Here is a 200,956-nt window from a genome sequence, read left to right on the forward strand (position 1 = left end):
AGCGGATCAAAACAAAACTGGCCGGGAAAACTCCGGTTCAATACCGAAATCTTTCCGACCAGTTAGCTACTTAAATTTCACTCCAATTTTTGGGGTTCAGTTCAAATTAAAAAATAAAAATTAATTATAATCGACTTATTTTAAAACATTATCCAATAAAAAAATAAGCATGTTTAGTAATTATAATAGTCAAATAGTGCTGTTTAATGGCATAATGTAATTATGATGACTTTACGTTTAATAGCAACGCATTTACGTAAATTAAAAAACGTTGTCAATTACTTTTGCTAACAGTGTACTATGAAGCGCTCAAACGTAAAGTTTAATTTGACGACATTATCAATATTGAGGGAGAGAGAAAATGACTGATGTGCCGGAAACAGAAGTTAATGATAAATCGTTAGTTAAGGAATTGAGAAAGCTCATGATTACAAAGCAGCTTAACTTTTTAATTGGTTCAGGTACTTCTGCTAAATCCATTGGATTAATGGGTGATTTTAAAGAAAATGCTGAAACGGGGAAAACTGCAACTGAGCAATTAGAGGATAAAGTTAATGATGTTAGTCAAAAAATCATATCCGGTGCTTATAAATTACCAGGTGAAGAGAACATTCGAGCAAACCTTAATGACTACACTCACTTTTTGAAATCCGTTATTGATGTCATCAATTTATCTAATTCAAGACAAACGCCAAAGTCGGTTAATTTGTTTACTACTAATTATGATTTGTATATTGAAAAAGCAGTTGATGAATTAGTTGGTACTAGTCGTTTCGTGTTTAATGACGGAGCAAATGGTTATTTTAAGCGTGTGCTCGAAAGTTCCAACTACAACCGTGTGGTCTCCTATAAAGGTTTGAATGATAATTATATCAGTGAAATTCCTTCAATTTCTTTAATAAAACCTCACGGTTCTATGAATTGGTCAGAACAGAATGGGACTATTGTAATTGGAAAGGAGGTCGCCAAAACTCCTAAAATAGTAAAACCGACTGGCATAGAAGAAAGAGATACTTATCTCGATAACCACTATTATGAAATGCTTCGTGTTTTTCAACTTGAGCTTGATAAACCACAGTCTGTTTTGTTTATAATTGGATTTTCTTTTCAAGATAAGCATATTAAGAAAATGGTGAAGCGTGCTTTACAAAATCCAGAGTTATTGGTTGTTACATTTGGATATTCGAATGGAGATAAGGATGCGTTTCTTTCGAATTTTGATATTGATATAATGCCTAGAAATTTTAGAATCTATACACCTAAAGATTTCAATAAACTTCATTTGACTCAGCATAAATATGATGAAGAAAATGAACAGTGGAATTTTGAACTATCAAATTTAATAGATATTATCAATGGTGCATCTGAGGAGGATTTGAAAGATGACAAATCTAAGTAAGAAATTAGGTGTAATTGTCGGCGTTGATGGTAGCCTCTCCCAAGTAGGTATGTATTCCATGTCAAATGACTCTCAATTAATTTGGTATGGGGAGGTTTTGACTGGACCAAAAATTGGCGCATTCTTAACGATTAACCAAAATGACGTAAGAATAATCGCTACTGTCGCAAGCGAAAAAGTAGTCGATCAGCAAAACACCGTGAGAAGCGTTGAGTTTGATAATCGTTTTCACAAAAATTCTATTAATCGAGTGATTACCCTTAAAACAAAAGGTGTTATCGAAAAGAATAAATTTCAAATTACGAGTCAGTATGTACCTATGGTAGGTAATGAAGTCACGTTAACTACCAAAGAAGAACTCGATTTAATTTTCAGCTTAGAACCTGGTGAAGACTCAATTTATATAGGTAAATCTCTTCTTGAGGGACAGCCTATAAACATACCTATCAATAAATTTTTTGCATCTCACATTGGGATTTTTGGAAACACTGGTAGTGGAAAATCTAACACACTACACAAGGTATACTTAGAGTTATTTAGAAGTCGATATAGATCTTCAATTTTGGATTCTTCTCAGTTTTTTGTAATTGATTTTAACGGTGAATATATTGGTAAGGATACTTTTGAAATCGATGAAAGTAACAAAAAAATTTTTGAAATTGACACGCGCTCAACAGAGGTGGGGCAAAAAATTCCGATAAAAAATCATATTTATTTGATCCAGATATTCTAGCAATATTATTTGATGCTAGGCCTGCAACTCAGGTACCTTTTTTACGCAATTCTTTGAGAACGTTTAATAATAGTGTCACTGACGCTGATAAGTTTGCACAACTCGAAATCTCTTTGATTGTTGCAATTTTGAAAGGAATGAAACAGGTTGGAAGTGATGCTAAAGATAACTGGATTATTGCAGCTCTTAATATGGGAGTATGTGTAGATTCAGTAACTGAGTTAAAAACGCTTAGACCAAATCAATATCATAATGAACTAATCATTTCAGAGTCTGTATTAGGGACAAAAATTATTGCAGACCAAGAGCCAACTAGTGAATTTATGGAAGAATCTGGGCTGAATAGTTTAAAAAAAGAATTAGTATGTTTGTTTGAGGGAGCTACTCCGATTAAACAGCTTCATTACTTCCTTGAATTTCAAAAAGTGTATGTTTCTGCTTGGAAGTCAACCAATATTGAATTTATTAATCCACTGTTTCATCGTATCAAGTCAGCTTTTGAAAGCTTAGAAAAAGTCGTGGAAATTAAAGAAAACTTGAATGATTGTTTTAAATCCATGAATATTGTTTCATTGGTACATGCAAATCAAGAAATAACAAGATTAATGCCAATGCTCCTTTCTAAAATGGTTTATGATGAACAAAAATCATATGTTGCGGGAAATGATGTTCTTCAAACTAAGCATCTAATTATTGATGAAGCTCATAATATCTTGAATGCCGAATATCGGAATAATGGTGATGATTGGCAAGACTATCGATTATCTGTGTTTGAAGAAATTATCAAAGAGGGCCGCAAGTTTGGATTTTATTTAACTCTATCAAGCCAACGTCCAGCTGATATATCACCAACGATTATGTCACAACTGCATAATTATCTTATTCACCGATTAGTGAATGAAAAAGACTTAAAAATGCTGGAAAATACGATGCCAACGCTTGATAGAAATTCTTACCAAATGATACCAAGCCTTGGTCAAGGAGAAACTATAATTACCGGAAACGCAATGCAGGTGCCAGTGTTTGTGAAAGTAGACAAAGAAGAAAAAAATAGACCTAAAAGTGATGATATTATACTGACCAAACTTTGGACAAAAAATGAGTGGATTTCTTTTTTTCCAGAATCTACAACTACAACACATATTACTATAGATTAGTCAGCACGTTAACATGCTATAACAAGCGAACGAACAACGAAACGATTCATTGATTTACTCTAAAAAATACAGATACTCAATATGCAAATATGCTTTGCGGAGTATCTGTATTTTTTTAGAAACTTAGATGCGGAATCAAGATGTTAAACAGAATTAAATTAAAGACTAGAAACCGTGGACAGTGATTTAACATTGGTACAATAGAATAAGAAGTGTCTTAAAAATAAAAAATCAACCAGTGAAATTACAAAAACATTTCCGTAATTTTACCAATTGATTAAACATCTGGTAAGTGACTTGCACGGAGTCTGTAGAATAATAAGCATAAGGTTTGATATAGGAGTTGAAATACTTCTGTAACATACCTTGTGTTTATATTTTTGTAAAAAAGCTTATTTTATTCAGAAAACCTAAAAAATGAAAAATAAGCACGAAAAAAGACCAGCCACTGGCTAGTCAATTTGTACATTGAAAACTTAATATTGATTGACACATAGTTAATGTCCAACCATGGTTATTAAATAGTGCAGAATATAATATTTCAATAAGTTCATTATACTTTATTCTTGAAAAGTGTTCAATCCGGAGACTGTAAACAGTAAGAGAGAAAAGTCTAGAAAAATTGAGTTAGTCACAATTTCTGCTCCGATATCAAAAATACAACATGTCGAGAAATGTAAGGTGCTAGATTGCATTTCGGAAATGGGCAGAGCCTGAGAATGTTGCTTGAATGTACTACTTATTACAGTAGGTAACTTTAAAACATTTGAGAATTTAGAATAGTTAATGATGAGAACGGATATAGTCAGAGTGGAATTATATCCCTTGAATTGAAATTCCATAGTAAATATTTATTGTATATTTTACAAATAATATTGATATAATCAAAATCAGGCATTTCTGTTTTTGCTTTTTTTGATTATAAAATTCTTTATTTTCGATTGATCGTGAACATTATTCGGAGATAATAGAATTCTTATTATTTAGTTTATTTGTTAGGGCATGTGTTATGATATATTGATAATGAGGTGGTTAACTTGGATAATATTGTATTGCACTTTTGGGAATTTATACTTTCTATAATATCTTATATTTTAAAACAAACTACGCTTGTTAGTTTAATAGCTATTTACGTTGGAAGTAAAAATGTGGCAAAGCAAATTAGAATATCACGACAGCCACTACTAGTATTCAAAATACAAGATACAGAAATTAATAAGGAAGCGAAGAATATTGACGAAGAATCTCAATTGGTTGAAAATGTAGGTGTAAATACTGCGGTCAATGTAAATATTTTTAGATGTTTTTTAGATATAACCCAAGAGCCTTTTTGGTACAAACATATACACAAACATCTTCCTAATTTTATAAAGAAAAAAAATAACAAAAATCAGTATCCATTTGCAACAGTGACTTTGGAAAAAAGCTTAGGAACTATAAAAGCTGATGGACAAAAAAATATTGGTTTATTGCCATTTTCACATAGTTATGAAATCTTTATTGTACAATATCAAGATATGCTAGGTAACTATTATCAAACATTAATGCGCCCACAAAATGGTAGGGGAGACTTTGAAAAAGTAGTTCCTCCAAAAAAAATCTGTTCAAGAAATAGAATAAAAAATACGTTTATTGGACACACTGAGAAATTTAGGCTGTCACGCTTTTTGAAAAATGGATACAACATATAGTTAGGTTTAAGAACTATATAATTATTTTCAATGCTTAAATTCAGACAAAATATGCATTGTATATTAAAAAACACAGAAATCAAATGATTTTTGTGTTTTATTTTACAAAAGAAAGTAGAGAATTCACATTATGGTTAATAAGTTTGGTAGTTTATCACTACAAGGAAAAAGTATCGGAAAGCTCACATTTGCTGGTACTGCTCGCAGTAACCAAAGAAATGGCGCTCGTGTTGCCACTACCTATGTCTGATGCTAAAACAGATGCCTTACCAGAAGAAGAATATGATGCTGTATTTGTATCAGGCAAAAACAAAACACCACATGGTCGTGTGCGTAGTGCTGATGCATTTGATAGTCATGATTTAGTATTGTTTAGGGTTACACCTAATTACAAAACTGACAATCCTGGCGAAGTTGCACGTGATGATTACGATGAACCATTTATTTCAAATTATCAGTTCAACTTTATCCAACAAAGCAAATCAGGTGATGTTGGCAATGATGATAACATTGTCCGTATTTTGGTTGACCCAGCAGAAAGTGAACGCTTGCAAGCAGGTTTGAAGCCAGGGGACAAGCTAGTACCACAAGGTTTGAAGTTTGCATTTGCTGGTAATGATGCCACTGATTGGACGGTGTATGCTGACACACTGGTTTCTTTTCATCAAGAGCAACCAGTGTGTCAGCATCAAATCAAAGTAAGACAACTTAATAAAACCGACAAAAATAAATAAACAATAGTCTGACGGCTATACAAAAGCTGTTTGCATTTAATCTAAACAATATTATAATAAAAATAATTACTGTGGAGGTTCTATATGTATAGGGTAAGAAGATTTTTAAATACTGATGCCGAGGTAGTTGCTCAATTAATAGCTAAGACTATGAGAGCTACGAATATAAAAGACTATTCAATTGAGTTCATTGAGAAAGATTTACAATCTCTAAAAGCCAATGATTTAATTGAACGTGCAAAACAATTTCATTGTTATGTTATCGAAAATTCCGATAACGACGCACTTATAGGTGTTGGTTCAATTGGTCCTTTTTGGGGTAGTAAGACGGAAAGTAGTCTTTTTAATATATTTGTTGATCCTGATTATCAAGGTCACGGTTTAGGAAAAATGATAATTAACACTTTGGAAACGGAGGAATATTTTTTAAGAGCTTCACGTATTGAAATACCTGCGTCAAAAACTGCTCTGCATTTTTATCAGAAAATGGGCTACGGTTTTAAAAATGGTATGGATAAAGTAGATTCAGAAGAATTGTATCGTTTAGAAAAATTTAATTCTGAAAAAGATGCAAAGATTAAGTAGATTTACTTATCTTAATAGAAAGATCAAAGATCGATTAAACAATCGGTTTTTTTTGGTTGTTACAATGGCACAGAAAATGATTTATTTTAACTTGGCTCATAAGTCAAGAATTCGAACAAAAATAGAATAGTGCTGAAAATAATTAGTATATATTGACTAAAAAATGCAATGTAACAATAATTTATTTGAAACTTTTGATGTAGTATTATTAAAGTATAAGAAATTTATTTTTAGGAGTTTTAAATGAACAATATGTCTATTGATAATTGGATTAGTATTGTAGGTATAGCATTTCCTATTATTGGTGGTATGATAACTCTTATGTTTAAATCATATTCTGATTCAAAAAAGAAAAACGAAGAGTTACGGCCTAATGTCTTTATAACTTATAAACGATTTAGAAAAAATGATTTTTTTCGAGAGATTTTAGTTCTTAAAAATTATGGAAAAACCACCGCACAAGTTAAAAAGATAAGTATTCAACCGTTATTTCATAATAATGGAAATACTAGTTTATCGGATTTTAATCCGAATAGCTTTTCTTCGATTAAAGATTTTCCACTTGCACCAGGTCAAGAAATTCAAACACTAATAGGAATTAGTGGAGCAGATGATGAATTAATTATAAAGGAAAACCGACATTTCAAGATTGAATATTCTAATATTTTCTTCAAAGAAACATATATTTCAGAATATGAGGTTGATGAAACACATTTTCCAATTTTAAACTATCTCGAAAATGATGATGAAATAAATGTCAGGTTGGATACAAAACAATTTTCACAATTATTGTCAGCAACTAAGGATAAGTAATTTTTAAATGAATGCTCAGAATTCCAAAACTCAAAATTAACTTTGAGTACGAAAAAAAGAAAAAAGAAAAACCTATCAAAATTCCTAAAGCGCATACGTTAAACTTAGGTCGGGTTCGTTCGATTGTCCTATTAATATTAATAGGGATTTTTATTTACCTTAGTTATGTGCTAGTTTTAGCCAATGCAACCGCTCATAAGAATAAAACCTTACAACAAACAGTCGCCACACTTTGAATCAACGCATTAACTAAGAAAATGCTGCACAACGAGTTACAATCTACTAGTGGATCAGTACATGACTCAGTTCTTAAAAATCTACTATTCACCAGCAAGTGATGATTCAGATGGTCAAACGCAACAACTAACTCAATATTTGGCCAGTAATTTAACATTACCTAGTACCGATAAAAATACTGATTTAAAGCTGATTTCATCAACGTTGAATGGTATTTTCACAATGGATACAGTCAAAACAGGCCAATTATGTGGTTGAAGGAAGCAGCATAACTCGCTGATAGACTTTTGACCCAATAAAGTTTAGGCGACAGTTAAAAGAGTTGAAACCTGAAAAAGGATTATTGCAGATTTCATTGATAATCAATATCATGGATAAGAATAATAGCATTATTAATTAGAAAGGATAAATAAGTTAGTTGGATATCAAAAATTTATCAACGTTGACAAATCAATTTGAATTTTTAATTGGTTTAGTTTACATAATATATATTATCGAAAGTAACAAATTATAGGCGGATGTCAACCCAACAACCACATGTTTAATCAATTGGTAAAATTCCGGAAATGATCTTGTAATCTCACAAGTTGTTTTTTGACTCGTAAGACATTACTTATTCTATTGTACCAATGTCATACATTAATGTTAAGTCACTGTCCACGGTTCATAAAGCTTATTTTAAGGCTGTTTAACATAAGCTTTCCACAATTAAATGTCAAACAAAAAACAGATGCTTTAAATTTTACATTGGATCATCTGTTTTTTTGATCTAATCAAATCACTATGACTATTTCTTATGCAATTTTCGTTTTTCATACGCACGACGATACCGTTGCATCGTTTTATATTCTTTATCAAATACTTCAATAGGACTCTTGCCTTGTAACGCTATGCGCATTGGCATGGCGTTCATCTTATCTGCCACTTCATCTAATTGCTTTTGTCTAACTGACTTAAAACTGGTGCCTTTTGGAAACCAGTCTCGTAGCTTACCATTCCGGTTTTCGTTAGTACCACGTTGATGTGGTGACGATGGTGTGCAGTAATAAAGTTTTATTTTAAGTTTTTTTTGAACAAATTCTAAGAAGTCCCAAGAGATAAATTCAGAACCATTATCAGCGGTAATCGTTCGTACTGCTTTGCCATATCGTTCATAAAATAGTTTAAACGCTTCAATCATATCTTTGGACCGTTTACTTTTAACTTTAATCAAGGCGTAAAATCTGGTTTTTCGTTCAACGACCGTCATAATAGCCGAATGGTCTTGGTATTGCCCATTGTTTTGTTTCATTGGTAACACTAAATCAATCTCCCAATGACCAAACTGTTTACGCTTCGCGACAACTGGTGAGCGATCATAAATTGAATGGCGTACCAACTCTCCACTCTTTTGTAAGTTTTCTCGTAAACGAGCAATTTCTCGTTGTCGTGCGCGTTGCGTTTTGGCTAGTTCACGTTGTTTTGGAGAGCCATCTTGTCGATGATATTTATGGGTACGAATATCAATTAGACCTCTTTTGGACCAGTCTCGAATCGTTGATGACGATACTGCCACATCTTGCACATTGCCGGCAATCTGTTCTGGCGTCCAATGCTCGACATTAATCCAATGTTCAATCAGTTCCCTTAATTCTGGTGTAAGTAACAGTCCTTGTCCCATACGAAAGCGTTTTTTAGTCGCAATATATTGACCACGTTGCGCTGAATATTTAATCCGCGCATGAATATTCAGACTTAACAAACTGTGGCGGTCTAAGTTAGTAAAATCTAGCACGTTGCCACGGTCTAATTCACGACTAATCACTGATGGATTATAACCCAATTGACGACCAATATCACTTTGTGAAAGGTGTTCATTGTTCCACAAATGTTCAATTAAGTACCGTTGGTTCTCATTTAATCGTGGTTGCCGTTTCCTTTTATTTAGTTGTTCTTCTGACATTATTTTTTATTCCCCTTTGCTCAATAATGTACAATTCCAGCGTAACAAACGTTTATAACATTATGATGATAATCATTTTAAAAATTCATAGCCTAATATTACTTATCATTTGGCTTCATAAAGCTGTTTTTTCGCTTGTTTTAACTTGGCTTCAATCAGATTTATACCATTTTCATTATTAATATCATGACCATCTAATAAGTTGGTTAAGTCACGGTATTCAAAGGTTAAAGCAATACTGGTTTCAACTAAAGTTTGTACTTGCTTGTCTAACTCTTTACCAAAAATCAGGACATCACCAAAGGTTTGCGACTGCACTGATTGAATGTAATGATGTAACTTCATTGACATCTGAAGTGTGTGTTGAAAATTTGGTGCGCCAGGTTTAAACTCAAAATTTTGGCGATCAGATGCTAAAACGGTCAATAATGATTGATACGTGTGTCTGAATCCTTGTAGTTGTGCGATATAGTTTTCTAGTTGGTCTGGTTTTAACCATATTTTTTGTGTCATTGTCCTCTCCTCTTAAATTTCTTGATAACGCTTTTTGGGTTTTTCAAAATTAATATTTAATTTTTGATTAGCTTGCGTGATGACATTGATCATCGTGGCCTTGACCAATTTTTGTTGTTCAGATGATAATTCAGCATCGTTCATAGCTTGAATCACTTCTGCCCAATGACCGTTTTCTTTAAGACTGCTAGACTAGGAACTACTGATTCTAAAACCCATTTTTCAATTCGTTCAATACTTTGTTCTTTAGGTTGACGAACAAACTTCATTTTATGACCTAAAGCAGTTAGTAATGACCAAGCTGGCATTGGCGCAACAGAATTTTCAATCGTATCACGCACTTTATCAGCTTTTAGTAGCTTTTCCTTAATTGGTTTATCAGTAAACCAAAGATACGTATACAAAATATCAAAAGTAATTTCCGTTAATGTTTTATTGTTGTCAGGATTAAGCCATTCATCAACGATATATTCTGCTTTATCTTGATGTAATTCTAATTCGACACGATTTTGTACATCTGTATCAAATCCTTTGCTGGCTTGTTCTTTGCGTTTATCGTAAGCACGAATAACAAACGGTGATTTCCCGAAATTTACTGTCCAACCATCATCAAGGTTGCCATTAATTGCGTAGGATTTTGATTTACTCCAAAAACGTTTTTCTTGCACGGCTTTTACAAGTTCGTTCATATTCAGTAAACCCCATTTATCGTTAATGGCAATATCTAAACGAGTGAAATGCCCCCGATGTTGTCTTGCTTTTTGAAAGAAATCATGCCAAGTGATATTTTGTTCTAGCAAAGCTTTTTCAAATAAGCGTGTGCCTTTACCAGTTAAATATAATGTTGTCCCATATTTTTGTTCAATAGCCTGTGTTTCAGGATTTTTGATTGGTGCGAAGTCTTGTATATAAATGTTCTTTTCACCAGCAAATGCCATTTCACGCGTATAAAAGTTTTGTGATGTTGGCCGTTCCAAAAATAAATCAGGTTGAATCGTGAGGATATCATTGATTACTTGCTTTGAAGTTAAATCTGGGAATGTCAACGAAACCCAATCGAATTGTACTTCAATACTTTGAGCTAAATCCGGATAAACTGATAGTAACCTGTTTACAAAACGTTCACTAATACCTTGTTCTCTATTTTCAATACGTCGTATTGTTTTTTCATTGATACCCATTGTAATTGCCAATTCTTCTTGTGTTACCCCAAGTAGTTGTCGTATTAGTATCAAATTATCATTTGTTAATTCTGGTACATTTAATTTTTGTGTCATTGTTTTTTGTCCTTTCAACAGTTGATACCGACCAACGTTTTTTAACTCAACTAATTGTTCTAATTCAGTTGAAACCGTGTTTTGTAATTGCACATCAGACTGCCTCATTTTTGCTTTGAAGCCTGATAGCTCACTACCTGTGATTTCATCAATCGCAATCTTACTACCAATATTAGGTAATTGTCCTAATTCAATAGCCGAGACGGTCACGTTATAAGTTTCAATAATTTCGTCATTTAATTTCATACCAATCATGATAATAATTTCCAACGATAATCGTATGCTATGTTGAGTTGTGCCTAGAAAAATAGGTGTGTATGCTTTTGGTTCATGATTAATCGTTATCATGTCGGCTTTCCTTTCTCAAAATGTCCGATTTAACGTTTCCAACCGGACATTTACGCTTGTTAATCTAAATCTCTTAATATCAGCGTTTGTTCCCCATATTGGGTTGACGCTTTCAGCGTTTTTACCGGTTTAACCCCCCTGTTAGTAACTGGGGGTTAAAGCTTTTTTTGTAGTTGCTTGAGCAGAGTCCGTGCCAGTCGCTGACACTCATGGCCATTCGTGTTTAACCGCGACCACGCACCCTGCCCTCTTACGCTCCGCTAAGGGCAGGGCGTGGCACTGGCTCTCCCGGTCGGTCGAACCACTCTACTCAAGCAAGCACTATGTACAAAGACAAGTTGACTATCTAGAAATTAGACCATCAACTTGTTTACGTTACCTATTTACTTGATTCGTGAGAGTTGATCCAGCAGTGAATTTAGCTCTTTATCACGATTAATCGCATGCGTCCGAATCGACTTATAGTTACCCAATAAGAACCCAATGTTTTTCCGAATTTCCGTAATGTATGGTGGCAACATCGGACTAATTTCTTCTAAATTGCCATCAGCAAGTATTCGTTTCAATTCATCACTTAGCTGTGATAGATGTTCTAAATCTCCTAATTTCTCAATTGTTTTTAAATCAGCAATCGATTGTTCTGATAGTGATTGTACTTTTTTAACGTCAAAACTCATTTTTTCCTCTTTTCTTTTTGAACATTTACAACAAATAAAATTGAACTTAAAATTATGTTGGACTACGTGCTAAACATTTCATTAATAATTTTGTCCTTTCTTTACAATGATAATTAACTAGACCAATCAAAGTTGACATAACAAAGGCTATACAAAGTAATGCTATATCAACGTTTATAGGCATAAAAAAATTGGCTGTTTTTAAAATCTTTCACAAAGTCCTTAAAACGTTGATTTGACGTGACAGTTTTTAAAATTTCACAAGCCAATTTATTTTAGACCAATTTAAGAAACCCTCTTTTTTCGTATTTCTATCTGCTCACTTAACCATTCATGCAAGTTGAAATCTTTGGGCACTTCTGGTGCAAAAAAAGCACGCACCTGACTATCACCTACTTTGATAAATCCCCACCCTTTTAAATTAGATGACAAAGGGCGCAATTGTTTTTCATTATCTGGAAATACCATTTTTTCAATTTCTGGTGTTGGGACACCCATATTAATTCGTAAATTTAGTTGTCCACGAATGGCCATTGGTAAGCTGTCTGCACTAGGTCGTTGCATACCAATAATGAGATAAAATCCTAATTCACGACCTAACATGGCAATCTCATTTAAATTTGACATGGCAGTTTGATAGGCTTCATAGGCTGGATCACTAAACGTCAGCCGGTCATTCATTTCTCGATAAGCACCAAATTCATCAAACACTAAAAAGCATGGCTCAAAACGATAGTCCTTATAAGTCCCAATTTTTCCGGTTGCTTTAATTTTCTCCATCTTTTCAGCTCGTGCCATCATATTTTGATAATACTTAATGACTGCCTGATTAATTTCAGTTGGTGTGCTGTGTACTCTGCCTGTTAAGGCATCAATATATTTCAAACTAGCTAGGTCAGAGCGCTTTGGGTCAATAATATCAACGTATTTAGTAAGCTGTAGTAGCTGTCCCAAAATAGCAAAGATTGTATAGGACTTACCAGTTCCAACATTTCCAGAAATTAGTGCATTATAAAAAGTGTCATATTTCCAATCAATCCCTTTAGCAAGTTGTAACCGACCTTTTTGTGGTTGTAATGCTAATAACTGCCGTCTAAACTTGATCGGTTCAAACGCAAAAGTACTAATCATTTTATTTTTCATAAATTCAGTTGTTTGTCGGTCAGCCAATAGTGCTGTTTCAACACTTTGATCAAAATCACCGTTTGCAAATTGAGACATATATTTTTCACCATCAATCGGCTCTTCAATCAATAGTTGACCAGTGGTATGCTTTACTTTAATTTTTAGGTTTGGATAGTAAGTTAAATAAGTATTATTGTCAGTCGTTTCTGTATCAAAAAATCCTTTAGAAACAACTAGCAGACTGATCATCTGCCGAAGTTCAATTCGTTTTAAATAACGAGAAAATAGGTCATTATGTGTTGGTGCATAATATTTATAAAACCAAAACAAACTCCAACCAAAAATTATTGTCACCAGAATACTTAATCCAAATGGTAAAATATCCCACCAGTTAAATTTTGATGCCATCAATCCTTGAAAGATTGACCAGTACCATAAGCTACATGCCAGATTGATGAGTAAAAAAATAAAAAGCAAAGTTCTTTTGAAGAAAGTCTTTGCTAGATATTGATCACGATATTTAATTTTTCTAAACATAAATTGTTTTGCCTCGTAATTTGTCCTTAGCATAACGAAAGTCATCATTGATGGTTAAATACCAACCAAAGATATCTAAACTATCAGTTCGTCCTTCTTGCAGTAATCCCTGAGCATTTTCATAAAAACACTGTAAGCTAATATCTAAATCTCGTAAACAAGTCATTCGATTTAACGTTTTATTTCTCATCAGCAAATCATGAAAGTCATCAGAGCATTTTTGGATATTTCGCACAATATCTTTGTTTAAATCCATGCCTTCTTCATATTTTGGGTAATACTGTAATAAGTCTTGCACAGTAAATTGTTGTGACATTATGTTTTCTCCTTTTTTATGTTTTTTTGCAAAAAATCTATCAAAAATATGATAACCACTTTAAATTGTGTATTGACACATTCATCGTTCCTTTATATAAATTTTTTTGTTCAGTAGCATTTTCTCTTCATATCAATAAAATAAGTTCATCAAATATATCGCTGATTAGAATATAAAGTTCAAAAAACACACACGTTATAGTGAAAGTAATCATGCTTTCAAATAAACTATCTGTTAGGAGAATAAAAAATGCGAAAAAGAGTTATGTTATGGACTTTATTGGGACTAGGAACACTGGTTTTTGGATTCATAATTTCAATATTTCTATCAAAAGAAAACCAGATGCCATACTATGAAAAAGCAGGTCATCATGTCATTTTATCTGATAAAGTTAATCGATTAAAATCGTCAAATGATAAAGAAAAAGTATTTGCACTTGCCAGAAAAGCACTGGTTCAAAAAACTAAAGATGAAGATAATATTGATTGGGATAATTTTGAAGATGTTAGTTTGTATATTGAAAAAATTGATAAGAATCATCAATACTATTTCGGTTATACAATCAAATCTACAAACACAATGGTATTAACAATTCGATACGATATGATTATTAAGCTGAATAAAAACAGTAGCAAAACATCAAATTTTGAAGTAATCGATTTTAGTATGAAATTTGTTAATTAGATAATGATGCTTTGCCTTTATACAAGTAAAAAAGAACTAGAAAATAATTTTTCTGGTTCTTTTTTGTGAATTATGCGGTAGCTTCACTGACTCACAAATACTCTAACTTCTTGTGTACTATCATCAATTGCATAAACAATTTCTCTTGGTTCGATTAAATTTTTAATAACATTGTCCGCAATATCAGTTATTCTTTCTCCAAATACAGGTCGTGTCATGTCTTCAAATTGTTGATCAAATGCTAGTGTGATTGCCTCTTTTTTATCATCACTTTCATGTTTAAAAGTCTCAGATTTTAAATGTAACTTTTTTGTCGCTTTGAACGGCAATACACTTGCAACATCAGCAACTTTATTAATTGCCTCTCCTGTGAAATCACTAACCGTATCTATTTTAGTAACCATATCTAATGCCTTATTCATTGCTGGTATGCGAATTTTATTAATATAATCGCTGGCATTGTTAGCAAAGCTTTTTTTATATTCTGTTTGGAAAAAATTTATTCGCTCATTAATAATTTCAAAATTTTCGCCACGTTTGACCATCGAAGTAATGATAGTTAATCTAACTAGTGCAGTAATCGAATCAGCATAAAAAGCAACTTTAAATTGATACATAAAATCGCTGCCAGCAATATGATTCATCATATATTGAATACGTGCTTTATCATTTATACCCTTGGCTTTGAGTAACTTATTTATATTTTCTTGTTCTAATAAAATTTTGTACTGATGATAAACAGTTTGTGCGTCATTTGCCATCGTAGTTAATTCATTTAGATTAGCCTCGGAAATTTGTTCCTGTGCCGTAATTGCTTTAATACGATTATCAATTGTCTGTAAAACAGCCAATTTTTCAGCATGTATCATGTTGGTCACTTTACTTAGCTGGTTTGCAATTGAATCTAATTTATGATTGATTTCATTAAATTGTTGTTTAATCATCACGCTAGTCAATAAAACAATTGGTACAACGGGGTTGGCCATACTCATTGAAACACCAGAAACTTTGGTAAAACCACTATGAGATGCAATTCCACCATTAGCATTTTTGATTATAGACGAGAAAGAACCATCTTTATATTTTATTAATTTGCTCATTGATTCGACATGTGTGTACAGATTCATATTTGATAATTGGTGTAAACTATTAATACCTAATCCAGCACTGGCAACTAATGAACCATCTGCTAATATTTCATTATATTGTCCCTTTACTAGATTCGCTTGAGGTGTTCTTAATAAACTCAGTTCTTCTCCAACGTTATTTTTTAAAATAACTGCATCCAATTCATTAGCCATAATTTTCTCCACATGTCATTTAGATAGGTTTCTTGTTTAATTATGCCATGAAAACCCTGACATTGCTATCTTAACTATACTTGGCTTCTAATTCTGCTCCAGCGTTTTTATCAACGGTCTTAAAGGCTTTGGTCCATTCTTCAAATAACGAGTGAATCACCACCTTACCTACACGACCATAAATATCTCTGAATAAGCATTGCCCCTTTTTCAAATCTTTCAACATTTCCATGTTTGATTTATTGACTGGCAAGCCAAAGTGTTGAAGAATGTTTTCTCGCTCTCTTTCATCGGCACTATCAAAAGCAAAAATCTGACCATACTGACCATTACTCTTTTCATCATTGACATCACCAACTCTTTGGGTGGAATAAATCAACATATTATTCTCTGAACGACCTAATCGTTTAATACCATCTAATACTTTCCGTCCGGCTGGTGAAGCATTGAATATCCACGCTTCATCAATAATTTCAGCACTAAATCGGGTTGTATCTTCACGACCAAATTTTTCTAAATATTTACCTAACGCCAACATAATCGAAACTGAATATTTTTGTGTTTCCGTATAACTGCTTGACTTTTGATCGGCATGAGGCAAATCTAAACCAGTGATTTCTAAAATTGTCCGTTGTTTATTGAATTCAATACTATCGGTATGCCCATCACTAAAGGCTAGTTTTAACATACCGTCGGGAATCACACTTTCATAATAATTGGCCAGCTGTTTAGATTTTTCAGATCCCTGTTTCAAAATATCAATAATCGCCATGGTACCGACTTGTTCGCCAGCTAACCGTTGATTACAAACTTGCTTGATGGCATTGGTTAGTGCCGTGTCTAACTCCATATCTTGTGAAATAGCGCGTACCTGGACTAACATCTCTTTAACCAAAGTCAAGACACTCGGTATTTCATCAATGGTACTTTGACTATTCAAGATCAACATCGGATCTAACACGCCCACGTTTGAGCTGTCATTAGCATTTAAAGTCACATAATGAAAAGCATGCATCAACTCTGTAAAGAACGGATTGTCATTATCTTTTAGTGAGGCCTGAAACCATCGTCTGACTTCTTGTTTCGGATCCACATACAATAATTTGACATCAAACATGGCTAAGTACAGCAATAATATTTTCACCAAAAAAGATTTACCTTGTCCAGTGTCACCAGTAATGGCAATATGTGGACTATCCGTTTTAGCGCCAACAATCCCTTTATTGGCAATCACTGGATTAATCAATAGCAATGTTCTTGAAGAAGCCACGGCACTATCAATACTAAAATAACGATTTGTGTCTAATACTCGCCCAATATAAAAACCAGTCCTTGAACCTAGTTCATGACTGGTGCCAAACATAAGTTGTGCTAAGGCCGGCGCAGTAGTGAATTGTCGCCATCGTTTAAACACACCTAAGTTTGTAGCAGGTAGATTTTGATATAACAACATCTCCTGATTAAAACTTGGTTGAAAGACCTCAATTTCACGATTAAACGTTGATAGCCTAGTCTTGACCATACGAATTTTTTGCTTTAATTGTTTTAAATCATCGTCACGAATGACTAACACTAATAGCCATTGCATAAAAGCATCTTTACGATCCATGACATCAGCTAATTCTTGTGCTAAAGCATAATTGGTTTTAGACCGTTGCGAACTGTCATCATCGCTAATTAAGGCATCACGTAGTTCATCTTTGTACTTTCCTTTTGAACTTCTAGTTTCTTGCTTCATACCTTTAAAGCCGTCACGTTGGGGAAAGTTGACCTTGATATGAACTTCAACAGGAAACTTAAAGGATTGTATTTCCGGAATTAGAGCTAGATTATCCAAACGGTCTGGTAGATTGAGTACCAAATGACTAATATAATCGGTTGTTTCTTTGGTTTCTCGTTTTACGATGCCCATTTTGGATAAATCAAAAGTCGTATTCCGCATATTAGCAAAGTCTTTCACCTTTTGATGATGGTAACTTGTGCCTAATAAGTTAATCAGTTTAGCTTCACTGATTTTATTGGCATCTAACGGTCTTAAAATACCGAGCACATCATCGTTCATGGTCGTAAAGCGGTCAAAAAACTGGGTATCAAATTTCACTTGATAACGCATCGTTTCTGCTAAACGCCTTAAAATTAAATCCGTGGCAAATTGAAACTTATCTTTTAAATCATCGCCTACATTAGTATTTTTGAGTTTGACCCCAATATAAAATTCATCACGAATAGCCGGTTGGAATTCACTTTCTAAAATATTCACTTCTTCTTGTCCCATGTAATATTGTGCAACCTCAGCAACATCTTTAGCCCAATCAGGACTAGTGCCTTGAATACGTCCCGCTAAGTCCATGTCCGCGGGAATGAGTTTCAAATCAACATCATCATATTTTTGTAAGCGTTCAAAGACATCAATAAAACTCTCTTTAAAGCTTTGTTTGTCTTGGGCATTGGCGACATTGATTTGAAATGGCTTCAATTGATAATAAGCCCAAACATCGCCAATAGTTGTTAATAATAAATTATCTTGATATTGCACAACCGGATTTTCGTATTTGATGTTTACTTTTTTACCCATGAATTAATGCCCTCCTTTGATAAATTTCTTAATTTGTTGGTTATTGGTAGAAACTAACCTTTGATTGGTATTGGTTGTTTTCATAAAAGTTGGTGTGGCTTGAATCGCAAACTCAGCTAAATAATGTTTGTTATTCGTATTTTGTACATTAATAGTTTGAATTTGTTTCGATTCATTTTTAAAGTTCAAAACATTATGCCAGAATATTTTAGGATAGATTTTTTGGCAATGTGAACAATTGGCATTGTAAAAGAGTATTGCTTCTGCTTTTGTGTTAACATTAGCCACTTTATTGTTTTGAAAATACATCGACCCATACGGAACCAACAAAAAAACAGCCACTAGAAATACAATGACTGGAAATACTTTGATTATGATTATTTTTGTTAGCGATTTTGATGATTTATTTTTATCAATTCGCTTAATACGCTGTTTCATCAGTTTTTGCTCCTATTATACTTGATTAATTTTAATCGACGTTAGTTTCTGTGTTTGGGTATCAAACCAGCCATGTAATAAAACGGTTTGATTGATTGCTTTCTGACCAGTACCGCTGGTTTGAATAATAACAGTAGCTAAAACTTCAATGGTTTGATTATTCAAATCACTGGTGTAACCAGTAGCTGTTTGATATTGGCTGGTTAGACCCAAGTTATCAATTCGTGAGCCACCAGTGGCATCAAGACTACTATCAAATAAAATGTTTTGCTGGTCTTTAGCTAGTGCTAAAATACTAGATACTTTACTAAAACGTTTGTCATAATCTGATTGACTACTAAAAGTGTAGTAGTCTTTGGCAAATGCTAACAACTTACTTTTAGCTATTTGATCATTAGCATTGTAAGTCGTCTGTAAGTTATCAATTTGTGTCGTGACCTGTTTTTGTTGTTTATTCACTTGCGACACTTCCTTTCTAACTTGCTGTATTTGTGTTCTCTTGCAATTGGTAATTGACATCATGATACCAAGACCAACCAAAAGTAAACCCCTAATGCTAAGTAAAACTTTATTTTTCATTATCGAATGTCCCTTTCAAGCTTAGTCTTGACATTTCTGTCACTAATTTTTCATCAGTATCATAAGTGATAGTGTAAGCCACACTTTGCGCGTCACTCTTTGCAATGACTAAATACTTTAAATCAGATCCCCAAGTATTTTTAATGGCGACCATTGGTACTTCATAGTGTGCCTTATCGCTAAAAGTCACACTAGGTGCAAAAGTCTGTGTCAATTCGTTAATCACTTTTTCTGTGGCCATGCCTTTCAAAGTATCGGAATAACTTGAAGTTGGTTGATTGCTAAAGGTTTTAACGAATGCAGTAACTAATTTTGTACTATCTGATACATTATCTTGTTGTGCTTTTGGGCTAGAGACAATGGTTTGCGATTGTTTTTTACTAGTTTTTGATTGTTTTAACGTTGCTTTATTTTGACCTAATTGTTTATTCAGATTCGGTATTTGATTCAATTGTGTGATTAGAATACCTGCTAACACTAAAATGGCAAATATCATTAATCGACTCTTTTTCATGTTTACCCCTCTCTCTTATTTACCTTGAATAAAAGTGACTCCTGTTCCAGCCGTTAACTCACGGAAACTGACTGTACCAGACCCACTACTAACAACATTGCATTCACTGACTAAGAAATGTTTTTTATCATCACTGATTGCTTCAACAACCGCAACATGACCATAGGTGGCATCTGCTCCGTCTGCGCCTTGTGAGAAACTAACCGCCCAACCAACATGTGGTTGACTATCCGTTTTATACCCTTTGCTTTTGACATTTTTGCCCCAATCAGCCCCATTTCCTAAACCATTCTCAACTGGTGTTCCTAACTCTTGCATGCGATTATAGACATACCAAGTACATTGTCCAAAAGCATAGGTATTAGTGGACGAGGTGGCTGTAAAATTAGTATCCTTAATTTTACTTTTATAAGCACTAGGTATTTCTTTTACAGGCGCACCACTTGTGTCCATACCTTGTGTCACATTGGTTGAACAACCACTAGCATTGTTGGTTGTGTTATCCGTATTTTGTGTGGTTTCGGTACCATTAGTTGCAGTATCAACAGCTGTATTTGATGACCCATTTGAGAACTTTGCATACCAATTACGGGCAAAAACTTGCCGTTTAGTGGTTGTCCCTTGCCCCCCACGTTCCCATTTGGCTCTTAAAAACTCTGTGGCTTGGTTGACATCAGTCATTTTCAACCCTTGTTTTAACAAATCAGAATTAGTGCCATCATGATTTAAGGCAAAATCTAATTGTAAACTAGGATCCGACCACTGCTTATTTTGTGTTTTGGCATAAGTTAATAAAGCCACCCGTCTGGCACTATCCCATTGATTCAGACCAAAAGCATAACCACTTAAACTAGCATTCATGGCTTTGCTTTCATCATAAGTGGCATTGGATTCAATACTTTTCGGGTTAAAGCCACTTTCCACTTCCATGTTACCCAAATAACCAGCAATCCCAGCTTCAGTGACACCAGAGACTTTTTTCAAGTTATCATGAATGGATTTAGCTACTGCCTCCTTATCAGCACTAGTCGTCACTGTGACACTAGTATTTGTTGATTGGCATTGATTACAGTTGCCCGCAAACATACCTAGGATTAAAACAATTAAAAACACCAGACCAAGAATCGCTATTAAATACCCTTTGAGTAGTTTCTTCATTTCAATTCCTGCTCAAGTCGTTCTTTTCTTTGTTGGTGTTGGTCAATATTTTGTTGTAATCTCTGATTGAAATCGTTAGACGATGATTTTTTCAATCTTTTGGCACGTAAGTATGGTTTGTGAGTAATGGCGTTGGCTGTATTTTTGACAACATATCGTGTTCGAGGCTTTTCTACATGTTTCTCTTGATTAACCGATTGATCTACATATTCTTGTGCAGGTACTTTGTTGGTTTTAAGCTTTTTAGAACGTTGATAACGAGCTGTGTTATCAAATTCATGTTTTGGCTCATTTGTTTGATGTTTTTGCTGTTTCATTTTGTTTAAACGTTCAGCACGCTGTTTGCGAATCTTACGCGTATGCTTTTGCATGTCTTTGGCCAAGTATTCTTTGCGATTCTGTTTACGTTGGGCTTGTTGTTCGGATCGCAATTCATCACGTAAAGCGTTGTCATCAAATTCTGAATTGTGCTTCGTTTGATAGTTATCACGCCATTGTTTGCCTTGATTGAAACCACTTCTAGCGCCACTGTATAGTTGATTCGCCCGATGCTTCATTTCACCGGTGGCATTTAAGGCTTTGCGACCCGCTTTAGTCATACTGATTTTATTCATGGCATTATTCGCAACACTTGAACCAGTGATTGTTTGGACTAACCAACTTTTATTTTTCCACAGTAAAATCATCAAAGTAATATAAACAATGGAGTTTAACATTGCACTGGCACTGCCTTTAACCGGTACAACCACATCAGTCACATTACCTACCCAAGAAACAAACATGATGCCAAATAACAAACCAACTTTTGCAAAGAGTAAGCCGAGAGCCCCCATGGCTGTTTTTAAAGCACTATTAGCAAATTTTGGTAACAGTGAAATTAAAATCGTAAATGGCGCTAAGTAATACAATAAGACAGCACCTAGTTGTACTAATAAATTCGCTAACCCAATCATTAGTAATGGCACGCCATAAGCCACTGACATGACCGGTGACATAAAGGCAATCGCTGACTGATACCATTCAAGACCCCCATCTTTGGAGATATAATGATTTTTACTGGCAAAGCTCGCAATTACTTTGTCGTCAACGTTGCCCCCAATTAACCGATAAGGATTACCTTGTTTGTCTTTATTTTGATAAGCACTAGTAACGTCAGCTTGACCAAAATTACCTAAAGCAAACGGACGTGCCACTGCCTTTTGAAAGTAGACATAGCGTAAAGCATTTTGAAAACTATCACCGGTATCAGAAAAGCTTGTCTGATTGATATTACTCGTAGCGGTAAAGACTTGTGTTTGCGCTTGTGAAGTTAGCGTATTAATCGTTTGTAAAACTTTACTCCCCGAACCAACCCAAGCAGTACCAATAATAGCAATCACTAAGACTGTTAATATGGATTTGAGACCACCGCCATGATTAAAGGTTTTGGCAAAAACCCAAACAAGGCCGACACCAAAGGCTAAGTAAAGCAAGCCTTTAAAAGCTTGACTCTGCCAGGAGCTTTTCGTGTATTGTCCCACGTCTGTTAAGATATTGTTTACGCCATTGGTAATGTTAGTGAGATTAAACATCGTTGAGAGCGATTGGTCAAACAAAGGATAGACAATGTTTAAATTAATCGCCGTAAATAAATCAGTGACAATATGTGAAGCCCCTAAAGCAAAATCAGTAATGGAACCATCTTCGTGATACATTTTGTAATTCGCTAAGATAATGCTCGTCACCCAATTCATATCCGGTGAACCAGTAGTTTCACCTAACTTGTCTCTGATAGTGCTTTCACTTTGATTAGCTGGTGAGCCATCAGTACTAAGACTAGTAGTTTGTTTGGTGGTATCTGTCCCCAGACTACTTTTATTATTTTTATTACTTTTGCCAATGAGACTACTATTCGCATTGGTTGATCCGATTGTGCCATCTGCGAAAACCACACTTTGGGATACAAAAAAAGCCGTGCCCAATAACGCCGCCAAGATAATTAATATTCTTTTCATGTTTTCCTCCTTTCCATTATTTAGTTTGTAAATTCTCCCAAGTATATACCAGTGGTAGCCCATTAAAAGCTGACGGTTGTAAACCATGAATACCCGTTTGCTTTTGGAAATCATAGCCACCAATTTGATAATCATTGTCTGATTGATAACCGTTCTGATATAACTTAAAAATTAATTGCTGGTTGGCTTGATTGTAGTAAACTAAAATCTTGGCATCGTTTCCACCATCGTCACTGGTGTTTAATAAATAATTAAAATCAAATAAGCCAGCCTTTTTAAAAGCTGTGTTCAATGTCGAGCGTTTGATTAGCGTTGAATTACTGTATTGAATCGTATAATCTTTTCCCTCCCTGGGTTGATTATTAACCTGTGATGAAGCTTGACTCGTTTCTGAATGCGATACTGATGGTTGCTTATTTTGAAATACAAATAGCAGTAGACATATCAAAACAATTATTAAGAAACTAGCAATAAATAGGATTAATTTTCTTCTAGTCAACTGTTTGGTTAAGTTTTTAAATTTTTGTTCAAATTGAACTTTTTTCATTGTGATACTCCTTTCGATTGTAATGTTTTAAACGAATAGCGTGGTGTCATTTGGTTGGAACTGCCCCAACCTGTCCTATTCTAAGAATTGACGATGACATAATAAAAAGCATGTTTTCACATGCTCTTTGGTTACAATATTTGATACTTTTTTTGATTACTGTTTAAGTGTTGATCTTGATAAAGTTGTTTCTTCTGAAACCAATAACGCCAGTAATGTAAGACTGCATATTTAAGCGTGGTTTCAAAAGGCAAATCATCGATTTTCAATATCTTATCCAATTTATAAACGGTAAATAGGGAGATGACGAGTAAAGCGAAACCAAAGGTTAGTCGGCCATCTTGAATTTGATACAATTGGAAAATAAAAATGATTGCCATATCAATCACCGTGGTAATGGTTAATAGTCCGGCCACTCGGGAATCAATAAAGACTGGTAATTTCAAATCGCCATAAATCGTGCGAAACTTGGCTGAGTTCGTATAGACTCGTCGATAATTGTACATTTTCAACCTCCTAATCCTTGAATAAAGTTCAAGACGGAATTCATCAAACCTGAAAAAGCATTTAAGGTGTTGGCTGGACCATTAACAAAGAAATAAATTAAGCCACCAATTAAAATAGTGACCCACATATCTTTGTTTTCATTTTTACCATAGTGTTGAATGGCGCGACCACCCGCTATGATGACGACTAATCCTAGTAACACCGGTTTTAAAGCATTATAAATATCCATTAGTTCTCCTCTCTATGCTTGGATAAATTTAGTCACAAAATAAGTTGAAGCTTGTTGTTTCAAATACAGGCGGATGGTTTGTACTTGCGTGATATCTGAATCGTGGACTTTAACGGTCATAGTTGCCGTCACGATCGGACTTTTGCTAGTGCCAGATACTTTGATTGAACTATCATCAAGAGCAACAAAATCAACTGCACCGTTTAAGCCAATGGGATCTGACATCAAAAAAGCCATATCTTTCGTTGATAAAGAGACGTATTTCTGAGCAAATTGTTTAGTAAACCTGGCAACTTTTGTTGTGGTTTGTTCACTGTTCAATGTCTTTCCAATGTTAGTTAATCGAGAATGTCCTACATGACCAATACTATCAATGGTATTGGCCACATAAGGCAATCCAGTGACCGTTAGCTTTTCGTTATCCTGTTGGTAAGGAATATTAACGGTTAAATTGCTTTTCTTTTTATTGGCTTCAATCGTTAGACTATATTGTGCTGTTTTGACTGTATTTACTGTGAAAATACCATTCAGTGTTGATGAAATCAGCTTTAAATCAGTATTTTTATCGGTACTAGGTAATGTTAAATTACTAGCTAAATATTGAGTTAGCTGTTTTGTTCGATCATCTGAATCATCACTTGCTGGTGAATAGTATACTTTCAAGAACTGGGTCATGTACTGATCCACTAGTGGATTATAACTGGTTGTTCCAGCATTTTCTTGGTTAATACGTTGATTCAAAGTAGCAACTGTTTGTTGTAAGGTTTTATTCTTATGCGCAGTCGCATTAGCTAGAATCATGACATAACTAAAGTAAATAAAAAGCCCTATTAATATTAATAGGACAATTGCACGAACCCGACCTAAGTTCAACGTATGCGCCTTAGGAATTTTTATCGGTTTTTCTTTTTTCTTTTTTTCGTACTCAAAGTTGATTTTGAGTTTTGGAATATTGACCATTACTTCTCCTCTCTAGTTATTTAGATAAAATAAAAAACACTTTTATCAAGTGTTTAATTGAATCACTGGCAAAGAATGCTTCTTAAGAAACCATCTTTAACCATTTGTAAATTTATAATATTTGGAATGACATCAAAAGCCTCATTTAATGGATTTTTAGCAGTATCCCAGCCTGGGCCATCAGTAATCCAGATGAAATCAACATCATTTGCATTTTTTATGCTAGTTTCGTAGATACTACTAAACTCTCCAGCAACAGCTTTTAGTTTTGATCCACCACCACCATAAAAGTTAGTTTCAATCACAGTAATTGTACCTAAGTCTTTGTTAAATACGACACCATCGTAACGTCGTCCACCTTTTTTGCCATCAGGTAAGACTTCGGGGACTTCAACATTCCAACGCTCTTTTATTTTTTTGGCAGTAGCCTGCGTGTCATATTCACAATTTGGGCATTCAGCAATTAATAATTCAAGATTTTTCTGTAATATCTTTTCATTCTCTGTACCACTACGATTTTTTCGTCCATTGCTATCTAAACCAGCCTGGATCCCATAAACGTAATCAACCAAAGAACGTTTGATGCCTATTTTCAAAAAATCAAGCAGTCCTGAATCGTGCATAAATTTAATATATTCATCTAAATTAGATATATTGGGCCTATTGAAATCAATATTATATGAATACATGTCTCCATCATCTTTAAAAGCTAATACATCAATATCTAATTCTCTAGTAGCTAACAAAATAGGAACTGCAGTCAATAACTCCGGTTGCTTGGTAAATAGTTGTCTGGCTTCACTCTCAATATCTGGCTTTCCAATCAGATAATTTAATGTGTTAAGTTGAATTTCATAAGGTTTAATATTATTAGTAACATTGCCCCAGTTAACCCAGTAACTCGGTGTTCGATTAGTTTTAAACCGTGTCCGCATAAAGTATTCAAATTTTTCATCACTTGTGTTCTTCATGTATTCATTAAAATTCATTTTATTTTACCTATTTTTTCGTTTTTAAAATCAATAATTCTTTTTTTAGCAATGTCTAGGTAGTCAGCTGAATTATCTATGCCAATAGTTTTCATATTCAATATTGTACCAGCAACCATGCTTGTCCCACTACCAACAAAGGGATCTAGAATGACATCATTTTCTTTTGCAGAAGCCTGTAATATCCTAATCATAAGTGATAATGGTTTTTGAGTGGGGTGCTTGCCAAATCTTTTTTCAGAACGATTAATGGTTGGCGTTGTCCAAACATCTTTCATTTGTTTATTTTCATTCATTTCTTTCATCACAGAGTAGTTAAAAATATGCTTTCCTTTGCTCTTTTTAGCCCACAATATGGTTTCTGTGGAATGAGTAAACATACGGCAACTTAAATTAGGAACAGGATTGGATTTCTGCCAAGTAATATTGTTTAATAATTTGAAATCATATTTTGGTAACAAGTAACCTAGCAAGTATATATTGTGCATTGTACCAAATAGCCATATTGTACCGTTGGGTTTTAAAACTCGATATGCTTCGTTTAGAAATTTACGGTAAAAATCTTCCACACTTATATTATTATTTTTGTCCCACTCACCTTTGTTTACACTAATCATTTTACCACCACTATTAGATATCCCATCATTGCTTAAAAAATATGGTGGATCCGCAATAATAACATCTATGGTGTTATCCTGCATCTGGGTAAGATATTCAAATGTATCGGATGCAATTAAAGTATTAAGTGAATCACTATAAAAAGTCATAAATACAATTATCTCCCAAGCAGTAGCTAATAATTAGTAATTATTAGTTCTCCTATCTTCCCTCTTTTTGCTGAATTAGAATTAATGTTACGTGAGGCTTGAACTTCATGTATATTCGCTCCTTGATACAATTCTCTTGTTAAAGGAGTATCTGAGTTGCTTAACATCACAAAAGTTCCTTGTCTGTCTAAATCAAAAAATTTATTTCTTAACCTTTTTTGGTCGTCTAGTGTGAAGCCGTCAACCGTATAAGAAGTAAAATCAGAAGTAGAAGATAGAGGAATATATGGTGGATCTAAATATACAAAGTCATTCTTTTGTGCACCATTTAGACTATCAGCAAAGTCTTGATTAGAAAAATTGATATCATAAGTATTAAAATAATGACTTACCACCATAATGTTTTCAACATTAGCTATTTTTGGATTTTTATAACTACCATAGGGCACATTAAACTGCCCTTTACTATTAACACGGTACAGCCCATTAAAATCAACCCTTAGCATATATAGTAAACGCGCTGATTTCTCAATAATATTCATATTTTCGAGACGTCCATCACGATCCGCACTTCTGACATCTAAATAGTGTTCTTTACTGTTATTTTGTTCGTGATACTCAAGTAAATTTAGTAATTCTTTTGGATTATCTTTGACAGTTTGATACATATCTATTAACGATCCATTCGCATCATTAATAAGAGCTCGTTCAGGTGCCAATGAGAATAAAAAGGCCCCACCACCTACAAACGACTCAAAATATTTTTCGAACTTTTGTGGTTTAAGTTCGTGCAGGAATGGTAGTAATTGTCTTTTACCGCCAACCCATTTTGTGACTGGTTTTAAATCAGCTGTTTTTGTCGATTCAACATTCATGCGTAATTTTCTCTTTCTAAAACATGTTCGTCTAATTGTAACATAGAATTGTTTCAACTACTTTTGTAAAATATAGAGTGAAAATGCTTCATAATTTAATGATATTATCATTTTTTATATTTCACAGATAATAATATGTTAAAAAGGACTATATTATAGAATAGTCCTTTTAATTATAAATAAAACGGCAAAATATTTACTTAGGATTAATTTACTTTTATTTGTATATTGTCTGAATTTGCCTGGTTTAGCAACCATTGATTAAATCTTGATTTTTGACTTTTATTCTTAGCAAATATTTTTTTAGCATCTTTAAAATTATATTTATCGACCAATAGTCCAATGTTTTTATCTGAATAAATATTAAAAATTGTCCAGTCAATTTCAGGAAAACATCCTTTAATCAAATCTAAATCAAGACTATTTTTAACATCTGATAATTTAAAATATTTTTGTTGAATTAGGTTATATATATTAGCAATAGCAGATTGCCTAGGATCAGGAAATACCCCAATAGATTTTTGTTGTATCACCGTAATTTCTTTTTTCAATATATACTTTTTCTTATCATCAAAATCATAAACTCCACTTTTAATTACATCTACAGCAAAAGATACATTGAACTCACTATCAGGCAGTTTTTCGTACTTATGAAGTATCTGATCAATATATTTTTTTAAATTATCATCAAAAGAAAAGTAAAATTCAATTATCATTGGTTTCCAAATAAGGACATGTTTCAAAGTATTTTTAAAAGTAGCGATTAAACATATTTTTTCGCCTAGATATTTTTGGTTTAATTTGAAATCTTTTTTGAATTTAAGTCCTTCATTGATTAAATATGAATAAAGACTAAAATTTTGTGAATGACTGTTTACTAGATTATTCCGTGCAATATAATCAATATGTGTGTTAATAATTATCAACAATTTTTGGTAATCAGCTTTTCTTATTGATTTTGCACCGTTGGCTAATATTAACAGAATATGTTGAATATCCCTCGAATTATTTTGATACAATGGATAATTTTCTATGAGTGGAATCAATTTATAAATTTTTTTGATTTGAATGAATGACAAAAATTGTATAAATTTAGAAAGCTGTCCTGAGACCTCAAAAGAATAATTATTCTTAATTTCGATAGATAATTTGTTAATTTGATCAATAATGTAGTTGAAAGCTTTATCAGAAATCCTGATTTTTGATAAAACGTAGTTTCTAAGCAATGTATCTACGTTTTCTGTTTGTAAATATGGAATGATGTTCTTAATATCAGTGAACGTTAATTCTTTTATAATAGATGAAGTGCTATTGAATATAGTATTACTATTGTTATGATAAGTATAGTTATCATAAGCTATCAGTAGGCATTCAAAATATCTAACAACTGTTTCTTGAAATTCTGTGTATTGAAAAACAGTTAAACAATTAAATTCTATAAAATTAATTAAATTACTAAATTCTATCTTAGCAGTAATTAAATCGTTATTGAAAGAATGTCCATGATTATTTTTGTAAATTTTTCTTTCATTACGTAATTTATCTAGTAGCCCATCTATTTTGGATAGCTTTCTATAAATAAAACTAAAATTTTGAATATTATCTCTAAAATACATAGCAATTTTCTTTGTTGCTTTATCACCACCGGTAATTAAAGAATTAATTGCTTTATTCAAATCTCTAATGCCACTTACTGGTTCAGGCAATGAGTCAGTGCCATCTGTTCCTATATGGTGTACATTAAATTCACATATTAAATAGTTCCAATAATCTTTTTTAGTGAAAGATTTATTCGCGATTTCTCTAAACATTTTTTGAGACAAATCGTAATTATATTGATTGTAAACAGCATATGCATTTTTCAAGACAGGATTTTGTACAAATTTTTTACTATTACTACTTTTATAATCTAGAAACTGAATAAAATTAGTTTTATTGTCCAAAAAATTAGTTATCTTGTTTGTTTTAGAGATAGAAAATTTTGATTCTTTTTTATTGTTCCACTGTAATTCGTCACGAAAAAAAGATGCATGTGATGAAAAATTAGCGTACCGCGCAACTAGATCTGGTTCAACAAAATACGATTGATTTAAAAATTTAATATTGTTCCAAAGTTTTTTAGGACTAGACGGAAAAACATTCATTTCAGAATTTAAATGCTCCAAAAATTGGCTTGTTGCGAAACCCATATTCAAATTAGCATCTTTTTCATACGCAATTATATTTATTCCTTTATTTTTGTAATATTCTGTTGCAGCTTCATTCTGAGGTGTTGGTGTAAAAAAATAAGCCTTCCTTGCGTTACCGTAAAAACCTTTTTGTATCATTCGAAATATTGAATTAAAAGTTGAATCACCTAGAGAATAACCAATGAACAGAATAGTATTGTTCATTATGAGCGATTTAATCAGTGTTGCTACCATATAAAAATTTTTTTCATAGTCTAAGTAATCATCTTCTTTAAGAACAATATTTTTTTCAATAAGGTCCCCATGCATTTTTATTAAATAATGATCTGATTTTGAATAAGGTATGTCTGAATCTTGTTTAATTACTTCGTATTTATCAATTTCTGATTTCATAGCTTTTTCAAGTAATTCATCATAATTAGTAGTAATAATATGCCTTGGCCTTATTCGAAATATTTGTTTATGAATATTATTTGGTTCAGCATTATCATGATTTTTAAATGTATTAATAACTTTTTGTAGATACTTTTGTTGACCAACAATATCAAAATAATACTGTGCTATTTTTAAATTATCATGTTGACTCTCTTTTTTATTAATATTCATTTCTTTTTTGAATTCATTAATCAAATCATTCCAGCTGGGAAGTCCAGAATTCATTGATATACCAGCACCCACAAATATAACTAAAGAATCATTTTCAATTGCTTCATTAAGATGTTGAACATGTAAACGCATTATAGAATTCATCAAACTACCTCTTTTTAATCGTTATCTTTTAACAGTTATATCTTAAATCTAAACCATATTTAATATTTTGTCTACATCTATATTATTTTTTGATATCGTCATTTAGTCACTAATGTACATAATTTAGGCGTTCACTTGATTACTTTTTGAATTTTGGCTAGTTGAGCTTTCTGCTCCTTTAGATTTTCTTTCTGGGGATAGTAACGTATCAGCATATACTGTCCAATCGGTGGTATTATTTCCAACAAAGGCAAACTTCAATCCTTGCGGTACTAACTTTGCTCCAGGTTTCAAATCAACTTGTAATTTCTCGCTTTCAGTTGGATCAATTAATATACGAATGAACGTGTCATCATCGTTAATTTCTCCTGACTTACTTTGTTGCATGAAATTAAATTGATAATTTGAAATGATTGGTTCACCATTATCATCACGAACCGAATTGTTTTGATTATCAGTTTGATAATTTGGCGACACACTAAATAAAATCAAATCATGACTATCAAAGGCATCAGCGGAACGCACTCGTCCAACTGGTGTTTTATCTTTACCAGAAACGAACACAGCATCATATTCTGCCTCTGGTATGTCATCAGTCTGTGAATCAGACATTGGCAATAATGTACCAGACTTTGTAGCAACTCTTACACCACCACGGCGATTACTACGTGCTTCACCGCCGGTTATTGAAGAATTAATTAATTTCAATTCAGTACCAAACGGTTTAGTAAAATCAAAGCCAGCTTGTGGTGTGATGTTTTCCGTATTTAGAGTGTCATTGATATTGAGTACAGCGACTGAAATGTCACCGTTTGTCCCAACTTTGTTACGACCTACATAGGTCAATTTTCCTAGGCTCTTGCCTTGTAGTGATAATTTATTAAATTTGTTAACCATTATTGTTCTCCTTCTATGTTTTTTTCTTTTGTTTTGATGAAAAATAAAAGAACGTCTGTAAAAGACATTCTTTGTAATAATATTTATTTCCGAAAATTCTTTGATAGATTATCTACTAAATTTCATTGACACGCGAAACTGGTCATCACATTTTGTAAATACATTAGCATTGATACACAAAATCATCAAAATGATTTAATATTAGTAATATGCTCTGTTTATTACTTTTCACTAATTATGTTAGCCAATGGGAAATATAGATAATAGATATCAGATAAAGAAATATGAATAATAATTAATTCGAAGTAATACAAAATGTGATTTAAATTTCACAAACAACTAAATAAAAAACATCATTTAGGCTGGTTGTTGTTGAACTGATTTCCCTATGTTTCTTATTTTATCCTGAACTTTAGAATAAAGTTTGATAGTCTTAGTCAATGAAGCGGGTGTTGCTTCTCTGAACTCATCACTTTCTTTAATGGTATCTTTAATAAGTAGTATCGCTTTTTTTATAAGTTGATCTAGTTCTAAATCAGGGCATGCTCGCTCTAAGTTAATGACTGCATTAAGTATAATTATATCTCCAGTATTAACAAAGGCATATTCATCCGAAATATATTTATTTTTATCAACGTCCAAATAATCAGTAAATTCCTGATTTGATTCGTTTCGTCTATTCTTTCTATATTTGGTAACAATTGATGAAACTTGATTGTATACATATTCTGCTTTTATAACCTTATTTGCAGATATGTCACTAAGCATATCCTCTACGTTGCTTTTATCAAACAATGTGCCTTTACTACTCTTAGCCTGAGCAGATTTGTTATTTAAAAAAGCTCCAACATAATGTTGAATTACGTTTTCAAGTTTCAACACTGTAAAATTGTTATAATCTTGGTCTATTTCCCCATAGTTCTTTCTATAAGAAAGTTCACCTATCTGTCTTTCAAGATAATAGTGCTTTTCTAATAGTTGATCTTGTAGTTCTCTGATAATAACATGATTTGCAATGAAGTAACTTTCTTTAATAGGTGTTTGTGAATTTAGATATTCTGTTATCTGTGAACGTTCATCGTAGCTTTTGATTTGTATAATTCTAATCAATATATTGACATCATCTTGTAAATTCCCCTTTTTACTGGCATTTGCAAGACTTGTCACAGTTTGACAGCCATTTACAATTGACACTCCTTTTAATGAAATAGTGCTAGTACCTGGACTATTCCTTGATTCATCACAAATCATCGTTATTCCATTATTATAAAAATAAAAGAGTGAAGACGATCTAGAGTCACTCGCTGTTTGTGTAATACCTGTATTCACTTTAGAACCTGTTTCAAATAAGCGAATATTTTCGTCAAAAATAATTGAAAGTTTATCTTTTACCGTTGAAATTAAATCTGTGGCATTAACCACGCCTACCCACGAATCGATCTCTTTGTTACCTTCAATACTATAAGCTGACTGCATATTTCTGTATTTTAGTGAAATATCAACAGAATTTTTTCGCTGAAGTTTATCAAATAAGTTAATCAGATCGTCTCGATTTAAAACTTCATTTTCAACTTCAACAAAGTCTTTTAACTCTTCTTTTTTACGATCCAGTAGTTGTAAATTTTTTTCTGCTTGTATCCCTTTGTTAAATGAAACAAAATTTACAACTATTTTATATATTTCATTATTATTGAAAAGATCTACAAGATTTTGAAAACCATCATTGTCACTTTTATCAGTGAAATTTCCGTGAATTAAACCAGAAATACCATCGTAAATTTTTAAAATAGCTGATTGGTCTATTTCACTATTTGTGTTTGTTTTTTTAGGCCATTTAAACTGATAAACATTTAGTGTTTTACTTTCCGAATCATACAAGTAAGCGTCTATTCCATTATCATCTGATCCATCAATTATTTGTTCATTAATATCTTGGTCGGATAAATAAACGTAGTTTTTCAAAAACCAAAAACCAAAAGCTTTTGATTGAGCACCATCGCCAGAAAAACCTTCATCATGTACAATTTTATTAGTTGGTGAAAGAATGCGATCGTAATATGAATCAAATTTAGTTATCATAAATTTCTCTCCTTATATCTCTATCGTTAATTTTCCAACTATATTAGTTTGTTGTCAAGTTAACAAAAATTCAAATAAGTTCTATTAATTAATGTATTTTGCTAATATGATGCAATCTCGCAAATGTTTTCTTCTGTGCTTCTACGATATTTTTTACTAAAAATGTCTACTTTTGATTCAGTGATAAGTAACTACTATAATGTTTCTGAATTTACTCCTTAAAAAAATACTCTGGAACAATAGAGACATTCAAATACATAGCACGTATCATATCACTATTTTTAATGGCTAAATCACTTTTTATTTTTTAGTTTTTCACTTACTTATGATATTGCACGACATAAGCCTTAGGCGCAACTTATATGCCACTATAAGTGCTCATCTCATCGGTCTTATGATTTTCTTCAACACAGTACCAGACTTTTTCTCTCTGTACCTGCGCTTGATTGATTGTTGATAATCATATAAAATTAGGTTATTGAAAATAACTTTAAATTTTGATTCTCATTAATAACGTTGTCGAAGGCATTATTTTATCAATCAAGAGTATATTTAGTTTTCAATGTCCTGAAACACAGCTAGTAAATCTAGTTGTGTTTTTTTGTGCTGATTTTTAATGTTAATACTTTCTTAAGAAACATTCGTATTTGACAAAAAGAATAAGCACAAGGAATGTTACAGAAGTATTTCAACTCATGTTTCACACCCTATGCTTATAAGTTTATACTTTAAGGTCAACCCAACAACCACATGTTTAATCAATTGGTAAAATTCCGGAAATGATCTTGTAATCTCACAAGTTGTTTTTTGACTCGTAAGACATTACTTATTCTATTGTACCAATGTCATACATTAATGTTAAGTCGCTGTCCACGGTTTCTAAAGCTTATTTTAAGGCTGCTTAACATAAGCTTTCCACAATTAAATGTCAAACAAAAAACAGATGCTTTAAATCTATGACTATTTCTTATGCAATTTTCGTTTTTCATACACACGACGATACCGTTGAATAGGACTCTTGCCTTGTAAGGCTATGCGCATTGGCATGGCGTTCATCTTATCTGCCACTTCATCTAATTGTTTTTGTCTTACTGGTTTAAACAATCACGCAATTTACCGTTGTGGTTTTCGTTAGAACCTCGTTGATGTGGTGACGATGGTGTACAGTAATAAAGTTTTATTTTAAGTTCTTTTTGAACGTACTCCAAAAAATTCCAAGAAATAAATTCCGAACCGTTATCAGCGGTAATTGTTCGCACTGCTTTACCATAGCGTTCATAAAATAATTTAAACGCTTCAATCATATCTTTCGATTGTTTACTTTTAACTTTGATTAAAGCGTAAAATCTGGTTTTTCGTTCAACGACCGTCATAATAGCCGAATGGTCTTGGTATTGCCCATTGTTTTGTTTCATTGGTAACACTAAATCAATCTCCAAATGCGCGACAACTGGTGAGCGATCATAAATTGAATGGCGTACCAACTCTCCACTCTTTTGTAAGTTTTCTCGTTGTCGTGCGCGTTGTACTATACTCCTATCTGAATTATTATTATAAATGTTTTGACATACAAACCGAATTACTTAGCCCATTATAAGGTGGGTAATTATCAATTAACTGATAATTCATTTTCGTGTAGAGCCGAATGGCTCCCATATTATTTTTACCAGTTTCCAAAATGATTTTTTTATAACCATTTGAGTAAGCTTGGGACTCTATCTTGTTTATCAATTTAGTTGCTATACCACCGCCTCTAGCTATAGGATCCACAAATAATCTTTTCATTTCTAATACGTCTTTGGAATAGTGTTTTGTAGCCACACAACCAGTTGCCTGTCCTAGATTATAAGCAACAAAAACATCTGTTAAATCACTAACCGAATTAAATATATGATATTCAGTTTTTTCTGTACTTTGAATACCACTGTTAAAACTAGATAAAGTAGTATCAAGAATATGAACCAGTCTATTAAAATCCTGATCTGTAGTAGTTACTTTCTTAATTTCCATAGATATGCTCCGCTAATTTGTCCAAATTGTATTTTAAAGTAATAGTAACATTGAAAAGTTCCATTTAATTTGAATAATGTTAAATTAAATAACATAATAACATAATGAGACTTGCTATATCATACTTATGTTGTAATTTATAAATATATTTGTGTTAAAAAATCATTTTCCAATCTTTGCATATCATTATTGATTTGCTAAATATGATGAAATTGAGCAAGTGCTAGGTATTCCAGTATATTTTGCGCACCCATATTCACCAGAGAAACGTGGGAGTAATGAGATATCAAACCGATACGTTCGGCGATTTATACCAAAAGAACGCAAAATTGAAACAGTTAGCACCAAAGAATTATATTAAATTAATCATTGGATCAATGCAAGACCAATGCAAATACTCAATTGGCAATCACCACGAAAGGTTTTTCAGCAGTTCGTAGTGTTCGATTAATTCTTGCAATCTACCAAAAGTTGAAAATTCTCACTTGTGCAATATGTCAAAACGTACTTTAAATCAATCCTGTGGATCTCGCCATTTCACAAACAAAAAACAGGCCCTTAAAAGCCTGCTATTGCGTTACATTGTAAGGTATATTATGTAAACTTGTAGTGATATAGTTACTTAAAATTGTCAATACTAAAAAGTTTAAGTAATTACAGCATGGTTAAAATTTTTTAAATACTAAGATCAACGTTTCAATAACTTCTCTGTCTTAAAACTCCTTCGAAAGTAAAGCCACATTTTTCTAAAACTTTTTTTGATTGTTGATTACGAATATCGCATTTGGCTTCAATACGTCTTACGTCAGTTGAGTGGAAAAGATAGTTAACTATCTTTTCCAATGCTTCGGGAAGATAACCTTTACCCCACCACGCTTTGCCAATAACATATCCTATTTCCAACATTTTGATACGGTCGGCCTGCTCAACCACTGTTATCGTGCCAATAAGAGTATTGGAACTTCTTATAACTATTCCCCAGTCATAGAAATTGGATAACAAGTATTTATTTTCCCGAATTTTAATGTTATCCTAAACATCTTCTACACGCTTGTGAGGTCCCAAAGTTAAAAAATGTGTTGTATCTGAATCAGAAGCCCAATGCTCAAACATTTGAGGCGCATCCTCCACACGGAGTGGTCGCAGGTATAATCTATTAGTTTCAAGATAAGCCGTTCCTGATATTTTCATTGTACATCCTTATTTCTAATCATTAGCTAGGGTCAATTATATTAGCAGTGCCTAATTTAAAAAACTTTACCAATTCAGCAGCCATGTATTGTGTAGAATAAACCATATTTTTATTTAACCACCAAGTAATGACTGACACATAAATCGTAGAAATTATTTTAAGTAATAAATCTCTTTCCACTACCGTTTTTACAGGAAAAGATTGACTTAACTTATCAAAAAGTGCATCTTCTATTTTCTTTCTTAGCCCTAAGTCTTCTTCATCATTCAGCATAAATTGATAGAAATGTTGTTCACTTGCTATGACATCAAGTGATAACTCTAAATCATTTGAAAACATTTGATAATCTAATTTGCCATGTGTAATATGAGGCTCAGCTTGTATAGTATCAATCACTTTTTTAATTTTTTGATTGACTAAATCATCCAGAAGATCATATTTATCATGATAGTGTAAATAAAAGGTAGATCGGTTAATAACCCCTATTTTCGCAATTTCATCAATTGTTATATTTTTAAACTTTTTTTCGAGTAACAATTGTGTTAGTGCGTTTCTTATTGTACTCAATGTTTTTATAGTTCTTAAATCTTTTATTTCCGGCATATAAATACTTTCTCAAATTTTTAGCATAATTTGCGCAACAATTATACCAAAAATGTTGCTTAAACAACATTTTGATTAATAATAATCATTGTAGAACAGATATTATTAATTGTATAGTAGATTTGAAAGGCAGGTTAGCATATATGTTTAAAAACTACGTCGATAACGAACAATTTAATTTACAGATCAATCGTTTTATAAATGATGAATTTGCAGACAATCAAATTGTTCAAAAAGATATTGAAGAGATTGTTCCTCAATTAAAGGACGATGAGAGTTGGTATACAGCTTGGTATACTAAAGCCACTGAACGTGAACATGACGAAGAATGGTCAATAGCTTCTACCTATTATCAAGCCTCTGAATTTTATCTGTCATCAGATGACCCACGTAATCAGGTTGTCTATGACAAGTATCGTGAAAATTTTTATAAAGGTTATAAAGATTTTGCTTATGAATCGTATGAAGTTCCCTATGAAAATAGTTTTTTGCCGGTTGTCAAATTAATAACCCCTGGTGCCACTAAAAATCTTTTATTTTTCGCTGGATTTGACTCATACATGGAAGAAATGGTCAAAATGGCTAGTTATATGAAAGGCATTAATTACAATATTTATGTTTTTGATGGACCTGGTCAAGGGACCGCTTTGCGTAATGGGCTAAAATTAATCCATAATTGGGAAAAGCCAATTAGTGTCATACTTGATTATTTTGACATTAAAAGAGCCAGTGCTATTGGCGTTTCCTTAGGTGGTTATCTTGTCATGCGTGCAGCTGCATTTGAAAAACGGCTAGATAAAGTGATCGCATTTGATATCTTCTACAGCTTTATGGATGCACTTAGAATCCGATTGCCTTATGATAAAATGACACAGTTAGAGCAGCTTTTAAAAACTAATAACAAGGATATAGTTAATAATCAGTTTGCAATGATGATGGCGGTAAATCTTGACTTAAATTGGAAAATAAATAAAGGTATGGAAAATACAGGAGCTAAAACACCTTTTGACTTGTTAAAATCGTTTGAAAAATATAACGTAAAACCTGTTTTGCCTTTTATTAATCAAGATGTTTTACTTTTGGCTGGAGAAAATGATCAATATGTACCAAGCACTCGACTGCCAGAAATTGCTGATGGTTTGATTAATGCCGGTACAGTTGAACAAGTATTATTTGATAAGGCCTCTGGTGGGGATCAACATTGTCAAGCAGGCCGACGAGAACTCGGATTCGAAGAAATCAAAAAGTTTCTTGAGTAGTTCATCATAAGGCTTTAATTAATTGATTATATTTTTTCATTAACAGTATATTTTTTTCATACTAACACGTGTACTATTGGAGTACACGTGTTTTAATTTAATATTTTGCATTTGAATCAGAAGCCTAATGCTCAAACATACCGGCATTACGCATGATTTTTGAAAAAAGTAACTGGTTGATGCTTCTATCATCGAAGTTGCGAATACCGTTTTCTAGCCAAACATGTACGTAATAATCATTGCTTATTTGGTATCGGTTATACTCTTGGAAAGATTAGCCCTCGCATAAGTACCTATGTTATGACTATACTTTCCATGCTATTAACGATTTATCTACTTTTTATACAAAGCACTGTAAATTAATATAATGACATTGTTTAATATTGTTAGCCTAGAAAAAAAACATGTCACTCATAGACACATAATTATTTACACTTTAAAATTTCACAAAAATCAACTCAAATCTTTGGCTTTCATTTTTTCTAATTCCTTTTGAGTTTTCTTTTTCCTACTTTCAATACTCTCTATCCAAATAGCATTTATTAGTATTTCGCCCACTAATAAAACAACTAATAACTCAACAAAATGATTTCCAGATCTTACGTACATTAGATAAACTATAAAAATTAAATACCCAATCCCCGGTAAGGCGCCAACCCAAGTAGGAAACACATGATCAATAAGGTATAAAACACCCAATACTATAAACCCTGAAGCATGTCCTGTTAATAGTTCACTCATTCTTTTCCTCCTGATAATCTGCAAGAATTTTCTTCGCCAAACTTAGTGGTAATTCATCATTAATTACCATTTTCATTATTTTAGTTTCAAACGAACTCTTACCCTGCTGCTCAATTAAATCTATCTGTTGAATAATTTTATCCAACCGAACACGCACAGTTGGATAACTTACATGATAGATTTTTGCTAGTTCTTTTAGAGATCCAGAAGCTTTGACTAGTCGTTTGACAAATTCTTGATCTTCTCGTGCTAATTTTAAAAACCAATCCATAAACGCTCCTTTAATAAATATTATTTATTTTATATTAACATTATTTAATTTTATATGCAAATAAGTTAAATATAGTTTCATATTTATTTGTTGGAATAGGTTTTATAAACTCCTTTTTTAATTCAAAATAAAAAGCACAAGTCATATTATAGAAATATTTCTATAATATGACTTGTGCCTACTTAGAGTTCTAAAACGTTCTAGATAAGGTGGGTTCCCTTATCAACGTAGATTGTGTCACCAACTATTCCACTAGCAATTGGGCTTAACAGGAATGCTGCCGTATTTCCAACTTCTTCAATAGTAACACCAACACCATCAACGGTACGTTCATCTGACATTTTAATTAAATCACCATGATTTTTAACACCAGTAACGGCTAATGTTTTAACTGCACCAGCAGAGATAGCATTAACGCGAATGTTTTTGTCAGCTAAATCACGGGCTAAGTAGCGAACAGCTGATTCAAGGCCTGCCTTAGCAATTCCCATAACATTATAGTTAGGAATAGCTCTTTCAGAACCCATGTAAGTGAGTGTTACGATTGAACCATTTTCATTCATGATTTCACGACCATACTTGGCAGCTGCAATTAATGAATATACACTGATATTTTGAGCCAGTGAAAAACTAGCAAGTGTGCCATCAGTAACTTTATTATCTAAATCACTCTTTTCAGCATAGGCAATGGCATGGACAATACCATCAACTTTGCCAACTGTTTGAGCAATATTTGCAAAAGCAGTTTCTATATTTTCTGGGTTAGAAACGTCGCATTCAACTTTCAAAACTGAATCGTCAACAAATCGATCTAAACTACGTTTCATGCGATCATTTTGATAAGTTAAGATAACTTGGCCACCTTGATTGATAATTGCTTGCATACAACCAAAAGCTAGACTACTTTTATTTGCAACGCCCATAATGATAATTTTTTTATTATCTAAAAACCCCATGTCAAAAACACCTCTTAAATTTATAATTATATTATGTAAAGTATGCCCTAATTTAATAAAGTTGTCAACGGCGTAAACTAAAATTCAAAAGTAAACTTTTAATGTTGTTATATAAATAATCCGCCAGATGCCTCTATTCTTTGACCAGTTACCCAAGAAAAGTTATCCTCAAGTACACTATCAATCACAGTTGCAATGTCTTTTGGCTCGCCCAAACGTCCCAATAGTGTTTGCTGAGATATAAATTCATCAAAATTTTTATCAATTTGATTACTACCACCAAATTCTGTACGAACAATACCTGGTGCAATAGCATTAACTCGAATTTTTTTGGCACTGAATTCTTGTGCCATATATCGCGTTAAAATTTCTAGCGCACCTTTAACAGATGCATAGACACCCATTCCTGGGGTTGTAAAACGCGTTAGTCCAGAAGAAATATTAATTATTGCACCACCAACATTTATGAGTGGCAACATACTCTGTGTGAAGAAAAGAGGCCCCTTTAAATGTACGCTCACTAGTTTATCGAATTGGTCTTCGTTTATGTCAGATAATGAAGCTGACAAACCAATGCCAGCGTTATTAACGATATAGTCAATTTTTGTTTTGCCCCATTCTTCTTGAAGGATAGTGCTTAGTTTTTCAACAAAATTAGGAAATGTTTTTAAGTCACTGACATTTAGTTGTATTGAAACAGCATGACCACCGCTCTTTTTAATAAGCGACAATACGTTGTCTGCAGCTTCTTTGTTTTCATTGTAAGTTATAACGACCAATTTATTTTTTGATAATGTGAGCGCAGTTTCACGGCCAATTCCTCGACTACCGCCTGTTATTAGGACTACTTTTTCTTTTAATGCCATAATTAACTCACTCCTTATTATTCATTTTACACAAAGTATAGCACACTTTATGATAGTAAATCGTAGGGAAAAATATATAATTTTAACCAGGCCATTTTTACAAAAAAAGACCGTTCATTTATTGTGCCGTAGGTTGGTAATGCGCATTGTTTTAGAAATTAACTTCGTAACTTCGTTAACATCAGAATTTGAAAATCGTGTTATTTAATACATATAGAAACTCCAAATATTAGGTTTTTAAATACTTAATCGTTTTAATTCTAGTAACGATGTAACCAAAACTAAAAAAACATTGCTATGATTCGGCAACAGATTTTTAAAATACATTTGGTATTCCAGTCTATATTTTACTACGACTTTTTTGCACTAATACAATATCCCTAAAAATTAATTATAATTGAAGCTTTTAATTATGGATTATTGCGTATTACTTTATTTAATAGTGCCTTTGGCACATTATTCTTATTTATAGTTGTTGGTCCATATACAACCCTTGTGTTAGAAATTTCAGCTTCTAGAAACTCATTATCTTTAAAAGGTTTGATATTTTCCCCTGATAGTTCAAAAGAAATCTTCTTAACTGTACCATTAGTTGTCACGAAATTAAAATGATAATTATAGCTGTACGATCCTTTGATAGTGTTGCCAGCATCATCTTTCGTAATTTCTCTCTTTGCTACTACTGCTGGTGCCTTAGTGTATGCTTTTGATGATACATAAGTGTTATCATAATATTTTTTTGTCTGAATTATTATACCTAAGACTAAGAATATGGTTAAAACTCCTGCAATTGTTAAAGTGATTTTTTTCATTTTTTCCTCTTGACAGACCTTAACGCCTAATAAAAAAATATTATTCCGTTAACAAGTACAATCATAAACATAGCCAAAATATGAAACTTTTTATGATTTGACAGAATTGCTATATACTCACGAATTAGTGCATTAGGTAAGAAGTATTTACTAGTTTTAGAGCCAATACCCTCGATATTTAAACCAACTAGGTGCGCAAAACCAGCGGCTCGAAAGACGTGATAATCATTTGTAGCGAAAATGCCACTATTGGGATCAAAACCATTATCCAGTATGACTTGCTTTGAAAATAGCATGTTTTGATAAGTATTCTTGGATTGACTTTCAATCAAGATATCTTTTTCTGGTACACCGTGTTCAATGGCATATGCTTTCATAGCAATTGCCTCAGGAAGTTTTTCATCACCACCTTGACCTCCAGACATGATTAATGTCATAGGAACACGAGACTTTAGAAATTGTTTCTTTTTAAAATTGGCTGCAACAAGTATTCTTGAGCCTAATAATGGTGAAACATTTTCCCCATTTATAAGTCCAGAACCTAATACAATGGCGTACTCTTTATTATATTTAGGCTTGACAATTTTTGTTATCAAATAAGAAGCTAGAAATGTTAATACCCAAAAAATTAAATAGTTTTGAAAACTGTAAGAAATATTTTCAATCAATGTCACCATTTTGTTATTGGGAATATATCGATTCAAAAGGTTAAACATCACAGGAACGGTAATAAGTAGTACGCCAATCAATAAAGTCAACATGTTTCCTAAAGAATGACTTTCACGACGCCAAACAATCATACCATTCCAAATAAAAAGAAATGCGCTTAAAATTGTGAGAATAATGATTGGTATTAAAAGTATCGTTACAATTGCTAAATAAATATAAGTTAAAAGTTGATTATTTAGTTGTACAATAATAATAGATAGTGTCAAAAGATAACTCATAGCAGTTGCAATTGCGGACACACCACATAATAATCGATAACGATTTTTTCTAATCAGAATCGCTGTGCCTACTGTCATCAAAATTGAGATGATAATAAAAATTATAGAATAGCTATAATAGAAATTAAATAAATTTACCATGATTTTGAGTTCCCCCTTACTTCGATCAATTGTAACATGAAAGTGAGTAAGAGGAAAAATAATAGGTGCCTTAATTATTATCTAACATATCAGTTCGAAAAAATGTTCAATCCTAATAAATTATGATCTGTAATGAGGAGCTTTCATACTAATGACAAACAAATACACAACGGTATTTATTGATCGCGATGGAACTATTGGTGGTAACGGTCATTTTCAATCACTGCAAGATTTCAAATTATTTCCCTATTCTCTAAAGGCTATAACGGCACTAAAAAACCATGGTATGCAAGTGTTTGGGTTATCCAATCAAACATATATTGAAAATGGAGAAATGAACTACCACGATTTTTTCAATTCACTCATCTCAATAGGATTTGATGATGCTTTTATTTGCCCTCACTCTGAAAGTACAAATTGTAGATGCCGAAAACCTAAAAACGGATTAATTGAACAAGCCCATGCTAAATACGATTTCGCCAACGAACGATCTATCATCATTGGTGATCGTTACTCATCTGACATACAGCTCGCTCAGAATTGTCATATGTTGGGAATACATGTCTCTACGGGCAAGCATGAGTTAACATACCCCCTACAAAGCAAGGATACTACTGGCAAAATTATTAACGTGAACAATTTAAAAGAAGCGGTTGAGTACATAATTAACTGATTATCATCCCCTAAAGTATTATCATGAAAACTTTCAAGTGTAACAGCCATTGTTTTCTTCCTTGGATTTTTGTATTTGTTTTTGAATACGCCACGTGATATAATGTATTTAATAATAAATACACGAGGAAATCATAATGGCAAAAGCAACTAGTATTCGTTTTGATGATAATTTATATGAAATGATTTTAGCATACAGTCAAATGAATAACCAATCCATCTCCAGTTTTGTTAGCGAAGCAGTGGCAACCTACGTAGCAGATAAAGGTGTCCAAACTGACGCTAAGTCTGCAATTGATGATTATGTCGATCGTTTCTCGCCACTACTTGAAAAGCTCAAGGATCGATAACGTATGCACTATCTCACAAAATCCGACTTTATTTACCTCAATGAACGCGTTGTCAAAAAGGTTGGTGGCAGTAATTTTGGCGTGATTTCTGACGCCTCACTAGAAGCTATTATAGAACAACCCAAGCAAGTTGTTTTCGGTCGTGAACTATACCCTTCCATCTGGTTAAAGGCGGCGTATATTCTCCAAAAGACAGCCAAGAAGCATGCTTTTTCTGATGGCAATAAGCGCACGGCAATCATAGCAAGTTTAGTTTTTTTAAACATCAACGGTTACCAACCAATTGATGATGAGCTAATTAATAATGCGGAAGAATTTGTCTTGGCAATAACCAACTCACCCGATACTGAAGCTATCATGCTAAAAATTGCCGAATGGTTGAAACGCACACATCAAGAGTCTGAGTAATCAGGCTTTTTTTAATTACTGCAACGCTCGCTCAGAATTGTCAAATGCTGTAAATACATGTTTCTACAGGCAAACAGGAGTTAATATCATCCCCTATATCACTATCATGAGCCTGTACTTTGATATTAAAAATGGCCTATTTCACTTTTGGAGCACCTTTCCAAACTGCAATTTCGCCTGTACCACTTTTGTTATCGATATAGTTTGCGACATTATTAGATTGGTAAGCTTTTACAAATTTTTTAATCGCTGGGCTGCCTTTTTTATTTTTTGTTGTTGCGATAATATTAATACCGCCATGTGTACTTTTATTAACCGGTTGGACATAAATAGCAGATTTTATTGAACGTCCGGATCCTACTATAAAACTAGGATCAATTGATGCCAAATCAACCTCCGGTAAAGTTCTCACTAATTGATCAGTTGCTAATTCTTTAAATTTGAGATTTTTCTTATTCTCAATAATATCCTTTGTAGTAGGATCCTTAACTTTATCTGCTAGTTTGATTAGCCCGGCAGATTGTAACACCAATAGTGATCTCCCTTGTGTAATCTTACTATTTGAAATACCCACTGTCCCATTTTGTGGTATATCTTTAATTGATTTATGCTTATCCGAATATAAACGCCCAGCGACTAAAATCGTTTCTCCAACGGGAACAATGTTAGACTTATGTGTCTTATTCCAATCGTTTAAAAATATATAGTGTTGAAAGGCGTTAGCATCAATATCCCCTGAAGATAGCGCAGCATTGGGTTGCGTATAATCAGTGAATGTCTTAATCTTAAGGGTTAATCCTTCTTTTTTTGCATTATCTTTGACAATTTTCCACTGTTCATCGGTACGTTTGTCACCTGCCATAATACCCACTGTCAGTGTTTCTTTGGTATTATTGGCGGTTCTTTGACCAAAACTTGCGTAGGCGATACCGGCAATTGCTACGACAGCCACACCACCAACAAGCCATTTAGTTGTTTTACTCATGATACTTTTTCTCCCTGTTTTCTCTAATAACGACATAAAATTTTTAAAACGATCATAAACAGGTCAGCATTTTGTCAATCAAAAAAGCCGCTTCTGTACTTATAATACAGAAGCGGCTTTTGATAAGCGTGATACCATTCTGAGTTCGGGCCAATTGTTACCAAATAGCTGCTCACTAACCATCGGGCATCGGAAAATGATCCTAGCTGAATGGTGTGCCCAGTAACGGGGGCCAAATCGTCGCACACTAAACGGTAAACCGATTCGTATGCACCAATCACAGGTCATTTTCACAATCGCACGCACACTAACTCACATCACCCGTTAGCTTTCTTAGCTTTGATAAATTGCTACTTTCCTGTTCAACTTGTTTCGTTCTAAAAATTATTATAGATAAATATAACATCTACATTGAAGTAATGTCAACAGCTATTACTCACTCATAAACAAATTAATAACCCGCTGTGAAGACGAATTATAATTTAAATTCATAAAATACGCAGTCGTCAACTCCCTTGTTGTCAAAACTAGGTAAGTCGTGACGCCCGATATATGCAAAACCACTTTTCTCATATAATTTACGAGCAGGAATATTGCCCACGAGTGTATCAAGCCTAATTGAAAACATATCATTTTCAGCAGCATACTGCTTGACAAAAGCTATCATTTGGCTAGCTATACCCTGTTTTAGTCTTTCAGGATGTGAAATAAGTGTATGTACAATCAAATGTAGAGAATTATATTCGGATTTTAACCACACGAGTTCTTGATATGATTCGTCTGCATTATGATTAAGTATCATAGAGCCAACGATAATATCCTGTTCGTCTATGCAAATAAACAGCTCCTGTTTTGAGACCGCCGCCAGTGCAACGGCTATATCTGGGTATACACCAGGTATCCAACTCGTCTGTTGCGTATTGATCAGTGGCAGTGAATCTTTGTAGAATGTTTGAATACCTGCTGTATCAGTGCTCATAGCCCGTCTAATTTTATATGGCATTGTTATAATATTCCTTTTTAAAGTTTAAATCACAATGTGTTTTAACAATTATACTACAGTAACAAATCTATTGGTATTACTGAATTTTTAGAGGTTTGACTGAAGTTGGTTTGACTAACTATTTGCATTGGTGAACACAATAAAAACTATCCTACTAATGAACGATATACAATTATTACGACTCCACTTACAGACATTATTTGTCTCTGCCGTTATTTTCTGTATATTTGCTAAAAATTGCTTGTAAAAAAAAGTAATTTGCGTTACACTTACTTTTAGTAAATAGAAAGAGGTATTATTTAATGACTAAGTTTGGTATTATTGTTGGTTCTATTCGAAAGAACTCATATTCAAAAGGTGTTGCGGACGCTTTGGTAGCTGGATTACCTGCAGATGCGGAAGTAACATATTTAAACATCAGTGACTTGCCACTTTATAATCAAGATTTTGATGCAGATTCTCCTGAATCTTATGTAAAGTTCCGATCAGAAGTAGCAAATCAAGATGCTTTCATCTTCGTGACACCAGAACACAACCGTAGCATTCCTGCCGCATTGAAGAACGCACTTGATGTCGCTTCACGTCCTTGGGGGCAAAGTGTATGGGCTGGTAAGCCTGCCTTGGTAGCATCACAATCAATCGGTGGCACAGCCGCTGTGTTGGCTCACCATGTACTACGTCAATCACTTGTATTTCTTGACATGCCAACGCTACAACAACCTGAATTATACATTGGAAACACTGCTGAATTAGCCGATGAAAATGGTCAAATTACAAATGAAGGTACAAAAAAGTTTTTGGCAGATAGTGCAAAGCAATTTGTAACATTCGCTGAAAAGTTTTAATCAGAAAAAACGATCGTCATAAAAAATCCTATTATTTCTAATAGGATTTTTTATTTTATCCAAGTTCATTGTATAAGTGTTAGGAATATTTATTACTTTTTTATCTTAAAATTCATTTTAAGTTTAAAAAAACCATAGAATCAATATCCTTTTTGTTTGAGCCTTGATATCTAATAGTTCAGTTTTTGCTGAACGATACTTTGGGGAACTAATGAAATGATGATAGTGACAATCAATAACCATAATAAATCGTACGCGCTTTCTAAGTTTAGAGATCCTATAGCCATTTGTCGGATTAAACTAACGGCATGTGTCAACGGTGAAAACCATCCTATATTTTTTAACCATGGTGCCACAGAGGTTAAAGGAAAAAAAGTATTTGAAAACATATACATTGGTTGAATAACCAACATGCTGTAATAATTTAAATAATCACGAGTGGGCGTTATTAATGTAAATGTCAACCCTAGAAAACCAAACAATGTTCCAGTTAAAAGTAAGACAATTGGAATAAAAATGGCTATCCAACTTTGTAAGATGCCCATCCCCGCAGTGACTAATAAAAATAAAGAACCAAATATGGTGCCCCTAATTCCTGACCAAAGTGCTTGACCTACAATAATTTCTTCTAAATTAATTGGTGTTGTACTAATTTCATAATATGTTTTATCTAATCGCATCTGAATATAGGCATTGGTTGTACTTTCAACATTTGCAGCATTCATGGCAGTTGCTGCGACTAAACCTAGTGAAATAAAGGTTAAATATGGCATTCCCGAAACTTGACCTACAAAGTGTCCAATACCCAATCCCATCGCTACCAAGTATAAAATAGGATCAAAAAGATTTGGAAAAATAGAAATTTTAAAAAGTTTTCGAAAACTCATCCAATTACGTTCCATAACATGAATGATACCATTAACTGAAAGTCTGTTCAATTTCATCACGCTCCTCTACATAACCTGTTAATGCCAAATACGTTTGCTCTATATTTTTATATCCATATTTCTGAGGTATTTCTGATGTTGGACCACTCGCAATTGCTTGTCCATGATCAATAATTAACACATCGTCTGCTAATCTTTCAATTTCATCACCGTAATGCGAGGTCATCAAAATTGACACCCCTTGTTTTTTTAACCGTTCCAGTCTGTTCCACATCACATGACGTGATTGAATATCCAATCCCGTTGTCGGTTCATCTAAAATGATTAGTTCTGGGTTATTGACTAAGGAACGAGCTAAAACTAACCGGCGTCTCATGCCGCCTGATAATTCGTGAATTTGCTTTGTTCTATAGTTTGATAAGCCAACAAAGGTCAGTAAACTGTCAGCTTTTTCCTTTGCCTTACTCCATGGTATATCAAACAAAATTGCATGAGCGATCATATTTTCACATACGTTCAAAGAAGTATCGAGCAAATCATCTTGCATAACGATCCCAAGACGACGTTTTGCCTCTCTCGGTGATTTTTGGACATCTATTCCCCGTATGTCAACGTGACCTGAAGTCATAACTGTTGTTGCATATATCATCTTTAAGGTTGTCGACTTTCCCGCGCCATTTGGACCAAGAATGGCTAAAGCTCGTCCTTTTTTGAGTTGAAAAGAAATATTTTTTACCGCTATGAAGTCTCCATAACGTTTTTCTATACTGTTAACATTGAGAATCACATTATTTTCCATATGCCTTATCTAGACCGCCTATCCTATATTTATTGATAAGTACTTTGACTTATAATATTTGCAAGTATATACTTTAATTATTTCAGTATTCATCGAAGTATGGAATACTGAAATAATTTGAAAGGTGAATAAAAATGAATGAATTTCCAGATATTACAATTATTGCCCGGGCTTTATCAATTCCTTCAAAAATGAAAATTCTTGATGCCTTAATGGATCACAAACGCCACACAGCTACTGAACTAGCTAAGATCAGCCACATAACAGCACAAACAGCTACTTATCACCTTAATGAATTTCTTAAAAATAATTGGATTGGTATGGAAAAGTCAGGACGTTTTCATTACTTTTTTTTAGAGGATACTAATGTTGTGGAGCTTTTGGAGAAACTAAGTCCCGCGTCTCCTCCACGAAAAGCACGATCTAAACAACGTGCCATTATGCTTGAAAAAGATACACTATATCGTACATGTTACGATCATATGGCTGGACATATTGGGGTATTAATTACTACAGCTTTAACCCAAAAGGGATATTTAAATTCTGAATTTAATGTAACAGAAAATGGTGGTGCTTTTTTTCGAGACTATCTAAACATTGAAGTTTCCTTACTACACAAACAGAAACGTCAGTTTGCCACAAAATGTCTAGACTGGAGTGAAAGACAGCATCATGTTGGTGGTGCACTGGGACACGCCATCCTGCTTTCTTTCAAGGAAAAAGGTTTGGTGACAATAAATAATAAATCTACCAGAGCGCTAACATTAACAACAAAAGGAACATCTTTTTTGCAAACACAGCTAAATATCATTTTAAAATAAACTTTTCTTGATCTCAAAGCTGTTATTTTCAATTTTTTTGAATTAAAAAAAGCTACAGTTAGTAGCTTTTTCTCTGTTATCAAATCATAAAAATGCTTAAAAATGATTTTCTATCAGGATACATTATTGTTGCCCCTGAGCCATCACAGCTGCACAACCTTCCTATACTTATTCTTATTTTTTAACTAAACAAGTGTATAATCAAATTTAATTATATTGAAATGTGATTATTAGATTTAGCTGAAATTTCAGTCATGCCATTTTGTCGCAGGGAGTCAGTAGAATGAAAAATGATATTGAAAGACTATTAACAACAGATACTGCCAAATACTCAGATCAACAATGTATGTGGCTCTTAGAACACATTGGTGATTTGAATGGTGATATTCGCGACCGAATTGTTTACGGTTCATTTTGCCATGGATTTTTAGACAACAACTTTTCAACTGAACAAATGAAAATGATCGCCAATTATGTCACAGAAAATGAATTACTGTTTTTAAATATTGACGAAAATAATAATTCACATATTTTCACCAGAACATTCACAGCGCTGCTAGGTAGTTTATTGTTGCATAAAGACAAGCAAAATCCCTTCTTAACAAGCCTACAAAGACAAAAATGGCTAGAGTGGGCAATTAAATATTTGACTGTTGAAAAAGATTGGCGCGGGTTTATAAACGAACACGGTTGGGCACACAGTATTGCGCATGGTAGCGATTTACTTGCAGAAGCTGTCAGTCATCCATCATTTAGCGCTGACCAATTAAAACGTTCCTTGTTAACCGTTAAAAGTATATTAAATAGACAAACAGGCCCGTTTGAAAATGATGAGGAAGAACGCTTAGCAATGATTATTTTGTCACATTCAAATAATAGCAAGAGAAACTTTAAAGATACATTAGACTTTCTTGAACAGTTAAATACATCGCTTTGGACGCAATATCAAGATACCGAGGGTAGCAGAACGTCATACTATCAAATATCTTCATGGAAACGCATACTGATGACACTATATTTCAATTCATTAAAGTACAAAACAACAGTAAAACCAATGATTGACCAGTATTTTAAGAATATGGGTTACTTAACTGATGAAGTGAGGTAATTTGCCTCTAAGTATAGTTCCCGCACATATAATTATAGCTTTTTGATAAATTTTTTTTGATCCTTAGTATGTGTATAACCAATATGTTCATAGAAACCATGGGCATTTTCCCTAGTCATACCAGAATTTAAACGAATAGATGTAAACCCATTTGCTACTGCCGTATCCTCTAACCACCTCATGAGTTTTGCACCAACACCAGTATTTTGATCGTCACTTGTGACAGCTAAGGCCAGCACATTTAGTGTCGGTTCAGCGTATATTTCTTCATAAATTTCAGCATGAACATAACCTAAAACTTTCTGACTTGTTTCATTTTCATAAAGCGTTAAAAAATGATGATTAGAATCGTTCAAAATTTTACGAAGTTGAGCCAAGGATTTCTCTAGTGGATAATCATAGCCCAACTCTTCTTTGTTGATAGTATAAAGCTCGTATATATCATTTTCTGTGATGGGCCGTATCATTTTTTTGTCCTCATTCTTAGCGTAGGTCGTACTAATATTAGACTAAATTGTATCACAACAAATTAAATACACAAGTTTTGACAGAATTTCATTTTCTTAGTTGTTATCAGGAACAAAGTAATACGATTATTTTGCTTATTGTTTCCAATGATTATTAATATAGCTCATAACCTCGGGTAAAGTTATGACGCCTTCTGTTGCTCGAAAATGACCACCGGTTGGTAGTAACAAAAACGGTATAGTAAGCTTTTTGGCAATTTGTTGACTAAATTGCCAAGGTATAATCGGATCATCTTGACTACTAATAACAATTGAATTGTGGGACGTCATAGAAACAAATTCCAACGAGTCATGAACAAAAAAATCATCAAACATATCATATTCTGAAATATGCTGATCAAACGGTGAAACAAAAATAATTCCTTTTGGTCGTCGTTTACTATTGATTAGATAACGTAGTAATGAAACACAACCTAAGCTATGGCAAACAAAATATGCGTCCTCTACCTCATTAATTTGTTCAAATAAAGCACGATCAAATTTATCGACAACGGCTTCACTAGGTCTTGCAACAAAAACTTTTTTAACTTGAAAATTCTTGCCAATTTGATTACCAACCCAATCTAACCAATTTACTTTAGGCGAACCACCGTACCCATCTATTAGATATAATTCTTTCATTTAGTAAACACACCCCCTCATCAAAGTTCCAATTAGTTTGTATTCTTATCAATTATTTAGTGATGAAATCTAAGATGCTATACATCGCGTCTTGATTAGTTAATGGCACGATTTGGTTGAGAATATCCTGACTGGACTGCTTTAATGCATTATTTTTTAAACTATAAGAAAAATCATTAATAACTACTTCATTAACATCACTCTGTCTGGGTTCAAGATGAAATTGTAACCCGACTACATTGTTTTTATACAGATATCCTTGGTTTTTTACCAGGTGACTACTAAAAAGCAGTTGACCTTTATCTGGTATTTCAAACATTTCTTCATGCCAATGTAATACAGGGATTTTTTCTGGCATATTAGGAATAATATTTACCTGACGTGTGACCTCCGCCCATCCCACCTCTTTATAAGGCGATTTCATTATTTTGGCACCTAATGTTTTGGCAACTTGTTGGGCACCATAGCAGGCACCAAAAATTGGTTTCCCAGCTTCTATTAATTCTCTGATTAAAATTCTTTCTGTCTTTATCCAAGGTAAATCGTCGTTAGGGCTCATTGGCCCACCGAGAATAACTAATAAATCAGTCTCTGACGCTTTTGGCAAGACGCCTTCAAAAAAATATGGATGGTAGACAACAAAATCGTGTCCACGAGAAAGAGCCCAAGAAGCGATGCTTCCCGGACCCTCATTTGGTGTGTGTTGTAGAATATTGATGCGCATAAAAAACCTTTCCATCGACGGCAATGTTTCATAGGTATCGCCTGCACATCCCTATTCTTTTTTTATAATTTTATCCCACCCTGATAAAGATGTCAACTAAACATTCAAGATTATCATTTTCATAGCTATTGTTTAAAAGCTATATTTGTTATCATTGTTCTCTTTAATGTAATTTGATGTGAGATTTTCAGCTTCAAGGAATTGACGGAAAGGTACTAATTCTTGAGCTTCGTACCTTTCTTTATAGGCATTAACAACTTCTTCACTGTACAAATTTGTATCAAGCTTTAATGTTTCTACAGGAATTGGACGATCCTTAGTGATTTTTGCGTCAATAACAACAACACGTCCTTGATTGTAGTAATCCACTGCTTCCTTTACGACACGATCAACATCTTCAATACGTCTTACTGTTAGTCCAACTGCTCCTTGGGCTTCAGCAATTTTTGCATAGTCAACATCAGTAAAGTCAACACCAAAGTTATATGTGTTCGTATCCTCATACTTGTTTTTGATAAAGCCGTATTCTGTATTTGTGAAAACAACATTGATAACTGGCAAATCATAACGCACATTGGTTACAACGTCTGGATATGTCATTGAAAAGGCACCATCACCTATCAAGTTCCAAACTTGACGATCTGGATAAGTATTCTTGGCACCAATACCACCTGGTAACCCAATACCCATTGTTGCAAACAATGGTGAAGTACGCCACATATTTTTAGAAGTCATATGCAAATGACGCACGGACATCTGTGTGACATTACCCACATCAGTTGAAAAAATAGCATCCTCTGCTGCGTACTTATTGATTGCATGATAAACTTGATAGGCTTGTAGGTCGCCTTCAGTTTTTTGCTCAAGCTTATTCATGTAATCACGCCAATTTTTAACGTTTTTAACGTTTGCCTGCCACCAAGCAGATTCATCAACTGAATCAACCTTGGCAAGAATAGCATTAATTGCTTCACCGGCATCACCTAGAATAGCAACATCATTTTGGTGGCGCTTACCTAACATAGCAGGATTGTTGTCAATTTGAATGAACTTATTCACGTTACGGAATGTGCCTTCAACCTCTGAGAATGGAAAGTTTGTACCAACAAACAATACCGTGTCTGCTTCAAGAATGGCTTCATTAGCTGGCTTCCAACCAACTCGGAATGTTGAACCTGTAAAGGCCTCAAAATCCCAATCAAAAGTTTCATAGTTTTTCCCAGTTGTAATGATAGGCGCCTTCATTTTACGTGACAATTCTTGTACGGCTGAACCATGTCCCATTGTACCAATACCAGCATAAATAACAGGTCGTTTTGCTTGATTGAGTATGTCCACCGCGGCATCAATATCTTGATCATCTACCGGAGCTGACTTGTAACTCTTATACGTTAAGCCTGAAGAATACAATGGTGTTGAATACACTGAGTCAGCATCAATTTCGGTAAATCCAAAATCAGCTGGTACTTCAAGCACTGCAACACCGCGTTTAGAAATTGCTGTACGAATGGCATCATCAACTAAATGTGGTAATTGCTCTGCAGTTGCAACACGACGATTATATACCGCAATACTTTCATACATTGGATTCTGATTTAATTCTTGGAATGAATCCATGTTCAATTCACGAACCGGTTTTGATCCCAAAATCGCCAGTACAGGAACATTATCCATTGCTGCATCATATAGGCCGTTAATCAAATGTGTCGCACCAGGACCACCCGATCCGACAGCCACGCCTAATTTACCACCAAACTTCCATTGCATGACAGCTGCCATTGCACCAACTTCTTCATGTTTAACTTGTAAAAATTTAATGTTGTTTTCGGGATTCCCCATCGCGTTCATTAGACCACTTAATGTACCAGAAGGGATACCATACATTGTATCAACACCCCAACCTTCCATAACTTTCAAAGCTGCTAATCCAGCTGATATTTTCTTATCTGACATTTTACTGCCCTCCTAAAGTAACTTATTCCGTAAGCACTTTCTTTATTTGCAAATTAAATTATAAATTGCTTAAGATACAATATAAAATTACCGCATTAGGTAAAAATATTTTGTTTAATAAGCTACCTTAATCATAAATTACAACAATATTGTAAGCGTTTACATTACAGTATTAATTGTACACCATCATACTCACATTGCAAGTTAATTGAAAAAATATAAACCCAATAAATAAGTTACATGAAAATTATTTATTTTTAAAATCACTCGTTTCATTTGTATCATGAAATTTATCCACACTTTACATAAAAATTGAATGATTACTTGCGCTTTTTATATGGCTCTTGCAATCACTACACAAATTGACGCCAAATTAAAAGTCTATGATTTGAAATCATAGACTTTTATTTGGGAATTTAATAATATTCACCATAATTCAACCGTAATAGTTGTTCGTAATGTTGGTATAAGATAGCAAAACGATTCAAGCTTCTTTTTTCCCATGGCTTTGGATGACCACAGAAATGTAAAATAACTGTATTCTCAATAACCCATGATAAGTCGATATTCCCAAAACTTTTTGTGAAATGCACCATATTATCACGCGTATCATAATTCCAAATTTCCTCAGGAATACTTAAAATATGATCACTATACAGATAATTCAAAATATCTTGATCTGGTAATATCAACCGCTTAGCGTGACGTTTAATAACTGAAATAATATCATTTAGTTTGACCTTTTCCCGCATTTTAGTCAAATCCATTAACATCACACCAGAATTAAAATACGCGTTTTTATTTTGGAAACGCACATTATTTATGGTTTGGCTCACACCTGTTAGACCATTATGACTTGCCGCAGCGATCATATTATCTTTCATGTCTAGTGTCCATAATGGTTTAATCGGATTAATCACTAAAATATCAGGATCTAAATATAAAATCCGTGTCAATGTTTTGGGCAAATATTCACCACACAAAAGTCTAAAATACATTTCAGCTGGATATTGCTTCAATGTTGGTGCTGAGGACCAAACATCTATATCTACACGTATCATATGTAACTCGTAGCCTAGCTTTCTAACAAATTCTCCGAGTTGTTCACCATGCGCGTCTGAAATAGAATGATGCGCTAGCCAAATATCAAACGTATCATCTGCATTGGTTTGCTTAATTGATAATAACATCACTTTCAGCTGCGTCAGATAATTTTCATCTAACGTTGTTAATATATTAATCGTTGCCATTATTTTGTGCCATCACCTTTAAAATATAAATCGTACCACAATCTATGTATTCACATAATTTATATACAAATTACTATACCACTGATTAGTCATTTGTTGTGAACTGTTAGGACTTTTGATACACAGTCAAAAATAAAGTTGATCAATATAAATTAGTTAGTATGAACAGTCAATCCGGTCTCTTGATATATTTTTTTCGCTAGTTCCGGTATTTGAGATCGATATTCATCATCTAGACGAGCGATCTGCTGTGAATGCGTTGCATGCCCGATTCGATAATATTCAAAAAATACATTAACTTTTTTAGTATACTGTTGATTGACTAACCGCACTTCATAAATGGTGTTAGGTTGCTTTGTAAATAAATCTTTAATTTCTTCAATAATTTTCTCAACTTTATTCATTGGTCTTTTACCACTGTCCTAATGTCTTCAAAGGCAATAAATTGTTTGTTAACATAGACGCCTAGTTCGGTAAAGCCGTCTACTAAACCAGTTACATTAGGGATCAACTTTCCTTCATTATTTTTAATATTTTGTTGAACTGTTACAATACGATAATCAAAGGAAGCATGTCGTAAAATATCTTGCGCGTCATTCAATGATATTGCCGGTAATTTTTTGGTTATTTTATCTCGTTGGATAACTTCTTTTTGTAAAAAAGAAGTATGATCCGAAAGGAAATAACCATGCCATTTAATTTTTCCGCGCTCTCGATAATCATTTTTGAAATAACGATTAATAACGATACTAAAATCTTCATGATTTATCATATTACTTCCTCATTTTTATTTTCTAATTAATCACTTATGGCTAGCTGCGACAATTGTATTTCTGGTAAATTTAGAATTCACTATAACAAAGTTCTTTTCTATTAGTCATAGCTATTACCACCATTGTGCCCACCAACTAAACTAGCACGATCAATGGCTGTCCCACCGTCTTCTTTAGACATCGCTCTCATGAGAGAAGTAGTTCCAAAACGTTGGCGAATTTCATCAACTACTTGATCAATTTTGCTTGTTTTAAGGCGCAGTTCAGGTTGTTCGAAGAGATTAAGCTGTATGCCAGTATCGTCAACTAAACCACCGTAGTCAATCCCGATGTGTCTGATCACCTCACCACGCCAGTATTTTCTAAAAAGCTCAATCATAACAGCCATTAAGGTGTTGGTATCGTTGGTTGGATTAATACGATATTGTTTTCTAAAGCCATGTGACTTTTGTTTCTCGCTTTCAGCAAAAGAATAACCAATAAAAAGGCTGACTAAGCAAGTTTGTTTTTGATGTGCTCGAATTCTTGTAGCGACTTGATCAGCCATTTCTCCAATCACAATTTCAATTTCAGATTGTTTACTATAATCACGTGGTAAAACTTGAGAATTACTGTATGATTTACTTTTAGGCTTGATTTTGTCAGTCAGATCAGAGCGGTCAATCCCCCAAGATAAAGCTAATAACTGTTCACCCATTAATCCCATTTTTGATCGAAATAGGTATGGATCTTGGTGAGCTAAGTCATACATTGAATGAATATTCATCAGATTGAGCTTGTGTGCAGTTCGTGAACCAATACTCCAGATATCACTTAATTTGTTTATTGGCCACAGTTTCTGCGGGACATCTTCATAATGCCATATGCCGATTAGATTTTTGGCATGTTTTGCTTCAATATCAAGCGCAAGTTTAGCTAAAACAGGTGTATCACCAATACCAACAGTGACATAGATGCCTATTTCTGCCCGAACTTGTTTTTGAATTTTAATTGCGACCTCTACTGGTGTTTTTCCAAAAAATTGCCAAGATTCTGTCACATCAATGATAGACTCATCAATAGAGTATGGCAATAGATGCGAGTCATCAGTGTATTGGCGATAAATGTTGTTAATTCGTAAATTCTCTTGAATATAAAGGTTCATTCTGGGATGAGCAATCATTAAATTGTTACACACAGGTATATCTCGTTGACGTGTGACATTGCTAATTCCTAACATTTTTTTGGCCATCGGTGAAGCCGCTAGTACTAAACCACCATTCGTATTCTCTTGCTCAGACATCACCACCAGTAACGATTTTAATGGATGAAAGCCACGTTCAATGCTTTCAATACTGGCATAGAAACTTTTAGAATCAATCATAAATATTACACGTCGTTCTTCTTGTGCATAATCATATTCAGTTTTTTTCTGATCTACCATAGACTGTCTCCAAAACAAATACTGTATAACTTATTATACGAACAAATGTTCTGTTTGACAAGAGGATAATTTTTTATCATCACAAAAAGAGTCGTAGGCTAAACTCAGGGTTTTTCTTCTGATTTAATTATTCTCCCAACTAACCACTGTTACTTTTCCAACAGTGTGACCTGACTCTATGTCAGAATGTGCTTTTTTCATGTTTTCAGCGTTAATTGGTTTGTATGTTTTTGTTGTAATAGGTTGTAATTTTCCCTCCTCGTATAATCTTGACAGATGATTTAAAATCTCATGTTGGCTAATCATATTTTCAGTTTGATAGTATGACTTGCTATACATCCATTCCCAACTGAAAGTTACACGTTTTTTAGTTAGTTTTTGAAGATCAATTAATTTTCGGTTTTCAGTAGTAGCAGTAACCTGACCATCAGGTTTGATTAATTCAGCTATTTCATGCCAATGGGCATCTAAATTATTAAGATTTAAGATATAATTAACGTACTTATTCCCAAACTTGCGAACTTGTGTGATTAAATCTTTATGATGATCAACAACATAATTCGCACCTAACTTTTTAACCCATGCAACTGATTCTGGTTTTGATGCCGTTGCTATAACAGTTAAACCAGCTAGCTTCGCCAGCTGAATGCCTATAGAGCCAACACCTCCAGCACCATTAATAATCAAGATAGTTTTTTTGGTATTATTGGTGAACCAATCAATGCTTAATTTTTCAAATAGTGACTCATAAGCAGTTAATCCTACTAAAGGAATCGCGGCTGCCTGTGTATCATCCAAATTATTAGGCGCTAAACTAGCAATTCTTTCATCTACCAATTGCTGTTGCGCGTTGCTACCTGATCGTGTGAAATCTCCTGCATACCAAACACGATCACCAACAGTAAAGAGTGATACCTCGTCGCCTTTTGCGATAACAGTTCCGACAGCATCCCAACCAATAATTTTTGGTTTGACTAATTTGTTATTTCGACCACCTCTACGAACAAAAGTATCAACTGGATTAACTGATATACCACCAACTTTAACAAGAATATCATGCCCACTTGCGATTGGCACATCAATTAACACATTTTCAAAACTTTCGTTGTTCGTAATAGGTAAGTGGCGATAAAATCCAACTGCCTTATTTTGTTTTTCCATTTTTCTGCCTCCTGATATGGATAATGATAAACCTTTAAAACAAATTGTTAAGACGTGAATTTAATTTCACTGAGTGTCGTAATGGATACTAGGTGTCTTTTTATGCACCTAAATTTTTTAATCAATACATGCTATGATAAAATCAGTAAAAGTTAGAGGTAATCTGAAAATGAAAGAAATTTATGATTGTGATTTAGGGTGCCCTGTTCAGAACACGCTCCAATTCATAGCTGGTAAATGGAAAAGTGTCATACTTTATCATGTTTTTAAAAATGACGTGCTAAGGTTTTCTGAATTACAAGCGAAACTACCCTATGTATCAAAAAGAATGCTTGCAAAACAACTATCTGAATTAGAAGAAGACGGTATATTAGCCAAACAAATTTATCCAGTCATCCCGGTTAAAACAGAATATCGGGTAACCGAACTAGGGAGTAGCTTATACCCTGTCATTAAGGCGATGGAAATATGGGGCATCAACTACAATCAGAAGATTAAGTCATAATTTTTTATCATCCATTTTCTCCTTAAAACGAACAGTACCCACAAATATATTTTTTGTGGGTACTGTTCGTTTTAATATTCATCATCACTTAGTGAATCAATCCAGTTTTCATCCTGCCACAGTATGCTAATTTCGTCTAAAAATGATTGCCTAAAACTCTCCAAACCCTGACCTTTAGTCTTGATGAATGCTTTTTCTCCAGCAATATTGATATAGCTAATTGAAAATAAGCTAGCTAGCCAGGAATCATGACCTGCTCCCAGAACTGTTGCCATGATAGCACCAACTAGGTCTCCTGTTCCCACAATACGATCCAATGATTTAACACCGTTATTAAGTATGAGATGCCTACTATCTTGAACAATTATATCTGAAGGTCCGGTTGCTACAAATACTGTTTTGGGAAATTTACTAGCCAACACTTTCAGTGATGTTATTAATTCTTTCAAAGAAACACTGTTTTGGTCTTCTTCCGAACGATCAATGCCTTTTGCTGTTGATGATAAACCTACGAAACGCCGCATTTCTGAAATATTTCCCTTCACAATATCAGGGTAAAAACTGGTAATTTCTTTCCCTACTGCCGTGCGTTGAGGGGTAATACCATAACCAACTAAGTCAACTACCGTTGGCTTTTGTGTTTGATGAGCATAGTGACTCGCTAATTTTAAGCTTTGTTCATGATTCTCTGTCATTCTACCCATATTCAAAAATAGCGCACGCGTTGTTTTGAACAATTCCGAAAACTCACGAACATCACTACTCATAATTGGTTTACCACCAATGTATAGAATACTGTTCGCAACGGTTTCAATGGTAATATCATTTGTTATGCAATGTATTAAAGGTGAATTTTTTAATGGTAAAATAGCACTAATTTTTTGAGTATCACTTAATTTCATATTGAATCACCAATGAACAAACGCTGAATTTTTTTGAGTGAATTGATTTTCAATAAGTTAACTATCAAAAAGTAGGAAATAAATGAGCCTATGATAGTTGCGCCAATAAACCTTGGCGTATATACAAACCAATATAAGTTCTGACCTTGTCCTGTATACCAAACCATCACTGGAAATGATATCAATGATCCCACAAGTCCTGTCCCAATAAATTCTCCAAGCATTGACCAATAAATATTTCTACCGTACTTATAGAGTATTCCTGCGCCAAAAGCACCAAAAACAGCTCCGGTTAAGGCTAAAGGTGGAATACCCAAGACCAACATTCTTATAATGCCTGTCATTACAGCCATTAATACTGCATAAAATGGACCGAGAAAAACTCCAGCAATAATGTTCATGACACTTGACATTGGTGCCATGCCCTCTATTCTAAAAATCGGGGATAAGACAACATCTAGAGCAATCATAATTGTAACAATCATGATTTTTTGCAACTTTACATTTTCATTCATCATTTTTTTCCTTTTAAACGAACATATCCGACCACTACTTTTAAATCATTTGCTTGTGTTCATGCCCTAACCTATGAACTTTTTGTTCAATATTTTTTCCATCAGCCCTTTAACAACTTAAACCAATGGATTGAAGTATCTTCTAAAGCTCCCCCCTTTTCAATTGTACAAACGTCATAGCTAATGCCATTCGTTTGAAAAAATTTATCTGAATAATGCCATCAAATTACTACTAAATATCGTGCCAAAGTTTCAACAATACATTACTTTGTATTTATAATTGTGCACAAAAAAGCCGTAAACCTCAAAAGAATTCAGCGGTTTACAGCGCACAAAACGACTTAAACTTATCTTCCTTCGCAGATATTAACCTGACAGGTTCAATGGGTGTATTCTCAACCTTTCGGTACCCCAGATAAAATATTTTAATATAACAACACTATATCGCATTGCCATCCACATTGCAATAGCAGCTTTATTAAGAGCTATCAAAAATCTTAGTTCACGAGACGTGGACTATATTGGCATATAAAAAGCAACAAGTTTTCCTTGATCAGCAGAAATAAACCCGTTTTTTTCATAGAACTTTCTTACATTGGCTTCTTCATCAGTCAATAATACTTTTTGTCTCACATGCTTATATTTATTTAATACTTTCATCATCAAATTTGTGCCAACTTTTGTATTTTGATAATCGGGATGAACCAGTATATCTTGAATATATATGATTGTGCAACCATCGCCAACAACACGAACTAGCCCAATCAATTGATTATTATTCCAAGCAGTTAATATTGCAAGCGAATTATTAATGGCTTTTTCCAAAATTTCCATATTATTTGTGTAAGCAAACCACTCAACACTAGAATATAGATTTTTTAAATCATCACGAGATATTTTTTTACTTTCTGTATAACGAATCATCACACAATACTCCTATAATAGATTTTTATTTGATTTATCTAAATAAAGTCTTGTAATAAAGTAACATTTGTAAAAACCTCCAACCATTAATAACTTTTCAATAATATTTTCCCCAGTATGACTAATTTTTCAATACGGGTCACATACATACGCGTGGTTATATTTTCAAAATCGTGTTTAATCAATTTAACCAATATTTTCTTGTAAACTTCAATTGACAATTCTAATGCTACCCTACTTTTTCTATCACTAATATGAGTCATAATATTTTGACTTTCTTCGTAATTTTTCAATGATTTGTTAGACAGTATTTTGAAAATACCTTTCAAATTATCGCTTGTAGGATAGTCCAAAAGTTCTTTGTGACTCACACCATATTTGTACAAAAGTCGTTCGGGTATAAAATAACGTCCCTCTAGAGCATCTTCATGGACATCTCGTAAGATATTAGTTAATTGCAAGGCAATACCTACTTCGATAACTTTTTGTTTGATTGCATCAATTGAATTTGGTGATAAAATACTATAAATCATGCATCCCACTGTACCTGCAACTTGGTAACAATAAGTCTCAAGCTGCGTCATCGTAGTGATGTTTTCACCATTTAAATCATGTTGCTGCCCTACAATCATGTCTTCCAAAAATTTATTGTCAATCGAAAATGTTTGGAAGATATATGCTACTTTTTCACTAATATTTGATTGGTGATTAATTATGATACTATTTTTTTGAGAAGCCTTTTCCCAATTTAAAACAAGTTCATTAAATTTACTATGATTACTAGTATCTGCTGCATCGTCAAGTTGTCTCAAAAAATCATATATCACAAAAATACTATAGGCTTGATAACTCGGTAATTTTGAAAAAGCAAAGTAAAAAGAAGAAGATTGTTCTTTAATTATTTGTTTACTTATACAAAAATATTTTAAAACTGGTTCTATTGCTATTTGTTCAAGGGCCATTTATAGGTCCCTCATAACTTCCTTAGCAGTTAATTCACCACTTGTAACAACAATAGGAACACCGGCACCAGGATGAACACTGGCACCTGCAAAATACAAATTGTCAATCTTTGAATGTTTATTATGCGGCCTAAAATAATTACTTTGTTTTAATGTTGGCTTCAATCCGAACGCTGCCCCATACGCGCTATTATATTTATTTTTGAAAGTATCTGGCGTATGAATACTTTGGTATACAATATGTTCATTGAGTCCCACCAATCCCAACTCTTTTTCAACCTTCTTAATAATTTTTTCAGAAAAATTTGTCACTACTTCTGTTGACCAATTTTCATTTTCTTTTAAATTAGCTACAGGTACTAAAACATAAAGTGCAGACTGATCTTGTGGCGCAAAAGTATCGTCAATGGCACTAGGATTATACACATAAAATGATGGATCTTCTGGTAAGACACCGGTATCAATATCTTCGACATTTTTTTCAAAATTATTTGCCATTTTAATTGTATGCAAATTCAGTTCAGCATATTTTGTATCTACACCGAGGTACAATAAGAAACAAGACATTGAATAATCCATGCTTTGCACTTTTTTTTCAGAGTACTTACCTTTCTTTGTATCTGAAATATCTAATAAATCAGTCATGGTATAAGGAAAGTCTGAATTTGCAATAACAGCATCAGATTTTTCAAGATTTCCATTAATCAAAAGGCCATTAACATGTTTATTCTGTGGCACAACAATCTTAGTAACTTCAGAATTGTAAATCACTTCCCCACCAAGCTCTAAGAAACGTTTTTCTAATGCTTTAGCATATTCAAACATACCACCTTTAATAAACCAAACACCATATACCAACTCAATCATAGGGATAATATTATATATTGACGGACCACTAAATGGAGAAATTCCAATATATAAGGTTTGAAAAGATAGTAAATATTGTAAATTAGTGTTTGAAACATTTTTTTGAATTGCTTCAAAAGAGGACGAGAATGTCTTTAACTTATAAGCATGCCACAAGGTTTTGAAATTAAAGAAATCTTTGGGACCTCTAAAACTTTTGTAAATAAAATTGTCTTTTGCATTGATATATTTGCCATATATATCTGTCAAATACTTTAAAAACCCTAACATTTCGGATTCATCATATGCCTCAAACTCGCGAGCGAGATCTGTCAAATCTGATGATAAGGCAACTTTCCCTTCGCCAGTAATGACATCCATAAAAGGATTAACTCTTTCCAAACTAAAATAATCTTCATAGTTAACCCCGCTGTCTGTAAACGGCTTTTTATAAACATCCGGCATCATAACAATTGTCGGTCCAGTGTCAAATTTAAATCCTTTTTCCTGGATAATGTCCATTTTGCCACCAGGGTGACTATTTTTCTCGAATATTTTTACATTATATCCGTTATTTTGCAAATAGATTGCTGAAGTGAGGCCACCAATACCAGCACCAATTATTGAAATTGTCTTCATTATTTATAACCTCTTTCTTCCTGCATTCCATTTTATCTTATTTTACATAAATTATCTTTGTATATTCTTGATTTGATAGAAAAATTATTTAAAAAATAATAATTAATTTGTATAAGCATGCAGCCCATTAAAATCAACTTCTATTCAGCTCGCCATCTAATGAAAATTAGTAATTTTTTTCAGTTCAGAACTACATTTTTAAAATCTAATAACGTGAATAATGTCAGTAATTTTTTATTTTATATAAAATAAAAAAAGCTCAAATTTTTTGAACTTTTACTAAGGTATTTATTGACTTATAAAATTAATAATAGTCGCCTAAATTTCCCCTTAAATCGATCTTTTATTCATTATTTATAAATCAACCTGTTACGACAACAACCATTTTTCCTCCTGATAAGACATTTCCCAAAAAAGTACTTCATATCGTAATGAATTTTTGAAAATATTTGTTAAGTGTATTCGCTGACTAGCTGTTTGTTGTGCTGTGAGGCTATCAAACTGCTGAATTAACCACCTAGTCAGATTATTAAATTCTGGTGAACTATACATCGCAATCCACTCACCGTAAAGCGCATGTTTAGCACCAGGTGATTGGGTCAAACTCTTACCAATTTCAGCATAGCCCCACATACATGGTAATAGTACTGCTAAAAGCTCTGATTGTCCGCCAGTTTGAGCAACTGACAATAAATAATTTGTATAGGCTAAAGTTGTGGGCGCTGGTTGTGATGATGCCAAGGTCATCTCACTAATATTAAACTGAGCAGCATATTTACGGTGTAATGCCATTTCATCGGTTAGAGTGGCATGCAGGAGCGATGAAAAGTGTGCCATAGTTGCTAAATCCGTACTTTTGAGGGCACCAATGGCAAATACTTTGGCATAATCAATCAGATAAACATAATCTTGTATCATATAATATTTAAACTTCTCTATTGGCAAAGTACCAGATCCAATTTCTTTCACAAATGGATGGTTGAGATTAGCTTGCCAAATGTTGTCAATCTCTATCAAAATTTCTTGACTGAATCCCATATTTACTCCCTTCTAGTGTGTGTCCATGTCACAATAAAACGCGCTAAAGATTGACTATATTTCACTAAACGTTCAATTGAAATACTTTCATCAACTGCATGCGCATTATCCAAATCACCCGGACCATATATGGCAGCTGGAATGCGGGCATCACCAAACCAACCACCATCAGTAACACTTGTTGAAAAAGAAGTCTTAGTTTTAGTGCCAAATGTAGCTTGATGTGCATCTAATAATGTTTGGATAGCGAGATGATTATCATCTATCTCTAATGCTGGGAAAATTTCACCTCGATCTTCAATCATAGAATTTCCTCCCCACCTAAAGGTGGGTAAATGATCCTTTAACCACGGATCTGCCTGTGCTAAGCGAGTCACAAACAACTCGATTTCTTCTGTGACAGATTGATAGGTTTCATTGGGATAAAAGTGGACCGTTACCCATAAGCGTGCTTCATCTGCAACGAATGCTGCATGTCGACCACCTTCAATAACTGCTGGATTAATCGTATTTGTGCCAGCAGGAAATCCTGGATATATTTTGTTTATTGCCCAATCACGTTCCAATTCTTGCAATCCGATAATTATTTTCGCCATTTTTTCAATTGCACTTGCAGCTCTTAAGCCACCACCGGCATGAATCATTTGACGACGTAGCCCATCATGATAAGTCTTATCACTTTTAATTGTTATCCAACCTGTAATAACACCACCTTGGCCTTGAACTTCTAAATCACTTGAATCTGTTACAAGTGCAAAATCAGCTGTATAACCATGCTCAATGGTTGATCTTGTCCCAGCTTCACCCACTTCCTCACCAATAACTGATTCAAATAATATTTTCCCTGGTAAAATGATATTCTGATCATTCAAAATCTTGAGGGCAAATAATGCTGCTGCTAGTCCACCTTTCATATCTGAGACACCACGACCAATTAATCGCTTATCGCAAATATTGGTTTCAAAAGGTGAAAAGGTCCATTTTTCATCAGGATTTAACGATGCGACATCCATATGCCCGTTAATAATTAAGCTTTGATATGACGCATCACCTGATTTAGTGCCAACCACGATATCGTCATTATCATATAATGCCCATTGATCAATGTTAAATCCCAAAGGTCGTAGATAATCAGCAACAAAAGTTTGAGCTTTGTGTGTATTTCGTGCTGGTGGTGCCGTTGTATCAAAAGCGACTAAGCGTTTAACTAAGTCGATTAGTTCATCCTGCTGTGACTCAATTTGTTGAACAATTTTTGTTAAATCCATTTTTCCTCCAATAAAAAAACACCTTTGCCAACAGACAAAAGTGCTTAAAAATTGATTTAAGCATGTGTTGCTAACAGAAAAATCCTGTTACATCACAATTCACTTTCCTCCGCTGGTATTATCCATCTCAGGTTCAAAGGGTTCTTCTCAGCCATTTGGCGCCCCTAGTGTATTCTTTAATTATCAACTGATTGTAACTTATTTTCACATACTTGTCAAAATATCTTAATAGTTTACCTTCTTAATCACCTAATTTTCTAGTTTTAGCTGCCGTTTAGTCGGTATTTTTGTTTTTTACTTGCGCAAATACTTTTTGTAAAAATATTTATGTTAATATGAAAACAACTCATAAGAATGGAGAATTGAACAGTATGTCATCATTTAATACTTGGAATGAGCTATATGAAAAATCAATAGATGTGGGAACAGAAAATAAAGTATCTGAGTCTTTTTACACTGGTAGTGTGGGCGCCGCTATTTTGTCTGATACCGATAATATTTATAGCGGTGTTTCAATTGATACCGCTTGTTCGATTGGATTTTGCGCTGAAAGAAACGCAATTGGCACAATGGTAACCAACGGAGACAAAAAAATAACCAAAATGGTTGCTACCAAGAATGGTAAAGTAATTATGCCTTGTGGTGTCTGTCGAGAGTTTATGATGCAATTAGGACATGATAGCAAAAACATTGAAATTTTAGCAAGCTTGGAACCTTTGAGCACAGTTTTACTAAAAGATTTGCTGCCTAATTATTGGGCATGATGATAAAAATTCATTTCGTTACAACATAAACTATCAATCCAATGATCACTAAAGTAATTAAGGCAATAATTTCCTTCACACCAATTAAAGCAAGGCCACGTTCTGGGTGATTTGTCACTTCATTTAGCGTATTATCTAAATGAGTACGTCCAAAATCATCTTTTTTCATACACAACTTCCTTTTTACGTTTTTTTTAAATAATTTATTCGGTTATATCATAATTAAATTTAAAACACAAAGGAAGACAAAATGATCCCAATTAACCTGTTTAAAGAAGATAAAGTAATACCATATAATGCCTTTGGTGTACAATTTGATGAACTTTTGAGTTTAGTTCCAACTTGCCAGCGTCACGCCATTTCAACAATTAAATAAAAATTACTAGTGTAATCAAAATTATTGTTATGAACAATCTGACAATATGATGCTTGATATGAAAAGACTTGTTTTGAAAGCCATTCAAAATAGCAGTTAATTGAAAAATGATTAGCCCAATAATTGCTACTATTTTGAATGACGCTATATCAGCAAAATTAGAAAACAAAATAGCTAGTCCCGTCAATAAATTTAATAGATTACCCCAACGTCCTTTGGATTTTAGTTCCGCTACTGATGCAACTATCATTAGTAATGCATACAACGAGATAATTATCTTTACGATGACAATAAAAATCATTTCCACAGTCTCTTCTCTTTTTAATTTAAAAATAAGTTAATTTTATCATATTTTTATTAATAAAATGATTTATAAACTATTAAATATCATTTGCAGTTGCTAGAATTGTAAACACTTTAAAACAATATTCGAGCTATCAATAAACAAATCCCACTATGAATTTGTCAATTTTTTCTTTGCTATAAAAGTTTTATAAATGCCGCCAAAGAATAATCCAACTGTGAATCCAGAAATTATGCCATAAAAAATATTGAAGTTCGTTTGGATATAAAGTGTTGGATGGATCGCTAAAATAACATTCAGACTATATTTTACTAGAAAATTAGTTAGCATAATAACCAAGGGTAGAATGCTACCCGCTTGAATTAATTGTCCTTTCTTAACATAAAAGGATCGTTGCATATAAAGTAAATAACTAAATAGAAAACCCAGAATCAACGCAAACAAGTAAAAACTCAATAACTTATTTGGAAAAGCAAACTTATTTACCACTGTATCTAGACCCCAGATAACAAAAACAAGAGGCATTATGATTGACCTTTTTATATTAGTCGGACTATCATTTAGTAATGCTAATCCTCGTTTAACTATTATTACCAGAACGACCCATACCCAGAAAGGCGTGTTATGAATGATTTCGCAAATGAATTTTAGACTATTAACCATGCTTGATAATTCCACTCTTTACTCAAATTTAGTTGTATGAAATGATATTCCTACACAATAAGCAATCCAGTTCAATGAATTTTTATATAATAAATATCTTTCAACACTCAATATCATACTAAAAAAGTTACTGCTGAAATTTTAATTGAAATAAGCGGTTAAAAAAAAAGATAACCGGTCAATACGCAAGTATAAGTGGTTGCTACTCGCATTTACACGTTGACCTTTCGGGATATCTTAATGAACATAATAACATTATAACTTCATCCTCAAAACTGTTCACAAATATTTTAAGTGTGTATTTATCATACCTCGTTCACTGTTTAGCATTTATAAACTCAATTAAATGTTTTCTAAATAAACTATAGTTCAATAGAACGCATTTAATTATTTAGTATGTATATTATAACCATTGATTAATAGAAATTAGTCGCTAGTCTGAGACACTATTACGGCCACAAAAACTGACTAATTGCACGATCTACTTGTACATTTTCATGCAGTTGGCTATGTTGTCCTTTTTTACCTGATATTTCGAGTTCTTGATAAGTTTTATATTTATCGCGAAGTAAGTACTTTAGAGATCTCGCAGAAACTATTGTCACATCGCCATCTGAATGCGTGCCGTTTTGTAAATTGCCATAAATATTCAACACATCAACTTTTCTATCAGGATAACCCTGACGATGTGCATTTAAGTAGCTAAAATATTCGTTCTGGAGTTTGGGTTCACCGTTAGCTTGCAATACATTGCGATTAGGTTTGTCATCAATGCCAATAATGCCATCAAAATTACCAGCAATATTAACCTGCTTTTTAAGTTTTGGTAACTGTTTATTTTGTCCGTTAGTAAATTGATAATATATAGTTGTCAAATTACCCATTGAATGGCTAACTGTATTGTATTTTTCAATATGATAGTCTTTTTGTAGCTTCATTAAGACATTACCAAACCATTTCTGTGTTACCTGATAGTTAGCATATTTGTTATTGACAAAAACAACCTGAATCAAAGGATCTTTTGCATTTTTCGGCCAATAACCACTAAAACTGACCTCACCTTTTGGTGAAATCGTTGCGGTTAAAACTTTTTTTGCATGATTATGTTGCTCTGCATACCGAATCATACTATTTGTCGACCGAGCACCTGCCCCCCAACCATGTACATACAGTGTCGGAATACTATTTGACCTATCCGCTGCCCTAGGAATCACCCGATGTTTACTCAATTTCCAAGTACTGCCAACAACAATTAAAAGTACTATTATTGTGACCAGAATCCATATAATTTTTTTTCGCATTTTCTTCCCCTACTATCATTCTAAAAATCTAAATTGAATGTCGTATATTTTACTTATTTTCAATATTTTAAAAGTGCATTCGCTAAATTGTACCATGAAGGTCAAAGGTTTAAATCAGTTAGTCAAAATACTGTTAAAATATATTTTTTTCAACGCCTATTAATTTTATTAACACATTAAAAAAGCATGGTGCAATCTCAAAATATTATGTGAGATCATATCATGCATTTTATGCTTTTTGTATACGTTGCTGTAATTTTTTAAATACTTGACGCCAATATTGTACAATATAGCCAGTGAGTGTGGCGATTAAAAATGTTCCGATACCCAGTGGCCCACCAAATACCACAGCAACACCAAAAAAGAATAAATCTTGAATAGATCTTGTCAGGCGATAACTAGCCCATTTTTTCTTGTTAAACAACGGCGCAACCGCATCATATGGCGACACACCAAGATTGACGCTTGTATAAATTCCAATTCCTATTGAAAATAAAAGCATGCCAAAAACAAATAACAGGATGTTTTCAAAGTAAGACAAATTCCCAAACCAACTCTCGGTTATCGGTCTAAGCTTTGGTGTGCAATAGGCAACAATGTATCCTGGTAATGACATATTGATTAATGTTCCGATGCCAAATTGTGTACGATCAAACAACAAAACCCCAAAAAACAACAACGCATTAAACGCAAGTTGATAATTTCCTAAGTTCCAGTGAAACGTATCTGATATACCAACATCTGCAGCCGTAGCTGGGTCAATACCCGTGTTCGCCAAACGAAATAAAACAATACCAAAAGCAATTATAACGGTACCAACAATTGATAAAAAAAGACGAAAAGAAAACGATCCTAGCTTCCTATTGAACAAATTCTTCTCCTCAACTTATTATTTATAAGTAAATTTTAAATCAATCATGATATGTTGTCAATTATTGGTCTTTTTGGAAAATCAAAAGAATTATTTAAGATTGGAATAGGTTAATGAAACCAAGATATCAACCACTTAAATTTATTAAACGGTTAACTTAGACATAAACAACTCATCAATATAATTACCTTCCAAGTCTTTCAATGACTTTCTCTTGACTCCTTCAATTTGAAAACCCATTTTTTGGTATAATCCTTGTGCTCTTATATTGTGAGCCATTACTGTTAATTCAAGTCTAGTAATATTATTTTGTAGTGCCCAATAATCAACTTTTCCTAATAAAGATTGTCCAATTCCTTGGCCAGATGCAATTTTTAATACACCCATAGCAATGTATGCGCTGTGTCTATTTTTTATGGTCTTCCCTTTTAGAGCTATAATATAGCCAACAAATTCACCATCTTCTTGCGCCACAAACAATCCATCACCACTGTTATTATTATTTAAAATTTTTGCTCGTAAAACAGCTACATCTAAATTTCTTTCTTCTGGGTAAAGTAACATGAAATCAGTTTCTTGATCCAGCTTTTTTTGCAAATTTAAAAAACTTTCGGCATCATGACTCTCAATTTTTGTAATATTGTATACTGGTTTAATTTTATTTATTTTTGTCATATCATACACCACACAATTTTTAGTGAATTAGTTGTAACCTTATAATATCATTTTCATTGCAATATTATTTCCTAATGTTCTTAGAAATAGACCTATTATTCTTAATTTTTCACACCTAAAAAACGTCCAAACTAATCAATTAAGTTCCTGTAATTTCAAATATTTGATAAATGTGTTAAACTCACTTACAGTAAGTAAGTCTCAAAATGATAAACAACATAAGGAGAATAGTATGAAAATATTTGTTGTAGGTGCCAATGGACGAGTTGCTCAAGCATTAATTAAAAATCTCGTACAACAGCATCATCAGATCGTTGCTGGTGCAAGATCACCTGAAAAAGTTACCAAAAATCACAATGTCATTCCTGTAAAAATTGATTTACATGATGATATAGAAACTTTATCAAAAATCATTATTAATGTAGATGTTATTTATTTTGTCGCTGGATCACGCAGTAAGGATCTATTACAAACAGATGCGTTTGGTGCACTTAAGGTCATGGAAGTTGCTCGAATTAATCAAATTCCCAGATTTATTATGCTGAGTTCTGCGTTCTCATTGGAACCTCAAAAATGGCATAATCCAGCTATGGCTAGCCTTTTAGATTATAATATTGCCAAGTTTTTTGCAGACAACTATTTAGTTAATCAAACATCATTAAATTACACAATTTTACAGGCGACCGCTTTAACTGAAACAACTGGAACCCATAAAATCAGCATTAATGAAGAAGCGCAAGCTAAAAATTCAATTCAAAACGTTGCTGAAACACTTGCAGAAATTATTAATCATGATCAAACTATAAAGCAAGTCATAAAAATGAGTGATGGTAACACGGCTATATCCGAAGCACTAGAAAGTATTAAATAATTTTTTTAAAAAAATTGACAGTAAATATTAAAAAGAAAGTCTTTTAAATTACATTTGATGTACGCTCGATAACTTGAACACAATATAATGTCAAAATTATCGAGTTTTATGATATCTAAATATTCAAATTGAGATTTCAGATACCTCATTACACGATGGCATGTTTTTTGTTGGTTTGGTATACTTAAATTTATTACACATGACAGGAATTATTTGATACTCATGAAGAACCCTAAAAAATTCATTAAATACCAAACTAATCAGCTACTCAATAAATCCAATGAATCCTTTGGTCAATTTAAACAGTTTCTTTTTGCACCTAATTTGATTACTTTTGTGATTTCCGTCGTCGTGGGAAATAGTTTTGGCGCCACGGTAAAAGAACTTGTTAACTTTGTATTGGGATTATTTGATTTTCTTAGAATTTGGTTATTTACTAGCCAACATACTACTTATTATAATCGTGTTACTGTACCATTTTCAGCATTTTTTAATAGTCTGTTAACGACTGTCTTGATTGCCACAATAGTATTTTTCACGATTCGTTTTATTAATGATGCGCTTATTAGTAATCCAACCAACAAGTGGGGATATAACCAGGAGCATAATGACGCTTTAAAAATTCAAAAACAAAACGAAGAAACGCTTGAATTACAACGTAAAATTCTACAAGAACTTGAAAAATTAAATCTCAAATAATTCTGAGTGTTGCAGAGCACATAAAATTACTATATTTTGATAATTATCCAATTTTTTTAAAAAAATATATAGTCTCATTATCAGTGAGGTTTATCAGGTAACAAAAAAAGTAATCTTAACGATTGCTTTTTTAAGTATTAACTATGTTCATAATTAATTTTTTTGATTTTTAATTGCTTGAACATATAAAATCCAATCATTATGCCTGTGAAGACAATAAATATCAACAGCATAACTATCACGTCAGGCTTTGATGACCCACCGATCATTAAAGTTTCTCGCAATGCACTAACAGAATAAGTCATTGGTAAATATGGATTAATCGCCTCAAAGAATCCATTTGAAAGTTGAATCGGGTAAGTTCCTGCTGATCCGCCTAATTGAATAACCATAAGGATCATTGATAAAAATGAACCAACTTTACCAAACCACAAGTTGAGTGCTGTGACAACACTTATAAAAGTAAAAGAAATCAGAATCAAAACACCAAAAGTCGCTGCAGCGTGTACAGGTTTTATGCCGATGACACTCATAGAAATGAGATACATCATTGCTGCCTGTACAAATGCAAATGGATAAAGCACAGACATTTTGCTTGCCCACCAACTAATCGCCTTCTTAGGATACTTCAGTGGTGTAACTAAATCAAACATTAAATTAAATGCGACCGCACCAACAAACAAGGCAACTGATAACATATATGGCGCCATAGATGTACCATTATTTGGTACTTTGTCTTTTTCAAAATGCTTAGTACTTGCTGGTTTGGCTAGTTGACTATAAGTTAATTTATTTGGATTGAGTTTATTAACCTTATCATGAGTTTGGCTTAATTTGTCCGAAAGTGTGTTGTTTCCCGCCTTCACTTTTATTAATCCATCCCCGAGTTTTGCTGAACCATCTGCTAGCTTACGGCTACCATCAGCAATTTTAATAGCACCGTTTGCTAACTGATTAGACCCAGTTAACAATTTATCACTATTGCCAGCTAACTTATCTAATCCATTAGTTAATTGACCACTACCTGCTGACAATTGAGATACTCCGGATCCCAGCGCCGGCACTTTTTCAGTTAATGCGGATAAACCACTGGTTATTTTTTGTGAGCCAACGTTAAGCTTATCACCGTTTTGAGATAACTTTTGCGTACCCTCACTCAGCTTGGTACTACCATTAGCTAATTTTTCGAGACCATTGGTTAATGATGGCACATTAGTATTGAGTCGTGCAAGTCCCGCCTGTAATTGCGCTGATCCGTTAACCAATTGTTGAGATTGCCCGCTTAATTGTGACAAACCACCGGTCAATTGCGCAGCACCAGTATTCAATTGTTCAGTTGAGCGACTAACTTGTGTCAGTGATGAAATCAACCTGTTAACACCACCATACACTGTTTTCGTATCATCACTGGTGCCATAATTACTATTTAGCGTGTCGACAATCGTTTTTAATGGTGATCTGCTTTTGTCACTAGAATTCATTAAAACTGTTAAATTCTTTTGCAAATCGTTTAAATTCGATGTTGTTGATTTAAGTGAATTATTGATATCATCTGTTGGTAATAACGCTGTTTGTAACGCATTGACTTGTGCATCAGTTAATTTTTGCGACTTGGCAACATCTTGAATCTTACCTTGCGTACCATTAATATAGTTACCAAGTGTGACAACATTTGAAGCCAGACTATTCATACTCGTTGTTAAACTAGTAATTTGTTCAGAATTTTGATTATTATTATCTAACGATGATTTTAATTGATTGAGTCCTAATTGAAAATTTTGAAGACCAGTTTGTAGTTGGGTCACTTGATTTTTAGATTCATCACTATTTAAAGCTTGGTTCATCTGTGCTAAACCATCCGAAATCTTTTGACTCCCTTTATACGATTCATCTGTACCCTGTGTGTAAGCACTAACACCTTGAGATAAATTGTCTGCACCAGTAGTTAATTTATCGACACCAGCTGTTAAACTACCGCCCCCATCTGCTAACTTTTGTGCGCCAGTATTAAGTTGATTAACACCCGTGGTATATTGTTGCAAACCAACATTCATTGATGATGAGCCGTTCGCCAATTGTGAAACACCAGCACCTAATATCGGAATTTGATTGTCTAATTGATTCAAGCCACTTGTTAATTTTAAACTTCCCGTGTCTAATTGATTAATACCACTGAAATATTGAGAAAGTCCATCTGTTAGTGTGTGTGTGCCACTACTGAATGTCAAACTACTTGACGCCAACGTTTGTAAGTTTGTTGTGATTGTTTGGTTTCCTGATTGTAACTGTTGTGTCCCGTTCCCTAATTTTTTATTGGCATCACCTGCTGTGCCCATACCATTACCTAATGTTTGAATCTGCTTGAACAACGTCTCAGCATAGGTTTTGGTCACTTGTGAAGATATCGAATTACCAATACTTTCGGCAGCTGATTTTGAAAATTTACCAGCAATGAAACTATGTCCCGAACTTGTTGTATAGTGAATCAACATTTTTTTAGGATGATCATCAAGTAATGTTGTAGCATTTTTTGAAAAGTCATCCGGAATTGTCATGACCATATAATATTTGCCCTGAGATAATCCCTTTTTAGCTGTTTCCTGGGATGGAAAACTGAAATCCATAGCATCAGATTTTTTTAAACTTTTTTGCAGCTTATTTCCTACCGCAAGTGTTTTACCATTATACTGAACTGATTTATCCTCATTGATAACCGCAACAGGTAAATCTTTAATTTTACCATAGGGATCCCACATCGATTTTAAAAAGCCAACCGCATATATTGAGGGAATTGAAACTATAGCAATTAAAACAATTACCATAAATTTGTTTTTCCATATTTTTTTCCATTCTATTCCAAGCATATTACGCCCCTTTTTTAACAACGTGTTGATTTTCTTTTGACTATAGATTATATTAGCATTGGTTATGCAAAAATCAATGGACAAAACCTTAGCAACTGTCAAATTATATTCAGGAGACTATTATGAATCGTCAAGAAAAAAACAAAGTCACTCAACAACGGATTATGAACGCTTTTGTAACATTGGTAGCTGAAAAAGGATTAAACAATGTGACTGTTTCAGATATCACGCGTACTGCTCATTTAAGTCGTGGTACTTTTTATATTTATTATCTTGATAAATATGATGTACTAGAAAAAATTGAATCTTATTTGTTAAACCATGTAGAAAAATTAATGCAGACTAATATGGATAAAACGATGTCATGGTTAGACGATGCTAATAATTCTAATTTAAAAACTGAAATAGGTAATAATTCACCCTATCGTAGTTTTATTCAATCTTTCGAATTTTTGAATAAAAATCGTTTTACACTTAAAGTGCTTCTCTCAAAAAATGGTGATTCACAGTTCGTTTATAAACTTTATGACTTAATTGAACACGAAATTAGTCAACAGTATCAACATATGACCATAAAAAAAATACCTCAAATTCCTGATGACTACGCAAATGATTTACTTGTCAGTGAAATTGTCAGTATCATAGGTCATTGGTTAAAAAAGGACGATCCTGAGTCGCCATCTGAAATAGCTCAGATATTAATACATAGTAAAATTCTTGCCTCCTACACATTAAACCACTAAATAACCATCTTCATTTAAATGTTTGCTAATAATGCTAGCACTTGTTTATCTAGCTAGCATCTGTCTCAACTCTTGGTACACCACTGGTAATGTTAAAACATTTTCCTGATCAATAAAATGCCCACCATTTGGCATGAGAACAAATTTACATCCTAGATGACGTGCTAATGTTTCTGAATAAAATGACGGAACAATAGTATCATCTATAGCAGAAATCACAACCGCTTGCTTAATTTTTGATTGGACATTTTTATAATCTATTGGTTCTGCTGTAAACTGTTTGAGTTGCGGTAACGTATGTGTTGTTTCGTCAAACCCAGATACACAAATAACATTAACGTTTTGAACATCATGTTGTTCAATATAGTGCAAAGCTTGTATGCAACCTAAGCTATGTCCAATAATTGTCAGATTTTTTTGCGGATTAATCTCAGTATCACAAGTTTTGTTCCATCCAACAGGATTTGGACTATCAGAGTTTGGTAGATTTAAAATTTGTAATTCTTGTCCTAATTTTTCTTGCATCATGCTTCGTAACCAGGGAAACCAATTATCTTGAGGGGATGCGGTGTAACCATGTAGTAAATATATATTATCTTGATTTGTCATTTTATATTCTCCGTTAAATTAAAAAGTTACTGGACTCAAACTATAAATTGTCTTTAATTTCAAATTGGTAGATAAGCGTTAACATCAATATTATTCGCCGTTTTCACGCAGCCAAGGTTGATCTGATATTTCATTCTCGGTTAAAATGCGATGCATTGTTTCCTGAGCTTGCGGTACAAACATAACCGGTTCAGGATCAATTGGCACGAATTGTAGATCCAACGTCTCAGTCCCATCTTTTTTTAAGTATCCAGCAACTTGCTTCACTTCAAAACCAATACCAATGGTTTCTTGAGCATCACCCCAAGAATTCTTGTCTGTAATGTTAGTAGAAATACCTAGTACACGAATTACCTCGACATCAATATTAGTTTCTTCTTTAAATTCACGAATAACCGCTTGCATTGGCGAGTCCTTGTATTCAAGATAACCACCTGGAAATCCCCATCCAGCATCTGAATCCCAACGTTTCTCAAGCAATATTGCATCATGGGCTTCATTCCATAAAACACCATAAGCTGATACAAAGATCATCCCCTCATGCCCCACTTTTTCGCGCATACGCGCAATGTAATTCTTATTCATCTTTACCTCTTAAAATAGTATTTATAAAATTATCTTATTATAACATTTAATATTTCAAATTCTAAAAACTAATCACAACCACTACTAGAAGTCACCATTGAATTTTCAACTTCAGTACTATAGTAGTAAAAAAGGACATGCCTTTATTCACAGACATGTCCTTTTTTACTATTATCTTTTTTTTAACATTACACAAGGTGACCGTTATTATCAAATCGATACACTTTCCCGCTGAAAATGATTGCTTGATCGTTTTTTGTTTGAACACCTGTATTTTCATCAAAGTGTTGTAATTGACCGTTTAACGCAATAAATCCTTTGACAATTTGATAGTTGTTATCAGCATAATACCAATTATCTTGATAATAGTAATAGTCATTATTGACAGCACTACCATTAATACTCTCAAAATAGTAATTCAAGCCAGTTTCTGGATCAACAACAACATCTCCTTTAACCTGCTCCCCGTTCTTATCAAAATATTTAAGCTTGCCGTCAACCTTAATGAATCCGACTACTACTTGTCCCTTTGAATCAGCATAAGACCATTTCCCATCAGGTAATTGATAATATTCGTTTGATAACAGAATACCAACGTTATTAAAAATATAGTTAACGCCATTTATTTTTTGTATACCTGTTACCAGATTCCCAGTTGCAACATCAGTATAAACTAAGTGACCATCTACCGTGATAAATTGACCTTTACTCTGGTGACCATCATCATAAAAATACTTTTGATTACCATTTATGATTTGTAATCCTTTAACCGCAACACCGTTTTCATCAAAATAGAACCATTGCCCTTGACTGTTAGAAGCAAATCGATTGATTGCTAAGTTACCATTACCTGCTTGTAAGTAATACAACTTGCCATCGGTAGCCTTCAAAAATTGATCTTTTACTTGCATACCATTTTTATCAAAATATTGTTTGTGTCCATCGATTGTGGTGAAACCATTAATGACCATGATGCCAAGATCATCAAAGTAATACGCGCTACCCGTTTGATCTACGATGTATTGACTAAACACTTGATGGCCTTTTTTATCAAAGTATACGGTTGTGCCATCTTCGTTTTGCAAAAATGATTGTACGAGTTCGATACCATTTGGCAAGAAGAAGTAAGTGTGTGTCTTGATTTGTTGTAATCCAGTTACTAGATGCCCTGTATTGTCAAAGTAATAATAGTTACCATTATTATCTTGAACAAACGTACTTTGGGCGCGTGAACCACTCAAGGTGTAATAAATAATTCCTTTATCATCATGGGTAAACCCAGTTTCAGACAAATCATTTGTTAACTGGCTAGGCAAATAAATACCACCATTATTATTTGCAGTTACCTTATAGTAACTATTCGACCCACTATCTTTTAAGACATATGAGTCACCTTTTCCTTGAATATTGGAACCGTTGAAGTACTTGGCTGACCATTCATTAATGTGAACACTAGGATCAATTGCAACACCAGTAGAAATTTGCTTTGTTTCAAATAGTGATGGATATTTTGATTGTAGTTCTGTTAAGAAAGCACCACCATACTGACTTTGGAATTGACCACCACCACGACTTTGAACAACATACAATGCATTATCAATATCTGATTCTGTATCATCATCGCCATACGAATTTGTTCGTGTCACTGTCGCTAATTCTTTGTCTGGCAAATTATAAATTTGATCGGGTACCCAATCAGCAATAACTTGGATACCATTAGCATGTAGCGACTTGATAGCAGATCGTAGTTGGTCGACAGTACCATATTTTGTAGCTGTGTCATATCCTAAATCATACCGATCAGTGAAAGCATACCCATTTTGAATAATCGAATCCAAGAAACTTGTATCTGTACTGGAGCGATATTGTGGTGCTAACTGAAAGCTAGTGATACCCCATTGTTTGAATAAATCACCATTTTGACTAATGACTGCATTGGTATATTCATCTGTATTCGTAGCAAAGGCTTGGAAGTTTGAAAAGCCTTCGTAAATAACCTGAGAGTCCAAGGCAGCATTTGAGTGAAATACTTTACCATCAGTATGCGCTGTTGTATCAGAATCTGTACGTGCATCTTGTTCCTGTTCAGCACCAACTGGAACCCAAACAGCTAGATAACCTGATATTTGAGGATTTTGAACACCATAAATATTTTGACCAGTGAAAATCAAATCGCCATTATTATCAGTATATTTAATTGGTGCATCATCATCACTATAGTACGCCAAACCATCAATTGTCGTTTGCAACAAACTTCGGAATGCTTGATTTTTATGCGCTTCTCCCATGTGCAAAACAACTGTATCATTTGCTGCTAAATGTAAGTCCTTGTTGTTACTTACAATAACACCAATTCCTTGCATCTTAGTTTCTGCTGTACCTACGTCTTCAGCAGTCATGGCACCTTTTCCATAACGCACACTCGTTAATATATCATTTTTATCAACTGACATAGATTGTCCGCCAGCAACATATTGTACACGAGCTTTCAATAATGTATTAATTGCATCAAAATAAGGTGATTTAGTTGCCATATATTGACCATCATCTGTATACAAATCACCGTAATACACGCGTGGTACAGTGTCTTTGTTAGTTAATAACATAGCATAAGCACTTGGAATATTGTACTGAGTATATTGTTTTTCAGCTAGTGTTTGATCCTTATTGTACACTTTAAATGCTTCAGCTAATTGTTCCGCAGAAGGTGCCAAACTATTTTCAACATCTGGATGTAAGTCAGATATTATTTGTGCAATAACTGTTTGCACTTCGCTATCGTGTGCACGTACAAAACTATAATTTGGAATAGCTGTGTTTTCTGTACTGTCATGACTACGATCAACCATATAGTAATCCATGAATCGTTGCATTGTACCACGAATATCAGACGATTTTGTTAATGACCATATTAACTGAGTATGTGCATAATCATCCATTGTGAGTTGGTTATTTCCAAAATCATTGACATAAAGTGGATCATTATGACTCCAGTCTTCAAGAATAGAAAGATGCTTGTTCGCATCGCTATCACTTTTATCAACACCGTAAGCCAATTTAAAGTAATCAGCAGCAATTTGTAATAAATCTGCATCAACGTTATCAACGGCATCAACTCTGATACCATCAAAGTTGGCTGAATCATCGCCTGCCGTAATTGATCCAAAATTCATTAGATAATATAACCAATTTAATTGCTCTGCTTGAACAACAGGATTTGAATTATCGACATCATTGGCAAGCAAGAGCTCAAATCCGCCTTTTGAATTATCCAAATTGTATTTTTGTTCACCAGTTTGATTTGTTGGTGTACGATTTAATAGTCTAAAGTTAGAATTAGTGTCAGGTGTCAATGGACTATTGACAAAAGATAGTGCACCATTTTGTAAGTGATCGTTTTTGGGATCCTCACTACTTTGATTCCACTGTGATTGTGTCACTATAAAGGCATCAATGGCTTCTTTTAGCCATTCTGTACTTTTATTAAGACCTATTTTAGTTTCGATGGCTTTTTGTAGATAGTTCCCAGCCTGATTTAACAACGTTTGATCGTTAGTTGTTGAAAAACCTGTGTTATTATCAATTAACCCGAGTTGTGACATGTAATTCAAATAATTTACTTGTGTTTTTTTATCAGGCCACCAAACAGATAAGATTGGGCGAAAATCTTCTGCTGTAGAAGCTTCCCAATTTTGACCGTTTCGTAATATGTCTTTAGGGCGATACCAAGAAGAGGCCGTAAGATAACCATCTATATTCTCAAAATCGGCACTATCTTTACTGTGTACCGCATTATGTTCGGTATAATCTGTGTTTTGAGATGTTAAACCTTCTTTAATTTGTGATGTCGTTGCAGATACTTCTTGACCTGTTGTCTGATCAAAGTACATTACGTGACCAGCGAATACACCCGAAAATTCCTTTTTTAATTGTCCTAAAGTATCAAAATAATAATTATGCCCATCAATATTTTTTAATCCAACTACCGCATTGCCTAGTTCATCAAAATAATAAGTTTGATTATTCTTAGCTTGATAGAAACTACTCGTTACTTCTTCCCCAGCCTGGTTAAACGCTACTGTACGAGTTCCTAATTTTTGGACGTCCGTCAATGCATTGCCAGAATCTTTATCGAAATAGTAAGTATGCCCATTTGTCGTTACTAACTGACCTTTTATTTGTACACCATTATTATCAAAATATTGTACATTATTGTCAATGGTTGTTAAACCTTTAGCATTTTGGCCGTCAGTTTTGACATAAAACCATGAACCATCTTTTTGAATATAACCCTTATCTGTAACATCAGGTTGCTTTTGTTCAACTTCAGGTTGATTATCTACAACGTTGTCGTTTGGTTCCTTGTTTGCAGTAGTCTGATCAATACTGACTGGTGTGGTTTTGTCGGTATCATCAACTTTGGTCGCTGTTTGGTCAGTTGTCTGACTATCAGTTTGGTTTTGATCTTTTTTAACACCGTCATCTGTTTGTTTTTCCGATGTTTTTGTATCTGCAGATATACTATCCTTAGTGGTTTCCTGTAGTGTGACCTTGTCATTCAAATCAGTATTCTGTTTGCCTGTTTGATCACTAGTATCAGTATCAATTTTACTCTTATCTGTAGTTACCTGCGTCACTGGTTGGCTACTAACCACCGTATCCGCCGACACAATTTCTGGCAATGTTCCTGTTAATCCAACTGTTAACACTGCTGCGCCACCAATAACCCAGCTTTTCCCAGCCTTGTACAATTTTTTCTTTACTACTCTCTCTCTATCAAACATAAATGTTCACTTCTCCTTATTGGTTTATGCGGTATACCATTTTTCCCTTGGCTTAACACGTGTTAAATTATAAACTATTTTTAAGATAAACGCATATCATTTAATTTACATTTCATTATTTTTCTTATTATATTCTTTATTTTTAAAAGGCTATTTATACTTTTATTATATTTTAATAAGAATTTTAGCATTGTGATAAAATTATTTTATTATTAATAATTTTGTTTTTTAATCTTGCATTATTGCTAAATTTATTGTATTTCCAAAAAAAACACAAGTGATACTTTTCCAATTAAGTATCACTTGTGTTCTTTTTTTAATTATTTACTTTTTATAATTAACCTTGTCAATAAAAGTAATTGCACAGTTTTTGAGTAATAATGAATATGTGGCAGCATCAAATTCTACTGTTATCATAATTTTTACTAATTATTCTAATCGTATCCACCAAATCGTGATTTTGACATTTAGTATCATGAAACTATTTTTTAATCGCTTGATATAAAATAAATGGCGAAACACTTTTTTCATTTGACCAAGTATTGTAATGATATTTGTTTTCAATGCGTGCAATTTGATCCTGTGTAAAATCATTTAACTTTGGGTATGACACACTTATTTCACTAAATCCCGCACGTTTCAGATTATTTTCATACATATCATTTGGCCAATTAAAATCATGTAGTATGAGATTTTCATTTTCACTTACAGTCAATGTCTCAACACGCTTCTCCCCATAATTATATTTTTTGCCAGGAATACCGTTTTGAAAAGTTGAAAATGGGATTCCTGTCGCATTAGGGTTCGTATCTAAAACCAAAAACCGACTTTTGGGCTTTAATACGCGATATATTTCCATCATAATAGCCAATATTCGTTGTTCAGACTCATTATTGATGAAAACATAAGAGGCTATGGCACCATCAATTGACCCACTTTTAATAAAATCCAGATTATCATTTTTTACAATTTTATAGTTAATATGTCGGTGTTTTCGTTCTTTTTTAGCAATATCAATCATTTTTTGTGATTCATCAACAGCAATAATATCACATGGCAGCTGTTCAGCAAATCTTAATGATACTTTGCCAGGCCCACAACCATAATCTAATATTTTTCTAGGTTTATATTGATTAAATACAGACATTATACTATCATAACCAAGTACTTGTTCCAACACATCATTATACTGATTAAATTGATCAGCAACTTTTTCATTTTTAAACAGATTTTTTGTCATTTCACTTCTCCACTAACAATTTTTGGGGCCATTTATTCGTCAAAAAGTATTTGTAAATAGGTATGAGATGATCAAACAGCACATAATCAACTTCCCTTTTAAAGTAAATCATTTGATAAATACTAAACAACGCTAGAATTTGTTGCCAGTATGGCGACAATCCGGTATCCAAAATCGATTGCCAATCCATAGTACACTCATTTTTCCGCAACATTTTTTCATACTTCATTAATTTCTTTATCATATCCCAATTGTTGCCTGAGGGCATCATTGGAAATTTAAAATTTAAAGAACGCGGGTCTTCAAGCACATGACTAACCCATGTATCATCAGTCTGATAAATATGCATGGTACCGACAGTGTGGTAGTATTCACCAACTTCAATATTTAAATCACGTGCCATGAGTTCTTGTATCATAGTGAAAGAAAAGACATCGCTGACAATACCACGAAATGCATCATTGGCTCGCATATAACTCACCATATTGAGTCGATTATTCCGAATAAAAAATTGTAGCCCGAGTGTACAAGAGACATCTAAATTATCAGCAATTGTTAGTTCATTAGCATCAAATATTTGCATAACAGCTCGTTTAGAATCCGGATCCTCTGATAATATTTTTTTAACACGCTGCCATTGATCCAATTGTTGTTCCCCAAAATGAAATATTTTTTTACCATAGGCTGTTCCGGTCAATATTTTGCCATCTACCGAGTAATTTGGCATTCTCTGATTATAATAGCTCATATAATCCAAACTATTATCTCCAGATAAATACCACAAAGCCTCTGCAAAATTAAAAATGATGTTAATTTTTCTTGTTTTGCTGTAAACAACTCTTTGTGTTGGGTCTTGTATATTAAAGCTAACACCGAGTCTCTCACGGCTGTTAAATCCTCTAGGTTGGTTAAAAAAATCGGCATGATAATATATATTATGCAATACTGCCATGTATGCCTCATCAAAGGTTTTATATGTTGACATTATATTCCCCTATTCATCTATTTGAATTTAATAATTCAGCCATTTTCAACAAAGAATCATCTATGCTTTTATAATATAGATAGGTTACATTCGCAATTGCCTTTAGTCCTTGTACTAAATACGCATAATCATCATGTTCGTTTAATAACAAAATTATTCTTTTATTGTGTGCTGAAGCCCAACCAATCTCAATATGAGTTCCCGGTGATGCAGGATTTCCCGGGAATGCTACAAATAGATCACACTGCTTAATCGCTTCATAATCAGCAATAGTGCATTGCTTAGGAGTCATCATTTTCTCACCCCATTTTTCTCTTTTGTGCGCATTATCAACCATAAAATCATGCTTTTCAAATAACGCTATCATTGCCTTTATTTCTTGTATTTTTAACGGCTGCACCACACCTTGCTGGTTTAATAACTGTTTAAATGGCGCTGCTAAAAAAGCACGTTTTACCAAAAGTAAGCCTCCTAAATTAAGAACAATAAAAAAGTGTTTGCACTTATAATGCAAACACTTTACGACATAGTATGGCTATCTATATTTTTTATACATAGTTTCATACTTTCCTACGCTGCTTGCAACAGATCAGGTTCAAAGGGTTCAAAGATAACACTTCTCTCTCAGCTTTTTGATAAAAGCACCCCTAGTATGTTAATTAATCGATTAATAACAAGATTGATTCTATCACACATATTCAAAAATAAGCAAACCGATTAATTTAATGATAATTTATTTTTAATCTAAAAAACCTTTCAAACGCCCTTCTCCGCTATATAAACAGTCTCCAATATATTAATTGGTACGACCCAATTAATATATTGGAGTTGACTTTTTTAAGTTATAGTTTTAGGATGAATATGTAAAAAGAAGTCTAAGTAATGAAATTTGTTTAATTATTTCAAACACATTTTTATCATTATTTGAAATTTTTACTGTACTTTGCAAAGTGTTTTCATTTTCTAATATTTTTTTACATGTTTTAAAAACCTAAGATTCAACTGGAGGAATAACGTATGACTATTGATTCAAAGGACTATCTCATCAAACTAGATGCCTATTGGCGAGCTACTAACTATTTGTCTGTAGGTCAACTCTACTTGCTAGATAACCCATTAATTAGAGAAAAACTAACCGCTGACCAAGTAAAGATACATCCGATTGGTCATTGGGGAACAATCCCTAGTCAAAACTTTATTTACGCGCATTTAAATCGAGCCATTAATAAATTTCATGTAAATATGTTTTATGTTGAGGGTCCTGGTCATGGCGGACAAGTCATGATTTCAAATGCTTATCTTGATGGTAGCTACACAGAAGCTTTTCCAGAAATCACACAAGATACAGCTGGTATGCAAAAAATGTTTAAACGTTTTTCATTCCCTGGCGGCGTCGCCTCACATGCAGATCCGAAAGTACCTGGTTCTATTCACGAGGGTGGTGCTTTAGGTTATTCAATCTTACATGGTGCTGGGGCAGTATTAGATAATCCTGACCTAATTGCCGCAGTAGTAGTTGGTGATGGGGAGGCTGAAACAGCGCCATTAGCCACTTCATGGCATGTAAACAAATTTTTAAATCCTAAAAACGATGGCACTGTTTTACCCATTTTAAATTTGAACGGCTTTAAGATTGCTAATCCGACAGTTTTGTCTAGAGAATCTGATGAAACATTAACGGAATACTTCCATAGTTTGGGGTGGCATCCTTATTTTGTTAGTTCTTTTGACAAACCTATTATGCAGGTTCATGAGGAGATGGCCACAACCATAGACACTGTTTTTAACGAAATTAAGGCAATTCGTGAACATGCTGCTCAACAAAATAACGATGACATCACACGCCCTATTTGGCCAATGATTGTCCTACGTTCACCAAAGGGATGGACTGGACCAAAAACTTGGGATGGTAAGCCAATTGAAAATTCATTTCGTGCACATCAAATTCCGATCCCGGTAGATCAGAATCATCCAGAATATATCCCCCAACTTGTTGATTGGCTTCAATCATATCATCCTGATGAATTATTCGATGATAATGGTCATTTAGCATCCGAGATACAAGAAGTGTTACCAAAAAAATCTTTACGTATGGCAAGTAACGCTGTGACCAATGCAGGTATTATCAAACCGCTCTCCTTACCAGATATTGATAACTATCTTACCGATAACACTGCCCCTGGTCACCATCTAGCACAAGATGCTATTTTATTGGGATCATATATCCGTGATATTATTAAATTAAATCCCGATAATTTTCGTGGATTTGGACCAGATGAAACTGCTTCTAATCGATTCCAAGATGTCTTTGAAACAACCAATAGACAATGGCTATTACCAATTAAAGAACCAAACGATCAGTTTATGGCGCCATCAGGGCGTATCATAGACTCAATGCTATCTGAACATTATGATGAGGGGATGCTGGAGGCGTATACACTTACAGGCCGACATGGATTTTTTGCCAGTTATGAAGTCTTCATTCGTGAGGTCGATGATATGATTGTTCAACACTTTAAGTGGTTAAATCATTCACATGAGGTATCATGGCGCCATGATGTGCCTGCCTTAAATATTATTGCCAACTCAACTGTATTTCAACAAGATCACAATGGTTATTCTCATCAGGATCCTGGTGTCACAACTATGTTGTATGAAAAGCAACCAGATTTCATACGTGAATTTTTCCCAGCTGATGCTAATAGTTTAGTCGCAACATTTGCACATGCAGCAAAGACAACACAACAAATCAACTATATTGTAGCCAGCAAACATCCCCGCCTACAATGGTTTTCACCAGAAGAGGCAAAGCAACTCGTTACACAAGGACTACGTGTTGTTGATTGGGCTAGCACTGATGATGGCGAAAAGCCTGATATTATCATTGCCTCAGCCGGTTCTGAACCCACTACCGAAAGCTTAGCAGCAATTCAAATTCTGCATGATAATATACCATCACTCAAAATTCGTTATATTAATGTACTAGATTTGTTCAGATTACGTTCTGACGCATCTTATGGTTTAAGTGACGACGAATTTGATGCTTACTTCACAACTGATGTACCTGTCTTGTTTGCATTTCATGGCTATGAACCAATGATTGAGTCAATTTTCTTTAAGCGTCATAATCACAACTTGAAAGTTCATGGTTACCGTGAGGTGGGCGATATTACGACCCCGTTTGATATGCGTGTACTTAATAAAATTGATCGATTTAATTTAGTAAAAGCTGCAATCAGTATGCTTCCTCGAGAAGTCAATGCTAATTACGCTCATCTTGCACAAAGTATGACAGACAAAATCAATGAACACATCGCCTATACAAGATCACAAGGAACAGATTTACCTGAAGTGGAGAATTGGCGTTGGCAAACAATTAAATAATAATCACTAATTCCACCCAATACCAATCACTAAATAAAGCCGATAACTTTGAAAATAACATTTCAAAAGCTATCGGCTTTCTCTTTCAGAACAAAAAAAGTCAATTATCGATATAATATCGACAATTGACTTTTTACATATCCTTGATGCATCATGGTTATTTTAAATAATTAATAATTACTTCTTCATATAAAACCTAACCCTGTAAAATAGTGATTTTGACTTCACCAGCATCTTGCGTATTCACTGCTATTTTTCCGCCAAGCGGGAAAGTCAATATAGGCTGTGTATGTCCAAAATCAACATCATAAATAACTGGTATTCGTTTTAAAATTGGGAATTTGTTTAAAATAGCATGCAATTCTGTCTCGCTCATTTTATTAACTAATGGAAATCTACCAATAATGAGTGCTTTGATATCACCATGTAGTTGTAAAATTTGAGCCAATTCTCTTGAAAATTCTAATCCGCCACCCCCTTCAGCCTCTTCCAAAAACAGTATTGGCTTTTCTACATGTGGCAAAAATTTGGTTCCCGCCTGTAAGTAATATGTTTGAATATTACCACCAGTTGCCGTACCGCTCGCTTGTCCATGATGATATACTTTCCACTGATTAGCCATCGGTTTTCTTGGTAAACTCGCATCAAACCATAAATCACTTGTCCATACGCTGCTTGGTTTTAAATCATATGTTGATTGCGTTACTGCTTTAAGCCATGCTTCAGTTTGAAAATCTTGCAACTCATCCATTTTAAACGAAGAATAACATGGCCCATAATAGGTTACCAGTCCTGTTTGCGCTCTGATAGAGTTGTGTAGACTCGTAATATCGGAATAGCCAATAAAAATTTTAGGATTATTTCTTATAATATTCCAATCAATGTACGGTAATAATTCATTTGAATTAAATCCGCCGATCGTTGTCATAATCATTTTTACATTTGTGTCAAGAAATGCATCGTGCAAATCTGCCACACGTGATGCAATGGTACTTGATGAAAACTGGTCATTTTCTAAAATATGCGCACCAAAACTAACTATGAACCCTTGGTTTTCTAATCTTATTTTAGCAATAAGATTTTCATCAAATCCCCCGACACGCTGCATCGATGAACTTGGTGAGATGATACGTATCTCATCGCCCTTTTCTAATTTTTTAGCAAAAATTTTATCCATGAAATTTCCCCCTAAAAATGGTTATTATCTCAACACGTTGATCAGCAAAAAATTTAATCAGCCCCAAATCAATTGCCTGCCTTAACTACGTCAAACATAACACCATCTCGTAATCTATAATTCCCAATATTTTATTTGCAAAAGGTCCAGAAATATCTTCAAAACCATTTTTTAAATAAAATCCAAGTGCAGATTCTCTGGCTGTTAAACTGATTTTATCATATTCACAATTTTTGATATCACTAAGCGTTTGTTTTAATAATGAAGAGCCAGCACCTTGATATTGAAACGTTGAATCCACTGCAAATGAAACCAATCTGATCAAATTTTCACTTTTTTCATAAGTTGAAAGTGTGGCAATGACTTTACCATTGAACAGTAAAGCATAAAATTGATTATTTTTTTCAATTGCAAGGTCATCTGCTGAGAAACACTTTCCCAAAGGCGCACGCAAAATTTTTTGACGTAATGCAACACTTTGTGCATATAAATGATGATCAGATGTTTTGAACTTCTTAAATACAAATTGGCTATTCATAATACACCTCCAAATCGCATAATTAGACCGCCGATTACTGCGAATTGAATCGTGAAATTAAATAATAAAATTATTTTTATAATAAATATATCATATTTTATTTATAATGTTTTGTCAATAAAAAATTGTTAGTACTTAACTTTTAATAGCAGATCGATATCTTGTGTATCGGCTGGCTTTGAATAAATGAGCAATGGCATGATGTTCAATTAAATTTTACAAGTGGCAGTTGTTAATTACGGCCAAAAATATTTCTTTAAACATTTTATCCATACTCTAAATGGATGACTAACATAAATTACATAATTCTTCTGTTCAACTCCATGTTTTCATCATGAGGCTTTGTTCTAATTCATGATTCATCCTTCATCGGCAGTAATATTTTGACCGGTTAAACCAGTTAAGTTTTCAGACTACTCTTGAGTAAATCTAATAACTCTTGTGCAAACTTTGAACAGGTTAGAATAAACTAAAAAAATAAATAATCAAGATTATTATCTGCCTTTTATTATTAATAACACGGTTCCATAGATTAAACAATAACTTTGGGTCGTTTTATGTCTGGGGAAAATGGTGTAATCAAATCCCATGTTGAATGGATCACTTTCCAATCATTATTTTTATTCTTTTGAAAAACTTCAATAACATTGTAATGCATTTCAATGAATAGCGTATCTGCATGTAGCTGATAAGTCAAGACTGCTGTATCTGCGCTCAACTGAACTCTTGGGTAATGAAAATCATACGTATCAGCGTGTATCTTGCCAGCAACAACCGTTTCTAAAAATAGTTTGACTTGTTCGTAGCTATCCGACCGCTCTTTTGTCCCTGCATCAAAGTAAGAAAAATTATCCTTTGACCAAATGCCCAAGTATCCAGACACATCGCCCTTAAAATACTTGTCTAGAGCAGACACTTCTAATGCAATTATCTTTTCTTCCAAAGCATGCTGTTCTTGGTCGTATTGTTCTTCAATATATTTTTTAATTGCCATTATCTTGTATACCTCTTTCTTAATTCAAATATGTCTATTAAAATTCATGTCGCTTATGCCTAAAAATTTTTGTACAAACAATATCTATTTGACTAAATAACATATTTATTTAGTCTGTAACTGTTTTTAAGAATCGAGCTGGAGATCCAGCAAAAATAGTGTTTTCTGCAACATCTTTTGTCACGACAGAACCAGCACCAACAATAGCATTTTTTCCTATATGAACACCAGGTAAAATTGTTGCATTAGCTCCAATCCAAACATTGTCTCCAATATGAACTGAGGCACTATTAATTTCCCACCTATGTTCTGGATCAATCGTATGATTCAATGACGCGAAAGTGACATTTGGCCCTACTAATACATAATCACCAAAATAAACGCCACCTAAATCAACAAACATAGAATTTTTATTAATAAAACAATGTTTACCTAAAAAAATGTGTGGTCCAAAATCTGTATGGAACGGCACGGCTATTTGTGTTGTTGGGTCTATTTCTTGTCTTGTAATTTTAGATAGTATCTCTCTTCGCTCCTCATTGGTATGTGAGTTATAATTGAAATCTTGTTCTAACATCGTATTTTCCGAAACGATTTGACCAATTTTATCAAATCCCGGTGTTCCTGCCGGAATATGCCCACCCTCTAAAATTTTGTTTAAAATATCCATAAAAATTCTCCTGTCAATTATGTTAATGAAAATGTTTTTAAATGTTCTGACAAATAGTTAAGTGTCAAGCTTGTTGCATTTTTAACAAGTTCACTGGGACTACCAGCCGCCATAATCTGTCCACCTTCTGAACCACCCTTTGGTCCCAAATCGATCATATGATCTGCATTTGTCATCAAATCTAAATCATGGGTGATTATGATAACTGTTGCCCCTCTCCCCTTTAACTTATTTATAACACCAATGAGAGTTTGTACATCACGCGGATGTAATCCAACTGATGGCTCATCAAACACAAATAAGGTGTTATCCTGATTATTTTTTAAATGATTTACTAGCTTTAAGCGCTGTGCTTCACCGCCTGAAAGGCTAGGTGTACTTTCCCCCAAATGCAAGTAATTAAGACCAATTTCATCGAGCAATACGAGTTGTTTTTCAATAGCCGGTTCAGAAGTAAATATTGTTAGAGCTTCTTTAACTGAAAGATTCAATAAATCAACTATAGTATGTCCATGCCATCGAATTTCTTGAATCTCATCCTTATAACGACTGCCATGACAATAAGGACACGTTTCTTCCATGTCTGGTAGATATTGTATATCTAATGAAATTGTTCCAACACCGCCACAGTGTTCACAAGCACCTTGTTTATTGTTATATGAGAAGTACGCTACACTATATTTACGCTTTTTTGATTCTGGTAAACCAGCAAACAATCGTCTGAGGTTATCCATAATAGTTGTGTATGTTGCTAAACTTGATCGCGAATTTTTACCGACTGGCTTAGCATCAACACTAACAACATTTTTTAATCCAGTTTTTATATCATTAACTTGTTTAGGCAATGCTTGTCCATTATTTTTAGCTACAATCGCAGGCACTAAACTATCCAGTATTAAGCTTGTTTTTCCAGCACCTGAGAAGCCAGTGACGGCTGTTATTTTATTTCCAGGTATAGATATTGATATGTCATGTAAATTGAAGTATTTATTCACTTCTAATTTTGTAGTCAATACTTCTGTATTTTTAATTGACTCAACCTTCTCATGCATAATATTAGCTTTACCAGAGATGTAGGGACCTATCAATGATTGTTCATTATTTACTAGTTCTGCGGGTGTTCCCTCAGCAATAATGTTCCCACCTTCATCACCCGAACCAGGGCCTACTTCAATTACCCAATCAGCAGCTTCAATAATATCAACTTCATGATCAACAACAACTAAAGAATTGCCTTGGTCAATTAGCTCTCTAAAAATCTTTATCAGCCCTTTGACGTTATCAGGATGTAACCCTATGGAAGGTTCATCTAAGACATACAGTACGCCTGTAGTCTCTGTTCGCAATGTTTTGGCTAATTGAATTCGCTGCAATTCTCCCGTAGACAAAGTATTCCCGTTTCGTGCTAATGTCAGATAGTCTAATCCAAGCTCTAACAATGGTCTCAATGTATCTTGTAAGTTTTTAAACAAAATAATAGCCATTGCTTGTAGCTCTTTAGGAAGATTTTTCTTAGTTTGTTCTTCCCAATTCCAGATATTTCCAAGAGGATATTCTGAAACTTCCGCAATATTTTTCTTGCCAACAGTTTGTGTTAATAATTCGGGATTTAAACGCGTTCCTTTACAAGTGGGGCAAACAGAAAAATGGAAAAATTGATTGATCTTATTAATCGCACGTTCGCTTTTTGAGGTTTTCAATGAGTCATAGACAGCTTCATGCGCATTTTCATACAATGTCTTATCTGTATGAAAAACACGTCCAGTTGATGTACGAAAATCAACTGGATATTGTTTCTTTTCACCGTGAAGGACTATATTTTTTTCGCGAGTTGTTAATTCCTTATATGGTACATTAATTCGGACACCGAGAGTTGCAGCCACAGTTGGCATAAAATTACGTCCCGGCAAATGCCATGAAGCTACAGCCCCCTCTTCAAGAGTCATATTGTCGTCCCCAATTAATTTGCTTTCATCCAATTCTCTAATTTTTCCTGTGCCGTGACATTCAACACAAGCTCCTCCTGAATTAAATGCGAAATCTTCAGCTGACTTTGCCATAAACTCCACACCACATGTAGGACAACTAATAATACCCATCCGACTGTCAGCACCACCAGGTAAATCCATAGCTTGTGCTATCTTAAGACTTGGTTGAATATCATGCCCATTGGGACAAACTGTTGAACCAAGACGTGAAAAAATCAAACGCACAACGTTGAAAATTTCACTCATGGAACCAACAGTAGAACGTTCTGAAGGCACATTAGGTCTTTGGCGTAATGCAATTGCTGATGGAATATGCTTGACCTCTTGTACTTGCGAACGTTTATTTTGACTAATTCGACGTCGCGTATAAGTAGAGAGGGCTTCTAGGTAACGTCTTGAACCTTCAGCATATAAAATACCCATGGCTAATGAGCTTTTCCCTGATCCAGAGGGACCAGAAATTGCCACAAAACGATTTAACGGAATATTAACATTTATATTTTTCAAATTATTTACGTTTCCACCGCGTACCTCAATTTGTTGAATATGACTATTTTGATTTATCATAAAAATCTCCTTATTGTTAATCAAATTTTTAAATGGAATGAATATTAACAGTAATTCAAAATCACTATTTTATTTTTATATATAACTTTTTTGTAAATATAACGTTATATTTACAAATTTCTATGCCTATGCCTATATATGATGGAAATTAATGCAGCACAAACAAATATCGTAATTTCATCTAACTAATTATCATGATTCAAAATTTGGGATAAATTTGCCAGTACTTAAACCACTGTAATTCCCCTGCAATATTTGTTCAGTTAGCTTTATTGACCTACAAACCCTAATGATACAACTATTGTATACTATACCGTTTGGTTACAGTCAATAAATAATATGCTATAGTGATTTTTGTTGACTGTACCGTTGCAAGATAGTTTATGATACTAAGATAAACCATAAAGGATATTTATAAGGAAAGAAAAAATGATTGAAGAAAAAAATACTGAACTAACAAATGAAATTATTGCATTAGAAAAAGGAGCTTTAAACAAATGGTTTAAAGGCGATACCTCTGGTTATTTGAACATTTGGTCAAAAAATAACTTCTCCTATTTTGACGGTGCTGTTAAAAAACGAATCGACAATTATGAAGACATAAAAAATATCGTACTAAAAAATGTTGAAGGTAAATTATTTGCTGATAACTATAAATTTGAATATCCTCGCGTACAATCTGTTGAAAATATGGCTACTTTAACTTATCAATTGCATGCAGATACCTCACTAATTGACATGCATTATAATTGTATAGAAGTTTACAAAAAAGAAGAAAATGCTTGGAAAGTTGTTCACTCAACGTGGTCTTTTATCCGCCCAATGGATATGGATTTTGGTCACGCTAAAAGCATTGTTTAAATCATATCGAATAAATTATTTTTAGTTCTCAAAATACATTTGGTAATAGAAAAAGTTGCAAAAATCGAAGCTGTTTCAGAATTAATCATCTTAATTAAAACAGGCTTTCTCATAGAGAAAGCCTGTTTTAATTTATTTGTGTTGCTTATGCCAGGCCTTAATTTGGCCGAGCCTTTCCTTAAACCGTCGTTCATTTCCTTCATTGGTAGGTGCATAATATACGTGCCCTTCCAATGAAGGTGGCATAGTCTTCATGGTTGTTAATTTATTTTGAGCATAATGAGCTAATTCGTAATTCTTACCATAACCCAAGTCTTTCATTAATTTCGTTGGCGCATTACGTATCTGTAGGGGCACTGGATCGTTTGCGGTTTGTTTAACATCTTTAGCAGCAGCTAATCTAGCCTTATATATAGCATTTGATTTAGGTGCTAAGGCCAAGTAGGTTACAGCTTCGACCAAGTGTATATCACACTCAGGCATCCCAATAAATTGACAAGCTTGAAAAACATTAATTGTAACATTCAGTGCGTTAGTATCCGCCAATCCAACATCTTCACTAGCGAAACGTACTAATCGTCTAGCAATATATAAAGGATCTTCCCCACCTTCTAACATGCGTGAGAGCCAATAAATAGCTGCATCCACATCGCTGTTGCGCATTGATTTATGTAACGCTGAGATAATATTATAATGTTCTTCACCATTCTTGTCATAAAGAACAAACTTTTTGCTAATCAATTGGCTCAAATTTTCAATTGTTACAGTAATATTATCTTCATTCTTATCGCCATTTAGAACAGCCATCTCTAAAGTATTCAAGGCCATTCTAGCATCGCCGTCGGCAAAGTTGGCAATGGCTTGAATCTCATCGTCACCGATATCAATCGACTGATTACCAAAGCCATTAGGATTTTTAAGTGCTTGATTAAGCAAAGTTACAATATCTGATTGTTTCAATGCTTTAAGTACAAAAACTTTACACCGCGATAATAACGCCGAATTAACTTCAAATGAAGGATTCTCAGTTGTGGCACCAATCAAAATTATACTTCCTCGTTCGACGTAAGGTAAAAAAGCATCCTGCTGAGCTTTATTAAAACGATGTATTTCATCAACGAACACAATGGTTCTCTGGCCAATTTCACGGTCATCTTCTGCTTGCTTCATAATTTTCTTAATTTGGCTAATACTGCTGTCTACGGCACTAAAACTAAGAAAACTTGATTGCGTTTTTTTTTGCAATTATTTCAGCCAAAGTTGTTTTACCAACACCGGGAGGACCCCAAAAGATTATAGACGAAACCTGGTCATTTTCAATAATCTCTCGTAAAATTTTACCATGTCCAAGTAATTGTTGTTGACCAACAAATTGATCCAGATTTTGTGGGCGAACACGGCTAGCTAAAGGTGTATTTTCAGGGCGATTAGAAAAAAGTGATTCTTGTTTCATAAATTTATACTACCTTTAGTCATAATTTTAAAATAAATTTCATGTTACAATTAAGCATACACTATAACGTGACGTTACAGTCAATAAAAGGAGTGATTCATGCTGAAAATAAGTGAAATGGCGAAATTAGCTAATACAACCCGCCGTACCCTAATATTTTATGATCAGGAAGGTATTTTTAAGCCCGAATATAAAACTAAAGCTGGTTATCGCTACTATGACTATAGTCAATTGTATGATTTATTGTTTATATTGGGATTAAAAAGTTTGGACATGTCTTTGGAAGAAGTAAAAAAAATAAAAAGTCAGTCCTATGAGATACCAACTTCTCAATTGTTAAGCACACAAACTAAAATTGAAAATAAAATTCAGGAATTAGTTAACATTCAAACAGTGATCAATAAAAAAATGGAGAACCAGAAAGTGACTGAAAACTTCGCTCTCTATCAACCCACAGTTCAAACACGGCGGAAGACCTTATTTTGGTGCTCTAGACAATCTATTAGTTGTACCGAAGAAGAAGTAGCACAATTATTCTCAGAATTTTACCAACATCTTGATTCGTTGGCTATTATGGATACAACTCAATCTGGATTCCTAACAAATTTATCTGTTCACAAACCCGATGAATATGCTGAAGCATCTTTTCGTATTCTTAAAGAGATTGTTACGACCAAGAAACATATACTTACACCAACAATTGAAAAAAAAGCGGGCTTGTATGCAACGATATTGGTTGAGAATAATATTATTGGTATTCATCAGGGTTTAACTAAATTAAAAAAATTTTGTGTAAAAAATAATCTAAAAACTGAGAATAACTTATGGCAACTAAATGCTAATAACACTCTTATTGAAACTGGTTCGTCACAATATGGCTGGTTAGAATTTGCCATAATTTAACAAGTAGTGATGAATAATTAACTTCAAAAACACTAAAATTTTGTCATTTAAGGTAATAATTCATTTTAATTAAATCTACCAATCCTTGTCATAATCATATCGATAACGCTCCAGAAAACAAATTCACAACTTTAGTATGATATAATGTGATAAATTAACGATTTAATTACATGGGGAATAATACCAATGCTCAAACTAACTGTAATGGATACGAACCACTTTAAAAAATATATCAACACAGCTGTACAAGAATACGCTACAGAAAAGGAAGCGGCTGGTACTTGGCTCAAGGTAGATGCTTTAAAAAATGCCCAAGATACCTACGATCGCTTGCTACCCTTAGGACTTGAAACACCTCATAATTTCTTCTATACTATTTTAGATGACACAACTATTGTTGGTTATGTTTGGTTTGGTGCTGACAACGAAAATGAATCAGTTGCCTTTATTTTTGATTTTGAAATATACGCACCATATCAAAATAAAGGATTTGGCTCAGGTGCGTTAGATCTAGTCACTCCTGAAGCCAAAGAAAAGGGATTTACTTCATTGGGCTTACATGTCTTTGGTAGCAATACTCGTGCTATTCATGTCTATGAAAAGAGTGGTTTTAAAATCACTGATGTAAAAATGAAAAAAGATATTTAACCATCAAGTGACATATGAAAGAAGGCGTTTTAATGTTTAGTTATACTTACGATGATGACATTAAGGTATCACTACCTGTGCCTCATATTGATGCACCAAAACTTTTCCCTCTTATTAAAAACAGTGGCGAAACAATCAGCACTTGGTTACCTTGGGCCAAAAATTTACAGACAGTATCTGACGAAGAAAGTTTTCTTAAAATGGTCCTGAAAAATTTTGGCACTGGTGATTCCTTGAATTGCGTGGTTCATTTTCAAGATCAACCAGTTGGCATGATTAGTTTAAATAAAATTGATAAAGCTAACAACTGTGCAGACATTGGGTATTGGTTAGGATCTGAGTGGACACATCGTGGCATTATGCATCGAGCAGTTTCAGCGATTATTGCAATTGGCTTTACAGAATATCATCTTAATAAAATAACAATTGAAGCTGACGTAAATAATTTAGCCAGTAATAAAGTTGCAGAAAAACTGAATTTTCACCTAGATGGTACCAAACGCGAAGCATTAAAATATAGTGATTATAAGTTTGGTGACATGAATGAATGGTCTCTGCTTAAGAAAGAATGGCAAAAAATCAATTAGATTTCAACATTTAATGTATGCTATATAAAAAAGCACAATCACTAAATGATTGTGCTTTTTTATAACATTAATTTATGTGTTTTACTTGACTCGGTTATCGTCATCTCGTGCAACTTTTGCAGCTGTGCTCTTCACAGTATCGACACCATCCGATGCTTTTTCTCTAACAGCGTTACCAGCATCAGACACGCGATCCTGCAATGTTGTTTGAGAGGCCGCAAATTCCTTTTGCGTTTGAATGTCGACAACCTCAACGTTTAATTCGACTAATACCAAACTTGTTGTCTCTTTAACCTGTTTAGCGATAACTGTTGATAATTGCTTATAAATGTCATGAGCATTGTGCCCATATTCCATAATAATATTCAGATCAACAGCAACTTGTTCTTTGCCAACCTCAACATCAATACCATCTACAGGATTATCACTATTAACAATCCTATTTTTAATATTAGCGACAAAACCACCATCAACACCTAATAATCCACTAACATTTTCAATGGCATAACCTACTATTTTTTGAATAACTTTATCGTTAAACGTCAGTTCACCCCTTGTTTCTTGTTGTAGTTTGTCACTTTCATTTGCATGTGTTTGCGTATTATTTTTTTCTGAAACCATATTAATATTCTCCAATTTTCTATTGATTTCTTCGTGTAAACAAATCAGTAACACGTGAGAAATCAATCTTGTATTCTTCTAAAAGCGCACCAATCCAGCCAGCAAAAATCGTCACAGCTACAATGAAAATTGCTTTCCAAAATCCTACAGTGATAAGTAATGTTGACAAAATAAAACCCGTAACACTACCAAACCAAATTTTAACTGATTTTATGTTTTTCATTTAGTCATACCCCTTTAGAGTCATTTAAATAACTCTCGTCACTTTTCGTCTGGCATTTGATTGTTGATTAACCTGAATGTCAACTTTAATCGGTATGTCACTCACTCCGGCAAGTAAATCGGTCAGCTTAGTCGTTAGGTTCTTCGTTATACGGGGTAAATCAGCAACCGTAGCACGTTGATAGACGGCATCAGCACTAATGTAAAATTCTCTTTTGCGACGCGTATTTTTAATTTTTACCTGAATATTAGATAAGTCTTCACCTGATAATTGCGTCTTAATAAACTGCTTGATCCCATAGTTGCTAAGCGCTAATTTACCTTCCTTACTTTGTTTTAGTAAAATATCTGGTAGCTGAGTGGGACGTAGTAAAATCAGTAGTAAAATGAACGCTGTGACCACCAACAATGCAATACCATAATAATAAATAAATATTTCGCTTTTAATGGTAACGTTGATATTAAAACGTTGCAAAAACATAAATATTGCTACAATTATTCTTGGCCAAATCAACAGACAAAGTCCAAACAAATATCCTAAGCTAATCATGCTCAAAACTATTTTTTGGCTTTTTTGCATAGCACACCTCTCCTTCTAACAACTATCTATACTAATCTCTTCCTCGAATACCTAACAGTACTGAAACTAATAATACAAGAATGACCGCACCAATGATCGAAGGAATAAGTGACATTCCTGCTAGACTTGGTCCCCAATGGCCAAGTAAACTTTGACCAATAGCAGAACCAATCAGTCCAGCGACAATATTACTTATCCACCCCATTGATTCACCACGGTTTGTTATTGCTCCAGCAACGGCACCAATGATAGCACCCACAATTAATGACCAAATCATGTCTATTCCTCCATTCTTTTCTCCACAGAATTATGACAAATTACTTGTTAAGGACACTATAACATTAAATGAAAACGCTTACAAAGATAATGCTCAGATACTAACAATAATATTTTAAACACGATACTAATTTATCCACTTTTCATTTTCATATTTTCTAAGCGAGAGAACTATTGCCTGTAAACGATCCATTGCTTTTTTGAGCACTTTAATATGAACTGTAAAAGAAATTCGAATAATGACCTGACTATTAATTAATTTATTCTTCTTTCTTCAATTAGGTCACACAATATAAGAAAAATTTGATTTTTTAAATGATAGTTTATAAATATTTTTTTCGACGCAACAAAATCCACACAGCAATAGTAAATATCACTGAAATCAAAAATACAAGAATAACACCAAAATTGAATTTTTCAAAAGGCAAGTGCACATTTATACCCCAAAACCCATATATGATTGTTGGAATTGTTAACATAATTGATATTTCAGTTAATGTTTTCATAATCGCATTCAACTGATAATCGCTCATGTTAGAAATGAGCGTTTCGAGGTTTTTCAAAAAATCATCATATCCCTGGACCTTTTGATTCATGATGTCAGTAGTATCATACAAATATTCAATATTTTGTTGATTCTCATCACTATTTATCTTTAATACATCAAGATGTGCTTGAATAAAATCTAAAACTTTTTTATTGGCATTGTATGTAATTGATAGCATCATGAGACGTTTTTTTAAAGACAACAATGTAGCAAAAACTGGTTTTACTGGTCCTGAATCATTAAGATTACCTTCTACCTGATCAATGTCATCTTTCATTTCTTTCAAATTTTTTAACATTTGATCAAATATCTTGGGCAAAATATGAATTAAAATTTCAGTTGTTAGGTTTTCTGGTTTGTGAATTTCCAATTGTTCAATTGAATTCACCACAAGCTGTATTTTTGAATCTGTATACACAATCACTTTATTCTGAAAAATCAATAACATAATTGATGTCACCAATTTTTCTATATCCTCTGTTTCCTGTTCAAAGTTAGGAAATAAAAAGTTAAGAACAAAAAAATGTTCCCCTTTTTTCAAGATTTTTTCATCAAAAAAAGCCTCATTTTCAAATTTTTTCATTTCTTCTAAATCAACACCAAAAAATGCCTCTATTTGATTTAACTCATCAATATTTTTACCATACATATAAACAATCGGTACATTTTTATTGTCATAACTCATGTGATTTTGTTTTTTGAAACTGCCATTCGTCAAGCTATAAGGATAAATCAATTCGGTTACCTCTCAGCTGCCAACACTTTAACAATTGAATTAAATCAGCTATGCTAATCTAATACCTGCATCTAATGTATTGTCTAATTTATAAATGCGTTCAACATCAATAACGACCACAGCCGCACGCGGAAAGCGTTCATAAATATTTGTTTTTTCTAAAATTTCTGTCGCGTACGAATCATTTTCATGAATGTGTGCTCTTCCCTCGAATCTAAAGCCTTTTTCAGCCTTTCTATCGACAACTGCCACAGCGGCTAAATGATTCGTTAGCAAATTTTCATAAGCGTGTCTAAACGTATGCTCGTAATAAATTAAATGTGAGTCATCTAGCACATGTAATGAACCTTTTGGTCCAACTTGTGGCGAGCCATCAGAATTAGTTGTCGCCAAAAAAGGAAATTGTTCATTCACCATGTTTTGCATAAACGGTGATAAAATCGCCATATTCTTTCCATCCTTTCGTATACTTTAGAAGTGATCACAAGCCACCGGTAACTTTAATTGATTCTCCCGTAACATAACTTGATTCATCTGATGCAAGAAATACATATGCGCCCGCTAATTCCGCAGGCTGACCCGCGCGTCCGAGTGGTGTTGATTGCCCAAAATTTGGAATATTTTCTGGCAATTGACCACCAGCAATTTGTAACGGTGTCCATATAGGTCCTGGTGCAACGCTGTTAACACGAATACCACGATTAGCTAACTGTTTAGCTAGACTAATCGTCATATTTTTAATAGCAGCTTTTGTACCAGCATAATCCACTAAAAATGGTGATGGTTGGTCAGCCTGAATAGAGTTTGTTGTAATGATACTGCTATCTGGCTGCAAATGTGGTAATGCGGCTTTAATTAACCAAACCAAACTAAAGACGTTTGTGGCATATGTATCTGTTAATTGTTGCGTGGATAAATTAGCAATATCAACTTGAGCTTGTTGCTTCCCTGCTACTAAGACTAAAATATTAATGTCTCCAAGAAACTCAACCGCCTCGTCAACAAGTTCCTGATTAAATGATTCTGATTTCAAATCTCCAGGCACTAATTTTATTTCTCTACCTAATGATGTTACTATACCCGCTACTTCCTGAGCATCATCTGCCTCTTCTGGTAAATAATTTAAAACAATATCAGCGCCTTCATGGGCATAAGCAATAGCCACTGCTCTGCCAATACCTGAATCACCACCAGTGATTAACGCTTTTTTGTGCTTCAAACGCTCGTGCCCAACATAACTTGCCGCACCATCATCAGGTGTTGGCGACATTCTACTTTGTAATCCTGGCTCAGGTTGTTGTTGTTTTGGAAAATGCGTAATCGTATATTGCTTATTATTTGCCATTTTTTCTCCTTTTTTGAGTAGCTGTTAATGATTATTTTTAATTAAGTCTACCCATTTCCTCTTTATTTACTCTAAATTAGTTAATGACAATATTCATATTAATACTTTTCAAATATGCATAATAAAACACTAACTATCGCCTACAGATTAACAAAAAGGCTGATAGTTTGCAAACATTTTGATTATGACATTTTTATTAAGGGTCTTATGATTTGTAATCATTCTAAAATGCTTATAAATTATATCACTCATGAAAGAATGTTATAATGAAAATAACGTTAACCAATTATCGTTTTGGTGTAATGGTGTTGCAATTAAAGAATAGGAGAAAATAACATGTCAAACATAAGTGATGTATTTTCAGGATACGGCTTCAAAAATGATCGTCTGACACTTTTGGCCGGACCTTGTGCAATTGAATCCTACGAAACATGTGCTGAGGTGGTTGAAACACTAAAGCACATAACAGAAGAATTGGGCATTAACTATGTATTTAAAGCATCGTTTGATAAAGCTAACCGCAGCTCCATCGATTCAGAGCGTGGTGCTGGAATGGCTGCTGGTTTAGAAGTTTTGCAAAAAATAAAAGACACTTACCAAGTCCCTATTGTGACTGATGTTCATGAATCGTATCAATGTGAACCTGTTGCTAAAGTAGCAGATGTCTTACAAATTCCGGCATATTTAAGCCGACAAACTGATTTATTATTAGCTGCTGCAAAAACTGGACGTGTTGTTAATATCAAAAAAGCACAATTTATGGCACCAGAAGATATTCAAAGTGCAGTTAACAAAGTTGCCAAAACAAATGAACATATCTTAGTCACAGAACGTGGTACTATGTTTGGTTATCACCAACTGGTTGTTGATATGACAAGTCTAATACAAATGCGTGATACTGGTTATCCGATTATTTTTGACGCCACACACTCAGTACAAATTCCAAGTGGTTATGGTAATCATTCTGGTGGTAACCGCGATTATGCCTTTCCATTGATGCGTGCTGCCTTGGCAATAGGTATTGATGGCATTTTTGCCGAAGTTCACCCTAATCCACCAGAAGCAATTTCAGATCAGGATAGTCAACTTTACCTATCAAAAATTCGTCCTATTTTGGAGAATGCCAATAAACTCTTCCATGAACATCTCGAAATGAAGGCGGTGTATGACAATGACGACTTACTTTGATGATGCTAAACTCACTTTTGACACAGAAATTGATGCTTTGAAAACAGTACGTGAAACGCTGGATGATCATTTCGATGACGTTATCAATGCCATATTAAATACAAACGGCCGTGTGCTTTTTGTTGCAATTGGAAAGTCTGGTCTTATTGCTGAAAAAATAGCTGCTTCCCTTTCCTCTATTGGTTTATCCAGCTTTTTTATTGATGCCGGCTCTGCTTTTCATGGCGATTTAGGACGTGTATCAGCAGATGATTTAGTTATTTTTGTTTCAAATAGTGGTGAAACACAAGAAGTCATTCAAACATTATTTGCGTTAAAAAATATTCATAAAACCAATCTGAAAACAGTTGCCATCACAGGATCCGAAGAGTCAACACTAGCTAGGGAAACTGACATATTGTTAAAAGTCGATGTAGCCGAGGAAGCAGACACCACCAAACTTGCACCAACAAGTTCAACAACTGCAACGTTGGTCATGGGAGATGCCATACTAATTGCTATTGAAAAAGCTCAGGAATTTAAACGCGAAGACTTTGCACTTTATCACCCTGGTGGCTCAATTGGCAAAATGTTACTACGCGATGTGCAACATTCCATGCATACTAAGATACCTTATGTCCACATCGACACGCCAATTAATGATGTCATTTATCGTATAAGCGATTTTGGTGTTGGTATGACCTTAGTAAAATCATCTGATGATAAAGTTATTGGTATTGTAACTGACGGCGATATTCGTAAGAAGTTTTTGTATATTAATCAAGTTAAAGGATCAACAGCCGAAGATTATATGACTGAAGGATTTATTAACATTAACCAAACAGCACGTAATACTGTTGCTTGGAAAAAAATGGCAGCCAACAATATATCAAACTTAGTTGTCAATGACGATGACGACAATGTCGTTGGTATCATTACAATCCACGATGTACTGGACTAATTATGATCATGTGTGTGATGTAAATTTAAAAGGTCACTAACTTCAACAAGTTAGTGACCTTTTTTTAATCTATTTAATTAAATTCTTCATATACTTTAGGATCCTGATTATCAACACGTCCATCAGTTTTTGATAAATTATTGATACTAGTTACTTCGTCATTTGTTAGCTCAAAATCCCAAAGCTCAAGATTATCACGTTGGTGTGTTAGACTAGATGATTTTGGAATTGGTAGCACACCGCGTTGCAAGTGCCAACGCAAAATGATTTGTCCAGCATTTTTATGATACTTATTTGCCAATTGAATAACAACTGGTTCATTTAACACTGCGCTACCTCGACCTAAAGGACTCCATGCTTCAGTTACAATGCCGCGACTTTGGTTATCTTTCAATAACTCATCCTGTATCCAATATGGATGTATTTCGTTTTGGTTAACCGCTGGCGTCACACCTGTGGCTTCAATGATACGGTCCAAATGCACCGCTTCAAAATTTGAAACACCAATAGAACGCACTAATCCGCGTTTTTGCGCCTCAACTAGCGCAGTCCACGCTTCAACGTAGTTATCTCGTTTTGGTAATGGCCAATGGATTAAATAGAGATCTAAATAATCCAACCCCAAACGCAAAAGTGACTCTTCAATTATCTTTAACGCATCGTCATAATGATGATACTGACCGGGAAGCTTTGACGTAACATAAAATTCTGTTCTTGGCAGACCTGAACGCCTAATTGCCTCACCCACAGCGCCTTCACTGTCATAATTAGTCGAGGTATCAATTAATCGATATCCTAATTGAATTGCCGATAAAATTTGATCGACACCGCGCATACCACGAACTTGATACGTGCCTAATCCTATTTGGGGCAACACATGCCCATCGTTTAATTCATAAAATGGTATATACTTTTCATTCATACAACGCCTCCTATCATCAAGCCTCAAACCATAATGGTTCAATCCGCTTTTTTATAATCAGCATTTTTAGGATCGTGATTGTATACATCTTCTTTATCTGTTGATTTTGGATCATCTTTTTTGTTTTTCTGCGCTAGCTCATTTTGAGCATCGGTTTCTTCTTTTACTTCTTTTTGCTTATCATGTTCTGTCATAACTTTAACGCTCCTTTTTGAAATTACTTTAATATCTACTAACACTAATTAATTTCTATACAGATTAAGTTGCATTTACTCAAAAAAATTAACTTTGTCTTTTCCCTATCACCCATGAAACAACTAATACGAGAATCACCGCTCCAATAAGAGATGGAATAATGGCCATACCTGCTAGACTAGGACCCCAATGACCCAGTAATCCCTGACCAATTGCTGATCCTACCAGCCCGGCGACAATGTTACTAATCCACCCCATTGACTCACCGCGATTTGTTATAGCACCAGCAATAGCACCGATTACAGCGCCAACTATTAATGACCAAATCATATTCTATCCTCCAAACATATTTTAAATCAGTTAATCAATGTGCAATATTCATTAACTTGAGTTCATTCTAACACTAACTATTAGCGCTTACAATAAAAGTGCTTATGGGGTAAGTTCGTATATCTTGTTAATAACATAAAAAAAGCTACAAACATAGAAATAAATTCTAATCTGTAGCATAGCTTTAATTATATATTTTATCCTCTAATTCATCACCTAATTTATCCACTCCTTTAGCGGCAAAAATAGTTGTACCCACAGCTAATCCACTAACAATCAATGTAGATGCTAATAGAAATTTAAATATTGCTTTTAACATAATTACTCTCCTTGGGTTTATCTTAAAGTAAAGCGTTTCACATATAGCTTACTTTTTAGGTTTCTTGGATCGAGAATCTTTGATTTCATGATAAAGACTGAATAACAATTGTCCAATAGCTAATAAAAGTGATAGCTTCCCCCAGAATCCAGTACTGCGTTTAACTTTTGCCATATCACATTCTCCTTTAATTTACATTAACACCAATTCTTATCTTGATTGTAACTTTTAAGTATATGTAATGCAAGAAATATGCTGAAACAAAAAACCAAGTTTAGCTAAACTTGGTTTTTATCGTACTACTGTATCATTTTACATCAATTAGTTTTGATTTATTTTTTACGTAGGCGTAGATATTTGTGGATTTCTGTCACCACTAAGACAATTGCACCAGTTACGATAACAATAATCCAATTAGAGAATGTTAAAGTAGCTGTCGAGAATACACCCTGCATAAATGGCACATATGTGAAAAGGATCTGCAAGAAAATCATCAATCCAACTGCCACAAATGCCATCGGGTTAGACCAAAAATGTTTACTCAACACTGGTGCCTCAGTTCGAATATTAAACAAATAAAATATCTTACCAAAGATAATTATATTAACAACCATTGTACTAGCCACAGCAAAGCTAACACTAGCGCCTAATGTTTCAAAGACTAGTAATCCGATTGCAGCAATCAAAACACTGACATATGTCATCTGAAAAACATCACGACGATTCATTAGCTTAGCGTTCGTCTTTCGTGGTGGCCGGTTCATCAATCCTGGTTCAGCTGGTTCAAAAATAAAAGCTAATTGAATTGTTATCGCTGAAACCATATTAATCCACAAAAGTTGTGTTGGTGTCAAAGGCATCGGTTGTTGCAAGAAGATACTCATTACAACAATTAAACCTTCAGCAAAACTGGTTGGTAACAAGAATAAAATTGTTTTTCGAATATTATCATACAGGCGTCTACCTTGCTCGATAGCCACTTTAATCGTTGAAAAATCATCATTAGCCAAAACCATATCAGCTGAATCTTTGGCAACATCAGTACCTTTGATACCCATTGCAACACCAATATCGGCTTTTTTAAGCGCTGGCGCATCATTTACACCATCACCGGTCATGGCCGTCACAAGTCCATTTGCTTGGAAGGCTTGAACAATACGTAGTTTATTTTGCGGTGTCGTTCGTGCAAAAACATCGTACTTGGTGACAACCGCTGCTAATTCAGTGTCGTTCAACGCATCAACTTCAACACCGGTCATGGCATCAATACCATCAGCCAAACCTAACTGTTGTCCAATTGCAGTAGCAGTAGCTGCACTATCACCAGTAATCATTTTCACACGAATACCAGCTTGACGCATATTCTTAATGGCTTCAACCACTTCAGGTCTTGGTGGATCAATAATGGCACCCAGACCAAGAAATGTGATGCCTAACTGAGCTAACAATTCATGTGTTACTTCATTTTGATCTACAGCTACCTCTCGGTAACCAACTGCAATAACACGTTTTCCAGTTTTTGAAAATTCTTGTGACAATTTAGTCCAATAACCTTCATTAAAATCAGTTGACTGATTAGCTAATTCAAACAATTTATCAGGTGAACCCTTAATTGCAATAAAACGTTGTCCTAACTGATTTTCAACTAATCGCGCCATATAACGATAATCGGAGTCAAACGGAATACGATCGATTTCTTTTAATTTTGGAGATTTTTGACCGAATGCCTTGTAATATGCTGACAGAAAAGCTGCATCTGTAGGTTCACCGTTGATTTGCCATAACCCATCTTCTTTTGATAAGAAGGTATCATTGGCCTGTTGACCCATTGTTAAAAACATTTCAAGCTTAGTATTTTGAGATGCATCAACAATCTGATTATCTTTTAAAATATCACCATTTGGTGCATAGCCTACCCCAGTGACACTATAATGGTTTTGACCGATAACAATGTCTTGTAACGTCATTTCATTTTTAGTTAATGTCCCAGTTTTATCAGAAGCAATAATATCAACCGCACCAAGGGTTTCTGCGGCAGGTAAAGTTTTGACAATTGCATTTTTCTTAGTTAAGGATTGCACCCCAGTGGCTAAAATAACTGAAGTTGCGGCAGGTAATCCCTCTGGCATTGAGCCAACAATCATTGTAATAATAGCCATTGCCAACACTGGTAATGCATAGACATTCATCAACCAGCCAAGCACAAATGTGAACAACGCGACACCAATAATAAACCATGAAATTCCGCGTCCTAAAGTATCTAATTCTTTAGTTAATGGCGATTTATTATCTTTAACATCTGAGACACTTTGCGAAATCACTCCAATCTCTGTATGTAATCCTGTCGCGATAACAATCCCAGTCGCGCTACCATTTGTTACCGCTGTAGTTGCATACGCCATGTTGACACGATCTGCTAATGGTGTTTTCACTGGCACAATTGATTCAGATTTTAAAACCGAATCCGCCTCACCTGTCAAAGAAGACTCTTGAATTCGCAAATTATCCGCGTCAATAATTCTTAAATCGGCTGGTACATTGTCGCCGGCCTCCAAGTAAACAAGATCACCTGGCACAAGATTTTTGGAAGGAATATCAGTTCTGATATTATTTCGAATAACTGTGGCTTCAACCGACAGCATGTTTTTAATTTGTTCAAGCGCGTTACTTGCATTAATTTCTTGGAAGTAACCAATCAAAGCATTAATAATGACCACTAATCCAATAACAACCGCATCTGAGTAGTGGCGCATCAACAAAGTTAATAAAGCTGCTGCTATTAAGATATAAATAATCACATTATTAAATTGTCGTAAAAAAACTAGCCATTTCGGTGTTGATTTTAACGACATCTCATTAAAACCATATTTGGTGAGACGTTCACTCACCTCTGAATCTGTCAAACCTTTTGGATACTGACCATCAAGGTTTTTAACAACCGTTTCCCAATTTTCAGAGTGAAAAGTATTCAATCTCTGATTCGATATCGGTATACTGTCGTCGTCCTTTTTATTCATATTCTTGCTATACTCCTTTTAAGAAAATTCTTTGCGTCTCGCTGATTAAGGTTGGCCGTCATACTAATAAAATAGTAAGATTTATAGTCGGTTTCCCACGATGGTTCGTCGCTACTCCCGCAAGAGTTATAAGGGTATAAAATAGTTGTTTTGTATGATTAATAATACCAAAAAAACAGATAAAAAGCAAATAAGGTAGCACCAAAATCGCGTCACAGCCTTTTAAAAGTATAATGATTGAACAAATTCAGTGATCTGCTGTTCTTGGTGAACCATAAAGTATGGTAATTGCCATAACTGTGTTTTGCGTGCATTTGGATTGAGATTGTCTACCCAAGACGGATAGACACGTAGTGCCATTTTACCTAGTTTATTATCATAGCTGAGAATCCCTTTATCCCGTAATATTTCTTTTGGAAAAATAAATTGTCCTTGATGTTGCCCATCTATAATTGTGATAATTAATTTATCAGGGCTCTCACTATACTCAAATGGTATATTCTTATTGTCCATATTTTTTTTCCAAAAGACAACAAAATACCCTTTCTTTTTAGGCGTTAGCTTAGCTAATCTACTACGATAGGTAAACTTATCTATTTGAAAAGTTATGCCTTCGTATTCTGAATTTTGGTCTTCTATAACCAAATTATTGATGGCTACGTCCGTGTTATATTTTAAAACTTGATTAACGAGTGTTAGCGACTCTAATTTTTCATTTATTATCATGCTTCTATTATACGAACAAACGTTCTTTTAGACAACATTTTTTTGTTAATTAGTAAAAAGACTTACAAATTTTGAAAGAAAAAATTTGTAAGTCTTTTAATTTTCAGGCTTCATCATACCAAGAGAAATGATACATGTCACCTGCGGGTTTGTCCGTACGTTCATAGGTATGTGCACCAAAATAATCACGTTGTGCTTGTATCAGATTAGCTGGTAATACAGCTGATCGATATGAATCATAATAAGCAATCGCAGATGACAGTGAAGGCGTTGGCACACCCGCTGAAACTGCTAAAGCAATCACACGTCTAGTAGCATTCTGATAAGACTCAGCAATACCTTGGAAATAGCTATCTAAAAGCAAATTATGCAAATTCTTATCTGACGTATAAGCATCAGTTATTCTCTGCAAAAATTGTGCACGAATAATTGCCCCAGCTCGCCATAACTGCGCCAATTCGCCAAAAGGCAAACTCCAATCATAATGATCCGAAGCCATACGAAGTTGATCAAATCCTTGCGCATACGACATGATTTTACCGAAATAAAGCGCTTTGCGAATATCTTCCTTAGTCGCATCAAGATCTCCAGTAAAGGTAAACTCTGGTCCCTTTAAGATGCTAGAAGCCTTCACACGATCATCCTTCATAGCCGATATATAACGTGCATATACTGATTCTGTAATTAATGATTGTGGTGCAGAAACCTCCAACGCAGATTGTGAAGACCACTTACCCGTTCCTTTATTACCCGCACGATCTAAAATCACATCAACAATTGGTTTACCAGAACCTAAATCATCTGTTCTAGTTAAAATATCTGCTGTAATTTCAATCAAATAAGAATTTAATTCACCATCATTCCATTGAGAAAATGTTGATGATAAATTATTATGATCCAATTTCAGTACACGTTTTAAGATGTCATATGTTTCTGCAATAAGCTGCATATCGCCATATTCAATACCATTGTGTACCATTTTAACGTAATGTCCCGCACCATTTGGACCAATGTATGTTACCGTGGGTTTATTATCCTCTGGTGCTCTGGCAGCTATTTGAGTTAGGATAGGTTCAACGAGTTCATATGCTTCACGCTGTCCACCCGGCATAAGGGATGGTCCCTTTAAAGCACCTAGTTCGCCACCTGAAACGCCCATACCAATAAAGTTAATACCAGATGTCGCTAATTTTTCAGAACGACGTATTGTATCTTCAAAATAAGTGTTTCCACCGTCAATTAATATATCACCCTTTGCTAAATAAGGCACTAACTCGTCGATAACTGCATCTGTTCCCTTGCCAGCTTTAACCATTAACAATATTCGTCTTGGCGTTTTAATTGCCTTGACAAATGATTCAATGGTATAACTCGGCACAAAATTTTTATCAGCGTGCTTTGTCACCAAATCTTCAGTGCGTTCACGTGAACGATTATATACTGCAACATGATAGCCACGCGATTCAACATTAAGTGCCAAATTGCGTCCCATAACTGCCAATCCTACAACACCAAAATCTGCTTCTGCCATGTTTACCTTCTTTCATTAATTCATCTAAATTGTTTTAATTTTGTAACCGCTTTCACTATAATCCTTATTTAAAAAGATGTCAACTACTTAACTATGAAAATCACAATCTCTTTCAAACAACTATCTAGTTATAATTTTTGTCATAAAAAAGCTAATAATCAGCGACTACAATCATTAGCTTTTTATCCTACTTATTTGACGCTGTGCGCCTTATCGGCGTTATAAATATATGACCGTGTAATGGGTAGATTAGTACCGGAAGGCCCCTTGGTTAATAAGTATTGAACAACGTCTATATTTCCTGACTCAAATGATGCAGCACAGGCTTGGAGATACAAATCCCACATACGATAGAATCGTTCGCCATACTTTGAAATGACTTCCTCATTAACCTTGTGAAAGTTTTCAGTCCATATTTCCAAAGTTTTTTGATAATGACGACGTAATGGCTCAATGTCATCAATTTGCAATGATGATTTCATGATGTGATTAACATTTTCAGCAATATTTGGAATGTAACCACCTGGGAAAATATACTTGTTAATCCAAGCATCTACACCAGCACCATCATGTTGCCCAGTAATACCGTGAATCAAAGCAGTTCCATTATCAACTAAACGGTTTTTAACTTGCTCAAAATATTCTTGCAAATTTTCTTTTCCAACATGCTCAAACATCCCCACTGACGTCACGTGATCATAAGTTTGTTCAAGTTCACGATAATCCTTTAGATACACATGAACACGGTCTTCAAGTCCCTCTTCTTTAATCTTAGCAGATACAAAATCATACTGCTCTTGACTAAGCGTCACCCCAGTTGCTTCTAAATGATATTCCTTAGCTGCAGTCAATATTAAAGTACCCCAACCACACCCAATGTCTAACAAAGTTTCACCAGGCTTAGCGTGTAGTTTATTTAGAATGTGACGCACTTTATTCCATTGCGCTTGTTCTAATGAATCATCCTCACTAGCAAAATAAGCACAAGAATAAGTCATCGTTGGATCAAGCCACATTTCATAGAACTCATTGCCAATATCATAATGACTTTGAACATCTGCTTTACTAGTTTTTTCTGTGTGCGAATGTTTTGGAATTAATTTTGAAAATTTTGAACTGTTTAAAAAACTATCTTTTGAACTATAAATTAGCTTAACTAGTTCTTGCAAGTTACCTTGAATCTCGATTTTGCCATCCATATAAGCTTCGCCAAAGGTCAACGAGGCATGTGACATAATTTCTTTCAGTGGTATAACTTCGTGTAAGATGATTTTAGCAATGGGTTCTCCGTGACCATAACTCACTTGCTCACCATCCCAGAATTCAACGTTGATTGGAGCGTTGAAGCTAGCCTTAAAAATTTGTTTATAAATTGTTTTGTCTAACATCGTATTTCCCCTTTAGTCTATATAATGCATTGTAGAAAAACAAATTGCGAATGTCAAATAAAATTACGCCTTTTATTCAAAATACTGTTGTTTTAACAAGCAAGTCAGACAATTAGATATCATTGGTAGATTATTTATCCAAATTTTATCAAGACAACACTAATAATCATAACGAAGATACCTATAATTTGTACACGCGTCACTTGATGCTTAGGCGACTGCCATAGCCCAAACTGTGATACAACCATTGAACCTAATATCGAGCCTGTCAGAGCAAGTGTCACCGTCAAACCTGCGCCTAATTTTTGCACTAATAACGCTGTTGAAAATACGAATAAACCACCTAAAATGCCACCCATAAATAACCACAGTGGCGGTTGCTTTAAGTTATCTCCTATCTTTAGGAACGGTTTTTCTCGAATCAACACAAATACCAAAATAATGATTGTGCCAATCATAAACGAAATGACAGCACTGGCGACTGCTGATCCTAACAAATAACCCAAATGACCATTAATAGCCTGTTGAATTGCTGATAATGCGCCGACAATAACGCCCCAAACTCGCCAAAAATTTAATGCTGTTTTCGACACATTCTCTGTTGTACTAACCCGCTCGATTTTTGTCTCAGATTTATTCACCAATACGACAGCGATATAAATACCAATGAACAAGATAATGACACCAACAATTTTTAACCATGATATTGGCGTTTGTGATATGCCAAATAGACCGAATGTATCAATAATAACACCCATCAATACTTGCCCAACAATAGGAAGAATAATTGTCTGTATTGCACCTAGCTTCGGAAACATCAAAATATTTGACGTTAAATACACCACGCCAAGAACACCACCAATCCAAATCCACCATGGATTACTGTTTGCAACATTGCCTAGATTTGCGATGTGCTGACCGCTAACTAAATACACCACAATCAAAAAAAATGTCCCAATCGCAAATGAAATCAAGCTGGAAATATACGGCGATTTCACAGTAGCACCTAGCTTTGCATTAATAGGACTTTGATTAGCCAAAATGAATCCTGCAATTAAACCAATGATATATAACATTATTACAATCGCTCCAAAAGTATATTTTTTATATTATCTGTTAAGTTTATACTATCTTCATATAATATAGCAAGACAATCAAAGTTGCACGCACCATGGTATTATGATAAACTAACTCGTGTAGACGTGTCTACATACAACTTAGATAATACAAGCTGGGGTGCCCGCAAGGCTGAGATAAATACCCATATAACCTGATCTAGTTCATGCTAGCGTAGGGAGATTTCTTGAAATATGTGTTTTTTCGTGTATTTAATTTCACTTTCAAGCCGATCTTTTTATGGGGATGGCTTTTTTTGTTGCCTGTACATACACACCTGCGTGATATTAACGTTTCATCGCACACTTTACAAATTTAGGAGGTATGCAAAATGCATACAAAATGGTCACTTCGTGATGTAATTTTCTTGGCACTCATTGGTGTCTTCTTCGGATTTATTTTCTGGGCTTGGGCATTTGCTTACAATGCTATTGCGGCTCTACTGACACCCATGGGACTCAGTCCTTATGCCAATGATCTGACACTAGGTCCATGGGTCATGGCTGGTCCAATGGCTGGTTACCTGTTACGCAAAGCTGGTGCTTCTATTATTGGCGAAACATTGGCTGGTACGGCTGAGATGATTTTTGGTTCACAATGGGGTATTATGAACGTTGTGTACGGTCTGATGCAAGGTCTAGGTGCTGAACTCGGATTTGCCTTGTTTGGTTATAAGAAATGGCAACCGATTTCACTTACTGCTTCCGTAATTTTGACAACTGTTGTGACTTTCATCTGGGACTTGTTCCAGAGTGGCTATGCAAATTATTCATTTGGACTACTTGTTGGTTTGTTCGTAACACGGTTAATATCTATTGCCCTTTTTGGTGGCGTTCTTGTTTACTATGTTCAAAAATTAGTTGATAAATCTGGTATTCTCAATCAAACGAAAGTAACGGTATCATAAATGTCTGAAATTAACGCAAGTATTGCTGTGCAGGTTTTACCCATGACAGCAGACCAAGCAGAAATTATTCGTATTGTTGACTACGTTATTGCCTACATAGACAAAACTCATGTCAATTACCAAGTTGGTGCCTTTGAGTCAACACTTGAGGGGAATTATGATCAACTCATGGATATTTTAAAAGCACTACCTTTAGTGGCTGCAGAAATAACTGATATCCCTGTAATGGTGTATAGTAAAATTAACATGGCACCCAAAGGTGATGTTTTAACTATCGCACAAAAAACAGATAAATATCTTTAAAAAAAGCGTGTTTAAACACGCGTACATATAGGACAATTTATGTTAAAACTGACCAAAACCTCACTCACATATGATGACACCCCTATTCTAAAAGACATCTCTATTGATTTGCCAAATGGCTCGTTTAATCTCTTGGTGGGACCGTCTGGTTCAGGAAAATCCACCCTAATGAAAGTAATTGCCGGCATGATTCCGACATTAGCTGATCACGTCACAATTAATCAACAAAATCTAGCTGGTCTACCTGCTTACAAACGTGCAGGCTTCGTCGGCTTGCTTTTTCAAGACCCTGACACCCAATTTGCGATGTCAACACCATGGGAGGAAATCATATTTACTTTAGAAAATTTAAAAGTTGCCCCTTCTGAAATGACCGAGCGTGCTAACTACGCTTTGGATTTTGTCAACGGTAGCCAATTTTCACATCAAAGTTTCGATACACTATCCGGTGGTGAGAAACAAAAAGTCGCTTTAGCAATTATGGTTGCCATGCAAAGCAAAGTTCTATTACTTGATGAGCCTTTTGCTAGTATAGATATCACTTCACGCCAAGAAATTTTAAAACAACTCAAAAAATTACAAATGAATGGTGTCACAATTTTGGTGACTGACCATGATTATTCTGGCTACGCAGATTTAGTTGATGATGTCTTTTCATTTAACCAACAACACATCCAAAAAATTAATAATCTTAACGCTTTTTTTGATCAACCATCGCAAGTAGATTACCAATTTAAACAGCCGCAAGAGTCACAATCAGTACTTAAACTCAATCAATTTAAACTCTCAGTAGGATCTCGTACATTAATTGATATATCTTTTTTTGCACTAGCTCATTCAGGCATTACGTTATTTAGTGGTAGTAATGGTAGTGGGAAATCAACACTCTTTAACGCCATAACACGACTAAAACCTTACCAAGGGCAAATCATGTATCTTAACCAAGATATTTCTAAAATCAAGCTTAATACGTATGCAAAAAAAGTCGCTTTAATTTTTCAAAGTGCTGAGAAACAATTTATGAAAATGACAGTATCTGAAGAACTGGCGTTAAGTCAAAAACATACACAACATCCCAATTTATGGACCAATGAAGCAATTGAATCTGCCTTAACGACACTTCAACTTAACCATTTAAAAGACCATATTGTCTACCAATTGTCTGGTGGACAAAAGAAAAAACTTCAAGTGCTTTTACTGTTAATTATTGGCACGCCGGTCTTGTTGTTAGATGAACCACTTGCTGGTCTCGATAGCCAATCTATCATTACTGTTTTATCACTTATAAAACAAACCATTGTAGAAACGCAACAACGTATCATTATAATCAGTCACCAACTGAACGGTGTCTTAGATTTCATTGATTATCACATTGTTTTGCAAAATAATATGCTAACATTTACGGAGACATCGACATGAATGCAGGTGTGAAGTTTTTATTAATTTTAATTGTCAGTTTGGAAATTTCTTTTACACTCAACTTTTGGGTAAATGTAGCTATTATTATAGTATCTGGTTTTTATTTAATTTATTCGCGTTTATCATGGCAAAGATATGCACTTCTACTGCTGTTACCAATTTTACCTGCACTTGGCGCTTGGACATCGTTTACAATGCATAGCACAACGGAAAATGGCGAACAGCTAGCTGCCATTATGATTACACGTATCATCGCGTATATTTGGCTTGGCGCAGCTTTTTCCTTCACCACAAATATGAGCAGTTTTTTAGATACACTAGAACAAAAGTGTTATATACCAACAACCTTTATTTATGGGTTGCGCGGTGCACTATCATTTATGCCGCACATTCGACAAGAAATTAAAACAATGCAACAAGCAGCTCGTATGCGAGGAATTATATTAAGATCCTATTCTCCTCAATTACTTTTTAAAGCTATTCTAATCTCTTTACAGTGGGCTGAAAGGTTATCCACAGCAATGATCTCTCATGGTTTTACCGAAAATGAAGAGCGCACACATTTTTTAACTGTACACATTAACAAAAGAGATTGGTTGTTTGCCTTTTGTTTACTTTTCACACTACAAATGATATATATTTTCTCATAAGAGTCCCTTAGAATTGTTTAATCCTACAGAAGCTATTAACTGGAAGATTAAAATATATCCTAATATCAACAACTTACTAATTCTTTTACCATATATAAATAAAACAGCAAATAATCCTTTTGATATAGGTTATTTGCTGTTTTATTGTGTATAAGACAATATATTAAATTATAAAAGTTAGAATAAATAAAGGTGCTATGCACTTATACGTTAATGCCTAAATCCAAGATCTATCTACTGCATTTTGAAGCGTAAGCGGACCAAACTCAGGCTCTATTTTAGCCTCATTTGAAGTTAACCCTGTTTTTTTTCTAAATAATTTTTCAAATGTTACTGGATCCACATTCGGGTCTTCATTTGATTGTAAAGTTAAAAGATAGTGTCTCTCCATTGGATGACTCCAAATGCCCATCGTATTTAAATGGTCCAGATCTAATGATGGTGCATATGAAGAAAGTAATATTTTATACTGACGATGGTACAAAACTTTTGTTAAATTCATAACCCCACTCTCCTAATAGCATATTATTGCAACTAACATTCATTTTCTAGTCACTCAGAAAGCTTATACTTATATTGTAACCGCTTACAACACATATATCAAACATTTATACAGTATGTTTATTTTTAATAGCACTCATAATTATAGTGCCATTTAGTTAATAAGTATTGGGGCATTGTAAATAACACTTACCCTAACGTGATTTTCCACGAACGTGATAAGCATTAAATATGACAATGCCTAAATTCAGTCCAGCCACAGCTAACAGGCTCACCATAATACCTGCCAAATGTTTCGTGGCAAAGTAGCCTGTGATAATCGGCATTAGGAAAAAAGCAATGCTACCAAAAAAGAAATAAAGTCCAGTTAACCGACCAGCAAATTTAGCATTACCAGCTAGTAATTGACTCAAGCCTAACTGTAGTGCACCACCAGCAGCAGACATACCAAAAAGAAAACATCCGATACTGGCACTCAACATGCCGTGGCTCATAATAACAATAGTTAACCCGACGATGGTTCCTAAAGCGGTAATGACAAGTAAAATTGCCTCTCTAACCCATCTTTGGTTCGTAATTAAGAACAAAAGACCGACACCAGTGAGTGATCCCATACTATAAAAACTCATCAATAAGTGCGAGTTGGTTGTTGAAAAAGATTGGACAATGCTAAAATATCGCGTTATCCATTGCGTAAAATGAATCATTAACCACATTGCACTAAAACCATAAATCATAAACAATATTTTAGTAATGTCCCATTGCCACCTGACATCAGGGCTACCAAGTTTGACGATTGTAGCAGATTTGATGATGTAAAAATTTTTAGGCGCAATTGTTGATATAATACTCAGATTGATGACTAATAAACCAGCAGCCAACCAAAATAACCAACCAAACCAAATACTTTGATTAATTAATGTCACTAACACAATCGGAAGTAACCCCTCGCCCAGAGAAATCATCGCCTTGATGAGAACATTGCCACTTGATTTACCATGATTAATTTCTAATAATGTCGGATAAGCCACAGCATCCAATGCCGCATTAGCAAATCCAGCTAGTGTCGTAATAACGACAGCAAAAAATAATGTATGTGTCACTGGTAAAATCGAAAAAAATATCAAATACATCAATCCTGATAGTACTAATAACTTTTTGCGGCTCAGATGATCTGATAATTCTCCTAGAATGGGATAGGCAATTAACTTTCCAATACCAATCGCTGATACAACGGCGGTTGCTCCCGCAATAGAAGTTTGCCAAAGCATACTGAGTTGCTGAACCGTTTGTGCTAAAATAATCAGCGCAAATCCCTGCACAATATACATGAGATAAATAACAAGTGGTAATCGTAAATAACGCGTATTGTTCTTAATATTTTTCATTTTATCTAACCGTTTGAACATTTTTTTAGTATTGTTATATAATTCAGTGACATTTACTCACCTCATCGTTAACAACCTTAATTATCAGTATATCTCACATCATCGTTTAATAAAACAGGGTAAAGTTGTTATTCCATGTTCGAATAACAACTTTACCCTATTACTTGCTTATACACTCTATGGTAGTAAGTCAGCCAATATTTTTTATAAAATAGTTGTCTTTTTAAATTTTTGATAACCATTAAGACTATCAAAAATAAATACCAGTATACCAGACCAGATGAATGCAAAAACAATCGCCTTATGCCAACTAAATGCTTCATGTAAAACAAACACTGCCATGAGTAATTGAATCGTGGGATTCAGATACTGAATAAAGCTGAGTGTAATGAAATCAGTATTTTTATTTGCAACAGCAAAGAGTAATAAAGGAATCACTGTTAAAATACCACTCAGAATTAATAATATTGTGATTCTTGGGCCATTTTGCGTCATAACATGTGGTGATAAAAATAAGTATACTAATGCTATAGGCGCGACAATAGCTGTTTCTAATGCCAATGAAATAGTTGCCGGCAAAGGCACCTGCTTTTTAATTAGTCCATAAAAACAAAATGAAGCAGCCATTAATAAAGTATTCAACGGTAACGAACCAGTTTGAATTGTTAGCGTAATGACACCAATGAACACAAGAATTAGCGCGACTATTTGAGAACGTGAAAGTTTTTCATGTAGGAAAACGACTGCTACAACAACATTCATGAGGGGCATAATGTAATATGAAAGACTAGCTTCTGTTGCCTGCTCATGGGTCACCATGTTGATATATAAAAACCAATTAATTGAAATCAGAAAAGCGCTTAATATGATCCAACCTATTTTGCGATTATTAATTAAGGTAATAATAATACGCCATAAATCAGCCCAGTTTTTTTGAAAAGTTAATACGACACTAATTGTCACAAGTGACCACACGATTCGATAAGCTAATGTATCCATCGCCGGAACAATACTCAATAATTCCCAAAATACGCCCAGCAATCCCCACATGAAATATGTTGCAAAGCCAGAAACGATACCCAAATGTCTATTTTCCATGACAATACTCCATCCAAAAATAAAATATAGACCCTATCATACCACCTCTATTGCAAAAAGAGAATAAAACCGTCATGAATAATTATCGTACAGGCTTTATTCAACACTGTGACAGATTTAGACACATTCTCTAAAGTCATTGAATAGGTTAGTTCATTCATGCTATTTTGTTCAATTTTTTTAGTTCACTTCAAGTTCTAAGCTGTTTTTATTATTAATATTATAGCGAATCCGTTCTTCTTTATCTAATGCTGCCTGTGCCAAAAGATTCAAGTAATTGAATGGTCGATCAAACCAAGGCTGAAATAACATATCCACGAATGCTAAATCTGTTAATGTCATTCTATTTTGAATAGCAACAGATGCAGTATTGGCAGATTGAGAAATATCATACTTACTCTGTAGTTGAACACCTAAAATACGTTGGGTTTCTTTTTCCCAAGTGATGGTCATAAGCACTGGCTCTGTTGATGACATAAATTCCGGTCGGAAATTATCTGTCATTGTTAAACTATCATAATTTAAACCTAGTTCTTGCGCATGCGCAGCAGTTAAACCAGAAGAAGCCATGTTTAAGTCATAGAGTTTCAAACCAGAAGTTGATTGTGTTCCCATGTACTTAACCGTGGGTGTCGTCAAATTATAACCAATGAGTGTCCCTTGACGTACAGCATTTGTTGCTAGCGGTATATAAGCATTTTCGCCAGTAGGATTGTAATGAACAGCAACTGAATCACCAGCTGCAAAAACATCTGGATTACTAGTTTGCATGTAATCATTAACAATAAGCGCCCCATTTTGATTCATATCAAGTTGACCTTTAAATAGCTGTGTCGTTGGTCTAAAGCCAACTGACATAACGACTAAATCAGCTGAAAAGTCGCCATCATCTGTTTTAATAATGATCGCCTCATCACTACTTTCAAACGCTTGTACTGTTTTCCCAGTTGCAACAGCTACACCATGACTAGTGAACAAATCTGCGACATTTTTAGTAAATTCACTATCAAAGTAGCGATTGAGCACCGTTGGTTGATTATCAATTAATGTAACATCTCGACCCTTAACATTGAAGGCTTCAACTAGTTCAGTGCCAATGTAACCACCACCAATAATCACAACACGTTTGATACTATCATCATTTGCATAACGTATTAGTTCTTGCGCGTGCGTATAATTTTTAGATAGTACAACTCTCTTGTCGTCAATTCCTGGAATTGGTGGTACAACTGGCCATGAACCTGTTGTTGCAACTAATTTATCATATTTTTCTACTGTTGTTTCATTTGTATTTAGGTTCAAGACAGTGACTGTCTTATTGACAGTATCAACATTTGTTACTTCGTGATTCATGTGAATATTTGCACCCGCTTCCTCTAAAATAGCTGGTGATGAGTAAAACAAATCTTCGATATTTTTAACTTCACCTTGTACGGTTAAAGCTATGCCACAAGAAAGAAAAGAGACATTGTCATTTTTTTCATAAACATCCACTATAGCATCTGGATGGCGCTTTGTTATTGATTTAATCGTTGCTGTACCCGCATGTGTTGATCCAATAATAATTACTCTCATAAGTTTATCCTCCAAAGAATTTTACTTTTCTTGATACTTCTATTGTATAATTAATTCACATATAACAAATTGACTCATGTCAAGAAAGAGTGAAATATGTCACATTCTGCTTTTGCATGTATTAAAGCCGCGCCAATATTTGCACAACTCCCCGATGAAATAATTACACAACTTGTCAATATATCAACACACCAAAAAAAGTACACTGCTGGTAGCTATATCTACGAACCTGACCATGATTTGTCTGCCCTACTAATCGTAGACACAGGACAAATTGATGTTTTAAATATTAATGATAGTGGTCAAGAGCTGCTTTTGTATTCATTGTATAGCCATCAAGTTGATGTCGAGGCATCTTTGTTTACTGATGCCACACATCACCATTTTGCGCGTGCTAAAACAGACGCCCAAGTATGTATGATTCGCCGCACAGATTTCCAAAAATTATTACACGATCATCCAAAACTAGCTTTAACAATGCTGAATACGTACGGCACACGTTTAACAGAATTAGAACAACGTCAGATTAGTTTGTCATTACAACGCGCAGATGAACGATTACTCAATTATTTACACGAAATTGCCGCTATTCAGATGAATAATACCTTTGAACTATCCGTCACAAAAAAGGAACTAGCAGCTTCATTACACATTACACCAGAAACACTGAGCAGATTATTTCAAAAGCTAACCCAAAATGGTCACATCAAACTTAACAGACGAGAAGTCACACTACTTTAATTTTTCAGTCAGCGACCGTTCTTAATAACTTTATTTTCTGAAATATCCACCAAATCAATTACCAAAAACTTGAAAAATTATACTAAACTAAGTTTCTTATAAACACCAGTAATTCAATAGTTAACAAAAAATGCCATTAAGTGATTAAAAATCACCTCGTGGCATTTTATAATATTTAACAACTCATCGCTGCATCTAGAATTATCATGTTCTAGAATGGCGACGCTCCTCTTCATAACGATCAATTACTTTGCTAACATTTTTTCTACCGCGATAAATCGTATAACCAATCACAATAATGAGTAGCACACTCACTAAAGAGATGCCAATACCTGCACTAAAAATCCAAATGCTCTTATTTTTAAAGAAATACATGACTAATATGCCTATGCCCACCAACAACGAAAACATTGATTGCCATTGACGTAAGTTGCGAAGCATCTTTTCTTGGAATAGTATTTCTGTTTGATATCCTTGATCAATATTTTCAACACGCTTCGTCATAAAAATTACCTCACTAGTTACTAATATGTTAAGCCTGGATTAAAGAAACCAATTAGCACGCCGACCAATGCAACAACCACTAAAATCAGCATCACCTTAATTGGCGAAATATTCTTTTTAGCCATTAGCCACCAGCACAGAACAATGAATCCTGCTGTTAATAATCCTGGATAAACAGAATCAAGTTGATTTTGTAAAACGAGATAGGCTTTACCAGACGAATTTTTTAATTGAAATGATGTTCTAACTGTTACCCAAGTTGCAGCAACACCACCGACAACCATACCTCCAATTGTAGCGATTGCCTTTCGAATAGCCTTACCTTGCGCACCAATTAAAATACCAACAGCTTTATCACCTAACTCATAACCTTTGAAAAACGCAAATCGCATACCAAAGTAACCAAGCAAATTCCATACAATAATATAAAATATTGCGCCAAGCGGTGATCCACCCTCAGACATACCTAATGCAATACCTAAGATAACTGGAATTAATGTTCCCACGACAAGTGAGTCACCAATACCGGCAATAGGACCCATCAATCCGGCACGCAAACCATTAATGGTTGTGTCATCGACACCACCTTCATTAGAGATTCCTTGATTAGCTCGCGCTTCTTCCAAACTGGCAGTGATACCCACGATGATTGTTCCTAATTGTGGTTCAGTATTGAAGAAAGCGGTATAAGTCTTCATCGCCTTCTCTTGATCTTCTTTATTATCGTATAATTCCTCAACAATAGGTAACATCGATGTTAAGTAACCAAATGTTTGCATGTGTTCTTGAGAAAATGCAGTTAAATGACCATAAAACCAGTGATGGAAAGCTTTATTTAAAGTTTTACGAGAAAGTGTCTTTTTATCGATAGTTGCCATTTTAAATATCCTCCTCTTCCTCGTCGTCATCTAAAGTGCCACCACTAGCAGGTGCTGCCGCCTGTCGATTCGTACTAATTGCCATATCTAACTTGTAGAAAATCAATGCGAAGATAAGTGATATCACGGTTACTGAAACAAGGTTTAATTTTAACGATGCTGCTAAAGTGAAACCAACAAAGAATGGAATAAAATCAAATGGCCCATCTACGATTTGCTTTAACAAAATTGCAATACCAACACAGGGTAGCAATGCTCCGACTGTAAACAAGGTTTTCATTGGAATACCATCCATTGGTAATGCTGTCTTGAGAGCTTGAACTGCGCTCGAACCAAAATGCGTCATTAACAACGTTGGAATGAATGAGAAAAACAAGTGTGAGATCCAAGGATATCCCCAATCAACCGCATATAACTTTTTAAAATCACCTTTTTCTACCGCACGCCAACCCATGTGCTGCCAAACTAAGTTCATAGTGGCAGTACCATAGAATAGGACTGTACCGACAGTACCTACCAATGTTCCCATCGACTTAGCTAAATCTGCTGCATTACCTGAGGTAGCAGACAAACCTTGCGCATGAATTGCCACCATAGCTAACGGTATGCCGATATATGAAACAGCACGTAAATCAGCAGAAACCGTGCCGCCTGGTGTAACCAAGGCAATATACACCAACTGCATCGCCACACCAGCTGCAATACCCGTTTTTAAATCACCTAATATCAGGCCACTAACTAACCCACCAACTAATGGTCGTCCTAATGTATAGTTACCAATTGTTGATCCTGCCATACCTGGCATAGAAGACAAACTGGCAAAAATGCCAAGAATACTGGCTTGTATCCAACTAATTGTCATAGCTCTAATCCCTTCTACCTAAAATTATAAATTAAATTTCTTTTTAAAATCGTCCCAATAGCCAATTGAAACATCAGGTAATAGTTGAAACTTAACCTGATAGCCTGCGCCTTGAATGGCTTCAAATGCAACAGCCTCTTCTGGAAGAATTGATTGGTTATTGCCTAACTTGATAGCATTAGGTCGATCATTTGCTGGACCAACAATCACTTTTTTAACATCGCCGGGTACAAAGCCAAAATCGACTAAAATTGTTTTCATATCTTGGGGTGTTTTCGTAATCAAAAAGTATTGTCGATCAGATGCCAATACTTGTTGCGCTTTTTCCTTAAAATGTGCTAAGGTCCACACAAAAGTTTTTTTCTCCGAAGCACTCTTAAAGGCGTCTTTTAAAACTGGATTTGTTGCCGCAGCATCATTGACAGCTATCAACCCATCACACGGAAATTCCTTTGCCCAACGTGTCACCGTTTGTCCGTGGATAATTCTATCGTCAATACGTACAAATGAAATACTCATAATATATTATTCCTTTCAAATATCATCTTCATCTTCATCTGATTCCTCAGTCAAAGTAAATTGTTTCACTGCTGCTGTTGCTTCTTTCAAAACAACTGGCACTAATTCATCTTCATTTAAGCTATCTTTTAGAATCGCTGCATTAAGTGCCATTGGAAAATTCATACCGCCTAATATGGTTGCTTTTTCCAGTTTATCTTCTTGGCTTAATATATTAATAACCTCAGTTAAAGGACTACCACCAATAATATCGCCTAACACAATCAGTTTCGAATCTGCGTTTAGTTCAGTGAGGAGTGCCCTAAACCGATCTCCAAACACTTTAACATCATCATCGGACTGTAACCCTATCGCCTTAACTGTTTCAATGTCATCACCAATGAACATGCTAAGTGCATCCTTTAAACCCTCTGAAAATCTACCATGACTCACCAAGATTAGATAACTCATTTCTTCCCTCCGCGTATGTAATATATTCGGCTTTTTATGTAAGCGCTTACATGACCTAACTCATATTGTACGCTTAATTTTCATAAAACACAACAATTGTTTAACACTTAAATATCATTTTTTATCATGATAATGCCATTTTAAAAAATTTAGAACCAAAATAACCGGTTAAACAAATTATCTTGTTTAACCGGTTATTTTGATCCTAAGCTACTAGGATTGTATATTTTGCCAAGAAATTACTTGCTAGACTTGACTTCTTTATCTTTTTCAGATGTTTTTGGTGTCGTACCATCAGCCAACGTTTCTGACGTAGGCTTGTCCCATGATACGAAATCACAATCTGGATAGCGCGAACAACCATAAAATGTTCGTTGCCGCTTTGTTTTACGCTCAATAATTTGTCCTTTATGGCATTTTGGACACGGTAATCCGATTTCTTTAATAATTGTTTGTGTGTTACGACAATCCGGAAATCGAGCACAAGCGTAGAATTTGCCATAGCGGCCCATTTTAACAATCATCGGTGCACCACAAATTTCACAATCTTTTCCAGCAAGTTCATCATGCATGATAACTTTTTCTAGTGTTGTTTCTGCATGTTCGACTTCTTTTGAAAAAGGCTTGAAAAATGAATCAATGACAGGAACCCACTGCTTATCACCTGTCTCAACTTCATCTAGTTCTCTTTCAACGCTAGCTGTAAATTTAGTGTCGGTAATATCTGGGAAGTTATTTTCAACAATTGTTTGAACAATTTCACCTAATTCAGTTGGTACAAATTTACGTGCATCAATTCGAACGTAGTTACGTCGCTGAATTGTATCTAATGTTGGGGCGTAAGTGGATGGTCGCCCAACACCATTTTCTTCCAGCGCTTTAATTAAAGTTGCTTCAGAATAACGCGCTGGTGGTAATGTGAAATGCTGTTCGGGATTAATATTGACAAGCTTGACGAGATCACCTTCTGATAAACTAGGTAATGCATTATCTTTCTCTTTAGCAGATGGGTAGGCTTTGGTAAAACCTTGAAACTTTGTTTTGGAACCATTTGCCCTAAAAATAACACCGTTTTGCTCAATTGTAACAGCCATTGTATCCAAAACTTCTGGTGTCATTTGACTAGCAACAAAACGTGACCAAATGAGCGAATACAGTTTAAACTGATCCGGTGTCAATTTGTCCTTTATCATTTCTGGTGTGCGCGTCACGTCAGTTGGACGAATAGCTTCATGGGCATCTTGTGCGCCCTCTGGCATTTTACCTTGAATGGGCTTGTGTTGTGAGTACGCTTCTCCCCAAGTATCATGTATATACAAGGCAGCTGCATTACGTGCAATTGATGATATACGTGTTGAATCTGTACGCATATAAGTAATCAACCCAATTTGACCAATACCACGACCCAAGTTGACACCTTCATATAATTGCTGCGCTGCCATCATCGTTTTGCGTGTTCGAAAATTCAACTGTGTGTTGGCTGTTTGCTGCATAGTTGATGTTGTGAAGGGTTGCTGTGGATTACGTTTACGTTCCTTAGCGTCAACTTTCACAATGTTAAAATCAGCTGTACGGTCAATCCTACCAAAAACCGCTTGTACACTCTCATTATCTGGCAAAGGCTGTTTCTTATCATCAAATCCATAGAAAGCAGCTTTGAATTTAGAACGTGATTTTTTAAATTCTGAATCTAACGTCCAGTATTCTTCAGGTTCAAAGGACTGAATTTGACGCTCACGTGCGATAATCAATCCAAGTGCAACTGACTGAACACGACCGGCAGATAGACCACGCTTTACAGTTTTCCATAAGATTGGTGAAATTGAATAGCCAACTAACCGATCTAAAATTCGGCGTGCTTGTTGTGCATCCACAAGATCTTGATTTATTTGGCGCGGTGTTTTAAAAGCATTTTTAATCGTGTCTTTTGTAATTTCATTAAATACGACACGATTAGGCGTTTCTGAGTCTAAATTTAAAATATGCTGTAAATGCCAAGCTATTGCTTCCCCTTCACGATCTGGATCGCTAGCAAGAAAGACTTTTTTAGCTGCCTTCGCCTCTTTACGCAGTCCCTTAATAACATCCCCCTTACCGCGGATGTTAATATATTTTGGATCGTAATCGTGTTCGACATCAACGCCAAGCGTTGATTTGGGCAGATCACGAATATGTCCTAAACTGGCAACAACTTTATAAGAACTACCAAGATATTTTTCTATTGTTTTAGCCTTGGAAGGACTTTCAACGATCACAAGATTTTTCTTTACTTTAGATCTTTTACGTTTCGTTGTTTTTTTAGCAGTACCTTTTTTAATTGTTTTTTTATTTTCTGTTTCTACCATTAAACTATGCCTTATAATTTACTTCTTATTATACAGCATATCAGATTGTACCAAGTAATTGGACACTTTCTATAATATCTTGCGATTTTGTCACTGTTTTTGCACCTAAACTCAACAATTCGTTTGTACCTTGTGACTCTTGTGAGAAAATTGATCCAGGTATTGATAAAACATCACGATTGTTTTGTAATGCTGAATTGGCAGTAATTAAACTACCCGATTTCATCTTGGCCTCAATCACTAGAGTTGCCGAAGACAATCCAGCAATAATGCGGTTTCGAGCAGGAAAGTGCGCACGGTGTGGTCCTGTGCCAGGTAAATATTCACTCAGTATCAAGCCTTGTTTTGCAATTTGACTTTGCAAAGAGGCATTGCGTCTAGGATACACAACATCGGTCCCTGTACCAACAACAGCAATTGGAACACCACTATTTGCAAAAGTAATCTGGTGAGACATGACATCGATTCCTTGTGCTAAGCCTGATACAATAGCAATACCAGCGTTGACAACAGATGGCAATAAGTAACGTAAACTATTCATACCATACGAAGTAGCCGATCGTGTTCCCACAACTGATAGGCTTGGTAAATTCAAAGCCTCTAAATGACCTTCATAAAACAATATTAATGGTGGCTGATATATTTCTCGTAAGCGCTGTGGATATGCGTGATCATAGTAAGTAATGTATTTTTCTTCAATACCTTGTGCCTTTTCTAGAGCCATATCATATGTTGCTTGAATCTGACGGTACTTGCTATCATTGCTTATATGCAATATCAAATCTAGTGGCCATGGATAACAAGTCGGTAAACTGGCATTATCTATAAGTTTAATGATACGGGTTTCTGTTGCGATACCAATGCCACTTGTCAGACGAATAGCGAGTAATTGTTGTTGTAAATTCATATTATTCTCCTCAGAAAATAATACGTTTGATGACAGAATGCGTCACAAAAAAATTAAAACCATCAGTAATTTAAAAACACCACTCAACCTTCCGCAATTTCACTTAAATATTCCCACCGATTCATTTTTTCATCAAGTTGTGATTCAAGCTCATCCAGTTCTTTTTGGAGCAAACCTAATTTAACATAATCCGTGCCATTTTCAGCCATTTCATTTGGTATAGCAGCAATCCTATCTTCGAGCTGTGAAATCTCATCTTCAATTGTTGCCCACTCCTTTTTCTCATTATAAGTGAGCTTTTTCTTTTGTACTGTGAGTGTTTTTTTCTTTTCAACGTTTACTTTTTCAATAACATTCTGTTTGTCATCAGCGTGCAAAGCTAAATACTGACTAAATAAACCATCATAACGATCAACAACACCATTACCCTGAAACATGTATATTTGATTGGCAACTTTATCTAAAAAGTAGCGATCATGCGATACTGTTATTACTGCGCCAGCAAAGCCAGACAAGAAGTCTTCCAATACAGTCAATGTACCAATATCTAAATCATTAGTTGGTTCATCAAGCAACAATACATTAGGTTGTTGTAGTAGCAATTTTAGTAAATAAAGTCGCCTTTTTTCACCACCTGATAGTTGTCGAATCAGCGTACCATGCATAAATGGTGGAAACAGAAATTGTTCGAGCAATTCAGACACACTCACTTGATTACCATTCTTATCTGTCACAGATTCCGCAACATCTGATAAGTAACTAATGACACGCTTATCATCGGGTATGTCTTCGGTTTCCTGAGTGTAATAAGCTATTTTAACAGTTTCACCTAACTCTATTATTCCAGTTGTTAATGGTATTCGCCCAGCAATGGCATTAAGAAATGTTGATTTACCAGCACCATTTTCACCTGTAATACCAATACGATCACCAGCAGCAACACGTAAATTAAAATCATTTAAAATCGTATTATTATCAAATTTAATCCCAGCATGTTCAATAACAATGACTTTTTTGCCCAAACGTTGTTGACCTAAACTAACTGTCACATCGTCATCCAACTTTAAGCTACCCATTTGCGATTCAAGCTCTGAAAAAGCATTTTCTCGTGCTGTTTGTTTCGTTGTACGTGCTCGTGCTGATTTGCGCATCCACGCTAACTCTTGTTTATAAAGTTGTTGTTGCTTATGTTCAGCAATTTTACTTTGCTCAACACGTTGAGACTTACCAATCATATAATCCTGATAGTTGCCCTTATATTCATAAAGGTCACCAAATGATAATTCAAAGATGCGCGTTGTAACTGCATCTAAGAAATAACGATCGTGTGTAACTGCCATGACAGCGCCATGATAATTTGCCAAATATTTTTCTAACCATGTAATAGAGTCAAAGTCTAAATGGTTGGTGGGCTCGTCCAAAATTAGTAAGTCCGGCGCCTCAATTAATACTTGAGCTAACCCGACACGTTTCCGCTGACCGCCCGACAATTCACTAATTTTACGTTGTAATTTAGGCATGTGCAACTGTGTTAAAATGGCTTTAATTTGAGCTTCTGTGGTCCACGCCTCATCTCTGTCCATTGCATTTTGTGCATCCTCAAATTTTTGTGCAACTTGGACATCTGTCGGATTTTTTCCAAACTGTTCTAATGCATATTGATATTTCCGAATTGTTTGAAAAACTGGTTGCTCGCCAGATAAAATAGCATCCATGACCAAAGCGTTATCATCCAAATCTGGATTTTGTTTTAAATAACCAATGCTATAGTCATTTTGTTTCACAATTTTACCAGAATCAGCCGGATTAATCTGAGAGATTGCATTGAGCAAAGAAGTTTTCCCGGATCCATTAACCCCAATCAAGCCAATGCGATCGCCTTCTGTAATTAAAAAAGAGATGTCATTAAACAACACTTTTTCACCATATGTACTTTTTAAATTTTCTACTCTAAATTGTTTCATATTCCCATTATACCCAATATTCGTCCTTTTTATCGGCTTATTTTTTTGTTATACTAAGATAAATATGTCACAAGAGGACATTTTAGTCACAGGAGACTAGTCATGCAACTTACAGCTAATATACAGAGCTACAACTTTGATCATGTGTTACTGAACGCTGCTGGTGTGATGTGCCAGACAACTGCTGAAATTGACACTGTTTTAGCATCAAAACACACAGGATCAGTCGTTACAAAATCTGCAACGCTAGCCAATCGTAAAGGGAATCCTTCACCCCGATACTATGAACTCAAAAATGGATTAGGTACAATTAATTCAATGGGACTACCTAATGAAGGTTTTGATTATTACATGAATTATGTAGCGACTAAAGCGACTGAGAAACCGATTTTCTTTTCTATTGGCGGCTTATCTAAATCTGAAAATATCAACATGCTGCATCAATTACAAGATTCTGATTTTGCAGGTCTTATCGAATTAAACCTGTCATGCCCTAACGTACCCGGAAAACCACAAACTGCCTATGATTTTGAGACAACGGAAGAAATATTAACTGATGTTTTTTCATTTTTCAAGAAACCTTTAGGTGTTAAATTGCCACCATATTTCGATATCGTTCATTTCGACATGATTGCCAGTATTTTAAACAAATTCCCTTTGGCGTTTGTGAATACAATTAACTCGATTGGTAATGGCTTAGTCATTGACGAAGCTACAGATACTGTCGTCATCAAGCCAAAGGATGGATTTGGTGGTATTGGTGGTACTTTGGTTAAAGCAACTGCACTGGCTAATGTGCGTGCCTTAAGACAACGATTAAACGAAGACATTAAAATTATTGGTACAGGTGGCGTTACAACTGGTCGTGATGTATATGAACATATTCTGTGTGGCGCTGACTTGGTTGAAGTCGGTTCTCAATTAGCTATTGAAGGTATCGAAGTGTTTGAACGGTTAGAAAACGAACTCAGAGAAATCTTGACAGAAAAAGGTTATCATTCATTGGCAGAGGTCCGTGGACAACTAAAAGTAATTTCATAATACGCAAAAAGCAACTAGTTGATAAACAGCTAGTTGCTTTTTATTTGCTATGAACTACAATAAAAAAATCAAGTACCCATGTTATGGTTACTTGATTGAGCATTCATAATTCACATACTTTGAGAGCCTGGCTAAAATATTGTTATAAAAACAACAATATTCAGCCATTATTTCAATCTATTAACGTAAAGCTTCAACATCGCGTGCAATCATTAATTCTTCATTTGTTGGAATTAATAAGCCAGCAACGGTTGAATCTGCCGTAGTCAATAGTGTTTCTTTTCCTCGGACTTTGTTTGCTTCAACGTCAAGCTTTACACCAGCAAATGACAAGGCCTCTAACACTTTTGCACGTGTTACAATATCATTTTCTCCAATACCGGCTGTGAAAATAATGGCATCCACACGACCAAGTTCTGCAAAATATTGACCAGCATATCGGATAACACGATCGTAGAATATATCAAGTGCTAACTTTGCATGTGTGTTTGTTTCTTGAACTTCTTCTAAGTCACGCATGTCATTTGAAATAGTTGAAATGCCCAGTAAACCAGATTTTTTATTCAATACTGATAACATTTCTTCATTTGTAAGACCTTCACGTTCTTGAATATAATAAACTAATGATGGGTCAACATCACCTGAACGTGTAGCCATTGTTAAGCCAGCTAATGGTGTGAATCCCATTGAAGTATCATATGACTTACCATTTTTGATAGCTGTAATAGAAGCACCCGCACCCAAATGGAATGAAATAGCATTAAATTCATCCAATGGAATGCCTAATTTTTTAGCTGCACGTTCAGTGACATAGCGATGTGATGTGCCATGTGCACCATATTTACGTGCACCATAACGTGCATAATATTCATAAGGTATACTATACAGATAGTTCTTTTCTGGCATAGTTTGATGGAAAGAAGTGTCAAATACAGCAACTGAAAGCGCATCAGGCAACAATTTTTGGAAGGCACGAATACCCATAGCGTTTGCAGGGTTATGTAAAGGTGCATAATCAGCTAATCGATCAATTTTTGTCAATACTTCGTCATTAACAACAACTGAATGGTTAAACCATTCACCACCAGCAACAACACGATGACCAACACCTGTGATTTCATTGAAATCTTTCACAATGCCCAAATCAGTCAATTTTTGCAACAAAAGATTAATTGCTTGATCATGGTTTTTGATTGGCATCTCATGTTCAAACTTTTGACCACCGTCTTTTGTGAGTGTGATATTTCCCTCTTCAGCACCAATCAAACGCTTTGGTTCGATATCTTTACCGTATTTAATCGAAATTTCAGCATTATCTTGTCCGATACGCTCAATAATTCCTTGCATCAATACCGTCTCTTCAGGCATCTCCAACAATTGAAATTTAAGTGATGAGCTGCCGGCGTTTACCGCCATAACTTTTGACATTATGTTCTACCTTTTTACCCTTTTAAGTATATTCATAACACACTATCGTTGCTATGTCATAGTATCATTGTAACATTTTTTAGGATAAAGGACATGTTGTTATATGTTACAATATTTATACACATAAAATCGTTACGCAGGTATAACATGATTAAAAAATGGCTATTAAGCAATTTAATTGGTGTAGGAATCACTATTTTCGTTTTAATCACAACATTTGGATTAGTTTTCTCTCTAGTTAATAAGAACAAAATCACAACAAGACCAAACAATGTACAGTTTCGCCAAGGACCAGGTCGACAATACAAATCTACAGCCGCACTTAAGCGTGGCACGAACCTTATTATTCTAAAAAAAACACGTGGTTGGTATCAAGTCAGACGCACTGATAACGAAAAAATCGGCTGGGTCGCTGGCTGGGTCGCTGAATCAAACGCACTGCGTACCGCGACTGCTATTAGTGAATCAACAATTATTTTGGATCCTGGACACGGCGGTAAACCAGGTCAAGAATACAATGGTTTGTCCGGTGATAATGGTTCATCCTCTGCCAACGGAAAATTTTTCGAAAAAACATATACACTACGTACCGCGCGACACATAAGAAATGCATTACAAGAACAGGGTGCACGTGTATTTATGACTCGCGACAAAGATGTCCTTATTCCGTTACTACATATTCCCCGATTAGCTGAAAAATATCAGGCAGATGCACAAATTTCAATTCATTTTGATCATGCTGGTAATGAAAATGGCGCAACATCAGCCAGTGGTGTTTCTCAATACTACTATCATCAAAACGGTAAGCCACTGACTACAGCTCTTAATAGCGCGCTTAACGATTTACCAATTGGCAATCGTGGCATGGATAAGGCGCAATATGTTGTTTTAGATAGAGTCAGCCGACCAGCAACGTTGCTCGAATTAGGTTACATTAATAATCCTTCTAATTTTAAATACATTAGAACAGCTAAATATCAAAAAGATGTATCCAAATTAATTGTTCGCGGATTAACATCATACTTTAACCAAAATACGGAGATGAAATAATGGTATTATTTAAGAAAAGCAAGCAAGCCTTTGAAAACAGTATCGCTAACCAAACCACAGAACAAGTTGAAGAACATTTAGATGGTATGCTCGTTCAGCCCTTTGCATATAAAAAGTTATTGATTATCTATCGCATTGAACAATATCCTAGCACAAGTAATCATATAGACAATCGTATACTTGAATTTGATAAGAAAGAACCCTTATCAGAACGACGTTATAATGAAATTATATCGCGTTTAAAAAATGACGATAGTGACCGTATTGCTATTGTTAACATATTACCATTAGTTGACTAGACGTTAATATTTCTTTGAAGCAAAAAATCCAACAACCAGACATATTGTCTAGGTTATTGGATTTTTATTTGTAGTGCGCGATATACTTTAAGTATTATTTTGATTCAAAATCTTAGCTACCTTTTGGTCATGTGGTTCCATTGGTAATGATTCTAGCAGTTGTATATTTAAAGCTAACGACACAGTCTCACCTTTAAAATTAACAAGGAATCGGTCATAGTAGCCAGCGCCATACCCTAATCGGCTTCCATGCTTAGTAAACGCCAATCCCGGTACAATTGCTAAATCAATGGCATCACTGTCAACAGTCTGATTGCTTACCGGCTCTTTAATATTCAGCTGCCCAGTTCTTAATTCGGAATCTGATTTAAATTCAACAAATATCATTTGCTTATTTATAATTTTAGGAACGACTATCTGCTTATTTTCTGCCCACGCACGTGTAATAATTGGTTGCGTGTTTAATTCCATAGCCGTACTCAGTACAACAGCAATAACTTGAGCATTATGCCACTGTACTGAAGCAAATAATAATTCACGTAATTGTGCCTCTTCTTGTAACCTACTTGAACCACTATATTGATTTAGACGCTTTTTTTGTTCAAGACGCACCACATCCTTATGCAGCATATTTTCCCTTTCAATTATAGAAAAAGTCGGCCTGGGTCATCATTCAAATAAATGTGTCATAGCCAAAGCCTCGGCCTGTTGCTTAACATCTTTTAGTATTTTTGGATCCTCATAATTATGAATGGCAGTGACAATTAATTCAGCAACTTTTCGGGCATCAGCTTCTTTAAATCCACGCGTTGTGATTGCTGGTGTTCCAATACGAATACCAGAAGTGACAAATGGACTCAATGTTTCATTTGGTAATGCCTCTTTGTTGGTTGTAATGGACACAGTATCCAACAACTCTTGTGTTTGCTTACCATTGAGACCAGTCTTTGTTAAATCTAAGTTAAACAAGTGGTTATCTGTGCCACCAGCAACAACACGAATATCTTCAGTACTGTTAAAAACATCTGCCATAGCTTGGGCATTTTTAATAACTTGCGCTGCATATAACTTAAACTCTGGTTGCAAGGCTTCGCCAAACGCAATTGCTTTACCTGCGATAACATGTTCTAATGGTCCACCCTGCGAGCCAGGGAAAATGGCAGAATTCAACTTTTTAGCATACTTTTCCTGAGATAAGATAACACCACCACGTGGTCCGCGTAATGTTTTATGTGTTGTTGATGTCACAACATCAGCAATACCAACAGGATTAGGATGTAACCCAGCTGCGACCAACCCGGCAATATGTGCCATATCAACCATCAAATAAGCACCAACCTCATCGGCAATTTCACGGAATTTAGTAAAATCAATAATACGTGAGTAGGCAGATGCACCAGCTACAATTAATTGTGGCTTAACTTCACGTGCTTGACGAGCAATTTCATCATAATCCAGTTGCTCTGTTTCAGGATTCAGACCATACGTGTAAGAATCATATATCTTACCCGAAAAGGACACTTTGGCCCCATGAGTAAGATGCCCACCGGCATCTAAATTCATACCAAGAATTTTGTCTCCTGGCTTCAAGAAAGCCATATAGGCTGCTGCATTTGCTTGTGAACCAGAATGTGGCTGCACATTAGCATATTCTGCTCCAAAGAGTTCTTTTAAACGATCAATAGCAAGTTGCTCCACGACATCGACATATTCTGTGCCACCATAGTAACGCTTGTATGGATAACCTTCGGCATACTTATTTGTTAAAACAGAGCCTTGTGCGGCGCGAACGCTTTGTGAGGCAAAGTTTTCTGAGGCAATCAATTCAATCGTGCGATTTTGACGAGCACCTTCTTGTTGAATAGCGCTCCAGACTTCGGGGTCGTGTTCTTTAAATGACATGTTCTTCTCCTAATACATTAATAAGTTAAGTATAACGTATTTAACATTGATTTCTAGATAAATTATACGGATTATTACGAATATTTTTTAAAAATAGATGATATAGTTTGTATTTTACAAAATTTCATGACGCAGCGTCGTCAAAATTTGCTTAGCATCTATTAATTGCTTGTGCAAAACAGGTTTATCAAATAACTCACTAATTTGATTTGGAATAGCTGTTGACGTTGCTTCAGCAAGTTGTTCGAGCGCATCATGACCTGATTTAGGTGAAATATTTAACGCCTGTAACACTGTTTGGGAAAATTTGTACGGACTAGCTGTTGCCGCAATAAGTGTCGGACCAGACACAGCTATTTTTTCATATACATAACGTCCTACAGCTGTATGTGGGTCGATTGTATAATCAGTTGTGTCTCGAGAATGTTTAATTGTTTGCAATACCTGTTCTTGTGACGCGAAGCCCGCAGTAAATTTATTTAACTTGTCACGCGTGTCAGTTTTTAAGACATACTCGCCTTTTTCAGCCAAAGAAGTCATATATTCTCGAATTTCAGTACTATTTTGTCCACTAGCAAAGTACAATAATCTTTCTAGGTTACTGGATACTAAAATATCCATAGCTGGCGCATTAGTGACCTTAAAATCACGCTTGCTATTGTACTTACCTGTTGTGAAAAAATCAGTTAATACATTGTTTTCATTTGAAGCAACCACAAACTGCTTAACAGGCAAACCAATCTGACTTGCATAATAAGCTGCCAACACATTACCAAAATTACCAGTTGGTACAACAATGTTAATTTCCTCTCCTGGTTTAATTCTTTCTGATTTAACAAGCTGCGCATATGCATATATATAATACACAATTTGTGGCACTAAGCGCCCAATATTAATTGAATTCGCTGATGAGAAACGCATGTTTTTAGCATCTAAATCATGGGCTAATGCCTTATCAGAAAGCAAAGTTTTAACTGCTTTTTGTGCATCGTCAAAATTGCCAGTAATTGCGATAACATGTGCATTTTCTGCAGCTTCACTCTGCATTTGCTGTTTTTGAATATCACTGACGCCCTCTTCAGGGTAAAAAACAACAATTTCCGTTTGATCCACGTGACCAAACCCACTCATTGCAGCTGTACCTGTATCCCCAGAAGTTGCTGTTAAAATAACAATTTTATCATTAATTGCTTGTTTTTTGGCAGCAGCTGTCATTAAATGTGGTAACGCCTGCAATGCAATGTCTTTAAATGCGAGTGTGGGGCCATGAAATAATTCAATATAAGTCAAATCATCCTCATTGTGAAGCGAAACAATATCTTCTGTTGTCCATTGTTCACCATAAGCCTTGTTGATGATATGATCAATTTCAGACACACTAAAATCATCAAAAAAGGCGTCAAAAATCAATGTCGCCAAATCTGAGTATGTTTGCGTTCGAAGTGTTGACCAGTCAAGGGCTAGGTTTGGCCAGTGCTCTGGTACGTACAGTCCACCATCAGGTGCAATACCATTTAGAATCGCCTGACTTGCTGTTACTGCTGGCGCCTGTCCACGTGTAGAAATATATTTCATGTATGCAACTTCCTTTTATCCATAGCTTTTCATTAAATTATAACAAATAACTACAAAATTATGAATAATAATGATAAAATTATAGGAATAACTGATTGAAGGAATGGATTATGGATATTGGAATTGGACTCTTTGGCTTAGGCACAGTTGGCAGTGGCGTCGTTAAAATCTTACAAGAAAATGCCGATCAAATTACAAAACGAACAGGTTCTCGACTCAGCGTTAAGCACGCCGTTGTTCATAATTTGAATAAAGAACGTACAGGGTTTATTCAAAATTTCCCCATTACAGATAATGCAACAGATATCTTAAATAATCCTGATATTCAAATTGTTGTTGAAGTCATGGGTACATTAGATCAGGCTTACGATATTATAAAACGCGCGCTAAATGCAAAAAAACATGTGGTCACAGCAAATAAAGACCTTATTGCCAGCCGTGGTCAAGAACTCGTAACCATTGCAGAAACTAATGGTGTTGACCTGTTCTTCGAAGCTGCAGTCGCGGGTGGCATTCCAATACTACGTACATTGTCAACGAGTTTCACAGCAGATGAAATTTCTCGCGTTGCCGGTATCATTAACGGTACGAGTAATTTTATTTTGACACAAATGACGACTAACAATTTAGCATACGCCAATGCCTTAAAATTAGCACAAGATATGGGCTTTGCCGAATCAGACCCAACAAATGATGTCGAAGGCTTTGATGCGGCTTACAAATTAATTATCTTATCCAACTTTGCTTTTGGCGTGCAACCTGTTTTAGGTGATTTAGCTATTACTGGTATTGCAAACGTGACAGACGCTGATATTGCTGATGCAAACGCCTTTGGCTATGCTATTAAATTGTTAGGCGTTGCCCAACGCGTGGGTGATACCAAAGAAGCAATTAGTATCGAAGTATCGCCTCAACTTGTACCATTTAGTCACCCGTTAGCGACTGTCCATAACGAAAACAATGCGGTGCTTGTTAATGGTGAGTCAGTTGGCGAAGTCATGTTATATGGTCCAGGTGCAGGTGAAATGCCAACTGCTAACTCAGTTTTAAGTGATTTAACAAATGTTGCCACTGACTTAGCGTTAAATACACCTGGACATCCTTTTAACTCATTCAATCAAGATCTCGACTTGGCAAAGCCCTCACAAAGAATCGCACGCCGATTTATCGTTGTTGAAGTTGATGACACACCTGGTGCGATGTATTCCGTTACTGGGATGTTTGCTGCAGCAAAAATTAGTTTTACAGACTTAAAACAGACACCAGCTGCTAACGGCACGGCACGAATGGTTGCGCTAACACATCCAGCAAGCGATGCACAATTAAACGTCATTAAAACAACCATCCGCAATGCTGATGGTATCAATCTAGCTGCGGAGTATAAATTATTCTCATGATTAAAATTATAGTTCCTGCTACAAGTGCAAACATTGGTCCAGGTTTTGATTCTCTAGGTGTTGCGCTAAACCTCTATTTAACTTTAGAAATTCACGAAGAAACTAACTTTTGGGTTGTAGATCATGATTTTGAAAATGCAATGCCACATGATGCGACACACTTCATCGTTAAAACAGCGCTCTCACTAGCACCCAACATCACACCACACCACATCATTGTTAAATCAGATATTCCACTTGCTCGTGGTTTAGGATCCTCGTCATCTGCTCTCTTGGCTGGATTGGCAATGGCCAATGTTTTAGCTGATTTGAAATTATCTGATGAACTACTATTAGAGCATGCAACAAAACTTGAAGGACATCCTGATAATGTCGCACCTGCTTTATTTGGTGGCGGTATTGCTGCCTACTATGACGGTTTAAGACTCTATCACGCACCGCTCAAATTACCCGATTTTGTTGATTTTATAACATTTATTCCTAATTATAAATTATTAACTTCTGCAGCGCGTGCTGCATTACCACAGAACTTGTCATTTAAAGAAAGTGTTGCTGCCAGTGCGATTAGCAATACTTTGATTGCTGCGCTCTATGCTGATGATTTCGTAACCGCACGGGAATTAATAGAACAAGACCATTTTCATGAAACTGCCCGAGCTGATCTTGTGCCACATTTAGCAGTGATTCGTCGCATAGCACATGATTTAGATATTACTGGCACCTATTTATCGGGAGCAGGTCCAACAATTATCACTATTGTGCCAAAAAATCAGTCAACTGATTTACTATTAGCGTTATCCAAAGCCAATTTGCCCGGTCAAATACATCGTCTCCAACAGGACTTCAATGGTCTAACAATTATGAAAGAAGAAAAATAAGTATGAAAGTTTCAAAGTTTGGCGGTTCATCACTCGCTGATGGACGACAACTACAACGTGTTTTTGATATTATACAATCAGACGAAGATCGTAAAATAGTCGTTGTATCCGCACCAGGAAAACGGTTTAAAGATGACACAAAAGTTACAGACTTACTATTAGCTTACGCAAAAGCAACCGTAGAAGACACCGATGCATCAGAAATTGTTGAAACAATTAAAAATCGTTATCATGCTATCGGTACATATTTCAAATTACCAGCATACGAACTAGCTGACCTTGATGAACAAATTGATCACCTTTCAACAAAACACTACCGCTCATTTGATTATCTTTATGCTGCATTTGCAGCACATGGTGAATATTTAAATGCTCAACTTGTAGCAAAAGTATTTAGTCATCTTGGCGTACCCGCACGATTCGTTGATCCAAAGGAATTGGGCTTATTAGTAGATGAAAATGCACGATCCGCTAATTTTGATGTCAAGTCATATACGACAATTGCTCAACTCGACCTCAGTACGAGTGAACGTCTTATTGTTCCTGGTTTCTTTGGTTATACAAAAAACGGTGACATGGCAACTTTTTCTAGAGGCGGCTCTGACATCACTGGTGCCATTTTGTCTCGTGGTTTAAGTGCTGATTTGTATGAAAACTTCACAGATGTCAGTGCTATTTACGCGGTTAATCCTACAATCATTGATAATCCAGCAGCAATTAAACAAATGACATATGACGAAATGCGGGAGCTTTCATATGCGGGATTTGCTGTTTTCCATGACGAAGCCATTATCCCAGCTATTCAGGGTGGTATTCGAATCAATATTAAAAATACCAATGAACCTGATGCTCCTGGTACATTTATCGTACCACCAACAGAAGTCCAGCAGTCAGCACCCGTGACTGGTATTGCTAGCTCTAACCGTTTTGCAGCTTTATACATACATCGCTATCTTTTAAACAAAGCTGTAGGATTTACATTACGAATTTTAGAAATTTTAAAACGCCACAATATTTCTTATGAGCATATGCCCTCTGGCATTGACGATTTAACAATTATTTTCGACAAAACAAGTCTGTCACAAGAACAAGTTGACGGCATGTTAGCTGATATAGCTGCAGATATTAAACCGGATACCTTAAAATGGATACCAAGTTACGGTATTATCATGGTTGTTGGAGAAGGCATGCGAAATCGTATTGGTGCACTAACAGAAATTGTATCACCATTGAAAGAACATGGTATTAGTTTACAGATGGTCAATCAAGGCTCTAGCGAAATCTCAATTATGCTTGGAATTCAACCTGATTTAGCTGACCAAGCAGTAAAAGCTATTTATAACAACATCTTTAAAAATAAATAAAAAACAATGTTTGAGCCTACTTCTAGGTTCAAACATTGTTTTTTATTTTTACAATTGGTGTAAATAATCATAGAGATCATTATCACTGAGCTGATTATTTAATCCAATTAATAGTTTTAAACGTGCTTTTTGACCATTGATGCTTGTTGCAAAAATGGCTCCATCTCTTTCCAATTGTACACCGCCACCTAAGTAATCATAGACAGGTTCAGCAACACCATTAAAGCTTCTTGAAACAATCACTACAGGTATGTGACGGGACAAGAGATATAAAACACCAGTCGCAGCCTCTCTGGATAAATTACCAGCTCCCAGCGCCTCAATCACTAAACCATCAATATGTGATGCAGCAAGTAGCTCCAATAACTGCCCATCCATCCCAGCATATGCTTTCAGAACAGGTATCGTTTTTTGAACATCAGTTATCGGCAACACATGTCGATGTGGTAAATTGTAAAAGTATATCACTTGACGCTTCGTTAAAAGTCCCATCGTTCCACTAATTGGCGAACCAAATGTTGCGACATTAGTCGTATGAGTTTTTGTTACAAATCGTGCTGCATGAATTTCATCATTCATTACTACTAATACGCCACGGTTACGTGAACCATCGTTTACTGCAACACGTAATGCTGATTGATAATTGTAGATACCATCTGATCCTAATTCATTTGAGGATCGCATAGCGCCTGTCATCACAATCGGGAAGTCCACAGATAATGTACTATCTAGAAAAAATGATGTTTCTTCTAACGTATCCGTACCATGTGTAATCACAACACCATCAAAATTATCCTCTGCATCCAAAATACGGCGTTGCAATTGCAACATATGAACTGGGCCAATATGCTCACTTGGTAAGTTAAAAATACTTTCGACAGTTAAATCAACATTTGGTAACGTTGTTTTAACGCCGGTTAATGGATTTTCTAGTCCCGTTTCGACATCACCATCTTGGTCCTCATGCATTGAAATTGTACCGCCCGTATGCAAAACTAGGATCTTTTTAATTGTCATAATATTCTCTCTTCTATTGCCTGAAATTTTTTAGTGTATTTTGCCATGAATGCATTTGTTCAATGAATTTTTTTGCACGTGGCTTTAAGCCAACTTGGTTTTCATAAATATGATCTATAACACGCTGCAAACCTCTTTTTGTAGTAGATGACATTTTTATCTGATTAACTCTTCTGAGATCTATAACACTAAACTGTCTTAAATAAAAAACTGTTTTTTGATCTAACATTAATCGATGATCATCTAAATCATAATGGTTTTCGGAAATAATACCATTATATTTTTCTGAGTAATCAAATCGTCCATCTGATTGACCACTCAGCGGATCTGCTTGCCAATTTGGTGCTACACCCAAAGGAACCAATAATTGAATTTCAAAAATATTAGCAATAATTTGTGGATCTAGCCCTTCATCAATTTTACGAAATGCTAAAATAATCTGATTATACCAGCGTGTAAGCGGCTCACCTTCGTCAAAAGTTTCATCAATTAAACTGGCGATTAAAGCAGCGTACGCATTTGCTTCAATATCATCAATCAACCTTTGATAAATGGTTAGCTGCTGAACATCATTAACATATCCTAAACCTGTCTCTTTTTTAGGAAATGCACCATCAAATGTCACTACAGCATACGGCTGCATCGCCGCACTTAAATGTGACTTCGGCTTTTTTGCTCCTCTTGCTAAAAAAGTTCGCAGCCCACTTGTTTCTGTGAGAATACGAACTAATAAGTCATTATCTTTATAATTTCTAACGTATAGAACAACACCTTTGATTACTGTCATTATTTACCTTCATCGGTGATTAAAGATGTGAAAATGTTGAACTTTGACTAATAGTCGTCTCCACTATAGCCCAAAGTTTGTAATGCTTGTGGTCGATCACGCCAGCGAGGTTCAACTTTGACCCACGTTTCAAGGAAAACTTTATCTCCCATCAAGCGCTCAATGTCTTTACGCGCGCGTGTCCCGATATCTTTAATCATCGCACCTTGTTTACCAATAATAATATTTTTTTGAGTTGGTCGCTCCACAATAATAGATGCCTGAATATGAATTTTTTCTTCATTTTCACGTGCAATTTTATCGATTACTACAGCAACTGAATGCGGTACTTCTTGACGCGTTAATTGTAATACTTTCTCTCGAATTAACTCGCCAATAACGAAGCGTTCTGGATGATCTGTTAGCTGGTCAGAATCAAAATATTGTGGCCCTTCTTCAAGACCAGCAACAATGTTTTCTAACAACTCCGGTACATTATCACCCTCGCGGGCAGAAATAGGAAAAACTTCAGTCCATTGCGGTGCATCTTCTTGGTAACTGTCAATAACAGTTAATAAATCTTGTGGTGCAATTAGATCAACCTTGTTAATTAATAAATAAATTGGTGTATTTTTAATATCTTTTAAACGATTAATGATATAATCATCACCGCGTCCACGTGGCATAGCAGCATCGACAACAAGCCAGATAGCATCTGCTTCGTGTAGCGCCGAAAAAGCAGACTTAACCATAAAATCACCCAATGAATTCTGTGGTTTATGCACACCAGGTGTATCAATAAATACAACCTGCGCATTGTCTGTCGTATAAATACCTTGAATCTTATTACGTGTTGTCTGTGCTTTATCAGACATAATAGCAATTTTTTCACCAACGATACGGTTAAGTAATGTTGATTTTCCTACATTTGGACGGCCAATAATGGCAACAAATCCTGATTTGAAAGGTGTTTCTGTCATAAATAAATGCGACGCCTAGGTCGACTTTCTCCTGTTTTAAAAAGGGCCAAATATCAACCCCATTTCTTGCAATAATATTTTATAAATCAAAAAATTCACATTACATACATAATAATACAACTAATTTACTATTGGAATTGATGCAGTAAATCTGAAAAGTTCGTTACAATACCAAATTGTCGCCATACATAGGGTTGAAATATGATTAATAAAATGATAATTTCAACACCCACAGCAACTAATACTTCTCCCGCAGCAACGTCCTTGGCAAGTTTTGCTAGCGGATGATACTTTTTCTCAACAACTAAGTCTACCACAGCTTCAATAATTGTGTTTAAAAATTCGCTAAGAATAACAATGAAAATTGCCATTGTTACCCATAACCAGTCGGCACGATAGAGACCATAGTGTAGCCCTGCCACGAGTATCAAAAACGCTAGCACAACATGAATTCTCATGTTGCGTTCACGAACCAAAATCATCCAAATACCATTTAATGAATTACGCAAAGCCTTAAAAAAATTACCGTTACGTGCAGTCTGGGCCTTTTCTTGATCTGGTATTCCTTCTAATTCTGTTTGTTCCCTATCTCTTGAGGCCATAATCATCCAAAATCTTTCGTTGCAAATCAAACATTTCTTTTTCCGCTGCATCATTAATCATGTGGTCATAACCATTCAAATGTAAAAAGCCATGCACAACCAAAAAACCAAGTTCACGTTCATAGCTATGACCTAAATATTCGGCTTGTGATGCAATAATATCGACAGAAACTAAGATGTCACCAATGTTTTTAGCAATATCTACTACCCAATCATCCTCAGATGATACATTGAAGACATCATCGCCTTCCTCTATTGCAAAACTAATGACATCAGTTGGTTTGTCGACACCACGATACTCACGATTATAACGTTGAATTTCATCGTTATTAACAAACGTGACAGACATCTCTGTATTTTCTGGTAATGATAATGTAGTACCCGCAAAATTCAGGATCGCTCTAACTAAATCTTTATGATACGGACTTATACTGTCCTTTGTTTGATCAATTATTGCTAAATCCATTATCACTTTGCTCCTTTTTTAAAGCTGCAATTTTTTTCTCGGCTTCATCATATGCATTGACTATTAACCCAACCACTGGATGACGTACAACATCAGCACTACTGAAATTAACAAATGAAATTCGATTAACAGCTTTTAAAATCCGTTGCGCAGCAATAAGACCTGATTTAGCACCGCGTGGTAAGTCAATTTGAGAAATATCACCATTCACTATCATCTTTGATCCAAATCCAAGACGTGTGAGAAACATTTTCATTTGCTGATTAGTTGTATTTTGTGCTTCATCTAAAATAATAAAGGCATCATCAAGTGTTCGTCCGCGCATATAGGCTAATGGTGCAATCTCGATAACCCCGCGATCCATTAATCGTTGCGTATGTTCTGCACCAATTATTGCATTCATTGCATCATAAATGGGTCGCAAATATGGATCAACCTTTTCCTTCAAATCACCAGGCAAAAATCCAAGGGATTCTCCTGCTTCAACGGCTGGTCGCGTAATAATAATTCGCTCAACTTCACCACGCTTAAGTGATGAAATTGCCATAACAACAGCTAAATATGTTTTTCCTGTTCCAGCAGGACCAATACCAAAAGTGATATCACTTTTTCTAATTGACTGAATATATTGCCGTTGACCAAAATTTTTGACACGAACTGCACGACCCTTATTGTCTCTGATGAGTGTTTCAGAGTACAAATCACCAAAGTATTCCAATGTGCCACGCTGCGCCATCGTTACCGCACTAACAACATCCGTTGCCGAAATGCTAATTTGATGTTTTATTAAATCAGTTAGTTCACTTAATACAGCTTTTGCTAGCTGCACCTTGTCTTCATCCCCAGAAATAGTCATTTGATCGCCACGTGCGTGCAACTGAACTATCAAACCTTCTTCTATCAAACGCAGAAAATTATCATTAACACCAATTAATTTTGTTTGTTGTTCTGCATTTTCAAATTTAAAAATTTGCTGTATTTGTGCTGACAAATCACAGATCCCCTTTATATTGTTTCTTTTAATTTTAACACAAAAAAAGGGCTAATGCCCGTCATTCAACTGTTAAATCATGTAGAATGTCATCATACCCTCTTTCCTCTTCGGCTGGTGTTAAGCGAAGTGGTGCTGCGATTAATTCTGTAATTTTGGCTAAAACAAATGTACCGATTGCAGCAAATGCTACTGTAAATAAAATCGCTACAATCTGTTTCCAAAGCAAAGACAAATCACCATTAATTACACCAGCCACGCCACCAATACTTTTATCTGCGAACACTGCGGTCAAAATGGCACCAACAGCACCACCAATACCGTGAATGCCAAAGGCATCCAATGTATCATCGTATCCAAAACTATTTTTTACAAATGTGATAGCTGAAAATCCAACAAAACCCGCTATTAGACCCATGATGACCGCTGCCCATGGTGCCACAAATCCTGCTGCTGGTGTGATTGCAACTAATCCAGCCACACCACCACTTGTGATCCCAGCTAAGGTAGATCGACCAAGTAACTTATATTCAGCTATGCCCCATGCTAGCACGCTTACGGCTGAAGCTAGCCATGTATTAACGAGTGCTAAAACAGCAGTTCCATTCGCAGCTAATGCTGACCCTGAATTAAATCCAAACCACCCTACCCAAAGCAAGGCACCACCAATTAGGACATATGACGGTCTAACTGGGATATGCTTATCATGGTGACGATGACCTATCATTAGGGCCAAAACTAGTCCTGTTACACCACTAGAAATATGAACAACAGTACCTCCAGCAAAATCAATCGCACCAAGTTTGGCCAGCATACCGCCACCCCAAACCATATGTGCTAATGGAGAGTATATGAAGATCAACCATAACGTTATAAATACAATCATTGCTTTAATACGTACACGACCAATAACTGATCCAGTAATAATAGCTGCCGTTATGATTGGAAACATACCTTGGAACAAAGCAAATGCGCCATCAGGAATCGTTAAATCTTTAGTTGATTGCGTAAAAGATACATTTGTCATGAACATATGATTTAGATTGCCAATTACGTTACCACTGCCACCGAAGGCTAACGAATAACCAACAATAAACCAAACTAACGTGGCAATACCAATAATGAGGATTGGTACAAACATTGTATGCAATAAATTCCGCTTTTCACCTAATCCACCGTAGAAAAGTGCTAATCCAGGCGTCATTAACCACACTAACGCTGAAGATATTAACACCCATGCTAAATCACCTGTGTTCATAAAATCTTACTCCTTCACATTTCAATGTAATAATCATAACAGCTAGACCAATTATAGTGTTTTAATTATGGCAGGTTTTATAACATACGGTGATTTTTGATTTTTAGACATAAAAAAAGTACTCTTGACTATTCAAAAGTACTTTTTGAAAATTCTATTAAATAAAATTATACCATTTATACTGTTTGAACAGTAATCATGTTTGTTGTACCAGATTGTGACATTGGTACACCAGCGGCAATAACAATTGTATCACCTGAGTTAGCCAAACCTTGTTCTTTAACAGCTGTTTTAGCCAAAGCGATCATTTCATCAATTGTTGATGGTGCATCGTAAACAACAGGCACAACCCCATAATTCAAAGTCAAACCACGTTGTACACGTTCTGAGTATGTAACAGCTAATACATTAACATCAGGACGGTGCTTTGAAACCATACGTGCAGTATAGCCTGAATTAGTTGATACAACAACAGCTTTAGCACCAACGCTACGTGAAATACGTGTTACAGCAGATGCAACAGATTCAGTTGCACTTGACTCATCAAATAGAATTTCTTGATGACGGCCATTCTCACGTAATGAAGTTTCAGCTTTTTCGTTGATTGCAGCCATTGTAGCAACAGATTCAACTGGATAATCACCATTAGCTGATTCGCCTGATAACATTGTTGCATCAGTACCGTCAAATACGGCGTTGGCAACATCCGAAGCTTCGGCACGTGTAGGACGTGGGTTTTCTTCCATTGAATCAAGCATTTGTGTTGCTGTAATAACAGGCAATCCAGCTTTGTTCATCTTACGAATCATGTCTTTTTGAACCAAAGGCACATTTTCGGCAGGAATTTCAACACCCATGTCACCACGAGGGACCATCAAGGCATCTGAAACTTTCAAAATCGCGTCAAGATTGTCAATACCTTCTTGTGACTCAATCTTAGGAATAATTTGAACATGTTCCATGTTCTTTTCCTTCAACAATGCACGAATTTCGAGCACGTCTTCAGGCTTACGAACGAATGATGCAGCAATATAGTTGATCTCATGATCCAAACCAAAACGGATGTCATCAGCATCTTTTTCAGTGATACCAGGCAAGTTAATTGAAACACCTGGTGCGTTAACACCCTTACGTGATCCCAAGATACCATCATTATCAATACGAACAACAAGTTCACGATTAGCAACGTCCTTTTCAAGAACAGTTGTACCAAGCAAACCATCATCAAACAAAACTTGTCCACCAACTTGAACATCATCGAACAAACCTGCATATGTTACTGCAATTTTGTCTTTTGTACCTTCAAGGTTTTCGTCCATTGCAATACGCAATGTGTCGCCTGTGTGGAATTCAATCTTGCCATCAGCTTGTTTTGTTGTACGGATTTCTGCACCCTTTGTGTCCAACAAAATACCAACAGTTTTACCAGTAATTTTTTCAGCTTCGTGAACTGCATTAATACGGCCCAAATGTTCTTCATGGTCACCGTGTGAGAAGTTAAAACGGAATACATTAGCACCCGCTTGAATCAACTTTACGATTGTTTCGACATCTGATGATGACGGACCAAGTGTTGAGACGATTTTCGTCTTTTTCATGGTTAAATAGCTCCTTAGTTATCTTGGTTGTTGCTTGTGCAACGTTACCCAAAGTCTATTTTATACATTATTAGCCTTTTATACAAGTGCAATATTATTGAGTTCTACGGAACACAATATTGTCATGACCCAACAATGTTGACAATTCAATGATGATAGCGGTTTCATCATTCATCCAAAAATTTGAATCCAATTGTTGTTTTTTTTCAATACTTTTCCAGTAAATCACCACAGGATTGTTACCAGGATGTTTTTTGAGAATATCAATGACATCACTCCGATTGTCAACAGTATCATGAACATCATCAAATTGTAGAAACCACGTGCCATTTTCTGGTGACTTAATGTCTGCAACGTTTTGAATACGGTTAGCGACAACTGATAATTTACCATTATAGCTATCAACTTTACCGTTAATTTGCACAATTGTCCCTGGTGCTAATAAATCACTTACTTTCTTAAACAGTTGGTTAAATATGGTTATGCCGATTGTCCCTGTAATATCAGAGACATTCAAAAATGCCATTTCATCACCTTTTTTAGTACGTGTTTTACGCATACTATCAACAATAACAACCATTTTGATTATTTGGCTTTTTTCTGTTAAATCGATAATTTGCTGGAAATTTTGATTAGTAATCAATTCAGAATATGCGTCTAGCGGATGTCCAGACAAATTAACCCCAATGACTTCTTTTTCGTGGGCTAATTTTTCAGTTGGTGTCATATCATTAATTTTTTTAATTTTAGTTTCATTTAAAATCAAGTCCCCAAAACCAGCTGCCTCAATTAAATCCGGCAACGCTGTGACTAATTCAACTCTATTGTAACCAAAGGCATCTAGTGCTCCCGCGTATACCAACTGTGCCAAAATATCTTCTTTACGAAATTTATCTGGCAAACGTTGTATAAATGATTGAATAGATTTAAACGAACCATTGGCTTGTCGTTCTTCTAATACAGCGGAAACAAAATCAGTTCGAACACCTCGAATATTATTTAGTCCCATCTGTAGTTGTTGATTTTCAGCTGTCCACAAACGCTGTGATTGATTAATATTTGGTGATTTAATCACAATATGTCGTTTTTTTGCTTCCATGACGTAAGTTCGTATTTTATCCGTTGAACCAAGATTAGCGTTTAAAAGTGCTGTAAAGAATGCGCTTGGATAGTGAGCCTTCATATACGCCAGCTCAAAAGACAATTTGCTGTATGCAACTGCATGTGAGCGGTTAAAACCATAATTTGCAAACTCATCAATGTATTCAAAAATTTGCTCAGCTTGTGTACTATTATGTCCTAAAGCAACTGCACCATTCACAAATTGCTCATGCATTTCTGCCATCTTTTCTAACTTCTTTTTGGACATTGCACTACGCAATAAATCGGCTTCACCCAGTGAAAAACCAGCATATGTTTCTGCCACTAACATGACCTGCTCTTGATAAACAATAATGCCAAATGTTGGTGCTAAAATTGTCTTTAAACTTGCATCTAAAAGCGTGATTTGTTCTTGACCATGTCGTCGCTTAATAAATGATTCAATATTACGGCTAGGTCCTGGACGATAAAGCGCATTGACTGCTACAATGTGCTCGAACGTTCTGGGCTTTAATTGCCGTAAAACATTTTTAATGCCTGCTGATTCAAACTGGAAAATCCCATTTGTATCCCCTTTAGCATACAAAGCTAAAGTCTTAGGATCATCAAGTGGCACTTGATTAATATTAAATTGTTCAGGTAACTGGTTTTTAGCATAATAAAGTGCCTGCGCTAAAATTGTTAAATTCGAGAGACCTAACACATCAATTTTAAGTAAACCCAAATCCTCAACTGAGTTTTTTTCAAACTGGGTCAATAGTCTACCATCGGTTCCAGACTGTACAGGTAAAGTTGTTACTAATGCATCTGAACTCAATACAACACCAGCGGCATGCGTTGAATAATTACGTGGTAGTCCTTCAATTTGTCGTGCTACTTTAAGTAGTAACTCACCATTATCAATCTCAGATAAGGTTGTTTGTAATGCTTTTGATTCCTTCAGTGCATCTTGAATAAATACTTTACGTCCTTGTTTACCCTGTGGTACTGCGTTACTAATACGGCTCATCATTTTCTGAGATACGCCAAACACACGTGCAGTATCACGCAATGCCTGTTTAGCAGCCAAAGTGCCAAATGTTAAAATCTGTGCAAAGTTACGTTGACCGTACTTATCATGGAGATATATTAATATTTCCTCTCGCTTGTTGTCTGGCCAATCAATATCAATATCTGGCATTTGAACTCGTTCAGGATTTAAAAAACGCTCAAACAGTAGCCCAAATTGTAATGGATCAACATCAGTAATCCGCAAAACATATGAAACTAAAGAACCTGCAGCTGACCCACGACCTGCACCCATTTGAATGTTTTGTTTGTGAGCAAAATTAACAATATCCCAAACAATCAAAAAATAATCATTAAATGCTAGATTATCAATAATTTCTAGTTCATATTGTATACGCTTTTTATACTGCTCAACGTTAACTTGGCGACCTCTTAGACGTATCAATAAACCCTTTTCCACAATCTCTTTTAAGTATTGACCTGATGTTTGATCACTATTTGGAATTTGGAAGCTTGGTAAAGTTGCTGTTTGCTTAAATGTCATGTCAACCTGACTATTTGATACCAGTATCTCATTATTTAAATAAGCAGTTTTCAATGCATCATTAGCTAAGTAAGTCTTTTTGACATCATTAAAGTCTTCTAAAATATGTGTCCCTAATTGTTGTGCAAGTAACTTAATGCCATCGAGTTTTATATTGGCATCGATGGCTTTTAACACCTGGGTCGTAAACGCATCCTCAGGATTCAGATAATCCACATCATCTAGAGCAATCAATTTTATATGATTGTTGCGACTAAAGTCAATCAATCGGTCTTGAATTTGTGTGGCCAGTTGTGGGTTAATTCCTAAATATAAATGATTGAGATCAATATGTGTGATTAATTGTTGCAAATAGCTAGTCGACTCATTATATTGGGAAGCGATAAATTGCGATAGCTCACTATCGTTTGGTAGAATGACCGTGATACCATTTAAATGTGGTGCAATCACGTCTAATGTCATGCTATTGGATTTTGTTGTCATTTTTGCCGATGAAATCCACATAAGATTCTGATATCCTGTTTGGTTCTCAGCAATCAGTACTAGAGGAAACGCCGTGGCTGTATTAACCAAGCCGTTAATTTGCAAGGTTATTCCAAAAAGTGGTTTGATATTGTGCTTCTTTGCTTCTCGGTAAAAATTAACAGCACCATACATCACATTAATATCTGTCAATGCAATGGCTTCATAATGACGGGCTTTTGCTGTTTGAATAATTTGTTCAATTGTATTAGGATTTTTTAATAAGCTATAAGCGCTCACAATCTGTAATGGTGCGTACATTAGGCCTCCGCTAGGTTTCATATACTAATACGAAACTTTGTTCCCTTTAATTATACACGAAAAACATTAAAAAAGGTTGCGCTTTTTTCTAAAAAGCGTATGATAGTTTTGTAAAGAGGTGGACTAATATGAAATTCATTACTGTAGCTGTCTGGTCAGCAATTTTTGGTGAAATTGTGGGATATATTGTTTCTCAATTATCACAAGGAACATACTCATTCACGACTGTTGCCATTGTATCAATTATTGTTGGTGAAATTGCAGTCGTTGCAATACCTGCAATATCTGGATCAGCTGTACCTAAAAACGTTACCACTGACGAACAATAACAAAAATAAAAAGGCCGCTATCTTAGTGGCCTTTTTATTTTTTAAATCATTTTCAAGTCTTAGTACCTAGCAAGATATTTGTAAAAAAATTTATTGCCATGCAGCTAATAACTCGTTAATTGTTAGCTGCCCTGGTGCGCTCATAGATGTACCATCAAGGACTGCAAATGTCATTTCAGACCCAAAACGGTACCCTTCAATACGTGATCGACGTCCGAGATCACCCATGCTAATAGTTACCAGAGATTGACTAATAGCTGTTTGATTTGTATCATCTAAAAGTCTTTGAACATCCTGCTCATCGTTTGGTGTCACAGCTAACTTAATAATATCAGCGCCACTTTTAGCCATATCTTCTATAATTTCTGCAACATTTGGTGTCTCATTAAAATCATGGTACGACAAAATCAGAGGAATGTTCAACGATCTAGCGACTTGGAAAATTTTATCGCGCAAGTCACTATCCAATGTATACTCAACATCAACGGCAGTAAAATGATAGCCAGATTGTAATGCAGCTATTACAAACGTCGTATATTCCATGGGTGACATTTCACCTTTACCACCTTGTGCCTTTGTCCGATAGGTTAAAATGATTGGAAAACTACCAATTGTATTAAATAATGATCCCGTCAATTCTTTTATAATTTGGACATTCATGATTGGCCAATTGGCATTAAATTCTTGTTGCGCTGCATCCATTTCTGACATCAACTTTGCTTCCGTCATTGCCGAAACTTCCTTTTGTGCAAGTTCAGCTTGCGCGCCAGCTTTCACTTGTTGCCACATCACTGGCCGACTAAAATCATCAGCAATATAATCAGCTCGCCACTCAACAATATCTGGATTTTGTTCCTGTAATTTTTGGGCAAAGGGTGTTATTTTATAGTTTGGACCAAGTGTTAGAGGCACTGCAATAATAGGCTTGTGATTAATACTTTTTGGTAAATGAAACAATTCGCGTAATGTCATTTTATTTGATAAACGACCCAAATCATGGATGGCTTTAATTGTTGCCGTACACTGTATTTTGGATCTTCACTTTCTGGTAGTTTTATAAATTGTGTTTCTGATACAATTGTAAACCGATTTTGATCATTTATAAAGTCTGACATTGCCACCGGTTTACTTGATACAAAACGCAACGATGGTCCCCAAGCATTATCCAAATTATGCGTCCTCAAATAATGGCGTAATAAACCTTCTGTCGCAGCATGAATAACTGCGACATTTCGGTCAAATTCTGTATTTTCAATTAAACTTAGCGTCATTAATGGCAACGAAAAAGTGGTCACAATGTCTAATCGTTCCCATTGTAAATAATTTACATCAGTCCAATTTAACTCCGGTACTGTATTGGATTTAAAAGCAACAGGCATAATGATTTGTTCACCAATATAGTCATCTAGATGTAGCAAAATTTCTTCAAAACTCTGGTGTAAAATTAATTTTTGATGTGTTAAATAATGTTGTGCTGCCAGTTCTGAATCTGTCCCTTTTGGACCTAATGTGTGTAATTTCATCTTTTTAACTGTTTATTTTCTTTATGAATAGCAGAAGTCGTTAATATTGTCATGACATCATCAATCATCTCATCTGTAATATCTTCTGAATGTTCAAAGTCATATTTTAATAATTCGCGCATGGTTGACATACGCGAATGCTGAACTGCATGCATCCCAAATTTTTCTTTATAGTCTGCTACCGATGATACAACCTGCATGCGTTTTTCAATGATTTGAAAAATCTGTCGATCATAAGCATCAATTTCTGATCGTAATTGTAGCAAAGCTAATTCATCTTCGTTAGAACTAAATAATGCCACAATTTCTGCAGCAATACGTTCAGGTGTTTTGCCAATAGTCTCGACTGTAAAATTCGCTACTGATTGATATTTGGGGTCACGTTGTTGCCATAAATTAAAGAACTCCGCTGCTGATTTTTCTTGTAATAATGGCCGTTGCCCTTCAAGTAGCAAACGACTAATTGTACTCTCCAAGTTACCATGTAAATAAATGACCGTCGCTGGCGAGTCGCGCAAAATGTTGAGATTTTCATCACGTTCGATAACGCCGCCACCTGTCGCCACAACACCATTAAACATTTGCACTTTTGAAAGTACTTGTGTCTCAAGTTCACGAAAACCGTTTTCTCCTCTTTCGAGAAATATATCTGAAATACGCTGATTGGCAATACGCTCTATTTCTAAATCAATATCTAAAAATTTTGACTGATGCTGACGTGCTATTTCTTTGCCAACCGTTGTTTTACCAGCACCCATAAAGCCAACCAGCATTAACGTTTCTGGTTCTTTAATCATTGTGTTCCTCACTTAATAAATTTTGTCGTGATATTTGAGCTGACTGGATCAACGCTATCAGATTTGTCAGATCATTTTCAAGTAAAGTTGTATTAAACGCTTGTAACTCAGTTATAAGCGCCTGATTATTGGCTACGACACTGTCTTTATTGCTAAGTAGTATATCAGCCCATAGTTTTGGATCACTTGCTGCAATACGAGTGGTGTCTTTAAAACCACCTGCAACATAATTCCCAAATCTTTCCGAAGGACCGAGTTGTTTTACCGCAGTATTCATTAATGCAAATGCAGCAATATGAGGCACATCGCTAATGACTGCCATGAGATTATCGTGAGCAGCAACATCAATTTCTTTAAATTTTGCTTGAATTGGCGTTAAAATAGTTTTTAACCGATTTATATGGTTCATCCCTAATTTATTTGCTGTCAAAAAATAAGGTGCGCCATCGTATAAATTGCTATTTGCATAATCAATGCCACTTTGGTGTGTCCCAGCCATGGCATGTCCGCCAATAAAAATTTGATGCCTTAGTTCTGAATTAGCAATGGCCATGATGTCACTCTTTGTTGATCCTGTATCAGTAATGATGACATCTTTTTTAAGCGACATTTTTGATAGTTCTACCATCGCTTGCTTAATGAGCGATACTGGTGTGGCTAAAATAATCACATCAGCATTCACGGCAACATTAGCCAATGTTGTTGAAACTTGAGATACAATGTGGTGCTTCAATGCATAAACTCGTGTGGATTCAATCACATCCACGCCAACAACGTGATTTTCCGGCTGTTGATTTAAAATTAAAGCTAACGATGCACCCATCTCACCCAGTCCTTGAATGACAATATTCATACCATCACCCGCGATAAATCTTCCAAAAATCCAGGATATGACACACTAATTGCATCTTCTCCAGTTAAAACAACATCGCCAGCCGTTATTAAGGCTGCTATCGCGTTCATCATACCAATACGGTGGTCACCATGAGAATCTAACAACGCACTTTCCTCTGGTACACGTAACGGTGTCCCACCATGAATAATCATGCCGTCAGGTAATGCGTCGATATCCGCACCTATTTTTGTCAACTCAGATATCACCGTCGCAATACGATCAGTTTCTTTAACCCGTAATTCTTCGGCACCAGTAATCACTGTATCGCCTGTGGCCTGTGTTGCTGCCAATGCAATAATTGGCAATTCATCCACTGCACTAGGTATATCTCTTGATGTGATATTTATACCGTTTAAATTTTGTGCATGTACCGTTATATCAGCTAAAGGTTCCCCCGACGTGGTAATCTCTGTGATCAAAATTTCTGCGCCCATTCTTTTTAATAGCTGTAATACGCCATCTCGCGTTGGGTTAATACCAACATTTTTAATTGTTAATTTTGAGTTAGGGGTAATCAGACCAGCAACAATAAAAAAGGCTGCACTGGAGATATCTGAAGGCACACTAATTTTTTGCCCAATTAATTTAGGCTGTTTAGACACTGTAATGACACCGTTTTTTGAAGTTATTTCACCACCAAATTGGCGTAGCATACGTTCTGTATGATCACGAGAAGCAATTTTTTCAATGATTTTTGTCTCACCTTCAGCCTGCATGCCTGCTAACAATATGGCACTTTTGACTTGTGCTGATGCAATAGGCATGTCATAAGTAATCCCTGATAAATGATCATTAGCGTGAATAGTGCCAGGTAAGGTTTCATTTTCAGACAAACTAATTTTAGCGCCCATTAGTGCCAGTGGTTGACGAACACGTTTCATAGGTCTTTTACTCAACGATTGATCACCAATTAATTGCATATCAAATGGTAGGCGACTTAACAAACCCATAAGCAAGCGTGTCGATGTCCCTGAATTTCCCATGTCTAAAGGCTTTTCAGGTTTAACAAAATGATTAATACCTTGACCTGTTATGCGGACGTTGGTACCTTCATGCCAAATTTCAACACCTAAATTTTTAAAAACACCCATGGTATGTAAGACATCATCTGATGTCAAAAAATTTTCAATTTCTGTTACACCGTCAGCAATCGCACCAAACATTAATGCACGGTGTGATATTGATTTATCACCAGGCACAGTCATAACACCACGCAAGCCATTTTTTTCAGCGTGCAATAATTTGATCATTTTACATTTTCCTTTTTATCATTACAAAACATCTCAATAGTTCACTTTACTAATTCATTGCAATGCTTTGCTCAATGTTATTAAAATCACGTATTAAAAGTTCAAAACTTCTTCACGATATTGCGCTACCTGTTCTTTCATTCGGTCAATATTGTCTGCATCAAATTTATCTAACACAGATTTAGCCAACTCAATTGCCACCATGGCTTCTGCAATAACAGCTGCTGCCGTAACAGCTGTTGTATCTGAGCGCTCGATGGATGCACGATGTTCCTGATGTGTATCAATATCAACAGATCTCATTGGTCGATACAATGTTGGAATCGGTTTAACAACTCCTCGCACAACGATTGCTTCACCAGTAGTCATACCACCTTCAAATCCACCTAAATTATCCGTTCCACGATAGAAACCGCGATCCTTGTCCCAAAAAATTTCATCCATAATTTGATCACCATATTTTTCAGAGTTATCAAATCCGCCACCAAACTGTACACCCTTAAAAGCATTAATACCAACAATTGCACGTGCTATTTTGCCATCTAATTTTTCATCTGCAGACACATACGACCCTAAACCGACAGGCATCCCCGTAGCAATGACTTGCACTTGTCCACCAACCGTATTCGCGTCCCGCTTTGTTTTATCAATGACTTCGCGAATTGCCACATCTGCTTCTGCATTTAAAGCACGCGTAGGGAAATTTTCAGTCACTTCACGTAACTCTTGCAAGTTTTTATATTTTGTTAATGTCGTTAAATCTGATTTGGCAGGGCCAACATTGACAACAAAGCCATGAACGTCAACACCAATTTCAGCTAATAATTTTTTTGCAACAGCGCCAACCGCAACACGCATCGTTGTTTCACGTGCTGATGAGCGCTCTAGCACATTTCTTAAATCGCTTTGATGACGATATTTGATACCGCCAACTAAGTCAGCGTGACCTGGACGTGGCCGCAGAACCTTACGAAGCGTGTTCTCCGATGTTGCTGGTTCGTTAGGTGCCATAATTTTAGACCAGCTATTATGGTCGTCATTATGCACATTTAATGTCAGTGGTGACCCTAATGTCAATTGGTGGCGAACACCTGTCAAAAATGTGACTGTATCTGTCTCAATTTTTTGACGTTCACCTCGTCCATATGCATGTTGTCGACGAGCTAATTGCTCATTAATATCTTCTTGCGTAATATGTAACCCTGCGGGAATACCTTCAATAACGGCAATTTCTTCTGGACCATGACTTTCACCTGCTGTTGTATATCTCATATTTATCTCTTGTTCCAGACATCAAATGATTATCCGGACACTTTCCTTTCAAAATTATCCTATAAATGTTGGCATATCATCTATTTTTTTAACCATAAGTATTGGTTTACCAACACCTTCTAAACCAACTAAATGTAACAACCCACCATGATTTTTCTTATCATTAATTAAACGATCAAAGAAATCGGGCGTACCAATTAATTTTGATGCTGTAGGTAAACCGACAGTTTCTAATCTATCTTTTAATTCAGAAGCCATATCACTAGGTGCGATGCCATCACGGACCATACGATTAGTTATTGCCACCATTCCGATAGCAACAGCCTCACCATGTCGTAGTTCCCCGTGAGCTAGTAACTCAATTGCGTGTCCAATGGTATGGCCAAAATTAAGATACTGTCTCTGACCTGCTTCTTTTTCATCAGCCATTACGATTTTTGCTTTATACGCAATTGAACGCTTTGATAATTCCTGTGCATTTTCACGAATGTCATTGATTGATCGAATTTTCCCAGTAAAATCAAAAAATTCGCGGCTATCAAGAATAGCAGTCTTAACAACCTCACCATATCCCTCCACTAAATCACGGTCTGTCAACGTTTTGAGGTAAGTACTGTCTACCAATACTAAGTCTGGTTGGTAAAAAGTACCGGCAATGTTTTTGGTGTGATCCAAATTAACAGCTGTTTTACCACCAACTGAAGAATCTACTTGTGCAGTGAGCGATGTTGCAATCTGGATAAAAGCAATACCGCGCATATATAGTGAAGCCACTACACCACCTAAATCACCAATCACGCCACCACCCAAAGCAATTAAACCATCCCCACGTGTGAAACCTTCATCAGCCAATTGCGAGATAATTTGTCCAACCACTGTTAACGACTTAGACTGTTCTCCAGCAGGCACTTGTAAAGGAACAACGTTAAAGCCTGCTTGTTCAAGTTGCTTTTGCGTATCATTAAGATAAAGTGGACCAACATGACTATCTGTTAACAACGCCACCTTTCTAGATGACCAAACTGATCTGACTTCTGATCCGATTTTTTGATGCAAATCATTGCTAATTTTGACATCGTAAGCCTTTTTATCAAATGAAACATGTACAACTGACATATTTGATTCCCTTTCCTAATTAGAAGTTATTCATCCTGAAAAAAGCGACAACAAATTTTCTATACTATATCATGTATTTTTTTAATTTTATCAGCTAATTTTGCAAAGGCGCTTGGTGTTAAAGCTTGTGCACCATCCACAAATGCATGCTCTGGATCATCGTGTATTTCAGTCATCAATCCTTGAGCTCCAGCAGCAGTGGCAGCTAACGCTAATGGCGCAACAAATTTTGCAACGCCAGCAGCATGTGACGCATCAGCGATAACAGGATAGTGTGTCAAACTTTTCAAAACTGGTATTGCTGATATATCAATCGTATTACGCGTATATTTATTATCGTATGTGCGAATACCACGTTCCATCAAAATAATTTGAGTGTTGCCCCCTGCTGCAATATATTCAGCCGCGTTAAGTAAATCATCTATTGTTGCTGACATGCCACGTTTTAAAACAACTGGTTTGCGCTTTTGCCCCAATGCCTTTAATAGCGCAAAGTTTTGCATATTCCGTGTCCCAACTTGGAATATGTCTGTATAACTATCCACTAAATCAACATTTTTTGTATCCAAAATTTCTGTAACCATATCCATTTCAAGCACATCAGCTGCAGCACGATGTGCTTTCAATCCAACCTCGCCATTACCTTGAAAAGAGTAAGGCGACGTCCGTGGTTTAAAAGCACCGCCACGCAAAATTGTTGCACCAGCAGCCTTAACACTACGACCCATTTCAAGCACATGCGCTGAACTTTCAATAGAATCAGGACCAGCCATAAATACGAAATTATTACCACCAATTATCGCATGTTTCGTTTTGATGATGGTGTCTTCAGGATGAAAAGCACGTGATGAAACAATTGCTTGATGATGATTTGTGATTATTTCAACAATATCTTGTGAAATTTCATTCAATATATTTTCATCAAGACTTTTAACACCCGCCAGAGCAACCCGATTATCATGCACAAAGACTGGTTTAATTGGGTTTTTATCATCTAGCTTATTTGCAATTTTTTGTGCAGCATTGTTGCTTTTTGTAATTAAAATCATATTATTTTCCTTTTATTGTTTGTCCCATTAGTTGTCGATCAGCATGACGATTGAACCAAAATTCAAAACTCAAAGCGCCCTGACCTACCAACATCGACAAACCATTTTGTGTGAGTAGTTGATTTTTACTTGCAGATTTTAAAAGTGATGTTTGTTGATTGCGATAAATCATGTCAACAACCATAGCATGCTGAGGTAATAACCCAACTTGATGATCCGTCAACAATGTTCTCGCATCATTCATACCAACCGTTGTTGCATTAATTAATAAATCAGCCTTACCTAATGCATCTGTTAGCGCACGATTATCTGATAGATCTGCTAATTCTCCAATACCTTGACTCAGATAAGCAATCGCTGTTTCTCTCTGAGACCAACCAACATGTGGCCGATTAAATGCTGTCAAATGTCGTACACCATATTGTTTTGCTGTAGCAATTACTGCTCTGGCCGCACCTCCGGTACCTAAAATTACGACATTTTCATGCGGTTGATTAGGGTTAATACTTTGCCAAAACCCGTCACCGTCCGTATTTGTTCCAATCAGCCGACCATTAAGGTTCTTAACTGTGTTAACAGCTTGAAGCCGTTGTGCCAATGGCGTTAGTTCATCAAGGTACGCTATAATGTCTGATTTAAACGGCGTAGATACATTAAATCCCCCAACGTTTAATAACTTCAAGCCCGAAATTGTAGATGCTAGATTGTCTGGTTGAACATCAAACATGTGATAATATGCATCGATGCCATATTTAGAAATCATTTTATTTTGCATAGCAGGTGATTGCGAATGTCCTGCTGGGTGCGCTATTAAACCATAGATTGTCATTTTATCTCTCCAAATGATGTTTAATTCTTTTTACAATCGCACTTGCGTTTAAACCATAGTGATTTAATACTGTTTGTGGTGCTGCACTCATCCCAAACTGGTCAATGCCAATAATCAATCCGCTACTACCAGCCAGTGCTTGCCAACCAAGTGTTGTTCCTGCCTCTATTATCACATTTTCTGCACCATCTTTGGGGATGATTTGCTCTTTTTCATTTTGTTTCAGAGATAAGAAACGTGCCAAATTTGGGATTGAAATGATACGATTACTCATATTTAATTGCTGACTCACTTCAACTGCGAGCTGAACTTCTGAACCAGAAGCAATTAAATTAACACGTGCACTTTTTTGTTCATGAATTATTGTTGCACCGCGATCTATGGCCAATTTTGCCTGCTCTATACTACTATGAATGCCGATAGGACCTCGACTTAATATCAAAATGGTTGGTCGGTTTGTTGATTCTAAGGCTTGTTTCCAGGCTGCTATGATTTCTTCTACTGTCCCCGGCCGCAAAACATCAACACCTGGAATTAGGCGTAAACTCATAATTTGTTCAATCGGTTGATGCGTCGGCCCATCTTCACCTACAGTGACACTATCATGTGTAAAAACATAAATGGCAGGTACCTTTTGTAATGCGCTTAAGCGAATAGCCGCTTTCATATAATCTGAAAAAGCGAGAAACGTCGCACCAAATATTTTTGTGCCACCATGTAATGCAATGCCATTCATAATTGTTCCCATACCAAACTCTCGTACACCAAAAGCAATATTACGACCAACACGATTATTTTGCGTAAACAAAGAGGAGTCACTAATTTCCGCAAGTGTTGAAGCAGCCAAGTCAGCCGAGCCACCCCAGAGTTGTGATAATTGTTGTGCAAAAGATTGCAACACGATGTTTGAAATTTTACGTCCCGCTTGGATTTTATCTCCAATCATTAAGTTGGGCATTTCAATATCTTGATTTAGCATTTTTTGGTAGGCCAATATTTCAGATTCATTTGATGGCTGTTGACTTAGCAATCGCTTTTGTATACGTTGTCGCATATCTTGTAAAATCTTCTGGTCTATTTCAAAGTTATTAATATCTACTTTTAATTTCTGTGCTAATGCCTTTAGTTGCTCTTGATTAAGTGGTGTTCCATGTGCTTTATTTGTCCCAGCATAGGGACCAAATTCCCCTATCACTGTTTTCACAGCAATCAATGTCGGCCGTGAAGATTTCTTAGCTGTTTCAATAGCATCATGAATCAACACCAGATTATTACCATCAGCGATTTCAATTGTCTGCCAGCCATAACTTTCAAAGCGCATTAAGTTATTTGATGTATCTGACCTACTCTTTTCACCATCCAAACTAACTTGATTATCATCATATAAAACAATCAATTTAGAAAGATTTTGTTGACCTGCTAATGAGGCTACCTCATGACTCACACCCTCCATTAAATCACCATCGCTAACTAATGCAAAAGTGAAATGATCAATCACAGTTGGAAATTCATCATGAAGTTTTGCTTCTGCCATAGCCATACCAACCGCCATGCCAAATCCTTGTCCTAAAGGTCCTGTTGTCGCTTCAACACCAGGTGTGATACCAACTTCGGGATGTCCAGGTGTGATTGCGTTCGGATTCCTAAATTCAGATAGATCATTGGATGTAATATTAAACCCAGCTGCGTATAATGTGGCATATAATAATGCTGCACCGTGTCCAGCTGACATGACAAATCGGTCACGATTGATCATGTCAGGATTTTTTGGATCAACAATTAGCTGATTAGCATATAATTCATATAAAATCGGCGCAGTTCCCAGGGCAATGCCCGGATGCCCAGAACCAGCCTTTGAAATCATATGATTAGAAAGTAATCGTAAGTTGGCAATTGTTTCTAATGCTATGTTAGATTTTATTTGTTCTTTAATCATAAATTTCTCCTAATAAAAAATCGTACTAGTTGATTGCACCTAGCACGATTTCTTAAAACAGAGGTTTTCTGCCAAAATAAAAAGTCACCAAGTGATTGCATTCCACTTAGTGACTAAACCCTAAAAAGCTTCTGGTCGCTAAGTGCGTCGTTTTACCGACGCACTTAGCATGCGACGGTTCTACATAAACCAGAAGTAATAATAACTATTAATTTTTAAGATTTGTTTTTCCACGATTTTATTATCCTTATTTGATGTATTAACTATACAACTTCAAATGATAAATGTCAACAGTGTTATTAAAATAAAATGTGATTTACCCTCACTTGACATATCGACGTATAACACTATACACTATTGCAACAATATACACACCAATGATGCGATCAAAATAATCTGTACCAACCTGTACCAAAAAAACAGAAGCAACTTGATTCAAGCCTAATCCGTGCAGTACTTGCACAATCATACTCGAACCAGATGACGTAATACCATGAAATAAAATAACAGTGATCACCGTACTAACAATTGTAGCCGGTACAGAGATAACTAACGCCCACCACCAAATTTTTTTGACTTCTGTGGCCCTGACTTTTTTATATACTAAACCAGACACTAGCGCTGTTGTTATTTGACTAGGCATGAAATAAATTGAAAAAAGATCCCCAGTGGTACCATTAATAATTGCTGTTAGAACACCTGTAATAATGCCACCAATTGGTCCAAAAATGGCACTGCCAAGCAAAGTACCAACTGTATCTAAATAAATAGGTAAACGTGCGTAAAGGGCAATATGACCACCAACAATATTAATGACTATAAATAGTGCCGTTAACGCAATTTTTTGAGATGACACATATTTTTTCATGATAATCGCTCCAAGCCGGTTGCAATGCGACTTAATTCAGAATCAATTAAATCAGCCTCACATCCCAATAATCCACTAACAATATAGACCATTGCTTGTTTCGCATCAATATCTTGTAAAATTTTTGTATTGGCTGGTTTTTGCCAAAAATCAGCGATGTCTACAATACTTTGTCCCAGCGCAACACCAGATGTTGCAATAGCGACATATTTATGAATGTGACGCGCTATTTCCGGATGTAGTACATAAACAATCACTAAAGGATCATTGATGACCGCACCTAAAACATGTTCTTGATCCCAATGAAATTGAAAATAAAACTGTATAATTTTATTAACAAAATCAGTTTTTGGACTATCAATATATTGCATTAATTGCAGTATATTGGGCGTTAACAAAATTTGACGTGTGACATCAAGTGGTACCAGTTCGATTTCAATTGGACTATTTTTGAAAACAAAATCTGCTGCATCTGGATCAACCCAAAAGTTATACTCAGCAACAGGTGAAGTATTGCCATGACTCTTATAAGCACCACCCATAACAACAAGTCGTGATATATGTTGCCATTTAATCGGTTGTTGTTGGATAAACTGCGCAACATTTGTTAGTGGACCAAGTGCTAAAAACCACACATCTGAATGATGAGATAACAGATCTGCGTACCCTGCCTGTGCATCCATTGTACTGGCCCTCACCTCAGTTACTGCCGGTATATTGCTATCGCCTAATCCATCCATGCCATGTGTGTCTTGAGCACTCGTATATGCATGTTTTAATGGCACGGTCGCCCCAGAAAATACTGGGATATCTAATCGCCGAGCTTCTCGTAGAACTTTCAATGCGTTTTGAACGCCAATACTTGTTGGCACATTGCCCTCAACAATTGAAATACCAATAACATCTAATTCTGGTGAATTTAGTGCTACTAGTATTGCAAGGCTGTCATCGATTCCGGGGTCAGCATCAATAATCACTTTATGCTTTTGCATCATCTCTCCTACCTTTCAAGGTTACTTGGTTTTTTATCCTGGGCAGTTTACGAACCAGTCCAATACAATGTATTGATTTTGATAAATGCTTATTAAGTGTATCAAAAATCAGAACATAATAAAACCCAAAACACTAGGTTTTGGGTTTTATTGTGCTTTAACGTGCGTGGTACAAAATAGATAATGCACCAACACCTGTATGTGTTGATATGATAGGACCAGTTGTAGTCACTTCAATTTTAATGTCAGGCCAAATTTTATTTAATCGTGCAGCCATTTTCTCAGCAACTTCTGGCACGCCAGCATGAGAAACGCCAATAGCTAACATTTCAGAATATTCTTGCATTTTAGAAATGACACCATCGTTAAACTTACTAATTGCTTTCATACCACGCCCTTTGGCAACGACCTCAACAGCACCTGTCTTGTCAACAGTGGCACCAACCTTGATATTAAGTAAATTACCTATAAGACCCGACGTCTTACTCAAACGGCCACCAGCAACCATGTTATCAAGCGATGTGAAGCTAAGATACGTGTGGGAATCTGAGCGTACCTGTTTAACTTCCGTTAAAATTTCATCCATTGTAGCACCATCTTGTGCCATCTTAGCTGCAGCTAACACAGAAAAGGCCTGTGATCGATCAGCATTTAGTGTGTCAAACGTTGTAATTTTTGCAGACGTCAAAGCAGCTGCTTGTTCTGCCGCATGGACTGTTCCTGATAGACCTGAAGAAATATGTAAACTTAAAATCTCAGAATCAGGATTTTTTTCATGAATACTGTCGTACACGTCTTGAAATCTTCCAATTGATGGTTGAGAAGTTTGTGGCAGACTATGAGTTTTTAGCATCTTGTCTAAAAACTCATCGCGTTGAATCGTCACACCATCTTCATATACAACACCATCAATTTGAACCGTCAACGGTATAACAGTAATGTCGTACTGCTTAATTTCTTCTGGTGTCAATGCAACCGCTGAATCTGTAACAATCTTAATGTTAGCCATTTTTCCCTCAATTCTTACGCTCGTATCTTTCAACGACAAACGCATAATCATTTTTTTCATCTTTTTCGTGTGACTGTCGACTCACCAAATCAAATTGATTTAAATCTATGTCATCCACGAATGTATCACCATTCACTACACTGTCTACTCGTGTCACAATTAAATCTGTCGCATACGGCATGAAAGTACGATAAATTGACGCACCTCCAGCAATTGATACATCTCTTTTCTCATTTTTAATCACATCTAGTACTTCTGAAACAGAATGCGTCACTAACACATCGTCAAAAGGTATTTGCCAGTCTGTTTGTCGCGTCAACACTAAGCTCGTTCGTTTCGGCAAAGGTCGACCAATACTCTGCCATGTCGTACGACCCATAATCATTAAAGTGTTTGTTGTTTCTTCACGAAATAATTTCAAATCATCTGCTATATGCCACGGCAAACTACCATTCTTTCCAATAGCATGATGTTTGTCTTCTGCCCACACCATTTTAATTTTTGTCATATCATTTTAATTCCTTTACGTAGGTTATTAATGATTCAAAAGTATTTTCAATTTTCCCTGACACAACTGCATTTTCGACTATTTTTAACACACGTCCCATTTTGGGCCCTGGTTGGACGAGATTTTCTATTTGTAAGTCACCACCATTAATGGCCAATTCTGATGCCTTAGAAATCGGTAAAGTGTCAAATACCCGCTTCACCGACTGAATAATTTTCTGAGGTGTTTGCAATAAGTGTAGTACTTCTAATAGATCTTCTTGATACGAATAGACTTGATACAATTCAAATTTACTAATGGATTTAATACGACGTGCAACAGGTGCAATTAAGGTGACAGCTTTTGCGTTTTCATGACTCATTTTCCACACACGCATAAAATAGTTCATCTCTTTGACACTTAATTCTGAACGTGTTAATAAATGTACCCACGCAACCCGCGTACTATGCGCTTGATTATCATTAAGATCTGATATAATCAACGATAAGTCCCACAAATCAATGTCGCCAGGTATATATTTTATAACCCGATCGTCAACAGCAGTTTGGAGACTTTTGGCTGCTAATGGCCCTGTCAATAACTTTTCAAATTCTACACGTATACGTTCTACTGCAATTTTTTCAAGGTTTGGTGCTAATTTCTGAAGTGCTGTTTGGGTTTCTAGATCGATATCAAATCCAAGTTGTGCACTAAAACGCAAAGCTCTCATCATGCGTAATGCATCTTCTGTAAAACGAACCTCAGCATCGCCAACTGCGCGAATAATCCCCTTATTCAAATCTAATAGACCGTCAAAGAGATCCACAATTTCACCAGTATGTGTCATTGCCAAAGCATTAATTGTAAAATCACGTCTTTTCAAATCTTCTTCAAGACTACGCACAAAAGTTACTTTATCTGGTCTGCGAAAATCTGTATATGTTGATTCAGTTCGAAATGTTGTAATTTCATATCCCTCACCATAATCCAAAATCATCACTGTTCCATGTTGAATACCAGTGTCAACAGTCTTATCAAACAAAGATTTTACTTCTTCAGGAAATGCTGAAGTAGCAATATCGACATCATGTATTGGTTTATTCAAAATCATATCACGCACTGCACCACCAACAAAGTAGGCTTCAAATCCAGCATCTTCAAGTCGCTTCAAAGCAGGTCTAGCATCAAGAAATTCCTGTGGCAATGTGTTAATTTTCATCATTAAAAGTCCTTAATAAAATTATACCAAAAAATAAACGAAGAATACCTATTATATTCAAACAAATATCAACTTGTAGCCATTTAAAAAGCTAAATCTTCCAAACGAATTTGCATGTCCGCATCATTTGGTTCCAAAAACAAGTACTGTTTCATCGTAGAAATTTCTTGATTTTGTTCCCCCTGCTGATGATACCATGCAATCAGGTCTAGTAAAAAGAAAGTATTGTCTTGTAGGGATACTGATGCACTTTCCCAATATTCTTGCGCTTTATCATCGTTTCCCGTAGCTTGGTAGGCACGAGCTAAGTACCAATAAAAGTTCGGATCAATTATGTCATCAGACAAACATTGCGTCAACATTGTAATCAGTTCATCAAATCTTTTCTGTCCCAACAACAAATCAGATAAAATAATCATTGTTGTGACATCAGAGTCGTCAAGTACCAGAGCTTTACGATAATATTTCTCTGCTGTTATTGTATCACCTATTTTTTCAGCAGCTAAGCCGGCCAAACGATACAACTGGGTATTAGTTTCATCTTGTGCTATACCAGCTTGGTATGTCCTATAAGCATCATCTAACTGTTTCACTTTTTCATACGCTTGACCTAACAAAGGATAGACAGAAGTATACCCAGGATCAAGCTCTAAAATATTATTAAAAATACGAATACTTTCATTTTCACGATTATTTTCTTGATATAAAATTGCCAATTGAAATCTTGTATCTATTGTCATGGTGTCTAATTTAATTTGTTCTAGATAACCAATGGCGTTTTCGTAATTACCTACTTGCGCATAAGCAACACCAATACGTGCGACAATATCAACACGGCTCATTTCACGTCTCCCTTTTAATAACAAGGCGCGGTAACGTGTAATAGCCTTTTGATAGAACTGATTTGCATAATAAAATTCGGCCAATGCAAATTGAATCACTTCTTCTTCAGGCGCAATTTTTTCAGCTTGTAATAGACTATATTCAGCGGACTCATTTAGTCCTTCTGTTTGATAAATATCGGCCTTCACAAGCAAAGAACGCAAGTAAGATGTAGAGCTGGGCTGAATTTGTGCTAAATAATTTTGCGCCTCATCAATTTCACCATCTTCAATAGCTATATCAGCTAGTGCGGCCCTAATTTCATCTTCTTCTGGGTATTTTTCTAATAGTTTTTTATAAGCACGTCTTGATTGATTTAAGAAGCCAAGCGCATACAGCTCCTCAGCCAAACTATAAATCAAATCTTCATTGTCATGTCTCAATGCTTGTGTGAATAGTCGTTGTGCCTCTTCTAGTTGGCCACCAGATAACGCATCCAACATTTGTTGTGCATAATTTGTTTCCAAAAATTTGCTCCCTTACCGATATATATTAGCACATGATTAGTGCCATCATTTGATCAACATATCATTTTAACATAAAAGTTCTTGTAACCTTGTTCAAATTATCATTAAAAATACAATCAAATCATATTGTAGCATACAAAAAACGCTATCCTACTTAGGATAACGCTGCACTATAATTTATTTTCTTAAATTTTCAACGCCATCTTTAACTGCTTCGATGGCATCTTCTGCTTTGTCTTTCACAGCTTCTGTAGCATCGGAAACTTTATCTTTTGCTTTTCCAAAGAATCCCTGTGCCTTACCCTCTGCTTCACGACCTTTATCGCCGGTAACCTTACCTTCAACTTCCTTTGCTTTACCTGCAACCTTGTCCTTGGCGTTATCAAACTTATCTTCAACTGACATATGATATTCTCCTTGAAATTATTTGATGTTACAAGGTAATTTTAACATAAATAGAAAAAAATGTATATTAATAAGCTTTTTATCTAATTTATCGCTAATAAAAAAGCAATTCCCAAAAGAATTACTTTTCATTATATCGAATTCCAACAGATTGTACGGCATAAACCGTCACCTTACCGTTATTGTTTCCAATAGCTTATTGAAATTATAATATTAATCGAATGCTATAATTTACTTAACAGCTTCCTTCAAAGCTTTACCAGGCTTAAATGCTGGTACCTTTGATGCAGGAATTTCGATTTCTGCGCCAGTTTGTGGATTGCGGCCTTTACGAGCTGCACGATCGCGAACTTCAAAGTTACCAAATCCAATTAATTGAACCTTTTCGCCATTTTTTAAAGCTGATTCGATTGAGGCAAACACTGCATCAACTGAGGCAGTAGCATCTTTCTTTGTCAAACCTGTTGCTTTTGCAACTGAATCTACTAATTCTTGCTTGTTAGCCATTTTTGCTTCTCCTGGAAATATTTATTAACCGTCGAGCGGTTGTTGAAATGTGTCGAAACATTATTTCATGTAACTAGAATAACATAAGAAAGCCCCAATGTGTAGTGTTTATGCGGGTTTTAGGTGTTTCGTAATGTTTTTGTTACATAAAAACCACGTTTATGACAAAATTTAATTACTTTCGTGCCCGAACAATTAATTTAATTGGCGTTCCCGTGAAATCAAAGGCTTCTCTAATTTTATTTTCTAAAAAGCGCTCATATGAAAAATGCATTAATTCAACATCATTAACAAAAATAACAAATGTTGGTGGCTGAATTGCTACTTGGGTTGCATAGTATACACGTAAACGACGGCCATTGTCCGAAGGTGTTGGATTAACAGCAATCGCATCCATAATAACATCGTTTAGCGTTGAAGAAGATATACGCTTACGATGATTATTATCAACATCTTTTACAAGCTGAGGCAAACGATCTAAACGTTGACCAGTTTTTGCTGATACAAAAATAATGGGTGCGTAATCTAAAAATTTGAATTCAGATCGAATTAAATTTTCAAACTCTTTCATTGTGTGATCATCTTTTTCAACGGCATCCCACTTGTTGACAACAATGATCATAGCGCGTCCAGCTTCGTGTGCAAATCCGGCAACGTGTTTATCTTGTTCTCGAATACCCGCTTCTGCATCAATTACCATTAATATCACATTACTGTTATCAATAGCTTTAAGCGCACGCATAACTGAATACTTTTCAGTATTTTCATAAACTTTTCCGCGTTTACGCATACCTGCAGTATCAATCATAATGAATTCATCGCCATCAGCCGTTACAAATCGCGAGTCAATAGCATCACGTGTTGTTCCCTCAATACTTGAGACAATAACACGTTCTTCACCAAGCATAGCGTTCACAATAGAAGATTTTCCAACATTTGGCCTGCCTATGATACTAAACTTAATTGCACTCTCATCATCTTGCTCTGCCGCTTCGTCTGGAAAATGTTTAACCACTTCATCAAGTAAATCACCTAATCCAAGTCCATGCGATCCAGAGACTGGTAACGGTTCACCTAATCCAAGTGAATAGAAATCATAAATATCTTGACGCATTTCAGGATTATCAACTTTATTAATTGCTAAGACAACTGGCTTATCAGTCTTATATAACATCTTTGCAACCACTTCATCGGCTGAGGTTACACCTTCACGACCAGAAGTTACCATTACAATCACGTCTGCTTCATCAATTGCCAAATCTACCTGTGCACGAATTTCAGCTAAAAATGGTTCATCCCCGAGTTCGATACCACCTGTATCAATCATCCGAAATTCATAGTTCAACCATTCTGCTGGTGCATATAAACGATCTCGTGTGACACCTGGCTGATCCTCAACAATGGCAATACGTTCACCAGCCATACGATTAAATATCGTAGACTTTCCTACGTTAGGTCTACCAACAATTGCTACTATTGGTGCTGTCATGACGGCACCTCCTTTTTCTATTACCGTGAGCTTCCACTAATACTCACTCGATTTTTCTTCAAAAATAAAAGAACTGGCGCACCAGCTCTTTTGTTCTTACTAATATTACAACTTATCTCCGAAGATATCACCCAATGTTGCTCCTGAGTCATCTCCATTTTGCTTGTAAGCAGCAATATCTGCACGTGATGCTGATCCATCATTTCCACGACGATCTTCACGTTCTGGCTTTTCTTCTAAAGCTTTCATTGACAATGAGATACGTTCTTCGGCTGGCTTAATATCCAATACCTTAACTTGTACCTTGTCACCTGACTTCAAAACTTCTGAAGGGTTTTCGATACGTTTGTTTGAAATCTGTGATACGTGGACAAGTCCTTCAATACCAGGCAAAATCTCAACAAAGGCACCAAAGTCCTTAACACGTTTAACTGTACCTTCAAGAACTGAGCCAGCAGCGATTTGATCTGCAGCTTCATCCCAAGGTCCACGTTGTGTTGCTTTAATTGACAATGAAATACGACCCTTTTCAGTATCCAAAGCCAAAATCTTAACATTGACTTTATCGCCCTTTGTCAAAACATCTGCTGGGTTTTTCACACGATCATGTGAAATTTCTGAAACATGGACCAAACCGTCAACACCACCCAAATCAACAAAGGCACCAAAGTCTGTCAAACGTGCAACAGTTCCTTCAACAACTTCACCAACAGACAATTTGCTAAATATTTCAGCTAATTGGGCTGCACGTTCTTGTGCTGCAACAGCCTTACGTGACAAAATCAAACGTGCGTTAGCAGGATCAATTTCAATAACTTGAGCTTTGATGTCTTTATTTCTAAATTGATTCAAGTCAGATACGAAACGTTCTGCAACCATTGAAGCAGGCACAAAACCACGCACACCATTAACATCAACAATCAATCCACCACGTACTGCATTAATAACTTTGGCATCAACAGTATCACCTTCGCCAAAGCTCAAGTTTTCCCATGCCTTACGAGCATCTAGCCGCTTCTTTGACAAGAGGTAAGCTACGCCCTCTTTATCACTTGTTACATTTGAGATAACAACTGCTTCGATGCTATCACCAATTTTTAATTCGTCTGCCAGGTTGATGTTACGATCGTCTGAGTACTCACGTGCTGGCACAACTCCTTCTTCACCGGTAGGCAAACCAACTACTGCTTGATTATCGTTGTCAATGGCTAAAAGTTCGCCTGTAACAACATCTCCCACCTTAATTTGATCTGCTGCGCTTTCGAGAGCTGCTAAGAACTCGTTGTTTGTTTCACTCATGACGTCTAACGTCCTCCTACAATTTACACTATGAATATAGTTTACCAGAATAACTCGTTCTTGTATAGTAAAAAACAGCGTTTTCACGCTGTAAATTATTGATGTTGTTTATTTTTGATGATTTTAGTGATTTCAGACACAACTTTTGTAATACTCAGCCCAGTGGTGTCTACTAAAATAGCATCTTCTGCCTGAACTAACGGACTAATTTGACGATGAGAATCTTTATAGTCACGTGCTTCAATATCTTTCTTGAGTTCGTTCAAATCAGATGGCATGCCCTTGCTTAGATTTTCTTTATAGCGTCGCTCAGCTCTTTCTGACACACTGGCCACTAAGAAAATCTTGACTTGAGCATGAGGTAACACAGTTGTTCCAATATCGCGGCCATCCATAATAACATTTTGACTATTAGCAATATCTCGTTGCCTTTTAACCAAATTTTCACGAACTGCAGCATATGAAGCAATTAATGATACATTATTTGTTACTTCCGTTGAACGAATGTCGTCAGTAACCTCTTCATCATTTAAGAACACCCGTTGAACCGGTGAACCTGGTTCAAAACGAATTGTTGTCTTAGGGAGTAACGCTGTAATCTGCTCCTCATCTTCATAAGCAAGCCCTGCAAGTTTAGTAGCCAGTGTGATCGCGCGATACATAGCACCAGTATCAACATATACATATTTTAAATCCGTTGCTAGTATTTTGGCAATAGTTGACTTACCTGCTGATGCTGGACCATCAATTGCTACTTGAAAATTTTCTACCATATTGTTAGTTCCCTTTAGACTATTGAATATTTAAATCTCTGCCCGCATATTGTGTATAATTGCTAACCGTCAAACCAGGATTTAACGCCACAACTTGATCTGTCGTCATACCATGCGTTACCGCAAAATTATATAATGTTTGACTTGCACCAAGCACTGCTGTTTGACCAACCGCACTAGAAGACGACGACGCTTCACTCTGACTACTACTTATTTCTTCACTTGAAGAAACCTCTGAACTGACTTCTGAGCTCGACTCAACACTACTTGTTTCTTCTGCTGAACTCGAAGATTCTTCAGATGTTGTTTCTGACGAAGATGTTTTTGTTTCTGATGACGATGTACTTTTACGACTCACTGATGTTGCTGCTTGTTGTTTTGGTTCGTTGCGATGAGAAAAAAAGCCATAAACCGGCACACTTGATAATATAGCAAAAGCAAGCACAATCAAAAAAATTCGCAAACCTTTGTGTTCAGTGGACTTTTTGTCATTTTCACGGGCAAACTTCGGTTCCACTTTTTTCTTTTTTGATCTTGCAGATCGACTCATGTTGTTTGGGTCAAAATCGTTCATTATAAAACGACCTCCATTAATATATATTCACTTAAAATTTTACCACACAGTGACATCAAGTGTTCATAATGTTTGATTAAGATGTCAATTTATTTTGTAGTGGCTTTAACATTGATAACACAATAAGGCTAATACCACCCCAAACGATACCTTGTATGAGATTAAATGGTAAAACCATGGCAATAAAATATCGACCCAAACCGATAATATTTGCAATATCAAAATGTGCAAATTTAGCATATAATGGCACCGCAATAAACCAATTCATTAAAATGGCAGCACCTGTCATTCCAATTGTTGCCACGCTAACTGCCAACAAACTTCTGCCAATATTTTTAGTTGTGAAATACGGCATAATCCAAAACAAAATCAAAGAAAAAACAATCACAGCTATTAAATTAACAGGCAATCCCAGGTAAGTATTAATACCCTCATTTGCTAATATTAATTTGAGTATTGTTCGTAAAACAACTGTCCACATCGCAGCAGAAACGCTAATCCAATAGCCAGCAAGGATCACCGGAATAATTGAAAAATCCAAATTCAAAAAACTAGCTCCTGGAATAATTGGTACTTGTGGAAATAACATTAAACCAAACGATATCGCGCTCAATATCGCAACTAGGGTTAATGTTTGTGTGCGCGTTACTTTAGAAATAGACATATTTGGCCTCAAAAAAACTGCGCAATTTGTCAGGGTATCACAAAAAGGCAGTCTTAACTTTCTTTTTTTAACTTCTTTATACCCGACTTTACGGTCGGCTCCGGATTTTGACCAGATCAACTGCTTTCGCAGGTCGCGGGCTTACCATATCATGTATGTCTCACCGCCGGTTGGGAATTACACCCGACCCTGAAGTATATTCAATTGTACTTGAATCTCATCTTACCAAAAATAGAAATTAAAAACAACTACTTATTTTCTACGATAATTTTTGTAGTCTTCAGCTTTCAATCGCTTAATCTCGGCACCAGTTAACTTACGATACTCTCCAGATTGCAGACCCACTAAATCAAAAAAAGCATACTGCTCTCGTGTCAGTTTAACCACGGGTAACTTAACTTTTTGTAACATATCTTTCACTTGATGATTACGACCCTCATGAATAATCACACGAACCATACTTGTTTTCTTGTCTTTATCAACTCGTTCAACTGTCACACGAGCAGGTGCAGTTTTACGCCCCTTAATAACAACACCATGTTTCAATGGTGCTAACTTTTCATCGGTTGCAATGCCTTCAACCTTTGCAGCATAAACTTTATCCACTCGTGACTTAGGATGCATTAACTGATTAGCAATGATGCCGTCATTAGTCAATAAAAGCACACCTGTCGTATCATAATCCAAACGGCCAACCGGATAAACGCGTTGACTGACATCACTTAAAATATCAATTACAGTCTTACGACCCTTATCATCATTACTTGTTGTCAGGACGCCACGTGGTTTATTTAATAAATAATAAACCAGTTTTTCGCGTCCTTCAATAGGTGCACCATCTACTTCAACAGTGTCACTTGGTTCAACTTTCATGCCCAGTTCGGTAACAAGTTGACCATTAACTTGAACACGGCCCTTACTAATTAATTCTTCGGCACCACGCCTTGAGGCTAACCCCGCTTGCGCAATAACTTTTTGTAAACGTGTTGCTTCTTCAGACATGCTCGTTCTCTTCTTCCGTTTCTAAAGCGCGTGATTCAAACGCACTTGTGAATAGTTCTCCACCCTCATCCTCAATCTCTAATGTATCAAAATCCGGTAGTGGTGGTAACTCTGATAATTGTTTTAAGCCAAAATAATCTAAAAATTCAGCTGTTGTACCGTATGTGATAGGTCGACCTGGTTCATCTTTTCGACCTTTTGACACAATTAATTGACGCATAATTAATTTTTGTAATGTACCCGACGACTTTACACCACGAATTTCATCTATTTCAACTCTTGTAACTGGCTGCTTGTAAGCAACTATCACAAGTGTTTCAAGTTGTGCTTGTGACAAGGTTGCACTAGTCGATGCGTCAAAGTAACCTTTTACTATTACGCCCAGTTCAGATTTTGTTACCAAACGATAGACACCATCTAACTCACGAATTTCTAAAGCACGTGATAAATCAGTATTATACTTTGCGGATAATTCATCAATTAATGCAATCACTGCTATCTTATCAAAACGAGTTATACTGGAAATATCCTCAGTGGTGATACCTTCATCCCCTGCCACAAACAACAAGGCTTCTACTTGAGCTAAATTATTCATTTTCGTCCAACTTTTTAATTTTTAAAAATATTTCTGATTGTGTATTGTTTTGATGTAATGTTACTTTATCTTCTTTAGCCATTTCAAGCAATGCTAGAAAAGTCATGACCAATGATTCACGACCATAAACATTATCAAAAAGCGATTCAAACGTTATCATATCGCCTACATTTTGGATACGAAATCGCGCGTTAATATGATTAATCGCCGTTGCCATCGTATACTTCTCACGATTCACATGTCGAATAATAGCGCGTTCCTTATTCTTTTTATTTAATAGATTTGCAAATGCCATTTGCAAATCTATTAATCCAAGACCTGGAACAAGCTTTGTTTCTAATTTAAAATCATCTGGTACAAGCATCGGTAGTCGTGCAAAAGATTGTTGATTATGGTTCTCACGTTCACGTAACTTGTCACTTGCGATTTGAAACTGTTTATAAGTTAACAGTTGATTCATGAGCTCTTCTCGTGTATCAAAATACGTTTCTTCCGTGAAATCTTCTTCAAATATTTCTTGTGGTAACAATTCAGATGATTTGATTTGCACTAACGTTGCCGCCATAACCAGATAATCACTTGCGACATCTAATTGCATATCCTGCTGTGCTTGAATAAAATCTAAATATTGTTCTGTGATAGTTGCAATGGGCAAGTCAAAAATATCCACTTCTGATTTTTTGATTAAGTGCAATAATAGATCCAACGGGCCTTCAAATTCGCTTATTTTAATTGTTAAACTGTTGGTTCCGATGTTGCTTTTCTCCATTTATTAATCAATTTTTGATTATCTAGTGTTCCCATAATAAACGCTGTTTGGTTTTGCATCTGGAACTCAGATAATATCGAAAAATAGTTAGTAACCGTCCGTGATTCAGGCGTTAGGGCAACATGTCGTATGAGCGCAATATCTTGAGATAAGAACTCAACGCCTAAAACACCCTGTACGCGGCTATCACTTTGCCAAATATAGAGGCGCCTTGTATCGCGATCATTGTACCAAGCAATTTCTGCATTTAAATGAGATAATTCTCGCAATCCTGGTAACAGCGATAAAATACCCATAACTGTTTTTTGATTGTCATTTCTAGCTTGTGTTAACATTATTTCTCCTAAACACTTTTTGTTGCGGAGTTAGATACCATAGCTTATGCTCTAGGGTGGAAATTGTCATACACTTCGCTTAATCTTTTCTTTGAAATATGTGTGTATATTTGTGTCGTTGAAATATCTGCATGTCCTAAAAGTTCTTGGACAATTCGCAAATCAGCACCATTTTCAAGAATATGTGTCGCAAAAGAATGTCTTAGTGTATGTGGCGAAACATCTTTATTGATGCCAGCTGCTAGGACTAATTTTTTTATAATTTTCCAAACACCTTGGCGGCTCAGTTGGTCACCACGATCATTTAAAAAAACAAACTGAGACTCTTTTTCTTTTAATAAGGCCAATCGGCTACTAGAAAAATATTTTTCTAACCATTCCGCAGCAACTTCTCCAATTGGTATAATACGTTCCTTATCACCTTTTCCAATTGTTTGAATTAAACCAAGTTGTAAATGTAGATCACTCATCTTTAAATTGACCAGTTCACTGACACGTAAGCCCGTGGCATAAAGCACTTCAATTAACGTACGATTACGGACGCCCAGTGGTGTTTGTTCCGTTGGCACATTCAACAATGCGTCAATTTCTTCTACACTAAGTATTGATGGCAAATGTTCCGCTTTCTTAGGTGGCTTCACATCGAGCATTGGGTTATGTAAAACAATCTTTTCTTGAAATAGATAACCAAAGAATTTTCTCAGAGATGTCACCATACGAATAACAGAATTATTTGATTTACCAAGTTCGTTTAACTGACCTAACCACGACAAAATAACAACATGATCAATTTGATTAAGGCGCAGTTGTTGTGTCGTTACATAAGCGCCAAATTGTTGCAAATCCTGATGATAACTTTTAATTGTATTATTTGATAAACCACGTTCTATTCGAATATAATGTAAATAATCTGCGATTGCGTTATCTATTTCTTGTGTCATTATTTCTCGATCAGCTTGATACCATCATCTGTTTGTTCAATAATACGAGCCTTGTATAGATGTCCAAGTGCGCGTTTGAACTGGCTTTTACTAAAACCAAATTGTCGCTTAATAGCTTCAGGGTTACTTTTATCATTGAATGGCAAAAAATGATCCGCACGGCGCTGTAATTGTAACAGCAAAAACTGGGCATCTTCATCCATTGTCTTGTACGCCAAAGGTTTCAGAGAAAGGTTCAATGCACCATCTTCTCGTACCCCAATAACACGTGCATCAACAACCTGACCTAAACGTGGTTCGTCATCACGTTGTGAAGGGTGAATAAAACCAAGATAATATTCATCAGTTATCACCAATGTTCCTGCTATTTTATTACGATAAACAGTTGCTTTAACCGTTTTTGATTTTAATTCCTGTGGTGCGCGACGTGATACAGCATCAATAATCTGCTGTTGTGCAATTTCTCCCCATAGTCGACCTTTATTATCTTCTTTCATGGCTAACATTAATTTATCACCTTTTTGTGGCCACAAAGTTGAGATAGTTGGTAAATCATCTAGAGAAACGACCAAATCCTTATTTGGTAATCCGATAGCTACAAACACACCAAGATCATGTCGATTAGCTACAACTGTTCCCCAGCCGTAGACATCTTGTTGTACACTTGGTATTTGCTTAGTAATTTGAAATTTATGATTTTCATTTTCGTATGCAAAACCTGTCACCAAACCACCAACTTTTAATGGTTTTTCAAGTTCAGATTTGTCAATTTCATAAGTATTACCATCGACCTGTGCGAAAAAATACTTGTCATTTTCATCTGTTACATTTGCTTTAATTATCGTTCCAACTGCTGGATTTGTCATTATTTTTTCCTCTGACACGCAACTTCACGTGTTTTCTTTAATATCTAAGTGTAACATGAATTAGTTAACATAATCCAGAAATTCGACATTGCGTACTTTAACCCAAAGCTGATTTTACGAGATTAGCAACTAGTTTGCCATCTGCTTTTCCTTTTACTTGCGGTGTCACAACGCCCATTACTTTTCCCATGTCTTTTAATGTTGACGCACCTGTTTTGGCAACTGCTGCATCAACAATTGCTTTAACCTCATCCTCAGTGAGTTGTTTTGGCAAATACTTAGCCAAAATAACAAGTTCCGAACGTATCCCGTCTGCTAAATCTTCACGATTGCCCTTTTCAAATTCTGATAACGATTCATTACGTTGCTTAACTTCACGAGACAAAACTGTTAGTTCCTCTTCTGAACTTAGATCATGCCCCAAGTTAATTTGTTCGTTCATAACAGTAGACTTTACCATCCGAATAACAGACAAAGCCGCCTTGTTTTTATCTTTCATAGCTTGCTTCATATCAGCGTTTAGTGTTTCTAATAATGACATTTTTATTCTTCTTTCTTTTTATATGTTCTCATTCATTTTACCACAAAAGAAAAACGCCACCAAAGTGACGTTTAGAACCGATTAACGGCCCTTCTTTTTGTTACGCTTTTGTGCTGCTTCAGACTTCAATTTACGAGCAACTGAAGGCTTAACATAGAATTCGCGCTTACGGTATTCTTGGAGAGTACCGTCCTTTGAAACACCGCGCTTAAAGCGACGCAATGCATCATCCAAAGACTCGTTCTTACGTACGATGACCTTTGCCATGTGATAACCCTCCTTTCTCGCATTTTATTTCGTTTTAACGACATGCTGTAAATACTTATTAAGTCTATCAGAAATCAGACTTAGTGTCAATGTTTATTTGCCTGTAAGTCTCACCTTAAGCCCTGCTTTACACCAGAAAATGAGTTATAAAAACTACAATTGATAGGCCTCTTCGTATATCTTAGTAATATAGTCCAACCAGTATTGCGGATTAAGTGATTCACCTGTCGTATCCTCTAGAATTTTGTTAGGATCAACCGCACCACCATGACGCCAAATATGTGCTTTACGCCAATCAAAGATAGCTGAATAATCTCCTGATTTAAATATCGTTTCAAAATCCAACGTTTTTGCCATTGTGCCTCTAAATTGTGCTGCGTAAAGATGACCTAGTGCGTAACTTGGAAAATAACCAAACGAACCGCCAGCCCAATGGATGTCTTGCAAAATACCAGTGACATCATCTGATACATCTATTCCTAAGTATTCTTTATACTTAGCGCGCCAAAGTTCTGGTAATTCAGAGATAGCGATATCATCATTGAAAATTGCTTTCTCAATTTCATAGCGAATAATAATATGCAGTGGATAAGTTAAAGGATCTGCTTCTGTACGTATTAGTGTCGCCTCTGTTCTTATCCAAGATTTATAAAATGTATCAAATGCAATATCATCTAGAACAGGCGAGACCACCGACTGTAGTTTTGAATATTCCACTGACCAAAATTCTTTTGACCGACCAATAATAACCTCATTGAATAAAGATTGAGATTCATGAATACTCATACTAATTGGTAATACTGACCTAACATCATCATAGATTGGGTCAACATTTTGTTCAAACAATCCATGCCCTGCTTCATGAAAAATACCCAAGACTGCCATTTGAAAATTATGAGTATCCCAGCGTGTTGTGATACGAGCATCATCTCTATTTAGTGCTTCCATAAATGGATGAATCGTATCATCTAATCGTCCTTTACTCAAATTATAACCCAAGCGTTGGACAGCATCCAATGCATATTGTTTTTGTTGTGCTTTCGGAATTTCACGAAATAAGAATGCATTATCATTTTCTGTTCCTTTAGCAGATATGCGTGCTCTTAGCGTTGTTATACCATCCTTGAGTTGGTCAAATACTGCATCCAGTTTTTCGACAGTCAATCCTGGTTCATACTGATTAAGTAAAACATCATAAGGTGTTTTTTCATTTTTTTGCCACAATGGTATAAATTGTTTTAAATAGATAATGATTTTTTCAAGATAAGGCGCAAAGACTTTATAATCTCGCGCTTCCCGTGCTTGTGACCAATAATCTTGTGCTTCAGAAAGCGTCTTGTTAAAATCAATAAAATCTTTTTCCGGGATATTACCTATGTTATCGAAATCTTTACGTGCTTTTTCTAACACAACTTTTCCTAAATCATCTAATGAACTATCATCAGACTCTAAATCGTTTAAAATACGTTGCCGCTCTTTGCCAGTGGCCACTTGAAATAATTTTTCCGCTAAGTATGCGTCCATGTCTGCACGAAAGTGCCCAGCATCTTTAGGCATACCAGTCAAAGCATCCCAGCCTGACAAAGCGGCAAGCTGTGACAAAAGTGTCTGCTCTTTAATTGATGACCATAGGTTTTGTTGTCCTGTCATGACATTCTCCTAATAAATTAAATTTTAAATTATAAATATTTTATCATTTATTCATCTAATTTTGAAGTATGTTTTGTGTCTGTCATTCGCCAATATACAATCAAACTAATCGCAATAACAATTGTGACATAGACAAAAAACCAGTTTTCATGTTGTATTTTTTTCAAATATAATGCCAGATATTCAACCGTACCACCAAATATAGCAACCGTCAGACCATAAGGTAGCCCAACACCCAACGCTCTTATTTCCGTTGGAAACATTTCTGCCTTAACCACAGCATTAATTGAGGTATAACCAGTGACAATAATTAAACCAGCCATCATAAGCAAAAAAGCAACCCAACCACTTTTTGTATGAGAGAGTAAAGTTAAGATTGGAATTGTTAACACTGTACCCAATATACCAAACCAAAATAGTAGCGGTTTGCGTCCAATTTTATCAGAAAGTGCGCCAGCAAATGGTTGTAGCAACATGAATATAAATAATGCCGCAAAATTAATCCATGTTACCTCTTGCTTTGGTAATCCAACTGAATTAATCATGAACTTTTGTAAATAAGTTGTGTAGGTGTAAAAGGCTATTGTGCCACCCAATGTCAAGCCAATAACTGTCAGAACAGCCTTAGGATAGTGTAACAATTCACGCAAACTACCTTTAGCCTTTTTATTTTGTGTGCTAAATTGATCAGATTCTTCCATACTAAGCCGTAGTATTAACACAACTAATGCGCCAAGTGCACCAATCACAAAAGGAATACGCCAGCCCCAAGCAGTTAAAGTAGTTTCAGTCATCGTCATCTGTAAAATAATTTGAACACCTAAAGCAATCAGTTGACCACTAATTAGAGTAACATACTGAAATGAGGCGTAAAAACCACGATGCCCGGCGCTTGCCATTTCTGATAAATAAGTCGCAGACGTACCATACTCGCCACCCAAAGATAGTCCCTGAAAAAGGCGTGCCAAAACTAATATAGTCGGTGCTACGATGCCAATTTTTGCGTAGCTTGGTGTTAATGCAATGACAAGTGATCCAGCAGCCATAATTAATACTGAAAGCGTCAAGGCCGCACGCCGACCATGTTGATCAGCATATTTACCCAATATCAAGCTACCTAAAGGACGCATCAAGAAACCAATAGCAAATACTGCAGCAGTACTGAGTAATTCAGCCGTCTTATCGTGTGCTGGAAAAAAGGATGGTGCAAAATAAACAGAAAACGAGGCATACACATACCAATCAAACCACTCAATCAAGTTTCCCAATGACCCCTTTAAGACATTACTAATAATTTTCTTTTCTGATCGCATAGCAACCCTCCTAATGATGTTATGTCGTAATTTAACATGATATGAAATAAACGTCTTTATACGTAATGCACAATTTTAAGAAATCGCTTGTGCAAATTAAACAGTTGCGGTAAAATATTAGGAAAATCATGAGGAAGTATCTTAATGAAACTTAATGAAGTATTACAACATCCTTCCCTTAAAACAATTCAAGTAGCTGCTGGTAGCCGTGGCTTGAATCGTAATGTGTCTCAGATTGGTATGATTGATGCACCAGATATTATTGACTTTCTTTTTGATGGTCAACTACTTGTCACCTCAGGCTATCATTTTACAAAAAATCCCCATTTATTATATGATCTTATTATTGCTATGAATAAGAAAAATGCCAGTGGCATCGCCATTAAATCCGGACGTTATGTTAGTGAATTGTCAGATGAAATTATCACTTTAGCAGATGAACTAAATGTGCCAATACTTTGGACACCGGCTGATGATTTTCTGTCTTTAACAGTTAAACGATTAACTGCCGTCATTTTAGAAACACAAAACACCGAACTACGTCAAATTATTGCTATTAACCAACAACTGTCAGATTTAAATGCACAAAACATTACCTATCAGCATTTGCTTGATCAAAGCGCTAAAGTACTAAAAACACCTTTGGCACTGTTAGATTCTCACTTTACAGCCATATATGCTAGTAGTGAGTGGGTCGCTCAGCGTGAGTTTTTGACCCATTTTTTACGACACGAATCAGGAATTGATTATCTGAACCTAAACACACCTACTCGAATTACGTTTAATCACCAAAAAATTGACATCTTATTAATTTTTTCAGCTCTAAATGAAAATAAGGCTTTTGCTGCATTTGTTGTCAATGAAGAAGAACCCTCAGATTTTCAAATGTTACGGCAGCAACAAGTTATCAACACATTAGGTTTAGCTAATTCCCGAACAGATTTATTAAATGAAACAGATTTTCGAAATCGCTCCGGATTTTTTTTAAATGTCATGCAAGGCGGGTTGAACGATAAAGCAATAGATAATTATTTACGTGATGAAAACATTGATAAGGACCGTCATTTTCAAGTTGCAATCATTGACTTTATAGAAAAAAATAAAATTATTGAATCGCATCAATTTGAAATTCGGCAACAACTCACCCGTTGGTTTATCGCAGAACATCATTTACCTGTTTTAACATTCTCACACAGCCAACAAATAGTACTACTCATTGATGAAGGTATTGATACAAAAGATTTTTTGCAGCAATTATTACAATTTTTAACTATCCAAAAAAAATTGCATTATCCACTCACGATAGGTTTTTCTAGAATTTTTGGCGCCATTCATAAACTAGACGAGTTATATGAACAAGCAAATAACGCATTAAAATTGACCACTCAGCAACACCCAATCATGCGATTTCGACCAAAAAACGCACAAGAGTTACTGAATTTATTGCCGAAACAAGAAAGTGATGTTTTTGTCAAAAAAATACTTGGTAATATTTTAAACAATGCCGAATTACTAGAAACTTTAAAAAGTTATATGTTTCTACATCAAAATGTTACCGCTGTAGCTGCTGCACTTTTTGTGCACCGTAATACAATTAATTACCGATTAAAACGAATTAGCGAGTTACTCGGTGTTGACTTAGAAATGCCCGATGTTTTAGTTGATATACAGCTCGCTCTCCTTTTAATATAATTTATGCATAATGCACAAAAATAAAATAATTTTTGTATGAATTAAATGAGTAAATACTAATGAAAATGATAATATAGTTTCAATAACTATTTACATAGCTATTTACAAATTGGGAGGTTCATTCATGATAGAATATACAGATTTAGCCATAAATGCAGATGGCACTAAGCGTGGTCTCAAAAAGAAACACGTTCAGATGATTGCAATCGGTGGCACCATAGGAACAGGATTATTCTTAGGTGCAGGAAATTCCATTGCTCGTACTGGACCTTCAATTTTAGTTGTTTATGCGGTTCTGGGAGCATTTTTCTTCCTCATGATGCGCGGTATTGGCGAAATGCTTTACGCAGATCCCTCACAACATACATTCGTTTCTTTTATTACTAAGTATGTTAGTCCTGGTGCTGGTTACTTCGCTGGTTGGTCATATTGGATTGGCCTAACATTTGTGGCAATGGCAGAATTAACAGCCGTTTCAACTTATGTTAAATTTTGGTTCCCACATTGGCAAACCTGGATTATACAAATTGGATTTTTAGCAGTATTGACATTAATCAATCTTGTTGCCGTTAAAGTTTTTGGTGAAACAGAATATTGGTTTGCCATGATAAAAATTATTGCCATTATTGCCATGATTATTACTGGATTGGTCCTCATCTTTACTGGCTTTCAGGCACCAGCTGCTGGTGGTCACACCATCGCTTCGTTTGGTAATATAACACATAACTTCTCAATGTTTCCTAATGGTGCAGGGATGTTCTTTGCAGCCTTTCCAATGGTATTTTTCGCTTTCCAAGGCATGGAATTCGTTGGTATTACAACAGCTGAAACACAAAATCCACGTGACGTTTTGCCACGTGCCATCAACACGATTATTATTCGTATTTTGATATTCTACCTAGGTGCAATGACAATCATAATGTCCATCATTAACTGGCGTGTTATTGCTAGAACGCCAGATCAAAGCCCCTTTGTTATGGTGTTTCAGTTGGCCGGTTTAAAGGCTGCTGCTGTGATCATCAATTTCGTTGTCTTGACATCTGCGGCCTCAGCATTAAACTCCGCAATCTACTCTGCCGGAAGACATTTCTATCAGTTAGCAGAAGAATCTAAATCAGCAGCAATGTCACCTTTTAGTAAAATTTCAAAACATGGTGTGCCTGCTAATGCGATACTTTTAACTGCAACTTTAGTATTGTTATCTCCAGTGATTAACGCTATTCCTCAAATTACATCAGCTTTTGGTTTCATCACCTCTATTTCTTCAAATATGTATATTATTGTGTACGCTATGACAATGTATGCTCATCGTAAGTTCCGTGAGTCTACTGATTTCTTACCAGATGGTTTTGTCATGCCAGGTTATAAATTTACAAGTCCGCTAACATTGTTATTCTTCGTCGCGATTTATCTGAGTTTGTTCTTCCAATCTGATTCTCGATTATCTGCTATTGGTGCTATTATATTTACAATTATTTTTGGCTACATCTCACATAGAAAATTTGCACGGAGCACAAATTAAGACAGCACAAATAAAATCCGATAACCAAGACAACTTAATCTGTCTTAATTATCGGATTTTTTAGTTATTAAACAAATCGCTACAAAGTAGTTTGTTCATATTACTTTTTATAATTCTGGTTCATAGAATCGACCAACCGTATGTTCTATTTTCCAAGTAGAGGAGAATGCATGTTCATCTACTGATTTCATCGCTTCCCTTAATTCAAAGCGTTCTTGTTGCGTAATAACGGTTAACAAAATTGATCGATTTTCGCCCGTATAACCACCACGTGCATCATTAATAATTGTGACACCTCGGCGCATATTGTCATATATACCACGCACCATTTCTTCCGGCTTCGTTGTAATGATCATAACTTGCATTTGCTGCTGACGCGTATAAAATGCATCAATCATGCGCGAGCTGACAATAACACCGACGATAGAATACAAAGCATATTTCCAACCATAAGTTAATCCTGCACCAATCATGATTAACGCGTTGAATCCAAGGTTAACAGGACCCATTTTTAGATCAAACTTTCTTTTTACTAGAAGACCAATGATATCTAGACCACCAGTCCCAACACCGTATCGCAATGCCGTACCAACAGCCATCCCATTTAATGCACCACCAAATAATGCATTAATTAATGGATCTGTTGTCAGTATACGGGTCGTGTCAAATAAGGGCATCAATGCAGCGCTTAGTAAGACAGCCAATGTTGTAAAAGTGGCGAACCGCCATGATAATTTCCACCATGCAATGACTAGCATTGGTAAATTAACAAGCGCTAAGGCCAAAGCAACCGGCACTTTACCACCAGATAATGTGGATACTAATTGTGCAAATCCCGTAAAACCAGATGAATAAATATGTCCTGGTCGCCAGAAGTAATTCATTGCAACAGCAACAATCACAGCATAGAATATTGCGCCACCGACTCGACCTGTGTAACGATGTTTCATAAAATTGTGAAAATATTTTTGCATGTTTTTGTACGCTTACGTACGTTCCCTTCAAATAACTGAGTATAATTATACGGTAAATAAGTTCATTATACTAAAATTATTTCGATTCTGTTGTAAATAATCCTAAATCATTCAACTGCTTACCATCAACACGTGTTGGCGCTTCAGTCATTGGTTCAGTGGCACGTGAGTTTTTAGGGAAAGCAATCACCTCACGAATATTTTCCTGACCAGCTAATAACATTGCCAATCGATCTAGACCAAGTGCAATTCCTCCCATTGGTGGGAAACCATATGCCATACCATCAAGTAAGAAACCAAAGGCCTCATGAGCAGATTCTGGTGTAAATCCTAACGCTTTGAGCATTTTTTCTTGAATTTCCATGCTGTGAATACGAATTGAACCAGATCCTAATTCATAACCATTCAAGACCAAGTCATAACTTTGAGCGTGTGCTTGATGAGGATCTTCACCCTCATTCAAATAATGAAGATCTTCTTCATTTGGCATAGTAAACGGATGGTGTGCTGCTATCCAGCGGTCAAAATCTTCAGAGTATTCAAACAATGGCCAATCAACAATCCAAGCAAAAGCCCATGGGTTTTCTTGATCAATTAACGCCAAGTCTTTAGCCGTTTGACGACGAAGATAATCTAAAGTAGCTGCAACAATATCTACACGACCAGCACCAAACAATAATAAATCACCAACTGCAGCACCTGATGACGCAATGAGTTCTTCACCTTCTGGGAAGAACTTTGCAATGGGACCTGTTAATCCATCGTCAGTAACCTTTAGCCATGCTAATCCTTTGGCACCGAATCGCTCGATGTATTGTGCCATTTTATCGATATCTTTACGCGAATAGTGATCAGCACCACCAGGAACGGCAATTGCTTTTACAACACCGCCCGCGTTAACGGCCTTTGAAAAGACGCCGAATTCAGAATTTTTTACAACTTCTGATAAGTCCTTTAACTCGTAAGCAATGCGTAAATCAGGCTTATCCGTACCAAAGCGATCCATTGATTCTTGCCACGTCAAAGTTGGAATCGTTGCCGTATCCAAATCAAAATCAACCACATCATGCATCATAGCTTTAACCCAGTTATTGACTAAACCACGAATTTCATCAGCAGACATAAACGATGTTTCCACATCCATTTGTGTAAACTCTGGTTGACGGTCACCACGTAGATCTTCATCACGAAAAGCGCGTGCAATCTGAAAATAGCGATCAAAGCCGGCACCCATCAATAGTTGTTTAAATAATTGTGGCGATTGTGGTAAGGCATAAAATGATCCAGGGAAAATTCGTGAAGGTACAAGATAATCACGTGCACCTTCAGGTGTTGATTTTGCTAAAATAGGCGTCTCAATATTAATGAAATCATTTTGATCCATGAAATGTATAGCGCTAGACATAATTTTCGAACGTACACGTAGATTTTTTTGCATCTCTGGACGACGCAAGTCTAGATATCGATACTGTAACTTGAGCTCTTCATTAGCATTTACACCATCTTCAATATAAAATGGCGGTGTTTTTGAGGTAGCTAAGATTTTTGCATCAGTGACATTTACTTCAACTGCACCAGATTGAATTTTATTATTAACTTGGTTGGGATCTCGACTGACAACTTGACCAGTGATTGCTATAACAAATTCATTACGCATTTCTTCTGCCACAGAAAGCGCAGCTTGATTAGTAACATTAAATGTTAACTGGACTATTCCCTCACGATCACGTAAATCAACAAAAATAAGATCACCAAAGTTACGTCTCTTTTGTACCCAACCAGATAACGTGACGGTTTGCCCAAGGTACTTTTCATCTATTAATCCTGCATAAGTTGTTCGTTTCATCACTTATCTCCCTTTGATTCAATCAGTGTTGGCAAATCAGTATACAAATCTGAAAGATTCACCGTTTGTTGTTGTCCTGTGTTCATATTCTTTAAACTAGCTACCTGATTAGCTAACTCTTCATCGCCAATTGTTACAACAAACTTACTGTGGTGGCGGTCAGCGCTCTTAAACTGTGCCTTAGCAGATCGTCCAAGGTAATCTCGTTCAGCAACGTATCCAAATGATCGAATAGCTTGAACAATTTGCATTGCGACAACATCAGTATCTTCTCCAATATTAACCACATAGAAATCTAATTGTTTTTCAGGAACTAATGTGAGATTTTGTGCCTTCAATAGGCTCAACAAACGTTCCATACCAATACCAAAGCCAATTCCTGGCGTCTCGGGCCCACCAAATTCTGATACCAAACCTGAATAACGTCCACCGCCAGCAATTGTCGCAGCACCTTTCAAGGTGTCATCAACTGTCATAATTTCAAATATTGTATCATTATAATAATCCAACCCACGAACCATTGTTGCATCAATTTCAAACTCAATATTTAAAGCACGTAATATGGCTTGAACTTGTGTCCAGTGTTTTGTCGAATTTTCTGATAAATAATCCAAAATAGATGGTGCATCAGCAACAAATACTTGATCTCGTGGATCCTTTGAGTCTAAAACGCGTAGTGGATTTTGTTCTAAACGAGTTTGCGAATCACTTGACAATTCATTTACATGTGGTTTTAAATAATCTATCAAAGCTTGACGATAAGCATCACGCGAGGATTGATCACCTAAGGTATTGATCACAACTTTTATTTTTTTTAGGCCCAGAGTTTTGAAAAAGTCGACAACCATAGCAATAATTTCGACATCTAAAGCTGGTGACATCGATCCAAATGCTTCCGCCCCAATTTGATGAAATTGACGAAAGCGACCAGCTTGTGGTCGTTCGTAACGAAACATCGGTCCAATATAGAAAGTCTTATATGGCTTATCAAATTCAGGTCCATACAATTTATTTTCCACATATGCTCGCACAATACCAGCTGTCCCTTCAGGGCGTAATGCAATATGTCGATCTCCCTTATCATGAAAATCATACATTTCTTTTGTGACAACATCAGATGTATCACCTGCAGATCGTGAAAAAACATCAAAATTTTCAAATATTGGTGTCCGCGTTTCACTAAAATTATAATCGCCAAACAACAGACGTGCCGTACTTTCAACATGCTGCCACAGTGCTGTTTGATCGGCTAATAAATCGGCTGTCCCTTTTGGTCGTTGAAATATTGGTTTTGCCATTTCTATTTAATCACCGAAATACTTTGCTCATGCAAGGAATTCGGTGCTTTCTCCTTCTTATTTTGACATTAAAACTGAAAAAGCGCCCTTAACGAATAATCGTTAAGGGCGCAATCGCACGGTACCACCTTAAATTCTGATGTAAAATACATCACTTAGATTGCTTATCGCGCAACCACGCACTGCCTTAAACAACAGCGACCTCCAAGGTGTCACAAATCACGTTGTCGTTTTGCTTACATCACCCGCAAAATTTCTAAGTATCCAAACAATGATCTTTCCAATTCATCAGCTTTAATATATGGTTTAATCATATATTTATATTGGTTTAAAGTCAAGTATATTCAATCAGTTACTTTGTAAAACGATATACCTTAGCTTCGTAGGGTCGTAAGTGAGTGCCTGTGTCGTCATCGTAATTACTAATCAAGATTTCGGCATTGTCAGGTACGTGGTAGTCACGTATGAGTACTTGATCAGTGAAGTTGTTGATAACAAGTAATTGTTCACGATTTCCAAGACGGCGATAAGTATATACTTGGTCATCATCAGGATCTAACAACTGATATTCTCCAGTTGTGATGATTGGTAACTCATGACGCAAACGAATTAATTTCTGATAGTAATAGAAAATTGAATTTGGATCTGCTAAAGCCTTTTTAGCGTTAATTGTGCCATAATTATCATTTAACTTAAGCCAAGGTGAACCTGTTGTAAAACCAGCATTTTGACTATCATCCCATTGCATTGGTGTACGTGCGTTATCTCGCCCTTTGGCATGTACATATTTCAGCATGGTTGCTTCATCAGTCAACTGATCCTTATCAATCAAATATTTAAAGGCATTTTTAATTTCAACGTCATCAAAATCTTCACGTTGCAAATTATAGGCATTTGTCATACCAATCTCTTCACCTTGATAAATATAAGGTGTCCCTTGCATAAAATGCAGTAAAGTGGCCACCATCTTAGCTGACACAACACGATATTCTGGCCGATCATCCCCATAACGACTAACAGCACGTGGCTGATCATGATTGTCCCAATAAAGTGAGTTCCATGCCTTGCCAGCCAAATCATTTTGCCATTTTGACATGTTTTCTTTCAACTTAATTAACGAGACTTTTTGATCATACCACTTTCCCAAGGCCGGATTAGGATTATTGTCCAATCCCATATGTTCAAACTGAAAGACCATATTTAATTCAGATGCATCAGTGTTAGCATATTTAATTGCATTATCAATGTCAACACCAGATGCTTCACCTACGGTCATCATATCAGCACGATTCAATACTTTTTGTCGCATTTCTTTTAAGTAATCATGCACATGTGGCCCATTGGCGACTGCTTTGTCAGAATTACCATACTCACCACCTTCAGGAACTTCACCATCTGGTAGACCATCAGGTTTTGAAATTAACGAAATAACATCCATTCTGAAACCATCAATGCCTTTGTCCACCCAAAAGTTCATCATATCAAAAACTGATTGTCTCACCTCGGGATTAACCCAATTCAAATCTGGTTGTTCTTCAACAAACAAATGTAGATAATACTGACCAGTTTTTTCATCAAATTTCCAAGCTGAACCAGAGAAGAATGAACCCCAATTATTTGGCTCACCATCATCAACAGGATCACGCCAAATGTAAAAATCGCGTTTGTCATTATTTTTTGAAGAACGACTTTCAATAAACCATTGGTGTTGATCAGACGTATGGTTGACAACTAAGTCCATCAAAATTTTAAGCCCTTTATCATGCGCCTTTTCTAATAAGCGATCAAAATCAGCCATACTGCCAAATTTGGCATTAATATCTTCATAATCGGAAATATCATAACCATTATCTTTATCAGGGGATGCATAAATTGGATTTAACCATATCACATCAGCCCCTAATTTTTTAATATAATCTAATCGTTGCTCAATACCCTTCAAATCACCGATCCCATCATTATTAGAATCTTGATAAGAACGTGGGTAAACTTGGTAAACAACTGCCTTTTGCCACCATTTAATATTTTCTGTCATTTTTGATTCTCCTTTTTTATTTAGAAGTGACTTGCACTTTTTCTTCCTTAACAATCCAAATTAAGCAACCACCGATTATTAAAGACACACCTGCAATGGCTAACATATGGGCCATTGACTTGCCAACTGCTGGGAAAATTGCAAAACTTGCAATTGATGCGATAATTTGAGGAATGCAGATAAAGCAGTTAAATAAACCAAGATACACACCGTCATGTTTACCGTCCAAAGCATTTGTCAAAATGGTAAATGGAATAGAAATCAATGCAATCCAACCAACACCAATTAATACGAAACCGATGAGAGAAGATAAATGTGTATGACCATATGCAACAATGATAAATCCTATACCACCGGCAATCAAGCTCAAAAAATATGCTCCCTTGCGTGTTTTATCATTTAATCGTTGAAACAAAATACCAACAACAATCGCCACCACTGAGTAAACTGCTTGTAAAATACCGAACCAATTACCTGCGGCTTGATAACCAGCTGATGCTGGATCAGACACATGCCAAATGTTTTCCGACAAAGCACCTGTTGAGTAAGTCCACATATATGGAATACCAAACCAAACAAAGAATTCCACCAGACCAAGGGTCCAAAAAACTTTAGGTGCGTGCTTCAAAATAGTTATCAAAGATTCGTGCGTTTTACCTTCGATTTCAAAGCCGTGATAATAAGCTAACGTTTCTGGATCGTACTCTTTAACATTCATAATTGTAAAAATTGTTGATAGCAATAAGATGGCAGCTGCGACATAAAACGAAATTTTAACTGAGTCTGGCACAACACCGCGAGCTGCCGTATTAGCAACACCAAACGACGTTAATACGAATGGGAAAACAAAAGCAATCACACCACCCAAGCTGCCCCAAATGTTTTGTAAACTCCATGCTCTATCTGTTTGCTTAGCATTTACCATATCTGGAATAATCATTTTAAACGGCTGCATTGATGCGTTTGCTGACAAATCCATAAAAAGCACAGTCACAGCACCAAACCAAAGCGCCGTCAAGGAGCCATAACCAAAACCAAATGAACCAGTGTTTGGTAATAATAATAACACGATTAGAGAAACGAAACAGCCACCAATCAAGTAGGGCATCCGTCTTCCTAGTTTGGGTAACCATGTTTTATCAGAAAATAATCCTATTAATGGTTGCGTGATCATACCAGCTAACGGCGGTAAAATGAAAAAAAATCCTAATTTCGTTGGATCAGTGCCTAATGTTTGAAATATTCTACCCATGTTACCGGTCTGTACAGAAAAAGCAACCTGTACGCCTGCGTACCCTACCGTCATTAAAAATAACTGCATATTGGTCAATATTGGTAACTGACCCTTTTTTTGAACTTTACTATCCAACATATATTCTCTCCTTCATCATGTACCATGATAAAAATCAATATTTTAAAAAAGTAAGCGTTTACATTTTAAAGCAACAAAATACTTAGAATTTATACACTTTGGCTTCATAGGGACGCAATGTGTCCCCTTCGTCATCATTATAATTACTGATAATGAGCTGCCCCTTATCATCTTGATTGTAGTGTCGTATTTGATTTTGACTCGTAAAATTACTAATAATAAGTAGTTGAGAATCTTTATTTACGCGCTTATATGCGTACACTTCATCATCTTCTAAGTCTAGTAGCTCATATTTTCCGGTTGTTATGATAGGCATTTTTTGTCTCAAGTTAATTAGCTTTTTATAAAAATAAAAAATCGACTGTTGATCGCGCAATGATGCGGAGACATTGACATTTGTGTAGTTTGGATTAATGGCTAACCATGGTTTTCCAGTTGTAAAACCAGCCTGATGGCTATTATTCCATTGCATTGGTGTACGTGTGTTATCTCGTGAAGAATGATAAACATAAGACATCATTTGATTGGCAGTTACACGTTTTTGTTTTAGAACTAAATCATCATAAGCATTTAATGTATCAATATCTTGGTAATCTGCAATATCAGACAGCTTAATATTGGTCATGCCAATTTCTTCACCTTGATAAATATATGGTGTACCTTGCATAAAGTGTAAAGTTAGTGCCAGCATTTTAGCTGATCTTACGCGGTATTGATCAGAATCATTACCAAAACGTGAAACAACTCTTGGACGATCATGATTATTCCAATACAAACTATTCCATGCTTTGCCATACAAGTCATTTTGCCATTTAGATAAAATACGTTTTAAATCAACAAGTTTAAATCGCTCATTACTCCATTTGCCAAGTCCCTCATGACTATTATCGATTTCAGTATGTTCAAACTGAAAAATCATTTGTAATTCATTTGTGTCAAAACCTGCGTACTTGACTGCATCAGCAGTTGATACGCCAGGTGTTTCGCCCACCGTGATAATATCATATTGTGATAGTACCAATTGATTCATTTCTTTCAAATAATCATGTACATTTGGACCATTTGCAATAAAGTTCATAGACGACCCATGATTAGCTAGTGTGACGTTGGCATCACTAGGAAAATCTGCTGGTTTAGATATCAAATTAATGACATCCATCCTGAAACCATCAACGCCTTGATCCAACCACCATTGCATTGTGTCATATATTTTTTGTCGTAAATTAGGATTATCCCAGTTCAAATCTGGTTGCTTTTTAGAAAATAAATGTAGATAATATTGTTTCGTTTTGTCATCAAATTCCCATGCAGATCCGCCAAAATCTGATAACCAGTTATTAGGCTCATGTCCATCAACTGGATCACGCCAAATATAGTAATCACGATATGGATTTTCTTTATTTTTACGACTTTCTATAAACCATTGATGTTCATCAGATGTATGATTAACCACGAGATCCATCATGATTTTTAATCCTAGATCATGAGCAACTGACAACATATTTTGAACATCATCCATGGTACCAAAATCTGGCGACACTTTAAGATAATCGCTAATATCATAACCATTATCATCGTTTGGTGATTGATATATCGGACTTAACCAAATAACTTGGATACCTAACGCTTTTAAATATGGTAAGCGTTCTATAATACCTGGTATGTCGCCTATGCCGTCACCATTACTATCCTGAAAACTTCTGGGATAGATTTGATAGACAACAGCACGTTGCCACCACTTAATATTTTCCATGAGCACCTTCTTTATTTTTAATAGATATAAAATCATTTTGCGTAAACGTTTACGCAACTATATTGTAAGCGTTTACATTGTAAATGTCAACACATTTTGAGTTATAATATGTCATATGGCTATTACAATTAAAGACATTGCAAATAAAGCTGGTTTATCGCCAGCATCAGTCTCCCGGATTTTAAATAATCATGGTCGTTTTAGTGCGGAAACTGCTAAAAAAGTTCACGAAATTGCGGAATCACTAGGTTATTTTAAGAATCAATCAGCTGCTGATTTGTCGCAAAAGCAAAGCCGTGTTGTTGGCGTTCTTGTGCCTGTAGCACATACTAACTTTGCGGACGAAATTATCAAAGGTATGCAACATACTGCTTATGAACTCAATTATGAATTATTGATTACTTTTATCGATACTGATGAAAAAAAACAGATTCAAACTGTTCAATCACTATTATCTCGGAAAGTTTTTGCTATTTTTATGCTTGCCATTGATGCTCCCACTGCATTATTTGAATTACTCAATCATGCCAATGTGCAATTAGTAAGTATCTCAAACCAACTCAACAATAAGATTCCTATTATTTCATCAAATAACGACTTGATGATGCATCAAATCGTTGACCATCTCTATCAAAAAGGTCATCGCAAAATAGCCTTGATTGGTTCTTCTGAACGTTACCCAATCGTGGCAAAAATACGTCGTAAAGGCTACATTGATGCTTTGGCCGCTAAGGGTATTACATACAATCCTGATTGGATTTGGGGATTTCAAAACACCTATCAAACAGGATTAGATGCCATCCAACATTTTGGGACACCACTACCTTTTACGGCAGCCATTGGCTCGGCAGATATTATCAGCGTTGGACTGCTCAATGCTGCTCAAGATGCTGGACTAGTTGTCCCAAATGACTTATCCATCGTATCTGTTGACGGTACGGAGTTAACACAGTTAACCCGTCCAATTCTTACAACAATCGAACAAGATTTTCAAATGATGGGACATCTTGCTTTATCATCACTTCATGAAAAAACGCTCACAGAAAATGCTATTATTTATACTGATACTAAAATAGTTCTTGGTGATTCCGTCCGAGATTTCAATAATTACTGAAACATGACTGTGGCATTATTTTGACTTGCCTAACCTTTCCCACTTAAAATAAGGTATACTATTAGAGACACAAAAAAGGATGGAAAAATATGGGTCGTTATCAAATTGATTTTAAACAAAAACAAGCAAACGCAAACTACAAGTCAGGTCAACAAACCAATATGACCAAGGCAGAAAAAGTTGCTGCGTTAAAAGCTAAATTTACACAAAAAAAAGCAAGTCATCTTTCAAAATAAGATGACTTGCTTTTTTAATTAGCTTAGAACCCTTGTGCTTTTAAATAATCCACTAGATCTTGATTTTGTTCATTCGCTTTAATAATGTAAGTATTTAGATCGCTATTTGAAAAATCACCATCATTCATGCCAGCATCACGTATTTTTTGACGTGCTTCGGAAACACTCATAATTTTGCTTGCAACACTAGATTGTTCACTAATACTACTTTCTTCTGCTTCATGCCCAGTTGAAGAAGATGTTTCTACCTCGTGATCTATTGTAGAAGAACTATCATTTGATTGCGATGACACTTCAGAAGACACATCACTACTGTTTGATTGTTGAGAATTATTACTCGTTATGTCAGATGACGAAGATTTATGAATAGCTTGTGAGCTTTTCTTATTTGTTTCAGTCTTCGATGTATCTTGAGTAAAATGACCATAAGCTATTAACGATCCAAAGATAATAATAATTACAACAACCAGGCTTATAATTTTTTTAATCATTAAGCTACCTTTCTATTCAGTCGAATACATTGAGTTGATATTTTTGAATCCTATTAACCATATTTATAACATAGTTTGGATCCGTTGCATATCCCGAATTTTGTAATTTTTGCAATGCAATCGTATATGATTGTGTATTTGATCGCAATGATGTCCCATAATTTTGACGTATTTTTAGCGCATAGTCATTTAGACTATCAGCCTGTGTTTTATATTTTCTGAAATTAGCATAAATATAATACGCTGAACCTTTTTTAACATGGATGGCTTTATTATTAAAATCAGTTACCACCATGTCACGCCCGGCAACTTCCTGTGTTTTTACCTTATAAATCTCGCCACGCCAATCAGAAGTTGCTTTAATGCCAAACAAATTATTTGCTCGTAGAGCTAGTTCACTCTGTCCCCATGCGCTTTCTGTAACCATTTGCGCCAAAAGCACTGAGACCCAAATGTGATTATTATTAGCTGTATTTATGGCATTAGGAATCAAACCATTTAACCATTTTTGTTGTACAGCGGAAGTACCGGTTAAATTGATTGTGGTGATTTGCTGAATACCTTTTTTATCAATCCAAAAGACTTTTCCGTTATTTAAGGTTATTTCGGCCCATGTCGCATTTTTTGTATCTGCTAATTTTGTTACTTTAACTTGTTGTTGGTTATAACTTGTTGCGCGTTCTTTGGCACTCATGCTACTTGCTGTGGTACGCCATGGCCCACCTGCA

196 protein-coding genes, 5 pseudogenes and 5 riboswitches are annotated in these 200,956 nt (G+C 35.4%); of the genes and pseudogenes, 45 read left to right on the forward strand and 156 right to left on the reverse strand.

Features of this window, described 5'->3' with window-relative positions; translation table 11 throughout:
* Positions 1 to 361: 361 nt before the first annotated feature.
* The 7 genes and pseudogenes from K5Q13_RS02385 (at position 362) to K5Q13_RS09550 (ending at position 7,607) form a co-directional block, all read left to right on the forward strand.
* Positions 362 to 1,399: an SIR2 family protein gene (locus tag K5Q13_RS02385; RefSeq protein WP_220739540.1), complete on the forward strand. Its 1,038-nt coding sequence runs from the start codon at positions 362 to 364 to the stop codon at positions 1,397 to 1,399.
* A pseudogene (locus K5Q13_RS02390) lies at positions 1,383 to 3,289 on the forward strand (ATP-binding protein). Before K5Q13_RS02385 ends, K5Q13_RS02390 begins: the two are co-directional and overlap by 17 nt.
* A 1,037-nt stretch (positions 3,290 to 4,326) precedes the next feature.
* Positions 4,327 to 4,980: a hypothetical protein gene (locus K5Q13_RS02395; RefSeq protein ID WP_220739542.1), complete on the forward strand. Its 654-nt coding sequence runs from the start codon at positions 4,327 to 4,329 to the stop codon at positions 4,978 to 4,980.
* Between the two features lie 227 nt (positions 4,981 to 5,207).
* Complete coding sequence (locus K5Q13_RS02400) at positions 5,208 to 5,714, forward strand: hypothetical protein (RefSeq protein WP_373306367.1); 507 nt, start codon at positions 5,208 to 5,210, stop codon at positions 5,712 to 5,714.
* 84 nt (positions 5,715 to 5,798) lie between these two features.
* Positions 5,799 to 6,299 carry a GNAT family N-acetyltransferase gene (locus tag K5Q13_RS02405; RefSeq protein ID WP_220739544.1) on the forward strand — a complete coding sequence of 167 codons (501 nt, stop codon included), beginning with the start codon at positions 5,799 to 5,801 and terminating at the stop codon, positions 6,297 to 6,299.
* A gap of 252 nt (positions 6,300 to 6,551) precedes the next feature.
* A complete protein-coding gene (locus tag K5Q13_RS02410) occupies positions 6,552 to 7,112 on the forward strand; it encodes a DUF8453 domain-containing protein (RefSeq protein WP_220739546.1) in 561 nt (186 codons plus the stop codon).
* 297 nt (positions 7,113 to 7,409) lie between these two features.
* Positions 7,410 to 7,607: a hypothetical protein gene (locus tag K5Q13_RS09550; protein ID WP_246574128.1), complete on the forward strand. Its 198-nt coding sequence runs from the start codon at positions 7,410 to 7,412 to the stop codon at positions 7,605 to 7,607.
* 529 nt (positions 7,608 to 8,136) lie between these two features.
* Here K5Q13_RS09550 and K5Q13_RS02420 read toward each other — a convergent pair.
* The 6 genes and pseudogenes from K5Q13_RS02420 to K5Q13_RS02445 all read right to left on the reverse strand — a co-directional run bounded on the left by K5Q13_RS02420 (position 8,137) and on the right by K5Q13_RS02445 (position 14,084).
* The gene (locus K5Q13_RS02420) at positions 8,137 to 9,291 is read right to left on the reverse strand and encodes an IS30 family transposase (RefSeq protein WP_220739548.1); all 1,155 of its coding nucleotides are present in this window, start codon (positions 9,289 to 9,291) and stop codon (positions 8,137 to 8,139) included.
* Positions 9,292 to 9,396: 105 nt separating this feature from the next.
* Complete coding sequence (locus K5Q13_RS02425) at positions 9,397 to 9,804, reverse strand: hypothetical protein (RefSeq protein ID WP_220739550.1); 408 nt, start codon at positions 9,802 to 9,804, stop codon at positions 9,397 to 9,399.
* 12 nt (positions 9,805 to 9,816) lie between these two features.
* A pseudogene (locus tag K5Q13_RS02430) lies at positions 9,817 to 11,429 on the reverse strand (replication initiation factor domain-containing protein).
* A gap of 383 nt (positions 11,430 to 11,812) precedes the next feature.
* Positions 11,813 to 12,106, reverse strand: coding sequence for a hypothetical protein (locus K5Q13_RS02435; RefSeq protein ID WP_220739552.1), 294 nt, complete (start codon positions 12,104 to 12,106; stop codon positions 11,813 to 11,815).
* Between the two features lie 285 nt (positions 12,107 to 12,391).
* Positions 12,392 to 13,768, reverse strand: a complete 1,377-nt coding sequence (locus K5Q13_RS02440) for an ATP-binding protein (protein ID WP_220739554.1) — start codon at positions 13,766 to 13,768, stop codon at positions 12,392 to 12,394.
* The gene (locus tag K5Q13_RS02445) at positions 13,761 to 14,084 is read right to left on the reverse strand and encodes a hypothetical protein (protein WP_220739556.1); all 324 of its coding nucleotides are present in this window, start codon (positions 14,082 to 14,084) and stop codon (positions 13,761 to 13,763) included. Before K5Q13_RS02445 ends, K5Q13_RS02440 begins: the two co-directional genes overlap by 8 nt.
* A gap of 249 nt (positions 14,085 to 14,333) precedes the next feature.
* Between K5Q13_RS02445 and K5Q13_RS02450 the strand changes: the two genes are divergently transcribed.
* A complete protein-coding gene (locus K5Q13_RS02450) occupies positions 14,334 to 14,768 on the forward strand; it encodes a hypothetical protein (protein WP_220739558.1) in 435 nt (144 codons plus the stop codon).
* 83 nt (positions 14,769 to 14,851) lie between these two features.
* Here K5Q13_RS02450 and K5Q13_RS02455 read toward each other — a convergent pair whose 3' ends face one another.
* The 19 genes and pseudogenes from K5Q13_RS02455 to K5Q13_RS02545 all read right to left on the reverse strand — a co-directional run bounded on the left by K5Q13_RS02455 (position 14,852) and on the right by K5Q13_RS02545 (position 36,126).
* Positions 14,852 to 16,069, reverse strand: a complete 1,218-nt coding sequence (locus tag K5Q13_RS02455) for a hypothetical protein (protein WP_220739560.1) — start codon at positions 16,067 to 16,069, stop codon at positions 14,852 to 14,854.
* 70 nt (positions 16,070 to 16,139) lie between these two features.
* A complete protein-coding gene (locus K5Q13_RS02460; RefSeq protein ID WP_220739562.1) occupies positions 16,140 to 18,644 on the reverse strand; it encodes an ATP-binding protein in 2,505 nt (834 codons plus the stop codon).
* Positions 18,645 to 18,647: 3 nt separating this feature from the next.
* Complete coding sequence (locus K5Q13_RS02465) at positions 18,648 to 19,082, reverse strand: thioredoxin domain-containing protein (RefSeq protein ID WP_220739564.1); 435 nt, start codon at positions 19,080 to 19,082, stop codon at positions 18,648 to 18,650.
* A gap of 15 nt (positions 19,083 to 19,097) precedes the next feature.
* Positions 19,098 to 19,661 carry a hypothetical protein gene (locus tag K5Q13_RS02470; protein ID WP_220739566.1) on the reverse strand — a complete coding sequence of 188 codons (564 nt, stop codon included), beginning with the start codon at positions 19,659 to 19,661 and terminating at the stop codon, positions 19,098 to 19,100.
* A complete protein-coding gene (locus K5Q13_RS02475; RefSeq protein ID WP_220739568.1) occupies positions 19,651 to 20,175 on the reverse strand; it encodes a hypothetical protein in 525 nt (174 codons plus the stop codon). The genes K5Q13_RS02470 and K5Q13_RS02475 overlap by 11 nt, the downstream gene beginning before the upstream one ends.
* A 15-nt stretch (positions 20,176 to 20,190) precedes the next feature.
* Entirely contained in the window at positions 20,191 to 21,333 is a 1,143-nt protein-coding gene (locus tag K5Q13_RS02480; RefSeq protein WP_220739571.1) for a phage tail tip lysozyme, read from the reverse strand.
* Positions 21,330 to 23,327 carry a CD3337/EF1877 family mobilome membrane protein gene (locus K5Q13_RS02485; protein WP_220739573.1) on the reverse strand — a complete coding sequence of 666 codons (1,998 nt, stop codon included), beginning with the start codon at positions 23,325 to 23,327 and terminating at the stop codon, positions 21,330 to 21,332. The genes K5Q13_RS02480 and K5Q13_RS02485 overlap by 4 nt, the downstream gene beginning before the upstream one ends.
* Positions 23,328 to 23,343: 16 nt before the next feature.
* The gene (locus K5Q13_RS02490; RefSeq protein ID WP_220739575.1) at positions 23,344 to 23,874 is read right to left on the reverse strand and encodes a hypothetical protein; all 531 of its coding nucleotides are present in this window, start codon (positions 23,872 to 23,874) and stop codon (positions 23,344 to 23,346) included.
* Between the two features lie 131 nt (positions 23,875 to 24,005).
* Positions 24,006 to 24,380 (reverse strand): MFS transporter permease, encoded by a 375-nt coding sequence (locus tag K5Q13_RS02495; protein WP_220739577.1) that lies wholly within the window; start codon positions 24,378 to 24,380, stop codon positions 24,006 to 24,008.
* A 2-nt stretch (positions 24,381 to 24,382) separates the two neighbouring features.
* Positions 24,383 to 24,610: a TcpD family membrane protein gene (locus K5Q13_RS02500; RefSeq protein ID WP_010007026.1), complete on the reverse strand. Its 228-nt coding sequence runs from the start codon at positions 24,608 to 24,610 to the stop codon at positions 24,383 to 24,385.
* A 12-nt stretch (positions 24,611 to 24,622) separates the two neighbouring features.
* Positions 24,623 to 25,570: a conjugal transfer protein gene (locus K5Q13_RS02505; RefSeq protein WP_220739579.1), complete on the reverse strand. Its 948-nt coding sequence runs from the start codon at positions 25,568 to 25,570 to the stop codon at positions 24,623 to 24,625.
* A gap of 62 nt (positions 25,571 to 25,632) precedes the next feature.
* Positions 25,633 to 26,559, reverse strand: coding sequence for a type II restriction endonuclease (locus K5Q13_RS02510; RefSeq protein ID WP_220739581.1), 927 nt, complete (start codon positions 26,557 to 26,559; stop codon positions 25,633 to 25,635).
* A complete protein-coding gene (locus K5Q13_RS02515) occupies positions 26,556 to 27,326 on the reverse strand; it encodes a DNA-methyltransferase (RefSeq protein ID WP_220739583.1) in 771 nt (256 codons plus the stop codon). Before K5Q13_RS02515 ends, K5Q13_RS02510 begins: the two co-directional genes overlap by 4 nt.
* Positions 27,327 to 27,352: 26 nt before the next feature.
* Entirely contained in the window at positions 27,353 to 28,201 is an 849-nt protein-coding gene (locus tag K5Q13_RS02520) for a DNA adenine methylase (RefSeq protein WP_220739585.1), read from the reverse strand.
* A 206-nt stretch (positions 28,202 to 28,407) separates the two neighbouring features.
* Positions 28,408 to 31,140 (reverse strand): SIR2 family protein, encoded by a 2,733-nt coding sequence (locus K5Q13_RS02525; RefSeq protein ID WP_220739587.1) that lies wholly within the window; start codon positions 31,138 to 31,140, stop codon positions 28,408 to 28,410.
* A 123-nt stretch (positions 31,141 to 31,263) separates the two neighbouring features.
* Positions 31,264 to 32,037, reverse strand: coding sequence for a hypothetical protein (locus tag K5Q13_RS02530; RefSeq protein ID WP_220739589.1), 774 nt, complete (start codon positions 32,035 to 32,037; stop codon positions 31,264 to 31,266).
* A gap of 357 nt (positions 32,038 to 32,394) precedes the next feature.
* Positions 32,395 to 34,116 (reverse strand): AIPR family protein, encoded by a 1,722-nt coding sequence (locus K5Q13_RS02535; RefSeq protein WP_220739591.1) that lies wholly within the window; start codon positions 34,114 to 34,116, stop codon positions 32,395 to 32,397.
* A gap of 960 nt (positions 34,117 to 35,076) precedes the next feature.
* A pseudogene (locus K5Q13_RS02540) lies at positions 35,077 to 35,636 on the reverse strand (IS30 family transposase); the annotation flags it as partial.
* Between the two features lie 31 nt (positions 35,637 to 35,667).
* Positions 35,668 to 36,126, reverse strand: a complete 459-nt coding sequence (locus tag K5Q13_RS02545) for a GNAT family N-acetyltransferase (RefSeq protein ID WP_220739593.1) — start codon at positions 36,124 to 36,126, stop codon at positions 35,668 to 35,670.
* A gap of 193 nt (positions 36,127 to 36,319) precedes the next feature.
* Here K5Q13_RS02545 and K5Q13_RS02550 point away from each other — a divergent pair.
* A pseudogene (locus K5Q13_RS02550) lies at positions 36,320 to 36,577 on the forward strand (IS30 family transposase); the annotation flags it as partial.
* 245 nt (positions 36,578 to 36,822) lie between these two features.
* Here the strand turns inward: K5Q13_RS02550 and K5Q13_RS09555 are convergent.
* From K5Q13_RS09555 to K5Q13_RS02560, 3 genes are read right to left on the reverse strand one after another with little or no spacing between them, the layout of a single operon-like run.
* Positions 36,823 to 37,128 carry a GNAT family N-acetyltransferase gene (locus K5Q13_RS09555; RefSeq protein ID WP_281420478.1) on the reverse strand — a complete coding sequence of 102 codons (306 nt, stop codon included), beginning with the start codon at positions 37,126 to 37,128 and terminating at the stop codon, positions 36,823 to 36,825.
* A 30-nt stretch (positions 37,129 to 37,158) separates the two neighbouring features.
* Positions 37,159 to 37,317, reverse strand: coding sequence for a GNAT family N-acetyltransferase (locus tag K5Q13_RS09560; protein ID WP_246574130.1), 159 nt, complete (start codon positions 37,315 to 37,317; stop codon positions 37,159 to 37,161).
* Between the two features lie 22 nt (positions 37,318 to 37,339).
* Complete coding sequence (locus tag K5Q13_RS02560) at positions 37,340 to 37,921, reverse strand: TetR/AcrR family transcriptional regulator (protein WP_220739596.1); 582 nt, start codon at positions 37,919 to 37,921, stop codon at positions 37,340 to 37,342.
* Between the two features lie 143 nt (positions 37,922 to 38,064).
* Here K5Q13_RS02560 and K5Q13_RS02565 point away from each other — a divergent pair, with 143 nt between their 5' ends.
* Positions 38,065 to 39,180, forward strand: coding sequence for an alpha/beta fold hydrolase (locus tag K5Q13_RS02565; protein WP_220739598.1), 1,116 nt, complete (start codon positions 38,065 to 38,067; stop codon positions 39,178 to 39,180).
* Between the two features lie 453 nt (positions 39,181 to 39,633).
* On the opposite strand, the gene K5Q13_RS02570 is transcribed toward K5Q13_RS02565, so the two are convergent.
* The 6 genes from K5Q13_RS02570 to K5Q13_RS02595 form a co-directional block, all read right to left on the reverse strand.
* Entirely contained in the window at positions 39,634 to 39,921 is a 288-nt protein-coding gene (locus K5Q13_RS02570) for a hypothetical protein (RefSeq protein ID WP_220739599.1), read from the reverse strand.
* Positions 39,914 to 40,192 (reverse strand): DUF2089 family protein, encoded by a 279-nt coding sequence (locus tag K5Q13_RS02575; RefSeq protein ID WP_220739601.1) that lies wholly within the window; start codon positions 40,190 to 40,192, stop codon positions 39,914 to 39,916. The genes K5Q13_RS02570 and K5Q13_RS02575 overlap by 8 nt, the downstream gene beginning before the upstream one ends.
* 200 nt (positions 40,193 to 40,392) lie before the next feature.
* The gene (gene fabI / locus K5Q13_RS02580; RefSeq protein WP_220739603.1) at positions 40,393 to 41,148 is read right to left on the reverse strand and encodes an enoyl-ACP reductase FabI; all 756 of its coding nucleotides are present in this window, start codon (positions 41,146 to 41,148) and stop codon (positions 40,393 to 40,395) included.
* A 107-nt stretch (positions 41,149 to 41,255) separates the two neighbouring features.
* Complete coding sequence (locus K5Q13_RS02585) at positions 41,256 to 42,014, reverse strand: SDR family NAD(P)-dependent oxidoreductase (RefSeq protein WP_220739606.1); 759 nt, start codon at positions 42,012 to 42,014, stop codon at positions 41,256 to 41,258.
* 410 nt (positions 42,015 to 42,424) lie between these two features.
* Positions 42,425 to 42,826: a DUF1093 domain-containing protein gene (locus K5Q13_RS02590; protein WP_220739608.1), complete on the reverse strand. Its 402-nt coding sequence runs from the start codon at positions 42,824 to 42,826 to the stop codon at positions 42,425 to 42,427.
* 26 nt (positions 42,827 to 42,852) lie between these two features.
* A complete protein-coding gene (locus K5Q13_RS02595) occupies positions 42,853 to 43,914 on the reverse strand; it encodes a YdcF family protein (protein WP_220739610.1) in 1,062 nt (353 codons plus the stop codon).
* 151 nt (positions 43,915 to 44,065) lie between these two features.
* Between K5Q13_RS02595 and K5Q13_RS02600 the strand changes: the two genes are divergently transcribed.
* From K5Q13_RS02600 to K5Q13_RS02610, 3 genes are all read left to right on the forward strand, one after another.
* The gene (locus K5Q13_RS02600) at positions 44,066 to 44,587 is read left to right on the forward strand and encodes an HAD-IIIA family hydrolase (protein ID WP_220739612.1); all 522 of its coding nucleotides are present in this window, start codon (positions 44,066 to 44,068) and stop codon (positions 44,585 to 44,587) included.
* 136 nt (positions 44,588 to 44,723) lie between these two features.
* A complete protein-coding gene (locus tag K5Q13_RS02605) occupies positions 44,724 to 44,936 on the forward strand; it encodes a YlcI/YnfO family protein (RefSeq protein ID WP_220739614.1) in 213 nt (70 codons plus the stop codon).
* 3 nt (positions 44,937 to 44,939) lie between these two features.
* Complete coding sequence (locus tag K5Q13_RS02610; protein ID WP_220739616.1) at positions 44,940 to 45,344, forward strand: type II toxin-antitoxin system death-on-curing family toxin; 405 nt, start codon at positions 44,940 to 44,942, stop codon at positions 45,342 to 45,344.
* Between the two features lie 136 nt (positions 45,345 to 45,480).
* Here the strand turns inward: K5Q13_RS02610 and K5Q13_RS02615 are convergent, their stop codons facing one another.
* Positions 45,481 to 46,329, reverse strand: coding sequence for a MetQ/NlpA family ABC transporter substrate-binding protein (locus tag K5Q13_RS02615; protein ID WP_220739618.1), 849 nt, complete (start codon positions 46,327 to 46,329; stop codon positions 45,481 to 45,483).
* Between the two features lie 475 nt (positions 46,330 to 46,804).
* Entirely contained in the window at positions 46,805 to 47,332 is a 528-nt protein-coding gene (locus K5Q13_RS02620) for a GNAT family N-acetyltransferase (RefSeq protein ID WP_220739620.1), read from the reverse strand.
* 302 nt (positions 47,333 to 47,634) lie between these two features.
* Here K5Q13_RS02620 and K5Q13_RS02625 point away from each other — a divergent pair, with 302 nt between their 5' ends.
* The gene (locus tag K5Q13_RS02625) at positions 47,635 to 48,177 is read left to right on the forward strand and encodes an NADPH-dependent FMN reductase (protein ID WP_220739622.1); all 543 of its coding nucleotides are present in this window, start codon (positions 47,635 to 47,637) and stop codon (positions 48,175 to 48,177) included.
* Between the two features lie 170 nt (positions 48,178 to 48,347).
* Here the strand turns inward: K5Q13_RS02625 and K5Q13_RS02630 are convergent, their stop codons facing one another.
* Together K5Q13_RS02630 and K5Q13_RS02635 are read right to left on the reverse strand one after the other, a co-directional pair.
* Positions 48,348 to 49,115, reverse strand: a complete 768-nt coding sequence (locus K5Q13_RS02630; protein WP_220739910.1) for an ABC transporter permease — start codon at positions 49,113 to 49,115, stop codon at positions 48,348 to 48,350.
* On the reverse strand, positions 49,096 to 49,863 hold the full coding sequence (locus tag K5Q13_RS02635) for an ABC transporter ATP-binding protein (RefSeq protein ID WP_220739624.1): 768 nt from the start codon (positions 49,861 to 49,863) through the stop codon (positions 49,096 to 49,098). The genes K5Q13_RS02630 and K5Q13_RS02635 overlap by 20 nt, the downstream gene beginning before the upstream one ends.
* A gap of 134 nt (positions 49,864 to 49,997) precedes the next feature.
* On the opposite strand from K5Q13_RS02635, the gene K5Q13_RS02640 reads away from it, so the two are divergent.
* Both K5Q13_RS02640 and K5Q13_RS02645 read left to right on the forward strand, forming a co-directional pair.
* Positions 49,998 to 50,684, forward strand: coding sequence for an ArsR/SmtB family transcription factor (locus K5Q13_RS02640; protein ID WP_220739626.1), 687 nt, complete (start codon positions 49,998 to 50,000; stop codon positions 50,682 to 50,684).
* Positions 50,685 to 50,967: 283 nt separating this feature from the next.
* Positions 50,968 to 51,792, forward strand: a complete 825-nt coding sequence (locus K5Q13_RS02645; protein ID WP_220739628.1) for a DUF2785 domain-containing protein — start codon at positions 50,968 to 50,970, stop codon at positions 51,790 to 51,792.
* A gap of 32 nt (positions 51,793 to 51,824) precedes the next feature.
* Here the strand turns inward: K5Q13_RS02645 and K5Q13_RS02650 are convergent, their stop codons facing one another.
* From K5Q13_RS02650 to K5Q13_RS02690, 9 genes are all read right to left on the reverse strand, one after another.
* Positions 51,825 to 52,259: a GNAT family N-acetyltransferase gene (locus K5Q13_RS02650; RefSeq protein WP_220739630.1), complete on the reverse strand. Its 435-nt coding sequence runs from the start codon at positions 52,257 to 52,259 to the stop codon at positions 51,825 to 51,827.
* A 135-nt stretch (positions 52,260 to 52,394) separates the two neighbouring features.
* On the reverse strand, positions 52,395 to 52,940 hold the full coding sequence (locus K5Q13_RS02655; RefSeq protein WP_220739632.1) for an RBBP9/YdeN family alpha/beta hydrolase: 546 nt from the start codon (positions 52,938 to 52,940) through the stop codon (positions 52,395 to 52,397).
* Between the two features lie 52 nt (positions 52,941 to 52,992).
* Positions 52,993 to 53,664: a type 1 glutamine amidotransferase gene (locus tag K5Q13_RS02660; protein ID WP_220739635.1), complete on the reverse strand. Its 672-nt coding sequence runs from the start codon at positions 53,662 to 53,664 to the stop codon at positions 52,993 to 52,995.
* A 132-nt stretch (positions 53,665 to 53,796) separates the two neighbouring features.
* On the reverse strand, positions 53,797 to 55,617 hold the full coding sequence (gene spxB / locus K5Q13_RS02665; protein WP_220739637.1) for a pyruvate oxidase: 1,821 nt from the start codon (positions 55,615 to 55,617) through the stop codon (positions 53,797 to 53,799).
* A 416-nt stretch (positions 55,618 to 56,033) separates the two neighbouring features.
* On the reverse strand, positions 56,034 to 56,867 hold the full coding sequence (locus K5Q13_RS02670; protein ID WP_220739639.1) for a glycosyltransferase family 8 protein: 834 nt from the start codon (positions 56,865 to 56,867) through the stop codon (positions 56,034 to 56,036).
* A 152-nt stretch (positions 56,868 to 57,019) separates the two neighbouring features.
* A complete protein-coding gene (locus K5Q13_RS02675) occupies positions 57,020 to 57,271 on the reverse strand; it encodes a hypothetical protein (protein WP_220739641.1) in 252 nt (83 codons plus the stop codon).
* Positions 57,268 to 57,639: a hypothetical protein gene (locus K5Q13_RS02680; protein ID WP_220739643.1), complete on the reverse strand. Its 372-nt coding sequence runs from the start codon at positions 57,637 to 57,639 to the stop codon at positions 57,268 to 57,270. Before K5Q13_RS02680 ends, K5Q13_RS02675 begins: the two co-directional genes overlap by 4 nt.
* 101 nt (positions 57,640 to 57,740) lie before the next feature.
* Positions 57,741 to 59,063 carry a Y-family DNA polymerase gene (locus K5Q13_RS02685; RefSeq protein ID WP_220739645.1) on the reverse strand — a complete coding sequence of 441 codons (1,323 nt, stop codon included), beginning with the start codon at positions 59,061 to 59,063 and terminating at the stop codon, positions 57,741 to 57,743.
* A gap of 123 nt (positions 59,064 to 59,186) precedes the next feature.
* On the reverse strand, positions 59,187 to 60,224 hold the full coding sequence (locus K5Q13_RS02690; RefSeq protein WP_220739647.1) for a zinc-binding alcohol dehydrogenase family protein: 1,038 nt from the start codon (positions 60,222 to 60,224) through the stop codon (positions 59,187 to 59,189).
* Positions 60,225 to 60,393: 169 nt separating this feature from the next.
* Here K5Q13_RS02690 and K5Q13_RS02695 point away from each other — a divergent pair, with 169 nt between their 5' ends.
* On the forward strand, positions 60,394 to 60,729 hold the full coding sequence (locus tag K5Q13_RS02695) for a winged helix-turn-helix transcriptional regulator (protein WP_220739649.1): 336 nt from the start codon (positions 60,394 to 60,396) through the stop codon (positions 60,727 to 60,729).
* A 71-nt stretch (positions 60,730 to 60,800) separates the two neighbouring features.
* Here the strand turns inward: K5Q13_RS02695 and thiM are convergent, their stop codons facing one another.
* The 7 genes from thiM to K5Q13_RS02730 form a co-directional block, all read right to left on the reverse strand.
* Positions 60,801 to 61,631, reverse strand: a complete 831-nt coding sequence (thiM, locus tag K5Q13_RS02700; RefSeq protein WP_220739651.1) for a hydroxyethylthiazole kinase — start codon at positions 61,629 to 61,631, stop codon at positions 60,801 to 60,803.
* The gene (thiW, locus tag K5Q13_RS02705) at positions 61,628 to 62,146 is read right to left on the reverse strand and encodes an energy coupling factor transporter S component ThiW (RefSeq protein WP_220739653.1); all 519 of its coding nucleotides are present in this window, start codon (positions 62,144 to 62,146) and stop codon (positions 61,628 to 61,630) included. The genes thiM and thiW overlap by 4 nt, the downstream gene beginning before the upstream one ends.
* A 335-nt stretch (positions 62,147 to 62,481) precedes the next feature.
* Positions 62,482 to 62,570, reverse strand: a riboswitch (TPP riboswitch).
* 92 nt (positions 62,571 to 62,662) lie between these two features.
* The gene (locus K5Q13_RS02710; RefSeq protein WP_220739655.1) at positions 62,663 to 63,070 is read right to left on the reverse strand and encodes a GNAT family N-acetyltransferase; all 408 of its coding nucleotides are present in this window, start codon (positions 63,068 to 63,070) and stop codon (positions 62,663 to 62,665) included.
* Positions 63,071 to 63,156: 86 nt separating this feature from the next.
* Complete coding sequence (locus tag K5Q13_RS02715; RefSeq protein WP_220739657.1) at positions 63,157 to 64,032, reverse strand: phytoene/squalene synthase family protein; 876 nt, start codon at positions 64,030 to 64,032, stop codon at positions 63,157 to 63,159.
* A complete protein-coding gene (locus K5Q13_RS02720; RefSeq protein ID WP_220739658.1) occupies positions 64,033 to 65,517 on the reverse strand; it encodes a phytoene desaturase family protein in 1,485 nt (494 codons plus the stop codon).
* 369 nt (positions 65,518 to 65,886) lie between these two features.
* The gene (tenA, locus tag K5Q13_RS02725) at positions 65,887 to 66,555 is read right to left on the reverse strand and encodes a thiaminase II (protein ID WP_220739660.1); all 669 of its coding nucleotides are present in this window, start codon (positions 66,553 to 66,555) and stop codon (positions 65,887 to 65,889) included.
* Between the two features lie 2 nt (positions 66,556 to 66,557).
* Entirely contained in the window at positions 66,558 to 67,823 is a 1,266-nt protein-coding gene (locus K5Q13_RS02730; protein WP_220739662.1) for an acetylornithine deacetylase, read from the reverse strand.
* A gap of 87 nt (positions 67,824 to 67,910) precedes the next feature.
* A riboswitch (TPP riboswitch) is annotated at positions 67,911 to 67,999 on the reverse strand.
* Between the two features lie 195 nt (positions 68,000 to 68,194).
* On the opposite strand from K5Q13_RS02730, the gene K5Q13_RS02735 reads away from it, so the two are divergent.
* The gene (locus K5Q13_RS02735) at positions 68,195 to 68,587 is read left to right on the forward strand and encodes a cytidine deaminase family protein (protein WP_220739664.1); all 393 of its coding nucleotides are present in this window, start codon (positions 68,195 to 68,197) and stop codon (positions 68,585 to 68,587) included.
* Positions 68,588 to 68,597: 10 nt separating this feature from the next.
* Here K5Q13_RS02735 and K5Q13_RS02740 read toward each other — a convergent pair whose 3' ends face one another.
* Complete coding sequence (locus K5Q13_RS02740; protein ID WP_220739666.1) at positions 68,598 to 68,756, reverse strand: hypothetical protein; 159 nt, start codon at positions 68,754 to 68,756, stop codon at positions 68,598 to 68,600.
* Between the two features lie 81 nt (positions 68,757 to 68,837).
* On the opposite strand from K5Q13_RS02740, the gene K5Q13_RS09620 reads away from it, so the two are divergent.
* Positions 68,838 to 68,963, forward strand: coding sequence for a hypothetical protein (locus tag K5Q13_RS09620; RefSeq protein WP_281420480.1), 126 nt, complete (start codon positions 68,838 to 68,840; stop codon positions 68,961 to 68,963).
* Here the strand turns inward: K5Q13_RS09620 and K5Q13_RS02745 are convergent.
* The 5 genes from K5Q13_RS02745 to K5Q13_RS02765 all read right to left on the reverse strand — a co-directional run bounded on the left by K5Q13_RS02745 (position 68,956) and on the right by K5Q13_RS02765 (position 72,777).
* Positions 68,956 to 69,264 (reverse strand): hypothetical protein, encoded by a 309-nt coding sequence (locus K5Q13_RS02745; RefSeq protein ID WP_220739912.1) that lies wholly within the window; start codon positions 69,262 to 69,264, stop codon positions 68,956 to 68,958. The genes K5Q13_RS09620 and K5Q13_RS02745 overlap by 8 nt on opposite strands.
* 153 nt (positions 69,265 to 69,417) lie before the next feature.
* On the reverse strand, positions 69,418 to 69,930 hold the full coding sequence (locus K5Q13_RS02750) for a DUF6622 family protein (protein WP_220739668.1): 513 nt from the start codon (positions 69,928 to 69,930) through the stop codon (positions 69,418 to 69,420).
* Between the two features lie 449 nt (positions 69,931 to 70,379).
* Complete coding sequence (locus K5Q13_RS02755) at positions 70,380 to 71,231, reverse strand: alpha/beta hydrolase (RefSeq protein ID WP_220739670.1); 852 nt, start codon at positions 71,229 to 71,231, stop codon at positions 70,380 to 70,382.
* Positions 71,232 to 71,460: 229 nt separating this feature from the next.
* Positions 71,461 to 72,102, reverse strand: a complete 642-nt coding sequence (locus K5Q13_RS02760) for a YczE/YyaS/YitT family protein (protein WP_220739672.1) — start codon at positions 72,100 to 72,102, stop codon at positions 71,461 to 71,463.
* Positions 72,103 to 72,246: 144 nt separating this feature from the next.
* Positions 72,247 to 72,777 (reverse strand): GNAT family N-acetyltransferase, encoded by a 531-nt coding sequence (locus K5Q13_RS02765; protein WP_220739674.1) that lies wholly within the window; start codon positions 72,775 to 72,777, stop codon positions 72,247 to 72,249.
* A 232-nt stretch (positions 72,778 to 73,009) separates the two neighbouring features.
* Here K5Q13_RS02765 and K5Q13_RS02770 point away from each other — a divergent pair, with 232 nt between their 5' ends.
* Both K5Q13_RS02770 and K5Q13_RS02775 read left to right on the forward strand, forming a co-directional pair.
* Positions 73,010 to 73,648, forward strand: a complete 639-nt coding sequence (locus K5Q13_RS02770; RefSeq protein WP_220739676.1) for an NAD(P)H-binding protein — start codon at positions 73,010 to 73,012, stop codon at positions 73,646 to 73,648.
* A gap of 222 nt (positions 73,649 to 73,870) precedes the next feature.
* The gene (locus K5Q13_RS02775; RefSeq protein WP_220739678.1) at positions 73,871 to 74,347 is read left to right on the forward strand and encodes an MscL family protein; all 477 of its coding nucleotides are present in this window, start codon (positions 73,871 to 73,873) and stop codon (positions 74,345 to 74,347) included.
* A gap of 137 nt (positions 74,348 to 74,484) precedes the next feature.
* On the opposite strand, the gene K5Q13_RS02780 is transcribed toward K5Q13_RS02775, so the two are convergent.
* A complete protein-coding gene (locus K5Q13_RS02780; RefSeq protein WP_220739680.1) occupies positions 74,485 to 77,211 on the reverse strand; it encodes a YhgE/Pip domain-containing protein in 2,727 nt (908 codons plus the stop codon).
* 122 nt (positions 77,212 to 77,333) lie between these two features.
* Here K5Q13_RS02780 and K5Q13_RS02785 point away from each other — a divergent pair, with 122 nt between their 5' ends.
* Positions 77,334 to 77,954: a TetR/AcrR family transcriptional regulator gene (locus K5Q13_RS02785; protein ID WP_220739682.1), complete on the forward strand. Its 621-nt coding sequence runs from the start codon at positions 77,334 to 77,336 to the stop codon at positions 77,952 to 77,954.
* A 45-nt stretch (positions 77,955 to 77,999) separates the two neighbouring features.
* Here K5Q13_RS02785 and K5Q13_RS02790 read toward each other — a convergent pair whose 3' ends face one another.
* The 6 genes from K5Q13_RS02790 to K5Q13_RS02815 all read right to left on the reverse strand — a co-directional run bounded on the left by K5Q13_RS02790 (position 78,000) and on the right by K5Q13_RS02815 (position 86,617).
* The gene (locus K5Q13_RS02790; RefSeq protein WP_220739684.1) at positions 78,000 to 78,563 is read right to left on the reverse strand and encodes an RBBP9/YdeN family alpha/beta hydrolase; all 564 of its coding nucleotides are present in this window, start codon (positions 78,561 to 78,563) and stop codon (positions 78,000 to 78,002) included.
* A gap of 90 nt (positions 78,564 to 78,653) precedes the next feature.
* Positions 78,654 to 79,148, reverse strand: a complete 495-nt coding sequence (locus tag K5Q13_RS02795; protein ID WP_220739687.1) for an NUDIX domain-containing protein — start codon at positions 79,146 to 79,148, stop codon at positions 78,654 to 78,656.
* A 188-nt stretch (positions 79,149 to 79,336) separates the two neighbouring features.
* Positions 79,337 to 83,932, reverse strand: a complete 4,596-nt coding sequence (locus K5Q13_RS02800; RefSeq protein WP_220739689.1) for a glycoside hydrolase family 70 protein — start codon at positions 83,930 to 83,932, stop codon at positions 79,337 to 79,339.
* Between the two features lie 481 nt (positions 83,933 to 84,413).
* On the reverse strand, positions 84,414 to 85,172 hold the full coding sequence (locus K5Q13_RS02805; RefSeq protein WP_220739691.1) for a class I SAM-dependent methyltransferase: 759 nt from the start codon (positions 85,170 to 85,172) through the stop codon (positions 84,414 to 84,416).
* Between the two features lies 1 nt (position 85,173).
* Positions 85,174 to 86,157, reverse strand: coding sequence for a thymidylate synthase (locus K5Q13_RS02810; RefSeq protein ID WP_220739693.1), 984 nt, complete (start codon positions 86,155 to 86,157; stop codon positions 85,174 to 85,176).
* A gap of 13 nt (positions 86,158 to 86,170) precedes the next feature.
* Positions 86,171 to 86,617 carry a nucleoside 2-deoxyribosyltransferase gene (locus K5Q13_RS02815; RefSeq protein WP_220739695.1) on the reverse strand — a complete coding sequence of 149 codons (447 nt, stop codon included), beginning with the start codon at positions 86,615 to 86,617 and terminating at the stop codon, positions 86,171 to 86,173.
* 90 nt (positions 86,618 to 86,707) lie between these two features.
* Positions 86,708 to 86,816: riboswitch (TPP riboswitch) on the reverse strand.
* Between the two features lie 358 nt (positions 86,817 to 87,174).
* Here K5Q13_RS02815 and K5Q13_RS02820 point away from each other — a divergent pair.
* On the forward strand, positions 87,175 to 89,541 hold the full coding sequence (locus tag K5Q13_RS02820) for a phosphoketolase family protein (RefSeq protein ID WP_220739697.1): 2,367 nt from the start codon (positions 87,175 to 87,177) through the stop codon (positions 89,539 to 89,541).
* Positions 89,542 to 89,737: 196 nt separating this feature from the next.
* On the opposite strand, the gene K5Q13_RS02825 is transcribed toward K5Q13_RS02820, so the two are convergent.
* The 5 genes from K5Q13_RS02825 to K5Q13_RS02845 all read right to left on the reverse strand — a co-directional run bounded on the left by K5Q13_RS02825 (position 89,738) and on the right by K5Q13_RS02845 (position 95,475).
* Positions 89,738 to 90,718: a S66 family peptidase gene (locus K5Q13_RS02825; protein WP_220739699.1), complete on the reverse strand. Its 981-nt coding sequence runs from the start codon at positions 90,716 to 90,718 to the stop codon at positions 89,738 to 89,740.
* Positions 90,719 to 90,803: 85 nt separating this feature from the next.
* The gene (locus K5Q13_RS02830) at positions 90,804 to 91,256 is read right to left on the reverse strand and encodes a GNAT family N-acetyltransferase (RefSeq protein ID WP_220739701.1); all 453 of its coding nucleotides are present in this window, start codon (positions 91,254 to 91,256) and stop codon (positions 90,804 to 90,806) included.
* A 532-nt stretch (positions 91,257 to 91,788) separates the two neighbouring features.
* A complete protein-coding gene (locus tag K5Q13_RS02835) occupies positions 91,789 to 92,250 on the reverse strand; it encodes a nuclear transport factor 2 family protein (protein WP_220739703.1) in 462 nt (153 codons plus the stop codon).
* Positions 92,251 to 92,359: 109 nt separating this feature from the next.
* Positions 92,360 to 92,920 carry a DapH/DapD/GlmU-related protein gene (locus K5Q13_RS02840; RefSeq protein WP_220739705.1) on the reverse strand — a complete coding sequence of 187 codons (561 nt, stop codon included), beginning with the start codon at positions 92,918 to 92,920 and terminating at the stop codon, positions 92,360 to 92,362.
* A gap of 17 nt (positions 92,921 to 92,937) precedes the next feature.
* Positions 92,938 to 95,475, reverse strand: a complete 2,538-nt coding sequence (locus tag K5Q13_RS02845; protein WP_220739707.1) for an AAA family ATPase — start codon at positions 95,473 to 95,475, stop codon at positions 92,938 to 92,940.
* Between the two features lie 429 nt (positions 95,476 to 95,904).
* Between K5Q13_RS02845 and K5Q13_RS02850 the strand changes: the two genes are divergently transcribed.
* The gene (locus K5Q13_RS02850; protein ID WP_220739709.1) at positions 95,905 to 96,336 is read left to right on the forward strand and encodes a nuclear transport factor 2 family protein; all 432 of its coding nucleotides are present in this window, start codon (positions 95,905 to 95,907) and stop codon (positions 96,334 to 96,336) included.
* A gap of 132 nt (positions 96,337 to 96,468) precedes the next feature.
* On the opposite strand, the pseudogene K5Q13_RS09625 reads toward K5Q13_RS02850, so the two are convergent.
* Positions 96,469 to 97,789 (reverse strand): annotated as a pseudogene (locus K5Q13_RS09625) (replication-associated recombination protein A).
* Positions 97,790 to 97,888: 99 nt separating this feature from the next.
* Between K5Q13_RS09625 and K5Q13_RS02860 the strand changes: the two are divergent.
* The 3 genes from K5Q13_RS02860 (at position 97,889) to K5Q13_RS02870 (ending at position 99,927) form a co-directional block, all read left to right on the forward strand.
* Positions 97,889 to 98,692, forward strand: a complete 804-nt coding sequence (locus K5Q13_RS02860) for a MerR family transcriptional regulator (protein WP_220739711.1) — start codon at positions 97,889 to 97,891, stop codon at positions 98,690 to 98,692.
* Between the two features lie 186 nt (positions 98,693 to 98,878).
* A complete protein-coding gene (locus K5Q13_RS02865; protein ID WP_220739713.1) occupies positions 98,879 to 99,340 on the forward strand; it encodes a GNAT family N-acetyltransferase in 462 nt (153 codons plus the stop codon).
* 32 nt (positions 99,341 to 99,372) lie between these two features.
* Positions 99,373 to 99,927 carry a GNAT family N-acetyltransferase gene (locus K5Q13_RS02870; protein WP_220739715.1) on the forward strand — a complete coding sequence of 185 codons (555 nt, stop codon included), beginning with the start codon at positions 99,373 to 99,375 and terminating at the stop codon, positions 99,925 to 99,927.
* Between the two features lie 81 nt (positions 99,928 to 100,008).
* Here the strand turns inward: K5Q13_RS02870 and K5Q13_RS02875 are convergent, their stop codons facing one another.
* From K5Q13_RS02875 to K5Q13_RS02905, 7 genes are all read right to left on the reverse strand, one after another.
* Entirely contained in the window at positions 100,009 to 100,548 is a 540-nt protein-coding gene (locus tag K5Q13_RS02875; RefSeq protein ID WP_220739717.1) for an Asp23/Gls24 family envelope stress response protein, read from the reverse strand.
* A 19-nt stretch (positions 100,549 to 100,567) separates the two neighbouring features.
* Positions 100,568 to 100,771 carry a DUF2273 domain-containing protein gene (locus tag K5Q13_RS02880; protein ID WP_220739719.1) on the reverse strand — a complete coding sequence of 68 codons (204 nt, stop codon included), beginning with the start codon at positions 100,769 to 100,771 and terminating at the stop codon, positions 100,568 to 100,570.
* A 24-nt stretch (positions 100,772 to 100,795) separates the two neighbouring features.
* Positions 100,796 to 101,350: an alkaline shock response membrane anchor protein AmaP gene (gene amaP, locus K5Q13_RS02885; RefSeq protein ID WP_220739721.1), complete on the reverse strand. Its 555-nt coding sequence runs from the start codon at positions 101,348 to 101,350 to the stop codon at positions 100,796 to 100,798.
* A 31-nt stretch (positions 101,351 to 101,381) separates the two neighbouring features.
* Positions 101,382 to 101,627, reverse strand: coding sequence for a GlsB/YeaQ/YmgE family stress response membrane protein (locus K5Q13_RS02890; protein WP_220739723.1), 246 nt, complete (start codon positions 101,625 to 101,627; stop codon positions 101,382 to 101,384).
* A gap of 322 nt (positions 101,628 to 101,949) precedes the next feature.
* Positions 101,950 to 102,909, reverse strand: coding sequence for a CorA family divalent cation transporter (locus tag K5Q13_RS02895; RefSeq protein ID WP_220739725.1), 960 nt, complete (start codon positions 102,907 to 102,909; stop codon positions 101,950 to 101,952).
* A gap of 48 nt (positions 102,910 to 102,957) precedes the next feature.
* Complete coding sequence (locus K5Q13_RS02900) at positions 102,958 to 103,356, reverse strand: pyridoxamine 5'-phosphate oxidase family protein (RefSeq protein ID WP_220739727.1); 399 nt, start codon at positions 103,354 to 103,356, stop codon at positions 102,958 to 102,960.
* A 34-nt stretch (positions 103,357 to 103,390) separates the two neighbouring features.
* The gene (locus K5Q13_RS02905) at positions 103,391 to 104,254 is read right to left on the reverse strand and encodes an SDR family oxidoreductase (RefSeq protein ID WP_220739729.1); all 864 of its coding nucleotides are present in this window, start codon (positions 104,252 to 104,254) and stop codon (positions 103,391 to 103,393) included.
* Between the two features lie 336 nt (positions 104,255 to 104,590).
* Between K5Q13_RS02905 and kdsA the strand changes: the two genes are divergently transcribed.
* Together kdsA and K5Q13_RS02915 are read left to right on the forward strand one after the other, a co-directional pair.
* Positions 104,591 to 105,442 (forward strand): 3-deoxy-8-phosphooctulonate synthase, encoded by an 852-nt coding sequence (gene kdsA / locus K5Q13_RS02910; RefSeq protein WP_220739731.1) that lies wholly within the window; start codon positions 104,591 to 104,593, stop codon positions 105,440 to 105,442.
* A complete protein-coding gene (locus K5Q13_RS02915; protein ID WP_220739734.1) occupies positions 105,426 to 106,382 on the forward strand; it encodes a KpsF/GutQ family sugar-phosphate isomerase in 957 nt (318 codons plus the stop codon). Before kdsA ends, K5Q13_RS02915 begins: the two co-directional genes overlap by 17 nt.
* Before the next feature lie 73 nt (positions 106,383 to 106,455).
* Here the strand turns inward: K5Q13_RS02915 and K5Q13_RS02920 are convergent, their stop codons facing one another.
* The 10 genes from K5Q13_RS02920 to K5Q13_RS02955 all read right to left on the reverse strand — a co-directional run bounded on the left by K5Q13_RS02920 (position 106,456) and on the right by K5Q13_RS02955 (position 115,886).
* The gene (locus K5Q13_RS02920) at positions 106,456 to 107,304 is read right to left on the reverse strand and encodes an aldo/keto reductase (RefSeq protein WP_220739736.1); all 849 of its coding nucleotides are present in this window, start codon (positions 107,302 to 107,304) and stop codon (positions 106,456 to 106,458) included.
* A gap of 38 nt (positions 107,305 to 107,342) precedes the next feature.
* A complete protein-coding gene (locus K5Q13_RS02925) occupies positions 107,343 to 107,498 on the reverse strand; it encodes a hypothetical protein (RefSeq protein WP_220739738.1) in 156 nt (51 codons plus the stop codon).
* 88 nt (positions 107,499 to 107,586) lie between these two features.
* The gene (locus K5Q13_RS02930; RefSeq protein ID WP_220739740.1) at positions 107,587 to 107,829 is read right to left on the reverse strand and encodes a GlsB/YeaQ/YmgE family stress response membrane protein; all 243 of its coding nucleotides are present in this window, start codon (positions 107,827 to 107,829) and stop codon (positions 107,587 to 107,589) included.
* Between the two features lie 184 nt (positions 107,830 to 108,013).
* Positions 108,014 to 108,148, reverse strand: a complete 135-nt coding sequence (locus K5Q13_RS09630; protein WP_281420482.1) for a hypothetical protein — start codon at positions 108,146 to 108,148, stop codon at positions 108,014 to 108,016.
* A gap of 48 nt (positions 108,149 to 108,196) precedes the next feature.
* A complete protein-coding gene (locus tag K5Q13_RS09635; protein WP_281420483.1) occupies positions 108,197 to 108,322 on the reverse strand; it encodes a hypothetical protein in 126 nt (41 codons plus the stop codon).
* Positions 108,323 to 108,480: 158 nt separating this feature from the next.
* Complete coding sequence (locus tag K5Q13_RS02935) at positions 108,481 to 111,165, reverse strand: HAD-IC family P-type ATPase (protein ID WP_220739742.1); 2,685 nt, start codon at positions 111,163 to 111,165, stop codon at positions 108,481 to 108,483.
* 222 nt (positions 111,166 to 111,387) lie between these two features.
* Complete coding sequence (locus K5Q13_RS02940; RefSeq protein ID WP_220739744.1) at positions 111,388 to 111,891, reverse strand: MepB family protein; 504 nt, start codon at positions 111,889 to 111,891, stop codon at positions 111,388 to 111,390.
* A gap of 103 nt (positions 111,892 to 111,994) precedes the next feature.
* Positions 111,995 to 113,422, reverse strand: coding sequence for an NADP-dependent phosphogluconate dehydrogenase (gene gnd / locus K5Q13_RS02945; RefSeq protein ID WP_220739746.1), 1,428 nt, complete (start codon positions 113,420 to 113,422; stop codon positions 111,995 to 111,997).
* Positions 113,423 to 113,613: 191 nt separating this feature from the next.
* Positions 113,614 to 114,810: an SAM-dependent methyltransferase gene (locus K5Q13_RS02950; RefSeq protein ID WP_220739748.1), complete on the reverse strand. Its 1,197-nt coding sequence runs from the start codon at positions 114,808 to 114,810 to the stop codon at positions 113,614 to 113,616.
* Between the two features lie 134 nt (positions 114,811 to 114,944).
* Complete coding sequence (locus tag K5Q13_RS02955) at positions 114,945 to 115,886, reverse strand: DMT family transporter (RefSeq protein WP_220739750.1); 942 nt, start codon at positions 115,884 to 115,886, stop codon at positions 114,945 to 114,947.
* 146 nt (positions 115,887 to 116,032) lie between these two features.
* Positions 116,033 to 116,124, forward strand: a riboswitch (TPP riboswitch).
* Positions 116,125 to 116,257: 133 nt separating this feature from the next.
* Between K5Q13_RS02955 and K5Q13_RS02960 the strand changes: the two genes are divergently transcribed.
* From K5Q13_RS02960 to K5Q13_RS02975, 4 genes are read left to right on the forward strand one after another with little or no spacing between them, the layout of a single operon-like run.
* Positions 116,258 to 116,833: an ECF transporter S component gene (locus K5Q13_RS02960; protein WP_220739752.1), complete on the forward strand. Its 576-nt coding sequence runs from the start codon at positions 116,258 to 116,260 to the stop codon at positions 116,831 to 116,833.
* The gene (locus tag K5Q13_RS02965) at positions 116,834 to 117,136 is read left to right on the forward strand and encodes a thiamine-binding protein (protein ID WP_373306368.1); all 303 of its coding nucleotides are present in this window, start codon (positions 116,834 to 116,836) and stop codon (positions 117,134 to 117,136) included.
* Between the two features lie 39 nt (positions 117,137 to 117,175).
* Entirely contained in the window at positions 117,176 to 118,555 is a 1,380-nt protein-coding gene (locus K5Q13_RS02970) for an ATP-binding cassette domain-containing protein (RefSeq protein WP_220739754.1), read from the forward strand.
* Complete coding sequence (locus K5Q13_RS02975; protein ID WP_220739756.1) at positions 118,552 to 119,205, forward strand: energy-coupling factor transporter transmembrane component T family protein; 654 nt, start codon at positions 118,552 to 118,554, stop codon at positions 119,203 to 119,205. Before K5Q13_RS02970 ends, K5Q13_RS02975 begins: the two co-directional genes overlap by 4 nt.
* Positions 119,206 to 119,422: 217 nt before the next feature.
* On the opposite strand, the gene K5Q13_RS02980 is transcribed toward K5Q13_RS02975, so the two are convergent.
* The 4 genes from K5Q13_RS02980 to K5Q13_RS02995 all read right to left on the reverse strand — a co-directional run bounded on the left by K5Q13_RS02980 (position 119,423) and on the right by K5Q13_RS02995 (position 123,767).
* Positions 119,423 to 119,707: a hypothetical protein gene (locus K5Q13_RS02980; RefSeq protein WP_220739758.1), complete on the reverse strand. Its 285-nt coding sequence runs from the start codon at positions 119,705 to 119,707 to the stop codon at positions 119,423 to 119,425.
* A 193-nt stretch (positions 119,708 to 119,900) separates the two neighbouring features.
* On the reverse strand, positions 119,901 to 121,094 hold the full coding sequence (locus K5Q13_RS02985; RefSeq protein WP_220739761.1) for an MFS transporter: 1,194 nt from the start codon (positions 121,092 to 121,094) through the stop codon (positions 119,901 to 119,903).
* 204 nt (positions 121,095 to 121,298) lie between these two features.
* Positions 121,299 to 122,192 carry an EamA family transporter RarD gene (rarD, locus tag K5Q13_RS02990; protein ID WP_220739763.1) on the reverse strand — a complete coding sequence of 298 codons (894 nt, stop codon included), beginning with the start codon at positions 122,190 to 122,192 and terminating at the stop codon, positions 121,299 to 121,301.
* 180 nt (positions 122,193 to 122,372) lie between these two features.
* Positions 122,373 to 123,767 (reverse strand): FAD-dependent oxidoreductase, encoded by a 1,395-nt coding sequence (locus K5Q13_RS02995; RefSeq protein ID WP_220739765.1) that lies wholly within the window; start codon positions 123,765 to 123,767, stop codon positions 122,373 to 122,375.
* A gap of 96 nt (positions 123,768 to 123,863) precedes the next feature.
* On the opposite strand from K5Q13_RS02995, the gene K5Q13_RS03000 reads away from it, so the two are divergent.
* Positions 123,864 to 124,508, forward strand: a complete 645-nt coding sequence (locus K5Q13_RS03000) for a Crp/Fnr family transcriptional regulator (protein WP_220739767.1) — start codon at positions 123,864 to 123,866, stop codon at positions 124,506 to 124,508.
* 204 nt (positions 124,509 to 124,712) lie between these two features.
* Here the strand turns inward: K5Q13_RS03000 and K5Q13_RS03005 are convergent, their stop codons facing one another.
* The 8 genes from K5Q13_RS03005 to K5Q13_RS03040 form a co-directional block, all read right to left on the reverse strand.
* Positions 124,713 to 125,012, reverse strand: a complete 300-nt coding sequence (locus K5Q13_RS03005) for a PTS sugar transporter (protein WP_220739769.1) — start codon at positions 125,010 to 125,012, stop codon at positions 124,713 to 124,715.
* A 20-nt stretch (positions 125,013 to 125,032) separates the two neighbouring features.
* Positions 125,033 to 125,890, reverse strand: coding sequence for a PTS system mannose/fructose/sorbose family transporter subunit IID (locus tag K5Q13_RS03010; protein ID WP_373306369.1), 858 nt, complete (start codon positions 125,888 to 125,890; stop codon positions 125,033 to 125,035).
* 1 nt (position 125,891) lies between these two features.
* A complete protein-coding gene (locus tag K5Q13_RS03015) occupies positions 125,892 to 126,752 on the reverse strand; it encodes a PTS mannose/fructose/sorbose/N-acetylgalactosamine transporter subunit IIC (RefSeq protein WP_220739771.1) in 861 nt (286 codons plus the stop codon).
* A 24-nt stretch (positions 126,753 to 126,776) separates the two neighbouring features.
* The gene (locus K5Q13_RS03020; protein WP_220739773.1) at positions 126,777 to 127,271 is read right to left on the reverse strand and encodes a PTS sugar transporter subunit IIB; all 495 of its coding nucleotides are present in this window, start codon (positions 127,269 to 127,271) and stop codon (positions 126,777 to 126,779) included.
* Positions 127,272 to 127,286: 15 nt separating this feature from the next.
* Positions 127,287 to 127,721 (reverse strand): PTS sugar transporter subunit IIA, encoded by a 435-nt coding sequence (locus K5Q13_RS03025; protein WP_220739775.1) that lies wholly within the window; start codon positions 127,719 to 127,721, stop codon positions 127,287 to 127,289.
* A 239-nt stretch (positions 127,722 to 127,960) separates the two neighbouring features.
* On the reverse strand, positions 127,961 to 130,066 hold the full coding sequence (gene topA, locus K5Q13_RS03030) for a type I DNA topoisomerase (RefSeq protein WP_220739777.1): 2,106 nt from the start codon (positions 130,064 to 130,066) through the stop codon (positions 127,961 to 127,963).
* A gap of 40 nt (positions 130,067 to 130,106) precedes the next feature.
* Entirely contained in the window at positions 130,107 to 130,973 is an 867-nt protein-coding gene (gene dprA / locus K5Q13_RS03035) for a DNA-processing protein DprA (RefSeq protein WP_220739779.1), read from the reverse strand.
* 83 nt (positions 130,974 to 131,056) lie between these two features.
* Positions 131,057 to 132,937, reverse strand: a complete 1,881-nt coding sequence (locus tag K5Q13_RS03040; protein WP_220739781.1) for an ABC-F family ATP-binding cassette domain-containing protein — start codon at positions 132,935 to 132,937, stop codon at positions 131,057 to 131,059.
* A 102-nt stretch (positions 132,938 to 133,039) separates the two neighbouring features.
* On the opposite strand from K5Q13_RS03040, the gene K5Q13_RS03045 reads away from it, so the two are divergent.
* On the forward strand, positions 133,040 to 133,978 hold the full coding sequence (locus K5Q13_RS03045) for a dihydroorotate oxidase (RefSeq protein ID WP_220739783.1): 939 nt from the start codon (positions 133,040 to 133,042) through the stop codon (positions 133,976 to 133,978).
* A gap of 180 nt (positions 133,979 to 134,158) precedes the next feature.
* On the opposite strand, the gene K5Q13_RS03050 is transcribed toward K5Q13_RS03045, so the two are convergent.
* Positions 134,159 to 135,406: an acetate/propionate family kinase gene (locus tag K5Q13_RS03050; RefSeq protein ID WP_220739786.1), complete on the reverse strand. Its 1,248-nt coding sequence runs from the start codon at positions 135,404 to 135,406 to the stop codon at positions 134,159 to 134,161.
* Positions 135,407 to 135,553: 147 nt separating this feature from the next.
* On the opposite strand from K5Q13_RS03050, the gene K5Q13_RS03055 reads away from it, so the two are divergent.
* Both K5Q13_RS03055 and K5Q13_RS03060 read left to right on the forward strand, forming a co-directional pair.
* Positions 135,554 to 136,456: an N-acetylmuramoyl-L-alanine amidase family protein gene (locus tag K5Q13_RS03055; protein WP_220739788.1), complete on the forward strand. Its 903-nt coding sequence runs from the start codon at positions 135,554 to 135,556 to the stop codon at positions 136,454 to 136,456.
* Positions 136,456 to 136,755, forward strand: a complete 300-nt coding sequence (locus K5Q13_RS03060; RefSeq protein ID WP_220739790.1) for a hypothetical protein — start codon at positions 136,456 to 136,458, stop codon at positions 136,753 to 136,755. Before K5Q13_RS03055 ends, K5Q13_RS03060 begins: the two co-directional genes overlap by 1 nt.
* Before the next feature lie 87 nt (positions 136,756 to 136,842).
* On the opposite strand, the gene K5Q13_RS03065 is transcribed toward K5Q13_RS03060, so the two are convergent.
* From K5Q13_RS03065 to thrC, 3 genes are all read right to left on the reverse strand, one after another.
* Positions 136,843 to 137,385, reverse strand: coding sequence for a 5-formyltetrahydrofolate cyclo-ligase (locus K5Q13_RS03065; RefSeq protein WP_220739792.1), 543 nt, complete (start codon positions 137,383 to 137,385; stop codon positions 136,843 to 136,845).
* A 39-nt stretch (positions 137,386 to 137,424) separates the two neighbouring features.
* Positions 137,425 to 138,657 (reverse strand): serine hydroxymethyltransferase, encoded by a 1,233-nt coding sequence (gene glyA / locus K5Q13_RS03070; protein WP_220739794.1) that lies wholly within the window; start codon positions 138,655 to 138,657, stop codon positions 137,425 to 137,427.
* Positions 138,658 to 138,771: 114 nt separating this feature from the next.
* The gene (thrC, locus tag K5Q13_RS03075; protein ID WP_220739797.1) at positions 138,772 to 140,232 is read right to left on the reverse strand and encodes a threonine synthase; all 1,461 of its coding nucleotides are present in this window, start codon (positions 140,230 to 140,232) and stop codon (positions 138,772 to 138,774) included.
* Between the two features lie 110 nt (positions 140,233 to 140,342).
* On the opposite strand from thrC, the gene K5Q13_RS03080 reads away from it, so the two are divergent.
* Genes K5Q13_RS03080 through K5Q13_RS03090 form a run of 3 tightly spaced genes read left to right on the forward strand, consistent with a single transcriptional unit; the run spans position 140,343 to position 143,871 of the window.
* Positions 140,343 to 141,629, forward strand: a complete 1,287-nt coding sequence (locus K5Q13_RS03080; protein WP_220739799.1) for a homoserine dehydrogenase — start codon at positions 140,343 to 140,345, stop codon at positions 141,627 to 141,629.
* Complete coding sequence (gene thrB / locus K5Q13_RS03085; protein ID WP_220739802.1) at positions 141,626 to 142,507, forward strand: homoserine kinase; 882 nt, start codon at positions 141,626 to 141,628, stop codon at positions 142,505 to 142,507. The genes K5Q13_RS03080 and thrB overlap by 4 nt, the downstream gene beginning before the upstream one ends.
* Before the next feature lie 2 nt (positions 142,508 to 142,509).
* A complete protein-coding gene (locus K5Q13_RS03090) occupies positions 142,510 to 143,871 on the forward strand; it encodes an aspartate kinase (RefSeq protein WP_220739803.1) in 1,362 nt (453 codons plus the stop codon).
* A 48-nt stretch (positions 143,872 to 143,919) separates the two neighbouring features.
* On the opposite strand, the gene K5Q13_RS03095 is transcribed toward K5Q13_RS03090, so the two are convergent.
* The 9 genes from K5Q13_RS03095 to K5Q13_RS03135 form a co-directional block, all read right to left on the reverse strand.
* The gene (locus K5Q13_RS03095) at positions 143,920 to 144,888 is read right to left on the reverse strand and encodes an asparaginase (RefSeq protein ID WP_281420485.1); all 969 of its coding nucleotides are present in this window, start codon (positions 144,886 to 144,888) and stop codon (positions 143,920 to 143,922) included.
* A gap of 13 nt (positions 144,889 to 144,901) precedes the next feature.
* Complete coding sequence (gene recO / locus K5Q13_RS03100) at positions 144,902 to 145,675, reverse strand: DNA repair protein RecO (protein ID WP_220739805.1); 774 nt, start codon at positions 145,673 to 145,675, stop codon at positions 144,902 to 144,904.
* Positions 145,676 to 145,722: 47 nt separating this feature from the next.
* On the reverse strand, positions 145,723 to 146,634 hold the full coding sequence (era, locus tag K5Q13_RS03105) for a GTPase Era (RefSeq protein WP_220739807.1): 912 nt from the start codon (positions 146,632 to 146,634) through the stop codon (positions 145,723 to 145,725).
* A gap of 128 nt (positions 146,635 to 146,762) precedes the next feature.
* Positions 146,763 to 147,236 (reverse strand): diacylglycerol kinase family protein, encoded by a 474-nt coding sequence (locus tag K5Q13_RS03110; protein WP_220739809.1) that lies wholly within the window; start codon positions 147,234 to 147,236, stop codon positions 146,763 to 146,765.
* A complete protein-coding gene (gene ybeY, locus K5Q13_RS03115; protein WP_220739811.1) occupies positions 147,220 to 147,702 on the reverse strand; it encodes an rRNA maturation RNase YbeY in 483 nt (160 codons plus the stop codon). The genes K5Q13_RS03110 and ybeY overlap by 17 nt, the downstream gene beginning before the upstream one ends.
* Positions 147,683 to 148,693, reverse strand: a complete 1,011-nt coding sequence (locus K5Q13_RS03120; protein ID WP_220739814.1) for a PhoH family protein — start codon at positions 148,691 to 148,693, stop codon at positions 147,683 to 147,685. Before K5Q13_RS03120 ends, ybeY begins: the two co-directional genes overlap by 20 nt.
* 61 nt (positions 148,694 to 148,754) lie before the next feature.
* Positions 148,755 to 149,951, reverse strand: a complete 1,197-nt coding sequence (locus K5Q13_RS03125; protein WP_220739816.1) for an ammonium transporter — start codon at positions 149,949 to 149,951, stop codon at positions 148,755 to 148,757.
* A 176-nt stretch (positions 149,952 to 150,127) separates the two neighbouring features.
* Positions 150,128 to 151,549 (reverse strand): pyruvate kinase, encoded by a 1,422-nt coding sequence (pyk, locus tag K5Q13_RS03130; protein ID WP_220739818.1) that lies wholly within the window; start codon positions 151,547 to 151,549, stop codon positions 150,128 to 150,130.
* Between the two features lie 94 nt (positions 151,550 to 151,643).
* On the reverse strand, positions 151,644 to 154,985 hold the full coding sequence (locus K5Q13_RS03135) for a DNA polymerase III subunit alpha (RefSeq protein ID WP_220739820.1): 3,342 nt from the start codon (positions 154,983 to 154,985) through the stop codon (positions 151,644 to 151,646).
* Between the two features lie 128 nt (positions 154,986 to 155,113).
* Between K5Q13_RS03135 and K5Q13_RS03140 the strand changes: the two genes are divergently transcribed.
* The gene (locus K5Q13_RS03140; protein WP_220739822.1) at positions 155,114 to 155,314 is read left to right on the forward strand and encodes a YjzD family protein; all 201 of its coding nucleotides are present in this window, start codon (positions 155,114 to 155,116) and stop codon (positions 155,312 to 155,314) included.
* 90 nt (positions 155,315 to 155,404) lie between these two features.
* On the opposite strand, the gene K5Q13_RS03145 is transcribed toward K5Q13_RS03140, so the two are convergent.
* The 33 genes from K5Q13_RS03145 to K5Q13_RS03305 form a co-directional block, all read right to left on the reverse strand.
* The gene (locus K5Q13_RS03145; RefSeq protein WP_220739824.1) at positions 155,405 to 156,286 is read right to left on the reverse strand and encodes a type I 3-dehydroquinate dehydratase; all 882 of its coding nucleotides are present in this window, start codon (positions 156,284 to 156,286) and stop codon (positions 155,405 to 155,407) included.
* The gene (locus K5Q13_RS03150; RefSeq protein ID WP_220739826.1) at positions 156,283 to 156,837 is read right to left on the reverse strand and encodes a hypothetical protein; all 555 of its coding nucleotides are present in this window, start codon (positions 156,835 to 156,837) and stop codon (positions 156,283 to 156,285) included. Before K5Q13_RS03150 ends, K5Q13_RS03145 begins: the two co-directional genes overlap by 4 nt.
* Positions 156,834 to 157,634, reverse strand: coding sequence for a shikimate kinase (locus tag K5Q13_RS03155; RefSeq protein ID WP_220739828.1), 801 nt, complete (start codon positions 157,632 to 157,634; stop codon positions 156,834 to 156,836). The genes K5Q13_RS03150 and K5Q13_RS03155 overlap by 4 nt, the downstream gene beginning before the upstream one ends.
* Positions 157,627 to 158,487, reverse strand: a complete 861-nt coding sequence (locus K5Q13_RS03160) for a prephenate dehydrogenase (RefSeq protein ID WP_220739830.1) — start codon at positions 158,485 to 158,487, stop codon at positions 157,627 to 157,629. Before K5Q13_RS03160 ends, K5Q13_RS03155 begins: the two co-directional genes overlap by 8 nt.
* The gene (aroA, locus tag K5Q13_RS03165; RefSeq protein WP_220739832.1) at positions 158,484 to 159,779 is read right to left on the reverse strand and encodes a 3-phosphoshikimate 1-carboxyvinyltransferase; all 1,296 of its coding nucleotides are present in this window, start codon (positions 159,777 to 159,779) and stop codon (positions 158,484 to 158,486) included. Before aroA ends, K5Q13_RS03160 begins: the two co-directional genes overlap by 4 nt.
* 93 nt (positions 159,780 to 159,872) lie before the next feature.
* Positions 159,873 to 161,051 (reverse strand): chorismate synthase, encoded by a 1,179-nt coding sequence (aroC, locus tag K5Q13_RS03170; protein WP_220739834.1) that lies wholly within the window; start codon positions 161,049 to 161,051, stop codon positions 159,873 to 159,875.
* Between the two features lie 54 nt (positions 161,052 to 161,105).
* Positions 161,106 to 162,167 (reverse strand): 3-dehydroquinate synthase, encoded by a 1,062-nt coding sequence (gene aroB, locus K5Q13_RS03175; protein WP_220739836.1) that lies wholly within the window; start codon positions 162,165 to 162,167, stop codon positions 161,106 to 161,108.
* Positions 162,168 to 162,226: 59 nt separating this feature from the next.
* Positions 162,227 to 163,216, reverse strand: a complete 990-nt coding sequence (aroF, locus tag K5Q13_RS03180) for a 3-deoxy-7-phosphoheptulonate synthase (protein ID WP_220739838.1) — start codon at positions 163,214 to 163,216, stop codon at positions 162,227 to 162,229.
* Position 163,217: 1 nt separating this feature from the next.
* Positions 163,218 to 164,045 (reverse strand): shikimate dehydrogenase family protein, encoded by an 828-nt coding sequence (locus tag K5Q13_RS03185; protein ID WP_220739840.1) that lies wholly within the window; start codon positions 164,043 to 164,045, stop codon positions 163,218 to 163,220.
* Between the two features lies 1 nt (position 164,046).
* Complete coding sequence (gene tkt, locus K5Q13_RS03190) at positions 164,047 to 165,981, reverse strand: transketolase (protein ID WP_220739842.1); 1,935 nt, start codon at positions 165,979 to 165,981, stop codon at positions 164,047 to 164,049.
* A 322-nt stretch (positions 165,982 to 166,303) separates the two neighbouring features.
* Positions 166,304 to 166,849: an ECF transporter S component gene (locus K5Q13_RS03195; protein WP_220739844.1), complete on the reverse strand. Its 546-nt coding sequence runs from the start codon at positions 166,847 to 166,849 to the stop codon at positions 166,304 to 166,306.
* Complete coding sequence (locus tag K5Q13_RS03200; protein ID WP_220739920.1) at positions 166,846 to 167,841, reverse strand: nucleoside hydrolase; 996 nt, start codon at positions 167,839 to 167,841, stop codon at positions 166,846 to 166,848. The genes K5Q13_RS03195 and K5Q13_RS03200 overlap by 4 nt, the downstream gene beginning before the upstream one ends.
* A 157-nt stretch (positions 167,842 to 167,998) precedes the next feature.
* On the reverse strand, positions 167,999 to 168,850 hold the full coding sequence (gene fakB / locus K5Q13_RS03205) for a DegV family protein (protein WP_220739847.1): 852 nt from the start codon (positions 168,848 to 168,850) through the stop codon (positions 167,999 to 168,001).
* A gap of 7 nt (positions 168,851 to 168,857) precedes the next feature.
* Positions 168,858 to 169,358, reverse strand: a complete 501-nt coding sequence (locus K5Q13_RS03210) for a dihydrofolate reductase (RefSeq protein WP_220739849.1) — start codon at positions 169,356 to 169,358, stop codon at positions 168,858 to 168,860.
* Position 169,359: 1 nt separating this feature from the next.
* Complete coding sequence (locus K5Q13_RS03215) at positions 169,360 to 170,556, reverse strand: CCA tRNA nucleotidyltransferase (RefSeq protein WP_220739922.1); 1,197 nt, start codon at positions 170,554 to 170,556, stop codon at positions 169,360 to 169,362.
* Between the two features lie 83 nt (positions 170,557 to 170,639).
* A complete protein-coding gene (locus K5Q13_RS03220; protein WP_220739851.1) occupies positions 170,640 to 171,905 on the reverse strand; it encodes a tetratricopeptide repeat protein in 1,266 nt (421 codons plus the stop codon).
* 177 nt (positions 171,906 to 172,082) lie between these two features.
* A complete protein-coding gene (locus tag K5Q13_RS03225; protein ID WP_220739853.1) occupies positions 172,083 to 172,310 on the reverse strand; it encodes a CsbD family protein in 228 nt (75 codons plus the stop codon).
* 231 nt (positions 172,311 to 172,541) lie between these two features.
* Positions 172,542 to 172,817, reverse strand: coding sequence for a non-specific DNA-binding protein Hbs (gene hbs, locus K5Q13_RS03230; RefSeq protein ID WP_220739855.1), 276 nt, complete (start codon positions 172,815 to 172,817; stop codon positions 172,542 to 172,544).
* 175 nt (positions 172,818 to 172,992) lie between these two features.
* Positions 172,993 to 174,306, reverse strand: coding sequence for a ribosome biogenesis GTPase Der (gene der, locus K5Q13_RS03235; protein WP_220739857.1), 1,314 nt, complete (start codon positions 174,304 to 174,306; stop codon positions 172,993 to 172,995).
* A 105-nt stretch (positions 174,307 to 174,411) separates the two neighbouring features.
* Complete coding sequence (rpsA, locus tag K5Q13_RS03240; RefSeq protein WP_220739859.1) at positions 174,412 to 175,605, reverse strand: 30S ribosomal protein S1; 1,194 nt, start codon at positions 175,603 to 175,605, stop codon at positions 174,412 to 174,414.
* Positions 175,606 to 175,700: 95 nt separating this feature from the next.
* On the reverse strand, positions 175,701 to 176,378 hold the full coding sequence (cmk, locus tag K5Q13_RS03245; RefSeq protein WP_220739861.1) for a (d)CMP kinase: 678 nt from the start codon (positions 176,376 to 176,378) through the stop codon (positions 175,701 to 175,703).
* Between the two features lie 19 nt (positions 176,379 to 176,397).
* Positions 176,398 to 176,952 carry a peptidoglycan-binding protein LysM gene (locus tag K5Q13_RS03250; RefSeq protein ID WP_220739863.1) on the reverse strand — a complete coding sequence of 185 codons (555 nt, stop codon included), beginning with the start codon at positions 176,950 to 176,952 and terminating at the stop codon, positions 176,398 to 176,400.
* A gap of 76 nt (positions 176,953 to 177,028) precedes the next feature.
* A complete protein-coding gene (locus K5Q13_RS03255; protein WP_220739865.1) occupies positions 177,029 to 177,616 on the reverse strand; it encodes an ECF transporter S component in 588 nt (195 codons plus the stop codon).
* A 65-nt stretch (positions 177,617 to 177,681) separates the two neighbouring features.
* Positions 177,682 to 177,817: riboswitch (FMN riboswitch) on the reverse strand.
* Between the two features lie 51 nt (positions 177,818 to 177,868).
* A complete protein-coding gene (locus tag K5Q13_RS03260; RefSeq protein WP_220739867.1) occupies positions 177,869 to 178,618 on the reverse strand; it encodes a pseudouridine synthase in 750 nt (249 codons plus the stop codon).
* Complete coding sequence (gene scpB / locus K5Q13_RS03265; protein WP_220739869.1) at positions 178,611 to 179,213, reverse strand: SMC-Scp complex subunit ScpB; 603 nt, start codon at positions 179,211 to 179,213, stop codon at positions 178,611 to 178,613. The genes K5Q13_RS03260 and scpB overlap by 8 nt, the downstream gene beginning before the upstream one ends.
* On the reverse strand, positions 179,206 to 179,982 hold the full coding sequence (locus tag K5Q13_RS03270) for a segregation and condensation protein A (RefSeq protein ID WP_220739871.1): 777 nt from the start codon (positions 179,980 to 179,982) through the stop codon (positions 179,206 to 179,208). The genes scpB and K5Q13_RS03270 overlap by 8 nt, the downstream gene beginning before the upstream one ends.
* Positions 179,949 to 180,317, reverse strand: a complete 369-nt coding sequence (locus K5Q13_RS03275; protein WP_220739874.1) for a riboflavin biosynthesis protein RibT — start codon at positions 180,315 to 180,317, stop codon at positions 179,949 to 179,951. The genes K5Q13_RS03270 and K5Q13_RS03275 overlap by 34 nt, the downstream gene beginning before the upstream one ends.
* 44 nt (positions 180,318 to 180,361) lie before the next feature.
* Positions 180,362 to 181,258, reverse strand: coding sequence for a site-specific tyrosine recombinase XerD (xerD, locus tag K5Q13_RS03280; protein WP_220739876.1), 897 nt, complete (start codon positions 181,256 to 181,258; stop codon positions 180,362 to 180,364).
* The gene (locus K5Q13_RS03285; protein ID WP_220739878.1) at positions 181,258 to 182,124 is read right to left on the reverse strand and encodes a CvfB family protein; all 867 of its coding nucleotides are present in this window, start codon (positions 182,122 to 182,124) and stop codon (positions 181,258 to 181,260) included. Before K5Q13_RS03285 ends, xerD begins: the two co-directional genes overlap by 1 nt.
* A gap of 97 nt (positions 182,125 to 182,221) precedes the next feature.
* A complete protein-coding gene (locus tag K5Q13_RS03290) occupies positions 182,222 to 182,665 on the reverse strand; it encodes a GatB/YqeY domain-containing protein (RefSeq protein ID WP_220739880.1) in 444 nt (147 codons plus the stop codon).
* Between the two features lie 81 nt (positions 182,666 to 182,746).
* The gene (rpsU, locus tag K5Q13_RS03295; RefSeq protein WP_004899901.1) at positions 182,747 to 182,932 is read right to left on the reverse strand and encodes a 30S ribosomal protein S21; all 186 of its coding nucleotides are present in this window, start codon (positions 182,930 to 182,932) and stop codon (positions 182,747 to 182,749) included.
* Between the two features lie 153 nt (positions 182,933 to 183,085).
* A complete protein-coding gene (locus tag K5Q13_RS03300; protein ID WP_220739882.1) occupies positions 183,086 to 184,582 on the reverse strand; it encodes a carboxypeptidase M32 in 1,497 nt (498 codons plus the stop codon).
* A 47-nt stretch (positions 184,583 to 184,629) separates the two neighbouring features.
* Positions 184,630 to 185,895 (reverse strand): MFS transporter, encoded by a 1,266-nt coding sequence (locus K5Q13_RS03305; RefSeq protein ID WP_220739884.1) that lies wholly within the window; start codon positions 185,893 to 185,895, stop codon positions 184,630 to 184,632.
* Between the two features lie 144 nt (positions 185,896 to 186,039).
* Between K5Q13_RS03305 and K5Q13_RS03310 the strand changes: the two genes are divergently transcribed.
* Complete coding sequence (locus tag K5Q13_RS03310; RefSeq protein WP_220739886.1) at positions 186,040 to 187,587, forward strand: PucR family transcriptional regulator; 1,548 nt, start codon at positions 186,040 to 186,042, stop codon at positions 187,585 to 187,587.
* A gap of 124 nt (positions 187,588 to 187,711) precedes the next feature.
* Positions 187,712 to 189,109, forward strand: a complete 1,398-nt coding sequence (locus K5Q13_RS03315) for an amino acid permease (RefSeq protein WP_220739888.1) — start codon at positions 187,712 to 187,714, stop codon at positions 189,107 to 189,109.
* Between the two features lie 107 nt (positions 189,110 to 189,216).
* On the opposite strand, the gene K5Q13_RS03320 is transcribed toward K5Q13_RS03315, so the two are convergent.
* The 6 genes from K5Q13_RS03320 to K5Q13_RS03345 all read right to left on the reverse strand — a co-directional run bounded on the left by K5Q13_RS03320 (position 189,217) and on the right by K5Q13_RS03345 (position 198,387).
* Entirely contained in the window at positions 189,217 to 190,083 is an 867-nt protein-coding gene (locus K5Q13_RS03320; RefSeq protein ID WP_220739890.1) for a YitT family protein, read from the reverse strand.
* A 76-nt stretch (positions 190,084 to 190,159) separates the two neighbouring features.
* Positions 190,160 to 191,929, reverse strand: a complete 1,770-nt coding sequence (aspS, locus tag K5Q13_RS03325) for an aspartate--tRNA ligase (protein WP_220739892.1) — start codon at positions 191,927 to 191,929, stop codon at positions 190,160 to 190,162.
* Positions 191,929 to 193,227, reverse strand: coding sequence for a histidine--tRNA ligase (gene hisS, locus K5Q13_RS03330; protein WP_220739894.1), 1,299 nt, complete (start codon positions 193,225 to 193,227; stop codon positions 191,929 to 191,931). The genes aspS and hisS overlap by 1 nt, the downstream gene beginning before the upstream one ends.
* Positions 193,228 to 193,579: 352 nt before the next feature.
* Complete coding sequence (locus K5Q13_RS03335; RefSeq protein WP_220739896.1) at positions 193,580 to 195,262, reverse strand: glycoside hydrolase family 13 protein; 1,683 nt, start codon at positions 195,260 to 195,262, stop codon at positions 193,580 to 193,582.
* A 16-nt stretch (positions 195,263 to 195,278) separates the two neighbouring features.
* Positions 195,279 to 196,634 (reverse strand): SLC45 family MFS transporter, encoded by a 1,356-nt coding sequence (locus K5Q13_RS03340; RefSeq protein ID WP_220739898.1) that lies wholly within the window; start codon positions 196,632 to 196,634, stop codon positions 195,279 to 195,281.
* A gap of 82 nt (positions 196,635 to 196,716) precedes the next feature.
* The gene (locus K5Q13_RS03345) at positions 196,717 to 198,387 is read right to left on the reverse strand and encodes a glycoside hydrolase family 13 protein (protein WP_220739900.1); all 1,671 of its coding nucleotides are present in this window, start codon (positions 198,385 to 198,387) and stop codon (positions 196,717 to 196,719) included.
* A 115-nt stretch (positions 198,388 to 198,502) separates the two neighbouring features.
* Between K5Q13_RS03345 and K5Q13_RS03350 the strand changes: the two genes are divergently transcribed.
* Both K5Q13_RS03350 and K5Q13_RS03355 read left to right on the forward strand, forming a co-directional pair.
* On the forward strand, positions 198,503 to 199,501 hold the full coding sequence (locus K5Q13_RS03350) for a LacI family DNA-binding transcriptional regulator (RefSeq protein ID WP_220739902.1): 999 nt from the start codon (positions 198,503 to 198,505) through the stop codon (positions 199,499 to 199,501).
* Between the two features lie 89 nt (positions 199,502 to 199,590).
* Positions 199,591 to 199,737, forward strand: coding sequence for a hypothetical protein (locus K5Q13_RS03355; RefSeq protein WP_220739904.1), 147 nt, complete (start codon positions 199,591 to 199,593; stop codon positions 199,735 to 199,737).
* A gap of 23 nt (positions 199,738 to 199,760) precedes the next feature.
* Here the strand turns inward: K5Q13_RS03355 and K5Q13_RS03360 are convergent, their stop codons facing one another.
* Together K5Q13_RS03360 and K5Q13_RS03365 are read right to left on the reverse strand one after the other, a co-directional pair.
* Complete coding sequence (locus K5Q13_RS03360) at positions 199,761 to 200,228, reverse strand: hypothetical protein (RefSeq protein WP_220739906.1); 468 nt, start codon at positions 200,226 to 200,228, stop codon at positions 199,761 to 199,763.
* 16 nt (positions 200,229 to 200,244) lie between these two features.
* On the reverse strand, positions 200,245 to 200,956 hold a 712-nt coding region (locus K5Q13_RS03365), incomplete at its 5' end, for a glucosaminidase domain-containing protein (protein ID WP_220739908.1).

It is taken from the genome of Leuconostoc miyukkimchii, from assembly GCF_019656055.1.
In the GTDB taxonomy this organism is placed as follows: Bacteria; Bacillota; Bacilli; order Lactobacillales; family Lactobacillaceae; genus Leuconostoc; species Leuconostoc miyukkimchii.

Excerpts from the sequence above, each read along its gene's own strand:
- K5Q13_RS09550 (WP_246574128.1), top strand. The coding sequence starts at position 7,410 with ATGACTCAGTTCTTAAAAATCTACTATTCACCAGCAAGTGATGATTCA.
- K5Q13_RS02875 (WP_220739717.1), bottom strand. The coding sequence starts at position 100,548 with ATGGTTTCAGAAAAAAATAATACGCAAACACATGCAAATGAAAGTGAC.
- K5Q13_RS03080 (WP_220739799.1), top strand. The coding sequence starts at position 140,343 with ATGGATATTGGAATTGGACTCTTTGGCTTAGGCACAGTTGGCAGTGGC.
- K5Q13_RS02975 (WP_220739756.1), top strand. The coding sequence starts at position 118,552 with ATGAATGCAGGTGTGAAGTTTTTATTAATTTTAATTGTCAGTTTGGAA.
- K5Q13_RS03135 (WP_220739820.1), bottom strand. The coding sequence starts at position 154,985 with ATGTACGCACCATTACAGATTGTGAGCGCTTATAGCTTATTAAAAAAT.
- K5Q13_RS03090 (WP_220739803.1), top strand. The coding sequence starts at position 142,510 with ATGAAAGTTTCAAAGTTTGGCGGTTCATCACTCGCTGATGGACGACAA.
- K5Q13_RS02750 (WP_220739668.1), bottom strand. The coding sequence starts at position 69,930 with ATGGTTAATAGTCTAAAATTCATTTGCGAAATCATTCATAACACGCCT.
- K5Q13_RS02920 (WP_220739736.1), bottom strand. The coding sequence starts at position 107,304 with ATGAATGAAAAGTATATACCATTTTATGAATTAAACGATGGGCATGTG.
- K5Q13_RS02420 (WP_220739548.1), bottom strand. The coding sequence starts at position 9,291 with ATGTCAGAAGAACAACTAAATAAAAGGAAACGGCAACCACGATTAAAT.
- thiM (WP_220739651.1), bottom strand. The coding sequence starts at position 61,631 with ATGAAATTAAGTGATACTCAAAAAATTAGTGCTATTTTACCATTAAAA.
- K5Q13_RS03155 (WP_220739828.1), bottom strand. The coding sequence starts at position 157,634 with ATGATTAAAGAACCAGAAACGTTAATGCTGGTTGGCTTTATGGGTGCT.
- K5Q13_RS02480 (WP_220739571.1), bottom strand. The coding sequence starts at position 21,333 with ATGAAGAAACTACTCAAAGGGTATTTAATAGCGATTCTTGGTCTGGTG.
- K5Q13_RS09635 (WP_281420483.1), bottom strand. The coding sequence starts at position 108,322 with ATGGCAAAAGTTAAACGCAGTACTGGATTCTGGGGGAAGCTATCACTT.
- fabI (WP_220739603.1), bottom strand. The coding sequence starts at position 41,148 with ATGGGGTTTTTAGATAATAAAAAAATTATCATTATGGGCGTTGCAAAT.
- K5Q13_RS02905 (WP_220739729.1), bottom strand. The coding sequence starts at position 104,254 with ATGGCAAATAATAAGCAATATACGATTACGCATTTTCCAAAACAACAA.
- K5Q13_RS02650 (WP_220739630.1), bottom strand. The coding sequence starts at position 52,259 with ATGATACGGCCCATCACAGAAAATGATATATACGAGCTTTATACTATC.
- K5Q13_RS02820 (WP_220739697.1), top strand. The coding sequence starts at position 87,175 with ATGACTATTGATTCAAAGGACTATCTCATCAAACTAGATGCCTATTGG.
- K5Q13_RS02915 (WP_220739734.1), top strand. The coding sequence starts at position 105,426 with ATGACGACTTACTTTGATGATGCTAAACTCACTTTTGACACAGAAATT.
- K5Q13_RS02530 (WP_220739589.1), bottom strand. The coding sequence starts at position 32,037 with ATGGTTAACAAATTTAATAAATTATCACTACAAGGCAAGAGCCTAGGA.
- K5Q13_RS02735 (WP_220739664.1), top strand. The coding sequence starts at position 68,195 with ATGTCATCATTTAATACTTGGAATGAGCTATATGAAAAATCAATAGAT.
- K5Q13_RS02845 (WP_220739707.1), bottom strand. The coding sequence starts at position 95,475 with ATGATAAATCAAAATAGTCATATTCAACAAATTGAGGTACGCGGTGGA.
- gnd (WP_220739746.1), bottom strand. The coding sequence starts at position 113,422 with ATGGCAGAAGCAGATTTTGGTGTTGTAGGATTGGCAGTTATGGGACGC.
- thiW (WP_220739653.1), bottom strand. The coding sequence starts at position 62,146 with ATGAATGAAAATGTAAAGTTGCAAAAAATCATGATTGTTACAATTATG.
- K5Q13_RS02825 (WP_220739699.1), bottom strand. The coding sequence starts at position 90,718 with ATGGATAAAATTTTTGCTAAAAAATTAGAAAAGGGCGATGAGATACGT.
- K5Q13_RS03350 (WP_220739902.1), top strand. The coding sequence starts at position 198,503 with ATGGCTATTACAATTAAAGACATTGCAAATAAAGCTGGTTTATCGCCA.
- K5Q13_RS02605 (WP_220739614.1), top strand. The coding sequence starts at position 44,724 with ATGGCAAAAGCAACTAGTATTCGTTTTGATGATAATTTATATGAAATG.
- K5Q13_RS02880 (WP_220739719.1), bottom strand. The coding sequence starts at position 100,771 with ATGAAAAACATAAAATCAGTTAAAATTTGGTTTGGTAGTGTTACGGGT.
- K5Q13_RS02485 (WP_220739573.1), bottom strand. The coding sequence starts at position 23,327 with ATGAAAAGAATATTAATTATCTTGGCGGCGTTATTGGGCACGGCTTTT.
- K5Q13_RS02685 (WP_220739645.1), bottom strand. The coding sequence starts at position 59,063 with ATGGTAGATCAGAAAAAAACTGAATATGATTATGCACAAGAAGAACGA.
- K5Q13_RS02780 (WP_220739680.1), bottom strand. The coding sequence starts at position 77,211 with ATGCTTGGAATAGAATGGAAAAAAATATGGAAAAACAAATTTATGGTA.
- K5Q13_RS03125 (WP_220739816.1), bottom strand. The coding sequence starts at position 149,951 with ATGAACACAGGTGATTTAGCATGGGTGTTAATATCTTCAGCGTTAGTG.
- K5Q13_RS03285 (WP_220739878.1), bottom strand. The coding sequence starts at position 182,124 with ATGACAAATCCAGCAGTTGGAACGATAATTAAAGCAAATGTAACAGAT.
- K5Q13_RS02465 (WP_220739564.1), bottom strand. The coding sequence starts at position 19,082 with ATGAAACAGCGTATTAAGCGAATTGATAAAAATAAATCATCAAAATCG.
- K5Q13_RS02980 (WP_220739758.1), bottom strand. The coding sequence starts at position 119,707 with ATGAATTTAACAAAAGTTTTGTACCATCGTCAGTATAAAATATTACTT.
- K5Q13_RS02995 (WP_220739765.1), bottom strand. The coding sequence starts at position 123,767 with ATGAGAGTAATTATTATTGGATCAACACATGCGGGTACAGCAACGATT.
- thrB (WP_220739802.1), top strand. The coding sequence starts at position 141,626 with ATGATTAAAATTATAGTTCCTGCTACAAGTGCAAACATTGGTCCAGGT.
- K5Q13_RS03360 (WP_220739906.1), bottom strand. The coding sequence starts at position 200,228 with ATGATTAAAAAAATTATAAGCCTGGTTGTTGTAATTATTATTATCTTT.
- K5Q13_RS02405 (WP_220739544.1), top strand. The coding sequence starts at position 5,799 with ATGTATAGGGTAAGAAGATTTTTAAATACTGATGCCGAGGTAGTTGCT.
- K5Q13_RS03215 (WP_220739922.1), bottom strand. The coding sequence starts at position 170,556 with ATGAAAATTAACACATTGCCACAGGAATTTCTTGATGCTAGACCTGCT.
- scpB (WP_220739869.1), bottom strand. The coding sequence starts at position 179,213 with ATGAATAATTTAGCTCAAGTAGAAGCCTTGTTGTTTGTGGCAGGGGAT.
- K5Q13_RS03095 (WP_281420485.1), bottom strand. The coding sequence starts at position 144,888 with ATGACAATTAAAAAGATCCTAGTTTTGCATACGGGCGGTACAATTTCA.
- K5Q13_RS02955 (WP_220739750.1), bottom strand. The coding sequence starts at position 115,886 with ATGTTATATATCATTGGTTTAATTGCAGGATTCATTTTGGCTAATCAA.
- K5Q13_RS02985 (WP_220739761.1), bottom strand. The coding sequence starts at position 121,094 with ATGAAAAATATTAAGAACAATACGCGTTATTTACGATTACCACTTGTT.
- glyA (WP_220739794.1), bottom strand. The coding sequence starts at position 138,657 with ATGTCATTTAAAGAACACGACCCCGAAGTCTGGAGCGCTATTCAACAA.
- K5Q13_RS02790 (WP_220739684.1), bottom strand. The coding sequence starts at position 78,563 with ATGACAAATCAAGATAATATATATTTACTACATGGTTACACCGCATCC.
- K5Q13_RS03260 (WP_220739867.1), bottom strand. The coding sequence starts at position 178,618 with ATGTCTGAAGAAGCAACACGTTTACAAAAAGTTATTGCGCAAGCGGGG.
- K5Q13_RS02610 (WP_220739616.1), top strand. The coding sequence starts at position 44,940 with ATGCACTATCTCACAAAATCCGACTTTATTTACCTCAATGAACGCGTT.
- K5Q13_RS02740 (WP_220739666.1), bottom strand. The coding sequence starts at position 68,756 with ATGAAAAAAGATGATTTTGGACGTACTCATTTAGATAATACGCTAAAT.
- K5Q13_RS02720 (WP_220739658.1), bottom strand. The coding sequence starts at position 65,517 with ATGAAGACAATTTCAATAATTGGTGCTGGTATTGGTGGCCTCACTTCA.
- K5Q13_RS09560 (WP_246574130.1), bottom strand. The coding sequence starts at position 37,317 with ATGAAAATATCAGGAACGGCTTATCTTGAAACTAATAGATTATACCTG.
- K5Q13_RS02460 (WP_220739562.1), bottom strand. The coding sequence starts at position 18,644 with ATGGGTAAAAAAGTAAACATCAAATACGAAAATCCGGTTGTGCAATAT.
- K5Q13_RS03310 (WP_220739886.1), top strand. The coding sequence starts at position 186,040 with ATGAAACTTAATGAAGTATTACAACATCCTTCCCTTAAAACAATTCAA.
- rarD (WP_220739763.1), bottom strand. The coding sequence starts at position 122,192 with ATGGAAAATAGACATTTGGGTATCGTTTCTGGCTTTGCAACATATTTC.
- K5Q13_RS02655 (WP_220739632.1), bottom strand. The coding sequence starts at position 52,940 with ATGAAAGAATTATATCTAATAGATGGGTACGGTGGTTCGCCTAAAGTA.
- K5Q13_RS03335 (WP_220739896.1), bottom strand. The coding sequence starts at position 195,262 with ATGACAGAAAATATTAAATGGTGGCAAAAGGCAGTTGTTTACCAAGTT.
- K5Q13_RS02690 (WP_220739647.1), bottom strand. The coding sequence starts at position 60,224 with ATGGAAAAACAAAATAAGGCAGTTGGATTTTATCGCCACTTACCTATT.
- cmk (WP_220739861.1), bottom strand. The coding sequence starts at position 176,378 with ATGGTAGAAAATTTTCAAGTAGCAATTGATGGTCCAGCATCAGCAGGT.
- K5Q13_RS03005 (WP_220739769.1), bottom strand. The coding sequence starts at position 125,012 with ATGACGAAGCGTGTTGAAAATATTGATCAAGGATATCAAACAGAAATA.
- K5Q13_RS02680 (WP_220739643.1), bottom strand. The coding sequence starts at position 57,639 with ATGATAAATCATGAAGATTTTAGTATCGTTATTAATCGTTATTTCAAA.
- K5Q13_RS02810 (WP_220739693.1), bottom strand. The coding sequence starts at position 86,157 with ATGTCAACATATAAAACCTTTGATGAGGCATACATGGCAGTATTGCAT.
- K5Q13_RS02590 (WP_220739608.1), bottom strand. The coding sequence starts at position 42,826 with ATGAAAAAAATCACTTTAACAATTGCAGGAGTTTTAACCATATTCTTA.
- K5Q13_RS02445 (WP_220739556.1), bottom strand. The coding sequence starts at position 14,084 with ATGTCACAACAATTTACTGTGCAAGACTTATTACAGTATTACCCAAAA.
- K5Q13_RS02730 (WP_220739662.1), bottom strand. The coding sequence starts at position 67,823 with ATGGATTTAACAAAAATTGTTCAACAAATTGAGTCACAGCAGGATGAA.
- K5Q13_RS03210 (WP_220739849.1), bottom strand. The coding sequence starts at position 169,358 with ATGACAAAAATTAAAATGGTGTGGGCAGAAGACAAACATCATGCTATT.
- K5Q13_RS03150 (WP_220739826.1), bottom strand. The coding sequence starts at position 156,837 with ATGAAATTACACACATTAGGTCCAAAAGGGACAGATTCAGAACTGGCA.
- K5Q13_RS02595 (WP_220739610.1), bottom strand. The coding sequence starts at position 43,914 with ATGGTAAATTTATTTAATTTCTATTATAGCTATTCTATAATTTTTATT.
- K5Q13_RS03145 (WP_220739824.1), bottom strand. The coding sequence starts at position 156,286 with ATGACATTACGCGAATTGTTTCATTTACCAAAAAGTATTAATCACAAG.
- K5Q13_RS02625 (WP_220739622.1), top strand. The coding sequence starts at position 47,635 with ATGACTAAGTTTGGTATTATTGTTGGTTCTATTCGAAAGAACTCATAT.
- K5Q13_RS03340 (WP_220739898.1), bottom strand. The coding sequence starts at position 196,634 with ATGTTGGATAGTAAAGTTCAAAAAAAGGGTCAGTTACCAATATTGACC.
- aroB (WP_220739836.1), bottom strand. The coding sequence starts at position 162,167 with ATGTCAGTTGTACATGTTTCATTTGATAAAAAGGCTTACGATGTCAAA.
- K5Q13_RS02940 (WP_220739744.1), bottom strand. The coding sequence starts at position 111,891 with ATGATAATAAATGAAAAATTAGAGTCGCTAACACTCGTTAATCAAGTT.
- K5Q13_RS02870 (WP_220739715.1), top strand. The coding sequence starts at position 99,373 with ATGTTTAGTTATACTTACGATGATGACATTAAGGTATCACTACCTGTG.
- fakB (WP_220739847.1), bottom strand. The coding sequence starts at position 168,850 with ATGGCTAACATTAAGATTGTTACAGATTCAGCGGTTGCATTGACACCA.
- K5Q13_RS02850 (WP_220739709.1), top strand. The coding sequence starts at position 95,905 with ATGATTGAAGAAAAAAATACTGAACTAACAAATGAAATTATTGCATTA.
- K5Q13_RS02660 (WP_220739635.1), bottom strand. The coding sequence starts at position 53,664 with ATGCGCATCAATATTCTACAACACACACCAAATGAGGGTCCGGGAAGC.
- K5Q13_RS03250 (WP_220739863.1), bottom strand. The coding sequence starts at position 176,952 with ATGAACGATTTTGACCCAAACAACATGAGTCGATCTGCAAGATCAAAA.
- K5Q13_RS02585 (WP_220739606.1), bottom strand. The coding sequence starts at position 42,014 with ATGGCATTAAAAGAAAAAGTAGTCCTAATAACAGGCGGTAGTCGAGGA.
- K5Q13_RS03015 (WP_220739771.1), bottom strand. The coding sequence starts at position 126,752 with ATGACAATTAGTTGGATACAAGCCAGTATTCTTGGCATTTTTGCCAGT.
- K5Q13_RS02425 (WP_220739550.1), bottom strand. The coding sequence starts at position 9,804 with ATGACACAAAAAATATGGTTAAAACCAGACCAACTAGAAAACTATATC.
- K5Q13_RS03255 (WP_220739865.1), bottom strand. The coding sequence starts at position 177,616 with ATGTCTATTTCTAAAGTAACGCGCACACAAACATTAACCCTAGTTGCG.
- K5Q13_RS02805 (WP_220739691.1), bottom strand. The coding sequence starts at position 85,172 with ATGACAAAAAATCTGTTTAAAAATGAAAAAGTTGCTGATCAATTTAAT.
- K5Q13_RS02710 (WP_220739655.1), bottom strand. The coding sequence starts at position 63,070 with ATGATTCGTTATACAGAAAGTAAAAAAATATCTCGTGATGATTTAAAA.
- K5Q13_RS02775 (WP_220739678.1), top strand. The coding sequence starts at position 73,871 with ATGAAGAACCCTAAAAAATTCATTAAATACCAAACTAATCAGCTACTC.
- K5Q13_RS02785 (WP_220739682.1), top strand. The coding sequence starts at position 77,334 with ATGAATCGTCAAGAAAAAAACAAAGTCACTCAACAACGGATTATGAAC.
- thrC (WP_220739797.1), bottom strand. The coding sequence starts at position 140,232 with ATGAAATATATTTCTACACGTGGACAGGCGCCAGCAGTAACAGCAAGT.
- K5Q13_RS03020 (WP_220739773.1), bottom strand. The coding sequence starts at position 127,271 with ATGAGTATTTCATTTGTACGTATTGACGATAGAATTATCCACGGACAA.
- K5Q13_RS02615 (WP_220739618.1), bottom strand. The coding sequence starts at position 46,329 with ATGAGTAAAACAACTAAATGGCTTGTTGGTGGTGTGGCTGTCGTAGCA.
- recO (WP_220739805.1), bottom strand. The coding sequence starts at position 145,675 with ATGACAGTAATCAAAGGTGTTGTTCTATACGTTAGAAATTATAAAGAT.
- aroF (WP_220739838.1), bottom strand. The coding sequence starts at position 163,216 with ATGATTTTAATTACAAAAAGCAACAATGCTGCACAAAAAATTGCAAAT.
- K5Q13_RS02455 (WP_220739560.1), bottom strand. The coding sequence starts at position 16,069 with ATGGCTAATGAATTGGATGCAGTTATTTTAAAAAATAACGTTGGAGAA.
- der (WP_220739857.1), bottom strand. The coding sequence starts at position 174,306 with ATGACAGCACCAATAGTAGCAATTGTTGGTAGACCTAACGTAGGAAAG.
- K5Q13_RS02695 (WP_220739649.1), top strand. The coding sequence starts at position 60,394 with ATGAAAGAAATTTATGATTGTGATTTAGGGTGCCCTGTTCAGAACACG.
- aroC (WP_220739834.1), bottom strand. The coding sequence starts at position 161,051 with ATGAGATATACAACAGCAGGTGAAAGTCATGGTCCAGAAGAAATTGCC.
- K5Q13_RS02570 (WP_220739599.1), bottom strand. The coding sequence starts at position 39,921 with ATGAGTGAACTATTAACAGGACATGCTTCAGGGTTTATAGTATTGGGT.
- K5Q13_RS03160 (WP_220739830.1), bottom strand. The coding sequence starts at position 158,487 with ATGAATATTGTCATTCAAGGACTGGGTGAGATGGGTGCATCGTTAGCT.
- K5Q13_RS03355 (WP_220739904.1), top strand. The coding sequence starts at position 199,591 with ATGGGTCGTTATCAAATTGATTTTAAACAAAAACAAGCAAACGCAAAC.
- kdsA (WP_220739731.1), top strand. The coding sequence starts at position 104,591 with ATGTCAAACATAAGTGATGTATTTTCAGGATACGGCTTCAAAAATGAT.
- K5Q13_RS02520 (WP_220739585.1), bottom strand. The coding sequence starts at position 28,201 with ATGAATGTTGAATCGACAAAAACAGCTGATTTAAAACCAGTCACAAAA.
- K5Q13_RS02950 (WP_220739748.1), bottom strand. The coding sequence starts at position 114,810 with ATGTTAGACAAAACAATTTATAAACAAATTTTTAAGGCTAGCTTCAAC.
- K5Q13_RS03225 (WP_220739853.1), bottom strand. The coding sequence starts at position 172,310 with ATGTCAGTTGAAGATAAGTTTGATAACGCCAAGGACAAGGTTGCAGGT.
- K5Q13_RS03195 (WP_220739844.1), bottom strand. The coding sequence starts at position 166,849 with ATGAAAAAATATGTGTCATCTCAAAAAATTGCGTTAACGGCACTATTT.
- K5Q13_RS03110 (WP_220739809.1), bottom strand. The coding sequence starts at position 147,236 with ATGGCCTCAAGAGATAGGGAACAAACAGAATTAGAAGGAATACCAGAT.
- K5Q13_RS03305 (WP_220739884.1), bottom strand. The coding sequence starts at position 185,895 with ATGCGATCAGAAAAGAAAATTATTAGTAATGTCTTAAAGGGGTCATTG.
- K5Q13_RS02600 (WP_220739612.1), top strand. The coding sequence starts at position 44,066 with ATGACAAACAAATACACAACGGTATTTATTGATCGCGATGGAACTATT.
- amaP (WP_220739721.1), bottom strand. The coding sequence starts at position 101,350 with ATGCAAAAAAGCCAAAAAATAGTTTTGAGCATGATTAGCTTAGGATAT.
- rpsA (WP_220739859.1), bottom strand. The coding sequence starts at position 175,605 with ATGAGTGAAACAAACAACGAGTTCTTAGCAGCTCTCGAAAGCGCAGCA.
- K5Q13_RS02970 (WP_220739754.1), top strand. The coding sequence starts at position 117,176 with ATGTTAAAACTGACCAAAACCTCACTCACATATGATGACACCCCTATT.
- K5Q13_RS02505 (WP_220739579.1), bottom strand. The coding sequence starts at position 25,570 with ATGGTCAATATTCCAAAACTCAAAATCAACTTTGAGTACGAAAAAAAG.
- K5Q13_RS03040 (WP_220739781.1), bottom strand. The coding sequence starts at position 132,937 with ATGAAACAATTTAGAGTAGAAAATTTAAAAAGTACATATGGTGAAAAA.
- tenA (WP_220739660.1), bottom strand. The coding sequence starts at position 66,555 with ATGGGATTCAGTCAAGAAATTTTGATAGAGATTGACAACATTTGGCAA.
- K5Q13_RS03185 (WP_220739840.1), bottom strand. The coding sequence starts at position 164,045 with ATGACAATCTATGGTTTAATAGCGCACCCAGCAGGACATTCGCAATCA.
- K5Q13_RS02835 (WP_220739703.1), bottom strand. The coding sequence starts at position 92,250 with ATGGCAATTAAAAAATATATTGAAGAACAATACGACCAAGAACAGCAT.
- K5Q13_RS03270 (WP_220739871.1), bottom strand. The coding sequence starts at position 179,982 with ATGGAGAAAAGCAACATCGGAACCAACAGTTTAACAATTAAAATAAGC.
- K5Q13_RS09620 (WP_281420480.1), top strand. The coding sequence starts at position 68,838 with ATGATCCCAATTAACCTGTTTAAAGAAGATAAAGTAATACCATATAAT.
- K5Q13_RS02410 (WP_220739546.1), top strand. The coding sequence starts at position 6,552 with ATGTCTATTGATAATTGGATTAGTATTGTAGGTATAGCATTTCCTATT.
- K5Q13_RS02860 (WP_220739711.1), top strand. The coding sequence starts at position 97,889 with ATGCTGAAAATAAGTGAAATGGCGAAATTAGCTAATACAACCCGCCGT.
- K5Q13_RS03290 (WP_220739880.1), bottom strand. The coding sequence starts at position 182,665 with ATGTCATTATTAGAAACACTAAACGCTGATATGAAGCAAGCTATGAAA.
- K5Q13_RS03060 (WP_220739790.1), top strand. The coding sequence starts at position 136,456 with ATGGTATTATTTAAGAAAAGCAAGCAAGCCTTTGAAAACAGTATCGCT.
- K5Q13_RS02755 (WP_220739670.1), bottom strand. The coding sequence starts at position 71,231 with ATGCGAAAAAAAATTATATGGATTCTGGTCACAATAATAGTACTTTTA.
- dprA (WP_220739779.1), bottom strand. The coding sequence starts at position 130,973 with ATGAATTTACAACAACAATTACTCGCTATTCGTCTGACAAGTGGCATT.
- K5Q13_RS02830 (WP_220739701.1), bottom strand. The coding sequence starts at position 91,256 with ATGAATAGCCAATTTGTATTTAAGAAGTTCAAAACATCTGATCATCAT.
- K5Q13_RS02495 (WP_220739577.1), bottom strand. The coding sequence starts at position 24,380 with ATGTACAATTATCGACGAGTCTATACGAACTCAGCCAAGTTTCGCACG.
- K5Q13_RS02925 (WP_220739738.1), bottom strand. The coding sequence starts at position 107,498 with ATGACAGAACATGATAAGCAAAAAGAAGTAAAAGAAGAAACCGATGCT.
- K5Q13_RS03045 (WP_220739783.1), top strand. The coding sequence starts at position 133,040 with ATGCAACTTACAGCTAATATACAGAGCTACAACTTTGATCATGTGTTA.
- K5Q13_RS02795 (WP_220739687.1), bottom strand. The coding sequence starts at position 79,148 with ATGAATAAGAATTACATTGCGCGTATGCGCGAAAAAGTGGGGCATGAG.
- K5Q13_RS03050 (WP_220739786.1), bottom strand. The coding sequence starts at position 135,406 with ATGTCAAAAGTTATGGCGGTAAACGCCGGCAGCTCATCACTTAAATTT.
- K5Q13_RS03300 (WP_220739882.1), bottom strand. The coding sequence starts at position 184,582 with ATGACAGGACAACAAAACCTATGGTCATCAATTAAAGAGCAGACACTT.
- pyk (WP_220739818.1), bottom strand. The coding sequence starts at position 151,549 with ATGAAAAAGACGAAAATCGTCTCAACACTTGGTCCGTCATCATCAGAT.
- K5Q13_RS02525 (WP_220739587.1), bottom strand. The coding sequence starts at position 31,140 with ATGAATTCTATAATGCGTTTACATGTTCAACATCTTAATGAAGCAATT.
- topA (WP_220739777.1), bottom strand. The coding sequence starts at position 130,066 with ATGGTAGAAACAGAAAATAAAAAAACAATTAAAAAAGGTACTGCTAAA.
- K5Q13_RS02800 (WP_220739689.1), bottom strand. The coding sequence starts at position 83,932 with ATGTTTGATAGAGAGAGAGTAGTAAAGAAAAAATTGTACAAGGCTGGG.
- K5Q13_RS02385 (WP_220739540.1), top strand. The coding sequence starts at position 362 with ATGACTGATGTGCCGGAAACAGAAGTTAATGATAAATCGTTAGTTAAG.
- K5Q13_RS03025 (WP_220739775.1), bottom strand. The coding sequence starts at position 127,721 with ATGAGTTATCTAATCTTGGTGAGTCATGGTAGATTTTCAGAGGGTTTA.
- aroA (WP_220739832.1), bottom strand. The coding sequence starts at position 159,779 with ATGATCAAATTATTGCACGCTGAAAAAAATGGCTTGCGTGGTGTTATG.
- K5Q13_RS02840 (WP_220739705.1), bottom strand. The coding sequence starts at position 92,920 with ATGGATATTTTAAACAAAATTTTAGAGGGTGGGCATATTCCGGCAGGA.
- K5Q13_RS02510 (WP_220739581.1), bottom strand. The coding sequence starts at position 26,559 with ATGAATTTTAATGAATACATGAAGAACACAAGTGATGAAAAATTTGAA.
- K5Q13_RS02865 (WP_220739713.1), top strand. The coding sequence starts at position 98,879 with ATGCTCAAACTAACTGTAATGGATACGAACCACTTTAAAAAATATATC.
- K5Q13_RS02545 (WP_220739593.1), bottom strand. The coding sequence starts at position 36,126 with ATGGAAATTAAGAAAGTAACTACTACAGATCAGGATTTTAATAGACTG.
- spxB (WP_220739637.1), bottom strand. The coding sequence starts at position 55,617 with ATGTCAGATAAGAAAATATCAGCTGGATTAGCAGCTTTGAAAGTTATG.
- K5Q13_RS02965 (WP_373306368.1), top strand. The coding sequence starts at position 116,834 with ATGTCTGAAATTAACGCAAGTATTGCTGTGCAGGTTTTACCCATGACA.
- K5Q13_RS02645 (WP_220739628.1), top strand. The coding sequence starts at position 50,968 with ATGAAAAATGATATTGAAAGACTATTAACAACAGATACTGCCAAATAC.
- hbs (WP_220739855.1), bottom strand. The coding sequence starts at position 172,817 with ATGGCTAACAAGCAAGAATTAGTAGATTCAGTTGCAAAAGCAACAGGT.
- hisS (WP_220739894.1), bottom strand. The coding sequence starts at position 193,227 with ATGGCAAAACCAATATTTCAACGACCAAAAGGGACAGCCGATTTATTA.
- K5Q13_RS02890 (WP_220739723.1), bottom strand. The coding sequence starts at position 101,627 with ATGATTTGGTCATTAATTGTGGGTGCTATCATTGGTGCCGTTGCTGGA.
- K5Q13_RS02930 (WP_220739740.1), bottom strand. The coding sequence starts at position 107,829 with ATGATTTGGTCATTAATAGTTGGCGCTGTAATCGGTGCTATTGCTGGT.
- xerD (WP_220739876.1), bottom strand. The coding sequence starts at position 181,258 with ATGACACAAGAAATAGATAACGCAATCGCAGATTATTTACATTATATT.
- K5Q13_RS02470 (WP_220739566.1), bottom strand. The coding sequence starts at position 19,661 with ATGAAAAATAAAGTTTTACTTAGCATTAGGGGTTTACTTTTGGTTGGT.
- K5Q13_RS02575 (WP_220739601.1), bottom strand. The coding sequence starts at position 40,192 with ATGGATTGGTTTTTAAAATTAGCACGAGAAGATCAAGAATTTGTCAAA.
- K5Q13_RS02475 (WP_220739568.1), bottom strand. The coding sequence starts at position 20,175 with ATGAAAAAGAGTCGATTAATGATATTTGCCATTTTAGTGTTAGCAGGT.
- K5Q13_RS03320 (WP_220739890.1), bottom strand. The coding sequence starts at position 190,083 with ATGCAAAAATATTTTCACAATTTTATGAAACATCGTTACACAGGTCGA.
- K5Q13_RS02440 (WP_220739554.1), bottom strand. The coding sequence starts at position 13,768 with ATGTTTAGAAAAATTAAATATCGTGATCAATATCTAGCAAAGACTTTC.
- K5Q13_RS03055 (WP_220739788.1), top strand. The coding sequence starts at position 135,554 with ATGATTAAAAAATGGCTATTAAGCAATTTAATTGGTGTAGGAATCACT.
- K5Q13_RS02670 (WP_220739639.1), bottom strand. The coding sequence starts at position 56,867 with ATGGCAACGATTAATATATTAACAACGTTAGATGAAAATTATCTGACG.
- K5Q13_RS02640 (WP_220739626.1), top strand. The coding sequence starts at position 49,998 with ATGAATGAATTTCCAGATATTACAATTATTGCCCGGGCTTTATCAATT.
- K5Q13_RS02745 (WP_220739912.1), bottom strand. The coding sequence starts at position 69,264 with ATGATTTTTATTGTCATCGTAAAGATAATTATCTCGTTGTATGCATTA.
- ybeY (WP_220739811.1), bottom strand. The coding sequence starts at position 147,702 with ATGGATTTAGCAATAATTGATCAAACAAAGGACAGTATAAGTCCGTAT.
- K5Q13_RS02620 (WP_220739620.1), bottom strand. The coding sequence starts at position 47,332 with ATGCCATATAAAATTAGACGGGCTATGAGCACTGATACAGCAGGTATT.
- K5Q13_RS03345 (WP_220739900.1), bottom strand. The coding sequence starts at position 198,387 with ATGGAAAATATTAAGTGGTGGCAACGTGCTGTTGTCTATCAAATCTAT.
- K5Q13_RS02450 (WP_220739558.1), top strand. The coding sequence starts at position 14,334 with ATGCGAAAAAGAGTTATGTTATGGACTTTATTGGGACTAGGAACACTG.
- K5Q13_RS03275 (WP_220739874.1), bottom strand. The coding sequence starts at position 180,317 with ATGTTAACACAAGCTAGAAATGACAATCAAAAAACAGTTATGGGTATT.
- K5Q13_RS03315 (WP_220739888.1), top strand. The coding sequence starts at position 187,712 with ATGATAGAATATACAGATTTAGCCATAAATGCAGATGGCACTAAGCGT.
- K5Q13_RS02490 (WP_220739575.1), bottom strand. The coding sequence starts at position 23,874 with ATGAAAAAAGTTCAATTTGAACAAAAATTTAAAAACTTAACCAAACAG.
- K5Q13_RS09630 (WP_281420482.1), bottom strand. The coding sequence starts at position 108,148 with ATGTTAAAAGCAATATTTAAATTTCTATTAGCATCTACATTGATTGTT.
- K5Q13_RS02515 (WP_220739583.1), bottom strand. The coding sequence starts at position 27,326 with ATGACTTTTTATAGTGATTCACTTAATACTTTAATTGCATCCGATACA.
- rpsU (WP_004899901.1), bottom strand. The coding sequence starts at position 182,932 with ATGGCAAAGGTCATCGTACGTAAGAACGAGTCTTTGGATGATGCATTG.
- K5Q13_RS02960 (WP_220739752.1), top strand. The coding sequence starts at position 116,258 with ATGCATACAAAATGGTCACTTCGTGATGTAATTTTCTTGGCACTCATT.
- K5Q13_RS02770 (WP_220739676.1), top strand. The coding sequence starts at position 73,010 with ATGAAAATATTTGTTGTAGGTGCCAATGGACGAGTTGCTCAAGCATTA.
- K5Q13_RS03200 (WP_220739920.1), bottom strand. The coding sequence starts at position 167,841 with ATGCAAAAGCATAAAGTGATTATTGATGCTGACCCCGGAATCGATGAC.
- K5Q13_RS03140 (WP_220739822.1), top strand. The coding sequence starts at position 155,114 with ATGAAATTCATTACTGTAGCTGTCTGGTCAGCAATTTTTGGTGAAATT.
- K5Q13_RS02560 (WP_220739596.1), bottom strand. The coding sequence starts at position 37,921 with ATGCCGGAAATAAAAGATTTAAGAACTATAAAAACATTGAGTACAATA.
- K5Q13_RS02635 (WP_220739624.1), bottom strand. The coding sequence starts at position 49,863 with ATGGAAAATAATGTGATTCTCAATGTTAACAGTATAGAAAAACGTTAT.
- era (WP_220739807.1), bottom strand. The coding sequence starts at position 146,634 with ATGACAGAAACACCTTTCAAATCAGGATTTGTTGCCATTATTGGCCGT.
- K5Q13_RS02535 (WP_220739591.1), bottom strand. The coding sequence starts at position 34,116 with ATGATAACTAAATTTGATTCATATTACGATCGCATTCTTTCACCAACT.
- K5Q13_RS03000 (WP_220739767.1), top strand. The coding sequence starts at position 123,864 with ATGTCACATTCTGCTTTTGCATGTATTAAAGCCGCGCCAATATTTGCA.
- K5Q13_RS02765 (WP_220739674.1), bottom strand. The coding sequence starts at position 72,777 with ATGACAAAAATAAATAAAATTAAACCAGTATACAATATTACAAAAATT.
- K5Q13_RS02715 (WP_220739657.1), bottom strand. The coding sequence starts at position 64,032 with ATGGCCCTTGAACAAATAGCAATAGAACCAGTTTTAAAATATTTTTGT.
- K5Q13_RS02935 (WP_220739742.1), bottom strand. The coding sequence starts at position 111,165 with ATGAATAAAAAGGACGACGACAGTATACCGATATCGAATCAGAGATTG.
- K5Q13_RS02900 (WP_220739727.1), bottom strand. The coding sequence starts at position 103,356 with ATGGCGATTTTATCACCGTTTATGCAAAACATGGTGAATGAACAATTT.
- K5Q13_RS02435 (WP_220739552.1), bottom strand. The coding sequence starts at position 12,106 with ATGAGTTTTGACGTTAAAAAAGTACAATCACTATCAGAACAATCGATT.
- K5Q13_RS03010 (WP_373306369.1), bottom strand. The coding sequence starts at position 125,890 with ATGGCAACTATCGATAAAAAGACACTTTCTCGTAAAACTTTAAATAAA.
- K5Q13_RS03065 (WP_220739792.1), bottom strand. The coding sequence starts at position 137,385 with ATGCTGCATAAGGATGTGGTGCGTCTTGAACAAAAAAAGCGTCTAAAT.
- K5Q13_RS02565 (WP_220739598.1), top strand. The coding sequence starts at position 38,065 with ATGTTTAAAAACTACGTCGATAACGAACAATTTAATTTACAGATCAAT.
- K5Q13_RS02500 (WP_010007026.1), bottom strand. The coding sequence starts at position 24,610 with ATGGATATTTATAATGCTTTAAAACCGGTGTTACTAGGATTAGTCGTC.
- aspS (WP_220739892.1), bottom strand. The coding sequence starts at position 191,929 with ATGAAACGAACAACTTATGCAGGATTAATAGATGAAAAGTACCTTGGG.
- K5Q13_RS02675 (WP_220739641.1), bottom strand. The coding sequence starts at position 57,271 with ATGAATAAAGTTGAGAAAATTATTGAAGAAATTAAAGATTTATTTACA.
- tkt (WP_220739842.1), bottom strand. The coding sequence starts at position 165,981 with ATGATTAAAGAACAAATAAAATCTAACATAGCATTAGAAACAATTGCC.